This is a genomic window from Flexivirga lutea, assembly GCF_054778955.1.
In genome coordinates this window covers 113,341-337,501 of record NZ_BAAGZB010000003.1, presented here as the reverse complement: position 1 = coordinate 337,501, position 224,161 = coordinate 113,341, and the positions used below count along the sequence as shown (strand labels likewise).

The 224,161-nt window shown below is 69.4% G+C and carries 220 protein-coding genes and 6 tRNA genes (2 of these 226 running past the window's edge); 88 read left to right on the top strand and 138 right to left on the bottom strand.

Going from position 1 to position 224,161, the window contains the following annotated elements:
• From ACYVBN_RS14335 to ACYVBN_RS14285, 11 genes are all read right to left on the bottom strand, one after another.
• On the bottom strand, positions 1 to 1,004 hold the 5' portion of the coding sequence (locus tag ACYVBN_RS14335; protein ID WP_460601108.1) for a PLP-dependent aminotransferase family protein. 190 nt of this gene lie to the left of the window's left edge; only the first 1,004 of its 1,194 coding nucleotides appear in the window; it begins with the start codon at positions 1,002 to 1,004; the stop codon falls past the left edge of the window.
• A gap of 68 nt (positions 1,005 to 1,072) precedes the next feature.
• On the bottom strand, positions 1,073 to 2,206 hold the full coding sequence (locus tag ACYVBN_RS14330; protein WP_460601107.1) for a bifunctional RNase H/acid phosphatase: 1,134 nt from the start codon (positions 2,204 to 2,206) through the stop codon (positions 1,073 to 1,075).
• 4 nt (positions 2,207 to 2,210) lie between these two features.
• Complete coding sequence (locus ACYVBN_RS14325) at positions 2,211 to 2,951, bottom strand: zinc ribbon domain-containing protein (protein WP_440283190.1); 741 nt, start codon at positions 2,949 to 2,951, stop codon at positions 2,211 to 2,213.
• Entirely contained in the window at positions 2,948 to 3,817 is an 870-nt protein-coding gene (locus ACYVBN_RS14320; RefSeq protein WP_460601106.1) for a Nif3-like dinuclear metal center hexameric protein, read from the bottom strand. Before ACYVBN_RS14320 ends, ACYVBN_RS14325 begins: the two co-directional genes overlap by 4 nt.
• A 98-nt stretch (positions 3,818 to 3,915) precedes the next feature.
• Positions 3,916 to 3,988: transfer RNA gene (locus ACYVBN_RS14315), tRNA-Val, on the bottom strand.
• Positions 3,989 to 4,047: 59 nt separating this feature from the next.
• The gene (locus tag ACYVBN_RS14310) at positions 4,048 to 4,518 is read right to left on the bottom strand and encodes a peroxiredoxin (protein WP_460601105.1); all 471 of its coding nucleotides are present in this window, start codon (positions 4,516 to 4,518) and stop codon (positions 4,048 to 4,050) included.
• The gene (locus ACYVBN_RS14305; protein ID WP_460601104.1) at positions 4,515 to 4,937 is read right to left on the bottom strand and encodes a DUF3052 domain-containing protein; all 423 of its coding nucleotides are present in this window, start codon (positions 4,935 to 4,937) and stop codon (positions 4,515 to 4,517) included. The genes ACYVBN_RS14310 and ACYVBN_RS14305 overlap by 4 nt, the downstream gene beginning before the upstream one ends.
• A gap of 113 nt (positions 4,938 to 5,050) precedes the next feature.
• On the bottom strand, positions 5,051 to 5,938 hold the full coding sequence (gene pucL, locus ACYVBN_RS14300; RefSeq protein ID WP_440283194.1) for a factor-independent urate hydroxylase: 888 nt from the start codon (positions 5,936 to 5,938) through the stop codon (positions 5,051 to 5,053).
• 6 nt (positions 5,939 to 5,944) lie between these two features.
• Positions 5,945 to 6,286: a hydroxyisourate hydrolase gene (gene uraH / locus ACYVBN_RS14295; RefSeq protein ID WP_460601103.1), complete on the bottom strand. Its 342-nt coding sequence runs from the start codon at positions 6,284 to 6,286 to the stop codon at positions 5,945 to 5,947.
• A 4-nt stretch (positions 6,287 to 6,290) separates the two neighbouring features.
• On the bottom strand, positions 6,291 to 6,836 hold the full coding sequence (gene uraD / locus ACYVBN_RS14290; protein WP_460601102.1) for a 2-oxo-4-hydroxy-4-carboxy-5-ureidoimidazoline decarboxylase: 546 nt from the start codon (positions 6,834 to 6,836) through the stop codon (positions 6,291 to 6,293).
• 65 nt (positions 6,837 to 6,901) lie between these two features.
• Entirely contained in the window at positions 6,902 to 7,657 is a 756-nt protein-coding gene (locus ACYVBN_RS14285; RefSeq protein WP_440283197.1) for an IclR family transcriptional regulator, read from the bottom strand.
• A gap of 89 nt (positions 7,658 to 7,746) precedes the next feature.
• Between ACYVBN_RS14285 and ACYVBN_RS14280 the strand changes: the two genes are divergently transcribed.
• From ACYVBN_RS14280 to fabF, 8 genes are all read left to right on the top strand, one after another.
• Positions 7,747 to 8,991: a DUF6986 family protein gene (locus ACYVBN_RS14280; RefSeq protein ID WP_460601101.1), complete on the top strand. Its 1,245-nt coding sequence runs from the start codon at positions 7,747 to 7,749 to the stop codon at positions 8,989 to 8,991.
• Positions 8,992 to 9,009: 18 nt separating this feature from the next.
• Entirely contained in the window at positions 9,010 to 9,831 is an 822-nt protein-coding gene (locus ACYVBN_RS14275) for a bifunctional allantoicase/(S)-ureidoglycine aminohydrolase (protein ID WP_460601100.1), read from the top strand.
• Positions 9,832 to 10,019: 188 nt separating this feature from the next.
• The gene (gene aceE, locus ACYVBN_RS14270; RefSeq protein WP_460601099.1) at positions 10,020 to 12,779 is read left to right on the top strand and encodes a pyruvate dehydrogenase (acetyl-transferring), homodimeric type; all 2,760 of its coding nucleotides are present in this window, start codon (positions 10,020 to 10,022) and stop codon (positions 12,777 to 12,779) included.
• A 131-nt stretch (positions 12,780 to 12,910) separates the two neighbouring features.
• Positions 12,911 to 14,038 (top strand): PucR family transcriptional regulator, encoded by a 1,128-nt coding sequence (locus ACYVBN_RS14265; protein ID WP_460601098.1) that lies wholly within the window; start codon positions 12,911 to 12,913, stop codon positions 14,036 to 14,038.
• A 101-nt stretch (positions 14,039 to 14,139) separates the two neighbouring features.
• Positions 14,140 to 15,066, top strand: a complete 927-nt coding sequence (locus ACYVBN_RS14260; protein WP_460601097.1) for an ACP S-malonyltransferase — start codon at positions 14,140 to 14,142, stop codon at positions 15,064 to 15,066.
• Between the two features lie 54 nt (positions 15,067 to 15,120).
• Positions 15,121 to 16,200 carry a beta-ketoacyl-ACP synthase III gene (locus ACYVBN_RS14255; RefSeq protein WP_440283203.1) on the top strand — a complete coding sequence of 360 codons (1,080 nt, stop codon included), beginning with the start codon at positions 15,121 to 15,123 and terminating at the stop codon, positions 16,198 to 16,200.
• Positions 16,201 to 16,306: 106 nt separating this feature from the next.
• Positions 16,307 to 16,555, top strand: a complete 249-nt coding sequence (locus tag ACYVBN_RS14250) for an acyl carrier protein (protein WP_440283204.1) — start codon at positions 16,307 to 16,309, stop codon at positions 16,553 to 16,555.
• A 103-nt stretch (positions 16,556 to 16,658) separates the two neighbouring features.
• A complete protein-coding gene (gene fabF / locus ACYVBN_RS14245; protein ID WP_460601096.1) occupies positions 16,659 to 17,903 on the top strand; it encodes a beta-ketoacyl-[acyl-carrier-protein] synthase family protein in 1,245 nt (414 codons plus the stop codon).
• 105 nt (positions 17,904 to 18,008) lie between these two features.
• Here the strand turns inward: fabF and ACYVBN_RS14240 are convergent, their stop codons facing one another.
• Positions 18,009 to 18,524 carry a DUF3145 domain-containing protein gene (locus ACYVBN_RS14240; RefSeq protein WP_460601095.1) on the bottom strand — a complete coding sequence of 172 codons (516 nt, stop codon included), beginning with the start codon at positions 18,522 to 18,524 and terminating at the stop codon, positions 18,009 to 18,011.
• A gap of 315 nt (positions 18,525 to 18,839) precedes the next feature.
• Between ACYVBN_RS14240 and ACYVBN_RS14235 the strand changes: the two genes are divergently transcribed.
• The 5 genes from ACYVBN_RS14235 to ACYVBN_RS14215 all read left to right on the top strand — a co-directional run bounded on the left by ACYVBN_RS14235 (position 18,840) and on the right by ACYVBN_RS14215 (position 24,355).
• Positions 18,840 to 20,015, top strand: a complete 1,176-nt coding sequence (locus ACYVBN_RS14235) for a sugar ABC transporter substrate-binding protein (RefSeq protein ID WP_460601094.1) — start codon at positions 18,840 to 18,842, stop codon at positions 20,013 to 20,015.
• An 81-nt stretch (positions 20,016 to 20,096) separates the two neighbouring features.
• Positions 20,097 to 20,879 (top strand): ATP-binding cassette domain-containing protein, encoded by a 783-nt coding sequence (locus ACYVBN_RS14230; protein ID WP_440282338.1) that lies wholly within the window; start codon positions 20,097 to 20,099, stop codon positions 20,877 to 20,879.
• Entirely contained in the window at positions 20,876 to 22,237 is a 1,362-nt protein-coding gene (locus tag ACYVBN_RS14225; protein WP_460601093.1) for a sugar ABC transporter permease, read from the top strand. Before ACYVBN_RS14230 ends, ACYVBN_RS14225 begins: the two co-directional genes overlap by 4 nt.
• Positions 22,237 to 23,460 (top strand): ROK family transcriptional regulator, encoded by a 1,224-nt coding sequence (locus ACYVBN_RS14220; protein ID WP_440282340.1) that lies wholly within the window; start codon positions 22,237 to 22,239, stop codon positions 23,458 to 23,460. Before ACYVBN_RS14225 ends, ACYVBN_RS14220 begins: the two co-directional genes overlap by 1 nt.
• A gap of 52 nt (positions 23,461 to 23,512) precedes the next feature.
• The gene (locus ACYVBN_RS14215) at positions 23,513 to 24,355 is read left to right on the top strand and encodes a hypothetical protein (protein ID WP_460601092.1); all 843 of its coding nucleotides are present in this window, start codon (positions 23,513 to 23,515) and stop codon (positions 24,353 to 24,355) included.
• Positions 24,356 to 24,359: 4 nt separating this feature from the next.
• Here ACYVBN_RS14215 and ACYVBN_RS14210 read toward each other — a convergent pair whose 3' ends face one another.
• Positions 24,360 to 24,887: a YflT domain-containing protein gene (locus tag ACYVBN_RS14210; RefSeq protein WP_440282342.1), complete on the bottom strand. Its 528-nt coding sequence runs from the start codon at positions 24,885 to 24,887 to the stop codon at positions 24,360 to 24,362.
• A 137-nt stretch (positions 24,888 to 25,024) separates the two neighbouring features.
• Positions 25,025 to 25,098 (bottom strand) — tRNA-Ile (locus ACYVBN_RS14205).
• A gap of 165 nt (positions 25,099 to 25,263) precedes the next feature.
• Here ACYVBN_RS14205 and ACYVBN_RS14200 point away from each other — a divergent pair.
• The 7 genes from ACYVBN_RS14200 to ACYVBN_RS14170 all read left to right on the top strand — a co-directional run bounded on the left by ACYVBN_RS14200 (position 25,264) and on the right by ACYVBN_RS14170 (position 30,819).
• Complete coding sequence (locus ACYVBN_RS14200; RefSeq protein WP_440282343.1) at positions 25,264 to 26,046, top strand: amino acid ABC transporter ATP-binding protein; 783 nt, start codon at positions 25,264 to 25,266, stop codon at positions 26,044 to 26,046.
• 137 nt (positions 26,047 to 26,183) lie between these two features.
• Positions 26,184 to 27,032 (top strand): glutamate ABC transporter substrate-binding protein, encoded by an 849-nt coding sequence (locus ACYVBN_RS14195; RefSeq protein WP_460601091.1) that lies wholly within the window; start codon positions 26,184 to 26,186, stop codon positions 27,030 to 27,032.
• A gap of 101 nt (positions 27,033 to 27,133) precedes the next feature.
• Positions 27,134 to 27,814 carry an amino acid ABC transporter permease gene (locus tag ACYVBN_RS14190; protein WP_460601090.1) on the top strand — a complete coding sequence of 227 codons (681 nt, stop codon included), beginning with the start codon at positions 27,134 to 27,136 and terminating at the stop codon, positions 27,812 to 27,814.
• On the top strand, positions 27,811 to 28,734 hold the full coding sequence (locus ACYVBN_RS14185; protein WP_460601089.1) for an amino acid ABC transporter permease: 924 nt from the start codon (positions 27,811 to 27,813) through the stop codon (positions 28,732 to 28,734). The genes ACYVBN_RS14190 and ACYVBN_RS14185 overlap by 4 nt, the downstream gene beginning before the upstream one ends.
• Before the next feature lie 10 nt (positions 28,735 to 28,744).
• Positions 28,745 to 30,184, top strand: coding sequence for an amidohydrolase family protein (locus tag ACYVBN_RS14180; RefSeq protein ID WP_460601088.1), 1,440 nt, complete (start codon positions 28,745 to 28,747; stop codon positions 30,182 to 30,184).
• Positions 30,185 to 30,289: 105 nt separating this feature from the next.
• A complete protein-coding gene (locus ACYVBN_RS14175; RefSeq protein ID WP_440282571.1) occupies positions 30,290 to 30,661 on the top strand; it encodes a hypothetical protein in 372 nt (123 codons plus the stop codon).
• Positions 30,661 to 30,819 (top strand): hypothetical protein, encoded by a 159-nt coding sequence (locus tag ACYVBN_RS14170; protein WP_440282570.1) that lies wholly within the window; start codon positions 30,661 to 30,663, stop codon positions 30,817 to 30,819. The genes ACYVBN_RS14175 and ACYVBN_RS14170 overlap by 1 nt, the downstream gene beginning before the upstream one ends.
• Positions 30,820 to 30,864: 45 nt before the next feature.
• On the opposite strand, the gene ACYVBN_RS14165 is transcribed toward ACYVBN_RS14170, so the two are convergent.
• From ACYVBN_RS14165 to ACYVBN_RS14120, 10 genes are all read right to left on the bottom strand, one after another.
• Positions 30,865 to 30,937, bottom strand: a tRNA-Asn gene (locus tag ACYVBN_RS14165).
• A gap of 61 nt (positions 30,938 to 30,998) precedes the next feature.
• On the bottom strand, positions 30,999 to 31,517 hold the full coding sequence (locus ACYVBN_RS14160; protein WP_460601087.1) for a hypothetical protein: 519 nt from the start codon (positions 31,515 to 31,517) through the stop codon (positions 30,999 to 31,001).
• Between the two features lie 93 nt (positions 31,518 to 31,610).
• Complete coding sequence (gene dnaG, locus ACYVBN_RS14155) at positions 31,611 to 33,494, bottom strand: DNA primase (protein ID WP_460601086.1); 1,884 nt, start codon at positions 33,492 to 33,494, stop codon at positions 31,611 to 31,613.
• A gap of 54 nt (positions 33,495 to 33,548) precedes the next feature.
• Positions 33,549 to 34,259 (bottom strand): DinB family protein, encoded by a 711-nt coding sequence (locus ACYVBN_RS14150; RefSeq protein ID WP_440282567.1) that lies wholly within the window; start codon positions 34,257 to 34,259, stop codon positions 33,549 to 33,551.
• Between the two features lie 50 nt (positions 34,260 to 34,309).
• Positions 34,310 to 35,335: an NAD(P)H-dependent flavin oxidoreductase gene (locus ACYVBN_RS14145; protein ID WP_460601085.1), complete on the bottom strand. Its 1,026-nt coding sequence runs from the start codon at positions 35,333 to 35,335 to the stop codon at positions 34,310 to 34,312.
• Positions 35,336 to 35,364: 29 nt separating this feature from the next.
• Positions 35,365 to 36,624: a deoxyguanosinetriphosphate triphosphohydrolase gene (locus tag ACYVBN_RS14140; protein ID WP_460601084.1), complete on the bottom strand. Its 1,260-nt coding sequence runs from the start codon at positions 36,622 to 36,624 to the stop codon at positions 35,365 to 35,367.
• The gene (locus tag ACYVBN_RS14135) at positions 36,608 to 37,087 is read right to left on the bottom strand and encodes a hypothetical protein (RefSeq protein ID WP_460601083.1); all 480 of its coding nucleotides are present in this window, start codon (positions 37,085 to 37,087) and stop codon (positions 36,608 to 36,610) included. Before ACYVBN_RS14135 ends, ACYVBN_RS14140 begins: the two co-directional genes overlap by 17 nt.
• Positions 37,084 to 37,503 carry a DUF3806 domain-containing protein gene (locus ACYVBN_RS14130; protein ID WP_460601082.1) on the bottom strand — a complete coding sequence of 140 codons (420 nt, stop codon included), beginning with the start codon at positions 37,501 to 37,503 and terminating at the stop codon, positions 37,084 to 37,086. Before ACYVBN_RS14130 ends, ACYVBN_RS14135 begins: the two co-directional genes overlap by 4 nt.
• On the bottom strand, positions 37,500 to 37,769 hold the full coding sequence (locus ACYVBN_RS14125) for a DUF2277 domain-containing protein (RefSeq protein WP_460601081.1): 270 nt from the start codon (positions 37,767 to 37,769) through the stop codon (positions 37,500 to 37,502). The genes ACYVBN_RS14130 and ACYVBN_RS14125 overlap by 4 nt, the downstream gene beginning before the upstream one ends.
• A 97-nt stretch (positions 37,770 to 37,866) precedes the next feature.
• Positions 37,867 to 38,631: a DoxX family membrane protein gene (locus tag ACYVBN_RS14120; RefSeq protein ID WP_460601080.1), complete on the bottom strand. Its 765-nt coding sequence runs from the start codon at positions 38,629 to 38,631 to the stop codon at positions 37,867 to 37,869.
• 142 nt (positions 38,632 to 38,773) lie between these two features.
• On the opposite strand from ACYVBN_RS14120, the gene ACYVBN_RS14115 reads away from it, so the two are divergent.
• Both ACYVBN_RS14115 and ACYVBN_RS14110 read left to right on the top strand, forming a co-directional pair.
• Entirely contained in the window at positions 38,774 to 39,604 is an 831-nt protein-coding gene (locus ACYVBN_RS14115; protein ID WP_460601079.1) for a sulfurtransferase, read from the top strand.
• Positions 39,605 to 39,684: 80 nt separating this feature from the next.
• The gene (locus tag ACYVBN_RS14110; RefSeq protein WP_460601078.1) at positions 39,685 to 40,794 is read left to right on the top strand and encodes a threonine aldolase family protein; all 1,110 of its coding nucleotides are present in this window, start codon (positions 39,685 to 39,687) and stop codon (positions 40,792 to 40,794) included.
• A gap of 6 nt (positions 40,795 to 40,800) precedes the next feature.
• Here ACYVBN_RS14110 and dusB read toward each other — a convergent pair whose 3' ends face one another.
• Complete coding sequence (gene dusB, locus ACYVBN_RS14105; protein WP_460601077.1) at positions 40,801 to 42,006, bottom strand: tRNA dihydrouridine synthase; 1,206 nt, start codon at positions 42,004 to 42,006, stop codon at positions 40,801 to 40,803.
• Positions 42,007 to 42,095: 89 nt separating this feature from the next.
• On the opposite strand from dusB, the gene ACYVBN_RS14100 reads away from it, so the two are divergent.
• The 4 genes from ACYVBN_RS14100 to ACYVBN_RS14085 all read left to right on the top strand — a co-directional run bounded on the left by ACYVBN_RS14100 (position 42,096) and on the right by ACYVBN_RS14085 (position 46,098).
• On the top strand, positions 42,096 to 42,800 hold the full coding sequence (locus ACYVBN_RS14100) for a GntR family transcriptional regulator (RefSeq protein ID WP_460601076.1): 705 nt from the start codon (positions 42,096 to 42,098) through the stop codon (positions 42,798 to 42,800).
• Between the two features lie 72 nt (positions 42,801 to 42,872).
• Entirely contained in the window at positions 42,873 to 44,450 is a 1,578-nt protein-coding gene (locus ACYVBN_RS14095; protein ID WP_460601075.1) for an NCS1 family nucleobase:cation symporter-1, read from the top strand.
• Positions 44,447 to 45,376: a universal stress protein gene (locus ACYVBN_RS14090; RefSeq protein WP_460601074.1), complete on the top strand. Its 930-nt coding sequence runs from the start codon at positions 44,447 to 44,449 to the stop codon at positions 45,374 to 45,376. The genes ACYVBN_RS14095 and ACYVBN_RS14090 overlap by 4 nt, the downstream gene beginning before the upstream one ends.
• Entirely contained in the window at positions 45,373 to 46,098 is a 726-nt protein-coding gene (locus tag ACYVBN_RS14085; protein WP_460601073.1) for an aspartate/glutamate racemase family protein, read from the top strand. The genes ACYVBN_RS14090 and ACYVBN_RS14085 overlap by 4 nt, the downstream gene beginning before the upstream one ends.
• Before the next feature lie 229 nt (positions 46,099 to 46,327).
• On the opposite strand, the gene ACYVBN_RS14080 is transcribed toward ACYVBN_RS14085, so the two are convergent.
• Genes ACYVBN_RS14080 through ACYVBN_RS14060 form a run of 5 tightly spaced genes read right to left on the bottom strand, consistent with a single transcriptional unit; the run spans position 46,328 to position 50,567 of the window.
• Complete coding sequence (locus ACYVBN_RS14080) at positions 46,328 to 46,831, bottom strand: DinB family protein (RefSeq protein WP_460601072.1); 504 nt, start codon at positions 46,829 to 46,831, stop codon at positions 46,328 to 46,330.
• Positions 46,832 to 46,854: 23 nt separating this feature from the next.
• Positions 46,855 to 47,463 (bottom strand): response regulator, encoded by a 609-nt coding sequence (locus ACYVBN_RS14075; RefSeq protein ID WP_460601071.1) that lies wholly within the window; start codon positions 47,461 to 47,463, stop codon positions 46,855 to 46,857.
• A 55-nt stretch (positions 47,464 to 47,518) separates the two neighbouring features.
• A complete protein-coding gene (locus ACYVBN_RS14070; RefSeq protein WP_460601070.1) occupies positions 47,519 to 48,784 on the bottom strand; it encodes a sensor histidine kinase in 1,266 nt (421 codons plus the stop codon).
• A gap of 25 nt (positions 48,785 to 48,809) precedes the next feature.
• Positions 48,810 to 49,622 carry an ABC transporter permease gene (locus tag ACYVBN_RS14065; protein WP_460601069.1) on the bottom strand — a complete coding sequence of 271 codons (813 nt, stop codon included), beginning with the start codon at positions 49,620 to 49,622 and terminating at the stop codon, positions 48,810 to 48,812.
• A 3-nt stretch (positions 49,623 to 49,625) separates the two neighbouring features.
• Positions 49,626 to 50,567 carry an ABC transporter ATP-binding protein gene (locus ACYVBN_RS14060; protein ID WP_460601068.1) on the bottom strand — a complete coding sequence of 314 codons (942 nt, stop codon included), beginning with the start codon at positions 50,565 to 50,567 and terminating at the stop codon, positions 49,626 to 49,628.
• A gap of 144 nt (positions 50,568 to 50,711) precedes the next feature.
• On the opposite strand from ACYVBN_RS14060, the gene ACYVBN_RS14055 reads away from it, so the two are divergent.
• On the top strand, positions 50,712 to 51,023 hold the full coding sequence (locus tag ACYVBN_RS14055; RefSeq protein WP_460601067.1) for a DUF6703 family protein: 312 nt from the start codon (positions 50,712 to 50,714) through the stop codon (positions 51,021 to 51,023).
• Positions 51,020 to 51,433 carry a Fur family transcriptional regulator gene (locus ACYVBN_RS14050; RefSeq protein ID WP_460601066.1) on the top strand — a complete coding sequence of 138 codons (414 nt, stop codon included), beginning with the start codon at positions 51,020 to 51,022 and terminating at the stop codon, positions 51,431 to 51,433. Before ACYVBN_RS14055 ends, ACYVBN_RS14050 begins: the two co-directional genes overlap by 4 nt.
• A gap of 40 nt (positions 51,434 to 51,473) precedes the next feature.
• Here ACYVBN_RS14050 and ACYVBN_RS14045 read toward each other — a convergent pair whose 3' ends face one another.
• The 3 genes from ACYVBN_RS14045 to recO all read right to left on the bottom strand — a co-directional run bounded on the left by ACYVBN_RS14045 (position 51,474) and on the right by recO (position 54,089).
• Positions 51,474 to 52,349: a PDDEXK family nuclease gene (locus ACYVBN_RS14045; protein ID WP_460601065.1), complete on the bottom strand. Its 876-nt coding sequence runs from the start codon at positions 52,347 to 52,349 to the stop codon at positions 51,474 to 51,476.
• A 220-nt stretch (positions 52,350 to 52,569) separates the two neighbouring features.
• Positions 52,570 to 53,343, bottom strand: coding sequence for an undecaprenyl diphosphate synthase family protein (locus tag ACYVBN_RS14040; RefSeq protein WP_460601064.1), 774 nt, complete (start codon positions 53,341 to 53,343; stop codon positions 52,570 to 52,572).
• Positions 53,340 to 54,089, bottom strand: a complete 750-nt coding sequence (recO, locus tag ACYVBN_RS14035) for a DNA repair protein RecO (protein ID WP_460601063.1) — start codon at positions 54,087 to 54,089, stop codon at positions 53,340 to 53,342. Before recO ends, ACYVBN_RS14040 begins: the two co-directional genes overlap by 4 nt.
• A 156-nt stretch (positions 54,090 to 54,245) precedes the next feature.
• Between recO and ACYVBN_RS14030 the strand changes: the two genes are divergently transcribed.
• Together ACYVBN_RS14030 and ACYVBN_RS14025 are read left to right on the top strand one after the other, a co-directional pair.
• The gene (locus ACYVBN_RS14030) at positions 54,246 to 55,796 is read left to right on the top strand and encodes a phytoene desaturase family protein (protein WP_460601062.1); all 1,551 of its coding nucleotides are present in this window, start codon (positions 54,246 to 54,248) and stop codon (positions 55,794 to 55,796) included.
• 99 nt (positions 55,797 to 55,895) lie between these two features.
• The gene (locus ACYVBN_RS14025; RefSeq protein ID WP_460601061.1) at positions 55,896 to 56,534 is read left to right on the top strand and encodes an alpha-ketoglutarate-dependent dioxygenase AlkB family protein; all 639 of its coding nucleotides are present in this window, start codon (positions 55,896 to 55,898) and stop codon (positions 56,532 to 56,534) included.
• 19 nt (positions 56,535 to 56,553) lie between these two features.
• Here the strand turns inward: ACYVBN_RS14025 and ACYVBN_RS14020 are convergent, their stop codons facing one another.
• The gene (locus ACYVBN_RS14020) at positions 56,554 to 57,111 is read right to left on the bottom strand and encodes a GNAT family N-acetyltransferase (protein WP_460601060.1); all 558 of its coding nucleotides are present in this window, start codon (positions 57,109 to 57,111) and stop codon (positions 56,554 to 56,556) included.
• A 37-nt stretch (positions 57,112 to 57,148) separates the two neighbouring features.
• Here ACYVBN_RS14020 and ACYVBN_RS14015 point away from each other — a divergent pair, with 37 nt between their 5' ends.
• Complete coding sequence (locus ACYVBN_RS14015; protein WP_460601059.1) at positions 57,149 to 57,988, top strand: serine hydrolase; 840 nt, start codon at positions 57,149 to 57,151, stop codon at positions 57,986 to 57,988.
• Between the two features lie 77 nt (positions 57,989 to 58,065).
• Positions 58,066 to 58,857, top strand: coding sequence for a maleylpyruvate isomerase N-terminal domain-containing protein (locus ACYVBN_RS14010; protein WP_440282542.1), 792 nt, complete (start codon positions 58,066 to 58,068; stop codon positions 58,855 to 58,857).
• 13 nt (positions 58,858 to 58,870) lie between these two features.
• On the opposite strand, the gene ACYVBN_RS14005 is transcribed toward ACYVBN_RS14010, so the two are convergent.
• Together ACYVBN_RS14005 and leuA are read right to left on the bottom strand one after the other, a co-directional pair.
• Positions 58,871 to 59,887 carry an AAA family ATPase gene (locus ACYVBN_RS14005; RefSeq protein WP_460601058.1) on the bottom strand — a complete coding sequence of 339 codons (1,017 nt, stop codon included), beginning with the start codon at positions 59,885 to 59,887 and terminating at the stop codon, positions 58,871 to 58,873.
• A gap of 10 nt (positions 59,888 to 59,897) precedes the next feature.
• A complete protein-coding gene (leuA, locus tag ACYVBN_RS14000; RefSeq protein WP_440282540.1) occupies positions 59,898 to 61,670 on the bottom strand; it encodes a 2-isopropylmalate synthase in 1,773 nt (590 codons plus the stop codon).
• Between the two features lie 261 nt (positions 61,671 to 61,931).
• On the opposite strand from leuA, the gene ACYVBN_RS13995 reads away from it, so the two are divergent.
• From ACYVBN_RS13995 to ACYVBN_RS13975, 5 genes are all read left to right on the top strand, one after another.
• On the top strand, positions 61,932 to 63,188 hold the full coding sequence (locus ACYVBN_RS13995; RefSeq protein WP_460601057.1) for a sensor histidine kinase: 1,257 nt from the start codon (positions 61,932 to 61,934) through the stop codon (positions 63,186 to 63,188).
• A gap of 23 nt (positions 63,189 to 63,211) precedes the next feature.
• Positions 63,212 to 63,841, top strand: a complete 630-nt coding sequence (locus tag ACYVBN_RS13990) for a response regulator (RefSeq protein WP_460601174.1) — start codon at positions 63,212 to 63,214, stop codon at positions 63,839 to 63,841.
• Positions 63,842 to 63,955: 114 nt separating this feature from the next.
• A complete protein-coding gene (locus tag ACYVBN_RS13985; RefSeq protein ID WP_460601056.1) occupies positions 63,956 to 64,750 on the top strand; it encodes an ABC transporter ATP-binding protein in 795 nt (264 codons plus the stop codon).
• Positions 64,747 to 66,144, top strand: a complete 1,398-nt coding sequence (locus ACYVBN_RS13980; RefSeq protein WP_460601055.1) for an ABC transporter permease — start codon at positions 64,747 to 64,749, stop codon at positions 66,142 to 66,144. The genes ACYVBN_RS13985 and ACYVBN_RS13980 overlap by 4 nt, the downstream gene beginning before the upstream one ends.
• Before the next feature lie 53 nt (positions 66,145 to 66,197).
• Entirely contained in the window at positions 66,198 to 67,349 is a 1,152-nt protein-coding gene (locus ACYVBN_RS13975; protein ID WP_460601054.1) for a M4 family metallopeptidase, read from the top strand.
• Here ACYVBN_RS13975 and ACYVBN_RS13970 read toward each other — a convergent pair whose 3' ends face one another.
• The 8 genes from ACYVBN_RS13970 to ACYVBN_RS13935 all read right to left on the bottom strand — a co-directional run bounded on the left by ACYVBN_RS13970 (position 67,350) and on the right by ACYVBN_RS13935 (position 77,180).
• Complete coding sequence (locus ACYVBN_RS13970) at positions 67,350 to 68,096, bottom strand: class I SAM-dependent methyltransferase (RefSeq protein WP_440282535.1); 747 nt, start codon at positions 68,094 to 68,096, stop codon at positions 67,350 to 67,352.
• 66 nt (positions 68,097 to 68,162) lie between these two features.
• Positions 68,163 to 69,836, bottom strand: a complete 1,674-nt coding sequence (locus ACYVBN_RS13965) for a hypothetical protein (RefSeq protein ID WP_460601053.1) — start codon at positions 69,834 to 69,836, stop codon at positions 68,163 to 68,165.
• A 7-nt stretch (positions 69,837 to 69,843) separates the two neighbouring features.
• Positions 69,844 to 70,755 (bottom strand): GTPase Era, encoded by a 912-nt coding sequence (gene era / locus ACYVBN_RS13960; protein ID WP_460601052.1) that lies wholly within the window; start codon positions 70,753 to 70,755, stop codon positions 69,844 to 69,846.
• Between the two features lie 49 nt (positions 70,756 to 70,804).
• Positions 70,805 to 72,136, bottom strand: coding sequence for a hemolysin family protein (locus ACYVBN_RS13955; protein WP_460601051.1), 1,332 nt, complete (start codon positions 72,134 to 72,136; stop codon positions 70,805 to 70,807).
• A gap of 5 nt (positions 72,137 to 72,141) precedes the next feature.
• On the bottom strand, positions 72,142 to 72,639 hold the full coding sequence (ybeY, locus tag ACYVBN_RS13950; RefSeq protein ID WP_460601050.1) for an rRNA maturation RNAse YbeY: 498 nt from the start codon (positions 72,637 to 72,639) through the stop codon (positions 72,142 to 72,144).
• Complete coding sequence (locus ACYVBN_RS13945; RefSeq protein ID WP_440282530.1) at positions 72,640 to 73,734, bottom strand: PhoH family protein; 1,095 nt, start codon at positions 73,732 to 73,734, stop codon at positions 72,640 to 72,642.
• A gap of 320 nt (positions 73,735 to 74,054) precedes the next feature.
• Entirely contained in the window at positions 74,055 to 75,437 is a 1,383-nt protein-coding gene (locus ACYVBN_RS13940) for an HNH endonuclease signature motif containing protein (protein ID WP_460601049.1), read from the bottom strand.
• Between the two features lie 360 nt (positions 75,438 to 75,797).
• A complete protein-coding gene (locus ACYVBN_RS13935) occupies positions 75,798 to 77,180 on the bottom strand; it encodes an MFS transporter (protein ID WP_460601048.1) in 1,383 nt (460 codons plus the stop codon).
• Between the two features lie 95 nt (positions 77,181 to 77,275).
• Here ACYVBN_RS13935 and ACYVBN_RS13930 point away from each other — a divergent pair, with 95 nt between their 5' ends.
• Positions 77,276 to 78,040: a helix-turn-helix domain-containing protein gene (locus ACYVBN_RS13930; protein ID WP_460601047.1), complete on the top strand. Its 765-nt coding sequence runs from the start codon at positions 77,276 to 77,278 to the stop codon at positions 78,038 to 78,040.
• Here ACYVBN_RS13930 and ACYVBN_RS13925 read toward each other — a convergent pair whose 3' ends face one another.
• From ACYVBN_RS13925 to hrcA, 3 genes are read right to left on the bottom strand one after another with little or no spacing between them, the layout of a single operon-like run.
• Positions 78,041 to 78,778, bottom strand: coding sequence for a 16S rRNA (uracil(1498)-N(3))-methyltransferase (locus tag ACYVBN_RS13925; protein ID WP_440282525.1), 738 nt, complete (start codon positions 78,776 to 78,778; stop codon positions 78,041 to 78,043).
• Positions 78,779 to 78,784: 6 nt separating this feature from the next.
• On the bottom strand, positions 78,785 to 79,912 hold the full coding sequence (gene dnaJ / locus ACYVBN_RS13920; protein ID WP_440282524.1) for a molecular chaperone DnaJ: 1,128 nt from the start codon (positions 79,910 to 79,912) through the stop codon (positions 78,785 to 78,787).
• A 33-nt stretch (positions 79,913 to 79,945) separates the two neighbouring features.
• Positions 79,946 to 80,971: an HrcA family transcriptional regulator gene (gene hrcA, locus ACYVBN_RS13915; protein WP_460601046.1), complete on the bottom strand. Its 1,026-nt coding sequence runs from the start codon at positions 80,969 to 80,971 to the stop codon at positions 79,946 to 79,948.
• A gap of 112 nt (positions 80,972 to 81,083) precedes the next feature.
• On the opposite strand from hrcA, the gene ACYVBN_RS13910 reads away from it, so the two are divergent.
• The 5 genes from ACYVBN_RS13910 (at position 81,084) to nadC (ending at position 86,314) form a co-directional block, all read left to right on the top strand.
• Positions 81,084 to 81,962, top strand: a complete 879-nt coding sequence (locus ACYVBN_RS13910; protein WP_440282522.1) for a DUF3097 domain-containing protein — start codon at positions 81,084 to 81,086, stop codon at positions 81,960 to 81,962.
• Positions 81,963 to 81,972: 10 nt separating this feature from the next.
• Positions 81,973 to 82,866: an NUDIX hydrolase gene (locus ACYVBN_RS13905; protein WP_460601045.1), complete on the top strand. Its 894-nt coding sequence runs from the start codon at positions 81,973 to 81,975 to the stop codon at positions 82,864 to 82,866.
• 123 nt (positions 82,867 to 82,989) lie between these two features.
• Positions 82,990 to 83,991, top strand: coding sequence for a quinolinate synthase (nadA, locus tag ACYVBN_RS13900; protein WP_460601044.1), 1,002 nt, complete (start codon positions 82,990 to 82,992; stop codon positions 83,989 to 83,991).
• Positions 83,988 to 85,439, top strand: a complete 1,452-nt coding sequence (locus ACYVBN_RS13895; protein ID WP_460601043.1) for an L-aspartate oxidase — start codon at positions 83,988 to 83,990, stop codon at positions 85,437 to 85,439. The genes nadA and ACYVBN_RS13895 overlap by 4 nt, the downstream gene beginning before the upstream one ends.
• A complete protein-coding gene (nadC, locus tag ACYVBN_RS13890; protein ID WP_460601042.1) occupies positions 85,436 to 86,314 on the top strand; it encodes a nicotinate-nucleotide diphosphorylase in 879 nt (292 codons plus the stop codon). Before ACYVBN_RS13895 ends, nadC begins: the two co-directional genes overlap by 4 nt.
• 67 nt (positions 86,315 to 86,381) lie before the next feature.
• Here nadC and hemW read toward each other — a convergent pair whose 3' ends face one another.
• Complete coding sequence (gene hemW, locus ACYVBN_RS13885) at positions 86,382 to 87,614, bottom strand: coproporphyrinogen-III oxidase family protein (RefSeq protein ID WP_460601041.1); 1,233 nt, start codon at positions 87,612 to 87,614, stop codon at positions 86,382 to 86,384.
• Between the two features lie 115 nt (positions 87,615 to 87,729).
• On the opposite strand from hemW, the gene ACYVBN_RS13880 reads away from it, so the two are divergent.
• Positions 87,730 to 88,713 carry an N-acetylglucosamine kinase gene (locus ACYVBN_RS13880; RefSeq protein ID WP_460601040.1) on the top strand — a complete coding sequence of 328 codons (984 nt, stop codon included), beginning with the start codon at positions 87,730 to 87,732 and terminating at the stop codon, positions 88,711 to 88,713.
• A 9-nt stretch (positions 88,714 to 88,722) separates the two neighbouring features.
• Here ACYVBN_RS13880 and ACYVBN_RS13875 read toward each other — a convergent pair whose 3' ends face one another.
• Positions 88,723 to 89,793, bottom strand: a complete 1,071-nt coding sequence (locus ACYVBN_RS13875; RefSeq protein ID WP_460601039.1) for a YeiH family protein — start codon at positions 89,791 to 89,793, stop codon at positions 88,723 to 88,725.
• A 71-nt stretch (positions 89,794 to 89,864) separates the two neighbouring features.
• On the opposite strand from ACYVBN_RS13875, the gene ACYVBN_RS13870 reads away from it, so the two are divergent.
• Positions 89,865 to 90,746 carry a LysR family transcriptional regulator gene (locus ACYVBN_RS13870; RefSeq protein ID WP_460601038.1) on the top strand — a complete coding sequence of 294 codons (882 nt, stop codon included), beginning with the start codon at positions 89,865 to 89,867 and terminating at the stop codon, positions 90,744 to 90,746.
• 3 nt (positions 90,747 to 90,749) lie between these two features.
• On the opposite strand, the gene ACYVBN_RS13865 is transcribed toward ACYVBN_RS13870, so the two are convergent.
• The 4 genes from ACYVBN_RS13865 to ACYVBN_RS13850 form a co-directional block, all read right to left on the bottom strand.
• Positions 90,750 to 91,217, bottom strand: a complete 468-nt coding sequence (locus tag ACYVBN_RS13865; protein ID WP_440282513.1) for a hotdog fold domain-containing protein — start codon at positions 91,215 to 91,217, stop codon at positions 90,750 to 90,752.
• Between the two features lie 9 nt (positions 91,218 to 91,226).
• Positions 91,227 to 92,012 carry a tRNA (guanine(46)-N(7))-methyltransferase TrmB gene (trmB, locus tag ACYVBN_RS13860; RefSeq protein WP_460601037.1) on the bottom strand — a complete coding sequence of 262 codons (786 nt, stop codon included), beginning with the start codon at positions 92,010 to 92,012 and terminating at the stop codon, positions 91,227 to 91,229.
• Positions 92,013 to 93,860 carry an elongation factor 4 gene (gene lepA, locus ACYVBN_RS13855; protein WP_460601036.1) on the bottom strand — a complete coding sequence of 616 codons (1,848 nt, stop codon included), beginning with the start codon at positions 93,858 to 93,860 and terminating at the stop codon, positions 92,013 to 92,015.
• Positions 93,861 to 93,949: 89 nt separating this feature from the next.
• On the bottom strand, positions 93,950 to 95,191 hold the full coding sequence (locus ACYVBN_RS13850) for an MFS transporter (RefSeq protein ID WP_460601035.1): 1,242 nt from the start codon (positions 95,189 to 95,191) through the stop codon (positions 93,950 to 93,952).
• A 230-nt stretch (positions 95,192 to 95,421) separates the two neighbouring features.
• Between ACYVBN_RS13850 and aceB the strand changes: the two genes are divergently transcribed.
• The 6 genes from aceB (at position 95,422) to ACYVBN_RS13820 (ending at position 103,709) form a co-directional block, all read left to right on the top strand.
• Positions 95,422 to 97,023 (top strand): malate synthase, encoded by a 1,602-nt coding sequence (gene aceB / locus ACYVBN_RS13845; RefSeq protein WP_460601034.1) that lies wholly within the window; start codon positions 95,422 to 95,424, stop codon positions 97,021 to 97,023.
• Positions 97,024 to 97,028: 5 nt separating this feature from the next.
• Positions 97,029 to 98,501 carry an FAD-binding oxidoreductase gene (locus tag ACYVBN_RS13840; protein WP_460601033.1) on the top strand — a complete coding sequence of 491 codons (1,473 nt, stop codon included), beginning with the start codon at positions 97,029 to 97,031 and terminating at the stop codon, positions 98,499 to 98,501.
• 1 nt (position 98,502) lies between these two features.
• Positions 98,503 to 99,669, top strand: a complete 1,167-nt coding sequence (locus tag ACYVBN_RS13835; RefSeq protein WP_460601032.1) for an FAD-binding oxidoreductase — start codon at positions 98,503 to 98,505, stop codon at positions 99,667 to 99,669.
• Entirely contained in the window at positions 99,669 to 100,976 is a 1,308-nt protein-coding gene (locus ACYVBN_RS13830; RefSeq protein ID WP_460601031.1) for a (Fe-S)-binding protein, read from the top strand. Before ACYVBN_RS13835 ends, ACYVBN_RS13830 begins: the two co-directional genes overlap by 1 nt.
• Positions 100,977 to 101,077: 101 nt before the next feature.
• Positions 101,078 to 102,415, top strand: coding sequence for an acyl-CoA dehydrogenase family protein (locus ACYVBN_RS13825; protein ID WP_460601030.1), 1,338 nt, complete (start codon positions 101,078 to 101,080; stop codon positions 102,413 to 102,415).
• Between the two features lie 49 nt (positions 102,416 to 102,464).
• Positions 102,465 to 103,709, top strand: a complete 1,245-nt coding sequence (locus ACYVBN_RS13820) for an acyl-CoA dehydrogenase family protein (RefSeq protein ID WP_460601029.1) — start codon at positions 102,465 to 102,467, stop codon at positions 103,707 to 103,709.
• Positions 103,710 to 103,724: 15 nt separating this feature from the next.
• Here the strand turns inward: ACYVBN_RS13820 and ACYVBN_RS13815 are convergent, their stop codons facing one another.
• Complete coding sequence (locus ACYVBN_RS13815; RefSeq protein ID WP_440282405.1) at positions 103,725 to 103,871, bottom strand: hypothetical protein; 147 nt, start codon at positions 103,869 to 103,871, stop codon at positions 103,725 to 103,727.
• A gap of 140 nt (positions 103,872 to 104,011) precedes the next feature.
• Positions 104,012 to 104,368, bottom strand: a complete 357-nt coding sequence (locus ACYVBN_RS13810; RefSeq protein WP_460601028.1) for a GntR family transcriptional regulator — start codon at positions 104,366 to 104,368, stop codon at positions 104,012 to 104,014.
• A 164-nt stretch (positions 104,369 to 104,532) separates the two neighbouring features.
• Here ACYVBN_RS13810 and ACYVBN_RS13805 point away from each other — a divergent pair, with 164 nt between their 5' ends.
• The 4 genes from ACYVBN_RS13805 to ACYVBN_RS13790 are packed head-to-tail and all read left to right on the top strand — an operon-like array spanning position 104,533 to position 109,180.
• A complete protein-coding gene (locus ACYVBN_RS13805) occupies positions 104,533 to 105,846 on the top strand; it encodes a sugar ABC transporter substrate-binding protein (protein WP_460601027.1) in 1,314 nt (437 codons plus the stop codon).
• 57 nt (positions 105,847 to 105,903) lie between these two features.
• The gene (locus ACYVBN_RS13800) at positions 105,904 to 106,815 is read left to right on the top strand and encodes a carbohydrate ABC transporter permease (RefSeq protein ID WP_460601026.1); all 912 of its coding nucleotides are present in this window, start codon (positions 105,904 to 105,906) and stop codon (positions 106,813 to 106,815) included.
• On the top strand, positions 106,815 to 107,639 hold the full coding sequence (locus tag ACYVBN_RS13795; protein WP_460601025.1) for a carbohydrate ABC transporter permease: 825 nt from the start codon (positions 106,815 to 106,817) through the stop codon (positions 107,637 to 107,639). Before ACYVBN_RS13800 ends, ACYVBN_RS13795 begins: the two co-directional genes overlap by 1 nt.
• On the top strand, positions 107,636 to 109,180 hold the full coding sequence (locus ACYVBN_RS13790) for a glycoside hydrolase family 3 protein (protein ID WP_460601024.1): 1,545 nt from the start codon (positions 107,636 to 107,638) through the stop codon (positions 109,178 to 109,180). The genes ACYVBN_RS13795 and ACYVBN_RS13790 overlap by 4 nt, the downstream gene beginning before the upstream one ends.
• 16 nt (positions 109,181 to 109,196) lie before the next feature.
• Here the strand turns inward: ACYVBN_RS13790 and ACYVBN_RS13785 are convergent, their stop codons facing one another.
• Complete coding sequence (locus tag ACYVBN_RS13785) at positions 109,197 to 110,588, bottom strand: NAD(P)-dependent malic enzyme (RefSeq protein ID WP_460601023.1); 1,392 nt, start codon at positions 110,586 to 110,588, stop codon at positions 109,197 to 109,199.
• A gap of 193 nt (positions 110,589 to 110,781) precedes the next feature.
• Between ACYVBN_RS13785 and ACYVBN_RS13780 the strand changes: the two genes are divergently transcribed.
• The 5 genes from ACYVBN_RS13780 (at position 110,782) to allB (ending at position 116,991) form a co-directional block, all read left to right on the top strand.
• Positions 110,782 to 111,585, top strand: a complete 804-nt coding sequence (locus ACYVBN_RS13780) for a hydroxypyruvate isomerase family protein (RefSeq protein WP_460601022.1) — start codon at positions 110,782 to 110,784, stop codon at positions 111,583 to 111,585.
• 28 nt (positions 111,586 to 111,613) lie between these two features.
• On the top strand, positions 111,614 to 112,534 hold the full coding sequence (locus ACYVBN_RS13775) for an NAD(P)-dependent oxidoreductase (protein WP_460601021.1): 921 nt from the start codon (positions 111,614 to 111,616) through the stop codon (positions 112,532 to 112,534).
• The gene (gene gcl, locus ACYVBN_RS13770; RefSeq protein WP_460601020.1) at positions 112,531 to 114,309 is read left to right on the top strand and encodes a glyoxylate carboligase; all 1,779 of its coding nucleotides are present in this window, start codon (positions 112,531 to 112,533) and stop codon (positions 114,307 to 114,309) included. Before ACYVBN_RS13775 ends, gcl begins: the two co-directional genes overlap by 4 nt.
• Before the next feature lie 34 nt (positions 114,310 to 114,343).
• The gene (locus ACYVBN_RS13765; protein ID WP_460601019.1) at positions 114,344 to 115,531 is read left to right on the top strand and encodes a glycerate kinase; all 1,188 of its coding nucleotides are present in this window, start codon (positions 114,344 to 114,346) and stop codon (positions 115,529 to 115,531) included.
• Between the two features lie 119 nt (positions 115,532 to 115,650).
• A complete protein-coding gene (gene allB, locus ACYVBN_RS13760; protein WP_460601173.1) occupies positions 115,651 to 116,991 on the top strand; it encodes an allantoinase AllB in 1,341 nt (446 codons plus the stop codon).
• Positions 116,992 to 117,017: 26 nt separating this feature from the next.
• Here the strand turns inward: allB and ACYVBN_RS13755 are convergent, their stop codons facing one another.
• Entirely contained in the window at positions 117,018 to 118,052 is a 1,035-nt protein-coding gene (locus ACYVBN_RS13755; RefSeq protein WP_460601018.1) for a hydroxyacid dehydrogenase, read from the bottom strand.
• Positions 118,053 to 118,143: 91 nt separating this feature from the next.
• On the opposite strand from ACYVBN_RS13755, the gene ACYVBN_RS13750 reads away from it, so the two are divergent.
• Positions 118,144 to 118,998 carry a fumarylacetoacetate hydrolase family protein gene (locus ACYVBN_RS13750; RefSeq protein ID WP_460601017.1) on the top strand — a complete coding sequence of 285 codons (855 nt, stop codon included), beginning with the start codon at positions 118,144 to 118,146 and terminating at the stop codon, positions 118,996 to 118,998.
• A 61-nt stretch (positions 118,999 to 119,059) separates the two neighbouring features.
• Here the strand turns inward: ACYVBN_RS13750 and ACYVBN_RS13745 are convergent.
• From ACYVBN_RS13745 to ACYVBN_RS13675, 15 genes are all read right to left on the bottom strand, one after another.
• Positions 119,060 to 119,132: transfer RNA gene (locus ACYVBN_RS13745), tRNA-Ala, on the bottom strand.
• Positions 119,133 to 119,220: 88 nt separating this feature from the next.
• Positions 119,221 to 119,739 carry a hotdog family protein gene (locus tag ACYVBN_RS13740; RefSeq protein WP_460601016.1) on the bottom strand — a complete coding sequence of 173 codons (519 nt, stop codon included), beginning with the start codon at positions 119,737 to 119,739 and terminating at the stop codon, positions 119,221 to 119,223.
• A complete protein-coding gene (locus ACYVBN_RS13735; RefSeq protein ID WP_460601015.1) occupies positions 119,736 to 120,389 on the bottom strand; it encodes a histidine phosphatase family protein in 654 nt (217 codons plus the stop codon). The genes ACYVBN_RS13740 and ACYVBN_RS13735 overlap by 4 nt, the downstream gene beginning before the upstream one ends.
• Entirely contained in the window at positions 120,386 to 120,745 is a 360-nt protein-coding gene (gene rsfS, locus ACYVBN_RS13730) for an RsfS/YbeB/iojap family protein (RefSeq protein WP_460601014.1), read from the bottom strand. The genes ACYVBN_RS13735 and rsfS overlap by 4 nt, the downstream gene beginning before the upstream one ends.
• A gap of 2 nt (positions 120,746 to 120,747) precedes the next feature.
• Positions 120,748 to 121,350: a nicotinate-nucleotide adenylyltransferase gene (nadD, locus tag ACYVBN_RS13725; protein WP_440282427.1), complete on the bottom strand. Its 603-nt coding sequence runs from the start codon at positions 121,348 to 121,350 to the stop codon at positions 120,748 to 120,750.
• A gap of 2 nt (positions 121,351 to 121,352) precedes the next feature.
• Positions 121,353 to 121,547: a hypothetical protein gene (locus ACYVBN_RS13720; protein WP_440282421.1), complete on the bottom strand. Its 195-nt coding sequence runs from the start codon at positions 121,545 to 121,547 to the stop codon at positions 121,353 to 121,355.
• 63 nt (positions 121,548 to 121,610) lie between these two features.
• Entirely contained in the window at positions 121,611 to 122,903 is a 1,293-nt protein-coding gene (locus ACYVBN_RS13715; RefSeq protein WP_460601013.1) for a gamma-glutamyl-phosphate reductase, read from the bottom strand.
• 158 nt (positions 122,904 to 123,061) lie between these two features.
• Complete coding sequence (locus tag ACYVBN_RS13710) at positions 123,062 to 123,856, bottom strand: sugar nucleotide-binding protein (RefSeq protein ID WP_460601012.1); 795 nt, start codon at positions 123,854 to 123,856, stop codon at positions 123,062 to 123,064.
• A complete protein-coding gene (locus ACYVBN_RS13705; protein ID WP_460601011.1) occupies positions 123,853 to 124,644 on the bottom strand; it encodes a DedA family protein in 792 nt (263 codons plus the stop codon). Before ACYVBN_RS13705 ends, ACYVBN_RS13710 begins: the two co-directional genes overlap by 4 nt.
• A 14-nt stretch (positions 124,645 to 124,658) precedes the next feature.
• Positions 124,659 to 125,807: a glutamate 5-kinase gene (gene proB, locus ACYVBN_RS13700; protein WP_460601010.1), complete on the bottom strand. Its 1,149-nt coding sequence runs from the start codon at positions 125,805 to 125,807 to the stop codon at positions 124,659 to 124,661.
• Positions 125,800 to 127,338, bottom strand: a complete 1,539-nt coding sequence (obgE, locus tag ACYVBN_RS13695; RefSeq protein WP_460601009.1) for a GTPase Obg — start codon at positions 127,336 to 127,338, stop codon at positions 125,800 to 125,802. Before obgE ends, proB begins: the two co-directional genes overlap by 8 nt.
• Before the next feature lie 110 nt (positions 127,339 to 127,448).
• Positions 127,449 to 127,715, bottom strand: a complete 267-nt coding sequence (gene rpmA, locus ACYVBN_RS13690; RefSeq protein ID WP_440282497.1) for a 50S ribosomal protein L27 — start codon at positions 127,713 to 127,715, stop codon at positions 127,449 to 127,451.
• Between the two features lie 99 nt (positions 127,716 to 127,814).
• Positions 127,815 to 128,123: a 50S ribosomal protein L21 gene (gene rplU, locus ACYVBN_RS13685; protein ID WP_440282499.1), complete on the bottom strand. Its 309-nt coding sequence runs from the start codon at positions 128,121 to 128,123 to the stop codon at positions 127,815 to 127,817.
• A gap of 209 nt (positions 128,124 to 128,332) precedes the next feature.
• Positions 128,333 to 131,179, bottom strand: a complete 2,847-nt coding sequence (locus ACYVBN_RS13680; RefSeq protein ID WP_460601008.1) for an Rne/Rng family ribonuclease — start codon at positions 131,177 to 131,179, stop codon at positions 128,333 to 128,335.
• 329 nt (positions 131,180 to 131,508) lie between these two features.
• Positions 131,509 to 132,216, bottom strand: coding sequence for a TIGR03936 family radical SAM-associated protein (locus ACYVBN_RS13675; RefSeq protein WP_440282495.1), 708 nt, complete (start codon positions 132,214 to 132,216; stop codon positions 131,509 to 131,511).
• Between the two features lie 72 nt (positions 132,217 to 132,288).
• On the opposite strand from ACYVBN_RS13675, the gene ACYVBN_RS13670 reads away from it, so the two are divergent.
• The 3 genes from ACYVBN_RS13670 to phoA all read left to right on the top strand — a co-directional run bounded on the left by ACYVBN_RS13670 (position 132,289) and on the right by phoA (position 135,316).
• Positions 132,289 to 133,431: a glycosyltransferase family 39 protein gene (locus tag ACYVBN_RS13670; RefSeq protein ID WP_460601007.1), complete on the top strand. Its 1,143-nt coding sequence runs from the start codon at positions 132,289 to 132,291 to the stop codon at positions 133,429 to 133,431.
• 78 nt (positions 133,432 to 133,509) lie between these two features.
• A complete protein-coding gene (locus ACYVBN_RS13665; protein ID WP_440282493.1) occupies positions 133,510 to 133,800 on the top strand; it encodes a DUF1905 domain-containing protein in 291 nt (96 codons plus the stop codon).
• 130 nt (positions 133,801 to 133,930) lie between these two features.
• A complete protein-coding gene (gene phoA / locus ACYVBN_RS13660) occupies positions 133,931 to 135,316 on the top strand; it encodes an alkaline phosphatase (protein WP_460601006.1) in 1,386 nt (461 codons plus the stop codon).
• Between the two features lie 64 nt (positions 135,317 to 135,380).
• Here the strand turns inward: phoA and ACYVBN_RS13655 are convergent, their stop codons facing one another.
• From ACYVBN_RS13655 to ACYVBN_RS13620, 8 genes are all read right to left on the bottom strand, one after another.
• Entirely contained in the window at positions 135,381 to 137,336 is a 1,956-nt protein-coding gene (locus ACYVBN_RS13655; RefSeq protein ID WP_460601005.1) for a radical SAM family protein, read from the bottom strand.
• A gap of 222 nt (positions 137,337 to 137,558) precedes the next feature.
• Positions 137,559 to 139,391, bottom strand: coding sequence for an AMP-dependent synthetase/ligase (locus tag ACYVBN_RS13650; RefSeq protein ID WP_460601004.1), 1,833 nt, complete (start codon positions 139,389 to 139,391; stop codon positions 137,559 to 137,561).
• A gap of 96 nt (positions 139,392 to 139,487) precedes the next feature.
• Positions 139,488 to 140,471 carry a bifunctional riboflavin kinase/FMN adenylyltransferase gene (locus tag ACYVBN_RS13645; RefSeq protein ID WP_460601003.1) on the bottom strand — a complete coding sequence of 328 codons (984 nt, stop codon included), beginning with the start codon at positions 140,469 to 140,471 and terminating at the stop codon, positions 139,488 to 139,490.
• Between the two features lie 10 nt (positions 140,472 to 140,481).
• Positions 140,482 to 141,606 (bottom strand): Nickel transporter NicT, encoded by a 1,125-nt coding sequence (nicT, locus tag ACYVBN_RS13640; RefSeq protein WP_460601002.1) that lies wholly within the window; start codon positions 141,604 to 141,606, stop codon positions 140,482 to 140,484.
• A gap of 118 nt (positions 141,607 to 141,724) precedes the next feature.
• Positions 141,725 to 142,627 carry a tRNA pseudouridine synthase B gene (gene truB, locus ACYVBN_RS13635; protein ID WP_460601001.1) on the bottom strand — a complete coding sequence of 301 codons (903 nt, stop codon included), beginning with the start codon at positions 142,625 to 142,627 and terminating at the stop codon, positions 141,725 to 141,727.
• Positions 142,624 to 143,064: a ribosome-binding factor A gene (rbfA, locus tag ACYVBN_RS13630; RefSeq protein WP_460601000.1), complete on the bottom strand. Its 441-nt coding sequence runs from the start codon at positions 143,062 to 143,064 to the stop codon at positions 142,624 to 142,626. Before rbfA ends, truB begins: the two co-directional genes overlap by 4 nt.
• Positions 143,065 to 143,115: 51 nt before the next feature.
• Positions 143,116 to 144,144: a TRM11 family SAM-dependent methyltransferase gene (locus ACYVBN_RS13625; protein WP_460600999.1), complete on the bottom strand. Its 1,029-nt coding sequence runs from the start codon at positions 144,142 to 144,144 to the stop codon at positions 143,116 to 143,118.
• Positions 144,145 to 144,147: 3 nt separating this feature from the next.
• Entirely contained in the window at positions 144,148 to 144,993 is an 846-nt protein-coding gene (locus tag ACYVBN_RS13620; protein ID WP_460600998.1) for a helix-turn-helix domain-containing protein, read from the bottom strand.
• 55 nt (positions 144,994 to 145,048) lie between these two features.
• Between ACYVBN_RS13620 and ACYVBN_RS13615 the strand changes: the two genes are divergently transcribed.
• Positions 145,049 to 145,444 carry a VOC family protein gene (locus ACYVBN_RS13615; RefSeq protein ID WP_460600997.1) on the top strand — a complete coding sequence of 132 codons (396 nt, stop codon included), beginning with the start codon at positions 145,049 to 145,051 and terminating at the stop codon, positions 145,442 to 145,444.
• Between the two features lie 45 nt (positions 145,445 to 145,489).
• Here the strand turns inward: ACYVBN_RS13615 and ACYVBN_RS13610 are convergent, their stop codons facing one another.
• Positions 145,490 to 146,212 carry a hypothetical protein gene (locus ACYVBN_RS13610; RefSeq protein WP_460600996.1) on the bottom strand — a complete coding sequence of 241 codons (723 nt, stop codon included), beginning with the start codon at positions 146,210 to 146,212 and terminating at the stop codon, positions 145,490 to 145,492.
• 358 nt (positions 146,213 to 146,570) lie between these two features.
• Positions 146,571 to 147,131, bottom strand: coding sequence for a helix-turn-helix domain-containing protein (locus ACYVBN_RS13605; protein ID WP_460600995.1), 561 nt, complete (start codon positions 147,129 to 147,131; stop codon positions 146,571 to 146,573).
• A gap of 78 nt (positions 147,132 to 147,209) precedes the next feature.
• Between ACYVBN_RS13605 and ACYVBN_RS13600 the strand changes: the two genes are divergently transcribed.
• Both ACYVBN_RS13600 and ACYVBN_RS13595 read left to right on the top strand, forming a co-directional pair.
• Positions 147,210 to 148,424 (top strand): benzoate/H(+) symporter BenE family transporter, encoded by a 1,215-nt coding sequence (locus ACYVBN_RS13600; protein ID WP_460600994.1) that lies wholly within the window; start codon positions 147,210 to 147,212, stop codon positions 148,422 to 148,424.
• Positions 148,425 to 148,434: 10 nt separating this feature from the next.
• Positions 148,435 to 149,421 (top strand): MDR/zinc-dependent alcohol dehydrogenase-like family protein, encoded by a 987-nt coding sequence (locus ACYVBN_RS13595; protein WP_460600993.1) that lies wholly within the window; start codon positions 148,435 to 148,437, stop codon positions 149,419 to 149,421.
• A 19-nt stretch (positions 149,422 to 149,440) separates the two neighbouring features.
• Here the strand turns inward: ACYVBN_RS13595 and ACYVBN_RS13590 are convergent, their stop codons facing one another.
• From ACYVBN_RS13590 to ACYVBN_RS13530, 13 genes are all read right to left on the bottom strand, one after another.
• Entirely contained in the window at positions 149,441 to 150,331 is an 891-nt protein-coding gene (locus ACYVBN_RS13590) for a Gfo/Idh/MocA family protein (protein ID WP_460600992.1), read from the bottom strand.
• 135 nt (positions 150,332 to 150,466) lie between these two features.
• The gene (gene infB, locus ACYVBN_RS13585) at positions 150,467 to 153,307 is read right to left on the bottom strand and encodes a translation initiation factor IF-2 (protein WP_460600991.1); all 2,841 of its coding nucleotides are present in this window, start codon (positions 153,305 to 153,307) and stop codon (positions 150,467 to 150,469) included.
• 194 nt (positions 153,308 to 153,501) lie between these two features.
• Positions 153,502 to 153,864, bottom strand: a complete 363-nt coding sequence (locus tag ACYVBN_RS13580; protein WP_460600990.1) for a YlxR family protein — start codon at positions 153,862 to 153,864, stop codon at positions 153,502 to 153,504.
• On the bottom strand, positions 153,845 to 154,855 hold the full coding sequence (gene nusA / locus ACYVBN_RS13575) for a transcription termination factor NusA (protein WP_440282475.1): 1,011 nt from the start codon (positions 154,853 to 154,855) through the stop codon (positions 153,845 to 153,847). The genes ACYVBN_RS13580 and nusA overlap by 20 nt, the downstream gene beginning before the upstream one ends.
• Entirely contained in the window at positions 154,855 to 155,397 is a 543-nt protein-coding gene (gene rimP / locus ACYVBN_RS13570) for a ribosome maturation factor RimP (protein ID WP_460600989.1), read from the bottom strand. The genes nusA and rimP overlap by 1 nt, the downstream gene beginning before the upstream one ends.
• A gap of 154 nt (positions 155,398 to 155,551) precedes the next feature.
• On the bottom strand, positions 155,552 to 156,430 hold the full coding sequence (locus tag ACYVBN_RS13565) for an ABC transporter permease (RefSeq protein WP_460600988.1): 879 nt from the start codon (positions 156,428 to 156,430) through the stop codon (positions 155,552 to 155,554).
• Positions 156,417 to 157,208: an ABC transporter ATP-binding protein gene (locus ACYVBN_RS13560; protein WP_460600987.1), complete on the bottom strand. Its 792-nt coding sequence runs from the start codon at positions 157,206 to 157,208 to the stop codon at positions 156,417 to 156,419. The genes ACYVBN_RS13565 and ACYVBN_RS13560 overlap by 14 nt, the downstream gene beginning before the upstream one ends.
• A complete protein-coding gene (locus ACYVBN_RS13555; protein WP_460600986.1) occupies positions 157,205 to 158,305 on the bottom strand; it encodes an ABC transporter substrate-binding protein in 1,101 nt (366 codons plus the stop codon). The genes ACYVBN_RS13560 and ACYVBN_RS13555 overlap by 4 nt, the downstream gene beginning before the upstream one ends.
• Positions 158,306 to 158,333: 28 nt before the next feature.
• Complete coding sequence (locus ACYVBN_RS13550; protein WP_460600985.1) at positions 158,334 to 159,632, bottom strand: sulfate adenylyltransferase subunit 1; 1,299 nt, start codon at positions 159,630 to 159,632, stop codon at positions 158,334 to 158,336.
• A gap of 2 nt (positions 159,633 to 159,634) precedes the next feature.
• Positions 159,635 to 160,549: a sulfate adenylyltransferase subunit CysD gene (cysD, locus tag ACYVBN_RS13545; RefSeq protein ID WP_460600984.1), complete on the bottom strand. Its 915-nt coding sequence runs from the start codon at positions 160,547 to 160,549 to the stop codon at positions 159,635 to 159,637.
• A 58-nt stretch (positions 160,550 to 160,607) separates the two neighbouring features.
• Positions 160,608 to 161,165, bottom strand: coding sequence for an adenylyl-sulfate kinase (cysC, locus tag ACYVBN_RS13540; protein ID WP_460600983.1), 558 nt, complete (start codon positions 161,163 to 161,165; stop codon positions 160,608 to 160,610).
• Positions 161,162 to 161,854, bottom strand: a complete 693-nt coding sequence (locus ACYVBN_RS13535; RefSeq protein WP_460600982.1) for an adenylyl/phosphoadenylyl-sulfate reductase — start codon at positions 161,852 to 161,854, stop codon at positions 161,162 to 161,164. Before ACYVBN_RS13535 ends, cysC begins: the two co-directional genes overlap by 4 nt.
• Entirely contained in the window at positions 161,851 to 163,494 is a 1,644-nt protein-coding gene (locus tag ACYVBN_RS13530; RefSeq protein WP_460600981.1) for a nitrite/sulfite reductase, read from the bottom strand. Before ACYVBN_RS13530 ends, ACYVBN_RS13535 begins: the two co-directional genes overlap by 4 nt.
• A gap of 116 nt (positions 163,495 to 163,610) precedes the next feature.
• On the opposite strand from ACYVBN_RS13530, the gene ACYVBN_RS13525 reads away from it, so the two are divergent.
• Positions 163,611 to 164,531 carry a ferritin family protein gene (locus tag ACYVBN_RS13525; RefSeq protein WP_460600980.1) on the top strand — a complete coding sequence of 307 codons (921 nt, stop codon included), beginning with the start codon at positions 163,611 to 163,613 and terminating at the stop codon, positions 164,529 to 164,531.
• Between the two features lie 3 nt (positions 164,532 to 164,534).
• Positions 164,535 to 165,542 carry an aminoglycoside phosphotransferase family protein gene (locus tag ACYVBN_RS13520; RefSeq protein WP_460600979.1) on the top strand — a complete coding sequence of 336 codons (1,008 nt, stop codon included), beginning with the start codon at positions 164,535 to 164,537 and terminating at the stop codon, positions 165,540 to 165,542.
• 50 nt (positions 165,543 to 165,592) lie between these two features.
• Here ACYVBN_RS13520 and ACYVBN_RS13515 read toward each other — a convergent pair whose 3' ends face one another.
• The 4 genes from ACYVBN_RS13515 to ACYVBN_RS13500 all read right to left on the bottom strand — a co-directional run bounded on the left by ACYVBN_RS13515 (position 165,593) and on the right by ACYVBN_RS13500 (position 169,524).
• Complete coding sequence (locus tag ACYVBN_RS13515; protein ID WP_460600978.1) at positions 165,593 to 166,372, bottom strand: DsbA family protein; 780 nt, start codon at positions 166,370 to 166,372, stop codon at positions 165,593 to 165,595.
• Positions 166,373 to 166,483: 111 nt separating this feature from the next.
• Entirely contained in the window at positions 166,484 to 166,996 is a 513-nt protein-coding gene (locus ACYVBN_RS13510; protein WP_440281773.1) for a MauE/DoxX family redox-associated membrane protein, read from the bottom strand.
• A gap of 9 nt (positions 166,997 to 167,005) precedes the next feature.
• Positions 167,006 to 167,752, bottom strand: a complete 747-nt coding sequence (locus tag ACYVBN_RS13505; protein WP_460600977.1) for an HAD family hydrolase — start codon at positions 167,750 to 167,752, stop codon at positions 167,006 to 167,008.
• The gene (locus ACYVBN_RS13500; protein ID WP_460600976.1) at positions 167,749 to 169,524 is read right to left on the bottom strand and encodes a proline--tRNA ligase; all 1,776 of its coding nucleotides are present in this window, start codon (positions 169,522 to 169,524) and stop codon (positions 167,749 to 167,751) included. The genes ACYVBN_RS13505 and ACYVBN_RS13500 overlap by 4 nt, the downstream gene beginning before the upstream one ends.
• 234 nt (positions 169,525 to 169,758) lie before the next feature.
• Here ACYVBN_RS13500 and ACYVBN_RS13495 point away from each other — a divergent pair, with 234 nt between their 5' ends.
• From ACYVBN_RS13495 to ACYVBN_RS13485, 3 genes are read left to right on the top strand one after another with little or no spacing between them, the layout of a single operon-like run.
• Complete coding sequence (locus ACYVBN_RS13495; protein ID WP_460600975.1) at positions 169,759 to 170,811, top strand: imelysin family protein; 1,053 nt, start codon at positions 169,759 to 169,761, stop codon at positions 170,809 to 170,811.
• A complete protein-coding gene (locus ACYVBN_RS13490; protein WP_460600974.1) occupies positions 170,808 to 172,025 on the top strand; it encodes a Dyp-type peroxidase in 1,218 nt (405 codons plus the stop codon). The genes ACYVBN_RS13495 and ACYVBN_RS13490 overlap by 4 nt, the downstream gene beginning before the upstream one ends.
• Positions 172,026 to 172,061: 36 nt before the next feature.
• On the top strand, positions 172,062 to 173,744 hold the full coding sequence (locus tag ACYVBN_RS13485) for a phospholipase C (protein WP_460600973.1): 1,683 nt from the start codon (positions 172,062 to 172,064) through the stop codon (positions 173,742 to 173,744).
• Positions 173,745 to 173,852: 108 nt separating this feature from the next.
• On the opposite strand, the gene ACYVBN_RS13480 is transcribed toward ACYVBN_RS13485, so the two are convergent.
• Positions 173,853 to 175,511, bottom strand: coding sequence for an acyl-CoA dehydrogenase family protein (locus ACYVBN_RS13480; RefSeq protein ID WP_460600972.1), 1,659 nt, complete (start codon positions 175,509 to 175,511; stop codon positions 173,853 to 173,855).
• 48 nt (positions 175,512 to 175,559) lie between these two features.
• Here ACYVBN_RS13480 and ACYVBN_RS13475 point away from each other — a divergent pair, with 48 nt between their 5' ends.
• On the top strand, positions 175,560 to 176,948 hold the full coding sequence (locus ACYVBN_RS13475) for a CoA-transferase family III protein (RefSeq protein ID WP_460600971.1): 1,389 nt from the start codon (positions 175,560 to 175,562) through the stop codon (positions 176,946 to 176,948).
• A 14-nt stretch (positions 176,949 to 176,962) separates the two neighbouring features.
• Here ACYVBN_RS13475 and ACYVBN_RS13470 read toward each other — a convergent pair whose 3' ends face one another.
• A complete protein-coding gene (locus tag ACYVBN_RS13470; RefSeq protein WP_440281783.1) occupies positions 176,963 to 177,352 on the bottom strand; it encodes a DoxX family protein in 390 nt (129 codons plus the stop codon).
• A gap of 12 nt (positions 177,353 to 177,364) precedes the next feature.
• On the bottom strand, positions 177,365 to 178,207 hold the full coding sequence (locus ACYVBN_RS13465) for a GNAT family N-acetyltransferase (RefSeq protein WP_460600970.1): 843 nt from the start codon (positions 178,205 to 178,207) through the stop codon (positions 177,365 to 177,367).
• Between the two features lie 82 nt (positions 178,208 to 178,289).
• Between ACYVBN_RS13465 and ACYVBN_RS13460 the strand changes: the two genes are divergently transcribed.
• Positions 178,290 to 178,907, top strand: coding sequence for a DUF402 domain-containing protein (locus ACYVBN_RS13460; RefSeq protein WP_460600969.1), 618 nt, complete (start codon positions 178,290 to 178,292; stop codon positions 178,905 to 178,907).
• Here the strand turns inward: ACYVBN_RS13460 and ACYVBN_RS13455 are convergent.
• The 3 genes from ACYVBN_RS13455 to ispG form a co-directional block, all read right to left on the bottom strand.
• Positions 178,887 to 180,665, bottom strand: coding sequence for an alpha/beta-hydrolase family protein (locus tag ACYVBN_RS13455; protein ID WP_460600968.1), 1,779 nt, complete (start codon positions 180,663 to 180,665; stop codon positions 178,887 to 178,889). The two genes, ACYVBN_RS13460 and ACYVBN_RS13455, sit on opposite strands and share 21 nt — an antisense overlap.
• 202 nt (positions 180,666 to 180,867) lie before the next feature.
• The gene (locus ACYVBN_RS13450; protein ID WP_460600967.1) at positions 180,868 to 181,569 is read right to left on the bottom strand and encodes a hypothetical protein; all 702 of its coding nucleotides are present in this window, start codon (positions 181,567 to 181,569) and stop codon (positions 180,868 to 180,870) included.
• A 50-nt stretch (positions 181,570 to 181,619) separates the two neighbouring features.
• Positions 181,620 to 182,762: a flavodoxin-dependent (E)-4-hydroxy-3-methylbut-2-enyl-diphosphate synthase gene (gene ispG / locus ACYVBN_RS13445; protein ID WP_440281815.1), complete on the bottom strand. Its 1,143-nt coding sequence runs from the start codon at positions 182,760 to 182,762 to the stop codon at positions 181,620 to 181,622.
• Positions 182,763 to 183,029: 267 nt separating this feature from the next.
• On the opposite strand from ispG, the gene ACYVBN_RS13440 reads away from it, so the two are divergent.
• The gene (locus ACYVBN_RS13440; RefSeq protein WP_460600966.1) at positions 183,030 to 184,511 is read left to right on the top strand and encodes a nucleobase:cation symporter-2 family protein; all 1,482 of its coding nucleotides are present in this window, start codon (positions 183,030 to 183,032) and stop codon (positions 184,509 to 184,511) included.
• Positions 184,512 to 184,824: 313 nt separating this feature from the next.
• On the opposite strand, the gene ACYVBN_RS13435 is transcribed toward ACYVBN_RS13440, so the two are convergent.
• The 8 genes from ACYVBN_RS13435 to ACYVBN_RS13400 all read right to left on the bottom strand — a co-directional run bounded on the left by ACYVBN_RS13435 (position 184,825) and on the right by ACYVBN_RS13400 (position 192,130).
• Positions 184,825 to 185,559, bottom strand: coding sequence for a class I SAM-dependent DNA methyltransferase (locus ACYVBN_RS13435; RefSeq protein WP_460600965.1), 735 nt, complete (start codon positions 185,557 to 185,559; stop codon positions 184,825 to 184,827).
• A 73-nt stretch (positions 185,560 to 185,632) separates the two neighbouring features.
• Positions 185,633 to 186,220, bottom strand: a complete 588-nt coding sequence (locus ACYVBN_RS13430) for a DinB family protein (protein ID WP_460600964.1) — start codon at positions 186,218 to 186,220, stop codon at positions 185,633 to 185,635.
• Between the two features lie 87 nt (positions 186,221 to 186,307).
• Positions 186,308 to 187,639, bottom strand: a complete 1,332-nt coding sequence (locus tag ACYVBN_RS13425) for a M50 family metallopeptidase (protein WP_460600963.1) — start codon at positions 187,637 to 187,639, stop codon at positions 186,308 to 186,310.
• Positions 187,640 to 187,674: 35 nt separating this feature from the next.
• A complete protein-coding gene (gene dxr, locus ACYVBN_RS13420; protein WP_460600962.1) occupies positions 187,675 to 188,898 on the bottom strand; it encodes a 1-deoxy-D-xylulose-5-phosphate reductoisomerase in 1,224 nt (407 codons plus the stop codon).
• Positions 188,877 to 189,632, bottom strand: a complete 756-nt coding sequence (locus tag ACYVBN_RS13415; protein WP_460600961.1) for a hypothetical protein — start codon at positions 189,630 to 189,632, stop codon at positions 188,877 to 188,879. The genes dxr and ACYVBN_RS13415 overlap by 22 nt, the downstream gene beginning before the upstream one ends.
• On the bottom strand, positions 189,629 to 190,294 hold the full coding sequence (locus ACYVBN_RS13410) for a hypothetical protein (RefSeq protein WP_460600960.1): 666 nt from the start codon (positions 190,292 to 190,294) through the stop codon (positions 189,629 to 189,631). Before ACYVBN_RS13410 ends, ACYVBN_RS13415 begins: the two co-directional genes overlap by 4 nt.
• On the bottom strand, positions 190,291 to 190,578 hold the full coding sequence (locus ACYVBN_RS13405) for a hypothetical protein (protein WP_460600959.1): 288 nt from the start codon (positions 190,576 to 190,578) through the stop codon (positions 190,291 to 190,293). The genes ACYVBN_RS13410 and ACYVBN_RS13405 overlap by 4 nt, the downstream gene beginning before the upstream one ends.
• A 94-nt stretch (positions 190,579 to 190,672) precedes the next feature.
• Entirely contained in the window at positions 190,673 to 192,130 is a 1,458-nt protein-coding gene (locus ACYVBN_RS13400; RefSeq protein WP_460600958.1) for an NAD-dependent succinate-semialdehyde dehydrogenase, read from the bottom strand.
• 55 nt (positions 192,131 to 192,185) lie between these two features.
• On the opposite strand from ACYVBN_RS13400, the gene ACYVBN_RS13395 reads away from it, so the two are divergent.
• The gene (locus ACYVBN_RS13395; protein ID WP_460600957.1) at positions 192,186 to 192,872 is read left to right on the top strand and encodes a copper homeostasis protein CutC; all 687 of its coding nucleotides are present in this window, start codon (positions 192,186 to 192,188) and stop codon (positions 192,870 to 192,872) included.
• Here ACYVBN_RS13395 and ACYVBN_RS13390 read toward each other — a convergent pair whose 3' ends face one another.
• The 6 genes from ACYVBN_RS13390 to ACYVBN_RS13365 are packed head-to-tail and all read right to left on the bottom strand — an operon-like array spanning position 192,873 to position 198,721.
• Positions 192,873 to 194,351, bottom strand: a complete 1,479-nt coding sequence (locus ACYVBN_RS13390) for a M81 family metallopeptidase (protein WP_460600956.1) — start codon at positions 194,349 to 194,351, stop codon at positions 192,873 to 192,875. It abuts the gene before it with no gap.
• On the bottom strand, positions 194,348 to 196,261 hold the full coding sequence (locus tag ACYVBN_RS13385) for a M3 family metallopeptidase (protein ID WP_460600955.1): 1,914 nt from the start codon (positions 196,259 to 196,261) through the stop codon (positions 194,348 to 194,350). The genes ACYVBN_RS13390 and ACYVBN_RS13385 overlap by 4 nt, the downstream gene beginning before the upstream one ends.
• Positions 196,262 to 196,285: 24 nt before the next feature.
• Positions 196,286 to 197,155 (bottom strand): Fpg/Nei family DNA glycosylase, encoded by an 870-nt coding sequence (mutM, locus tag ACYVBN_RS13380; RefSeq protein WP_460600954.1) that lies wholly within the window; start codon positions 197,153 to 197,155, stop codon positions 196,286 to 196,288.
• Entirely contained in the window at positions 197,148 to 197,927 is a 780-nt protein-coding gene (rnc, locus tag ACYVBN_RS13375; protein ID WP_460600953.1) for a ribonuclease III family protein, read from the bottom strand. The genes mutM and rnc overlap by 8 nt, the downstream gene beginning before the upstream one ends.
• A 16-nt stretch (positions 197,928 to 197,943) precedes the next feature.
• Positions 197,944 to 198,138 carry a 50S ribosomal protein L32 gene (gene rpmF / locus ACYVBN_RS13370; protein ID WP_440281808.1) on the bottom strand — a complete coding sequence of 65 codons (195 nt, stop codon included), beginning with the start codon at positions 198,136 to 198,138 and terminating at the stop codon, positions 197,944 to 197,946.
• 1 nt (position 198,139) lies between these two features.
• Positions 198,140 to 198,721: a YceD family protein gene (locus ACYVBN_RS13365; protein WP_440281809.1), complete on the bottom strand. Its 582-nt coding sequence runs from the start codon at positions 198,719 to 198,721 to the stop codon at positions 198,140 to 198,142.
• Positions 198,722 to 198,874: 153 nt separating this feature from the next.
• Here ACYVBN_RS13365 and ACYVBN_RS13360 point away from each other — a divergent pair, with 153 nt between their 5' ends.
• The gene (locus ACYVBN_RS13360) at positions 198,875 to 199,966 is read left to right on the top strand and encodes an ABC-2 transporter permease (RefSeq protein WP_460600952.1); all 1,092 of its coding nucleotides are present in this window, start codon (positions 198,875 to 198,877) and stop codon (positions 199,964 to 199,966) included.
• Here the strand turns inward: ACYVBN_RS13360 and coaD are convergent.
• From coaD to ACYVBN_RS13340, 4 genes are read right to left on the bottom strand one after another with little or no spacing between them, the layout of a single operon-like run.
• Positions 199,911 to 200,399, bottom strand: coding sequence for a pantetheine-phosphate adenylyltransferase (coaD, locus tag ACYVBN_RS13355; RefSeq protein ID WP_440281811.1), 489 nt, complete (start codon positions 200,397 to 200,399; stop codon positions 199,911 to 199,913). The genes ACYVBN_RS13360 and coaD overlap by 56 nt on opposite strands.
• Positions 200,400 to 200,423: 24 nt before the next feature.
• Positions 200,424 to 200,999, bottom strand: a complete 576-nt coding sequence (gene rsmD, locus ACYVBN_RS13350) for an RsmD family RNA methyltransferase (RefSeq protein WP_460600951.1) — start codon at positions 200,997 to 200,999, stop codon at positions 200,424 to 200,426.
• Positions 200,996 to 203,200, bottom strand: a complete 2,205-nt coding sequence (locus ACYVBN_RS13345; RefSeq protein ID WP_460600950.1) for an ATP-dependent DNA helicase RecG — start codon at positions 203,198 to 203,200, stop codon at positions 200,996 to 200,998. Before ACYVBN_RS13345 ends, rsmD begins: the two co-directional genes overlap by 4 nt.
• Complete coding sequence (locus ACYVBN_RS13340; RefSeq protein WP_460600949.1) at positions 203,201 to 204,760, bottom strand: DAK2 domain-containing protein; 1,560 nt, start codon at positions 204,758 to 204,760, stop codon at positions 203,201 to 203,203.
• Between the two features lie 194 nt (positions 204,761 to 204,954).
• Here ACYVBN_RS13340 and rpmB point away from each other — a divergent pair, with 194 nt between their 5' ends.
• Positions 204,955 to 205,149 carry a 50S ribosomal protein L28 gene (rpmB, locus tag ACYVBN_RS13335; RefSeq protein WP_166118878.1) on the top strand — a complete coding sequence of 65 codons (195 nt, stop codon included), beginning with the start codon at positions 204,955 to 204,957 and terminating at the stop codon, positions 205,147 to 205,149.
• A gap of 195 nt (positions 205,150 to 205,344) precedes the next feature.
• Here the strand turns inward: rpmB and ACYVBN_RS13330 are convergent, their stop codons facing one another.
• Together ACYVBN_RS13330 and ACYVBN_RS13325 are read right to left on the bottom strand one after the other, a co-directional pair.
• Entirely contained in the window at positions 205,345 to 205,662 is a 318-nt protein-coding gene (locus tag ACYVBN_RS13330; RefSeq protein ID WP_460600948.1) for a hypothetical protein, read from the bottom strand.
• Positions 205,663 to 205,689: 27 nt separating this feature from the next.
• Positions 205,690 to 207,360: a sodium:solute symporter family protein gene (locus ACYVBN_RS13325; RefSeq protein WP_460601172.1), complete on the bottom strand. Its 1,671-nt coding sequence runs from the start codon at positions 207,358 to 207,360 to the stop codon at positions 205,690 to 205,692.
• 220 nt (positions 207,361 to 207,580) lie between these two features.
• Here ACYVBN_RS13325 and ACYVBN_RS13320 point away from each other — a divergent pair, with 220 nt between their 5' ends.
• Together ACYVBN_RS13320 and ACYVBN_RS13315 are read left to right on the top strand one after the other, a co-directional pair.
• A complete protein-coding gene (locus tag ACYVBN_RS13320) occupies positions 207,581 to 207,781 on the top strand; it encodes a hypothetical protein (RefSeq protein ID WP_460600947.1) in 201 nt (66 codons plus the stop codon).
• A complete protein-coding gene (locus ACYVBN_RS13315) occupies positions 207,757 to 208,143 on the top strand; it encodes a hypothetical protein (RefSeq protein WP_460600946.1) in 387 nt (128 codons plus the stop codon). Before ACYVBN_RS13320 ends, ACYVBN_RS13315 begins: the two co-directional genes overlap by 25 nt.
• On the opposite strand, the gene thiL is transcribed toward ACYVBN_RS13315, so the two are convergent.
• Positions 208,116 to 209,090, bottom strand: coding sequence for a thiamine-phosphate kinase (thiL, locus tag ACYVBN_RS13310; protein ID WP_460600945.1), 975 nt, complete (start codon positions 209,088 to 209,090; stop codon positions 208,116 to 208,118). The genes ACYVBN_RS13315 and thiL overlap by 28 nt on opposite strands.
• A gap of 134 nt (positions 209,091 to 209,224) precedes the next feature.
• On the opposite strand from thiL, the gene ACYVBN_RS13305 reads away from it, so the two are divergent.
• Complete coding sequence (locus ACYVBN_RS13305) at positions 209,225 to 209,458, top strand: Lrp/AsnC family transcriptional regulator (RefSeq protein WP_440280690.1); 234 nt, start codon at positions 209,225 to 209,227, stop codon at positions 209,456 to 209,458.
• Entirely contained in the window at positions 209,455 to 209,907 is a 453-nt protein-coding gene (locus ACYVBN_RS13300) for a DUF3515 family protein (protein ID WP_460600944.1), read from the top strand. The genes ACYVBN_RS13305 and ACYVBN_RS13300 overlap by 4 nt, the downstream gene beginning before the upstream one ends.
• 14 nt (positions 209,908 to 209,921) lie before the next feature.
• Here the strand turns inward: ACYVBN_RS13300 and ACYVBN_RS13295 are convergent, their stop codons facing one another.
• Complete coding sequence (locus tag ACYVBN_RS13295; protein WP_460600943.1) at positions 209,922 to 211,064, bottom strand: D-alanine--D-alanine ligase family protein; 1,143 nt, start codon at positions 211,062 to 211,064, stop codon at positions 209,922 to 209,924.
• 70 nt (positions 211,065 to 211,134) lie between these two features.
• On the opposite strand from ACYVBN_RS13295, the gene ACYVBN_RS13290 reads away from it, so the two are divergent.
• Positions 211,135 to 212,199 (top strand): trans-sulfuration enzyme family protein, encoded by a 1,065-nt coding sequence (locus tag ACYVBN_RS13290; RefSeq protein WP_460600942.1) that lies wholly within the window; start codon positions 211,135 to 211,137, stop codon positions 212,197 to 212,199.
• Here ACYVBN_RS13290 and ACYVBN_RS13285 read toward each other — a convergent pair.
• Both ACYVBN_RS13285 and ACYVBN_RS13280 read right to left on the bottom strand, forming a co-directional pair.
• Positions 212,196 to 213,197, bottom strand: a complete 1,002-nt coding sequence (locus tag ACYVBN_RS13285; RefSeq protein WP_440280686.1) for an NAD(P)H-dependent glycerol-3-phosphate dehydrogenase — start codon at positions 213,195 to 213,197, stop codon at positions 212,196 to 212,198. The genes ACYVBN_RS13290 and ACYVBN_RS13285 overlap by 4 nt on opposite strands.
• Complete coding sequence (locus ACYVBN_RS13280; RefSeq protein ID WP_460600941.1) at positions 213,194 to 213,943, bottom strand: lysophospholipid acyltransferase family protein; 750 nt, start codon at positions 213,941 to 213,943, stop codon at positions 213,194 to 213,196. Before ACYVBN_RS13280 ends, ACYVBN_RS13285 begins: the two co-directional genes overlap by 4 nt.
• A gap of 144 nt (positions 213,944 to 214,087) precedes the next feature.
• On the opposite strand from ACYVBN_RS13280, the gene cofC reads away from it, so the two are divergent.
• Both cofC and ACYVBN_RS13270 read left to right on the top strand, forming a co-directional pair.
• Complete coding sequence (gene cofC, locus ACYVBN_RS13275; RefSeq protein ID WP_440280684.1) at positions 214,088 to 214,711, top strand: 2-phospho-L-lactate guanylyltransferase; 624 nt, start codon at positions 214,088 to 214,090, stop codon at positions 214,709 to 214,711.
• A gap of 10 nt (positions 214,712 to 214,721) precedes the next feature.
• On the top strand, positions 214,722 to 214,934 hold the full coding sequence (locus ACYVBN_RS13270) for a hypothetical protein (protein WP_440280683.1): 213 nt from the start codon (positions 214,722 to 214,724) through the stop codon (positions 214,932 to 214,934).
• An 86-nt stretch (positions 214,935 to 215,020) separates the two neighbouring features.
• Here the strand turns inward: ACYVBN_RS13270 and ACYVBN_RS13265 are convergent, their stop codons facing one another.
• The 3 genes from ACYVBN_RS13265 to leuC form a co-directional block, all read right to left on the bottom strand.
• Complete coding sequence (locus tag ACYVBN_RS13265; protein ID WP_460600940.1) at positions 215,021 to 215,665, bottom strand: HU family DNA-binding protein; 645 nt, start codon at positions 215,663 to 215,665, stop codon at positions 215,021 to 215,023.
• Positions 215,666 to 215,980: 315 nt separating this feature from the next.
• The gene (gene leuD / locus ACYVBN_RS13260; RefSeq protein ID WP_440280681.1) at positions 215,981 to 216,574 is read right to left on the bottom strand and encodes a 3-isopropylmalate dehydratase small subunit; all 594 of its coding nucleotides are present in this window, start codon (positions 216,572 to 216,574) and stop codon (positions 215,981 to 215,983) included.
• A 19-nt stretch (positions 216,575 to 216,593) separates the two neighbouring features.
• Positions 216,594 to 217,997, bottom strand: a complete 1,404-nt coding sequence (leuC, locus tag ACYVBN_RS13255) for a 3-isopropylmalate dehydratase large subunit (RefSeq protein WP_460600939.1) — start codon at positions 217,995 to 217,997, stop codon at positions 216,594 to 216,596.
• A gap of 132 nt (positions 217,998 to 218,129) precedes the next feature.
• Here leuC and ACYVBN_RS13250 point away from each other — a divergent pair, with 132 nt between their 5' ends.
• Positions 218,130 to 218,876, top strand: coding sequence for an IclR family transcriptional regulator (locus ACYVBN_RS13250; protein WP_440280679.1), 747 nt, complete (start codon positions 218,130 to 218,132; stop codon positions 218,874 to 218,876).
• A gap of 129 nt (positions 218,877 to 219,005) precedes the next feature.
• On the opposite strand, the gene ACYVBN_RS13245 is transcribed toward ACYVBN_RS13250, so the two are convergent.
• The 6 genes from ACYVBN_RS13245 to clpS form a co-directional block, all read right to left on the bottom strand.
• Positions 219,006 to 219,078, bottom strand: a tRNA-Glu gene (locus ACYVBN_RS13245).
• Between the two features lie 61 nt (positions 219,079 to 219,139).
• Positions 219,140 to 219,214, bottom strand: a tRNA-Gln gene (locus ACYVBN_RS13240).
• Positions 219,215 to 219,274: 60 nt separating this feature from the next.
• Positions 219,275 to 220,036, bottom strand: coding sequence for an HAD family hydrolase (locus ACYVBN_RS13235; protein WP_460600938.1), 762 nt, complete (start codon positions 220,034 to 220,036; stop codon positions 219,275 to 219,277).
• Between the two features lie 35 nt (positions 220,037 to 220,071).
• A complete protein-coding gene (gene gltX / locus ACYVBN_RS13230; RefSeq protein ID WP_460600937.1) occupies positions 220,072 to 221,598 on the bottom strand; it encodes a glutamate--tRNA ligase in 1,527 nt (508 codons plus the stop codon).
• 67 nt (positions 221,599 to 221,665) lie between these two features.
• Positions 221,666 to 222,244 (bottom strand): DUF2017 domain-containing protein, encoded by a 579-nt coding sequence (locus ACYVBN_RS13225; RefSeq protein WP_440280676.1) that lies wholly within the window; start codon positions 222,242 to 222,244, stop codon positions 221,666 to 221,668.
• Positions 222,244 to 222,546, bottom strand: coding sequence for an ATP-dependent Clp protease adapter ClpS (gene clpS, locus ACYVBN_RS13220; protein WP_440280675.1), 303 nt, complete (start codon positions 222,544 to 222,546; stop codon positions 222,244 to 222,246). Before clpS ends, ACYVBN_RS13225 begins: the two co-directional genes overlap by 1 nt.
• Positions 222,547 to 222,604: 58 nt before the next feature.
• Here clpS and ACYVBN_RS13215 point away from each other — a divergent pair, with 58 nt between their 5' ends.
• Positions 222,605 to 223,909: a nicotinate phosphoribosyltransferase gene (locus ACYVBN_RS13215; RefSeq protein ID WP_440280674.1), complete on the top strand. Its 1,305-nt coding sequence runs from the start codon at positions 222,605 to 222,607 to the stop codon at positions 223,907 to 223,909.
• Between the two features lie 17 nt (positions 223,910 to 223,926).
• Positions 223,927 to 224,161 carry the 5' portion of a GNAT family N-acetyltransferase gene (locus ACYVBN_RS13210; RefSeq protein ID WP_440280673.1) on the top strand. The gene runs 287 nt beyond the window's last position, so only the first 235 of its 522 coding nucleotides appear in the window; it begins with the start codon at positions 223,927 to 223,929; the stop codon falls past the right edge of the window.

The following is a 224,161-nucleotide window of genomic DNA, read 5'->3' as shown; positions in this document are numbered from 1 at the left end:
TCAATGATGCCAAGCGAATTCATCAATGCGAATGCCTCCGCCTTGCCCCCGTCGAGCTCGAACGTCACGACCGTGCCGCCACCGCTCATCTGCCGTTGCGCGAGTGCGAACTGCGCATGTGAGTCCAGGAACGGATACCAGACGTGCCGGATCGCCGGATGCTGCTGTAGAGCGCCCGCGACCTGCAACGCCGTCCGCGCCTGCGCCTCGACGCGCAGCCGCATCGTCTCCAGACCCTTGAGCAGCACCCAGGCGTTGAACGCCGACATCGACGGGCCCGTGTGTCGCAGCAGGTTCTCGACCGGGCCGTGGATGTAGTCCTCGCTGCCCAGGATCGCGCCGCCGAGCACCCGACCCTGGCCGTCGATGTGCTTGGTGGCCGAATAGACCACGACATCCGCGCCGTGCTCCAGCGGGCGGGAGAAGACCGGAGTGCCGAAGACGTTGTCGACCACGACCTGCGCCCCGGCGGCGTGCGCGTGCTCGGTCACGAACTCGATGTCGACGAGCTCCTGCATCGGGTTGCTCGGAGTCTCGAAGAAGACCGCGGTGGTCGGTGCGGCGAGCGCCGCCCGCCACTGCTCGTTGTCCGGACCGTCGACGAAGACCGTCTGCACGCCCCAGCGCGGCAGGATCTCGTTCAGGATCACGAAGCACGAGCCGAACAACCCACGGGCCGCCACGACCCGGTCACCGGCACCGAGCAGAGCCGCCAGGGCGGTGAAGACCGCACCCATGCCCGACCCGGTGGCGTAGCAGGCCTGCGCGCCCTCCAGCTGCCGCAGCCGCTCCTCGAACACGGCGACCGTCGGATTTCCGTACCGGCTGTAGACGAACCGGTCGGCCGCGCCGGTGAAGGCCGCTTCGGCGTCCTCCGCCGTCCGGTAGACGAACCCGGACGTCAGATAGAGCGCCTCGGACGTCTCCTCGAAACCGCTGCGGGACAGTCCGCCCCGCACGGCAACGGTGTCCGGGGACCAGTCATGGGATGGCGACGACGTCATGAAAAGCACCTTCCCACACGACGTCGCGCGCCATACGTCGCGTCCGCACTACGACCGCGGGATCCGGACTACCTCAGGTGGTGGGTGTCGTTGGTGTAGGCGACGCTCGCACTGCCGTCGGCATACACGTCGATCTCGGTCAACGACGCGGGGTCGGCGGCCAACAGCCAGGCGTGCCCGAAGCTGAGTCCCAGCAAGGAGCGCAGCACCACCAGGATCGGCATCCGGTGTGTCGCCACGACGACGGTGCCACCGTGCTCCAGCGCACGCTCACGCGCGGCGTTGATGCGCTCGGTCAGCTCCAGATGGGTCTCCCCGCCGTCGACGCGGAAATCCTCCTCGACGCGCATCCTGGCCGGGTCGCCGGGATAGCGTTCGCCGATCTCCGCATAGCTCAGACCGTCCCAGGCGCCGAATGCCTGCTCGTCCCAGTCCTCGTCGACCACCGGCGTGACGCCCAGGGCACGCGCCGCGGCCGCCCCGGTCTGGCGCGCTCGCGCCAGTGAGGAGGTCAGCACGGTCACCGGGCCGCTGACCAGCTCGGCCAGCGCCGCACCGGCCTTCTCGACCTGCTCCAGACCGGTCGCATTGAGCGACGGGTCCGCTCCCCCGCGCCCGTCGAGCCGGCCACCGACGGTGAAGTCGGTGACGCCATGCCGCAGCAGGATCAGCCGGGTGGCAACCGTCCGGGAGGGCAGCGACGGCCGGGACTCCTCGGTCGAGGTGTCCGCCGGCTCAACCGGGCCGTCCGGCTCCTCGCGCCACAGATCGCGTTCGACGGTCCGGCCGTCCATCCCGTCGTTGGACAGCTTGTCGGCCGCCTTGTTCTGCGCACGCGGGATCCAGGTCCACTCCACCGACCCCCCGGCGGCCCGGATCCGGCGCAACACCTCCTGCGCCTCGGCGGCCAACCGCCGCATGTCCTCGTGCTTGATCTTCCACCGGCCGGCCATCTGCTCGATGACCAGCCGGGAGTCCATCCGGACGACGATGTCGGCGCCCTCGTCGATCGCCTCGGCGGCCCGCAGGCCGGCGATCAGGCCCTGGTACTCGGCGACGTTGTTGCTCGCCTTGCCCAGCGGCGCAGCGCGTTCGGCGAGCAGTGACCGGTCTCGCGCATCGCGCACCAGAGCGCCGTAGCCGGCGACACCGGGGTTGCCGCGAGAGCCACCGTCGGCTTCGACGATGAGAGAACGCCCCATCTGTCTACAGGCCCGACTCGGCCGTGCGGATCAGGATCCGGCGGCACTCCTCGCACCGCACCACCTCGTCCTCGGCGGCCGCGCGGATGCGCGCCAGATCCGCCTGGCCGAGCTCCAGGCCGCAACCGCTGCAGCGCTTCTGCTGCAACGCCGCGGCTGCGACACCACCCATCTGGTCACGCAGCTTGTCGTAGAGCGCGAGCAGGTCGGCACCCACACCCGGCGCCACGTTGGCACGGTCGCGCTCGACCGTCTCGCGCTCGGCGACGATCTCGGCGAGGGCCTTGTCCTTGGCGGACTGCAACTCCTCGACACGCTGCTGTGCCTCCTGCTGGGCCGCCTCCTTGGCCGTCAGGTCGGACTGCAGGCTCTCGGCGCGCTCCATCACCTCCAACTCCACGTCCTCCAGCTCGGACTGCCGGCGCGCGAGCGTCTCCAACTCGTGCTGCAGGTTCTGCAGTTCCTTGGCCGTGCCCGTGCCGCTCTCCAGGCGCCGGCGATCCCGCTCCGCCCGGTCGCGGACCAGTTGCACGTCGGCGTCGGCCTTGCTGACGGCGCGGGCGTTGTCCTGCAACGCCGTGCGCGCGAGCACGACCTCCTCGGCGAGGGTGCCGGCCCGGGCGGTGGCCTCGTCCAGCTGCGTCTGCACCGGCAACGTGCGTTCGCGGTGGCCCAACTGGTCGAGGCGGGTGTCGAGCTTCTGCAGGTCCAGCAGTCGCCACTGGCGGGTGAGATCAGCCTTCACAGGGCGTCATGCTCCTTCGGTCGGTCGGTCGGTTCCCCGTGCCCGGTCGGCACGACGAAGTCCCAGGGATCGGTGCGCAGGCGCGACACCGTGGTCTGCACGTCATACTCCTGCGCGACCAGCGCGGTGCGCAGCCGGTCGGCCGCCCCGGTCAGCCACAGGGATTCGGTGGCCCAGTGCCCGGCATCGATCAGGTATGGCGCACCGCCGCGCGCCTCTTCGCGTGCCTCCAGCGCCGGATGGTGCCGCAGGTCCGCGGTGACGTAGACGTCGGCACCGCTGCGCCGGACGGCGTCGAAACGGTCGTCGCCGGCGCCGCCCTGCACGGCGACTCGCCGCACGCTCGCCTCCGGATCCCCGCTGACCCGCAACCCCGCGGGTGCGGCCGGCAGTGCGTCGGCCAGCGCACGGCAGAAGGCACCCAACGTGGTGGGCGACGGCAGGTCCCCGACCCGGCCGATCGGTTGCCCGTCCTCCTCGTCCAACGGGTCGGTGGCCGACAAGCCGCACGCGGTGGCGAGCGCGTCATTGACGCCCGGGTCGGCCACGTCGGCGTTGGTGTGCGCGCAGTAGAGGGCGACGTCGGCGACCACCAGGGTCGTGATGGCGGCCCCCTTGGCGGTGGTCGTCGCCACGGAGTGCACGCCGCGCAGCAGCAGCGGGTGGTGGGTGACCAGCAGGTCGGCTCCCAGCTTGCGCGCCTCGGTGATCACCGACAGTGTCGGGTCCACGGCGAAGTGGATCCGGCTGACGGTCTGCTGCAGGTCGCCGGTGACCAGCCCGACGCGGTCCCATCCGGCGGCGGTCTGCGGCGGGTAGAACCCGTCGAGCGCCCGGACCGCGTCCGCGAGGGTGGGACTTGTCACGTGACGCCTCTCTGGTCGATGCAGCTGTGCACTTGGTCCGTGGTGCCAGGTTGTGTCAGACCGCCGACCGAGGGCCGGCGAAAAAACACCATGACGAGTGGGCCCGGCCGGGCTCGAACCGACGACAGCCGCGGTGTAAACGCGGTGCTCTACCAACTGAGCTACAGGCCCTCGCGCGTTGCGTGCGTCCGCGGCAGGCCGCGGCGACGGCCATTCTGCCAGCCGGACCCTCAGAGCGCGGCCAGCGCCTCCCGGTAACCGGCGAAGTCGCGGGCCTCGCCCGGGCCGTTGAGCTGCGTCCAGCGCACGACTCCCGTGGTGTCGACCAGGAAGGTGCCACGGATCGCCATACCGGCGTCGGCGTTGAAGACGTCGTATGCCGTCGCCACCGCTCCGTGCGGCCAGAAGTCGGACAGCAGGTCGAAGTCGTAGCGCTCGGCGTCGGCCCAGGCGCGCAGCGTGAACATCGGGTCGCACGAGATCGCGGCGACGTCGGCGGCACCTGCCGCGGTGAATCCGTCGAAGTCGTCGCGGATCCCGCAGAGTTCACCGGTGCACACCCTGGACCAGGCGAACGGGTAGAAGACCAGGAGCACGGGCCGTTCGGCGACCCGTTCCCGCAGCGACCACGACTCCCCGTGCTGGTTCTGCATGGTGAAGTCGGGGGCCGTGGCGCCGACGGCGGGAGGGCTGGAGGTCATCGCTGCTTGGCCACTCCGCCCTGCACCAGTTTGGTCGCGATCCACTCGCTGCCGGCGCGAGTCGAGGTGCCGGCGTTGAGGCCGGCGGTCTGCGCGGCCTCGGCGATGTCGCTGGCGTCGACGTGGTCGGGGTGGCCCGCCCCGGGCACGAGCAGGACGACGAAACCCTTGTCGGCCAGGTTGGTCAGCGCATCGACGCAGTCGTCGATCAGATCGCCGTCACCGTCGCGCCACCACAGGAGTACGGCGTCCACGACACCGTCGTAGTCCTCGTCCTCCAGGCCGGAACCGATGAGCTCCTCGATCTGTGCGCGCACGGCGTCGTCGACGTCGTCGTCCCAACCGAGTTCTTGTACCACCTGGTCTTTTTCGAAGCCGAGTTTCTCGGCCAGTGCGGATTTCTGGGCCCCAATTGCCATGGCCGTAGTTCACTAGGAACTGCGCCGGTTTGCAACCGGGCGCCCCTGATCGAGAGTGGATCGTGCTGTTCCACCGCTCGGTCGGACGCCCGGTCGCTCCGTGCAGAACCCGCCTACCAGGCCTGGCCGGGGTCGTATGCCGAGGACCTGTCGACGTCCTCGCTGCGCTTGATCGTGGCTTCGATCAGGCCGTAGGGCCGGTCGGCCGCGTAGTGCACCTCGCAGTTGTTCTCGACGCCGAACGGGCTCAGGTCGACCACGAAGTGGTGCTTGTTCGGGCAGCTGAAGCGCACCTCCTCCACGCTCGGCACGGCGTCCAGCACGGCGGTGCCCATCTCCCACAGCGTGTGTTGCAAGGCATAGCTGTATGCCGCCGCGAAGCTGCCGGTGATCGCGTCCAGCACCGAATCGAACGCCTTGCCCCAATCGACGTCGGTCCCGTCGTGCACCCACTGGGCCGTGACCGCGGTCGCCATGATCCGGTCGTCGGTGGGCTGCAGTGTCGTGTACTTGTCCTGGTAGAAGCCGTGGAACTCCGAGTCGGTGGTCTTCAGGACCGTCAGCTCCTTCAGACCGCTGACGACGCTCGTCCCCTCGGCGGTGCGGGTGACCGTGACGGTGCGCACATAGTCGCCGTTCTTGACGAAGGCGTGCGGGTTGTCGTGGGATCGCTGCCACGGCACCGCCTCGACGTTGATCCGGACGCCCGCGACCTGTGGCACCTCGATGAAGTGGTCGGCGAGCGCGACGGCGAACGACTCGGGCTCGCGGACCGCGTCGCCGGCTTCCTTGGCGAACGAGTTGACGGTGTTCTTGCACGCGTCGGTGGTGAGCACCTTGGCCTGGTCGCCACGGATGTGCGCGTCCTCGAAGTCGCCCGTCAGGGAGACCGAGACGTTGTAGTCGACCAGGTCATGCGGTGCCTGCGGGTCGTCGCGGAAGACGCGGACGACGTGCACCTCGGCCTTGCCGTACTGGTTGTGCCCGAGCACATAGGACATTGCGGATCAGCTCCCTCTGTAGGTGGAGTACGCGAACGGACTCAGTAGCAGCGGCACGTGGTAGTGCCGCTCTTCGTCGACGACGAAGGTGATCGCCACCTCGGGATAGAAGGCCCGGACCCCGGCAGCCTCGAAGAAACTGCCGGTGGCGAAGACGATGCGGTAGGTGCCGTGCGGCATACCGTCGGGCATCAGCCCGGCGATCCGGCCGTCATCGTCGGTGGTGCCGGATCCGACGGGCGTCCCATCGGATCCGGCACCGGTCTGTGCGAACACCGCGACCCGGATGCCGGCGGCCGGCGTTCCGTGAACGGCGTCGAGAACATGGGTGGACAGGCTGCAGCTCATCGAACTACCTTCCATCGTCCGGGGCCTGGGGGTCGAAGGTCCCCTCCAGGCGTAGCCGGGTGATCTGCCGCAACTGCTCGCGCACCTCGGCGCGCTCGGCGTCGTCGTCGTTGCCGAGCCGGCGCTGCAGTTCCGCCAGGATCTCGCGCGGGCTGCGGCCGGCGGCGCGGATCAGGAAGACCCGGTCGAAACGCTGCTCGTAGTCCCTGTTCCCCTGCAGGATCTGCGCAGCCACCTCCTCGTCCGCGGACTGCATGGCGGACTGCTCCGAGCGGGACAGTTGCGCGGCCGCGTCCTCGCCGCGCATACGCTCGCCGATGCGCGGGTGCCCGGCCAACGCCGCGGCGAGGTCGGTCTCGGTGAGGTCGTCGAAGATCCGGTCGGACGTGGTCAGCAGCGCGGCGGTGTCGTCATACGGGCGGCGCTCGACGAGCGCGCGGGCCCACGCCGGGCTCGCGCACAGGGGCAGCAGCATGCGGACGGCGTCCGCGGCCGGAGCCTCGGCGAACTCCGTCAGCGCATTTCGCTGAATGGAACTTTGATTCCGCATAAAGGAATGGTGGGCAATGAAGTGTCCGCTGTCAAGGGCTGACGGCCGGTTCTGCGCGGATCGGGTCAGCCGGCCAGCTGACGGGCCAGTTCGCTGGACACGTCCTGCAGCACCGGTATGGCGCGCTGCTGCAACTCCTCGGTCATCCGGGCCGCCGGACCGGAGATCGACAGCGCCAGCCGGGTGACCGCGCCGATCACCGGGATGGCCAGGCAGACGACACCGTCCTCCATCTCACCGTTCTCGTGCGCCACGCCCTCCTTCCGGACCAGCGCCAGTTGATCGATGAACTCGTCGGGATCGGTGATGGTGGCGGCGGTCACCGCCGGCATGCCGACCCGGTCGAGGATCCCGCGCACCTCGTCGTCGTCCAGCTGCGCCAGCAGGGCCTTGCCGGCGGCGCGACAGTGCGGGTGCACGTGCTGGCCGAGCTGGGTGAACATCCGCATCGCCCGCGGCGAGGGCGCCTGCCCGACATACACCAGCATGTCGCCGTCCAGGGCCGCGAGATTGACGCTCTCCCCCAGCCGGTGCACGACATCGGCGAGGGTGGAACTGCTGCGCGAGCCGAAGGCCTCCAGGGCGGAGTTGCCCAGCGGGATCAGCCGGGAGCCGAGCGCGTAGCGCCGGTCCGGCAGCTGCCGCAGATAATTGCGGTCGACCAGCGTGCGCACGATGCGGTGGATCGTCGGCATCGGCAGTCCGGAGGCAGCGCTCATCTCCACCAGCGCCATCTCGCCGCCGGCCCGATCGATGAGTTCGAGTATGTCGAGCGCACGCCCGACGGACTGCACACCACCGGGCTTGGCCTGCTGGGTCATGACGGACTCCTCCACTTGCTGACATTCGACAACATGGAATTTACACTCCATGATACGAAATACGGGAACTCGGACCGAGAGGAGCCACCGTGCCCGACTTCCGCACCGTACTCACCGATCGACTCGACGTCGCGCTGGCCGATGCCGACACCGCGCTGGGCACCGACTACCCGGGCGCGCCCACCGGCCGCTTCCCGGTGCACACGGTCTATCTGCCCGCCGACCGCTGCACCGCCGCCGACGTGCGGCAGTTCGCCGCGACGGCACTCGACCTGCTGACGACCTTCGCCCCGGACCCGGACGAATTGGCCCGTGCCACAGGCGAACCCGTCGCCGATGTCGCGGCCGTGCACGAGCGGCTGCTGGCCAAGCTCGAACGCGACCCGATCGAGGATCTGCGCGCCGACTTCGAGGACGGATACGGCATCCGCCCCGACGACATCGAGGACGAGCACCTGGCCGGCGTGCTGCACGCTTTCACCGACCTGGCCGCGCAGGACCGACTGCCGGCCTGGCACGGCGTGCGGTTCAAGTCCTTCGAGGCGCCGACCCGCGCGCGCGGCATCCGCACCCTGGTCGACTACCTGGGCGGTATGGCGCAGGCCGGCCTGCTGGACGGCAACGTGCTGACGCTGCCCAAGGTGACCAGCGTCGCCCAGGTGGCAGCGATGGACACCGCGTGTGCCGCGCTGGAGCAGGAGCTCGGACTGCCCTCGGGCAGCGTCACTTTCGAGGTCCAGGTGGAGACGCCGCAGGCGATCCTGGCAGCGGACGGCACGGCCGCGGTCGCACGCATGGTGCATGCGGCGCCCGGCCGGGTCAGCTCCCTGGTCTACGGCACGTTCGACTACAGCGCGGGCCTCGGCATCGCCGCGGCGTACCAGGCACTGGACCACCCGGCCGCCGACCACGCCAAGGCGGTCATGCAGGTCGCCGCCGCGCAGACCGGCACCCGGATCTGCGACGGCTCGACCAACGTCGTCGCCTTCGGGGACCGCGAGTCGGCACACGGCACGTGGCGGCTGCACACCGGCCTGGTTACCCGGTCGCTGGTGCGCGGCATCTACCAGGGCTGGGACATGCATCCGGGCCACCTGATCTCCCGTTACCTGGCCAACTACCTCTTCTTCCGGCGCGCGCTGCCCAGCGCCGCGGCACGGCTGGCGGCATACGTGCAGCAGACCGCAGGCGGCGATGTGATGGACGAACCCGCCACCGCCAAGATGCTGGCCGACGCCCTGCTACGCGGCGTCCACTGCGGCGCCGTGGGAGCCGACGAAGTCGAATCCGCTTGTGGGCTCACCGTTCCCGAGCTCACCGAACTCACCCGCTGAATGTCAGGAGTCCCACCGATGACCACCCGCTACTACACCCCGCGCGGCGGGCTGCCGGCGCAGACCGAGCTGACCACCGACCGCTCGGTCTTCACCGAGGCGTATGCCGTGCTGCCGCGCCGCACGATGAGCGACATCACCACGAGCCGCCTGCCGTTCTGGGACGAGACCCGCCTGTGGGTGCTGGCCCGGCCGTTGACGGGCTTCAGCGAGACCTTCTCGCAGTACATCGTGGAGGTCGGCCCGGGCGGCGGCAGCGACCGGCCGGAGACCGATCCCGCCGCCGAGAGCGTGCTGTTCGTGGTCGACGGAGAGTTGCGACTCCACCTCGCCGGAGCCGACCACGCCCTGCGCGCAGGCAGTTACGTCTTCCTCTCCCCCGCCGAGCAGTGGACCCTGCACAACGACTCGTCGGCGACCGCCACCTTCCACTGGATCCGCAAGCGGTATGCCGCCGTCGACGGCATCGACGCACCGGAGTCGTTCGTGACACACGAGGACGATGTCGAGATCGGCATGATGCCCGACACCGACGACACCTGGGGCACGCAACGGTTCGCCGACCCCGATGATGTCGGACACGACATGCACGTCAACATCGTCACCTTCGAGCCGGGCGGCGCGATCCCGTTCCCCGAGACGCACGTCATGGAGCACGGTCTCTACGTGCTGGAGGGGAAGGCGGTCTACCTGCTCAACAAGGACTGGGTGGAGGTGCAGGAGGGCGACTTCATGTGGCTACGCGCCTTCTGCCCCCAGGCCTGTTACGCCGGCGGGCCCGGGCGGTTCCGCTACCTGCTCTACAAAGACGTTCATCGGCATGCCCCGTTGAGTCTGTGACGTCGACTCGTCGCGACGCTTCGTCGCCTTCCCTGAGACGGACGTCACACCCCCGAAAGCTACTGACCAGTAGCCGAGACCCGCGTCAGGAGTCCGCCCGCCGCAGGTAGAAAATGGATTCATCCGGACACCCCCGAGAACGACATCGCAGTCGCGAAAACCGCGACGGCTCATGAGAGGAGCCACTCATGGCGCGCGAGGACGCAGGACCGATCCTCAACGGCATACCCAGCCAGCTGCCTGACATCGACCCCGAGGAGACCCAGGAGTGGATGGACTCCCTCGACGGGCTCATCGACGAGGTCGGCCAGAGCCGTGCTCGCTACATCATGCTCAAGCTGCTCGAGCGCTCCCGCGAGCGCCGTATCGGTGTGCCGTCGCTGACGGCGACCGACTACATCAACACCATCAGCCCGGAGGCCGAGCCGTGGTTCCCCGGTGACGAGGAGGTCGAGCGCCGCTACCGCGCCTGGATGCGGTGGAACGCCGCGATGATGGTGCACCGGGCGCAGCGACCCGGCGTCGGTGTCGGCGGACACATCTCCACCTACGCGTCCGCCGCGACGCTCTACGAGGTCGGTTTCAACCACTTCTTCCGCGGCAAGTCGCACCCCGGCGGCGGTGACCAGGTCTTCTTCCAGGGCCACGCCTCGCCGGGCATGTACGCCCGCGCCTTCCTCGAGGGCCGGTTGTCCGAGGACCAGCTCGACGGTTTCCGCCAAGAGCACTCGCACATCGTGCAGGGTCAGCGGCTCGGGCTGCCGTCCTACCCGCACCCGCGGAACATGCCCGACTTCTGGGAGTTCCCGACGGTGTCGATGGGCATCGGCCCGATGAACGCGATCTACCAGGCGCAGTTCAACAAATACCTGCACGGCCGCGGGCTGAAGGACACCAGCCAGCAGCACGTATGGGCCTTCCTGGGCGACGGTGAGATGGATGAGCCGGAGTCGCGCGGCCTTTTGCAGTTGGCGGCCAACGAGGAGCTGGACAACCTCACCTTCGTGGTCAACTGCAACCTGCAGCGGCTCGACGGGCCGGTGCGCGGCAACGGCAAGATCATCCAGGAGCTGGAGAGCTTCTTCCGCGGTGCCGGCTGGAACGTCATCAAGTGCATCTGGGGCCGCGGCTGGGACCCGCTGCTGGCGGCCGACCGGGACGGCGCCCTGGTCAACATCATGAACTCCACTCGTGACGGCGACTATCAGACGTTCCGCGCGAACGACGGCGCCTACGTCCGCGAGCACTTCTTCGGCCGCGACCCGCGCACCCGCGAGATGGTCAAGAACTGGTCCGACGACGACATCTGGTGGAAGCTCAAGCGCGGCGGTCACGACTACCGCAAGGTCTATGCGGCTTACCAGGCGGCCACCGAGCACACCGGTCAGCCCACCGTGATCCTGGTCAAGACCATCAAGGGCTACAGCCTCGGCACCCACTTCGCCGGCCGCAACGCGACCCACCAGATGAAGAAGCTGACGCTGCAGGATTTGAAGGACTTCCGCGACTCGCTGCGGATCCCGATCAGTGACGCGGTGCTGGAGGACAACCCCTACCTGCCGCCGTACTACCACCCCGGCGAGGACGACCCGGCGATCGAGTACATGCGCGAGCGCCGCAGCAAGCTGGGCGGCGGCCTGCCGGACCGCCGGCACACCGCCAGCGCGCTCAAACTGCCGGACGACAAGGCCTACGCAGCAGCCAAGAAGGGTTCCGGTAAGCAGGAGATCGCCACCACCATGGCGTTCGTGCGCATCCTGAAGGACATGATGCGCGACAAGGAGTTCGGCAAGCACGTGGTGCCGGTCATCCCCGACGAGGCGCGCACGTTCGGCATGGACTCCTTCTTCCCGACGGCCAAGATCTACAACCCGCACGGCCAGCAGTACACCTCGGTCGACGCGGAGCTGATGCTCGCCTACAAGGAAGCGACCAACGGGCAGATCCTGCACCTGGGCATCAACGAGAGCGGCTCGGTCGCGGCCTTCACCGCGGCCGGCACGTCCTACGCGACGCACGGGCTGCCGATGGTGCCGATCTACATCTTCTACTCGATGTTCGGCTTCCAGCGCACCGGCGACTTCATCTGGGCGGCTGCCGACCAGATGAGCCGCGGCTTCCTGGTCGGTGCCACGGCCGGCCGGACCACCCTGACCGGTGAGGGCCTGCAACACGCGGACGGACATTCGCTGCTGCTCGCCGCGACGAATCCGGCTGTCGTTGCTTACGACCCGGCCTACGGCTACGAGATCGCACACATCGTCCAGGACGGTCTGCGCCGGATGTTCGGCGACAACGCCGAGAACGTCATCTACTACCTGACCGTCTACAACGAGCCGATGCAGCAGCCGGCCGAACCGGACAACGTCGATGTCGAGGGCATCCTGCGCGGCATGCACCTGGTGTCCGAGGGCGACACCGCGGACGCCTCGGACGCACCCCGTGCACAGCTGCTCGCCTCCGGCGTGGGCGTGCCGTGGGCGCTCGAGGCGCAGGCCCTGCTCAAGGACGACTGGGGCGTGGTGGCCGACGTGTGGTCGGTGACCTCGTGGAACGAGCTGCGCCGCGACGGCGAGGCGTCGGACGAGTTGCGCTTCCTGCACCCGGAGGCCGAGCAGCAGGTGCCGTTCGTCACCCAGCAACTGCAGGGCCGTCCCGGTCCCGTGGTGGCCGTGTCCGACTGGATGCGCTCGGTGCAGGAGCAGATCCGCCCCTGGGTCCCGGGCGACTACGTCACCCTCGGCGCCGACGGGTTCGGCTTCAGCGACACCCGCGCTGCGGCGCGGCGCGTCTTCCACATCGACGGTCCGTCGATGGTGGTGCGCACGCTGCAGCAGCTGGCGGCCCGGGGCGAGATCGACCCGCAGGCTGCCGTCGATGCGGCCGCCAAGTACGACCTGCTCAACCCGCAGGCCGGCACCAGCGGCAACGCCGGCGGGGACGCCTGACAGCAGCGGCACCACCTCACGACGGAACGGCCGGGCCCTCGGGTCCGGCCGTTCGGTCGTTCGGTCGTTCGCATGGAACGACGTGCTTCTCCGCCGTCGGCACTGTGGCGCCATACAAATAGGCTGGCCGTATGTCGACCACCACCGGCCAGCAGCTGGAACGCAGCGCCGACCTGCTCTCGACCGCCGCGATCACCCGGCTGGAGACCAGCTACGAGTGGTACGGCCGGCTGTCGGCGGACGAGCGGTCCTGGGTCGGCCTGGTCGCCCAGGCCGGGATCGGCGCGTTCATCGCCTGGTACCGCGACCCGCGAACCAGCCCGCCGATGCCGATCGACGTGTTCGCCACCGCGCCCCGGGAGCTGACCCGCACGATCGCCCTGCAGCAGACGCTGCAGATGGTGCGCACCGCCATCGACGTCGTCGAGGAGCACGTGCCGCAGCTGGCCGCCGCCGGCGACGAACACCACCTGCGCGAGGCGGTGCTGACCTATTCGCGAGAGATCGCCTTCGCCGCCGCGCACGTCTACGCGCAGGCGGCCGAGTCGCGCGGTGCCTGGGACGCCCGTCTGGAGGCGCTGGTCGTGGACGCGGTGCTGCGTGCCGAGGCCGACGAAGCGCTCAGCTCCCGGGGCGCCGCGCTGGGCTGGGACGAGGTGCGCGGCGTGGTCGTGATCGCCGGCGCCGCCCCGCCCGGCCCGGGCACCGAGGCGCTGGATGCGTTGCGCCGCAAGGCAACTCACGCTGGCCTGGTCGCCCTCGGCTCCGTCCAGCGCAGTCTGCTGATCGCCGTCCTCGGCGGTGTGGACGACGGTCCGGCAGTCGCCGCGGACTTCGAGCACCTGTGGGGCGAGGGTCCGGTCGTGGTCGGTCCACGGGTCCCCCACCTGTATGCCGCCGGCCGCAGCGCCCGGGCAGCGTTGTCCGGCTACACCTCGGCACCGGCCTGGCCGCAGGCACCGCGGCCGTGCCCGGCGAGCGAGTTACTGCCCGAGCGGGCGCTGACCGGCGACACCCGCGCGCGGCGCGCACTGGTCGATAAGGTCACCCGGCCGCTGCGGGACCGTCCGGCGCTGCGGGACACCGTCCCGGCATACCTCGACGAGGGCGGCCTGGAGGCCGCGGCGCGGGTGCTGTTCGTCCACCCCAACACCGTCCGTTACCGCCTCGGACGCATCGCCGAGTTGACCGGCTTCGACCTGACCGACAGCCGCGACGCGTTCACCGTGCGGCTGGCTCTCGCGCTCTCCCGCGTCTGACCCCACCGAGGCCGGCTTTGGAGGTTTCCTCCAAAACACGAGCAGCAGCTTCGTCGGATTCGGTGACGCCATTCCATCCTCCGATCCGTCACAGTGGACCTGTGCTAGCGATCGTCTGCCCTGGACAGGGCTCCCAGGCCCCCGGATTCCTACAGCCGTGGATGGAGGTGCCCGGGTTCGCCGACCACCTGCGCAGCCTGTCGGAGGCGGCCGACTCCGACCTGGTCGCACACGGCACCACCTCCGACGCCGAGACCATCAAGGACACCGCCGTCGCACAGCCGCTGATCGTCGGTGCCGGCCTGGCGACGCTGCGCGTGCTGACCGACGGCGCGCCGATCGGCGACAGCGCGGGTGTGCTGGCCGGTCACTCCGTCGGTGAGATCACTGCCGCTGCCGCGGCGGGCGTCCTGTCCGAGACCGACGCGCTGGCCTTCGTCCGCGAGCGCGGACGGGGTATGGCGCGCGCCGCAGCCGCCAAGCGCACCGGCATGTCCGCGGTGCTGGGCGGATCCGAGGACGACGTCCTGGCCGTCCTCGCCGAGCACGAGCTGACCCCGGCCAACCGCAACGGTGCCGGGCAGATCGTCGCTGCCGGCACCCTGGAGCAACTGGCCACTCTGCAGGACAACCCGCCGGCGAAGGCCCGCGTCATACCGCTGCAGGTCGCCGGCGCCTTCCACACCATGCACATGGCCGGAGCGGTCGACGGCCTGCGCACCGAGGCCGAGAAGCTCAGCCCGCAGGACCCGCAGGTGACCCTGCTGTCCAACCGGGACGGTGCCGCGGTGGACAGCGGCAACGAGTTCGTCGACCGGCTGGTGACGCAGGTCGCCGGACCGGTGCGCTGGGACACCACCATGCAGACCATGCTGGACCTCGGTGTCACCGGCCTGATCGAGCTCTCCCCGGCCGGCACGCTGGTCGGCCTGGCCAAGCGCGGCATGCGCGGTGTCGCGGCGGTCGCCCTCAAGACGCCCGACGACCTCGACACGGCGCGCGAGCTGATCCGAGAGCACGCGGGCTGATCCACCCGCTACGAGAGCACCGACATCACCGGCACGTCCCAAGGGAGCTGATTTATGACCGTCCAGCCGAAGAACACCGGCACCATCGCCGCCATCGGCGGTGACCGGCACTCACGCATCCTCGGCGTCGGTGGTTACCGCCCCGAGCGCGTGGTGACCAACGAAGAGGTCTGCACCTGGATCGACTCCTCCGACCAGTGGATCCGCGAGCGGTCCGGCATCGTGACCCGCCGCTTCGCCCGCGAGGACGAGTCCGTGGTGGACATGTCCGAGGAGGCCGCTCGTCCGGCGCTGGAGATGGCCGGTATCACGCCCGACCAGATCGGCGCCATCGTGATGGCCACGATCAGCCACCCCTTCCAGACCCCGGCGGCGGCGCCGCTGCTGGCGACCCGGCTGGGTGCGGGCAACGTGCCGGCGTTCGACATCTCCGCGGCGTGCGCCGGCTACTGCTACGCCATCTCGGTGGCCAGCGACATGGTGCGTGCCGGCAGCGCCGACTACGTGCTGGTGGTCGGCGTCGAGAAGTTGTCGCAGTGGACCTACCGGCACGACCGCGGCACCTCGTTCATCCTGGCCGACGGTGCCGGAGCCGCCGTCGTCGGCCCGTCGGACGTGCCGCGGATCGGCCCGACCGTGTGGGGTTCGGAGGGCGACAAGTGGTCGACGATCCAGCAGCGCGTCGGCTGGGACGAGATCCGGCGCATCTGGGAGCACGTCGAGGCGACCGGCGAGGAGCCGGACTACAGCAAGTTCGAGGTCGAGAACATCGCCGAGGCCTCCACCATGGCGATGGCCGGCCAGTCGGTCTTCCGGTGGGCCGTGTGGGGTATGGCGCCGGTCGCCCAGCAGGCGCTGGACAAGGCCGGCATCACCGCCGCCGACCTCGACGCGTTCATCCCGCACCAAGCCAACATGCGGATCATCGACGCGATGATCAAGCAGTTGAAATTGCCCGAGGACATCCCGGTCGCCCGCGACATCGCCGAGACCGGCAACACCTCCGCGGCGTCCATCCCGCTGGCCACCGAGCGCATGCTGCGCGAGGGAGAGGCGCCGCACGGCGGACTCGCGCTGCAGATCGGCTTCGGCGCCGGCCTGGTGTATGCCGCCCAGGTTGTCGAACTTCCCTGAGCCGCCCCGCTAAGGTCGAAGCCAGAGAATTCCCGCGATCCGGCGGGCAATCCGGGTCAGCCCGAAGGTGAAAACCACCATCAGCAACGCAAGAAGGAGACCAGACATGGCGCAGAGCGAGCAGGAGATCCTGCAGGGCCTTGCCGACATCGTGAACGAGGAGACCGGTGTCGACGCTGCCGACGTGCAGCTGGACAAGTCGTTCACCGAGGACCTCGACATCGACTCGCTGTCCATGATGACGATCGTCGTCAACGCCGAGGAAAAGTTCGGCGTGCGCATCCCCGACGACGACGTCAAGAACCTCTCGACCGTCGGCGACGCCGTCTCCTACATCCAGAAGGCGCAGGCCTGAGGCCTGCTGCGCATGACGGCAGCGGCCTCACCCACCAGGTGGGGCCGCTGTCGCCATACCTTCTCCACTCGTCACCCCGCCTCGTCAAGGAGCCAGAAGTTTCATGACCGCAGACAAGCGCGTCGTCATCACCGGTCTCGGCGCCACCACGCCGGTCGGCGGCACGGCACCCGAGACCTGGGACGCCCTGCTGGCCGGTGAGTCCGGCGCCCGTCCGCTGCCCCAGGAGTGGCTGGACCGCTACGAACTGCCCGTCACCTTCGCCGCCAACCTGAAGCAGGACCCGAGCGAGGTGCTCTCGAAGGTCGAGATCCGCCGGGCCGATCCGTTCGCCCAGTACGCCATGATCGCGGCGCGCGAGGCATGGGCGGACGCGGGCTCCCCCGAGGTCGAACCCGAGCGGCTGCTGGCCGCCATCGGCACCGGCATCGGCGGCGTCCACACCCTGCTCGCGCAGTACGACGTCCTGAAGGAGAAAGGCCCGCGGCGGGTCTACCCGCTGACCGTGCCGATGCTGATGCCCAACGCGGCGTCGGGCAACGTGTCCCTGGAGTTCAAGGCCCGGGCCGGCGCACACACCGCGGTGTCGGCGTGCGCCTCCGGCGCCGAGTCGATGGGTATGGCCGCCAACATGATCCGCGAGGGCCGCGCCGACGTCGCCATCGCCGGCGGCACCGAAGCGGCCATCCACCCGCTGCCGATCGCCGGGTTCGCCGCCTCCCAGGCGCTGTCCCGGCGCAACGACGACCCGCAGGCCGCGTCCCGCCCGTGGGCCGTGGACCGGGATGGTTTCCTGCTCGGCGAGGGCGCCGGCGTGGTGATCCTGGAGTCCTACGAGCACGCGAAGGCGCGCGGCGCGACGATCTACGCCGAGTTCGCCGGGCTGGGGATGTCGGCCGACGCCTACCACATCACCGCCGGCGACCCCGAGGGCGCGAGCCAGGCGCGTGCCATGAACGAAGCGATCGAGGCGGCCGGGCTCAGCACCTCCGACATCGCCCACGTCAACGCGCATGCGACGTCGACGCCGGTCGGTGACGCCGCGGAGATCATCTCGCTGAAGCGCGCGCTCGGCGCCGCCATGGACGACGTGTGCCTGACCGGCACCAAGTCGATGACCGGCCACCTGCTCGGCGCAGCCGGTGCGATCGAAGCGGTCATTCTGGCCCAGACACTGCACTACCGGAAAGTGCCGCGGACGATCAACACCACCGAGGTCGACCCGCAGATCGACGCCGACCTGGTGATCGACGCCAACCGCGACCTGCCCGAGGGTGACCTGGCCGGTATGAGCAACGCTTTCGGTTTCGGCGGTCACAACATCGCGATCGTGATGAAGACCCTCTGACCGAGAGGATCACCCATTGACCGAGGGGAGTACGGATGGCGCTGCCATCCGTACTCCCCTCGGTCTTTCGCTACTCCTCTCGGTCAGCGGCAGCGGCGTATGTCGTCAGGAGACGCGGTGCAGCCAGCGCACCGGGGCGCCCTCGCCGGCATACCGGAACGGCTCCAGCTCCTGATCCCAGGCGGTCCCGAGCAGTTCGGCCATCTCGTGCCGGAACAGCTCCGGGTCGCCCTTGCTCGCGACGAGCGAGGCACGCAGCCGGTCCTCACCGACGACCGCGTCCCCCGACGCAGCGGTCATGGTGTGGTGGATGCCCAGCGACGGCGTGTGCGACCAGCGCGAGCCGTCGCAGCCGGGGCTGGGTTCCTCGGTGACCTCGTAGCGCACGTCGACCCAGCCGCGCAGCGCGCTGGCCAGCTTGGCACCGGTGCCGGGCTCGCCCATCCAGGAGAGTTCGGTGCGGACGGTGCCCGGCTCGACCGGTTGCTTGATCCACTCGATGGGCGCGGCGGCGCCGAGCACACTCTCCAGCGCCCAGCCGATGTGTGGGCACAGCGCAGCAGGGGTGGAATGAACGAACACCACCCCACGGGTCACGGCACGCGCGTTCGCGGCAGACATCCGGGCCTCCTGACAAATTGCGAGGGACGTCTTCCCCAACGACCTCGCGTGAGCGGTCCGGCATACGTGCCGTGCAGTGCCATCTGTGGTTGTGCAGTCATTGTGCCTCATCCGTCTCACCAGCACCAGTAGCCGCTCCGCGAGGGGTCGGCGGATCACGGACCGGTCACGATCGCCGGGCGGCGCGGCGATTTCCGGAAAATGTGGTCCGCATCACCACTGATCGGATATGTTGCCGCACACAACATATTCAACTCTCCAGCGGCTCGGGTCTGGTCAATCGGCTCGTGCGTGGTGATCGAAAGGTGGAAACCCATGCGCAAAGGTGCGCTCAGCACGGTGTGTGCAATGGCGGGCATCATCGCTCTGGCCGGCTGCGGGAGCAGCAGCAGCGGCGGGTCCGGCTCGTCCAGCGGTGCCGGCGGCGCCTCCTCCCCCGCGGCGGCGGCCAGCAGTGGCAGCAGCGGTGGCAGCAGCTCGGCGGCCGCATCGGGCAGCAAGGTCGACGGCAAGGGCGCCAAGGTCGGCATCATCCTGCCGGACCGTCAGTCCTCGAACCGGTGGATCTCCTCCGACCCGGAGGCGCTGAAGGCGCGCTGCGCGGCCGACAACCTCAAGTGCGACATCCAGAACGCCAACAACTCGGCCCAGCAGATGACGACCATCGCCACCAAGATGATGAATGACGGCGTCAAGGTGCTGGCACTGGTCAACCTCGACTCGGCCTCGGCCGCGCAGATCGAGAAGACCGCCAAGTCCAAGGGCATCTACACCATCGACTACGACCGCCTGACGCTCGGCGGGTCGGCCAGCCTCTACGTGTCCTTCGACAACGTCAAGGTCGGCGAACTGCAGGGCCAGACGCTGGCCCAGTGCTCCCAGGTCAAGGGCAAGTCGGCGGTCAAGTACGTCGACCTCAACGGTGCGCCGACGGACAACAACGCCACGCTGTTCAAGCAGGGTTACGACAGCGTGCTGTCCAAGCAGAAGGGCTGGACGAAGGTCGGCGACCAGTCGGTGCCCGACTGGGACAACCAGAAGGCCGGCATCATCTTCACCTCGATGCTGCAGAAGACCCCCGACCTCAACGCGGTCATGGTCGCCAACGACGGTATGGCGGGATCGGTCGTCACCCAGCTGACCAAGCAGGGTCTGGCCGGTAAGGTCGCGGTCTCCGGTCAGGATGCGACGGTCGAAGGTCTGCAGCGGATCATGGACGGCACCCAGTGCTTCACGATCTACAAGCCGTCCAAGGAAGAGGCCTACCCGGTCGTCGACGCCGCGGCCGAGCTGGCCAACGGGCAGGCGCCGAAGACCACCCAGACCATCAAGGACACCAAGTCCGGTCGTCAGGTCCCGGCCATCCTGGCCAAGCCGATCGCGATCACCAAGGCCAACGTCGCACAGCCGATCAACGACGGCTACACGCCGAAGTCCACGACCTGCACCGGCGCCTACGCCGCCAAGTGCACGGCCGCCGGCGTCAAGTAAGCGCACTGCTCAACACCACGGGACGAGGGGTCGGGCGGACCGGCCGGTCCGGCCGACCCCTCTCCTCGCTTAGGGAGATTCATGTCTGATCAGCCGATCCTGCAGCTGCGCGGGGTCAACAAGAGCTTCGGCGCCGTGCACGTGCTGCACGACGTCGACTTCGCGGCATACGCCGGCAAGGTGACCGCGCTGGTGGGTGACAACGGCGCGGGCAAGTCCACCCTCGTCAAGTGCATCGGTGGCACCTACACGATCGATTCGGGCACCTACGAGTTCGACGGCAAGGCCGAGCACGTGACGGCGCCGCGCGACGCCTCCGCGCTGGGCGTGGAGATCGTCTACCAGGACCTCGCGCTGTGCGAGAACCTCGACGTCGTCCAGAACATGTTCCTCGGTCGTGAGCGCATGCGCGGCATCGTGCTGGACGAGGAATCGATGGAGATCGCCGCCGCCGACACCCTCACGTCGCTGTCGGTGCGCACGCTGAAGTCGGTCCGGCAGCGCGTTTCCAGCCTGTCAGGTGGCCAGCGGCAGACGGTCGCGATCGCCAAGGCGGCCCTGTGGAAGTCCAAGGTGGTCATCCTCGACGAGCCGACCGCCGCACTCGGCGTCGCCCAGACCGCACAGGTCCTGGACCTGGTCCGACGGCTGGCCGACCAGGGCACCGCCGTCATCCTCATCTCGCACAACATGCTCGACGTGCTGCAGGTCGCCGACACGATCTCGGTGCTCTACCTCGGCCAGCTGGCCGCGACCGTCAACCGTGCCGACGTCAACCAAACCCAGGTCGTCGAGTTGATCACCACCGGCCGCAGCGGCGACCTCGGCATCCAGCCCACCACGACCTCGGGAGCTGTGGCATGAGCGAGCAGACGACAACCGCAACGGCGGAGACCGAAACCGCCTCCGACGACACGGCAGCGGCCTCGACGACCGTGCACACGGGCAGCTCGATCGGCGGCTACCTGCGCAGCTACTGGCAACGCATCCGCGGCGGCGACATGGGTTCGCTGCCGGCCGTTGCGGCGCTGGTCGTGCTCTTCCTGGTCTTCTCGGTGGTCGAGGACGGCTTCCTGTCCAAGAGCAACTTCGCCAGCCTGATCACCCAGGCCGCACCCGGCATCCTGCTGGCAATGGGCCTGGTCTTCGTGCTGTTGCTGGCCGAGATCGACCTGTCGGCCGGCACCACCTCGGGTGTCAGCGGTGCGGTGGTCGCCGTGCTGCTGATGAAGAACTGGCCGTGGCCCTTGGCGGTCCTGGTCGCGCTGATCGTCGGTGCGGTGATCGGATTGCTCATCGGCTGGATGCGCACCTTCCTGCGGGTGCCGTCCTTCGTGTCGACCCTCGCGCTCTTCCTCGGCCTGCAGGGCGTCGTGCAGATCGTGGTCAACAGCGCCAACACGCAGGGCAACCTGTCACTGCAGAGCAATACCCTGGTCGCCCTGGAGAACGGCAACATGCCGCAGTGGGCGGGCTGGGTGATGGCGATCCTGTTCGTCGTCGGGTATGCCGTGCAGAAGCTGCTGGCGGTCAACGCCCGTCGGCGCAAGCACCTGCCGACCGAGCCGCTGCTGGTCACCGCGGCCAAGGTGGGCGGAATCGCGGTGCTGTCGGTCGTGTTCATCGTCGTGCTCAACCTGAACCGCTCCCCCAACGCCGCGGGCGGCACCAAGATCGTGGAGAAGAACGGCCAACTGGTCACCGAGAAGGTCGGCGGGGAATACCTCGGCGGCGTGCCGTGGGTCGTCCCGGTCATCCTGGTGCTGGTGGTCGTGCTCGCGTTCGTGCTCGGCCGCACCCGCTACGGACGGCACATCTACGCCGTCGGCGGCAGCGACGAGGCGGCTCGACGCGCCGGCATCCGGGTCGACTCGGTGCGCATCTCGGTCTTCGTCATCTGCTCGGTGCTGGCCGGCGTCTCGGGCATCGTGCTCGCCTCCCAGACCGCGGTCAACGCCTCACAGGGTGGCGGCAACACGCTGCTGCTGGCCGTCGGTGCGGCCGTCGTGGGTGGCACCAGCCTCTTCGGTGGCAAGGGCCGGATCACCGACGCCGTGGTCGGTGGTGCCGTCGTGGCGGTGATCATCAACGGTATGGCGGACCTGCTGCGCGGCGCGAACAACTCCGCCTGGCAGTGGATCGTCACCGGGTTGGTGCTGCTGCTCGCCGCCACGGTCGACGCGGTCTCCCGTCGTCGGGCCGGCGCTGCCGGCCTCGGCTGATGCCCCCGGGCGCTCGGTCCGCCGCGCGCCCCGAGCAGATCCGCCGGCACAACCTGTCGGTCGTGTTGCGCCACGTCCATCTGCACGGAGCCGTGTCCCGACCGGATCTGGCTCGGAGCACCGGCCTCAACCGCAGCACGATCGGTGCGCTGGTCCGTGACCTCGTCGACCTCGGCATGGTCACCCAGCGGACTCCGACGCGCAGCCGGGACGGCGCGGGGCGGCCGCCATACCTGGTGGTCCCCCGGCCGCGCTCGGTGCACGTCATCGCGGTCGACATCGACGTCGCCCGGGTGCTCGTCGCCGCGATCGGCCTGTCCGGTGCGGTGCTCGGCCAGGTGGAGTGGCGCCTCGCCGGTCGCGACCGGTCGGCGATCAACGTCGCCGATCGCGTGGCCGCGGCCGCCCGGGACCTGAGCGCCGCCGCCGGCGGCATACGCGTCGGCATCGGGGTGAGCCTGCCGGCGATGATCGACAACCCGCGAGGCATCGCCGTCTACGCGCCGAACCTGCAGTGGAGCAACGAACCCGTCGGCGACCTGCTGCGCCAACGCCTGGACGATCACGTCGTCATCAGCAACGACGCGGACCTCGCCGCGCTGGCCGAGCACCGGCGGGGCGTCGCGGCCGGCTACACCGACCTGGTCTACGTGCTGGGCCGGGTCGGTGTCGGTGGCGGCGTCATCATCGGCGGGGATCTGCTGCGCGGCAGCCGCGGGTATGCCGGCGAGATCGGTCACATGTCGGTGCAGGCCAACGGCCCGGTCTGCCACTGCGGCAACCGCGGCTGCCTGGAGGAGTATGTCGGCGAGGCGGCCATCCTGCGCGCCGCCGGGGCGGCCGGCATCTCCTCCCCCGAACTGGATCCGCTCTTCGACCGGGCCGGGGACGGCGACGAGGTGGCGGCCGAGGTGGTCGCCTCGATCGGGCAGTGGCTGGGTCGGGGACTGTCCAACATCTCGCACGTGCTCAACCCGGAGGCGATCGTCGCGGGCGGCCACCTGGCCGACGTCCTGCGGCTGGCCGAACCCTCAGTGCGGATCGGGCTGCAACGCGGCATGGTGACCATCGGGCGTGCTCCGATCACGTTGCTGCAGGGGCAGATCCGGCAGGCGCCGCTCGTCGGCGCCGCAGAACTGGCCTATGAACGGTTGCTCACCGCGCCCGATCTGATGACCGACGCCGTCCACGGCACACCTGCCGATCCCGCGCTCGGCGGTTAGCCTGGAGACACGACTGCGGACCAGAGGGGGCACGCGAGACGACATGGGCGGCATGGGCAACATGGACTGGATCCTGCACCTGTGTGCGGTCGGCACCTTCCTCGCGCTGCTGACCGCAGCGTTCCGGCGCGGCAACGACGCCCGGCTGCGCACGACGGTGTGCTCGGCGATCATGGCGGCGCTGGCCTTCACACCGGCCCACTGGGTGGTCCACGTCGGTATGGCGATCCTGTTGCTGTCCAGCGTGGAGTTCCTCTACCGCCCGTCCCACAAGGTATGGCGGGAGACCCTCACCTCCTTCGCGTGCCTGGCCGCGGTGACCGTCGCCGGCGCGGTCAACGACCAGTTCCCCTGGGTCGTCTTGCCGTTCGGCGTCCTGGTGGCGCTGTGGGCGCTGACCGGCGGGCCGGCCCGCAACCGGCGCAGGCACGATCGTGAACTGCGGCGCAGGGAGCGCCACGACGCGGCCACGGAAGCGTCGTCGCGGCGCAGCACGCAACGGGACCTCAACCGGCTGTTCAACGATCCCCGGCTTCCGCCACCGGTCCGGCACAATCTGCACCAGCTGCTGCGCCGGGCCGACGGGCTGCACCAGGAGCTGCGGTCCCGCGGAGCCGGCGACCGGCTGATCTTCGAGGTCGAGCAGATCCATGAGGACTTTGCGCCCACCGCGGTGCGTGGCTACCTGGCGCTTCCGGTGGAGACCGCCGACACGCAGCCGCTGCAGGAGGGCAAGACCGGTGCGACCCTGCTGGACGAACAGATCACGATGATGCACCGGGCCCTGGACGACATCGCGGCCGAGGCGCGCACCCAAGGGGCCGAGGGCATCCTGGCCAGCTATCGCTTCCTGCAGGACAAGTTCGGTCGCCCCGACGACGAACTCACCCTCTGACCGGTCAGGTCAGGGACTGTCCGGCGCCGCCGGGCATGTTGTCCAGCAGCTCGTGCGCCTTCATCGCGAACTTGTGCTCGACCAGCACCTCGTACTTCGTCGCCACCACCTGGGTGACCGACTGGAAGTCGCGCTTGCCGCCGGTGAGGCTGTAGCCGATGGCGGCCCACACGGCGCCGAAGATCGCACCGAAGATCACTGTCGAGATGACGACGCCCAGGACGTTCACCCCGGACTCGAACATCGACAGGATCAGCCCGATGAAGGCACCGAACCAGGCCCCGGACAGCGCACCACCTGCGAGCACCCGGCCCCAGGTGAGCCGGCCGACGACCCGCTCGATCTGTTTGAGCTCGGTGCCGACGATCATGCAGTTCTCGACCGGGAACTGGTTGTCGGACAGATAGTCGACCGCACGTTGAGCATCGGCATACTCGGTGAAGACGCCAAGGGACATGGGGTATTCGAGGGTCAGGCCACCGCGGAAGGAGGCACCCTGGCGACCGAAGCCGCCGCTCATCGGACTCGACATACTCCCAGCCTAACGACGTGCCGCGGTCAGCGGCGACCAGCGGTCACCAACTCGTGCCCCACGGATGGCCTGCACCGACCGCCCGTCCGCCAGCCAGCGGAGAGCCGACGCAGGACGCTGACCTGCACGTTCTTCGGTGGGGCGACTGGGGCTTGAACCCAGGACCGACGGATTATGAGTCCGCTGCTCTAACCGGCTGAGCTATCGCCCCGTGCTGCAGGGCACATTCTGACATCACCGCCGAGCGATCCGCACGGTGAGGTCACCCCACGCCGACGACACCCGGCGGGTCGCTTCGCAACGGCATGGCAACGAAATCGCGACGTACCCCAAAATGCTCAAAATTCGCTGACACCGCCTTGTAGGGTTCGTACTCATGACGGATCAGGCGCCCCCGGCGGGTGAGACCAACGTCGCCTCGGGCCAACCACTCGTGCGGATGACGGGGGTCAACAAGCATTTCGGCGATCTGCACGTGCTGCGAGACATCGATCTCGAGGTCGCCAAGGGCGAGGTCGTCGTGGTGCTCGGACCCTCGGGGTCGGGGAAGTCGACACTGTGCCGCACCATCAACCGCTTGGAGACCTTCGAGTCGGGCACCATCACCATCGACGGCGAGCCGCTGCCCGAGGAGGGCACCGAGCTGGCCAAGCTGCGCGCCGACGTGGGCATGGTCTTCCAGTCGTTCAACCTCTTCGCGCACAAGACGATCCTGCAGAACGTCACGCTGGGTCCCATCAAGGTGCGCAAGATGAGCAAGGCCGACGCGGAGACACGCGCGATGGAGTTGCTGGAGCGGGTCGGCGTCGAGGCGCAGGCGGAGAAGTATCCCGCCCAGCTGTCCGGTGGGCAGCAGCAGCGCGTCGCCATCGCCCGGTCCCTGGCGATGCGGCCGAAGGTGATGCTCTTCGACGAGCCCACCTCGGCGCTGGATCCGGAGATGATCAACGAGGTGCTCGACGTCATGTCCGGCTTGGCCAAGGACGGTATGACGATGATCGTCGTGACCCACGAGATGGGCTTCGCCCGCCGCGCCGCCGATCGGGTCGTCTTCATGGCCGACGGGCAGATCCTGGAACAGCAGACTCCGGAGGAGTTCTTCGCCAACCCGACGTCCGCACGGGCCAAGGACTTCCTGTCCAAGATCCTCACTCACTGAGCACCCTCGACCGAACAACCATCCCGACAGAACACCATGACCACCCCGTCCGCGGCGATCTTCGATCGCCGCAACCGTCACCTCGATCGCCGCGCCAACGCTTGCGATTCGTCATACCCAACCGGAGGAGAAATCTCATGAAGTTCCGCGCGATCTACGCCGCGACGGCAGCTGCCGCGCTCGGCCTGGGCCTCACCGCTTGCGGTGGCAGCTCCGGCGGCTCGAGCGCAGCCAAGGACGCCGTCTGCAAGCTGCCCGACTCCGGCCCGTCGGTCAAGATCGGCATCAAGTACGACCAGCCTGGCCTCGGCCTCAAGGACGGCGACAAGTACACCGGTTTCGACGTCGACATCGCCCGTTGCGTCGCCGCCGAAATGGGTTACAGCAAGATCGATTTCGTGCAGTCGCCGTCGCCGCAGCGCGAGAAGATGCTGCAGGCGGGCACGGTCAAGATGATCGTGGCGACCTACTCGATCACCGACAAGCGGCTGAAGGAGGTCAGCTTCGCCGGCCCGTACTTCGTCGCCGGACAATCGCTGCTGGTCGGCAAGGACTCCAAGATCAGCGGGGTCAACGACCTGGCCGGCAAGAAGGTCTGCTCCGTCACCGGCTCCACCTCGGTCGACAACCTGAAGGAGAAGGCGCCGAAGCTGGTGCCGCAGAAGTACGACACCTACTCGGCATGCGCCGAGGCGCTCGCGTCCGGCTCGATCGACGCGATGACCACCGACGACGCGATCCTGGCCGGCTACGCCAACCAGCCGCAGTACAAGGACAAGGTGAAGCTGGCCGGCGGCACCTTCAGCGAGGAGAACTACGGCATCGGTCTGAAGAAGGGCTCGGCCGACTGCGACAAGGTCGCCGCCGCCATCAAGAAGACCCTCGACAACGGCAACTGGAAGAAGGCCGTGGAGAACAACCTCGGCTCCGACTACAAGTACAACACCGAGCTCAACCCGCCGAAGTCCCCCAGCTGCAAGGCCTGAGCCTGCGGCCCGGCAGTCCGGATCCGACGGTGACCATCCGTCACGTGGCCACCGTCGGATCCGGCGACCATCCACCCCACCACAGTTAGGAAGGGCACCGCGTGTCTTCGCTCTTCTCCGACTATCAGATCTGGACCGCGCTGTGGGCCACCATCAAGCTCACCATCATCAGCGCGGTCGGCAGTCTGATCGTCGGCACGATCGTCGCCACCCTGCGGCTGTCCCCGGTCGGCATCCTGCGGTTCGTCGGCACGTCATACGTCAACATCTTCCGCAACACGCCGCTGACCCTGATCATCCTGTCGTGCAGCTTCGTGCTCTACATCCAGCTGGGCATCTCGCTGTCGGACTCGGGCAACCCGAAGTTCGCCGACGTCAACGGTTTCCGCCTGGCCGCAGTCGGTATGACGGTCTACCACGCGACCTATGTCTGCGAGGCGCTGCGGTCCGGGTTCAACACCATCCCGATCGGCCAGGCCGAAGCCGCCCGCTCCGTCGGCCTGACCTTCGGGCAGACGATGCGCGAGATCATCCTGCCGCAGGCCTTCCGCGGCGCGGTCGTGCCGTTGGGCAACACGCTGATCGCGCTCACCAAGAACACCACGGTGGCCGTGACCATCAGCGTCTACGAACTCTCCGGTGTGCTCAAGACGGTCACCGAGCGTGACCCCGGCCTGCTCAACCTGGCCTTCATGGTGGTCGGCGCCTTCTTCATCCTGCTGACGTTGCCGATGGGTGTCGGTCTCGGGTGGCTCGGCAAGCGGGTGGCGGTGAAACGATGAGTGCATCAGTCCTTTTCGACGCTCCGGGGCCGAAGGCACGGCGGCGTTACGCGATCTTCGGCGTGATCGGCGGACTCGTCTTCGCCGCGATCATGGCCCTGGTGATCTGGAAGCTGGCGGACAAGGACCAGTTCGCCAGTTACAAGTGGAAGCCGTTCATCGAGTGGTCCACCTGGAAGAGCTACATCCTGCCCGGCCTGCGCGGCACACTCATCGCTGCGGCACTCGCGATCGTGATCAGCCTGATCCTGGGTGCCGCACTGGCGATGCTGCGCCTCGTCGAAGTGCCGACCCGCAAGGGGCCGGCCGCGCTCGGCATACGCGCGCTGCGGTGGGTGGTCACCGCCTGGGTGGAGCTCACCCGTGCCATCCCGGTGCTGCTGATGATGCTGTTCATCTTCGGCTGGCTCAGCGCCCACGGCCAAGGCAGCGGCAGCGGACCACTCATCGCCACGGTGGCCGGTCTGGCGTTCTACAACTCATCGGTGATCTGCGAGGTCATCCGGTCCGGTGTCGACCAGTTGCCCAAGGGCCAGCGCGAGGCGGGCAGTTCGATCGGTCTCAGCGCCGGCCAGACGGTGCGCATCATCCTGTTGCCGCAGGCGATCACCGCCATGTTGCCGTCCCTGATCAGCCAGGTGATCGTGGTCCTGAAGGACACCGCGCTCGGCTACAACGTCCTCTACAACGAACTGCTCTATCGCAGCAAGCCGGCGACCTCGCTCAACGGCAACATCTTCGCCATGCTGGTGGTGCTGGCGGCGATCTACATCGTCATCAACTACGCGATCAGCAAGCTGGCCACCTGGGTGGAGCGCCGGCTGCAGGCCCGCGGTCGCAACACCGGTCCCGCCGCACCGGCGGGCGATCCGGCCGGACCGACGAACGCTCCAGGAGTGCCGGCCGGCGACACCGCCTGAGGAGGCCTCCATGACTCGAACGCTGCTCACCGCCCCGTACATCGTCGCGTACCAGGAGGGCGGTCACCGACTGCTGCGGGACGGTTGTGTGGTGGTCGAGGACGACCGCGTCGTGCACGTCGGCACGTCATACGACGGCTTGGTGGACGTCGAGCGCCGACTGCCCGACCGCATCATCACGCCGGGCTTCATCGACACCCATGCACACTTGCACTCCTCCCCCATCGACAAGTCGGTCCAGGAGGACCACGGGCCGCGACAGTTCTGGCTGACCGGCCTCATCGAGATCCTGCCGGCGGAGGACGCCGGGCTCACGTCCGCCGGCATGCGCAGCTGCGTCGACTACTCGCTCATCGAGCTGGCCCGGTCGGGCACGACGACGGTCATGCACCTGGGCGACGAGGCGGAGTATGTCGCCGACGAGCTCGACCGGGTCGGTCTGCGTGGGTATGTCGCTCCCTCCTACCGGTCCGGCCGGTGGTTCACGCCGGACGGCAAGCGGGTCGACTACGAGTGGGACGTCGCTGCCGGCCAGGAGGGTCTCGCCCGGGCCGTCGACTTCGTCCGGACGCAGGGATCCCGGGAAGCAGGACGCGTCCAGGGATTCCTCGGTCCCGCGCAGGTCGACACCTGCGCGGCGGAGTTGCTGCGCGACTCCAAGCAGGCGGCCCGCGAGCTCGGGGTGCCGGTCTCGCTGCACGCCGCCCAGGGCGTGTGGGAATTCAACGAGATGACCCGGCGGCACGGCCGGACGCCGATCGAATGGCTCGCCGATCTGGACTTCCTCGGACCCGACACCCTGCTCGGGCACGCCATCTTCATCACCGGGAACAGCTGGGTCAACTTCGCCGGTGACGACCTCGGCCTGCTGGCGCAGTCCGGCACGTCGGTGTCCTACAACGCCTGGTGTTTCGCGCGTCGCGGCATCCTGATGGAGTCCTTCCCGGCATACATCGAGGCGGGCGTGAACATGTGCATCGGCACTGACACCGCGCCCCAGTCGATGCTCGAATCGCTGCGGTGGACGGCGATCTCGGGGAAGATCACCTCGCGCCGCGCGGACACCTCGACCGCCAGGCGCGTGTTCGATGCCGCAACCCTGAACGCGGCGCGGCTGCTCGGCCGCGACGACCTGGGCCGGATCTCCCCCGGCGCCAAGGCCGACCTGTTGTTCTGGCGAACCGACTCCTTCGGTATGGCGCCGCTGCGTGACCCGATCCGCAACATCGTCTATTACGCGCAGCCGTCGGACCTGGCCGACGTGTGGGTCGACGGCAACCCGGTCGTCGAGGACGGCACCGTGCTGGGCACCGACCTTGAGGCGGCCGCGCGCGGTGTCCAGGCCGCCGGGGAGCGTGTCTGGGCGCACTGGCACGAGGGCGACTGGGCCGGCCGGACCCTGGAAGAGCTGGCCCCCACGACGTTACCCGATTTCGTGGAATCTCCCTGACGCCCGCCTCCGGACGAGCTTCTGGGGCGGAATTCCGACTGCGCTGACGCCCTTCCTCGGTGCCGGTGCGTAGGCTCCGAAGATGACCACCACGGGCCGTATCCGATGAGCTGGGATGACCTCGGGCACTGGGTGATGTCACCCGGTTTCGGCGGGGTTGCCGCCGTACTGGCTGCCTCGTTGGCGTTCTGGGGTGCTCAGTCCGGCCGGCGCAGCGCGGACCAGCGTGCCCGCGAAGAACGCTGGTGGGAACAAGCCCGCTGGGCCGCCGACCTGTTGCTCCAGGGAGACGATCGGCAGGCGCTGGGCATCGCAGCGTTGGACCAACTGGTGCACGAGGCTCCCGACGTGGAAGCGGCCCTGTTCGCCCGGGTGGCGCTGCAGCCGATCGTCTTCGCCGGGGAAGAAGTCGAGTTGGTGGACGGTTCACAGTTCGACGAGGCACAATCGTCATACGAGGAGACGGAGGAACAGTGATGGCCGACAACACAGCAGGCAACGCGAAGTCGGGCCGATACGTCTCCAAGAAGGAAGCCAATCGAGCCGCCGCCGCGAGGGTCTACATCGCCGCGAGCAAGAAGGCCGGCAGACCCGTCCCGCCCTCCGTGCAGCGTCTCGCCGCGCAGGGCAGCTGACTCGCACAACGGAAAACGGCCCGGATTCCCGGTCCGTTCTGCTTGCTCCCCCACTTGGACTCGAACCAAGAACCCTCCGGTTAACAGCCGAATGCTCTGCCAATTGAGCTACAGGGGATCGCGCGTCGTGCGCGAAGAAACCATAGCAAATTCGCACCCGCAACACCGAATCGGCCGGGCTACTGCAGGCCGACCGCATCCTCGACGAACGCCCTGGTCCGGGCCACCGCGTCCTGCACCTGCGGATCGTCGGCGCGGGCACCGCGGCCGAGCACCGTCTGGGTCAGCAGCGTGCCGGCCTGCAGGTCACGCCGGACGACGACACGCCCCTTGGCGCGGCCCTGCAACGGCAGTTCTTCGGCCAGCACGATGCTGGCCCGCACGCGCTCGTGGAAGGTCTCCGGCAACCGGGTGTCCTGCTCGCCGAACGTCCACTGACCGGGTCGGCCGCCGCCGATCCAGGTCACGGTGAGCGTCCATGTCTGCGGCTCCCACTGCCCTGCGTCCACCTCGTGCCAGGGACGCGCGGTGACCTCACCGCTCGTTGCCACCTCCGTCAGGTGCCAGGTGGTCGCGACGACGTGCGCACCGGTGAGCTTGTCCACCGCTGAGGCGAGCACGCGCTCACCCTTGACGAGCTCGAGTTGCTGGTGCACCTCGGGCGGAAGTTGCGGTCGGGAGCGCTTCAGGAAGGACATGCTGTCCATTCTCCACGTGGCGCCCACGGACGGGCTCACTCGGTTTCGACACGCGGCTCGTTCCTCACCGCTACTCAACCGGCGTGCGGGTGCTCACTCCAGGTTGGCCAAGAGGTCCGCCAGTGTCCGCTGCAGCGTGGTCAACTCGGCCGAGATGCCGCGCGCCTGCTCCGGATCGTCGCTGCGTCGCAACGTGCTCATCACCTGCGCGATCCTGCGCCGCAGCGCCACCTCCCGCACGCGCACGACCAACGACCGCACGTAGTGCCAGTCGGGGCGGCCCTGCGAGTCCAGCTTGGTCGGCAACGGCTCGACCGCCAGCTGGGCGACCAGCGGCCGCACCACCTCGGGCACCGTCTCGTTGATGGCCGACACCCAGGCGCTCTGGCTGCGGGTCGGGTCGATGCCGACGGTGCGCACGGCTTCGAACACGGCGCGGTGCGCCGGCGCGGTCAGATCGGCGGGATCGACCGGGTCCAGCTGCTGGGTCGGCACCGCGGACGGGAACTGCACCACGCACTGCAGCAGCATGTGCTCGGCGCGCACGATCGGGTCACGCAGGTTGGGCGGCTCGTATGCCGGCGCGGGTGCCGACGTCTCGGCGGCCGCCTCGGGCTGCCGATCCCGAGACTTCTGGGCTGCCTCTGCAATGCCGCCGCGCGGGGCGCGCCGGACCGCTTGGGTGAAGTCGTCCACGTGGACACCGATCTGCCGGGACACCTCCCGGACGAGTTCGTCGCGGCTGAGCGGGTCGCGGATGTCCGCGACGATCGGCGCCAGCGCACGCGTGGCCGCCACCCGGCCACCGACGGAGTCCAGGTCGAAACGGGCCAGCGTGGTCCGCACCACGAACTCGAACATCGGCGTCGCCCCGTCGACCAGGTCGCGCACCGCGTCGGGCCCCTCGGACATCCGCAGCTCGCACGGGTCCTGGCCGTCCGCGGCCACCGCGACATACGACTGCGAGGCCCACCGCTGGTCCTCGTCATACGCCTTGAGCGCGGCCTTCTGGCCGGCTGCGTCACCGTCGAAGGTGAAGATCACCTTGGCCGGGTCTCCCCCGCGTTCGTCGCGCAGCAATCGCCGCAGCAGTTTGATGTGCTCCACGCCGAACGCCGTCCCGCACGTCGCCACCGCCTGGGTCACGCCGGACAGGTGGGCGGCCATCACGTCGGTGTAGCCCTCGACGATGACAGCCTTGCGGTCGTCGGCGATGGACTTCTTGGCCAGGTCGAGGCCGTAGAGCACTCGCTGCTTCTTGTAGATCGCTGTCTCGCCGGTGTTGAGGTATTTGGCCGGTCGTGGGTCGCCGTCGAAGATCCGGCGGGCACCGAACCCCACTGTGTCACCGGTGATGTCGTGGATCGGCCACAGCAGCCGCCCCTGAAAGACGTCGTATCCGCCCCGGTTGATCAGCCCCGCGGCGAGCATCTCGTCGCGGTTGAATCCCTTGTCCCGCAACACTTTCGACAGGGCGTGCCCATCCGTCGGGGCGTAACCCAGGCCGAACTGCTCGGCGATCGTGCCGTCGAAGTCGCGGCCCCGGAGATAATCCCGCGCGGTGCGCGCCTCGGGCATCCCGGGCAGCAACGACGCGTAGAACTCCGCGGCCACCCGGTGTGCCTCGAGCAGCCGGGTGCGTCGGCCGATGCTCTCCTCGCGGGGCCGGACACCGTCCTCGTAGTGCAACTCGACGCCGGCCTTGCCCGCCAGCCGTTCGACGGCCTCGGCGAAGCTGAGATGGTCCACCTCCTGCACGAAGGAGATGACGTCGCCGCCCTTCTGGCAGCCGAAGCAGTGATAGAACCCCTGTGTCGGGTTGACCGAGAAGCTCGGCGTCTTCTCGTCGTGGAAGGGGCACAGGCCCACCAGGTTGCTGCCCGACCGGCGCAGCGTGACGTGCTCGCTGACCACGTCCTCGATCGAACTGCGCTCCTTGACGAGTTCGACGTCTTCGGACTTGATGCGACCCGCCATAACATCAGGCAGTCTAGGTCCCCGCGCTCATCGGGGAGGCAGCTGTCCACAAGGTCATGCCCGGTCGAGCGTCGCGAGGTCACGGACAGCGAAGCCCTGGTGCTCGAACTCTTCGTTCAGCACCGTGCGCAGACACTGCGCCACACTCCGTCCTCGGGCGTATGGCGGCCACACCCCGTCGTCGGGCACGGGCGCCGGCTGCGCCAGCTCCTCCGTCGTGCGGTCGGCCAGCCAGTCACTCAGTGCCGTCGCCTGCTGCTGCCGCACGGCCAGCACCTCCTCGAGCGTCGGGTCAGCGGCCGGGTCCAGGCCCGGCGCGGCGTCCGCCGGCACGTCGGCGATCGACAGCCCCAGCGGCGAGAACGGCTCCGTGCTCCCCAGACAGCAGCGGCTGAACCACGAGTCGTGGACGAAGACCAGGTGCCGCAGGGTCTGCAGCGTGGACCACTCTCCGCGCACCGACCTCCGCTCGATCCCCGGACATCGCCGCACGCGGTCGATGGTCGCCGCCCAGTCGTCCCGCAGCTGCCGCCAGGCGGCACGCAGGTCGGAGATCTCGTCGGAACGGATCAGCACGCGCACCGGGTGCCGCCGGTCCAGCTCTGCCTCGACGTAGGGCATCACCGCGACGCCGTTAACCGTCAGGTCGCTGATCAGCCCGTCCAGTTCAACTCCTCGGATGACGCACCCGACGAACCGGGCACCGTCGAGCACGCACTCGCGGAACTCTGCCCCGGTGAAATCACGATCGACCAAACGCTCCATCCGCGGAGCCTATGACCGTGCTGCGACACCTGCCGGTCAGCCGATCCACGTCATACGAGATCGGCGCCGAGCGCCGCGACCACATCGGCCGCCGGACCTGGCCGTGCCTGGCGCCAGCCGGTGCCCGCCCACAGGCTCACCAGCTCCCGGTCCCCGGCGGCGGCGCCCGCGGCGCGCAGCGGTTTGGTCAGCTGGTTGACGATCGGATAGACCGGCACCGCGACCGGGTCGAAACGCGCCACGAACTCATTGCGTATGGCGCGCGCCGGGCGACCGCTGAAGGCACGCGTGACGGTCAGCTCGGTGAGTCCCGGGTCGGTGAACCCGGCGCGGTAGGCGGCGTTCATGCCCGATTCGTCGGTGAGTAGGAACGCCGAACCGCATTGCACCGCAACGGCTCCCGCGTCGAGTGCATCCCGCACGTCGTGCGCCGACATGACACCGCCGGCGACCACGATCGGCAAGTGCACCTCGGCTCGCACCAGCGGCAACAGCTCACGCCAACCGCAGGCATTGGGCTCCGCCGCGACGCGGTGCGTGCCGCGGTGGCCGCCGGCGTCGGTTCCTTGCAGACACAGCAGATCCGCACCGGCATCGGCGGCGGCGCGCGCCTCGGCCGCATCGGTGACGGTGGCCAGCACCTGGGATCCGGCCGCGTGCAGGCGCTGCACCGCGTCCTCCGGCGGCGGACCGAAGATGAAGGACACCACCGCGACTCGCGCGTCCACCAGCACCTCGAGCTTCTCGGCGAAGTGGTCGGTCCCGTCCCAGCGCGGCTCGGGCAGCTCTACTCCGGCGGCGGATGCGATGGGTGCCAGGGCGTCGGCGTACGCGCGCAGCCGGTCGGTGTCGCGCTGCTCGTCGACGGGCGTCGGCAGGAAGAGGTTGACGCCGAACGGGCGGTCGGTGAGCCGACGCACGCGGGTGATGCCGTCGGCCAGCGCCGCGCCGGTCAGGTAGCCGCCGGGGAACAGCCCGAGACCGCCGGCGTCACTGATCGCGGCCGCGAGCTCCGGTGTGCCGGTGCCGGCCATCGGCGCGCCGATGATCGGCAGTGCGGAAAGGGACCAGTTCATCGGTGCGGCAGCTCCATTCACTGGGGGGATCATGACCACGCCTCGGCGAGGCCGCGGGCTCGGTGATCGGTCAGCGACGCGATCTGGTCGACGACGACCCGCAGTGCCGCCGCGTCGTCGGTGGCAGCTGCATGGTCCTCGGCGAAGAGCGGGTCGAGTCGATCGGGGTGCTCCTGGAAGACGGTGAAGAGCGTCTCGACGATGCGGCGCTGCTCGGCCTGCAGCGTGCGCCGGGCGTCGGTCATCATCACCCACCGCGCGGCGACGGCCTTGAGCATCACGCACTCGGCGAGCACGTCGGCAGGGATCACCACGTCTGCGGCGTATCGGGTCAGCGGGCCGTCGCCGTACTTGTCGCGGGTGGCCTGCTCGGCGGCGCCGACGAAGCGCCCGATCAGCCGGCTGGTCATGTCCTTGAGCTCGGCGACACCCTGCCTCCCCGGCCGCTGTTGCTGCGGTATGGCGCCGGAGGAGAGCAACCGCTCGAAAGAGCCTGCCAGCTGGGCCTTGTCGAGCTGCGGGGCGTAGATGCGCCGCGCCACGTCGGCGAGGATGTCTATCTCGTCGCGGGAGCGCAGCGCCCGCACCTCGATCAGCCCGGAGGTGATGCCGTCCTCCACGTCGTGCACCGAGTAGGCGACATCGTCGGCCCAGTCCATGACCTGCGCCTCGACGCAGCGTTGCTGCCGGCGCCCGCTGGGCACAGTCGCTCGCGCCCAGCCGAAGATCTGCTCGTCCGCCGCGTAGCAGCCGAACTTGCTGGGATGGGAACGGCTTTCACCACGGAACCACGGGTATTTGCTGGCAGCGTCCAGCGAAGCGCGCGTCAGGTTGAGGCCCACGGACTCGCCGTCGGACCTGGACCGCTTGGCCTCCAGCCGGGTCAGGATGCGGAACGTCTGCGCGTTGCCCTCGAATCCGCCGATGTGGCCGCAGAGTTCGTTCAGAGCCGACTCACCGTTGTGCCCGAACGGCGGGTGGCCCAGGTCGTGCGCGAGGCACGCGGTGTCGACGACATCGGCGTTGCAGCCGATGGCTTCGCCGAACTCGCGACCGATCTGTGCGACCTCCAGCGAATGCGTCAGCCGGTTGCGGATGAAGTCGTGGTGCGGCTGCAGCACTTGCGTCTTGGACGCCAGCCGACGCCACGCGGCCGAGTGCAGCACCCGTGCCCGGTCACGCGCGAAGTCGTCGCGGTCGGCGCGCTTCTGTGCCGGGTCCTCGCGCACGAAGCGCTGCCGGTCGTATGCCGAGTAGCTCATCGTCGGCCGATCATGCCGCGCTGCCACGGGGCAGCATGCTGCGCAGCCCCGCCCCGAGGGATCGCACCGGCCGCTCGCGGTAACCACCCATCACCAGACCGGCGTTGCGCTCGAAGACATTGCGCGATGCGAAGTCGCCGGTGCGCAGCCACGACCAGCCGAGCGCCACGGCATACAGCGGCAGGAAAGGCAGACCGCCGCAGACGACGTATTGCCAGCTGTGTTGCTCCTCGTGCGTGATCAGGTCGGCATCATTGAGGTGCAACTGATCCCAATCGTCTTTGCTGACAACGACATTCCCGATGGTGAAGGCACCCGCCACCGGGAACCCGAGGCGGTAACCCCCTGCCAGGTAGAGACCGCGGGGTCCGGTCGCAATGTGCGCCCGGCCGATCCGCGCGACGAGCAGGCCGACAGCCGTCGATCCGTTGACCCAGTTGGCGCACCACTTGACGCGTTGCGCCACCGTCATGGTCCCCGAGGCCGTCACTCTGCGGCGCCCTCGATGTTCTTCAGCAGTTCGCGGGCGAAGACCGGCAACCAGCCGCGCTGGCGCTGTGACCACGCCTGCGCGACCGGGTCGATCGGGTAGAGCACGCCGAGGTCGTCCGCGGAGGACAGCGCCAGGTCGGTGCCTTGCGCGTCCTCGACCACTCGCCATTGAAGCGCCGAATGGCGTTGCAAATATTCGCCCATCGCCATGGCGATCATCGTCAGCGTCGGCGTGGGGTCGCCCCGGTCGGCCGCGGGTGTGAGCAGCACATCGTGCACGTAGTCGTCGTAGGCCCTGCCGATCGACTCCAGGTCGTCGACATCCACCCCGGCCGCCTGCGCGTCACCGAGCCAACCGGCCAGCGCCCGCTGGGCCGACCGGTCCAGCGGCTGGACGGTGATCTCGGCGGTCATGACGCGTAACGGGCGGCGGTGCGGGCGCGAGCCTTGGCGGCCTCCTCCTCGCGGTTCTTCGGCGGCGCCGTCGTCACGAGGGAGTCGATGAGCTCGCGGCTGGCTGCGGTGATCGCGGCCACCGCCGTGTCGTAGGCGGCCTGGTTGGTCTTCGACGGCTTGGCGCTGCCGGCGATCTTGCGGACGAACTGCAGTGCGGCGGCGGCGACCTCGTCGTCGGTGGCCGGTGGTTCGAAGTTGTTCAGCGGGCGGATGTTGCGGCACATGCCTTCATTGAACCCGATGTGGGCGCGGGGGACGAGTAACGCGCGCCGGGGCCGCCGCAACTCGCGGCGACCCCGGGGTCGTGAGCGGCCGGATCGCTCAGGCGAGCTGAGCGCGCGCCTGCGCCGCGGCCTTGGCGGCCTGCTTGGCGGCCTGGCGGCCGGCCTTGCCGCCGCGGTCGCGGACCGCCTCGGCCACCACGGGAGCGTTCTCGCGGGCGGCTTCGGCGACGGCCTCGCCGCGTTCCTTCATCGCTTCGGCCACGACCGGCGCCTGCTCCTTGGCGACACTCGCCCAGTGTGCACCGTGCTCCTTGGCCGCTTCGGCGACATGGCCGACGGTCTCCTTCAGCGACTGCACGGTGTCCGAGCTGTCGCTGCCGCTCGGCAGCGCCGACGAGACGGCTTCGCCCGCCCGGTGGGCGGCGGCCTTGCTGCGCCATACGGCACTGGGCTTGCCCTCGGTGTCGACGGCCGCGATGAGCAGCCCGCCGAACAGGCTGACGTTCTTGAAGAAGTGGATCTGCTGCTGGGCGCGCTTGGCCGGGTCGTCCTCCTGCCAGAAGGCGTGCCCGGCCAGTGTGGTCGGCACCAGCGAGGCGGCGAGGACCGCGGAGGCCACGCGGGGGAACCTGCCGGTGGCGAGCATCAGGCCGCCGACGACGTGCACGGCTCCGTTGACGCGCACCGCGGTGGCCGGGTCCGAGGGCACCAGCGAGGACAGCTGCGGGGGCAGCAGCGACCGGAGCTTGTCGACCACCGGTGCAGCCGCGGGAGCGGGCCGGTCCGGGTTGCGCAGCGAATTGAACCCGGCGGTCAGGAAGATCGACGACAACATCGGGCGGGCAAGGCGACGAACAAGCACGGGTTGGCCTCCATTGATCGGTCTCGCGGCTCGGGCGCCCGTGTGCAGGCACCTGGGGACCCCACGAGCCTACCCACGCCCGGTTCGTCCATGCGTCCAGCGCCCCGTTGCGACGTCTGCCCGCGGCCAGCAGACTGCAGGTATGACGCGCCCCACGCATCCGCTGATCGTCCCGACGGCACTGGCCACCGTGCTGGACACGGTCACCGTGCTCGACACCCGGTGGCAGATGGGCCAGCAGTCGCGCCGGCCGGCATACGACGCCGGCCACCTGCCCGGTGCCGCGTGGGTCGAGTTCGAGGGGGTGATGGCGGACGCGCCCGGCGACGGTGGACGCCATCCGATGCCGCAACGTGAGGTCTTCGCCTCGGCGATGCGCGCCGCGGGAGTCGACAACGACCGGCCGGTCGTGGTCTACGACGACGGGAATTCCCTTGCTGCGAGCCGGTGTTGGTGGCTGCTGAAGTATTTCGGCAAGGAGGACGTCCAGGTCCTCGACGGCGGGTATGCCGCGTGGCAGGCGGCCGGGCTGCCGGTGTCGGCGCAGGAGCCGGACGTCGCCGCCGGGGACTTCTGCCCGACCGACCCGGGTGCGGCGCTGCTGGACGCCGACGGCGCCGCCGACTTCGCCAGCGCCAAACTGTTGCTCGACGCCCGGCCCGCCGACCGGTTCGCCGGACAGAACGAGACGATCGATCCCGTCGCCGGGCACATTCCCGGCGCGATCTCCGTGCCTGCTCTGGCCAACGTCGACGCGGACGGTGCCTTCTTGTCCGCCGACGACCTGGCGATGCGCTTCACCGCGCTGGGCATCCGTCCCGACAGCGAGGTCGGCGTCTACTGCGGTTCAGGGGTGCAGGCGACCCACTTGGCGCTGGCGCTCGAGGCATCCGGCATCCACCCCCAGACCAGCGTCTACATCGGCTCCTGGTCGCACTGGATCACCGACGACGAGCGACCGGTGGAGGTGTAGCCGGCGACGGCCGGACGGTCACGCCCCCTGGATTCGGGCGCGGTGCGGGTTCGCAGCGCGCGTACCGGCAGGATGAACACATGCCAGCTCGTGACGTCGCCCCGACAACACCGTCGCTCGAAGACCGGGTCGCCGCGGCCATGCCGCATGCTCGGCGCCTGCTCGGACACGACGTCCACCCGCCCGCCGATGCGCTGACCCGCGTGGCGGAACATCTCCCGCCGGGCACCGAATGGGACCGGTACGGCGCCGGCGGCCCGGTCGCCGACCTCGAGTCACGAGTCGGCGAACTGCTCGGCAAGCCCGCGGTGGCGTTCTTCCCGAGCGGGGTCATGGCCCAGCAGGCGGCCCTGCGCTGCTGGACCGACCGGTCGCGCTGCCGACGGGTGGCGTTGCCCGACCTGTCGCACCTGCTGCGGCACGAGCTGGACGGTCCTGCGCTGCTGCACGACCTGCGCTACGAACGGCTCGGCACCGGTCGGCAACTGCCGACCGTCGCCCACCTGGACGCCATACCCGGCCCACTCGGCGCAGTGTTGCTGGAGCTTCCACTGCGGGAGGCGGGCTTCATCCTGCCGACGTTCGCCGAGCTGGCCGAGTTCAGCGCCCGCTGCCGGGACCGCGGCGCACCGCTCCACCTGGACGGTGCACGGCTGTGGGAGTCGACGCCGCACCTGGGCGAGCCGCTGGCGGAGGTCGCCGCACTGGCCGACAGCGTCTACGTCTCGTTCTACAAAGGACTCGGTGCGTTCGCGGGGGCGGCTCTCGCCGGACCGGAGGACCTCGTGGCCGAGGCACGTCAGTGGCGTCGCCGGCTGGGCGGGACCCTCTATGGCATGACGGCCGATGCGGCATCTGCGCTCGCCGGGCTCGACGAGCACCTGGACCGGATGACCGAATACCGGGACCGCGCGGTCGAGATCGCCGCGCTCCTGGACGCACGAGGCGTGCGCGTCGTTCCGGACCCGCCGCACACGCGTGAGTTCGTCGTGTACGCGCCAGCGGACCCCGACGCACTGCGCGAGAAGGTGGTCCAGTTACTGGAACGCGACCGCGTGATGGCTGTCCGCGGCTGGTCGGCGGCCGACGTCCCGGGGTGGTCGTGGGCCGAGGTGTCGGTCGGCTCGGCCACGATGCGATCGACCGCGCGCGAGGTCGCCGACGTCATCGCCTCCGTCGCCCTGGAGTGACGGTGGTCAGCCGCCGCTGCTCCACGCCTCGGCGGCCGCGACGTCCCGCCGGGTGTGCTCGTCGACCGTCCGGGAGTCGAGCCAGCCCTCCGGCAGCACGACCTTGCGCTCGGAGCCGGCGCGGCCGCGCTGACCCTCGGCGGCCTCTCCCGGCCACGGCTGGTCGAGGTCGAGGCTGCCGATCAGCTCGTCGAGCGACGCAAGCGATTTCACCAGGCCGAGGTTCGCCCGCAGCTGCGAGCCGACGCGGAATCCCTTGAAGTACCAGGCGATGTGCTTGCGTATGTCGCGGCAGGCCTTGTCCTCGGACTCGAAGAACTCGGCCAGGTAGACGGCGTGCAGCCGCAGCGTCTCGGCGACTTCGCGCATCGTCGGCTGCACCCGGGTCGAACCGCCGGCGAAGGCGGCCGCGAGGTCGGTGAACAGCCACGGCCGGCCCAGGCAGCCGCGCCCGACGACGACTCCGTCGCAGCCGGTCTCGCGCACCATGCGCAGCGCGTCCTCCGCGGACCAGATGTCGCCGTTGCCCAGCACCGGGATGCTGGTGACCGTCTTCTTCAGCTGCGCGATCGCCTCCCACCGGGCGGTGCCGGAGTAGGCCTGCGCCGCGGTGCGGGCGTGCAGGGCCACGGCGGCCGCGCCCTCGCCCTCGGCGATGCGTCCGGCCTCCAGGAAGGTCAGGTGGTCCTCGTCGATCCCGCGGCGCATCTTGACGGTCACCGGGATGTCGTACGGCGCCGCCGCCTTCACGGCCGCGGAGACGACGCCCCGGAAGAGGTCGGTCTTCCACGGCAAGGCCGATCCCCCGCCCCTGCGGGTGACCTTCGGCACCGGGCAGCCGAAGTTGAGATCGATGTGATCACAACGGTTTTCGCTGGCCAGGAGGTGCGCCGCCCGCCCGGTGGTCTCCGGGTCGACGCTGTAGAGCTGGATCGACCGGGGCGACTCGTCCGGGTCGTGCTCGATCAGCCGCAGCGTCATCGCGTTGCGCTCGACGAGCGCTCGCGAGGTGATCATCTCGCTGACGTAGAGACTGGTCGCCGCGGAGGCGCCACCCGCCGCCGCGCCGGCGTCGCCATACCGGCGGCACAGGCGGCGGAACGCCCGGTTGGTGATGCCCGCCATCGGCGCCAGCACGACCGGCGAGGCGATCGTGTGCCTGCCGATCCGGAGCGGCGGCAGGACGGGTGTCGGAGTCAGGGTGTCGGTCATCGCGTCATACATCGTCCCAGGAGGGCGGCGCCCGGCCCAAATCGCGCTTCCGACGTCCACGCGGGCAACGAGGCGGGATACTGGTCGGAATGACTACTGAGGTGAGTGACTGGGTCACGCAACTTCGCCGCCCGGACGGGTACGCCACCGGCCCCTATGTGCTGAGCGAACTCCGGCGGGTCATCGTCGCGGGCCAGATACCTCCGGGGGCGAACCTGCCGGTGGACCAGATCGGTGCGGTGTTCCAGGTCAGCCCGATCCCGGTCCGGGAAGCTCTCAAGACGCTCATCGGTGAAGGACTGGTGCGCCACCGGCCACGCGGCGGCTACACCGTGACCGTGCTCAGCGGGCCCGAGTTGCACGAGCTCTACCTGGTGCGCGGCGCCCTGGAAGCGGCGGCCATCGAGGCGGCCACCGCCGCCGCCACCGAGGAGCACGACCAGCGGGCCGCCACGACCCATCGCGAGCTGATGGCTGCGATCGAGGCGGACGACGTGCCGCGCTATCAGAACCTCAGCCGATCGTTCCACGAGATCCTGCTCGCGCCGTGCGGTATGCCGCGACTGCTGCACATGCTGAAGCTGGTGGCCGACCTCACCGAGCCCTCGCAGGCCATGAGTCTGCTCGATGCGGCACAACGATCACAGCTGCAGACCGACCACACCCGGATGCTCGAGGCGTTCCTGCACCGTGACGGCGCACAGCTGAGCTCGGCCGCTCGCGCCCACCACAGCCGGCTGACGGCATACATCGACGAGTCACGCAATGCCTCCGGAGATATATCTGCGCCCTGACGGATATATCTTCCGGGCTCCCCACCGGGCGGGCATGCGCTCCTAGATTGCTGGCAACGCTTAGGAGGCGCGATGTCGAACACCGAACGCATAGATCAGCCCGTGGAATTCGGTCAGCACGACACGGCCGGCACGGACGTCATCGCGACCGACTGCGATCACCGGCTGTACAACTACGACATCGCACCGTCCAAGAAGGTGGGCCGGACCTGGAGTTCCTACAACATCTTCGCGCTGTGGGCCAACGACGTGCACAGCCTGGGCAACTACACGTTCGCGATCGGCCTGTTCGCCCTCGGTCTGGGCGCGTGGCAGATCCTGCTCGCGATGGGCTTCGGCTCGGTCTTCCTGCTGGTGCTGCTGACCATCTCCGGATTCGTCGGCTACAAGGTCGGCGTTCCGTTCCCGGTGATGAGCCGGATCAGTTTCGGTGTCCGCGGTGCCCACATCCCCGCGCTGTTCCGCGGCGGCGTGGCCATCGCGTGGTTCGGCATCCAGACCTACCTGGCGTCCTTGGTGTGCAACATCCTGGTGCTCGCGCTCTTCCCGAGCGCGCAGTCGTTGACCGAACACCAGCTGCTCGGCCTCAACTACCTCGGCTGGATCTGTTTCGCGGTGCTGTGGGTGCTGCAAGTGATCATCGCCTGCTACGGCATCGAGATGGTGCGCAAGTTCGAGGCGTACTCCGGGCCGATCATCCTGCTCACCTTCCTCGGCATGGCCGTCGCAGTGATCGTCCAGGCCAAGGGTCACATCACCTGGGAACCCGAGCCGCTGCTGCACGGCAAGCCGTGGGCCCTGCACGGCTGGGACATGTGGCACGAGATCCTCGCCGGCGCCTCCGGATGGGTCGCGATCTACGGGACCTTCGTGCTGAACTTCTGCGACTTCACCCGTGGAGCGAAGTCGAAGCGATCCATTGTGCTGGGCAACATCGCCGGCATCCCCGCCAACATGCTCTTCTTCGGTGGCATCGTCGTCCTGCTGGCCGGGGGCCGCTTCACCATCGACGGCTCGGTCATCGCCGGTCCCGAGGACGTCGTCCACACGTTCAGCACGCCGTTCCTCGTCCTTGCCTGCCTGGCCCTGGTCATCCTCACGGTCGGCGTGAACCTGATGGCCAACTTCGTCGCGCCCGCCTACGCCCTGACGAACATCGCCCCCAAGAAGCTGGACTTCCGCAAGTCAGCGATCATCTCCGGCGTCATCGGGTTCGTGATCCTGCCCTGGAACCTCTACAACTCCCCCACCGTGATCACGTACTTCCTGGGTGGTCTGGGCGCGGTGCTCGGGCCGCTGTTCGGCATCGTGATGGCCGACTACTGGGTCCTGCGCAAGCAGCGGGTGAACGTCCCGGACCTCTACACGTTCGCACCGAGCGGCGACTACCACTACAGCAACGGGGTCAACCAGCGCGCGGTGATCGCCCTGGTGCCCTCGGCGCTGATCTCCATCGCCTTCGCCTTCTCCGGTCAGATCCACGCGCTGAACGCGCTGGGCCATGGGGGCCGTTCTCCTGGTTCATCGCCGCCGGCATCGCGTTCGTGCTCTACCTCGTCGTGGCCGACCGGTCCCGCACGTTCCGTGAGGTCGACGGCGAGGCGATCGCCGTACAGGCCCATCACTGACCCGAACGGAGAACCGTCATGACAACGATCGTCGCCTACCAGCCCGGTGTCGTCGGACGCGAGGCGCTGCAGCTCGGTGCCTTCATCGCTCGGTCCACCCGGTCGAAGCTGCTGGTCACGATGGTGCTGGCGACCCCCTCGGCGCCTTCGGTGGCGCGCGTCGACTTCCAGTACACCAGCCTGTTGCGTCAGCAGCTCTTCACCGAGCTGGCGGAGGCCAAGGGTGACACCCCGGACGACGTCGACGCGGAGTTCCGCATCCAGGACGCCCGGTCGGTCCCCAGCGGCCTGGTCGAGGTGGCCGAGGCGGAGGACGCCGGCCTCATCGTCGTCGGCAACTCCTCCCGGGGCGCGTTCGGACGGGTCAGCCTCGGCAGCGTCACCAACCACCTGGTGCATTCGAGTCCGGTCCCGATCGCGCTGGCACCGCGCGGGTTCCACAGCCACGATCGCGCCCGGATCCGGCGGCTCGACGTCGCCTACGGCGGTCTCGCCGGCACGTCGGGCCTGGTCCTGGCCGCGGCCGGCATGGCCGCGGAGATGGGCGCCGCGCTTCGTCTGACGTCGTTCTCGTTGCGGGCACGCAGCCTCACGACGGATCTCATCGCGCAGGACGAGTTGCGGTCGGCGGTCACCACCGACGTGCAGGACAGCGCCGACCGTGCACTGACCGAGGTGCAGGCTCTGCCGCACCCTCCCGAGATCGACGCAACCGCAATCGGTTTCGGGGAGGACTGGGCCGACGCGATCGCGGATGTGGGCTGGGATACCGGCGACACCTTGGTCGTCGGCTCGAGCGACATGGGCCCGGGGCGCCGGGTGTTCCTCGGATCGACCGGGATGCGGATCGTGCACGAGTCGCCGGTGCCGGTCATCATCCTGCCCGGTGACGCGGTCCCGACGCTCGTCGAACGAGCCGAGAGCGACCGGCCGGGAGGGGACCGATGAAGATCCTCGTCGTCAACGTCAACACGACCGAGACCATGACCAAGTCGATCGGTGAGGCCGCCCGGGCCGCGGCCGCACCCGGCACCGAGATCATCCCGCTGACGCCCTACTTCGGCGCCGAGTCCTGCGAGGGAAACGTCGAGAGCTACCTGGCGGCCGTCGCGGTCATGGAGCGGGTCATGGCGTATGACGGCGCGTTCGACGCCGTCATACAGGCCGGTTACGGCGAGCACGGCCGCGAAGGGCTCCAGGAGCTGCTGGACGTGCCGGTCGTGGACATCACCGAGGCCGCCGCGTCCACCGCGCAGTTCCTCGGCCACCGGTACAGCGTCGTCACGACCCTGGACCGGACCGTCCCGCTCATCGAGGACCGGCTGCTGCTGGCCGGCCTGGACCGCCGGCTGGCGTCGGTCCGTTCGTCCGGGATGGCCGTGCTGGAGCTGGAGGCCGAGCCCGAGCGCGCCGTCGAGGCGATCGTCCGCGAGTGCGAACTCGCGGTGGCGGAGGACAAGGCGGAGGTGATCTGCCTCGGCTGTGGTGGCATGGCCGATCTGGAGGACCGGATCGAGGAACGCACCGGCGTCCCGGTGGTCGACGGTGTGGCGGCGGCGGTGACCGTCGCCGAGGGCCTGCACCGTCTCGGGCTGCGGACCTCGAAAGTGCGCACCTACGCGCCGCCACGCCCCAAGCGCATCACCGGGTGGCCGATACCCCGCTCGTGACGCACCCCAACCAGCAACCGTTGCCGGTTATGTACGGGACTTCGACCGATCCGTGCACCCAACCAGCGACCGTTGCCAGTTATGCACGAGATTCAGCCGATGCGCGTCCACAACCCGCGACGGTTGAGGGCTATGCACGAGTTTCGGCCGATCCGCGCACCCAACCCGCAACCGTTGAGGCTTATGCACGTGAGCCGATCGAATCTGACTCCGGGGCGCCGGCTTCGACTCAGAAGTAGCTTTTCGTCCCATCCAACATCTCGCGGATGATGTCGAGTTGGCCAACATGCCGGGCCGTCTCCTCGAGCATGTGCAGCACCATCCAGCGCACCGAGGCTTCGCCTACCGGATGCAGCGCCGTCGAACCGGTCGCGTCGAAGCCGGCAGCTGCGATCGCGACGTCGGATCGGGCGCAAGCTGCTTCGTATTCGTCCAGCAACTGCGTCAGCGGCACGTCGCCGACCTCGAACTCGGAGTCGTCCACATCGTCAAAGCCGCTCCCCGCACCCGGCTTGCCTTGCAGCACCTCGCTGAACCACAACTCCTCAGCCCAACGCAGGTGTGAGACGACCCCAGCAATGCTCATCAGCGGCGACGTCGGTATGACGGCCCGGTGCGCATCCGCGTCCGACACGCCCTCGCACTTCAGCCGGACGATCCCGCGCTGCAGGCGATACCAGCCCATCACCGCATCGAACTCGTCGGGCCGAAAGTCGGGGCGCTCGGTCGCCATACTCATGGCCAGCACGCTACTGCCTACAACCACCCGTTGGTCTCGGCGATCTGCGCCGCTTCCGCGCGGGTGCGAGCACCGGTCTTGCCGATCACCGCCGACAGGTGGTTGCGGACGGTGCCCTCCGAGAGGAAGAGCACGCCGGCGATGTCGGCGACCGTGCCACCACCGCGGGCCGCGCGCAGTACGTCGGTCTCGCGTGCGGTCAGCGGCGACTCCCCCGCGATCAGGCTGTCGGTCGCGAGCGCCGGGTCGACCACGCGCAGGCCTTCGTGGACGCGGCGCACGGCGTCGGCGAGCTCGCGGGCCGGTGTGTCCTTGACGACGAAACCGGCTGCGCCTGCTTGCAGTCCGCGCCGCAGGTAGCCCGGCCTGCCGAAGGTCGTCACGATGAGCACCCGGGCTTCCGGCACTGCGGCGCGCAGCTCGGCGGTCGCGGTGATGCCGTCCGTGCCGGGCATCTCGACATCCATCAGGACGACGTCGGGACGCGTCTCACGCGCCGCGGCGACGACGTCGCTGCCGTCACCGACCTCGCTCACGACCGTGAGGTCGTGCTCCAGCTCCAGCAGTGCGGCGAGTGCCCCTCGCACCAGCGCCTGGTCGTCCGCGAGCATCACCTTGATCGTCATACGTGGTCTCCGCGAGGTGTCGGAAGAGTGGGTCGGGGCGCACGTCGTGGGGTGCTCACGCCATCGCCTCGCCCGACGATCGCCCGACTGTATGGCGCCACGACGCGTCGTCGCCCGCGGCCCCCGTGTCGAGCGGGGCGGCCGAGGCGGCAGCGACAGTGACCGAGAAGCCGTGGGGTTCGACGGCAGTGGTGATGAGCACAGCGCCCGCGGCAAGGGCTCGCTCCCGCAGGCCCGTCAACCCGTTGCCGTCGCCGCGGCGATCACCGCTGCCGGCTCCGACACCGTCGTCGCACACGGTGATGGACGACGGCGTGACGGTGATGGTGCAGCGCGAGGCCTTGCTGTGCCGGAGCACATTGGTGACGCACTCGCGCACGGTCCAGGCGAACGGCTCGACCAGATCCGCCGGCACCTGGTCGAGTGCGGTGGGGGTGCTGGCAGTGATGCCGGCGGCGGCGAGTGCCTCCTTGGCGCGCGCGAGTTCACCGGACAACGAGATCTCCCGGTAGCCCTCGACGGCGCGGCGCACATCGGCCAGCGCAGTGCGCGACAGGCGCTCCAGATCGGCGACCTCGGCACGTGCCCGCTCGTCGGCGCCGGCGTCCATCAGCCGGCCGGCCAGCTCCGCCTTCACGGTGATGACCGTCAGCGAATGGCCCAGGATGTCGTGCAGGTCGCGCGCCATCCGGTTGCGTTCCTGTTGCACCATCAGCTCGGCGTTGACCTGCCGGGACTCACGCAACTGGTGCTGGCGTCGCCCGGCCACCATGCCGACCGTGATGGCCACCGCGCCGAAGCCCAGACCGACGAAACTGCTGGGATCCGAATGCCACCCGGGCAGGTTCCACAACAGGATGTAGGCCACCGCCGCCGAGATGACGGTGATCCAGCCCCAGAGCAACGGCAGGGTCCACAGTCCGGAGAGCGCGAAGAAGATGATCGCGGCGATGCCGTCCTGGCCGACGGCGACCACGCAGACGATGGCGAGCATCCCGAGCGCGAGGTAGCGGATCACGTCCCGCGGGCGGGCCTGGTAGCCCCACGGATAGGACAGCCGGAAGAACGCCGCCCGGCAGGCGTAGAAGTGCCACAAGTAGACCGCGCAGAAGACCGGCACCGCCACGACGCCGACCATGCCGCCGACCGTGTCGAGGTGCCGCAGCGCGTCGATCAGCGGCTGCAACATCCAGAACAGCCACACGCCCGCCCAGAAGAGCATGATGAGCCGATTGCTGACCGGCTCGTCCCGCTGCGCCTGCTCGCAGGCGGCAACCGACGCGGGAGAGGCCTGCCGCGTCGGTTGCTTGTTGTCGTCCATCGCCGTCAGTCTGCCATTCCCGGGGTCACACGCGGCTGGTGTCGCGACGGAAGCGCCATACGGCACCGGCGAAGAAGAGTCCGATCCACAGCACCGCGCTGACAAGCCACATCGGGTCGAACGATCCGCCGAGCAGTGGATAACGGGCCATCTGAGACAGGCCCCAGAGTGGGGTGAAGGAGGCGATGGTCTGCATCGTGTGGTTCATGACCTCCAGCGGGATGAACAATCCACCAGCGAGCGCCAGCAAGGAGATGCCGGGGCCGAGGATCTGCATCGCGTTCTCCGAGGGCACCAGGTAGCCGACGAAGAGTCCGAGAGAGGCCAGCAGGCTGCCGCACAGCCACGACAGCACCACAGAGGCTCCCCAAGCGCCGGCAGAAATCGTTGCGCCGGTGGCCGTCCCGATGGCGAACACAATGATGACCGGTAGTGCAGCAGCCACCATGGCGCACACCACCTTCACCGAGATGTATGCAGTGCCGGTCAGTGGCGTAAGACGCAACTGCCGGCTCCAGCCCTGCGCGCGCTCGACGGCGACACTCGCACCGATCGCAGCTGCGGCGGCGAAGGCGCCGTACAGCGCGAAGGTGATCATTTCGTAGGCCTTGACGTCGACTGACGAGCCCGCGAACGTGCCGGTCTGCGTCGCACCGAATGCTGCGTAGAACACGACCGGCAGCAGCACGGTGAAGATCATCGTCCGCTTGTTGCGCAGCACCCGTACGAGTTCGATCCGCAGCAGGCGTCCGTTGAACCCACCTCGAGTGGGCACCCGCCGCTCCAGATTGATGCGGTCGGCCGCCGGGACTGCGCTAATGGCTGTGTAGTCGGTCATCGGTCAGGCTCCTTGCTGGTCGTCGCCGGTGAGAGCGATGAAAGCGTCTTCCAAGCCGCGAGCGGTGATCTCCACGTCGCGGGCGTTGGTGTGGGCGAACAGGTAGCGGGCGACGGCGTCGCTGTCCTTGGAGTGCAGCGAGACCGAATCACCCTGCACTTCCACGGAATCCACACCTGGTATGGCGGCCAGCTGCTGATCGCTGAGGCCGCTCATCGTGGCCCGGACGATGCGGCCGGTCGCCATCGCCTTGATCTGGGCGCCGGTGCCGTCGGCCACGATCTGTCCCTTGCGGACCAGGACGATCCGGTCGGCATACTGATCGGCCTCCTCCAGATAGTGGGTGGCGAAGAGCACGGTCCGGCCGCGTTGTGCGTCCTGCCGGATCGCGGACCAGAAGTCGCGGCGCCCGGTGACGTCCATGCCGGTGGTCGGTTCGTCCAGCACCACCAGGGCCGGGTCGGACACCAGCGCCATCGCGAAGCGGAGGCGCTGCTGCTGACCGCCGGAGCACTTGTGCACCCGCCGGTCGCCGATGTCGGCGATGCCGGCTCGTGCGAGGCACTCCTCGACCGACCGGGTCTGGACGAAGAGGCTGGCGGTCAGGTCGACGGTCTCGCGGACCGTGAGGTCATTGAGCAGGCCACCGGTCTGCATGACCGCCGCGACCAAGCCGCGGCCGATGGCGTCCCGCGGATCCATGCCGAAGACTCGCGCGCTTCCGGCGTCCGGCGTGGACAGGCCCAGCATCATGTCGATGGTGGTGGTCTTGCCGGCGCCGTTCGGGCCGAGGAAGGCGACGATCTCGCCCTGCTCGACGGTGAGATCCAGACCGCGCACGGCGTGCACCGCGCCGAAACTCTTCTCCAGGCCGACGAGTTCGATCGCCGGCGCCCCCTGCGGCTCCGGGACGGTCATGGCTCCCGGCTGCTGTGTCGTCATCATGTCCTGCACTCTGCCGTGCCCGGCCCGTGCGCTCCCCTGCCGCGCATCACGACGTTCCCATGACATCGGTCATGGGCGGCTCGCACCGGGAGTCGTCCGGCCGGCTGTCATCAGCCACTGGGCGCGGCGGATATCCTGGAGGGGATGTCTGCTTCCTCCCGTCCGACCGTCAGTGCGTCGCCGTTCCGTGTCCGTGTCGAGCACGCCAGTGACCCGTTGCTGCAGCGGATCGCGCGCGCTCCGCGTGCCCTGCCGGCGCTCGTCGTCCTGCTGTTGCTGGTGATCGGTGCGGTCTTCCGCGGCCTGGTCGGCACCGTCTGCTTCGGGCTGTGCGCCGTGCTCGTCGCCTGGCTGCTCTACCTGGCGTGGCCGCGGATCCAGCCGATCGAGCGGATGATGCGGTGCTCGGTGCTGCTGCTCGCGGTGGCACTCGCCATTGTCAGCGCCGGGTTGTGACCGCAGTGGGTGACAAGCAGCCGGCACGGCGCACCACGCGCCAGCAGACCGCCGTCGCCGACCAGCTGCGCAGCCAGGAGGACTTCGTCTCCGCGCAGGAGTTGCACTCCGCGCTGCGGGACAGCGGCGAATCCGTCGGGCTGGCAACGGTGTACCGCGTGCTGCAGACGATGGCCGCCGATGGCGAACTGGATGTGCTCCGGGCACCGGACGGCGAGTCGATCTACCGCCGCTGCAGCACCGGGCACCATCACCACCTCGTATGCCGTCGCTGCGGCCGGGCCGTCGAGGTCGAGGGTCCGCAGGTGGAGCGCTGGGCCGCCGCCGTCAGTGCCGAACACGGTTTCACCGAGGTCGAGCACACCGTGGAGATCTTCGGTATCTGCGCGGAGTGCTCCGCGCAGGGCTGATCACGATCCCGGTTGGCCCATGCCAGGCGTGAGCTATACCTCACCTCTGGCATGGGCCAACTCGGCGGCGTGCGCTGAGCGCGTCATACCTCCGGCGCACTTGGTGCATGAAACGGTCCGACTCGATCCGAAAACCGATGAGCGGGATGCGCAGCACCTGCTCTCCCGCTGCTACTCGATCGTTGTGCCGAAGCGCATCGTCGACCGGGTTCAGCGCGAGCACGTGATGCCCACCGTCGATCTCCACCACCAGACCCACGACATCCCGTGAGACATCCAGGTAGACGCGGCCACCCGGTCCGAACCGCACCGCCTGATGGGTGGGCGGCGGTAGGCCGTAGCGACGCGCCATACGGGAGAAATCGAGTTCTCCGAGTGAATGTGCGCCATCGGTCACATCGGTGATCACCGCATCGAGGAATTGTCGTCGGCTCGTGCGGCGGACGCCGCGCCAGGCCATCTGCAACCGCGGTGGGTTCGTCAATCGCTGCTGGATCGGCAGGCAGATCAGCAGTGCCGCCTGCCGGTCGCTGACCGCCCACTGCGCCGCGTGGATCATCGCGGGTTCGACGGCCACCCGCGGGATGCCGGCAGCGACGATCGGTGATGGATCGTCGACGCGGTGCAGCCGAACGTCCGAGACCGCGTGGTGCCGGTTGCGGGACGGCATCGTCACATCGATGGTGACGGCCGTGAAACCGGTGAGTCCGGCCGCACGCAGTGCACTCGCGCCATCCAGTCGTGCTCCGGCGCCGCTCTCCCAGACCGCGCGCCAGTGTTTCCCGGCCTCCGTCAGCACCGCTGTGTCGATCACGACCGTATGGCGCCCGGCGCGGAACCAGCGCCCGGCGGTGATCTCGTCGCGAACGGCGAACCGCCCGATACCGTGCTCGCCCAGCTCCCGACGATGCACCACACCGCCATGGTCGGCCGCAAGCTTCCTGGCAAAGTCCCCCGCGCCGCGCCGCGCGGGCTCACAGGCGTTCGACTGCGAGCTGCGTCCGCACCGGTCATCTGCCGATCCCGGCGGAATCATGGCATTTCCCGCCGAACGACTGTGGACAACCCGGACTCGCCCAATTCGCCTGTGCCACAGGTGAGCTATTGCTCACTCCTGGCATGGGACAACTGGCGGGTCAGGCCTTGGCGGCGTCGATCGCCCCGCCGAAGCGCCGGTCCCGCTCGGCGTAGATCTGGATGGCGCGCCACAGGTCGCGCCGGTCGAAGTCGGGCCACAGCGTGTCCAGGAAGACCATCTCGGCATACGCCGACTCCCAGAGCATGAAGTTGCTGGTGCGCTGCTCCCCGGACGAGCGCACGAAGAGGTCGACGTCGGGCATGTCCGGCCAGGCGAGGTGGCGCGCGATTGTCTTCTCGTTGATCGAGGACGGCTTGAGCTTGCCCGCCTGCACCTGTTCGGCGATCCGGCGGGTGGCATCGGCGATCTCGGCGCGGCCGCCGTAGTTGACGCACATCTGCAGCGTCATCACCGTGTTGCCGGCGGTGATCTCCTCGGCGCGCTGGAGCTCCTTGAGCACCGAACGCCACAGCCGCGGCCGCTGACCCGACCAGCGACAGCGCACGCCCCACGAATGCAGCAGATCGACGCGACGCCGGATCACGTCGCGGTTGAAGCCCATCAGGAAGCGCACCTCGTCGGGCGAGCGGCGCCAGTTCTCGGTCGAGAACATGTATGCCGACAGGTTCTTCACGCCCGCCTCGATGCAGCCGGCGATGACGTCGATCAGCTGCGCCTCGCCCGCCTCGTGGCCCTTGGTGCGCGGCAGGCCGCGCTGGTTGGCCCAGCGGCCGTTACCGTCCATGACCATCGCGATGTGCTGCGGCACCAAGGCGGCGGGTATGACGGGAGGCGTCGCGCCGCTCGGGTGCGGCGGCGGAGCAACGGTCATCGGGTCGATTCCAGCTGCGAGGTGCGGTCCACGAGACGCAACGATCTCACGCCGCGTTCGAGGTGCCATTGCACGTAGGCGGCCACCAGTCCGCTGGCTTCCTTCCGGGAGCCGGGGCTGCTGGCGTCGGCGACCTGCCATCCGCCGGTGAGCAGTGCGGCCAGCAGCGCGAACGTCTCCGGGTGCGGGGCGGAGCTGCCCGGGGTGCGACACGAGTAACAGACCGCGCCGCCGGAGGCGAGGTTGAAGGCCCGGTGCGGTCCGGCCGCTCCGCACCCTGCGCAATCGACGAAGCTGGGCGCCCAGCCGGCGATCGCGACCGCGCGCAGCAGATAGGAATCGAGCACCAGCCCCGGGTCGTGCTCGCGATGTGCCAGCGACGCCAGCGCGCCCGCGAGCAGGTTGAACTGCTGCGGAACGGCCTCGCGTTCCTCGATCAGCCGCTCGGCCGTCTCGAGCATGGCGGTCGCCGCGGTGAAGGCGCCGTAGTCATGGACCAGCCGCTCGCCATACGGCGCAATGATCTCGGCCTGGGTGACCGTGTCGAGCGAACGACCTTCATAGCACTGCAGATCGACGATCATGCCCGGCTCGAGCCGAGCCCCGAACTTCGACTTGGTGCGGCGCACGCCCTTGGCGACCGCCCGGATCTCGCCGCGGCCGCGCGTGAGCATGGTGACGATGCGGTCGGTCTCCCCCAGCTTGTGGGTGCGCAGCACGATGCCGACGTCGCGATAAGTGGCCATGACGTGCCCATTGTCCCTGACGGCGGGCGGGTCGTCGCACTGCCACGCGGCGACCGCACGAGAAAGTGACGACAGTAGCGACCTCCTCGGGCTTACCGACGATCCCGCACGAGAAAGTGACGACAGTAGCGACCTCCTCGGCCGTACGCTGCCCTCATGCCTCGTTCACGGTATGACGCCCTCGTCGTCGGCGGCGGCCACAACGGTCTGACCGCCGCGGCCTATCTCGCACGAGCCGGTCGTTCCGTCCTGCTGCTGGAACGCCAGGACCATCTCGGCGGCGCGTCGGTGTCGGCCGATGCGTTCCCGGGCATGGGCGCCCACTTGTCGCGCTACTCCTATCTGGTCAGCCTGCTGCCCCGGCAGATCATCGACGACCTGGGCTTGCGGATCTCGTTGAAGCGCAGGCGCTTTGCGTCATACACGCCGGTGCCGGGCGGCGACACGGGCTTGTTGGTCGACCACGGCGACCCAGCGGTGACGGCGGCCTCGTTTGCGGCGGTCGGCGCGGGTGGCGACGTCACGGGCTGGGCCGACTTCTACGCCCGAGCAGGCCGTATGGCGCAGGCCATCTGGCCCGCGATGACCGAGCCGCTGCGGCGGCGCTCCGAGATCGCCGCCGCCATCGGCGATCCCGCGATCGTGCGTGACTTCCTCGACCGGCCCCTCGGCGAAGTCATCGAGAGCGCGGTGCAGGACGACCTTGTCCGGGGTGTCATCCTCACCGACGGCCTCATCTCGACCTTCGCCGGGGCGCACGACACCGACCTGCAGCAGAACATCTGCTTCCTCTACCACGTCATCGGCGGGGGCACCGGCGACTGGGACGTGCCCGTGGGCGGCATGGGTGCCGTCTCCGGCGCGCTCGAACAGGCGGCGCGGGAGGCCGGCGCCGAGTTGCGCACCGGCTGCGAGGTCACCGAGGTGCAGGACGGTACGGTCCGCTGGCGGGACCGGGACGACGAGGCCGTCGCCGACGCCGATCTCGTGCTCTGGGCCGCGGCGCCGGCGGTCCTCGACACACTGCAGGGCCGCACGCCGTCGCCGGCCGAAGGCGCGCAGGTCAAGGTCAATCTCCTGCTGAGTCGCCTGCCGAAATTGCGGGAGGCCGGTGTCGATCCGGCGGCGGCATTCGGCGGGACCTTTCACATCAACGAGACCTACACAGGCCTCGAAACCGCTTACCAGCAGGCACTTTCCGGGCAAGTCCCGTCCCCGATGCCTGCTGAGATCTACTGTCACTCGCTCACCGATCCGACGATCCTGTCACCGCAGTTGCAGGAGTCCGGGGCACACACGCTGACCGTCTTCTCCCTGCAGACACCCGACCGGTTGCTGTCCGGCGGGGACGCCGAACGGGCACGGCTGGAGCGCGCGGTGCTCGACTCGTTGTCCAGCGTGCTCGCCGAACCGATCGACGACGTCGTGCTGACCGACCTCGATGGACGCCCGTGCGTCGAGACCAAGACCACCCGTGACCTGCAGGACACATTGCGGATGACCGGCGGCAACATCTTCCATGGACCACTCTCCTGGCCGTGGGCGACCGACGACGAGCCGCTGGACACTCCGGCACAGCGCTGGGGCGTGACGACGCCGTCGGAGCGGATCTTGTTGGCCGGCGCCGGTTCCCGCCGCGGTGGCGGAGTCAGTGGCCTCGGCGGCTACCACTCGGCGAGGGCCGCCTCGGAGTTGCTCGACCGGTAGACATCAATTCGAACATGTGTCTACTCTGATGTCGTGAACATGGCTGGTCGGGGTCCCCGCGAAGTATCGGAGGAGCGGAGCGGGGGAGAACTTTGTGGGGTGACTCTGCAGGGTTCGTTGCTCGACCAGGTGGACGAGGTCGGCCTGCGCCCGCTGGCCGGGGCGATCCGGCGCGTGCCGCTGAGTAGGGGCGCCTGGATCGACCTGCGACCGGGCTGGCTGACCGGCGCCGACGAGCTCTTCGGCCGCCTGTCGCTCGGCGGCAGCGCCGGTGTCGACTGGCGGGCCGAGCGGCGGCAGATGTACGACCGCGAGGTCGACACCCCTCGCCTGCTGCGCTTCTACCACGCGCACGAACAACTGCCGGATCCCGTGCTGGCACAAGCTCGTGCGGCGTTGACCGAGCACTACCGGGCCGAGCTCGGCGAGCCGTTCACCACCGCCGGCATGTGCCTCTACCGCGACGGCCACGACTCGGTCGCCTGGCACGGCGACCGCATCGGCCGCTCCAGCACCCAGGACACCATGGTCGCGATCGTCTCGGTGGGACAGCCGCGGGTCTTCGCGATGCGCCCGGTCGGCGGTGGTGGTGCCGCAATCCGCCATACGCTCGGGCACGGCGACCTCATCGTGATGGGCGGCTCGGCACAGCGGACGTGGGAGCACGCGATCCCCAAGAGCACCAAGGCGACCGGGCCACGGATCAGCATCCAGTTCCGCCCGTATGACGTCCGCTGAACCGGCCGGGCTCGGAGACTCAGAGATCCGCGCGGGTCTTGCCGAAGACGACCAGATCGACCCGTCCGGAGTGCACATAACCCGCCGAGCGGAGCACGCCCTCACGGCGGTAGCCGGCTGCCAGGGCCGACTTCTGGGATCCGAGGTTTCCGGTGGCGGCCCGGATCTCGACGCGCTCCATGCCTTGCTCGCGCAGCGCCCAGTCGCCCAGCAGCCGGGCGGCCCGACCGGCCACGCCGCGGCCTCGCTGGTCGGGTGAGACCCAGTAGCCGATCTCGGTGGTGCGGCGGCGCCAGTCGGTCTTCTTCAGGTCGACCATGCCGGCGAAGCGGCCGTCCACCTCGATGGCACGCACGATGCCCGCACCACTGCGCCACGCCGCACCGGCCAGCTCCGTGACGAAGCCCAGGGCGTGCGTCTCGTCATACGGGTTCGGCAGCGGCAGCCACTGCTGCGTCAGCGGATCGCGGCAGGCGCGGACGATCGCCGGCACGTCGTCGGGCGACGGCGCCCGGAGTGACATGTCACCCTCGCGCAGCGGGACGTCGGAGAAAGTCTGGGCGGGCACGGCGGGCACCGCGCGAGTCTGGCACACGACCCTCTACAGTCCCTCCATGAACACCCCGACGATGAGCCGGCGACTGATCCTCGGCGGCGGCCTCGGCGTCGCCGGCGGCATAGTGCTCGGCGTGCCGGCCGCGGATGCGGCGACACTGACGGCAGTGCAGCTGACCGCGAAGCTCAAGGCATACCAAGCCGGCCGGGGCGGCACCTTCGCTGTGGCCGTGCACGACCGGCGCAACCGCAAAACCTTCACTTACCAGGGCAGTTGGCGCAACGAGACGTTGAGCATCGTCAAGGTGCTGATCATGGCGACGGTGCTGCGCCGCTGCCAGGAGCGCAAGGTCAATCTGACCAGGACCCAGGTCGCTCAGGCCGCCGCCATGATCACGCGCAGCGACAACACCGCGACCAACGCACTGCTGACCTGGGCTGGGGTGGCCAACGTGCGCCGGGTCGCCGGCCTCTACGGGTTGCGCAGCACCGTCATACAGGGCGGGACGACCGCCGGCGCGAGCAACTGGTGGGGCTACTCCACCGCCACGGCGCAGGACCAGCTCGTGTTGATGACCGGTGTCGTCTGGGGCACCTCGGTCCTCACCGTCGCCAACCGTGAATACCTCAAACGCCTGATGGCACAGGTCGTGTCGACGCAACGCTGGGGCGTGTGCGCTCCCCCGCTGCCGACGACCAACAGCTGGCAGACCAAGAACGGCTGGGGTCCGCGCACCGGCGGCTACCGGCTCAACTCCGTGGGTCACATCGCGGGCAACGACCGCGACTACGCCGCGGTGATCCTCAGCCGGGCACCGCGCGGGTTCTCCTACGGGCGCGACACCGTCAACGGCGTGTCGAAGATCCTGTATGCCGCGCTGGCGCGTCCGCTGGCCTGAGCGATCGTTGCCGCCGCAGCCGTACGCGGAGAAATCCGGTGGTCCGATGTCGGCGGCCGGCCCTACTGTCGTGCGGTATGACGACACCGGACTTTCTCACCAGCATCGCCGACGAGTCGAGCCGGTTCCGCGCGGCACTGGCCGATGCGCCGGACCGCACGGTCCCCACGTGCCCCGACTGGTCCACCGATGACCTGCTGTGGCACCTGACCGAGGTGCAGTGGTTCTGGGGCACGATCGTGGCCCAGAACGTCGCGGACCCGGAACAACTCGAGCATCCCCACCGCCCGGCGGGTCGGGAGGCGCTACTGGCCGCGTTCGACGAGGCGAGCGGCGCGCTGCAGCAGACGTTGCGCGCAACACCGCCGCAGGACACCCGCTGGATGTGGGCCCCCGACCACGCGCTGCACACCGCGGGTTACATCCGCAGGCGGCAGGCCCATGAGGCGCTGATCCACCGGGTCGACGCGCAACTGACCGCCGCCGGCGATGTCACGCCGATCGACGGGGCCCTCGCAGCCGACGGCATCGACGAGATCGTCGAGGTGATGTACGGCCGGGAGCACCCGCTGGTGACTTTCCGGCCCACCGAGGGCCGCGTGCTCGAGCTGGCCGCCACCGACGTGGACCGGCGCTGGGTGCTGCAGCTGGGCCGCGAGACCGGCACGATGCCCGACACCGGGGAGCAGATCGACGACGCGAACTTCCGGCCGGCACCGGACGCGACCGCGGTGGCGACGATCTCGGGCGCCACCGCCGACCTCGACCTGTGGCTCTGGAACCGCCCGACCATGGGCGAACTCATCGGCACCGGCGACCGGCAGACCCTCGACGCGATCGCCGAGGTGCTCGCCGAAGGCATGCAATGAGCCCACGACAGGGCTAGCTGTCCTGCAACAGCCCTTCCAGCCGGGCCACCGCCGCAGCCGTGTCTGCGTCGACGCGCACCCGGTGGATGCCTCGACGCCTCGACACGAGCTGGTCCAGCCCGGCCCGGTAGTGCGCCCATTCCTCGGCAGCGGCGTCGACCTGCCACGGCTGCGCACCCGTCCGCGACTCGCCCTCGACGATCACCAGCACGAAGTCGAAGTCGGCTGCCACTTTCTCGAAGCGCCGCAATTGCGCCGGGTCGGCGACCAGCTGCGGCACGACGACGTCGTGGCCGCTGCGCAGATGTGCGGCGATCACCTCCAACGCCAGCGAGCGACCCAACTCCGCGGTCTCCTCCCACCGGCCGCCCAGCATCGTGCGCAGCACGTCGATGTCGAGGTTGAGGGTGCCGGGGCGGGTGGCGACATATGCGCGGGCCAGCGTGGACTTGCCCACCCCCGGCAGCCCGTTGAGCAGGATCAGCCGGGGCCGTGCCCCGCCGCCGAGGTTGGCCAGCAAGGCATCACCCGCGTCCGACAACTGGGTCCGCCGCTCCTCGATCTCCGGCACGGCGACCAGGTCGCAGCCGGACAGGAAGTCCAGCGCTCTCAGCTGGGACCTGATCTGGTGGAACCCGTTGAAGTAGGCGCCGGTCCGATGCGGCGCGGACTCGACGATCTCGGTGAACTCCTCGATCGGCCGGGGACCGTCCAGCGCACGGCTGAGGTCCTCACGCAGCCGCCCGTCGCCGAGCCAGGCGGTGAAGATCTCCATGTCGCGGAAGGCTTCGTGCGCCCCGTCGCCGCCGACCGGCAGCAGATCGTCGGCAGCGCCCGCAGCGAAGCCATCGAGCACCCGCTCATCGTCGGTCGTCTCGTCGGTCGTCTCGTCGGTCGTCTCGTCGGTCGTCGCGTCGTCGTGCAAACGGTAGGTCTCACCGGTCCGCGGATCCAAGTAGCCGGACGGATCGTGGCGGTCGTCGAGCAATCCGCCCAGCTCCACGAGGTCGATCTGGGTGAGCCGCAGCATGCGGCACACGTTACGGGGTGACGGCCTCCGCTGTCTGCGCGTCGCGCTCGGCCCGGTTGACCGCGGACAGGATGGCGGTGAGCGACGCCTTCACGATCGAGCTGTGCACGCCGACTCCCCAGATGACCCGGTCGCCGATCGCGCACTCCAGGTATGCCGCGGCGCTCGCGTCGCCACCGGTCGACAGGGTGTGCTCGGCGTAGTCCAGGACCCGCACGTCGACGTCGATGGTGGCGAGCGCGGCGATGAACGCGTCGATCGGGCCGTTGCCCTCGCCCTCGACGGTGATCTGCTCCGCCTGACCGCTCTGCTGGTCGGTCATGGTGGCGACAATGTGGTCGCGACCGTCCTCACCGCTCTGCAGCGTGTGCGTGATCGGCCGGAACCGGCCCCACGCCGACTCGCCCTCGCCGGTGCTCGGCAGGTATTCGTCCTGGAAGGTACGCCACAGCGCCTCGGCCGTGACCTCGCCGCCGAGGGTGTCGGTGTGTCGCTGGACGACCCCGCTGAACTCGATCTGCAGCCGGCGCGGCAGATCCAGCTGGTGCTCGGTCTTGAGCAGGTAGGCGACGCCACCCTTGCCGGACTGGCTGTTGACCCGGACGACCGCTTCGTAGGACCGCCCGACGTCGTGCGGGTCGATCGGCAGGTAGGGCACCCCCCAGACGAGGTCGTCGATGTCCTTGCCGGTCTCCTGCTGCTGGCGTGCCATGTCGGCGAAGCCCTTGTTGATGGCGTCCTGATGCGAGCCGGAGAACGCGGTGAACACCAGGTCACCGCCGTACGGGTGCCGCTCGTGCACCGGCAGCTGGTTGCAGTGCTCGACGGTGCGCCGGATCCGGTCGATGTCGGAGAAGTCGATCTGCGGGTCGATGCCTTGGCTGAAGAGGTTCAGGCCGAGCGTCACCAGGTCGACGTTGCCGGTGCGCTCGCCGTTGCCGAAGAGGCAGCCCTCGATCCGGTCCGCACCGGCTTGATAGCCGAGTTCCGCTGCGGCCACGCCGGTTCCGCGATCGTTGTGCGGATGCAGGCTGAGCATCACCGACTCGCGGCGGGCCAGGTGCGCCGACATCCACTCGATCGAGTCGGCATACACGTTCGGCGTCGCCATCTCGACCGTCGCCGGCAGGTTGACGATCATCTTGTGGTCCGGGGTCGGGTCGATGATCTCGATGACCTCGTTGCAGATCCGGGCGGCGAACTCCAGCTCGGTGCCGGTGTAGGACTCGGGCGAGTATTCGTAGTAGACGTCCGTGTCGGGGATCGTCTCCTCCAGCTTCTTGACCAGCCGAGCCGCCTGGGTGGCGATGTCGACGATGCCGTCCTGGTCCAGCCCGAACACCACGCGCCGCTGCAGCACGCTGGTGGAGTTGTAGAAGTGCACGATGGCCTGCTTGGCGCCGCGGATCGCGTCGAAGGTGCGCTCGATCAACTGGTCACGACACTGGGTGAGCACCTGGATGGTGACGTCGTCGGGGATGTGGCCGCCTTCGATCAGCTCCCGCACGAAGTCGTAATCGGTCTGGCTGGCACTGGGGAAGCCGACCTCGATCTCCTTGTACCCCATGGCGACCAACAGGTCGAACATGCGCTTCTTGCGCTCGGAGTTCATCGGGTCGATCAGTGCCTGGTTGCCGTCCCGCAGATCGACGGCACACCACCGCGGCGCCTTGCTGATGATCTTGCCCGGCCACTGCCGGTCCGGCAGGTCGACCTTGATCTGTTCGTGGAAGGGAACGTACTTGCCGATCGGCATCGCGGTCGGGTGCTGGGGGTGCTTCATGTCTCGCCTTTGCGGATGGGTGCTGGGCTTCGGCCCGGGCAGCAGGAACTCCGCGGCGAGGACGGCCGAATTTCAGGCCTCGCCGCGGCAACCAAGAAGAAGCACGTATGCCGCATGCACGCCCCGGATTTTACGGCACGTCCGGCAGGCGTGTCCACGAGACGGACGTCACGTCCGAGTCGTGGACGGTGCGACATGCGACATGCGACATACATCGTCCGACCGATGTGGGGTCCACCCTGCGTCGGTCACACTGGTGGCATGCCACAGATCTGGGAGCAGGGGCGGCCCACCCGTCGTCAGCTGGTCTTCGACCTGGGCTGCGGCGTCGCCTTCGCGGTGCTGATCGGGTTGCTCTACTCGACCACCGGTGAGGCGATGGCGGTCGCAGTCGTGCTGACGCTGGCCGCAGCGCTGGCGGTCCGGCGGCTGAGCCTGCTCGCCATGGTCGTCCTCGGACTTGCTGCTGCCGCAGTGCAATTCGCACACCCCGACTGGTACGCCAAGCTGGCAGTCGCCGATCTGGCGTATGCCGCCTTGTTCTTCACGCTGGGCGCGCACCCGCGCCTCGGCGTGCGCCGCTTCGGTCTGGCGATGGCCTCGGTCGGCTGCGCGATCCTGCTGGTCTGGACCGCCACGCTCGCCGAGCACAGCCCCACGCTCAGGGACCGCATCTTCGTGTCCGTCGCGCTGACCGCGATGGCGGCGCTGGTGTGCTTCGGAGGCTGGATCGGCGGCTACCTGCGGTTGCAGCGCCGCCGTTCGATCCAGGCGGAGGTGGACGCCCAGCTCGACCTGATCGAGCGTCGCCGACTCGCCGAGAGCTACGAGCACGAGCTGCAGCGCAGCCGGGTCGCCGCCGACATGCACGACATCGTCGCCCATTCCTGGGCGGTCGTGGCCGCCCAGGCCGACGGCGCCCGTTACGCCCTGCACGCCGACCCGGACGCCACCGAGCAGGCCCTGGCGGTCATCGCCGAGACCGCCCGCTCGACCATCGCCGATCTGCGCACCATCCTGGCCGAACTGCGGGACGACGACGTCGAACGCTCCACCCCCGGCTACGAGCAGCACGACCGGCTGCTGCACCGGATGCGGTTGACCGGCATGCGGATCGAGGATCACCGCACCGGCGAGCCGCCCGGCTCCTCGCTCATCGCACTGACGGCCTACCGGTTGCTCAGCGAGGCACTCACCAACGCGCTCAAGCACGGCGATCTGCGGGTGCCGGTGCGAGTCGAGCAGGACTGGTCCGACGGTTACCGGTTGCGCGTCGTCAACGCGGTCGGCTCCCCCGGCGAAGGCACTGGACACGGCATCGTCGGCATGATGGAGCGCGCCGCCATCTCCGGGGGCCACCTGTCCTCGCGCCAGGTGGGCGACCAGTGGCGGGTGGAGGCCGTCATACCCGATCCGCAACGCAGTGACTCCGGCCGGGACGGGCTACCGACCACGCACCCGACCATCCACCCCACCACCCACCCGACATCAGCCATGAAGGAGTCGGCCGGCACGTGACGAACTCACCGATCCGAGTCGCCATGGTCGACGATCAGGCACTGTTCCGCAGCGGTCTCACCCTCGTCATCGACAGCCAGCCCGACCTGCAGGTCGTCGGCGACGGAGCCGACGGCTCGGACGCCATCGACCTGGTGCGGCGCACCACTCCCGACGTGGTGCTGATGGACGTCCGGATGCCCGACGTCGACGGTGTCACGGCGACCCGCCGGGTGCGGGAGACGTTCGGCGACGAAGCACCGAAAGTGTTGGTGCTGACCACTTTCGACCTGGATGCCGCCGTCGCGGACGCCATCGATGCCGGAGCCAGCGGCTTCCTGCTCAAGGATGCCGAGCCGGAGTTTCTCCTCGGCGCGATCCGCGCGGTCGCGGCCGGCAGTCAGGTCGTCGCGGCCAGTGCCACCAAGTCGTTGTTCGAGCGCTTCCGCAGCAGCCAGGCACGCACACCGGGGCAGGAGTACGACCAGCTCACCGCCCGCGAGCGCGAGATCATGCTCCGGGCGGCAGGAGGTATGTCGAACGCCGAGATCGCCTCTGCCGAATATCTTTCCGAGGCCACGGTCAAGACACACATGTCCCGCATCCTGGCCAAGTTGCAGTTGCGCGACCGCGTGCAGCTGGTCGTCTACTGCTACGAGCACGGCCTACTGTGAATCGCCGGTCGAGGAAGTACCGGCGCTGGCCGAGGCCGCATACACCCTGGGGCGTACCCCGATTCGGTCCTGCGCCCGATGTGCCGGACCGCTCCCACCGGTGACGCTGGAGGCATGAGCACCCGACGCACCACACCGGACGGCACGCCCGTCGTCTCCTTCCAGCAGGTCAGCAAGAGCTACGGCATCGGCAGCAGCGCCGTACACGCGCTCGCCGCAGTCGACGCGGACATCCAGCGTGGTGAATTCACCGCGATCATGGGGCCGTCCGGCTCCGGCAAGTCGACCTTCATGAACGTCGCCGCCGGCCTCGACGACGCAACCGCGGGCGCAGTGTTCCTCGCCGGGCAGCCGCTGCACGCAATGGACGACACCGCCCGCACCCTGTTGCGCCGACGCGAGGTCGGCTTCGTCTTCCAGTCCTTCAATCTGGTGCCGACCCTCACCGTCGCCGAGAACATCGTGCTGCCCTTCCAACTGGCCGGGAGGCGGGTCACGCCGGAGGAGAAGCAGTGGATCGACCACCTGCTGCACGTCCTCGGCCTGACCGAGCGCACCACCCACAAACCGGCTGAACTGTCCGGCGGTCAACAACAGCGAGTCGCGATCGCCCGTGCCCTCGCCTCCCGGCCGGCGATCATCTTCGCGGACGAGCCGACCGGCAACCTGGACACCCGGTCCTCCCGTGAGGTGTTGCAGTTGATGCGCTCCGCTGCCACGGAATACGGCCAAACGATCGCCATGGTGAGCCACGACCCGATCGCTGCGTCGTATGCCGACCGGGTGCTGGTGCTGGCCGACGGCCGGATCGTCGCCGCCCGAGGCCGGCTGCACCCGGAGCAGATCTCCCAGCTGCTGCTCGCCTCGGAAGCCGCTGGGCACGGCGCGTCCGGCGGGGTGCGGGCATGAAGCGCGACCTGGTCCTCGGCTCCTCCCGCGAGCTGGGCACCATCGGCCTGGTGGCCGGACTGTCCGGTGCGTATGCCGGTGCGCTGCTGACCTGCAGCGGGCTCGTCGCCGCGATCAGCCAGGAGAACGGCGGTGCGGTCGCCGCGTTCCTGTCCGTGGTGTCCACCGTCTTCATCGGAATGGCCTTGTATGTCGCAGCCGTGGTCATCTCGGCCGGTGTCGCGACCGTCATCGCCGGGCGGCTGCAGGACATCGCCACCCTCCGTCTGCTCGGCGCCAGGAGCGCGGACCTCCGGCGTTCCATCGCCCGGAGCGCCGCTCGAATCTCTTGGTGGGGCAGCGTGATCGGAGTGATCGGCGCGACGCTCGCGACCGACGTCGTGCGCCTGATCCTGGTCGGCGGCGACCATCTGCCGAGCGACGCGGACTACCCGTGGTTCTCCCCTGGTGCCGTGCCGGCGGTGCTGGGGATCACCGCGACCGGGGCGATGGCCGGCTGGGTTGGTTCGCGCCGGGTGCTGGAGGTCTCCCCGGCGCAGGCGCTCGCGGGCACGGCAGGCGCACGGACGGTCACCCGTCGCGCAGGCGCATTGCGCGTCGGCTGCGCATCGGTCCTGCTGGCGGTCGGGATCGCCCTCTTCGGGCTGGCGATGGTGCTCGGCGAACGCGGGGCGACCTCGGGCCTCTTCGTGGCGTTCGTGGCTGCCTGTCTCACCTCGACCGGGCTGTTGGTGGGTGCGCGTTTCGTGCTGCCGGCGCTGGTCGCCGGGGTCGGTCGGCTGCTCGGTGTCGATGCCGCCGCCGTCATTGCACGGCGCAACGCCGTCGCGGACCCGGCGCGGACGACGCGTTCGACCCTCGGCCTCTTCATCGGGGTCGCCTTGGTGACCACGATCGCGTCCGGCACGTCGGCCCTGCAGACCTCGGTCGACTCGTGGCACGGCATGACCGCTCACCAGCGGGAGACCGCGCACACCATGCTGTCGGTCGCGTCGACGGTGACCATCATGGTCGGCGTGGTCTCCTCGCTCATCGCGGCGATCGGTTTCGTGAGCACCATGTCGCTCACCGTGATCCAGCGACGGCGGGAGCTGGGGCTGCTGCGCGCACTCGGCTTCACGGGTGGACAGGTGCGCTCGATGATCACCAAGGAGTCGGTCGCGATGTCGGGCGCCGCCACCGCGGCCGGCATCGGTGTCGGCCTGTGCTACGGGTCGGCCAGTGCGCAAGCGCTCGTCGGGATGGAGACACCCGGCTTCGTGTGGGGTATGCCGTGGCTGGTCCTCGTCGCCATCGTCCTGGCTGCCCTGGCGGTCATCCTGCTGGCGTCCCGGCCGCCCGCCCGGCGCGCGATCGCCACGTCGCCGGTCACCGCGCTGCGGGTGGACACCTGATCCACCTGCCGCGTCCCGCCCGATTGTCAGCGCACGGGTCCACCATGAGAGGTATGAGTTCGTGTCAGATCGTCCCGCCGCACCTGCTCCGCCGGCTCGCCGAGGCGGGTGATCCGGACGTCGCCCGTGCCGCGCGACATACGCTCGAGGCGAGCCTGCTGCAGGTCGGCCGGCGTGCCGTGCGCAGCGCCCAGGCGACCTCGGAGGGCGGCAAGGGCGCAGCCGGGTTGATCCCGCCGCAGCTGCGGGAGCGTGCCGAGCGTTCCGGCGACTACGAGCTGCCCGCTGAGGCGGTGCGTCCGCGGACCGGTGCACCGGCCGGGTTGCAGCCGCAGCGGACGATCTACGATGCCGGGCACACCACGGATCTGCCCGGCACCGAGCGTCGTGGCGAAGGCGATCCGGCCACCTCCGACGAGTCGGTCAACGAGGCGTACGACGGTCTGGGCGACACCTTCGCGCTCTACGCCGACATCTATGACCGCAATTCCCTGGACGGCAAGGGCCTGCCGCTGCTCGCCTCGGTCCACTACGACCGCAACTACGACAACGCCTACTGGGACGGCGAGCAGATGGTGTTCGGAGACGGTGACGGCGTCTACTTCCGGTCGTTCACCGACTCCGTCGACGTGATCGGCCACGAGCTGACGCACGGCGTGACGCAATACACCGCGGGACTGACCTACGTCGGTCAGTCCGGCGCCCTCAACGAGTCGATCTCCGACTGCTTCGGTTCGATGGTCAAGCAGCGTGTCGGCGGTGAGACCGCGGCGGACGCCGACTGGCTGATCGGCGCCGGTCTGTTCACCGCGAAGGTGCAGGGTGTGGCGCTGCGGTCGATGAAGGCCCCCGGCACCGCCTACGACGATCCCCATCTCGGCAAGGACCCACAGCCGGCGACGATGGACGGCTATCAGGATCTGCCGCACGACCAGGCGCACGACAACGGCGGTGTGCACATCAACTCCGGCATCCCCAACCACGCGTTCTACCTGGCCGCGGTCGCCATCGGCGGCACCAGCTGGGATGGCGCCGGCCGCGTCTGGTACGACGTGCTGACCACCGGCAATCTGCCCAAGGATGTCGACTTCGCCGGCTTCGCCGAGGCGACGATCAAGTCGGCGGGCGCACTCTTCGGCGCCGGTGGCAGACAGGAGCAGGCGATCCAGCAGGCCTGGATCGACGTCAAGGTGTTGGGCAGCTGATCAGCGCTTGATGTCCGGGAGCCGACGTATGGCGAAGTAGCGCTCGTCGATCTCCTCGATGCCGAAATGCCCGATCGGCACCTCACCCAGGACGAGTTCCTCGTCCAGACCGAAGGCGTGGATCGTCGACACCACCTCACGCACCTGCTCACCGTCGCGCAGCACCCGGAACGTGTTGGTGATCTCGACGCGTCCGTCGCGCACCGGCTGCGACTCGAACCAGCGCTGATATTCCATCCGTCCCATCGCACCGGACTGCACCAGGGTGCGTGCGACCGGCTCCTCGGGGACGCCACCGTAGGACCGGCTCAGCAGGATCGGTGCGCCGGGAGCCATCACCTGCGCCATACGTCGCCAGAACGCCTCGCGTGCCCGACCACCGAGGAAGTAGATGACGTTGAACAGCAGCGCGCCGCCGCACTGGCCGGGCAGCCAGGCATCCAGGATGGATTCCGGCAGGACGGTCGTGCGGGCCCGGATGTCGTCGCGCTCGGCGATCCGCAGCATCTGCAGCGAGCGGGTCAGCGGCTCGGGCTCGACCGAGACGATCTCGGCGTCCGGGAAGCGTTCGGCGAGGGTGACCGTGGTCAGCCCGCTGCCGGAGCCGATGTCGATCAGCGGTAGCTGCGGCAGGAATCCGGCTGCGTCCCAAGGGATCCCGTGCACGTAGTCACGCTCCGGATCCACCGGCAGGCGCAACACCTCCCCGAACTCCGCCCAGACCAGACTTTCTCGATCGCGCGCCATGGGCACCCATCCTGCTGCATCCGGATCGCACCCCATGGGTCGGGCCGGCCGCGTGGCGCCGCGACCTCAGTCGCGAGGCGGCAGGACGTAGATCCCGAAGTGGTTCTCACCCTGCCGGACGACGCCCACCGCCTCGGCCGTCGGCGGCACCGGTGCCGCTGACGGCTGCTCGTTCAGCCACACCACCGCGACGGGCAGTGCAGTCGTCGGCGCGCGGTCGGTGCGGCGGAACGCCGTGTCGTCGTGCGCCTGGATCGCGGGCGGCAGAAACACCTCGAACCCGTCGTTGCGCAGCGCGAGGCCGAGGGATGGCGCGACCTCGAAAACCGGCCCGAGACCCGTCCCGTGCACCGCCACCGCGCGACGTGCACCGTCGACGGTGGGCCAGCGGGACATCATCGCCACAATCCCGGACTCGGCGGCGCGGACGTCCTGGCCCACGGCGATCTCGCCGGCCGACGTGGTGGTCGCGTCCGACACCACGAGCCCACCGGTCACGGCCAGGGCGCATCCCGTCACGGCTGCCAGCGCACCGCGCGCTGAACCGAGACGGACGGGAAGCCACCGGAGCAGTTCGACCAGCGAGGCGATGACGACGACCATCGCGAACGCAGCCACCGGGGCACCGGCCGCCACCATCCATGCCTCGGCGAAATAGGCGGTGTGCGGCACCATCAGGATCTGGATCACGAACAGCGCGAGGCCGGCGAGGGCGACGCGTGCGGCCCGGCCCAGGACGGGCGGGAGACGCACCGCCCGGGCGACCGACGCGATCAGCGCCAGGGCCGTCGCGCCGAGGAGCGTCAGCGCCTTCGCCGACGGGACAGCGACCCCGGGAAGCAGACCCCGGGCGATGAACTCGAAGCGATCGACCGTAGGTGCCGGCACCGCGGCCGGTGCCGAGGAGCGCAGCTGCTGCAGCAGGCTGGTGACGTTGTTCGGGTCGTAGATGATCAACTCCAGCGTCACCGGCAGCCACAGCAGCGCTGCCAGCACCGCGCAGCACTGCATCGGCCGGGTCAGTCGCCGCCGTTCCGCACCGACCGGAAGCCAACCGCGCCGGGGCCACCAGGCGTCCCGCTCGCGGTGCCAGGCATGGGCACCCACCACGAGCACGATCGCGGTCAGACCGGTGACCAGGTAGGCATAGGACAGATGCGACTGCACCGCGATGGTGCCGGCGAGGACGAAGAGCGGCCAGTGGCAACGCTGCCCACCGACGAATTCCACGGTCACGAAGAGCATCAGCAGGATCAGCAGCAAGGGCGGAAAGGGGTTGAACGGCCGGAAGAAGAGGCCGGCGCCGATCGAGCAGGCCGTCACCAGGACTGCGAAGGCGCCTGCGACGGCGCCGGGCACTCCAGCCACCCGCGACCCGACGCGCACGGTGGCGACCGCCGCCAGACCGTTGACGAGTGCGACTCCGACGAGGATGCCCCATGCGCTGAACCGGAACGGCACCGCGCCGACGGATGCCGCGTAGTAGAGAGCGGGACCGGGATGATGCGGATAGCTGCCACTGAACCCCGGCGTGCTGGCCCAAGGCCCCATGACACGGGGGTGACCGGTCCACGTGTCACGCATCGCCATCGCGGTGAAGGCGTCGTCGTTCGTCGGCCACCACCCGCGGGCGTGGACAATCAGCACGGTCGCCGCCACGGGGACGAGCACAGCGGCATACACGAACGCCAGCGCGATCCGTTCGAAGTCCGCCCGTGACCGGCGGTTCGGCCGTCCCATGGACGGCTCAGAAGCCGAGCTTGGACAGTTGATTGGGGTCGCGCTGCCAGTCCTTGGCGATCTTGACGTGCAGGTCGAGGAACACCTTCTGCCCGAGCAGTTCCTCGATCGCCTGGCGCGCCCGGGTGCCGACATCGCGCAACCGGGAGCCGCCGCGACCGATGATGATCGCCTTCTGGCTGGAGCGCTCGACGAAGATGTTGACCCGGACGTCCATGAGCGGCCGGTCTGCGGGGCGGTCCTCGCGTGGCAGCATTTCCTCCACGACCACGGCGATGCTGTGCGGCAGCTCGTCCCGCACACCCTCCAGTGCCGCTTCGCGCACCAGCTCGGCGACCATGACATCGTCGGGTTCGTCGGTGAGCACGCCGTCCGGGTAGAGCTTCGGGGACTCCGGCAGGTATTTCATCAGCACGGCGAGAACGGTGTCGACCTGCTCGCCGGCGGTTGCGGAACAGGGCACGATCTCCTGCCAGTCGCCCAGCTGCTCGATCGCGACAAGGTGCTCGGCGAGCCGGTTGCGATCGACGGTGTCGGACTTGGTTGCCAGCGCCACGACGGGGCGGCGACGGCCGCGCCGCAACTCCGCCAGCTCGGCAGCGATGAACTGGTCGCCGGGGCCGATGCGCTGGTCGCACGGCAGGCAGAAGCCGATGACGTCGACGTCCATCAACGTCTCACGCACCACGTCGTTGAGCCGCTGCCCGAGCAGCGTGCGCGGCTTGTGCAGTCCCGGCGTGTCGACCAGGATCAGCTGTCCCTCGTCCGTGGTGGCGATGCCGCGGATGGTGTGCCGCGTCGTCTGCGGCTTGCTGGAGGTGATCGCGACCTTCTGCCCCACCAGAGCGTTGGTCAGTGTCGACTTGCCGGCGTTCGGCCGGCCGACCAAGCAGGCGAATCCCGCACGGTAGTCACTCATTGCAGTACTTCCTTCGCCGACGTGCGCCCATGGGGCTGGAGAACCACCGTCAATCCTGCTGTATGCCGGCGGTCGCGTGCACATCCGCCCCCGCGTCACCGCCGGCTGCGGCAGGGGCGGCCGCCTCCGGCGACTCCTCCCGCTCCACCACGACCGTCGCGATCTGGTGTCGCCGCCCGGCCAGACGTTCGGCCGTCAGGTGCAGCCCGGCGACCGTGGCGCCGGCGCCGGGGATCGGCACGCGGCCGACCAGCTTGGCCAGCAGGCCGCCGACGGTCTCGACGTCGTCCTCCTCGATGGTGACGTCGAAGTACTCGGCGAGGTCGTCCACCGACATCCGGGCCGGAACACGCACCGTGCCGTCCGGCAACTGCTCGGGTCCCGGCGTCACCCGGTCGAATTCGTCGTCGATCTCGCCGACGACTTCCTCGATGATGTCCTCCAGGGTCACCAGGCCGGCGGTGCCGCCGTATTCGTCGATCACGATCGCGAAGTGGCGGCGTACCAGCTGCATCTCGCGCAGCAGATCGTCGGCCGGCTTGCTGTCCGGCACGAACGTCACGTCCCGCATCACCGAGGTCACCGGCTCGTCGAGCAGTTCGTCACGGCGGAAGACCCGTGCCGCGACGTCCTTGAAGTAGAGGACTCCGTCGATGGCGTCCGGGCTGCCGTCGGCCACCGGCACACGGGAGAAGCCGGATCGCATGAACAGGCGCATCGCCTGGCCGAGGGTCTTGCCGGCATCGATGGTGATCATGTCGGGACGCGGCACCATCAGCTCGCGGACGACAGTTTCGTCGAGCTCGAAGACCGACTGGATCATCTTGCGCTCGTCGTCCTCGATGAGCTCCGAATCCGTTGCCAGGTCGACGTATTCGCGCAGCTCTTCCTCGGTGTCGAACGGCCCGTCACGATAGCCGCGTCCGGGGGTCACGGCGTTGCCGACGGCGACGAGGGCGCGGGCGATCGGTCCGAGGATGCGGTGCAGCCACAGCACCACCGGAGCGGCGCCCAGCGCCACGGGTATGGCGTGCTGGCGCCCGAGCGTGCGTGGTGATACCCCGACCAGGACGAAGGACACCACGGCCATCACCGCGATCGCGACCAGCAGCGCCACCCAGAAGTCGTCGACGGCCTCGCGGACCGCCAGGGTCACCAGCACCGCTGCGGTCGCTTCGGCGGCGACCCGCAGGAAGGTGAGCACCATCGCGACGGCCGAGGTGTCCTGGGCCAGCCGCGCGAGCGCGTCGGAGCCGCGCCGCTGTTGCTCGACCAGGTCCTCCGCGGTGTGGCGGCCGATCCGGCTGAGGGCGGAGTCGACCGAGGCGAAGGCGAAGCCGAGGACGACCGACACCAGCGCTGCGATGAGCAGGGCAACCATGGGTCTCACTCGCCGGTCGGCGGGATGATGCGCACGTCCTCACCCTGGCGGTCGCGGCCGGCGAGGAAGGTGAGCAACAGGGTGCGCTGCAGCGAGAACATCTCGCGACGCTCGTCCGGCTCTGCGTGGTCGAAGCCGAGCAGGTGCAACAGACCGTGGACGGTCAACAGCAGGAGCTCCTCGGCGGTCGTGTGTCCCGCCTCGGCCGCCTGCTTGGCCGCGACCGTCGGGCAGAGCACGATGTCGCCGAGCACGCCCTCGACGGGCTCGTCACCGGCCTTGCCGGGCCGCAGCTCGTCCATCGGGAAGCTCATCACGTCGGTCGGCCCCGGCAGGTCCATCCACTGCTTGTGCAGCAACTCCATGGCCGGCTCGTCGATGATGCCGATGTAGAGCTCGACGTCGGGGTGCACGTTGAGCTCGTGCAGCACGTGGACCGCGCACTCGCGCAGTTCCGGCAGGTCGACCTCGAAATCCGTCTCGTTGAGCAGGTCGATGCTCATCTATTTGCCCCGCCGTTCGGCACGGACGACCTTCGCCGGACGAGCCGATGCGCCGCGGGCATCGAACTCCTCGTAGGCCTCGACGATCGCACTGACCAGCCGGTGACGCACCACGTCCTGGGCGGTCAGCCGGGAGAAGTGGATGCCCTCCACGTCCCCGAGGATGTCCTGCACGACGCGCAGACCCGACATGGTGCCGCCGGGCAGGTCCACCTGGGTGACGTCTCCGGTGACCACCATCTTGGAGCCGAAGCCGAGCCGGGTGAGGAACATCTTCATCTGTTCCGCCGAGGTGTTCTGGGCCTCGTCGAGGATGATGAACGCGTCGTTGAGGGTCCGTCCGCGCATGTACGCCAGCGGCGCCACCTCGATGGTGCCGGCGGCCATCAGCCGTGGGATGGAGTCGGGGTCGATCATGTCGTGCAGGGCGTCATACAACGGCCGCAGGTAGGGGTCGATCTTGTCGTTGAGCGTGCCGGGCAGGAAGCCCAGCCGCTCCCCGGCCTCGACCGCCGGCCGGGTGAGGATGATCCGGTTGATCTGCTTGGCCTGCAGCGCGGCGACCGCCTTGGCCATCGCCAGGTAGGTCTTGCCGGTGCCGGCCGGGCCGATGCCGAAGACCACGGTGTGCTCGTCGATGGCGTCGACGTATTCCTTCTGCCCCAACGTCTTCGGCCGGATGGTGCGACCGCGGTTGCTGACGATGTTCATCGTCAACACATCCGCCGGACGCTCGCGGGTCCGTGCCCGCAGCATGCCGATCGAGCGCTCGACGGCGTCACGGTTGAGCTGTTGGCCCGCGTCCAGCACCGTCAGCAGCTCGTCGAGCAGTTCCTCGACCAGTGCCATGTCGGCGGGCGGGCCGGCCAGGTGGAAGACGTTGCCCCGCACGTGGATGGTCAGCTTCGGGAAGGCCCGCTCCATGGTGCGTAGCAACTCGTCGCGCGGCCCGAGGAGCGTCACCATCGACACGTCCGGCGGAACCTCGATGGTGTGCTGGGCGTGCACGTCGCCCGGTGCGCCGGGGTCGGTGCCGGTGTTGTCGGCCGACCGCTTCAGCGACCCGGGCTGAGGATCATGATCATCACTTGTCATCGTGCGTCCCATTCTACGGGCGATGACCGACGCCTTCGAATCGTTTGCTGCCCGATCGCCCCGTAGGACCCATCGGTCCGCCGAGAAGACCTCGCTCTCGTATCTCCGCGACAGAGCCCCGTCACCGCTCGAGCTTGCTCATGCCGATCGGCAGTGCGCTCCACCACGTCGCCAATCCACTGATCGTTGCAGACGGCGGAACTCCCCTGCCGCATGAGTCGTGCCGGGAGCTCGTTGCGGTCGCCGATCGACCACCGGGAAGGCAGATCGACGACGCGGACCGCTCCGAATGTCACCACAGCCCTCTTGCGCCTCAAGGCTCAGGCTGCCGCGGTGTGGTGGCCGGGCATCAGGCCGGGTGTGAGGTCCCAGTGCACGCCGTCGGGTCGGATCTCGGCCAGGTAGCCCTGCCGGTGCACGGTGCGGTGATGCCTGCCGCACAACAATGCCGAGTCGGTCAGGCAGGTGTGGCCGCCGGCCCACCAAGGGGTGACGTGGTGGACTTCGCAGAACCCGGGTGGCCGGTCGCAGCCGGGGAAGGTACACCCGTGATCGCGCAGGATCACCGCGGCCCGGATGGCCTTGGTGGCCAGGCGTTGTCGCCGTGCGACGTCCAGGGGTCGGCTGGGACCGCCGAGGACGGCGGGGATGAGGTCGGCGGTGCAGGCGAACCGCCGCGCCGCGCCCGCATCGATCACGTCGCCGGTGCTGGTGTGCGCGGGGCCGCTGCCGTGGGTGAGGGTGTCCAACCCGATGGTCAGCAACACTGTCGCGGCACTGGCTTGCACACCGTCCCCCGCCGCGGCACGGGCGCCGGCACCGACCAGGTCCATCAGCGCGTCCGCCCGACGCTTGCCCGCCGAGCGTTCATCACGCACCGGCTCACCCGAACCTGCGGACGGATCGAAGGCTTCGGATGTGTCGGCGCCGCCGAGGCCGAAGACGGCACCCGACCCGTGACCCGTGCTGGCATCGGGTTTCGCCGGATCGGGCGCGGACTTGGCGTTGATCGCTTCCTTCAGAATGGCCGCGTTCGCCGGCGACAACTCGGCCACCAGCCGGGTCATCCCGGTCGGTGTCGTCGACCACGACAGCGTCTCGGTGTCGTCGAGCTTCTCGTCGTCGTCGGAGAGCTTGTCCGGGGCGTAACAGGCCAGGATCTCCCGTGTCAGCCGGGTCAGACCGGCACACCCCAGCGAAGAGTCCACCTGCAGGAACCAGCCCAACACCTCGTCACGGTCGGCGATCGGGATCACCGGCCCCACCTTGTCCGCCTGCGTCAGGGCGGTCCGTGCCGATTCGACCGAGCACGACCCGTCTCGAAGAGCCTGGCCGATGACAGTGTTCTTCCGCGCCCGGCACGCGTCCGCGACAGCGGCCATCGTCCGCACCGTCTTCGGCTCGACCGGGACATCGCCGACATGAGCGCCCAACCATTGGGCCGTGGTGGCCGCGTCCGACCGGTCGACCGCGCCTCGTTCGGCCGCGTCTGCGGCCACCAGGGTGACCAGCTGCGCGGACCGGCCCTGCAGCCGCAACAGCGTCGCCACCAGTTCGTCCTCCTGGTCGCCGCCCACCTGGTGCACCGCACCCGGCACCTCGTCCAACACGACCGCTGCCGCCTGCAACACCGCCAGCACTTCCGGGCCACGCCCAGGCTGCGCGACCAAGGCAGCATCCACCACTGAATCATGGATGCTCATGGCGTGAATCCCCCTGGCCTGTCTGTGTTTTCGTCTACCCACAGGATACCGGAGTGCACTGACAACGGCTAGTATTTCATCGAACACATTTCTGATTAACTGGTTGACTGTCTGCCGGGCGTCCGCAGTCGCCAGGCTCCGATGGGGGCGTGGTCTCGATACGCCTCCCTCGCTCCGCTCCTCCGGCACTCGACCGACGCACGTTTCCGCACGTGCCCTTCGAGACGCTCGCTCGTCCCTCACGAACTCCTCAGGGCGCGAGCTCGGCCACACAGCTTCTGGCGGATTCGGGCGCTGATCTCGATACGCTCCTCCGCTTCGCTCCCCCGCTACTCGATCGACGCTGTGCCGCTTCTCCCGCTACTCGATCGGCTTCGTTCGTCGGCCTGCCGCCAGCCACATCGCGAGCAGCCAGACGCCGGCACCGACGACGAAGCACCACGCCATACGACAGGTGGCGCCGGGTGCAGTGACGGAGCCGGCGATCGCACCGAACAACCCCACCCCGAACGACGTTCCGGTTTGCCGGGCGGCGTTGTTCAGGCCGCCCACCACCCCCGCTGCGCTCGGCGCTGCTGCCACCGACGTCGCGACCAGCGGCATCACCAGCATGCCGAGCGCCACGCCCGCGAGCAGCATCCCGGGGACCAGGGGCAGCAGCGCGTGCGGTGCGCGCCATACCGCGAGCGCCAGCGACAGTTCGCCGAGCACGCCGACGACGAACCCGGCGCGGATCAGCCGAACGGGACGGATCCGCACCATCCGCCGGCGCGCCAGCAACGGCACGAGTGTCAGCGGCGCGAACATCGGCAGTGTCGCCAGGCCGGCGGAGAAGGCGTCCCTGCCTTGCACCGTCTGGAGCAGGAAGGCCAGCACCAGCAGGGAACCGTTCCCGACGAGGTTCATCCCGAGCGATCCGGCAGACGCCCGCAGCAACTCGCGGTTGCGCCACAGCTCACGCGGCACCATCGGCGCCGCGGCGCGTCGCTGCCCGACCACGAACGCCGTTCCGCTTGCGCCGGCCGCCGCCACGAGGAGCAATCCGACCGGACTGGTCCCTGCGCGGCCGAGTTCGATGAGTCCGGCGATCGCGCATCCCAGGCTCGCGGTCGAGGTCACCGCGCCGAACCGGTCGAGCGGCCGCTGCTGGGTCCGGCCGCGCGGCAACGTGACCGCACCCACCGTTGCCGCGACCACGACGGGCGCATTGATCAGGAAGATCAGGCGCCAACTGCCGACGCCGATGAGCGCGCCACCGACCAGCGGCCCGAGCGCGACCGCCGAGCCCGAGACACCGGACCACACGGCGATCGCCCGAGCCCGTTCGTCCGGGTGCTCCCAGATCGCGGTGATGAGCGACAGACTGGCCGGCAACATCGCCGCTGCACCAACGCCCTGCACCACCCGGCCGGTCACCAGCACCGGGAGCGTCGATGCCGCCGCACATCCGATCGAGCCCATGCCGAAAGCCACCAGCCCCACGACGAACGCACGACGCGCGCCCCACCGATCGGCGCCGGTTCCCGCAGTCAGCAACAACGCCGCGAGCGGCACCGTGTAGCCGTCGACCACCGCCTGCGCGCCGGCCGTGCCGCCGCCCATGCCCCGCTCGATGCTGGGCAGCGCGACGTTGACGATCGACACGTCGAGCAATACCAGGAACATCGACGAGCACAGGATGAGCAGGCTGCGGCCACGCCCGCCCTGCGCCGTGCCGGCCGGTGCGGATTCCGTCGTCGTCATACGCACCAGCCTGCGCCGTGAACCTTCGGCGCTCACCGAACCGTGCAGCGGACGCTTCGGTGGCCGGCGAAACGTCCGGCGGCGAGAATGGCGACATGACCGGGAAGCAGCAGCGGGACGTCGCGGACGTGGCCGCGGCCTTCGCCGACCGTGCTCGGGCACGGATGATCGGCGCACTGATCGACGGGCGGCGCCTGCCCGCGTCGCGCCTGGCGACGGAGGCCGGGGTCAGCGCCGCGACCACCAGCGGTCACCTGCGGCGGATGCTCGATGCCGGGATCGTCCAGGTGGAGGTGAGTGGTCGGCACCGCTTCTACTATCTGGCCGACGCGCAAGTGGCCGCCGCTTATGAGGCGTTGATCGCGATGACCCCGCTGCCCCCGATCACCTCGCTGCGGACGGGCACCCGGATGGCACGGCTGCGCACGGCGCGCACCTGTTACGACCACTTCGCCGGCCGGCTCGGTGTCGCGATCACCGCCGCCCTGATCGACACGGGTGTGCTGCACGCCCTCGACGCACACGCCGACACCCGCCGCCGGGTCGGCGACCGCCTGTCGGCACCGGTCCCGGCCGATCGCTTCGAGCTCGGGCCCGGAGCGCAGGACCACCTGGCGTCCTGGGGCGTGGATCTCGCGGCGGTCGAGGCCCTCAACCGGCCGACGCTGCGCTTCTGCCTGGACTGGACGGAGCAGCGCGAGCACCTGGCCGGCGCGCTCGGTGCGGCCATCCTGTCCGCCGCGCGGGACCGTGCCTGGGTCTGCGACGGTCCGCGCCCGCGCGAACTCGCGCTGACCTCGGCCGGCGCGGCCGGCTTCGCGCGGCTGGCGCCGGCGATCTCGCAGGAGTTGGCCGGCTGATCACCAGCGGCTGCGGGCCAACAGGACCGCGAGCGCTGTCGGGCCGGCGTTGGACGCACGCAGCACCGTCGGCCCGAGGCGTATGGCGCGAGCGCCGACCGCCTCGAACGCCGTCAGTTCGTCGGGGCTGATCCCGCCCTCAGGCCCGACCACGACGACGACTTCTCCTGCAGGCACGTCGAATTCGCCGATCGCGACGTCCGCCTCCTCGTGGAGTATGACGACGGCGTCGGCATCCTGCAGGCGTGCCGGTGCGCTCCGGCTGGTCACCAGCGGCTCGACGTCCGGCACGGTCGGGCGGCGTGACTGTTTGCTGGCCGAGACGACCAGTGATTCCCATTTCGCGTGCGCCTTGTCCGCTTTGGCGCCGCGCCACTGGACGATGCTGCGATCGGCCTGCCACGGGATGACCGCGTCCACGCCGAGCTCGGTCGAAGCCTCGACGGCTTGCTCGTCACGGCCACCCTTGGCCAGCGCCTGCATGAGCACGAAACGGGTTGCCGGACGGTGGGATTCGCGAAGAGTCGCGATCTGCACGGTCAAGCCGTTCCGGGCTGCGGCGACGATCGGGCCCTCGGCGACCCGGCCCGATCCGTCCGCCACCTGCACGGTCTCGCCGACCGCCAGGCGGCTGACCACCACGGCGTGCCGTGCCTCGTCACCGCTGACCGTGACGGTGCCGCCGACGGCGGCTGCGTGCAGCGCACCGACGGTCGCGAAGAAGAGGCGTGCGGTCACCGGCGGCTACTTGGCCTGGAAGGCGTCCCGCAGTTTGCCGAACAGCCCCTTCTCGACCCGGCCGAAGCGCGCCTCCGGGCGCTCCTCGCCACGCTCCTTGGCCAGCAGCCGCAACAGCTCCTCCTGCTGCGGGTCGAGTTTGGTGGGCACCCGCACATTGGCGTGGACCAGCAGGTCCCCGCGGACCTGCGAGCGCAGGTGCGTCACCCCGAGACCGCGCAGCGTGATGACGTCACCCGGCTGGGTGCCCTGCGGGATCTCGACATCACGCTCGCCGTCGAAGGTGTCCAGCGGCAGCGCGGTGCCGAGCGCTGCAGCGGTCATCGGCAGTTCGACCGAACAGTGCAGGTCGTCGCCGCGTCGCTGGAAGGTCGGGTGCTTGCGCACCCGCACCTCGACGTAGAGGTCACCCGCTGGGCCGCCGGCGGAGCCGACCTCGCCCTCACCGGTCAACTGGATGCGGGTGCCGGTGTCGACGCCGGCCGGCACCTTGACGGTGATGGTCCGCCGGTCACGCACCCGGCCCTCGCCGGAGCAATTGAAGCAGGGGTCGTCGATGATCTCGCCGTAACCGCGGCACGCCTGGCAGGGCCGGGTGGTCATCACCTGGCCGAGGAAGGACCGCTGCACCTCCTGCACCTGGCCGCTGCCATGGCAGATGTCGCAGGTGTGCTTGCCGGTGCCCGGCCGCGCCCCGTCACCGTGGCACACCGAGCAGGTGACCGCCGTGTCGAAGGTCAACTCCTCCGCACCACCGAAAACCGCTGTGCCCAGGTCGATCTCGACCGCGATGAGAGCATCCTGGCCGCGCTGCGTGCGCGAACGCGGGCCGCCTTGGGCGGCGCCGGAACCGCCGAAGAACGCGTCCATGATGTCGGAGAACGAGAAGCCCTGGCCGTAGCCCGCGCCGCCACCGGCCGTCGCGTAGGGATCGTTGCCCATGTCGTAGGCACGCCGCTTCTCGGCGTCGCCGAGGACGTCATACGCCTGCGCGACCTTCTTGAACTGATCGGAAGCCTCCTCGGACGGGTTGACGTCCGGGTGCAGCTTGCGGGCCAGTTTGCGGTAGGCCCGCTTGATCTCTTCCGGACTCGCGTTCTGCGCGACGCCCAGGTCGCCGTAGTAGTCGTTCACGAAGCTCCTTCGAGCTGTTGGTGCGGTTCGAGGTCAGTTTTCCAGGATGTCGGCGACGTAGCGTGCGACCGCACGCACCGCCGCCATGGTCGAGGGATAGTCCATGCGGGTCGGACCGAGGACGCCCAGGCTCGCCAGGCTTCCCGCGTCGTATGCCGTGGTCACGATCGACGTGCCGGTGAGGCCGCTGATGGCGTTCTCGGTGCCGATGCGGACCGCCACGCCCTCGGTCGGCTCGACGCCCTCCTGCGTCAACAACCGCAGCAGTACGACGTGTTCCTCCAGGGCGTCCAGCAGCGGCCCGAGGGAGAGCGCGAAGTCGCTGGAGCGCACCAGGTTGGCGGTGCCACCCAGCACGACGCGGTCCTCGCGCTCCTCCGCCAGAGCGGCGGCCACCGCTTCGACCACGGTCACGCGGGCATCCGACGAGTCCTCGGCCAGACCTGCGGCCCAGTCCCGCAACGCGCCGGCCGCCACCGCGCGACGCAGGCCGGCGCTTCTGTCGTTGAGGCCGGCCCGCAACTGATGGATCAGCTCGTCGGATTCCGCCTCGGTCATCGTCCGGCCCAGGTCGATGACGCGCTGCTCGACCTGACCGGTCGACAGGATCACGATGAGGCTGAGGCGGTCCGCCGAGCGCGGCACCAGCTCCACGTGCCGGACCTTGGCGGCATTCAACGAGGGGTACTGCACCACTGCCGCCTGCCCGGTCAGTGACGACAGCAGCCGCACGGTGCGCGAGATCACGTCGTCCAGATCCACCGACCGCACCAGGAACGCCTCGATGGCATTGCGTTCGGCCCGGGAGAGCGGCTTGATCTGGCTGAGCTTGTCGACATACAGCCGGTAACCGGCGTCGGTGGGGATGCGGCCGGCGGAGGTGTGCGGCGCGGCGATCAGCCCGTCCTCCTCCAGCGCGGCCATGTCGTTGCGCACGGTGGCCGCACTGACCCCCAGCTGGTGACGCTCCAGCAGCGCTTTGGAACCGACCGGTTCGGAGGTCGACACGTAGTCCTGCACGATCGCTCGCAGCACCTGCAGCCTGCGCTCGTCGCTCATGACCGGTCACCTCCTCACTCGCCCGGGCCCTACGTCTGGCACTCAGGTATGTCGAGTGCCAAGTCTACTTGCCTCCCGCAAGCGAGCCGAATCCCCGACTACGCTTCCCGGCGTGACGGACAGATATGGCACCGACGTGCTCGCGGGTGACTGGCGCAAGCCGCCACGGGGACGTTCGACGCAGATTCCCGCCGAACCCGGACTGGTCGTGGAGGAGGTCCAAACCGGCTGGTGCGGTGCCGTCGTGTCGGTCGAGAAGTCCGGCGGCATGCGGGTCGTGCACCTGGAGGACCGGCACGGCCGCAGCCGCGCCTTCCCGATGGGTCCGGGTTTCCTCATCGACGGCAAACCGGTCGAGCTGGTGGCCGCCGCCTCGCGCTCGGACGCGGCCGCGCTGCAGGCAGCCCGGGACGCCGCAGCGCGCACCGCCAGCGGTTCGCGTGCGGTCACCGATGCGACGGCGCGGGTCGCGCGCGGGTCGCGCATCTTCGTCGAGGGCAAGCACGACGCCGAGCTCGTGGAGAAGGTCTGGGGCGCGGACCTTCGCATCGAAGGCGTCGTGGTCGAGATGCTCAACGGCGTCGACGACCTGCGCGCGGTCATCCGCGAGTTCGGCCCGACCCCCGAGCGCCGGATGGGCGTCCTGGTGGATCATCTGGTCCCGGGTACCAAGGAGGCCCGGATCGTGGCCGACGCCCTCGCCATACCCGAGGCACGCCAGGATGTCCTGGTGCTCGGCCACCCGTATGTCGACGTGTGGCAGTCCGTGCGTCCGGAGCGGCTCGGCTGGAAGCAGTGGCCCGTCATACCGCGCGGGACCTCCTGGAAGCACGGCGTCCTGGCCGAACTCGGCTGGCCGCACGCGAGCCAGGCCGATGTCGCGAACGGCTGGAAGCGCATCCTCGGCACGGTCCGCAGCTACACCGATCTGCAGCCCGAGCTGCTCGGTCGGGTCGAGGAACTCATCGACTTCGTCACGGCCGTTGCATGAGAGCCGGCGGATGAAGCTCGAGGCGGAGCTCGTCGCCGTCGTACTGGCCGTCGACGCCGGCCGGCCCTGGGTCCTCGCGACCGGTGAACCACCCGCGTTGCCGGCCGGACCGTTGACCGCGGGACAGGACTCGTTGCAGGCCGGAGTTCGCGAGTTCGCCCGCGGCCGCAGCGGATTCGATCTGGGGTATGTCGAGCAGCTCTACACGTTCGCCGACCTCGGCCGGTCCAGCGACGACCGGCGCACGGTCTCGATCTCCTATCTGGGACTCACCCGTGCGTCGATCGCGGGCAGCGTGCGCCCGACCGATTGGTCACCGCTGTACGACCTGCTGCCGTGGGAGGATCGGCGGCATCTGGGCGACGACCGCACCGACCGCCTCGGCGAGGAGCTGGAGCGGGCGCTGCGCCGCTGGTGCGGTGAGTCCACCGAACGCCTCGACCGTTGCCGCTTCCTGTTCGGCTACGACGACACACCCTGGCGTCCGGACCTGGCGCTGCAGCGCTACGAACTCCTCTGGGAAGCCGGCCTGGTCGCCGAATCCCCTGCCGCCGGACGCATCTCCGCACTCACCGCAGGTCCGATGCTGCACGACCACCGCCGCATCCTGGCGACCGGCCTCTCCCGGATCCGGGCCAAGCTGCAATACCGGCCGGTGGTCTTCGAGCTGATGCCGGCGACGTTCACCCTGCTCGCCCTGCAGGAGACCGTGGAGGCCGTCGCCGGCCAGCACGTGCACAAGCAGAACTTCCGCCGCGCCGTTGAGGTCCAGCATGAGCTCGTCGAACCCACCGGTGACGTCTCGCACGAGACCGGCGGACGCCCCGCCAAGCTCTACCGTTTCCGCGGCTCGGTCCGCGAGGAACGTGCTCAGGTCGGCACCAAGCTGCCGCTGCCTCGGTAGGCCGCCAACCGGACGGCCGCCGGTTCGGAACTCCGGGCTCCGTCCCTTCTGACGATGCGCACCGGTGTTATGCTCAGTCTCAGCATTTACTCATTGTGAGCATTACCAAGCTGAGGAGCAATGGTGAGCATCAGCGAGTTGTCCTACGACCACGCGGCGGCATACGAGAACGTGCGGCAGGTGATCCCCGAGGTCGAGTGGGCCATGTATGCCGACGACATCGAGGCGATCCACCGGCTCAAGCGCGAGCAGGATGCGGTGATCCTGGCGCACAACTACATGACACCGGAGGTCTTCCACGGCGTCGCCGACATCAAGGGTGACTCCCTCGCGCTGGCCCGGGAGGCGCAGCACGTCGACGCCGGCACCATCGTCCTCGCCGGTGTGCACTTCATGGCCGAGACCGCCAAGCTGCTCAACCCCGGCAAACGGGTGCTGCTGCCCGACCTGCGCTCGGGTTGCTCGCTCGCCGAAAGCATCACGCCACAAGACATTGCGGCGTTGCGCGAGCAGCACCCGGGCGCACCCGTCGTCACCTACGTCAACACCTCGGCGGCGGTCAAGGCCGCCAGCGACATCTGCTGCACCTCCGGCAACGCCGTGCAGATCATCACCTCGCTCGGCGTCGACACGGTGATCATGATCCCCGACCAGTACCTCGCCCGGAACATCTCCGCCCTCACCGGTGTCGAGGTCGTGACGCATCCCGGCGCCTGCGAGGTGCACGAACGCTTCACCCCGCTGGACATCGTGCAGATCCGCCAGGGACATCCCGGCGTGACGGTGCTCGCACACCCCGAGTGTCCGCCCGACGTCGTCGCCGAGGCCGACTTCGCCGGGTCGACCGCCGACATGCAGCGGTATGTCGAGGACGAGCAGCCGGCCAGCGTCGCACTGATCACCGAGTGCTCGATGAGCGACAACATCGCCGCACAGCACCCTGACCTGGAGTTCGTGCGGCCGTGCAACCTGTGCCCGCACATGAAGCGAAACACGTTGGGCGCCATACGTGCTGCGCTGGAATCCGGCGGCCCGGAGATCGACGTCGACGCGGCCGTCGCCGCCCCCGCCCGCCGCGCCATCGAACGCATGCTGCAAGCGACCCCCGGAGGGGCTGCGCGATGACGCTGCGCACGCCGATCGTCGTCGTCGGATCCGGACTGGCCGGCCTGACCTGCGCCTGGGCAGCGACCGAGCCGGTCGTGCTGATCACCGCCGCCTCGCTGACGTCCGGCGCAGCCAGCATGTGGGCGCAGGGCGGGGTCGCCGCCGCACTCGCCGCAGACGACTCCACCCGGGACCACGCCGACGACACCTGGCGGGCCGGTGCGTTCGCCGGCGACCGCGCGGTCATCGATCGCATCACCGCCGCCGCCCCCGGCGTCGTCCGGCTGCTCGCCGACCTGGAGGTCCCCTTCGACCGCGCGCCCGACGGCAGCCTCGACCTCGCGCTGGAAGGCGGCCACAGCCGCCCGCGGGTCGCACACGCCGGTGATCACAGTGGCGCCGCCATCACCGCCTGTATGGCGTCCGCGGTGCTCCACTCCCCCACGATCGAGATCCGTGAGAACCACTCGGCCATCGAGGTGCTCGTCCGCCCGAACGGCTCCGTACGGGGTGTCGTGGTCCGTCGCGCCGACGGCACCGAGGAGCTGATCGAGACCGAACGCGTTGTCCTCGCGACCGGCGGGCTCGGTGGGCTCTGGCCGCACACCACCAACCCAACCACGGCGCTCGGCCAGGGCGTTGCGCTGGCCGCCCGGATCGGCGCACGCACCGACGACCTGCATCTGGTGCAGTTCCACCCCACCGGACTGGACGTTCCGCGCGACCCGATGCCGCTGCTCACCGAGGCGTTGCGCGGCGCGGGAGCGACCCTGTTGGCCGACGGGATCCGCTTCGTCGACGAGCTCATGCCTCGTGACGTGGTGGCCGCGGCGGTGTGGGAGCAGTTGTCGGCGGGTCGCACCGTCCGGCTGGACGTGCGCGGGATCCCAGAGGTCGCAAGGCGTTTCCCCGCCGTCGCGGAACTCACCGCGGCGTCTGGCCTGGACCTCGCCGCCGACCTGCTGCCCGTCCGGCCCGCGCTGCACTACTCGATGGGCGGGGTCACCGTCGACGACCACAGCCGCACGTCGGTGCCTGGTCTGTGGGCGATCGGCGAGGTGTCTCGCACGGGGCTGCACGGTGCCAACCGGCTGGCCTCCAACTCCCTGTTGGAGGCGGTGGTCAGCGGCCGCGCGGCCGCCGAGGACGCGTGTGCCGGGCCGGGCACCCGGGACTGCCGGATCGAGCCCGCCGACCCTGCGACGGTGCTGCCTCGCACCAACCGTGCCACTCTTGCGATGCAGGACGTTCGTCGCGTGCTGGGCGACGCGTGCGGGGTGCTGCGCGACGGTGCCGGTCTGCACCGCGCCGTGCGTCTGCTGGCGCCGCACACCGGCGATGACGTGTCGTATGTCGCCTGGCTCGTCGCGCGCTCGGCTCTGGCCCACCCGCACAGCGTCGGCGCGCACCGGCGCACCGATGACGCCGCTCCCGCGGCCGCCGAATCCTTAGGAGTGACACCATGATCAGCCCCGAACTCGAACGGGTCGTACGTACGGCGCTCGCCGAGGACCTCGGCCTGGGCGGCGACCTGACCACCCGGCTGACCGTGCCGGGCGACGCGGCAGGGACGGCATACATCGTCAGCCGGGAGGAGGGCGTCCTGTCCGGCCCTGCCGCCGCGACTGCGACCTTCGCCGCCGTCGATCCGTCGCTGCGGGTCGACTGGGCCAAGCAGCCAGGTGACAAGCTCGCGCCCGCAGATCTCGTCGCCACCCTCACCGGCTCGGCCCGGTCGGTGCTGACCGCCGAACGCACCGCCCTCAACCTGCTGGGTCACCTCACCGGGATCGCCTCCCGCACCAGCGTTTTCGTCGATCTGGTGGAGGGCACCAAGGCCCGCATCGTGGACACGCGCAAGACCACGCCCGGTCTGCGCGAGCTGGAGAAGCAGGCGGTCCTCGACGGTGGCGGCACCAACCATCGGTTCGGGCTGTATGACGCCGTGCTGGTCAAGGACAACCACATCGGCCTCGGCGGCGGACTGCTCCCCGTCCTGGAGCGCTTGGCCGCGGCCGGCAGTCATTTGGTCCGCGTGGAGATCGAGGTCGACACCATCGAGCAACTCGACACGGTCCTCGCCTTCGACGCCGAGCGCATCGCCGACGGCCGGCCGCCGGTCGTGCACGCGGTGCTGCTGGACAACATGGAGGCGTGGCAGGTCGCCACGGGGGTCGCCCACATCCGCCGTCACCCGGCGCCGCTCGTGGCCGAGGTGTCCGGTGGGGTCGACGAGGAGACCGTGCAGGAACTGGCCCGCGCCGGCGCGGACGCGATCTCGGTCGGCGCCCTGACGCACAGCGTGCGCTGCCACGACTTCGGCCTCGACCTGCACATCTGACCCAGGCGCTCCGCTGCCCACCTCAGCCGACGCACCCGCATCGCGCATGACGTCTCGGCGGGAAGGGCTACCAGCCGAGGAGGCGGCGCACCACGGTGTCGGCGAGCAGCCGGCCCCGCAGGGTCAGCCGGGCGGCCGGGCGCTGCCGGCGGACCGCTGCCGCGCCGTCGAGCAGGCCGTCGGCGATCAGCCCGGCGACGGCGGAGCGACCGGCCTCGTCGAGCACGTCCAGGCTCAGGCCGTCCGACAGCCGCACGCCGAGCAGCACCCGCTCGTCATACCGCTGCGCGTCGGTGAGGATCTCCCGACCCGCACCCGGCGACGCGCCGGCCAGCACACGCTCGGCGTACGGCGAGGGGTGCTTGACGTTCCACCAGCGCACCCCGCCGACATGGCTGTGCGCACCCGGACCGACGCCCCACCAGTCGTCGCCGCGCCAGTAGGACTCGTTGTGCCGGCACCGCGCGTCCGGCCGCCGTGCCCAGTTGCTGATCTCGTACCAGTCGAATCCTGCTGCCGTCAGGACTGATTCGGCGATCTCATACTTCTCCGCCTCGTCGTCGTCCTCCGGCAGGGCGACGACACCACGGCGCACCTGCGCGGCCAGCTTGGTGCCTTCCTCCACGACGAGGGCATAGGCACTGATGTGGTCCGGCTCCAGCTCGGCCGCAGCCTCCAGACTGCGTCGCCAATCGGCCGGACTCTCCCCCGGCGTGCCGTAGATCAGGTCGAGGCTGACCTGCAGCCCTGCATCGCGGACCGCGCGCACGGCAGCACCGACATTGGCCGGATCGTGGGTGCGTTCCAGGGTCGCGAGCACGTGCGGAACAGCCGACTGCATGCCCAGGCTCACCCGGGTGAACCCGCCCGCGGCGAGCGTCTCGGCCACGCGTCCGTCGACCGTGTCCGGGTTGGCCTCGGTGGTGACCTCCACGTCCGGCTGCAGCCCGAAGAGGCCACCGGCCTGCGCCACCATTCGCGCCAGGTCGTCGGCACGAAGCATCGTGGGAGTGCCCCCACCGACGAAGATGGTGCTGATCGCGGGAGCTTCCTCGCCCAGCGTCCGGCGCGCGAGCTGCAGCTCGGCGACGGCGGCGTCGGCATAGGTGGACACACCCGCGCCGTACCCGCCGAGTTCACCGATCGTGTAAGTGTTGAAATCGCAGTAACCGCACCGCACCGCACAGAACGGCACGTGCAGATAAAGGCCGAGCCGGCGACCGGCCAGCCCGTTCAGCGCCGTCGCCGGCAGCGAACCGTCGGACGGGACGGGTTCTCCGACGGGGAGGGTGGAAGGCACCCGGCAATGGTAGGTCGCGCCGCTCCGCGAGGTTCGGCCGCGACCCGCTCGCCAGTGCGCACCCGGACAGCGGCTCCCTGTGATGGCGTGCCGAGCACCCGGTTGAATGGACCCCATGAGTCTCTTCCTCACCGTCGACGCCGGCGGCACCTCGACGCGGGCCCTGGTCCACGATGCCGACGGGACGTGCATGGGGTATGCCGTCGCCGGCGGCGGCAACCCGACCGCATCAGGCGTGGAAAGCGTTGCCAATGCGATGCGTTCGGCGGCTGACAACGCCCTGCGCCAGGCCCAGGCGGAACCTGCCGACATCGGCCACGCCCTTGCGGCGATGGCGGGTTCTGCGGTCGGACTGACCGGCGTGGAGCGCGGGCTGCAGCAACTGGGCGTCTCGGCCGAGCTGCGCATCGGCAGCGACCTGGAGGCCATCCTCTTCGCGGGCACGGCCGCGCTCGATGGTGCCGCGCTGGTGTCCGGCACCGGAGCTGCGGCGATCGTGGTGCGCGGCGGTGTCACGACAGCGCGCAGTGACGGCCGCGGCTGGCTGATGGGCGACGTCGGCTCCGGCTACTGGATCGCACGCCGGGCGGTGCGCGCCGTCACCGCCGATCTCGACAGCCGCGGCCCCCGCACCAGCCTGACCGAGGCCCTGCTGCCGGCAGCTGGTGTGGTCGGTGATCGGTCCGCCGGCAAGGACGTGCTGCTCGACCAGCTCGTCACCGCCGTCTACGCGATCCCCACACCCGGCATCGCACGGTTCGCGCCCCTGGTCTTCGAGCAGGCCCCCGTCGACGAGATCGCCCGGTCCATCATCGAGGATGCGGGCACCGGTCTGGCCGACACCGTCACCGCGCTGGACTCCCCCGATCGCGACGCACCGTTGGTCGTGGGCGGAAGTGTGCTCTTCCATCAGGCGGGGCTGCGCTCCCGGGTTACCGAACTCCTGCGCGAGCGTGGCTGGACGGGACCGGTCGATGCCGTCTCCGACGGCACGCTCGGCGCGATCTGCATGAACCTGCGCTCGGCGAGCGTCACGGTCGACGCCGACCGACACGCACACGCCCGGACGTCGCTCCGCGCCATACGGTCTCGGATCTGACCCGCGACGTCAGAGGGTCCCCGTGGCCGCCTGCAGTCCGAGGCTGGCCAGCGCCACGCAGATCCACAGCAGTGCGCCGAGCAGCAGGGGCCGGTGCCCGGCGGCCCGCAATTGTGCGGGTCGCATTCCCAGGCCGATGGCCGCGAGGGCGACGGTGATGAGGAAGGTGCCGAGGAACGTCAGCGCATCGTGCCAGCCGGCGGGGATGGCGCCGATGGAGTTCAGTGCTGCCGCGACCAGGAATCCGACCAGGAACGCCGGCACCACCTTGCGCCACGGGATGCTGACCTGTTCGCCCTGATGGGCGGCGTCCCGTCGTGCGGTGAGGAACGCCAGCACCATCACGATCGGGATGATCAGCAGCGAGCGGGTCAGCTTCACCACGATCGCGTAGGGTCCGGCGCCGTCGCCGAAGCTGTATGCCGCGGCGACCACCGACGAGGTGTCGTTGACCGCCGTGCCGCTCCACAGCCCGAACGAATGACCGGACATCCCGATCAGGTGCCCGATCGGGGGGAACAGCAACACGGCGAGAATGTTGAAGGTGAAGATCGTGCCGATGGCGTAGGCGACATTCGACTGCTTGGGTCGTATGACGGCCGTCGTCGCGGCGATGGCCGAGGCACCGCAGATGCCGGTGCCGACACCGATGAGAGTGGACAGCTCGCCGTTGATCCCCAGCAGCCGGCCGAGGACGTAGGCACCGCCGAGGGCCACCGCGAAGGTGCCCAGCATGACCGGCAACGAGCCACCGCCCACCTCGATCACCTTCGCCAGCGACAGCCCGGTGCCCAGCACCACGATCGACAGCTGCAGCACCGATTTGCTGGCGAAGCCCACCCCGGGCGCGAGCCGCTCATCGCGCATCAGCGGCACGGCTGAGCCTGCCAGGATGCCCAACAGTATGCCGAACACCGGGCCGCCGATCACGGGTGCAAAGTGGCCGAAAAGCGTTGCAACAGAGGCGATCACCACAGCTACCAGCAGCCCGGGAAGATAGGACAGCGCGGAGCGCTCGTGCGGATCGCCACCGGCCGAAGGGCTTGCTGCTGCACAGTTCGAATATGTCGTCGTTGCCACACCACAAGGTTCGGCCCACGCGCGCTCCGCCGGTAGCCGTCATCTCCCCATAGTGGGTATATCCTCCGCATATGACATGCTGGCCGGACCTGAGTGCCCTAGAGCTGCTCGTCGCCGTCGCCGATCACGGCAGCCTGTCCGCCGGCGCCCGGGCGACGGGTGTCGCGCAACCCAACGCGAGCCGGTCCATCGCTCGCCTGGAGCGCCATCTGGGGATCACGCTGCTGCACCGCTCGACCGCGGGATCGACGCTCACCGACTCCGGGTTGCTCGTGGTGGGGTGGTCGCGCAGCGTGATGCAGGCGGCGCGTGAATTGGCCGAGGGCGCAACCTCCCTCGCGACGGACAGCAGCGAGTCGCTCGTCGTCGCAGCCAGCCAGACCATCGCCGAGCACCTCCTGCCGTCGTGGCTGGCCACGCTGAGGGAGACGCAACCGCAAGTACGCATCGAGATCCACGTGCACAACACGCACGACGTCCTGTCGGATCTGCTCGAAGCACGCTGCGACCTCGGCTTCATCGAGGGGCCTCAACCACCGCGGGGCGTCAATCACCTCGTCGTCGCACACGACGAACTCGTCCTGGTCGTCACGCCCCGGCACCCGTGGGCGGGCCGCCGGGAACCGGTGACCGCCGACGAACTCTGGATCACTCCACTGGTCGTGCGCGAGCCCGGCTCCGGCACGCGGGTCGCACTCGACGAAGCACTCGGGGCGCCGGCGCAACCGGCGGTGGAGCTCGCGAGCAACGCCGCCGTGCGGGTCAGCGTCCAGTCCGGCACGGCGCCGGCCGTGCTGAGCAGACTGGCAGTCTCCGACGCACTCGCCACCGGTGCGCTGCTCGAGGTCCCGACGACCCTGCGGCTGCATCGTCAGTTGCGCGCCGTCTGGACCGGCCCGCGCAGACTGCGTGGACCCGCCGCGGAACTCGTCGCGATCGCCGGTCGCGCGTGAGCGTCAGCTCTTCGCCTCCGTCACCCACAGTGGTATGACGCCGTTGACCACCTCGGTGCCGTCGGCCAGCCTGCCGGTGACCCGCACCGGCACCTCGTGCGGGGTGGGCCGGTCCCAGTCCGCCGGATCGGTCTCGGCGATGCAGTCGACTGCGGACGGCACCTTTGCGATGTATTCGAGCTGAATGCCCTTGGGAATCCAGCGAGTTGCCGGCTTGACCGTCGCTTCGGCGAGCAGCCCCATGGCGGCTTCCATGCCGTTGGCGACCGCGATCGCGTGGATGGTGCCGATATGGTTCTGCACTCCGCGCCACTTGCGGATCCGCACCACGGCGCGGTGGGGCGCCATCTCGCGTACCTGCGGCTGCACGGTGGCGAAGTATGGCGCCCGCGCCATGAAGCCCAGGGCGAACACCTGTCGTCCGAACGGTTTGCCGGCCAAGCGCTGGTAGAGCTGGAACGTCGACGTCATACGTCGATGTTACTCGTTGGTAGCCTTCCGGGTGGCCAGCACGTCGCGCACGATCCGGTCGACCCGCAGGCCCTTGCGTTCGAATCTCGTCTCGACGCGGCCGTCGAAGCGGGGTGCGAATCCCCCATGGTCCCCGCGCGGGTCGACGTCGGTGTCGCCGGGGTCGGCGAGCCGCCCGGCATACGGGTTGACGAGTCGAGCACAGCCCTCCACCACGTCCCGCATCTGCCAGGCGTAGTCCGCCCAGTCCGTCGCAAGGCGCCAGTGACCTTGCGGCTCCAGCAGATCCGCGACTCGATCGGCGAATTCCGGCTGCACGAGCCGACGCTTGTGGTGCTTGGACTTCGGCCACGGGTCCGGAAAGAACGTCCATACCTCGCGCACGCTGCCCGGTCCCAGCATGCTGGGCAGCGCCTGTGCCGCGTCGGCACAGATCAATCGGACGTTGTCGACGCCCTCGTGCACGCACTTCGCGATGGTCTGCGCGACACCGGGCACCCACACCTCGACCGCGAGGAAGTCGACGTCGGGGTGCTCGGCCGCCGCGTGCACGATGCAGTCCCCGCCGCCGGAACCGATCTCCACCACCAGCGGCGCGGACCTGCCGAACGCGGCGGCGACGTCGAGGCGGTGGTCCGGCTCGACCAGCGTGCCTTCACCCACCATCGGCACGTCCAGCAGGTATGCCGGCCCGTGCTCGGCGAGCGCACGGTGGTGGCGTTCGGCCATCCGGCCGCTGCGCCGCGTGAAGGAGCGCGTCCGGGCCAGGTGGACCGGCGAATCAGATTGCGACACTTACTTCTTCGCCTTCTCCACGGCGCCGGAGTCCTGTGACAGCGCTGCGATGAACGCCTCCTGAGGGACTTCCACGGAGCCGACCATCTTCATCCGCTTCTTGCCCTCCTTCTGTTTCTCCAGCAGCTTGCGCTTGCGGCTGATGTCGCCGCCGTAGCACTTGGCCAGCACGTCCTTGCGGATCGCGCGGATGTTCTCACGGGCGATCACCCGTGTGCCGATCGCGGCCTGGATCGGCACCTCGAACTGCTGGCGCGGGATGAGCTCCTTCAGCTTGGTCGCCATCGAGACGCCGTAACCGTACGCCTTGTCGCGGTGCACGATGTTGGAGAACGCGTCGACCTTGTCCCCCTGCAACAGCACGTCCACCTTGACCAGGTCGGCGACCTGCTCGCCATCGGGTTCGTAGTCGAGAGAGGCATATCCGCGCGTCTTGGACTTCAGGGCATCGAAGAAGTCGAAGACGATCTCGGCCAGCGGCAACGTGTAGCGCATCTCGACACGCTCCGGCGAGAGGTAGTCCATCCCGCGCAGCGTCCCGCGCCGCGACTGGCACAGCTCCATCACCGCACCGATGAACTCACTCGGCGCGAGGATCGTCGCACGCACCACGGGTTCGGTGATCGAGGCGACCTTGCCGTCCGGGAACTCGCTCGGGTTGGTGACGGTGACCGTGCGACCGTCGTCGAGCGTCACGTCGTAGACCACGCTCGGCAGTGTCGAGATGAGGTCGAGATCGAACTCCCGCTCCAGCCGCTCGCGGACGATCTCCAGGTGCAGCATGCCCAGGAAGCCGACCCGGAAGCCGAAGCCGAGGGCCGCCGACGTCTCCGGCTCGTAGACCAGCGCGGCGTCGTTGAGCTTCAGCTTGTCCAACGCATCGCGCAGGATCGGGTAGTCCGAGCCGTCGATGGGATAGAGACCGGAGAAGACCATCGGCTTGGGGTCGCGGTAGCCGCCCAGCGGCGTCGTGGCACCGCCCCGGGCGGAGGTGACCGTGTCACCGACCCGCGACTGGCGCACGTCCTTCACCCCGGTGATCAGGTAGCCCACCTCACCCACCCCGAGACCGTCGGCCGGCGTGGGCTCGGGTGAGATCACTCCGATCTCGAGCAGTTCGTGGTTGGCGCGGGTCGACATCATCTCGATGCGCTCCCGGGGATGCAGTGAGCCGTCGACGACTCGCACGTAGGTCACCACGCCGCGGTAGGTGTCGTAGACCGAGTCGAAGATCATTGCGCGGGCGGGCGCGTCGGCGTCGCCCTCGGGGGCGGGGAACTGCCGGACGATCTCGTCGAGCAGTGCTTCGACACCGACCCCGGTCTTGCCCGAGACCTGCAGCACGTCCGACGGCTCGCAGCCGATCAGTCCGGCGAGTTCCTCGGCATACCGCTCCGGCTGGGCCGCCGGCAGGTCGATCTTGTTGAGCACGGGAATGATCGTCAGGTCATTTTCCATGGCGAGGTAGAGGTTCGCCAGCGTCTGCGCCTCGATACCCTGCGCCGCATCGACCAGCAGGATGGCACCCTCGCACGCCGCCAGCGAGCGCGACACCTCGTAGGTGAAGTCGACGTGACCGGGCGTGTCGATCATGTTCAGGCAGTATGTCGAGCCGTCCAACTCCCACGACATCCGGACCGCCTGGCTCTTGATGGTGATGCCGCGCTCACGCTCGATGTCCATCCGGTCGAGGTACTGCGCACGCATCGCCCGCTCGTCGACGACGCCGGTGATCTGCAACATGCGGTCGGCCAGCGTCGACTTGCCGTGGTCGATGTGGGCGATGATGCAGAAATTCCGGATCAGGTCCGGGGGCGTTGCGGCGGGCGGCAGCGCCTGACGAGCCATGGGGGACAACGTGGCTTACCTCGAGAAGCGGCGGGATCGGGGGACTTGGCCCAGTGTCCCATGCGGTCGGGCCGGATCCGAACCGACGTTCAGGCCGTCGTGGCCCGGGTCCGGCCGCTCGCTTCGCGCCGCGCCAGCACCGCGCTGATCGCGGCGATCGCGATGCCGGCGACCGCCAGCAGCGCGCCGACCCGACTGGGCCACTCATAACCCAGACCGTGGGCGAGCACGACACTGCCCAGCCACGCCCCCAACGCGTTGGCGATGTTGAGTGTCGAGTGGTTCAGCGCCGCCGCCAGCGACTGGCCCTCCTGTGCCACATCCATCAGCCGGGTCTGCAGCAACGGCACCAGCACCGAAGGGAGCATGCCGAGCAGGAAGACACCCACGACTGCGGTCGGGCGGGCGTGGGCCATCGGTCCGAAGAGCGCCAACAACACCGCGATCGCCGCCAGCATCGCGATCATCCCGCGCAACATCCCGTATGCCGCGACCCGACCGGACAGCATCGTCCCGATCGTCATACCGACGCCGTACACGACCAGGATGAGCGGCACCGCGGCGTCCTGGAAGCCGGACAGGTGGGTCATCGTCGGCGTGATGTAGGAGAAGGTCGCGAACATCCCGCCGAACCCGACGGTCCCCACGCCGAGCGTCAACCACACCTGCGGGCGGGCCAGCGCGCTGAGCTCGGAGCGGGCCGAGGCCGCCCCGTCCGCCGGCTGCATGGGCACCCATGCCAGCACGGCGACCACGGTCACCAGGGCCACGAATCCCACGAAGACATAGGGCCATTGCCATCCCAGATGCTGCCCGAGCAGGGTGGCGAGCGGCACGCCCACGACGTTAGCGACCGTCAGGCCGGCGAGCATCATCGCGACCGCGGCGGTACGCCGGTGGATCGGCACCAGCGAGGCGGCGACCACCGACCCGATGCCGAAGAACGCACCGTGGGGCAGGCCGCTGACGAATCGCGCGACGAGCAGGGTGCCGTAACTGGGCGCCAGCGCCGAGCCGAGGTTGCCGATCGCGAACGCCACCATCAGGGCGACCAGCACGACCTTGCGGCGCAAACCTGCGGCGAGCATCGCGACCAGCGGAGCGCCGACCACGACACCGAGCGCGTATGCCGACACGACATGGCCCGCGGTCGGAATGCTGATGTGGACGCCGTCGGCGATCTGCGGCAGCAATCCCATCGTGACGAATTCGGTGGTCCCGATGGCGAAGCCGCCCAGCGCGAGCGCGAACAGCGCGATGCGGATCCGGGCTTCCGGCGGGGCGTCGGCAGCGCCGGAGGATGGGGGCGATGCGGTAGCGGGTGACGTCACCGGACCAGCGTTCCGCGTCACGACGGTTACTCGCGAGTAGATCGACCGTACGTGACCGGATTCACCACCGCCCGGCGCACGGGAGGGCCATTGACCCACCGGCGCGCGAGCATTCGCGGCAGTCCACGGGGTCAGCACACCCACCCGCGAAGCGCACGCTAGGCTCTGCATAGCGAGCCAGAAAATTCCGACATGCGAAAGTTTCACATCACATTGTGGAGGTTGCACCAATGTCCGACACGACCGCGCCGAACCTGCCCGACGGCGTGAAAGTCACTGGCCCGATCAGATCGAGGTATGACGAGATCCTCAGCCCCACCGCGTTGGAGCTGATCGCCGAGCTGCACCGCGCGCTGAACTCCCGCCGCCTGGAGGCCCTCGAGGCACGGCAACAGCGGGTCGCCGACGTCGCCTCCGGCAAGGACCTGGACTTCCTGGAGGAGACCCGCGCGGTGCGTGAGGACCCCGACTGGAAGGTCGCGCCGCTGGCGCCCGGGCTCGAGGACCGCCGGGTGGAGATGACCGGCCCCACCGACCGCAAGATGACGATCAACGCGCTCAACTCCGGGGCGAAGGCCTGGCTGGCCGACCAGGAGGACGCCAACACCCCACTGTGGGAGAACGTCGTCGAGGGGCCGCTCAACCTCAAGGACGCGCTCGACGGGACCATCGACTTCACCAGCCCCGAGGGCAAGGAGTACAAGCTCGTCCCGCCGGAGCAGCAGCCCACGATCATCGTGCGGCCGCGCGGCTGGCACATGCCGGAGAAGCACATCCTGGTCGACGGTGAGGAGACCTCCGGGTCGCTGGTCGACTTCGCGCTCTACTTCGCCGCGTGCGCCCAGAAGCAGCTGGACCGCGGCAAGGGCCCCTACTTCTACCTGCCCAAGATGGAGAGCCACCGGGAAGCCCGGCTGTGGAACGACGCCTTCGTCATCGCGCAGGACCGCCTCGGCATACCGCAGGGGACCATCCGGGCGACCTGCCTGATCGAGACGCTGCCGGCCGCGTTCGAGATGGAGGAGATCCTCTACGAGTTGCGGGACCACTCCTCCGGCCTCAACGCCGGCCGCTGGGACTACCTCTTCTCGGTCATCAAGACCTACCGCACCCGCGGCGCCGACTACATCGTCCCGGACCGCAACTCGGTCGGTATGACGGTCCCCTTCATGCGGGCCTACACCCAGCTGCTGGTCAACACCTGCCACCGTCGCGGCGCTTCGGCGATCGGCGGTATGGCGGCGTTCATCCCCAGCAAGGACGAGTCGGTCAACAAGGCGGCCTACGAGAAGGTCACCGCCGACAAGTCGCGCGAGGCCGGCGACGGCTTCGACGGCTCGTGGGTCGCGCACCCCGGGATGGTCGAGACCTGCAAGTCGGTCTTCACCGAGGTGCTGGGCGACCGGCCCAACCAGATCGACAAGGTGCCGGCCGCGGACGTGCGCGCCACCCAGCTGCTGGACGTCAAGTCCACCCCCGGCGAGGTCACCGCCGCGGGGCTGCGCAGCAACATCGACGTCGCGCTGCAGTACCTCAAGTCGTGGCTGGCCGGCCGCGGCGCCGTCGGCATCTACAACCTGATGGAGGACGCCGCCACCGCCGAGATCAGCCGCTCGCAGATCTGGCAGCAGATCCAGAACGACGTGCGGCTCGCCGACACCGGCGAACAGGTCACCAAGGAGATGGTGCTGCGGCTGGTCGACGAGGTCATCGCCGACCTGCCCGGCGACGCGGCCGACTACGAGGACGCCAAGGCGACGTTCCTGGAGGTCGCCGTGGCGGACGACTACGCCGACTTCCTCACCCTGCCCGCCTACGCCCGGATGCCCTGATCCCGATGTCCGCAACCCGAGCGCCGATCGCAGCCGTCACCGCACAGCTGCGGTCGGCGCTTGCGTCCGGCAGCATCATCGACGACCCGACCCGACTGGCCACCTACGACTGCGACGGCCTGCTGCACTATCGGGTGACCCCTGCGCTGGTGGTGCTCGCCCGCACCGCCGATGACGTGCAACAGGCGGTGCGCGCCTGTGCCGCACACGGCGTGCCGTTCGTGGCGCGCGGCTCGGGCACCGGGCTGTCCGGTGGGGCGCTCCCCCACGCCGACGGCGTGCTGATCGTGATGAGCGGATTCCGTGAGATCCGAAGCGTTTCGGCGCGTGACCAGCGCGCCGTGGTCGACCCCGGGGTCATCAACCTGGACATCTCGGCGCGTACCCGGCCCGAGGGCTATTACTTCGCACCCGACCCGTCCAGCCAGCAGGTCTGCAGCATCGGCGGCAACGTCGCCGAGAACTCCGGCGGCGCCCACTGCCTGAAGTACGGCTTCACCGCCACGCACGTGGTGGCCGCGGACGTCGTGCTGCCCGACGGCGAACGCACCACCCTCGGGAGCACGGCACCGGATGCGCCCGGGTATGACGTCCTCGGCGCCTTCGTCGGCTCGGAGGGCACGCTCGGTGTCGCGACGTCGGTGACCGTCCGGCTGACCCGCGCCCCGTCGGCCGTGGAGACCTTCCTCGCCGGATTCGCGGACACCGACTCCGCCGGCGCCGCGGTGTCGGCGATCATCGGCGCCGGCATCGTCCCGGCCGCGATCGAGATGATGGACGCGCTGGCGATCGAGGCGGCCGAGGCCGCGGTGGCCTGCAACTACCCGGCGGGCGCCGGAGCCGTGTTGGTCGTGGAGCTGGACGGGCCGGACCACGAGGTGGCCGCCGAGCTCGCCGCCGCCGAGGCGCACTGCCGCGACGCCGGAGCCTTCGAGATCCGGGTCGCCGCGGACGACGTGGAGCGCCAAGCGATCTGGCGGGGGCGCAAGTCCGCCTTCGCCGCGGTCGGCCGGATCAGTCCCGACTACATCGTCCAGGACGGCGTCATACCGCGCACTGCACTGCCGGAGGTGCTGCGCGCGATGACGGCCCTCGCCGCCGAACGCGGTGTCCGGGTCGCCAACGTCTTCCATGCCGGCGACGGCAACCTGCACCCGCTGGTCCTGTTCGACGAGCGCGTGCCCGGTCAGGGCGATGCGGCCGAGGACGCCTCGGGCGCCATACTCGACCTGTGCCTGGAGCACGGCGGCTCGATCACCGGCGAGCACGGCGTCGGCGCCGACAAGGCCAAGCACATGCCGAAGATGTTCTCCGCGCAGGACCTGGACACCATGCAGCTCGTGCGGTGCGCGTTCGACCCGACCGGGATCTCCAACCCGGGCAAGGTCTTCCCGACGCCCCGGTTGTGCGGTGAGGTGCCGGGCAAGCGCAGCGCGGCGCACCCGGTGCACGCAGCCGGTCTCGGGGAGGTCTTCTGAGATGACCGACGTCCGAACCGAGCCGGCCAACCGGCCGACCGACCGGCCGACGAACACCGCGCAGGTTGCCGAGTCGCTCGCACAGGCGCACCGCGCGGGCAAGATCGTGGCGGTGCGCGGACATGGCACGAAGCACGCCTTCGGAGGCGTCGGCGCCGAAGCCGACGTCGTGCTCGACCTGAGCGGGATGCCGCAGCTGCTGGAGCACCAGCCCGGTGACCTCATCGTGCGGGCCCAGGCCGGAATGGCGTTGCACGACCTGCAGACCCAGCTCGCTCCCGCCGGACAACGGCTGTCCATCGACGAACCGGTCGCCGGCAGCACGCTGGGCGGAGTCGTCGCCACCAACACCAGCGGACCACGACGGTTGCACACCGGCACCGCTCGCGACCTGCTGATCGGCGTGACCCTCGTGCTGGCCGACGGCACCATCGCCCGGTCCGGCGGGAAGGTCGTCAAGAACGTCGCCGGATACGACCTGGGCAAGTTGCTGGTCGGGTCCTTCGGGACCCTCGCCGTGATCACCGAGGTGACCTTCCGGCTGCATCCGGTCCCCGCCGCCGGAGCGTGGGTACACACGCGCATCGAGGCCGGCGCCATGGAGTCCGTGCTGGCACCGTTGTGCCACACGCAGCTGGCGCCGGCAGCACTCGAACTGGACTGGCGACCGGGCGAATCACCCACGGTCGCGGTCCTGCTCGAGGGCACCGCCGAAGGCGTGCCAGGACGGGTCGAGCAGGCGCGCGCCACCCTCGGCGCCGACACCCATGTCGATGCGGAGCTGGACTGGCCGTGGCACTACCCCGGTGCACACGACGGCTCGCAGACGATTTTCAAGATCACCTCCCGGCTGGGTGCGGTCGCCGAGACCGCTGCGGCAGCAACGGATCTCGGACTGCATGTGCGTGGCTCGGCCGGCACCGGCGTGCTGTATGCCGCCGCACCGGCGGAGACCTCCGCCGCGGCCGTCGCCGGCATGCTGCGGACCCTGCGCCCGCTCGTATCACGTGCCGGCGGAGCCGTGGTGGTGCTGGCCGGCCCGCGCGAGGTGCGCAGCAACGTCGATGTGTGGGGTCCGGTCAACGGACTCCCGGTCATGCGCCGGCTCAAGGCACAATTCGATCCCGAGCGCCTGCTGGCCCCGGGCAGCTTCGTGGGAGGGATCTGATGTCCAGCGCTTTCGACGCCCACAACCCGCCGTCGCAGGAGCTCATCGCCGACTGCGTGCACTGCGGCTTCTGCCTGCCGACCTGTCCGACCTACCGGTTGTGGGGCGAGGAGATGGACTCGCCACGCGGCCGGATCCACCTGATGCAGGCCGGACTCGAGGGCAGCGTGCTCACCGAGCAGATGGTGGAGCACTTCGACGCCTGCCTGGGTTGTATGTCGTGCGTGACCGCCTGCCCCAGCGGTGTGCAGTACGACCGGTTGCTGGAGCAGACACGCGCGCAGGTCGAGCGTCACCACGAACGCACGCCGGCCGAGAAGGCGCTGCGCAGAACGATATTCAGCCTCTTCCCCTATCCGGACCGGTTGCGCAAACTGCGCGGTCCGCTGCGGGTCGCCCAGCGTCTCGGGCTCGACCGGGCGCTGCGCCGCACCCGGGTGCTCGACCGCTTCCTTCCCGGCCTGGCGGCCATGGAGCGACTCACCCCGAAGCTCGGTCCGCCGGAGAAGCTGCCGAGCGAGGTCCCGGCGGCGGGCGCCGAACGCGCGGTCGTGGGATTGCTGACCGGGTGCGTGCAGGACGTCTTCTTCTCCGATGTCAACGCCGCCACGGCGCGGGTGCTCGCCGCCGAGGGTTGCCGCGTCGTCATACCGCCCGGGCAGGGCTGCTGCGGTGCCCTGAGCAGTCATTCCGGCCGCGAACCCGAAGCGCAGGACTTCGCGCGGCAGACGATGGCCACCTTCGCCGCCGCGCCGCAGCTCGACACCGTGGTGGTCAACGCCGCCGGCTGCGGCAGCGCGATGAAGGACTACGGCGCCCTGTTCGCCGCGGAGGACGACGCCGCCACGGCCGGATCCGCCACTGTCTTCGCGGCCGGCGTGCGTGACCTCAGCGAAGTGCTGACCGAGCTGGGGACCGTCGCGACCCGGCACCCGCTCCCGCTGCGTGTCGCCTACCACGACGCCTGCCACCTGGGCCATGCCCAAGGAGTGCGCTCGCAGCCGCGGGAGCTGCTGCGGGAGATCCCCGGGCTGGAGATCGTCGAGATCCCGGACGCGGCGATCTGCTGCGGCTCGGCGGGGGTCTACAACATCCTGCATCCACAGACCGCCGGCGAGCTGGGCGAGGCCAAGGCGCGCAACATCCTCGCGATGAAGCCGGATCTGATCGTCACGGCCAATCCCGGCTGTCTCATGCAGATCGCGAACGCGCTGGAGAAGCTGGGCTCCCCGATTCCGATGGCGCACACCGCAACGGTGCTCGACGCCTCCATCCGCGGTGTCCCCGTCGAGGCACTGCTGCGCTGATTCACCTGCGCTCCCCGACTAGGCGCACCTCCGCACGACACCGCGTTCCGCGACCTCGTGCCGCACACCCGTGAACGGTTTTATCCGGTACCGTAAGTTACATGAACAGTAGTCACCCGCACTCCAAGCCGCCCCTGGCCGACCGCGGCCAGAACTTCGGCATGCGTCTGATCACCCGCGCGGGCGGACTCGAGGCGATGAAGAATCCCGCGCTGCGTGCGAAGGTCGAGAAGGTCCTCTACCGGGGCGCCCGGCAGGGCTTCCGCGCGCAGGTGGCCGCCGGCCGGGCCTTCACCGCCAGGACCGGTTCGGGCGCACCGACCCGCAGCAAGCCGGCGACACCGCGTGTGCAGTTCGACCTGACGCCCGGCGACGACCAGGAGATGCTCCGCGAGGCGGCCCGCGAACTCGCGGACGAGGTGCTGCGGCCGGCGGCGTCCCAGGCCGACACGGACCGCACCGTGCCGGACGCGGTGCGCGAGCAGGCCGCGCAAATGGGTATGACGCTGCTGGCCGTCCCGGCCGAGCTCGGCGGGGTCGCCGAGGAGGCCTCCGCGGTCACCAGTGCCCTCGTGCTGGAGGAGCTCGGGCACGGCGATATGGGCCTCGCCGTCTCGATCATGTCGGCCGCTGCGGTGGCGAATTGCCTTGTGAACTACGGCGACTCGGATCAGCAGGCCACCTATCTCGAGGCGTTCACCGACGAGAAGGCGCCTGCCACCGGCGCGCTGGCCCTGATGGAGCCGCAACCGCTCTTCGACCCGGCCGCGCCGCGGACGACCGGCCGCCGCGAGGGCAGCTCGCTCGTCCTGGACGGCACGAAGGTCCTGGTACCCGGCGCCGCCTCGGCCGATCTGTTCATCGTCTCGGCGTCCGTCGACGGCGAGCCGCGCCTGGTCATCGTGCCGCCGGCCACCGACGGCGTGACCGTCTCCGACGACCCGGCGATGGGCATCCGCGCCTCGCACACCGGCACTCTGCACCTGGAGGGCGCCCAGGTCCCGCTCACCAACCTGCTCGGCACCACCGCCGATCACGCCGACGCCGTCGGCCGGGCCCGCCTCGCGTGGGCCGCGGCGGCCGTCGGCACCGCGCAGGCTGTGCTGGACCAGGTGAAGACCTACACCAAGGAGCGCAAGGCCTTCGGCGAACCGATCGCGCACCGTCAGGCGGTCGCCTTCACGGTCGCGAACATCGCCATCGAGTTGGACGGACTGCGCTTGGTCGTATGGCGCGCGGCGTCGCGCCTCGACCGCGGCCTGGACGCCTCGGAGCAGATCGCCCACGCCCGGGCGCTGACCGAGAAACACTGTGCCCAGATCGGATCCGACGGCGTGCAGTTGCTCGGCGGCCACGGCTTCGTCAAGGAGTTCGACAACGAGCGCTGGTTCCGCGACCTGCGGGGCGCCGGACTCATGGAAGGTGTGCTGCAGGTCTAGCGCCGCCGCCATACGCTCCGAAACCCCTTCGCCGCAAAGGATTCCGCCCATGATCAATCTCGAGATCCCGAAGAAGTTCGTTCCGCTCGTCAAGCAGGCGTCCGGTCTCGCCGACGAGGTCTTCCGTCCCATCAGCCGCAAGTACGACCGCGCCGAGCACGAGTACCCGCGCGAGCTCGACCTGATGTCCGCCGTCATCGACGGCCTGTCCGACTCCGGGGCCTCCCAGGGCGCCGGCGCACGCACCACCAGCGGCGGCTCCGCCGAGCCGGCCGGCGTGGGGGCCGGCTCGCGGGCCGGCAGGAGCACGCAGACGGTCAACGGCTCCAACCTGTCGTCCGTGCTGTCGATCATGCAGACCTGTCGCGGCGACGTGGGCCTGACGCTGTCGTTGCCCCGCCAGGGCCTGGGCAACGCCGCGATCGCGGCCGTCGCGAACGACGAGCAGAAGCAGCGCTACGGCAGCAAGTGGGCCGCCATGGCGATCACCGAGCCCGACACCGGCTCGGACTCCGGAGCCATCCGCACCACCGCCACCAAGGACGGCGACGAATACGTCCTGAACGGCGAGAAGATCTTCGTCACCAGTGGCGAGCGCGCCGAGCTGGTCGTCGTCTGGGCGACGCTGGACCGATCGCTCGGCAAGCGCGCGATCAAGTCCTTCGTCGTGCGCCGGGACAACCCCGGCCTGAAGCTGGTCCGCCTGGAGCACAAGCTGGGCATCCGCGCGTCGGACACGGCCGCCTTCTCGCTGGACGACTGCCGGGTGCCGGCGCAGGACCTTCTCGGCGACCCGGAGATCCGCACCGAAGGCGGCTTCGGCGGCGCGATGCAGACCTTCGACAACACCCGGCCGCTGGTCGCCGCCATGGCGGTCGGCCTGACCCGCGCCAGTCTCGACCTGGCCACCGAGCTGCTCGGGAAGGCCGGCGTGACGCCAGATCCCGCGGCCCCGCTCCACACCCAGCCGTATGCCGCCGCGCGCCTGCTGCAGATGGAGGCCGACTACGAGTCGGCATACCTGCTCACGCTGCGCGCCGCCTGGATGGCCGACAACGGCAAGCCCAACTCCATGCAGGCGTCGATGGCCAAGGCGAAGGCGGGCCGCACGTGCGTGGAGGTCGCGCTCAGCTGCGTGCAGCTCTGTGGCGCAACGGGATACGCCGAGACCGAGCTGCTGGAGAAGTGGGCGCGGGACAGCAAGATCCTGGACATCTTCGAGGGCACCCAACAGATCCAGCTGCTCGTCGTCGCCCGGCGGCTGCTCGAGCTCAGTTCCGGCGAGCTGAAGTAGGCCCGCCGGCGGGGGTCAGCGCGCGCTGTTCGCGCGCTGCATGGCCATCACCAGATCGTCGCGTGCGCTCTGGGTGGATGCGTTGTGGATCGCCGCCATCAGCGCCCGCCGGCTACGGGCGTTCTCACGGCGATCACGGATGGCACGGGCCAGGGCGGTCATGCTGGTCTCTCCTTTGAGACTTGTTCTTCGAGAACGAATTCTTCGTTATCGAAATTTTATCTCGCCGAAGACCGGCCCTCCACTCGGCGTGTGGTGATTTCGAGCACACCCGGATCGGCGCGATCCCAGGTGTGTTCAGCTCACGTCCGGTCCAGGTGCGCGCGCACGATGCGCAGCAGTTCGTCGGTGTCCAGACCCAGCCGGCGCACCCGGATGGCGAACTCGGCGGCTGCCGAGGCCGCCAGCGCCCGGGTGCCGCCGGCGCCGGCGGCGACCCGGGTGCCCGAGCGTCCCATCGCCTCGACCAGACCGGCGCCCTCCAGCTCGGTGTAGGCCTTGGCGACCGTGCCGGGTGCGACTCCCAACTCGGCCGCGAGGCTCCGCACCGACGGCAACCGCTCACCCACGGTCAGCTCGCCGGTCTCGATGCGCGCCGCGACATCCGCGCAGATCTGCTGGAACGGCGGCACCGGTCCGTCGTGATCGATCGTCATCATGAGCCCATCGAACCGCCTCCGGCCGTCCCACGGTGCGACACGCGGTCCCGGGACGACGCCGCGGGACCGACGGAAACAATTTTCCTCTACTCTGCACGTACGTATCGAAGTTTCCGTAGGGTCGCACTGTTTGCGGTCCGCCCCGTCCGTCACCAAGGAGAACCATGCGCACCAGCACAGCTGCGGCCCTCGCGTCCGTCACCGCCCTCACCCTCGCCCTCGCCGGCTGCGGCGACAGTGGCGGCTCCAGCGCTTCGGGCGGCGGCAGCGGTGACACCACCCAGGGCGGCAGCGCGAAGTCCCTGACCTTCTGGGTCATGAAGGGCACCAACCCGGACTCCTCGAAGTTCTACGCCGCCGTCAAGAAGGAGTTCACGAAGGAGACCGGAGCCACGCTCAACATCCAGGAGGTCGAGTGGGCCGATGCCCATGACCGGCTGGTGCGGTCCTTCGCCGGCGGTGGCGGCCCCGACGTGTCCGAGATCGGCACGACCTGGACGCCGGAGTTCGCGGCTGCGGGCGGTCTGGCCGACATCACCCAGCAGGTCGACGCCTCCGGCATGGGCAAGGACGAGCTCAAGGCGTTGAAGGACTCGGCGACGTACGACGGCAAGCAGTACGGCGTCGGCTGGTACGCCGGCGTGCGTGGCATCGTCTACCGCAAGGACGTCTTCGCCAAGGACGGCATCAAGGTGCCGACCAACTGGGCGGAACTGGAGCACGCCGTCACGACGCTGAAGGCCAAGGAGCCGAAGATGGCGGCGATGCCGATCGCCGGCGGTTCGCAGTACGCCGCAGCGCCGTTCATCTGGGGCGCGGGAGGCGACTTCGCCACCAAGTCCGGCAACACGTGGAAGGGTGCGCTGGATTCGACGGCCTCGCAGGAGGGCCTGAAGTTCTACACCGGGCTGGCACTCAAGGACGGATCGTCGACCACCGCGGCCTCGACATGGAAGGAGACCGACCTGCTGGATGCCTTCGCAAAGAACAAGGCGGCGATGGTCATCCAGGGCAACTGGACGCCCAAGACCGCCCTCGAGCAGAACCCGGACCTCAAGGGCAAGATCGGCGCGTTCGCGATCCCGGGCAAGGACGGGGGTGTCGCACCGGCGTTCCTCGGTGGCTCCAACCTGTCGGTGATGGCCACCAGCAAGAAGAAGGACCTGGCCTGGAAGTTCATCCAACTGATGACCACCGGCACGCTGGCCAAGACCTGGGCCGACCAGACCGGCTACTTCCCGACCACGAAGACCGCTCTGCAGCCGTATGTCGACAGCCCCGACACGCTCGTCGCACCGTTCGCGACCGCGATGCTCAAGGGTGGCCGCAACGTGCCGAGTGCACCGCAGTGGGGCACCGTGGAGGGCAACAAGACGATCACCGCGATGCTGCAGTCGATCCTGACCGGCACCTCGGTCGAGTCCGCCACCACGAAGGCGTCGGCGGCGATCACCTCCACGCTCAACGCCCAGAGCTGACCCGCGACCGATCAGTCGCCGACCGCCCACCGTCCGTCCTCTGAAGAAACCCGATACGTGCCCTCTTCCAAGTCACGACCCTGGCTGCTGCTGGCCGGCCCGCTGATCGTCATCGCCGGACTGCTCCTCTACCCGATCGTCCGGGTCACGGTGCTGTCCTTCCAGCGTTACAACCTGCGCGAGGTGATCAGCGGGCACCCGGTCAATATCGGCTTCGGCAACTACGAACAGATCTTCTCCGGGGCGCCGGGGCTGCCCGCGTCCTACCTGTGGACCACGATCCTGCCCAACACCGTCGTGTTCGCTGCACTCGCGGTCCTGTCCACCATCGTGCTCGGCACCCTGGTGGCGTTGCTGCTGGTCAATGTCGGCCCGAAGGTGCGAGCGCTGGTCATCGGCTCGATCCTCATCGCGTGGGCCATTCCCGCCGTCTCGGACACCTATGTGTGGACGTGGATCTTCGCGCCGGACGACGGGGTGGTGAAGCACGGGCTGGAATGGCTCGGGCTGATCGGCCCCGAGGGGCACAACTGGTTCACCGACCGCTGGTCGTTCTACGGGATCGTGCTGCTCAATGTCGTGCACCACAGCTTCCCCTTCGTGGCGGTCACCCTCTTCGCCGGCATGCTCACCGTGCCGACCGAACTGCACGAAGCAGCGAAGATCGATGGTGCGTCGTCGTGGCGGCGGTTCTGGTCGATCACGGTGCCGTTGCTGCGGCCGGTGTTCGCGGTGGTGACCATCCTGTCGACGATCTGGGACTTCAAGGTCTTCACTCAGATCTATCTGCTGCCCGGCGGTGACGGCAGCAACCCCGACGTGTTCAATCTCGGCGTCTGGTCCTACGTGTCGTCGATCAACCAGACCAAGTACGGCCTCGGTGCGGCGATCGCCGTGCTGCTCACGATCGTGCTGCTGGTGATCACGCTGATCTACCTGCGTGTGCTGTTCAAGGAGGAGGACGCCTGATGCGGACCAACTCACCCCTGCGCCCGATCGGCAAGACGATCGCCGTCGTCGCGCTGCTGCTGTTCACACTGTTCCCCGTCTACTTCATGCTCAGCACGGCGTTCAACGCCCGCAACGGTTCCGGCACGGACAACTTGGTGCCCGAACACGTCACCTTCGACAACTTCATCCGGGTGTTCACGCAGAACCACTTCGGCCGTTACCTGCTCAACTCCGCCATCGTCACCGTCGCGGTCGTGGTGATCTCCGGGGCGCTGGCGCTGCTGGGCGCCGTGGCGATGGCGCGGTTCCGCTTCCGGTTCCGGTCCACCATGCTGGTGCTCATCCTGGTGGTGCAGATGCTGCCGGCCGAGGCTCTCGTCATACCGCTGTTCCTGCAGATGAAGGACTGGCGGATGCTCAACTCGCTGCTCGGGCTGATCCTCGTCTACATCGCGTTCTCACTGCCGTTCGCCATCTGGAACCTGCGCGGCTTCGTGGCGGCAGTCCCCCGCGAACTGGAGGAGGCGGCCTACCTCGACGGCTGCGGCTGGTGGCGGATGTTCCGGTCCATCCTGCTGCCGCTGGTGGTGCCGGGCCTGGTGGCCACCTCGGCGTTCTCCTTCGTGATGGCCTGGGAGGAGTTCATGTTCGCCAACACCTTCCTCGCCAAGGACAGCGTGCTGACGGTCGGGGTCGGCCTCCAGCACTTCTCGACCGCGCACACGAATGACTGGGGCGGCCTCATGGCGGCCTCCACCGTGGTTACGCTGCCCGTCGTGATCGTCTTCGTGCTCGCCCAGCGGCGCCTGGGCGCCGGTCTCGTGTCCGGCGCCGTCAAATGAACCGCCCCCGCACGGGAACCGACCCCTCGGTCGACCGACTGCTCCACGGCGTCCTGCAGCCGGGATTCGCCGGGGCGCAACGGCCGCCGCGCTGGCTGGCCGACGCCGTGCAGCGCGGGCTCGGCGGCGTCGTCTACTTCAGCCACAACATCGGTGATGTCGCAACGACCGCGCAGCTGTCTCGGCAGCTGCACGAGCTGGGCGAGGTGCTCGTCGCCACTGACGAGGAGGGCGGCATCGTCAGCCGGCTCGGCGCGCGTGGTGGCTCGCCCCACGTCGGCGCTGCCATGCTCGGCCGGGTCGACGACGCCGACGCCACGCGCGCCGTGGGCGCCGCGATCGGTGCCGACCTGCGCGCGTCAGGCATCGACATCGACCTGGCACCGGTCGTGGACGTCAACAGCAACCCGGACAACCCGGTCATCGGCGTACGGTCCTTCGGGTCCACCGCGCCGCTGGTCTCCCGGCACGCGGTGGCGTATGCCGAAGGCCTGCAATCCGTCGGTGTCGCCGCCACGGCCAAGCATTTCCCCGGACACGGTGACACAGCGGTGGACTCGCACGTCGGCCTGCCACGCGTCGACGCACCGCTGGAACTCCTGCGCGAGCGAGAGCTGGCACCGTTCGCCGCCGCCGTGCGCGCGGGTGTCCGGTGCGTGATGACCGCCCACGTCATCGTGCCCGCGCTCGACCCGTCCCGGCCGGCCACGATCAGTCCGGCCGTCCTGTCGATGCTGCGCGACGAACTCGGTTTCGGCGGCGTCGTCATGACCGATGCCCTGGACATGGGAGCCATCAGCAACACCATCGGCCTCGGCGAGGGGTGCGTGCAGGCGGTCCTCGCGGGCGCAGACCTGTTGGGCCTGGGCAATCCGGTGCTCGGAGCCGACCGCCCGGACAAGGACGAGCGGATCTTCACCGAGGCGCATTCCGCCCTCTCGGCTGCCGTGGCGGAGGGCCGTCTGTCCGTCGCGCGGCTCGAGGAAGCTGCGCATCGCGTCCGTGCGCTGCGCGACTGGCAGCGCACGCGACCCGGGACCGGCCCCACGGCTTCGCAGCCCGACGGCGCGGCCGACCAGTCCGTGGCCCGGCGGGCCCTGGCCACCCGCGGCACGATCTGCCTGCCGGCGACTCCGCTGCAGGTGGTCGACGTCCGACGCCGGCGCAACGTCGCCGCAGGCGCACTGCCTGCGCTCACCGTCGGCGCGGTGCTCGACTCCGCGCCCGGTTCTTGCCTGACGTCCGCCTTCGTGCTGCCCGACGCGGTCGAGGGGCACGCCGACGCCGCCGACGGCCCGGCCGCGTTGACCGTGCGCCCGGATCTTCCGACCGCCGACGTCGTGGTGACCGGTTCGCCCGGCCAGGACCGCGCCGAGGACGAGCAGTTGCAGCGCTGTCTGCAGCGCAACCCGGACGCACTGGTCGTCGTCGTCGGCTACGCCGACGGCACCGAGGAGTTGTCCGGCGCCCGCCGCGTGCTGTGGACCTTCGGCGACAGCCTGCCAACCGCTGCCGCGGTCGCCGAGTTGCTGCGCCGCTGAACGACTTTCGCCGCGCTCACGCGCGGTGCGACTCGACCGTCCGGCGGACCGCGTCAGCCACCGCGGGTGCGACGGCGGCGTCGAAGACGCTCGGGACGATGTAACTGGCGTTGAGCTCGTCCGGCCCGACCGAGTCGGCGATCGCGCGCGCGGCGGCGACCAACAACTCGGTGCTGATCTTGTGTGCCGAGGCGTCCAGCAGTCCGCGGAAGAGGCCCGGGAACGCCAGCACATTGTTGATCTGATTGGGGAAATCGCTGCGTCCGGTCGCGACGACGGCGGCGTGCTTGGCGGCTTCCGCGGCCGGGATCTCCGGGTCCGGGTTGGCCAGCGCGAAGACGATCGAGTCCTCGGCCATCGCGGCGATTTCCTTCTCCCCCAGGATGTTCGGTCCGGAGACCCCGATGAACACGTCGGCGCCGACCAGCGCCTCGGCCAGCGTGCCGGTCACATCGCGAGGATTGGTGTGCTCGGCGATCCACTGCCGGTGCTCGTCCTGGTAGCTCTCGCCGCGGTGGATCGCCCCCACGCGGCTGCAGCCGACGATGTCGGAGGCACCCTGTGCACCCAGCAGCTTGATGATCGCGTGGCCGGCAGCGCCGACACCCGACACGACGATCCGCACGTCCTCGATCTTCTTGTTCACCACGCGCAGGGCATTGATCAGCGCGGCCAGCACCACGATCGCGGTGCCGTGCTGGTCGTCGTGGAAGACCGGGATGTCCAACTCCTCCCGCAGCCGCCGCTCGATCTCGAAACAGCGGGGCGCGGAGATGTCCTCCAGGTTGACGCCGCCGTAGACCGGAGCGAGCGCCTTGACGATGGAGACGATCTCATCGGAATCGGTCGTGGCCAGGCAGACCGGCCAGGCGTCGACGTTCGCGAACTGCTTGAAGAGCGCGGCCTTGCCCTCCATCACCGGCAACGCGGCCTCGGGGCCGATGTCGCCGAGTCCCAGGACCGCGGTGCCGTCGGTCACCACCGCGACGGTGTTGCGCTTGACGGTCAGCCGGCGGGCGTCCTCCGGGTTGTTCGCGATCGCCATACAGACACGTGCCACACCCGGGGTATAGGCGCGCGACAGGTCGTCACGGGTGCGCAGCTCGACCTTCGGCTCCACCGACAGCTTGCCGCCGATATGCATCAGGAACGTCCGGTCACTGACCTTGCGGACGTCGTATCCGCCTGCGTCGACGAGCGATTCGCGAATGCGCTCCGCGTGATGTTCATCCGCCGTGTCGCAGGTGACGTCCACCACCAGGCCGTCGGGCGTCGACTCCGTCACGTCCAGCGCGGTCACCGAGGCGCCCGCGGCGGCGACCGCCGATGCCAGGTCGCTCGCGGTGCGTCGTCCCGGGGTGAGACCGACGCGCAGGGTCACCGAGTATCCGGGGCTGGTGTGAGTCATGAACCTCTCCGTTCTGTCGCGATGACGGCGGCGCCGCCGGAATTTCGTCGCAGTATGCCGCATGCCTCCACATCGGACGTGGACGCGACGGCAATGCGGACAGCACCCTTGACGGGATGTGACCCATCTTGGCACACTTTCATTATTCGATATTTTCATTCCATATTACGGAATTTGAAGGAAGGCCACCGGCATGACTCGGCACACCGTGAACGCCTCGATCCTGCTGACCGACCACCCCTTGCTCGAGCGGCCGGCCGCGGCCCGGGAGGCCGGCTTCGACGCCGTCGAGTTCTGGTGGCCCTGGCCGGAGACCGCCACCCCGTCGGCGGCGCAGGTCGAGGAGTTCGTGCAGGCCGTCGAGGACGCCGGCGTGCAACTCACCGGGCTCAACTTCTTCGCCGGTGACATGCCGGCCGGCGAGCGCGGAGTGGTCAACGACCCGGAGCGCCGGGACGAGTTCCGCGCGAATGTCGCCATTGTGGTCGAGATCGGTAAGCGGCTGGGCTGCAAGCACTTCAACGCGCTCTACGGCCTGCACGCCGACGGCCGTGACGCCCACACCGAGGCCGCCACCGCCCGCGACAACCTGACGTATGCCGCGAACGCGGTCGCGGAGATCGGCGGCACGGTCCTGCTCGAACCGGTCTCCGGTGCGCCGGGATACCCGTTGAAGACGGCTGCCGACGCGCTCGCCGTCATCGACTCGCTGGAGGTCGGCAACGTCCGCCTGCTCGCCGACTTCTACCACCTGGTGGTCAACGGCGACGACGTCGCGAAGGTCATCGCCAACCACGCCGAGGACTTCGGCCACATCCAGATCGCCGACTCCCCCGGCCGCGGAGCACCGGGCACCGGAGAGCTGCCACTGCAGGAGTGGATCGCAGCCGCACAGCAGGGGGGTTACGACGGGCCTATCGGCCTGGAATACCTCGCCGGCGACAGCGACCCCTTCGCCTGGCACAACTCAGCCCGAACCGACGCCGAAACCGCTTGATCGCCATACTTTTTCGAAGGAGCCATTCATGAGCAACACCACATCGGTCGCCGTCATCGGCCTGGGCATCATGGGCGCGCCCATGGCAGCCAACCTGGTCAAGGCCGGCTACCAGGTGACCGGCTACAACCGCAGCCAGGAGCCCATCGACACGCTCGTCGCGGCCGGCGGCAAGGGCGCGTCCTCGGTCGCCGAGGCGGTCCGTGAGGCCGACGTCATCCTCACCATGGTGCCCGACTCCCCCGACGTCGCCGCCGTCGCGCGCGGCACCGAGGACGAGCCCGGCCTGATCGCCTCCGCCAAGCAGGGCGCCATCTGGGTCGACTGCTCGACGATCCGGCCGGACATCGCCCGCAAGGTCGCCGACGAAGCGAGGGCCGCCGGCCTGAAGCCGCTGGACGGGCCGGTGTCCGGTGGTGAGGCCGGTGCCGTCGAGGGCACGCTGTCGATCATGGTCGGCGGCGACGCTGCCGACCTCGAGGCAGTGCGCCAGGTCCTGGAGACCGTCGGCAGCACCGTGGTCCATGTCGGTCCGAGCGGCTCGGGACAGACGGTCAAGGCCGCCAACCAGCTGATCGTGGCGGGCACCATCGAGCTGGTCGCCGAGGCGCTGGTCTTCCTGGAGGCGTACGACGTCGACACGACGGCGGCCGTCGAGGTGCTCGCCGGTGGACTCGCCGGCAACCGGATCCTGGACCGCAAGGCCGCCTCGATGATCAAGCGCGAGTTCCAGCCCGGCTTCCGCATCGACCTGCACCACAAGGACATGGGCATCGTCCTGGACTCCGCGCGCGCCGCCGGGGTCGCCATACCCCTCGGCGCGCAGACCGCCCAGCTCGTGCAGGACCTGCGCAACCTGGGCCACGGCGGCCTCGACCACTCCGCGCTGCTGCTCCTGGTCGAGCAGTTGTCGGGCCGCAGCAACACGAACGAAGGTGACGCGAAATGACGCGCATGCAGGCAGTTGACGCAGCCGTCCTGATCATGGAAAAGGAAGGTGCGACACAGACTTTCGGTCTTCCCGGTGCGGCGATCAACCCGCTCTACGCCGCGATGCGCCGGCACGGCGGCATGCAGCACGTGCTGGCCCGCCACGTCGAGGCGGCCTCGCACATGGCCGAGGGATACACCCGTGCAGCACCCGGCAACATCGGTGTCTGCCTGGGCACCTCCGGTCCGGCGGGCACGGACATGATCACCGGCCTCTACTCGGCGGGCGCGGACTCGACGCCGATCCTGGCGATCACCGGTCAGGCGCCGCTCGCCAAGCTCGACAAGGAGGACTTCCAGGCCGTCGACATCGCCTCGATCGCCACACCCGTCACCAAGTGGGCGGTCACCGTCAAGGAGGCCGCCCAGGTGCCCGGCACGTTCGCCAAGGCGTTCTGGCTGATGCGCGAGGGACGACCGGGCCCGGTGCTGATCGACCTGCCGCTGGACGTGCAGCGGGCCGAGATCGACTTCGACATCGCCACCTACGAGCCTCTCCCGGTCACCCGGCCGGCCGCGACACCGGCGCAGGTGGCGAAGGTCTTCGATCTGCTGCTGGCGGCGGAGCGCCCGGTGCTGGTGGCCGGTGGTGGCATCATCAACGCCGATGCGTCCGACCGACTGGTCGAGGTGGCCGAGTTGCTCGGCATACCGGTCATCCCCACCCTGATGGGTTGGGGCGCGATCCCCGACGACCATCCGCTGCATGCGGGCATGGTCGGGCTGCAGACGGCGCACCGCTACGGCAACGAGACACTGCTGGCATCCGACTTCGTGCTCGGCATCGGCAATCGGTGGGCCAACCGGCACACCGGCGCACTGGACGTCTACCGCAACGGCCGCACGTTCGTGCACGTCGACATCGAGCCGACCCAGATCGGTCGCGTCTTCGCCCCCGACTACGGGGTGGTGTCGGACGCGGGCGCCTTCCTCGACGCGTTCCTGGTCGAGGCCCGACGCCGACAGGCGGACGGACCGTTGCCGGACAACGCCGTGTGGGCCAAGGACTGCCAGCAACGTAAGGCGACGCTGCAGCGCAAGACTCACTTCGACAACATCCCGATCAAGCCCCAGCGGGTCTATGAGGCGATGAACGCCGCGTTCGGCCGCGAGACGACCTACGTCTCGACGATCGGGCTGTCGCAGATCGCGGGCGCACAGCTGCTGCACGTCTTCGGTCCGCGTCGCTGGATCAACTGCGGCCAGGCCGGTCCACTGGGCTGGACGCTGCCGGCCGCGCTCGGTGTGGCCACTGCGCATCCGGACAGTCCCGTGGTCGCCCTCTCCGGCGACTACGACTTCCAGTTCCTCATCGAGGAACTCGCGGCCGGTGCACAGCACAACATCGGCTACGTCCACGTGCTGGTCAACAACTCCTACCTGGGGTTGATCCGCCAGTCGCAACGCGCCTTCGACATGGACTACTACGTCTCGCTCGCCTTCGAGAACATCAACTCCCCGGAGGTCGAGGGGTATGGCGTCGACCACCTCAAGGTCGTCGAAGGCCTGGGGTGCAAAGCGATTCGCGTGCACCACCCGGAGGACCTGGAGGCGGCGTTCCGGAAGGCGAGCGCGATGGCGGCCGAGTTGAAGGTGCCCGTCGTCGTCGAGGTCATCATGGAGCGGGTCACTAACATCTCCATGGGTGCTGCGGGCATCGACGCGGTCACCGAATTCGAGGAGGTCGCGACGTCGGCGGCGGACGCACCCACCGCAATCCTGCCGATCGGGTGACCGGCCAGGCAGTTGGAGCTGATCGGAGCCTGCAGTGCGAGTGATCATCGCCCCGGACAAGTTCAAGGGGTCGCTACCCGCCGACGCCGTCGCCGAAGCACTGGCCGCCGGCCTGGCGCGGGTCGTCGATGCCGAGGCAGAGGTGGATGTCGACCTGGTGCCGATGGCGGACGGCGGCGACGGCACCGTCGAGGCCGCGCTGCGCGCGGGACACACGGCGTCGCGGCACACGGTGACCGGACCGCTGGGTGAACCGGTCGAAGCGGTCATCGCGCTGCGGGACGGCACCGCGGTCGTCGAACTGGCGGCCGCCTCCGGACTGGCGCTGCTGCCGCCGGACGGGTTGGCGCCGATGTCGGCCAGCAGTCGCGGCACGGGCGCACTCATCCGCGCCGCGCTCGACGCGGGTTGCCGCCGGATCGTGCTCGGTGTCGGCGGCAGTGCCTGCACCGACGGTGGCGCCGGCATGCTGGCCGCGCTCGGCGTCCAGTTGCTCGACGCGCACGGCCGGTCGCTGCCCGACGGCGGCGGTGCGCTGGCCGGTCTGGACCGCATCGACCTCTCCGGGCTGGACGACCGGCTCGGCCGGACCGAGATCGTGGTCGCAGTCGACGTCGACAACCCGCTGCTGGGCGACACCGGCGCCGCCGCGGTCTTCGGACCGCAGAAGGGCGCTGCTCCGCAGCAGGTCGTCGCGCTCGACGCGGCGCTCGGCCGCTTCGTCGACGTGCTGACAGCCACCGACGGCGACCGGATCCGCGCGGCCGCACTGACACCCGGCGCCGGAGCGGCCGGCGGGGTCGGATTCGCCGCGCTGGCGGTGCTGCACGCGGCCGCGCGGCCGGGTCTGGAGCTCGTCGCGGAACTCGTCGGCCTGGCCGACCGGGTGCGCGACGCCGATCTGGTGATCACCGGCGAGGGCAGCCTCGACCTCCAGAGCCTGGCGGGCAAGACGCCGGTCGGCGTGGCGCGCATCGCCCGTGCCGCGGGCGTGCCGGTCGTGGTCGCCGCCTGCGGGGTGAATCAACTGACCGACGAGCAGGCGCACCGCGGCGGCTTCGACGCCGTATGGGCGCTGACGGACCTGGAGCCCGACCCCGCTCGCAGCATCGCCGGTGCTGCGAGACTGCTGACCGAGGTCGGCCAGCAGATCGGCCGGTGGGCGACTCCGGCTGCGTCGCGCGCCGTCCTCAGCCCTGACCTACCGAAGGAGAGCCGATGACCGACACCACCTCGCTCGCACCGGTCAACCAGCCGGACACCGTGCGCCAGCAGATCGCCGATCACCTTGCGGCGCACGGCGATCCGCGGACCGACGCGCCCGACACCGCGACGACGACCATGCCGGGCGCGCTCGAGCTGGTCATCCGCGGTGCCCGGGTGCTCACCCCCGACGGTGAGGCGCCGCGCGAGGTCGGCATCGCCGGCGGCCGCATCACCGCGGTGGAGCCGCTGGGGACCGGTTTGCAGGCGCCCCGGGTGATCACCCTCGACAGTGACGAGGTGCTCATGCCCGGTGTGGTGGACGCACACGTGCACGTCAACGAGCCGGGCCGCACCGACTGGGAGGGCTTCACCACGGCTACCCGGGCCGCCGCCGCCGGCGGCGTCACCACCGTCATCGACATGCCGCTCAACTCGATCCCGTCGACCGTGACGCCGGAGGCACTGGAGTTCAAGCAGCTGGTCGCCACCGGTCAGACCTTCGTCGACGTCGGCTTCTGGGGTGGCGCCGTGCCGGGCAACCGGGACTACCTGCGCGCACTGCACGACGCGGGCGTCTTCGGTTTCAAGTGCTTCCTGCTCGACTCGGGCGTGGACGAATACCCGCCGCTGACACCGGATGCGCTGGAGGACTACCTGACGACGGTGGCGGAGTTCGACGGTCTGATGATCGTCCACGCCGAGGATGCCGAATCCATTGCCCACGCCCCGGAACCGCACGGCGGGCGCTTCGCCGACTTCCTCGCGTCCCGGCCGCGCGAGGCGGAGAACCTCGCGATCGCCGAGGTCGTCGAGCGCACCCGGCGCACCGGTGCTCGGGCGCACATCCTGCACCTGTCCTCCTCCGACGCACTGCCGATCCTGCGCGCCGCCAAGGACGACGGGATCGACATCACCGCGGAGACCTGCCCGCACTACCTGACGCTGCTCGCCGAGGACGTGCCGAACGGTGGTACGGCATACAAATGCTGTCCGCCGATCCGGGAGTCGGCCAACCGGGATCTGCTGTGGCAGGCGCTGGCCGACGGGACGATCGACTACATCGCCTCCGACCACTCCCCGTCGACGGTCGAGCTGAAGGATCTCGAGCGGGGCGACTTCGGCGTCGCGTGGGGCGGGATCGCCTCGGTGCAGGTGGCGCTGCCGGCCGTGTGGACCGAGGCACGCCGGCGCGGCATCGACCTGGCCACGGTCTCCACCTGGATGTCGTCGCGTCCTGCGGAGCGGATCGGCCTGCAGCGCAAGGGAAAGCTCGCCGTCGGGTATGACGCCGACCTGGCGGTCTTCGCGCCGGAGGAGGAGTTCGTCGTGGACGCGGCACAGTTGCACCACAAAAATCCCGTGTCGGCATACGACGGCCGGCGTCTGGCCGGTGTCGTCCGGCGCACCCTGGTGCGTGGCGAGGACGTCGACGGGCAGCGACCGGGCGGCCGGCTGCTCGTGCGCGGCAAGGATTGAGGGCGGGCAGCGCGGTGGCCACCGGGTCAGGCGATGTGGGCCAGGTCGCTCGCCCGCACCGGGAAGCGCAGCGGCCGGCCCGCGGCGAGCCGCTCCACCTCCTCGACCGCGGTCCGACCCAGCCGCAGCACCTCGTTGCCCATCGAGCCCGCGATGTGCGGGGTGACCACGACGTTCGGCATCCGGAACAGCGGGCTCTCGGCCGGCAGCGGCTCCGGGTCGGTCACGTCCAGGTAGGCGTCCAGCCGTCCGGACCCGGCATGACGCTCCAGGGCAGCGGTGTCGACGAGGCTGCCGCGTGCGGTGTTGATCAGCACCGAGCCGTCCCGCATGAGCTCCAGCGCCCGCTCGTCGATCAGGTGACGGGTCTGCGGGGTCTCCGGCGCGTGCAGCGTCACGATGTGGCTGCGCCGCAGCAGGTCCGGCAACTCGACCAGTTCGGCGCCGACCTGCCGGGCCGCGTCCTCGTCCAGGAACGGATCGCTGACCAGCACCGTGACGTCGAGAGCCCGCAGCAGGTCGATCACCCGTCGACCGATCCGCGATGCGCCGACCACGCCGACGGTGCAGCCGTAGCTGCCGTGCTCCAGCCCCACCTCGTCGCCGCTGCGTTTCCGGCCGCTCGCCCGGTATGCCGCCTGGTGTCGGGCGAACCGCTTACTGGCCAGAATCACTGTGGCCAGCGTGAATTCGGCAACCGGGACAGCGTTGGCCTCCGCGGCCGTCGAGACCTGGACACCGGCGTCCCAGACGGCGTGATCCAGGAATCCCTTGACCGAGCCGGCGGAGTGCACGACCGCGCGCAACCGCGGCAGCCGCCGGAGCACGTCCCGGTCGACCACCGGTGCGCCCCAGCCGGTGATCAACACCTCGACCTCCGGCAGCCACGGCTGCGTGGCGGAGTCGAAGTCATGGAGCACGCGCGGTGCGCCGGTCTCGTCGCGCACCACGGTCGCCGCCTCGGCCAGCCGCTCCAGTGCCGCCGCGTCGAACGCGGCCAGGAGCGACTCCTCCGCCATCGCGAAACACACCACCGGCCGACCGGCACTCCCAGTTGGCATCAAGCACACTCCCTCACGTCGACCACACTCACTCGTCCTTGTCGTTCCTCACTCTCCCTCATCGATCCGACGGATCAGGAAGTTGGTTCCCATGCGGTTGCTTCGTGTCGGCCCGCCGGGCGCTGAACGGCCCTGCGCCCTACTGGCCGACGGCACGGCGTGCGATCTGTCGTCCGTCGTGCCGGACCTGGACCACCACACCCTCGGTGCCGCTTCGCTCGAGCGTCTGTCGACCGCGGTGGCGGGTGGCACGCTGCCGACGGTCGACCTGACCGGCCAGCGCATCGGCCCACCGGTCGCCCGCCCCGGAAAGGTGGTCTGCATCGGTCTCAACTACCGCGACCACGCGCATGAGACGGGCGCGGGCATCCCGGCCGAACCGATCGTCTTCCTGAAGGATCCGTGGACCGTCGTCGGACCGAACGACGCCGTGCCGATCCCGCGGGGCAGCAGCAGCACCGACTTCGAGGCGGAGCTCGCCGTCGTCATCGGCAGCACGGCCCGCTATCTGCGCACCCCGGCGGACGCCGCCGAACACATCGCCGGCTATGCACTGTCCCACGACGTCTCCGAGCGCGAGTTCCAGTTGGAGCGCGGCGGCGGTCAGTGGGACAAGGGCAAGAGCTGCGAGGGGTTCAATCCGCTCGGTCCGTGGTTGGTGACGCCCGACGAGTTCGATCCGTCGTCTGCCCGGATCCGACTGTGGGTCAACGGTGTCGGGCGCCAGGACGGCAACACCGATCAGATGATCTTCGACGTGCCGACCCTCGTGCACCACCTCAGCCAGTTCATGGTGCTGCACCCCGGCGACGTGATCAGCACGGGCACGCCTGCCGGCGTCGCCCTGGGTGCGCCGGAGCCCAAGCCCTACCTGCGTGCCGGTGACGTCGTGGAAGCCGAGATCGAGGGACTCGGACGGATGCGGCAGGTCTTCCACCAGGCCTGATCCGCCTCGTCATACCAACAGCAAGAGCCCGGCCGATGGCCGGGCTCTTGCTGTTGGTGGGTGGAGCATAGGGGATTCGAACCCCTGACCTCTTCCATGCCATGGAAGCGCGCTACCAACTGCGCCAATGCCCCGTAGTGGGTTGTCCTCCGGGAGAACCGGCGACCGACATACTGTAGCCAGCCGGAGGCGGCTGCACCAAATCGGGCCGGTGCCGCATGCTCAGCCGCGGTGATCCTGCCGTTTGCGGACGTAAACCTGCCGCCGCACGTGCGCCACGACGGTGCCGTCGTCGAGCGTCAGATCGGTCTCGAACCAGCGCAGCACCTTCTGCCCGGACTCGGCCGCGGCCCGCACCTCCTCGGCCACCTCACGGGGCACTTCGAAGCGCCCGTGCACGGTCGAGGTGCCGGGGCTGAGGTAGTCGATCTCCGCCTTCGTGTCCCAGACGTAGTAGCCCTTGCCGAGCTGGTTCCACAGCAGCAGCGCGAAGAACGCGTCCGACATCGACCCGATCGAGCCGCCGAACGCGGTCCCCTGCTGGTTGCGGTTGAACCGGTTGAGGCGCAACTCAGTGCGGCAGACCGTCCAGTCGTCGGAGAATTCGCGCACCCGGATGCCGGCGCCGAGCAGCGGCGGGTAGAGGGACATCCCACGCGCCAGCCAGCGCGGTGGGATCGTCCGGCGCCCGCCGAATCTGGACGACCTCGTGGTGGCGCCGGTGGTCTTCGTGCCGCTCATCGCGACCTCGCTCCTTGCGTCGTGAGTGGTGCTCGTCGCAGGTTCCAGCCGGCGATCTGCCAGCGATCCCCGTGCTCGGCCAGTTGCGCCCAGTGGCAGTTGCCCATGCCCTGGAACGACTGCAACGCGATCTGCTGCGGTATGCCGCACAGCGACGCGCACAACACGCGTGCGGCGAAGCCGTGGGTGGCCACGACGACGGTCTCCCCCGGTGTCATCGTGGCGATGACGTCGCGGGCTGCCGCGGTGGTGCGCTGGGCGACGTCGGCCATCGTCTCGCCGGTGCCGCCACGTGGCACGTCCTCGCCGGCGCTGATGCGGTCCAGCAGGTCGGCGTCGCGGTCGCGGATCTCGGCGGTGGTCAGCTCGGCCCAGCCGCCCACGTCGACCTCCCGGAAGCGCCGGTCGAAGGACAACGGTATGCCGCTCACCGACGCCAGCGCCCGAGCCGTGTCGGCGGCCCGGCTCAGGTCGGATGCGATGATGCGGGAAACACCTTGCTGCGCAAGCGATTCCGCGGCATACGCGGCCTGCCGCCGACCACGCTCGGAGAGCGGGGCGTCGAACTGGCCCTGCCACCTGCCGGCGGCGTTGTAGGTGGTCTCACCGTGGCGCCATACGAGCAAGCGACGCGGCGCCGGTGCGCTCACTGCTGGGTGAGGTCGATCGTCGGGCAGTCGCGCCAGAGGCGTTCGAGAGCGTAGAACTCCCGCTCCTCGTCGTGCTGCACGTGCACGATGATGTCGTCGAAGTCCATCAGGACCCACCGGTCCTCGCGGCCGCCCTCCCGCCGGATCGGCTTGCTGCCCAACTCGTGCAGCCGCTCCTCGATGGCGTCGACGATCGCGGAGACCTGGCGTTCGGTCTCACCGGAGACGACGAGGAAGACGTCGGTCAGCCCCAGTTGGTCGCTGACGTCGATCGCGACGACCGAGGTCGCCAGCTTGTCCTCCGCCGCGGCGGCTGCGGCCCTGGCCAGGTCGATGGCCCGTGCGGTCGCGGTCACCCTCACGCCTCCTTCATTGCGCCGGCTTCCGGCTTGTAGAGCTGATATTTGCCGATGTACTGCACGACGCCGTCCGGAACGAGATACCAGACCGGCTCGTCGTCGACGACGCGTTGCCGGCAGTCGGTCGAACTGATCGCCATGGCAGGCACTTCCATCAACCGCACATGGTCGCGCGGCAGCCCCTTGTCAGACAACACGTGGCCTGGGCGCGTCACCCCGATGAACTGCGCGAGTGGCCACATCTGGTCCACGCCCCGCCAGGACAGGATCTGCGCCAGCGCGTCGGCGCCGGTGATGAAGAACAGCTCCGCGTCCGGGCGCTGTCGGCGCAGGTCCGTCAGCGTGTCGATGGTGTAGGTGGGACCGGGCCGGTCGATGTCGACCCGGCTGACGGTGAAGCGCGGGTTCGACGCGGTCGCGATCACCGTCATGAGGTAGCGGTGCTCGGCGGAGGTGACACCGCGGCCTTCCTTCTGCCACGGCTGCCCGGTCGGCACGAACACCACCTCGTCGAGGTCGAGACGGGCCTGCACCTCACTGGCTGCAACCAGGTGGCCGTGGTGGATGGGGTCGAACGTGCCGCCCATCACCCCCAGCCGGATGGTCAGTGCTCCTTCTCCCCTTCGGCACCGTCGCGCTGGTCGGCGGCGGTGTTGCGGAAGGTCCACAGGATGCCCAGCAGCAGCAGGAACACGGCGAACGCGATCAAGCCGTAGAGGATGTGCGGCATCGGCAGGTGGTGCTCCTCCAGCTTGGGCACGGAGGAATCTGTTGCGAGCTGGACCAGGGACGACCTCATGCGCTCAGCTTATCGGGTATGACGCGGGCCTCTCGCACCGCCGGGCGACCGGAGGACGTCGCGCTAGCGGACCTGCCCGTCGCCCTCGACGACCCATTTGGTGCTGGTCAGCTCCTGCAGACCCATCGGGCCGCGAGCGTGCAGCTTCTGGGTGGAGATGCCGATCTCGGCCCCGAAGCCGAACTCACCGCCGTCGGTGAACCGCGACGACGCGTTGACCGCGACCACCGCCGCGTCGACGCGCGCGACGAACTGGCGCGCCGCGGCGCGGTCCGCGGTGACGATCACCTCCGTGTGACCGGACCCGTAGCGGCCGATGTGGGCGATCGCCGCGTCCAGGTCGTCGACGACCGCGACGCTCAACTGCAGGTCGAGGTATTCGGTCCCGAAGTCCTCTTCCGTCGCCGGTGTGTATGGCGTGCCGTGCCGACCTGCGATCTCCCCGGCGCGCTGGTCGGTGTGCAGCACGACGCCGGCGGAGGTCAGGGCGTCATACAACGCGGGCAGCACGGCGTCGGCGATGTCGCGGTGCACCAGCAGCGACTCGGCGGCGTTGCACACGCTGGGGCGGTGGGTCTTGGAGTTGACCGCGATCGCCACTGCCTGATCGAGGTCCGCGGCGGCGTCGACATACACGTGGCAGTTGCCGACCCCGGTCTCGATGACGGGCACCGTCGCACCCTGCACGACGGCCCGGATGAGTCGGTCACTGCCTCGCGGAATGACCAGATCGACCAGTCCGCGGGCGGTGATCAGCGCGTCGACGTCCTCGTGACCGCCGTCCAGCAGCTGCACGGCGTCGGCAGGAATCCCCTGCTGCGCCAGCGCTTCTCGCAGGACACCGACGATGACCCGGTTGGTGTCAGCCGCTGCCGAGCCACCGCGCAGGATCATCGCGTTGCCACTCTTGAGGCCGAGGCCCGCGGCGTCGACGGTGACGTTGGGCCGTGCCTCGTAGATCATGCCGACCACACCCATCGGCACGCGGATCTGTCGCAACTGCAGACCATTGGCCAGGGTGGAACCGCGCACGATGTCGCCCACCGGGTCCGGTAGCCCGGCGAGCTGTCGCAGCGCCTCGGCGATCGCGGCCACCCGTTCGGGGGCGAGACGCAGGCGGTCCTGCAGGCCCTCGGCCATGCCGGACTCCCGGCCGCGCACGAGGTCCGCCTCGTTGGCGGCGACGATGCGGTCGGTCGCCGCGAGCAGCGCGTCGGCGAGGGCGTGCAGCGCGGCGTCCTTGTCGGCGCGGGTCAGCACCGCGAGCTGTTTCGACGCCACTTTGGCGGCCACCCCCGCGGCGTGGACGCGGCTCGTCGCGGCTGTGGGGGCGGGCTGGTCGAGCGTGCTGGTCATGCCTCCAGGATATGGAGCGCCTGCCGGCGATGCGTCATCGCGTGCTGCGCCTTGAACGGGCTCGCACCTCACCACCGGTGATTTAGGGACGACGGTCGCGCCAAAATCACGCAAACACGCCAGAACCGGTGATTTAAGGACGACAGTCGCGCCCAAAATTAGACGTCGGCCAAGAACTCCGATGCGCCGCGCAGGCGGGTGCGCAGAAGTTCCTGGGTATGCCGCGAGTCCAGCCGCACGTCCAGTTGCTGGTCGGGACCGAGCTCGGCGCGCGACCCGATCCGGATGCGGTCGAACTCGAGCCCATCGCGCTGAGCGATCAACCGACCCATGTCGACGCGGCTGACGGCGTCGGCGCCGCCGCAGTGGAACGTGCCCGCTCGTCGCTCCTCGGCCAGCTCAAGCAGCGCGGCGGCCAGATCGTCGCGGTGCACCGGGCAACGGATTTCGTCGGCGAACAGCGCACCGTCGGCACCCCCGGCGAGGGCGTGGACGAGCCGCTCCATCGAAGAGTCCGGGCCGAGGATGCGGGAGCTACGGGCGATGGTCGCGGTGGGCAGCACCGCACGGATCGCGGTCTCGGCGGCGGCCTTGGCGGCGCCATACGGCGTGATGGGGTCGGGCGACGCGTGCTCGTCGTAGGACGGCGCCCGGCCGGAGAAGATTGCGTCAGACGAGACGAAGACCAGGCCCGCGCCGGCCGCAGCGGCCGCGAGTGCCACGTGGACGGCACCGTCAGCCGTCACCCGCCAGTCCCCCATGGCGAATGCCGTGTGTATGACGACGTCCGGTGCGACCTCACGCACGACCGCGTGACACTGCTCGGAGTCTGTGATGTCGAGGCGAAGAACGGAGGTGCGCGAGACCGCGACCACGTCGTGACCGGCGGCCGATGCCTGCGCCACCAACTCGGCACCGAGATAACCGGTGCCGCCCGTGACCAGCAGCCTCACCGCTGCTGGGAAATCGCGAAACGGCGCTGCTGCCGGTACACCCCGACGAAGACGATGATGATGCCACCGATGGTCAGGTAGAGGCTGTACTTGGCCAACTGGTTGACCAGATCCTTGGCCGGCTCCCCCATCCGGTAGCCGGCATACATCCACAGGCCGCGGTAGACCAGCCCGGCGAGGAAGTCGATGAGCAGGAAGCGCCGCAACGACATGCGGGCGTCGCCGACGAACGCGTAGACGATGGAGCTGGGCAGCAACGGGATGAACCACACCAAGAAGACCGCCGGCCCGCCGAACCGCCGGGCGATGCTCTCGGCCCAGTACGCCGTCCGGGCCGCCCACTTCGAACGCGCGGCGATCATGTCGATGACTCCGCGCCCCCAGAGGCGGCCGGCCCACCACCACAACCAGTCGAACTTGATCGAGGTCAGCGACGCGGCGATGATCGCCAGCCACCAGAACGGCTGGTGCTGTCCGACCCTGGCCAGCGCACCGATATCGACCATGGCGATGTTGGAGCCGCTGAAGCAGGCCAAAATGTAGTCACGTGCCGGTGCCGAGAAGTTGCCGAGGATCCACGGCCGCACCGGGATCGTCAACAGGCCGTAGGCGCCGGTGGCGATGATCAGTCCGATGCACCACATGTCGGCCCTGCCCGGCTTACCCTTCCAGGGCATCCGGGGGTCGTCCCACCATTCCTTGGTGGGTGGCTCCTGCTCCTGCGCCGCGGCTGCCAACTGCTCGGCCTGCGCCTCCGACGCAGGGATCGGCCGACTGTAGTCGCTCACGTCACCATCCTCGCTCATCGTCGTGCCCTACCGGCCAGCACCGCCAGGTGGTCGCGGTGCACGACCTCACGCTCGTATGCCGCCCCCAGCGTGCGCGCCAGCTCGTGGGTGTTGCGCCCCAGCAGCCGGGGCAGCTCCTTGGCGTCGTAGTTGACCAGGCCGCGCGCGACCACCAGGCCGGACTCGTCCACGAGGTCAACGGCGTCGCCGGCCGAGAAGTGCCCGGAGACCTGGCGAATCCCCGCAGGCAGCAACGATTTCCCGCGTTGGGTGACGGCGAGCACGGCGCCGTCGTCGATGATCAGCTTGCCCTGCGGGGAGGTCGCGTAGCGCAACCACAATTGCCGCGCACTGGGCCGGTGCCCCTGCGGCGCGAAGATCGTGCCGACGTCCTCGCCGGCCAGCGCGGCCCCGGCCAGCGGCGCCGACGTCAGAACGGTCGGCACGCCCGCGGCGGTGGCGATCTGGGCCGCCTCGATCTTGGTCACCATGCCGCCGGTGCCGACCGCCGAACCGGTCCCTCCCACGTCCACACCGTCCAGCGACGCCTGCTCGAGCACCTCGCCGATGCGCCGGGCCCCGGGCTGCGTGGGCGGCGCGTCATACAGGGCGTCGACGTCGGACAGCAGGACCAGCGCCGAGGCATCGATGAGGTGTGCGACCAGGGCGGCGAGCCGGTCGTTGTCGCCGAAGCGGATCTCGTGGGTGGCGACGGTGTCGTTCTCGTTGACCACCGGCACCACGCCGAGCGCAAGCAGCCGCTCGATGGTGCGCCGGGCGTTGACGTAGTGCCCGCGACGGGTGACGTCGTCGGCGGTGAGCAGCACCTGTCCGGCGGTCAGGCCGTGCCGCTCGAACGCCACGCTGTATGCCGCCAGCAGCGCGCCCTGTCCCACGCTGGCCGCCGCCTGCTGGGTGGCCAGGTCACGCGGACGGCGGCGCAGCCCGAGCGGGACCATGCCGGCCGCGATCGCACCGGAGGAGACCAGCACGATGTTCGCTCCGGACAGCCGACGAGCAGCCAGCGCATCGGCGAGCGCGGTGACCCGCTCCGGGTCGAGGCCGCCCTGGACGCTGGTGAGCGAACTGGAGCCGACCTTGACCACGACGGTGGCGGCCGATGCGACCGCCGCACGCAGCTGATCGGTGTCCCGATCACTCATCGCTGTCGACGACGGCGGGGTCCCGGTCGGTCCACAGCCCGGCCTTGCGCTCGGCGTCCAGCTCCTCGCGTGCCTCGCGCTGTGCGTCCTTGCGGCGATGGAACTCCTCGCGCTTCTGGGCGCGGGTGGCGCGGCCGCCATCGACGTCCAGGCGCAGGTCGGTGCCGCGGGGTCCGAGGAGTTCTGCACCGGTCGCCATCGTCGGCTCCCAGTCGAAGACCACGGCGTTGTCCGCCGGGCCGATCAGGACGGTCGAACCGGTCACCGCGCCGGCCTTGAAGAGTTCCTCCTCGACGCCGAGGCGCGCCAGCCGGTCGGCGAGGTAGCCGACTGCTTCATCGTTGGCGAAGTCGGTCTGCCGCACCCACCGGGTGGGTCGCTCACCGATGATCCGGAAGACCTCGTCGGTGCCGTGCATCTCCTTGCGGATCGTGAAACCGGAGTCGTCGACGGCCTGGGGGCGCACCACGATCCGCTGCGGGGTGATGCTGGACTCGATCTCGGCACGGGCGCGGTCGACGTGCGCGGCCAGCGAGAAGCTGAGCTCCTTGAGGCCGGTGTGCGCGACAGCGGAGACGATGTGCACCTCCAGGCCGCGGGCTTCCAGGTCGGGGCGGACGAGTTCGGCGAGTTCGCGGGCATCCGGCACATCTGCCTTGTTGAGCACGACGATGCGGGTGCGTTCCGACAGCGGCTTGCCGCCGAGGGAGTCGTCGGCGACATACTCGGCGAGCTCCTGCTCGATGACGTCCAGATCGGACAGCGGGTCGCGGCCCGGCTCGAGGGTCGCGCAGTCGACCACGTGCACCAGCACCGAGCAGCGCTCGACGTGCCGCAGGAACTCCAGCCCGAGACCCTTGCCCTGACTCGCGCCCGGGATCAGCCCCGGCACGTCGGCGATGGTGTAACGCTGCGAACCCGCAGTGACGACACCGAGGTTGGGCACCAGGGTGGTGAAGGGATAGTCGGCGATCTTCGGCTTGGCCGCCGACATCACCGACACCAGGCTGGACTTGCCGGCCGACGGGTAACCGATCAACGCCACGTCCGCCAGGGTCTTCAACTCCAGCGTGATGTCCGACTCGTCGCCGGGCTCGCCGAGCAGCGCGAAGCCGGGCGCCTTGCGCCGCGGGGACGCCAGCGCCTTGTTGCCCAGACCGCCGCGGCCGCCGTTCGCGGCCACGAACCGCGCACCGGCACCGATCAGGTCGGCCAGCACCTCGCCGCGGGAGTCCTTGACGACGGTGCCCTCCGGCACCGGCAGGACCAGGTCCTCGCCGTCGGCGCCGTTGCGTTCGTCACCGGCGCCGGGGCGGCCGTTCGGGGCGACGCGCTGCGGGCTGCGGTGGTATTCCAGCAGGGTGGTCGACTGCGAGTCGACCTCGAGGATCACGCTGCCGCCCTTGCCGCCGTTGCCCCCGTCGGGTCCGCCGAGCGGCTTGAACTTCTCCCGGTGCACCGACGCGACGCCGTGCCCGCCGTGCCCGGCGCGCACGTGCAGGACCACTCGGTCCACGAAGTTGGTGGCCACGCATCTCTCCTTGCGGGTTGTGTATGACGGCGGAAGGGGTGGGTCCGGAGAATCTCGGACCCACCCCTTCCGCTCGAGGTGCTGCTGGCTGGTGCTCGGAGGCTACCTGCTCAGGCCTCGGTGCTGTCGGCAAGCACGATGTTGACGGTCTTGCGGCCGCGCTTGGCGCCGAACTCGACCGCGCCGGCGCGCAGCGCGAAGAGCGTGTCGTCCTTGCCACGGCCCACGCCCTCGCCGGGGTGGAAGTGCGTGCCGCGCTGGCGGACGATGATCTCGCCGGCGTTGACGACCTGGCCGCCGAAGCGCTTGACGCCGAGTCGCTGGGAGTTGGAGTCCCGACCGTTGCGGGTCGAGGACGCACCCTTCTTGTGTGCCATTTGCTAAGCCCTTACTTGAGAAATGAGTTCAGGAACGAAGATCGGGGTCCCCGCGAAGTATTCGCAGGAGCGAAGCGGGGGAGAAACTTCGTGGGGTGATCAAGCCTCGATGGCGGTGACCTTGACCTGGGTCAGCGGCTGACGGTGGCCCTGGCGCTTGCGGTAGCCGGTCTTGTTCTTGTACTTCACGATGGTGATCTTCGGGCCCTTGGCGGCCTTCATCACCTCGGCCTTGACGGTGACCTTGGCCAGCTTGGCGGCGTCGGTCGTCACGGTGCTGCCGTCCACCAGCAGCAGCGGCTTGAGCTCGATGCTCTCGCCGGCCTTGGTGGTGACCTTGTCAATGGTCAGGACGTCGCCCACGGAGACCTTCTCCTGGCGACCGCCTGCGCGAACAATCGCGTACACGTCGGAACTCTCTTTCGTCATGGATGCGCACTTGTCAGGGACCGGCAGGCAGCTACCCCGGGAGAACCGGGACGCCCGCGCGGTGGGCACACCGAGGCACGAGTTTACGGGCCGGGCCGGTGATGCTCCAAATCGTCGGATCGGGCAGCGGCCGGGTGACCCGGCTCACGCCCCGGACCGGGATGACTGCAGGTAAGCGTCAACCGGTCTCATTCGGCGTCGGCGGCCGGCGGGCCCGCGGGAGCGACCACCCGGGCTCGCTTCCTGCGTTGCGGCTTGACCGGTTCGGGCGGGGTCGCCACTGGCGCGGACACGGTGTCGGACGCTGCGGTGGCGGCCGGTGCTGCGTCGGCCGCTGCCACTGTCGCGGTGGGTGACACCGCCGGCGCCTCGACGTGCTGTGCGGCACCCGCCGCGGAGGTCGCCCGGCGGCGGGCCCGCCCGGTGATCCGGCGGACCGGTGCCGCGGCGTCGGTGGCCTCGCCGTGTTCGGGGGCGGACGGTGCCGGCGCCTGCGGTGTCTCGGCCGTCGGCGTGGCCGACCGCTGTGAGCCGGCGCGACCGGTCACCGCGGGAGCGGTGCCCGTCGTCGGCTGCTCCGCGGACTGCTCGGCCACATCGTGCTCGGCCGCCTTGCGGGCGCGTTTCTTGCCGCCGCGCGCCTTCTTGGCCGGCTTGCCTGCCTCATCGGCCGGCCCGGTGTGCTCGCCCGTGTCGACGATCGCGCCTGCCTCGCCGGCCGGTGCCGCAGTGTCCTGCGTGTCCTGGGCGGCCTGCAGGTCGTGGGTGTCGTGGGTGTCATGGGTGTCATGGCCGGCCGGTGCGCCGTGGTCCTCCGACTTCGCGCCCGACTGCGCAGCGGCATGGGCTGCAGCGGCGATCTGTGCGGCGGTCGGTCCGGACGGCTTCGCCGGCTCCTCGGCCTGCTTCTTGGCCTTCCCCTTGCGGGACTTGCCGTTGCCGCCGCCGGAACTGCCGGACGGCTTGTCGACCGGGTCGGCGTGCACGATGATGCCCCGCCCGCCGCAGTGCTCGCACGGCTCGGAGAAGACCTCGACGAGGCCGGACCCGACGCGTTTACGGGTCATCTGCACCAGCCCGAGCGAAGTGACCTCGGCGACCTGGTGCTTGGTGCGGTCGCGCCCCAGGCACTCCAGCAGCCGTCGCACCACCAGGTCGCGGTTGGACTCCAGCACCATGTCGATGAAGTCGACGACGATGATGCCGCCGATGTCGCGCAGCCGCAGCTGGCGGACGATCTCCTCGGCCGCCTCCAGGTTGTTCTTGGTGACGGTCTCCTCGAGGTTGCCGCCGGAGCCGACGAACTTGCCGGTGTTGACGTCGATGACCGTCATCGCCTCGGTGCGGTCGATGATCAGCGAACCGCCACTGGGCAGCCAGACCTTGCGGTCCATCGCCTTGGCGAGCTGCTCGTCGATGCGGTGCACCGCGAACGCGTCGTGCTCGCCGGTCCACTTCTGCAGCCGCTCCGCCAGGTCGGGCGCAACCGAACCGACGTAGTCGTGCACCTGGGACCAGGCCTTGTCACCGGCGACGACCAGCTTGCTGAAGTCCTCGTTGAAGACGTCGCGGATGACGCGCACGGTCAGGTCGGGTTCACCGTGCAGCAGGCTGGGGGCACTGGCGGACTTCGCGTCGGACTGGATCTTCTCCCACTGTGCCTGCAGCCGCTCGACATCGGCCCGCAGCTCGGTGTCGCTGGCGCCCTCGGCCGCCGTACGCACGATCACGCCGGCGTCGTGCGGCACGACCTCCTTGAGGATCTTCTTCAACCGCGCGCGTTCGGTGTCGGGCAGCTTGCGGGAGATGCCGGTCATCGAGTTGCCCGGCACGTAGACCAGGAATCGACCCGGCAACGACACCTGGCTGGTGAGCCGGGCGCCCTTGTGGCCGATCGGGTCCTTGGTCACCTGGACCAGCACCGTGTCCCCGGACTTCAGGGCGTTCTCGATGCGCTTGGCCTGGCCGTTCTCGAGGCCGGCCGCATCCCAGTTGACCTCGCCGGCGTACAGCACGGCGTTGCGGCCGCGGCCGATGTCGACGAAGGCGGCTTCCATGCTGGGCAGCACGTTCTGGACCTTGCCGAGGTAGACATTGCCCGCCATCGAGGCCTGCTGCACCTCGCGGGAGACGTAGTGCTCGACCAGGACGCCGTCCTCGAGCACGCCGATCTGCGTGCGGCCGGCCTTCTCCCGCACCACCATCTGGCGGTCGACGCTCTCGCGGCGGGCGAGGAACTCCGCCTCGGTGATGACGGTACGGCGCCGGCCGGCCTCGCGCCCCTCGCGCCGGCGCTGCTTCTTGGCCTCCAGGCGGGTGGATCCCTTGATCGCGGTGACCTCGTCGCGGTCCTTGCGCGGCTCGCGCACCTTCGTCACGGTGCCGGGTGGGTCGTCGCCCTCGGTCGCCCCGCCACTGCGACGCCGGCGGCGGGTGCGGCGCCGGCCGTTGCCCTCGGACGCCTCACCCTCGTCGGCCTTGTCGCCGGATCCGGCCTCCTCGCCGGAGCCGTCGCCGCCCTTCGTGTCGTCGCCGGAGCTCTGCGCGTCCGCGTCGTTGGTGCCATTCTTGTTGCCGTTGCCGTTGCCGTTGTCGTTGTTGTTGTCGGCGCCCTTCCGGGAACCCCGGCTCGAGCCCTTGCCCTTGTCGGAATCGGTCTCGGAGTTCTTCTCGGAGTTCTTCTCGGACCCGTTGTCCGCGTCGTCCTTGCTGCGCCGGCCCCGGCCGCCGCGGCGACGGGAGCGGTTGGCGCCCTGCCCGTCGCCATCGCCGTCGCCGTTGTCGTTGTTGCGGTCGTTGTTGCGGTCGTTGTTGCGGTCGTTGCCGCCGTTGCCGTCCGCATCGTCGTCGCCACCACGCGAGTCGTCGCGCCGGCTGTCCGGCTCCCGTCGGGGCGGTGCGACGGTCTGCGGGTCGGGCGCTTGGAAGAGCAGGCCGAAGTTCATCGCTGCCGTGGACCGCGTCGGCTCCGGCGGGGCGCTCTCGGTGGTGTCTGCTGTCGGTGCCAGGAACGGGTTGGTCTCTTGCGGGGCCATGGCCCTCATCTCTCGTCAGCATGCGAGTGACCCACAACGAGGCAGCGCCTGCACACCCGCATGTCGCGGTTGGGCCGTCACGCACGGGCGAATCAGCCCACGGTGACGCGAAAGTCGTCTGTTACGTCGCGCCCAGGGTTCGCGTCATCTCGCGGCACCCTGAGGTCGGACGCCGTCGGTCCTGCACTCGGCTGATCGCGAGATCTCGCGGGCTCGAGTTGGCTGCCAACGGGGCGTCGAACAGGTTGTGGCACTGCCGACGACCGCTGCCATTGTCGCACACATCCGGGCGCCGGATCGTCGGGACGCACGTTCGCAGTGCGTCCGAATCACCGCAGCGGGTCGGCGATGGCGCCGTCCTCGCGCAGCGGGCCCTGGCTGAGCCGGGTGACCTGCGGCGGGCGTGTCGGGTGAAGTCCGCCATACGTGCTGAGCGCGGTGAGGACGTCGTCCGGCCGCACCAGTGGGGTGAGATGCCGCAGCACGATGGTCAGCACCGCTCCGTCGGCCGTGAGGCTCGCGACGGCGGCCCGTACGTCGAACTCACGCTCACCGCGCTTGGTCATCCGCGAGACTGTCGCGTCGTCGCGGGCGAGCAGCTCTGTTGCCGCCGCGGCGACCGCCGCCGCGTCGTCGGCGGCGAAGTCCAGCCGCCAGCAGCTCGCTGTCAACCGATCGGCCAGTGCACCGGGCAGCGCCTCGGCGACATCGAGGACGACCAGGTCGCCGGGCAACGCCTCGTCGAGGTCGGCGCGCAACCGGTCCGGCGCACATTCCCGGGTCAGCTGCAGTTCGAAGTACTCCGCCTCACTCGCCGTGCCGGTCGGTGCGGCGTTGGCGTAACTGATCTTGGGGTGCGGGTGGAATCCTGCCGAGAATGCCACCGGGATCCCTGCCCGGCGCACCGCACGCTCCAGGGCGCGCTGGAAGTCCCGGGTCGAGGAGAAGCGCAACCGGCCGCGCTTGGCATAGCGCACGCGCAATCGCTGGACGGCGGGCTCGGGTGCGGGTCCTTCGGGGACACGTTGTCTGGCCACCGGGACACGGTAATAGGTACCCCCGGCGCGGCCGACGGCGTCCGGCGACGGTGCGCTGCCTACTCTTGCCGGATGGCAGCCAGGGGGTCACGAGTCCGCAGCAGATCCCGCGGCGGTTCGTGGCGGGAGACGGCATACGCCCTGCTCGCCTTCGTGGCCGTCCGGCTAGTCGGCACCGGCGTGCTGGCGCTGGTCCTGCGACTGCGCGACGCCGGCTCGTTGCACCACATGCTGACGCGGTACGACGGCCAGTGGTACGCCCGGATCGCCGAGCACGGCTACGGCACCACGATCCCGGCGCACGACGGGATGCATTCGGACTACGCGTTCTTCCCGCTGCTGCCGCTGCTCGAGCGCGGCGTCCACACACTGGTGCACCTGCCGGTGGTCGATCTGGGGATGGCGATCAACTGGGTCGCGTCGCTCGTCGCCGCGGCCGGCATCCACGCGGTGACCGCGCGGGTGACCGATGGGCGGGTCGCGCTGATCACCGTGGTCCTGTGGGCGATGTACCCCTACGCCATCGTGCTGTCGATGTCCTACACCGAGGGCCTGCTGTGCGCCCTGGCCGCATGGGCGCTCTTCGCCGTCGCACACCGGCGGTGGCTGGTCGCCGGGGCACTGGCCGGTCTCGCCGGGTTGACCCGTCCCACCGGCGCAGCGGTCGTCGCAGCCGTCTGCGTCGCCGCGCTGCTGGCCGGACAACGCGGGAAGGAACCGTGGGCACGGGTGCTGCCCGCGCTCGTGGTCGCACCGCTCGGCCTGCTGGGTTACCTGGCGTATGTCGCCGTCCGGCAGGACGAGTTGCTGGGCTACTTCCACGTCACCGAGGGCTGGAACCGCAGCTGGGACAGCGGCCGCTACTTCGCGCACTGGCTGTCGGGGATGGTGCACGCGGGAGGGCTCGAGACGCTCAAGGGCGTGGGGCTGATCGCGGCCCTGCTGGCCATGGTGTGGCTGATCTGGAAGGGTGCCCGGGACGGCCTGCCGGTCGGGTTCACCGTTTTCAGCGTGGTGCTGCTGGTGATGACGATCGGTACGTCGGGCTACTTCGGGTCCCGGCCCCGCTACCTGCTGCCCGCCTTCACGCTGCTGGTCCCCCTCGCTGCCGGGCTGACCCGGTTCCGGCCGGCGGTGCGCATCCCGCTGGCCGTCGTCCTGTCGGTCGGCCTGGCCGTCGTCGGCGGCTACGCGCTGACCACCGGAGCCCCCTGACCGGAGGCGTCGCCCGCGGGATCGCCGTGCACCTGCACGACGCGCGGTGGAGCGTCCGTTCCGCCTAGGCTGGTCGGCGTGCAGCTGGAGTTCGACGCCGAGATCATCGAGTGGCGAGGCCCTGCGCCATACCTCTTCGCGCCGTTGCCGCCGGCACACGCAGACGAACTGGCACAGATCGCCCGCGACGTCACCTACGGCTGGGGCTGCATCCCGGCCCGGGGCCGGATCGGCGGCACCGATTTCACCACCTCGATCTTTCCGCGCCACGGCGGCTACCTCGTCCCGGTCAAGGTCGCGGTCCAGCGGGCGGAGCGCGTCGGGCTGGGCGACGTCATACACCTGCGGCTCACCGTGGGCGACGACTGAGCACATCCGAGGTTCACCTGCTGTTGATCGCCGGCTTCCTTGCCGGTCAGCTGGATCCGTTTGCATCACTCCCGGCCGGCGTCCCCGTCAGGTTCACCCGAACCCCGCCGACCGACGGAGGGATCACTTCATGACTTCATTCCGCTCGACTGCCTGCCGGATCTCCCACCGGGGCAAGGCGTTCGGCGCCCTCGCCGCCGTGGTCGCGCTCACCGGCACGGCCACGGCCGCCGCAGCGCCGGCCGCGCACCCAGGGCATCGCGGCCACCAGCCGGCCAACGTCATCCTGTTGATCGGCGACGGCATGGGCGACTCGGAGATCACCGCTGCGCGCAACTACCAGGTCGGCGCGGACGGCCGACTGAACCTGGACCGGCTGGACAGCACCGGCGCCTACACGACCTACTCGGTGCGCAAGGGCACGAACACCCCTGACTACGTGACGGACTCGGCTGCCTCCGGCACCGGCTGGGCGACCGGCACCAAGACCTACAACGGCGCCATCAGCGTCGACACCCACGGTCGCCGGAAGGCGACGGTGCTGGAGCTGGCCCAGCGCGCCGGCTACCGCACCGGTGACGTGACGACCGCGGAGGTCCAGGACGCCACCCCCGCAGTCCTCGGCGCGCACGTGTCCGACCGCGACTGCAAGGGCCCGCAGGAGACCAGCAGGCTGTGCCCGAGCGATGCCCGCGAGAACGGCGGCGCCGGCTCGATCGCCGAGCAACTGGTGCAGACGCGCCCGGACGTGCTGCTCGGCGGCGGCCGCAAATACTTCGAGCAGCAGGTCACCGCCGGGCGGTATGCCGGACAGACGGTCCTGGACCAGGCGCGCTCGCGTGGCTACTTCGTGGCGACCACGGCGGCGCAACTGCGCACCGCACCACGGGACAAGCCGGTGCTGGGCAGCTTCGCTCCGGGCAACCTCGATCTGGAGTGGGTCGGTCCGACGCCGACGCACCAGAACACTCCGGCCGCCCGGTGCAGCGTGAACACCCACCGTGACGCATCCCAGCCACACCTGTCCACAATCGCCGATGTGGCCATCGACCGGCTGGACCGGCTCAGCCGCTCGGGCAAGGGTGCGAAACACGGCAAGGGCTTCTTCCTGCAGATCGAGGGTGCCTCGATCGACAAGCAGGACCATGCGGCCAACCCGTGTGGCCAGATCGGCGAGAACGTGGAGTTCGACCGCGCCGTCGGTGTCGCACTCGCCTACCAGAAGAAGCACCGGAACACGCTGGTGATCGTCACCGGCGACCACGGTCACACCAGCCAGATCGTCCCGGCCGGCAGCACCACCGCCGGCGTCACCGCGACCCTGACGACCGCCGACAACGCGCCGATGACGATCAGCTACGCCACCGCGTCGGAACCCGGCGGTAGCCAGGAGCACACCGGCACGCAGATCCGGGTCGCCGCATCCGGGCCGGAGGCCTACCGCGTCGAGGGTGTCACCAACCAGACCGACCTGTTCACCACGATGACGAAGGCACTGTCGATCAGCCGCGACTGACGCACCTTCGACCCACCTCCCACGCCCCACCGATTCACCGAGATCCGGCGAGAAGGGGAAGGGGTCAGACGACGGTCAGTGGCAACAGCTTCTTGCCGGTCGGGCCGATCTGGATCTCGGTGTTCATCTGCGGACACACGCCGCAGTCGTAGCACGGAGTCCAGCGGCAGTCCTCGACCTCGTTCTCGTCGATCGCGTCCTGCCAGTCGTCCCACAACCAGTCCTTGTCCAGGCCGGAGTCCAGGTGGTCCCAGGGCAGCACTTCGTTCTCATCGCGCTCGCGGGTGGTGTACCACGCCACGGAGACCGGTGATCCGTCGAAAGTTGTTGCTGCGCAGTCCATCCAGCGGTCGTAGCTGAAGTGCTCGCTCCAGCCGTCGAAGCGGCCGCCGTCGCGCCATACGGCCTCGATGACCGCACCCACGCGGCGGTCGCCGCGACTCAGCAGTCCTTCGACGATGCCCGGCTTGCCGTCGTGATAGCGCATGCCGATCGACGAACCCAGCCGCCGGTCGGACTTGATCGCGTCCTTCAGCTTGGCGAGCCGGGCGTCGGTCTCCTGCGCACCCAACTGCGCGGCCCACTGGAACGGTGTGTGCGGCTTGGGCACGAAACCGCCGATCGAGACCGTGCAGCGGATGTCCTTGCGGCCACTGACCTTCCGGCCCGTCTCGATGACACGCTTGGCCATGTCGGCGATCTGCAGCACGTCCTCGTCGGTCTCGGTCGGCAGCCCGCACATGAAGTAGAGCTTCACCTGCCGCCAGCCGGCGGAGAACGCCGCGGCGACGGTGTTGATCAGGTCGTCCTCGGAGACCATCTTGTTGATGACCTTGCGGATCCGCTCCGAACCGCCCTCCGGTGCGAAGGTCAGGCCCGAGCGCCGCCCACCGCGGGTCAACTCGTTGGCCAGGTCGATGTTGAAGGCGTCCACTCGCGTCGACGGCAGCGACAGGCCGGTCTGGCTGCCCTCGTATCGATCGGCCAACCCCTTGGTGATGTCGCCGATCTCGGAGTGATCCGCGGAGGACAGCGACAGCAGCCCGACTTCTTCGAAACCGGTTGCGGCCAAACCCTGCTGGACCATCTCACCGATGCCCGTGATCGATCGCTCGCGCACCGGCCGGGTGATCATGCCGGCCTGGCAGAAGCGGCACCCGCGGGTGCAGCCGCGGAAGATCTCCACCGACATCCGTTCGTGGACGGTCTCCGCCAGAGGCACCAGCGGCTGCTTCGGGTAGGGCCACGCGTCCAGGTCCATCACGGTGTGTTTGGACACCCGCCACGGGACACCGTGCGCGTCCGGCGCGGGCGCGACCCGCTTGATCCGTCCGTCCGGCAGGTAGTCGACGTCGTAGAACGCAGGCACGTAGACACCGCCGGTGCGGGCGAGCCGCAGCAGCAGTTCACGCCGGCCGCCGGGACGTCCTTCGCACTTCCACGCCTTGATGACGTCGGTGATCTGCAGCAGCGCCTCTTCACCGTCGCCGAGCACCGCGGCGTCGATGAAGTCGGCGACCGGCTCGGGGTTGAACGCCGCATGGCCGCCGACCAACACGATCGGGTCGCGCTCCCGCCGGTCCGCGGCGTGCAGCGGCAGGCCGGCCAGGTCGATCGCATTGAGCATGTTGGTGTAGCCGAGTTCGGTGGACATCGAGAAGCCGAACACGTCGAAGTCCCGGACCGGACGATGCCCGTCGACGGTGAACTGCGGCACCCCGGCCTCGCGCATCGCCGCTTCCATGTCGGACCACACCGCATAGGACCGCTCGGCGAGGGTGTCCGGGCGCTCGTTGAGGACCTCGTAAAGGATCATCACGCCCTGGTTGGGCAGCCCCACCTCGTAGGCGTCCGGGTACATCAACGTCCAACGGACGGTCTGCTCCTCGCCACCGGGCCCAAACCCACCACAGTGCCAGTCCTTGACGGTCGAGTTGAGCTCACCGCCGACATACTGGATCGGTTTGCTGACCTTCTCCAGCAACGGTTCGAGATTCGGGAAGAGTGACTCACCTGCCATGCGCACCAGGGTATGGCGCGAGTGGCCCCGGCACGAAACGGCGCGGCCTGCGGATCGAGCGGACACCATCCGCATCGAGCGGACACGGAAATCCGGCCGCGGAGGGCCGATTTTCGTGTCCGCTCGATCGTTTCCCGTCCGCTCGGGCGAATGGGCTGCAAGGAGTCGGCGCAGGCTCGGTTTCGGTACGCGGCTCGTTCCTCACCGCTGCTCAACCGGCATTCAGTCGTAGAGACCGTCCAGGTCGTCCTTGAACTTGCGGGTGACCACGGTGCGCTTGAGCTTCAGGCTCGGGGTGATCTCGCCCTCCTCGACCGTCAGGTCCCGGGGCAGGATGATGAACTTCTTGATCTGCTCCCAGCGGTTCAGCCCCAGGTTGAGCTCGTCGACATACTCCTGCACCATCTCCCGTGCCGCGTCGGACGAGACGATGGTGCGGTAGTCGGCTCCGTCCATGCCGTGTGCGGCGGCCCAGTCGACGATGCTCTCCTCGTCGAGCGTGATGAGCGCAGAGACGAACTTGCGGCCGTCACCCTCGACCACGAACTGCGAGGCGTAGGGACAGATGCCCTTGAAAGTGGCCTCGATGAGGCTGGGCGCGACGTATTTGCCGTTGGAGGTCTTGAACAGGTCCTTCTTGCGGTCGGTGATGCGCAGGTGGCCGGTCGGCAGCACCTCACCGATGTCGCCGGTGTGGAACCACCCGTCGACCAGCGTCTCGGCGGTGACGTCCTCCAGCCCGCGGTAACCCTGCATCACGCCCGGCCCCTTGACCAGCACCTCACCGTCGTCGGCGATCTTGACCTCGGTGCCGGGGACCGGCCAGCCGACGGTGCCGACCACGTTGGCGTCCGGCCGGTTCACGCAGGAAGCCGCCGAGGTCTCAGTGAGACCGTAGCCCTCGAGGATCGGCATACCCATGGCGTCGAACCAGCGGGCGACGTCCTGATTGAGTGCGGCGGAGCCGGAGATGAAGAACCGCACGCGACCGCCGAAGCGTTGGCGGATCTTGCCGAGCACGATCTTGTCGCCGACGACGTGCTGGGCGGCCAGCACCGGCCCCACCGTGTCTCCGGCCGCTCGTGCCGCGGCGACCTTGCGTGCGTTGCCGCTGGCCCAGTCGAACAGCTTGGCCTTGGCGCCACCCTCCCCCGCCATCATGGTGGTGATGCGGCCGTAGACCTTCTCGAAGATGCGCGGCGCGGCACCCATCCAGGTCGGCTGCACGGTCGGGAGGTTCTCCACGATCTTGTCGACCCGGCCGTCGATGGCGGTCGGGAAGCCGATCTGCAGTGGCAGGGTCAGCAGCACCTTGCCGAAGACGTGGGCCAGCGGCAGCCACAGGTATTGCACGTCGTCCTCGCCGAGGATCCGGACCGAGTCGACGGCGGCGGCCTCGTAGGTCCACGCGTCATGTGGCAGCCGCACGCCCTTGGGGCGGCCGGTCGTGCCCGAGGTGTAGATGAGGGTGGCCAGCGACCCGGGGGTCAGCTGCTCGATGCGGTCGTCGAGCACCCCCGGGTGCTCGGTGAGGTGGGCCGTGCCGAGCTGCTCCAGCTCGTCGAGGCCGATCACCCAGTCGCCGTCGCCGGCGCCGTCGATCTGCACGACCTTGGTCACCGACGGTATGACGTCACGACCGCCACGCAATTTGGCGACCTGCTGGTCGTTCTCCGCGAACACGACGGTGCTGCCGGAGTCGGAGACGATGAACAGCACCTCGTCGGCGGTGGTCGACGGGTAGATCGTCGTGGTCGCCGCTGCGGCCAGCATGATGCCGAGGTCCGCGAGCGCCCACTCCAGCCGGGTCGCGGACGCGACGGCGACCCGGTCCTCCGGCTCGACGCCGAGCGCGACCAGCCCGGCGGCGATGCGACGCGCCCGCTCGTCGACCTGACTCCAGGTCATCGACCGCCATTGCTCCCCCACCGGGTAGCGGAAGGCCTCACGGCTCGGGGTCTTGGCGACCCGGTCCGCGAAAAGGTGCGCCACGGAGCGGGCACGGCCTTCGACGACCGCGAGGTCGGGCTGCTCTTCGCTGAGCGACTTCGTCATGCGGGGTCCCCGCGAAGTATTCGGAGGAGCGAAGCGGGGGAGAAACTTCGTGGGGTGCTCATGGCATCGGAGCCTACCCGCCAGTTAACCAACCGGTCAGGCAGTGTCGGTTGTGCCCGACCGGGCCGGATGCGCGCGACAGATCTCCCTGGCCTGGTCGACGTCACGGTGCATCTGCGCCACCAGCGCCTCGACCGATCCGAACTTGGTGTTGCCCCGCAACCGGCGCACGAACTCCACACGGACCGTCTCGTCATACAGGTCGAGATCGTCGCGATCGAGGACGTAGGCCTCGACGGTGCGCTCGGGCACGTCGTCGAACGTCGGGTTGGTGCCGACCGAGATGGCAGCCGGCATCCGGTGCTCCGGGTCGTCGACGGGGACCGACTCACGCACCAGCCAACCGACATACACCCCGTCGGCGGGGACGAGACCTTCCGGCTTGCCGCCGAGGTTGGCGGTCGGGAAACCGAGCTCCCGCCCGCGCTGCAGACCGCGTACGACGACGCCGCGGACGTCGTGCAGGTGGCCCAGCAGCCGCCCCGCCACATCCACCTCTCCGGCGCCGAGCGCCCTGCGGATGTCGGTCGAGGAGATGCGATGCCCCTCCCCGACGTCGGCCAGCACCTCCACCGTGAATCCGTATTTGTGGCCGAGCCGGCGCAGCGTCTGCACGTCACCGGCGTTCTTGGCACCGAACCGGGTGTCGCCGCCGACCACGGCCTCGACGATGTGCAGGCCGTCGACGAAGACGTCGTGCACGAACTCCTCGGGCGTCATCGCCGCGAGTTCACGGGTGAAGTCGAGCACCAGCACGGCGTCCAGGCCGGCCGCGGCGAGCCGCTGGAGCCGGGTGGCCGAGGACGCGATCAGCTCCGGCGCACGCTCGGGGTGGAGCACCTGCAGCGGGTGCGGGTCGAAGGTGACCGCACAGGAGCGGACGCCGCGGGCCCTGGCTCGTTGGACCACCCGGCCGAGCAACGCGGCATGACCGCGGTGGACGCCGTCGAAATTGCCGATGGTGACCACGCATTCACCGAAGTCGGCGGGGATCTCGGTCAGCTGGGATACGCGTAGCACGGCGGCAACTTTAGCCCGCGGACCATTCCTTCTCCGACAGGCGCAGGACCCGCCAGGCGGCGATCGCCAGCAGCCAGGTCGCCACGAAGACGCCCACGATCACGAATCCGACGCCGTCCAGGTCGACCGAGCCGATGGCGGCGATCGGACCGTCGGTCCACTGGAACCGGTCGGACAGCACGGAGCTCAGCTCGATGGTGCCGATCACCAGGGCCACGAACACCGACAGCCAGGTGACGGTCGCGTTGTAGTAGAGCCGCCGCAACGGCTTGGCGAACGCCCACCGGTAGGCCTTGGCCATGAAGACGCCGTCGGCGGCGTCCAGCAGGCTCATGCCGGCGGCGAAGAGCACCGGCAGGGTGAGGATGGCGTACCACGGCAACTTGACCGCGGCCCCGCCGGCGAGCACCAGCAGGCTCACCTCGGTGGCGGTGTCGAAGCCGAGTCCGAACAGGAAGCCGATGGGGTACATGTTCCACGGCTTGGTGACCGATTTGGTCAGCCCGCCCAGGAGGCGGTTGACGAATCCGCGGGAGTTGAGGTGGTGCTCCAGCTCCGCCTCGTCGAAGTCGCCCTGGCGGGCGCGCCGCCAGACCCGGATGATGCCGATGAAGGCGATCAGGTTGAGGATGCCGATGATCCACAGGAAGGTGCCCGAGACGGTCACCCCGACGACGCCGGTGATCGTGTGCAGGGTCGAGTTGTCGTTCTCGACCGATCCGGCGAGTGCCTTCAGGCCGAGCGCGAGCAGGAAGCAGAGCCCGAAGACGACACTGGAGTGGCCGAGCGAGAACCAGAAGCCCACCGACATGGGCCGCTTGCCGTCCGACAGCAGCTTGCGGGTGGTGTTGTCGATCGCCGCGATGTGATCGGCGTCGAAGGCGTGCCGCATCCCGAGCGTGTATGCCGTCACGCCCAGACCGATCCCGAACGCCTGGGCGTGGCCGGCCTCGGCAGGCAGCGAGAAGTGCTGCGGAGCCACCACGAACAACAGCGTGCCCCAGCCGAGGACGTGCAGCGCGACGACGGCTGCCGTCATACCCAGCACCGAACGGCGTTCCGCCGGGCTGAAATCGGCGACGAAGGCGCGCGCCCTGCCGAGCGCGGTGGGTGCGGAGGTAGTGGTGGTGGCCATGATGTCCCGAGCATAGCCACTGACGCGACGCCGTCGCATCTGGTGGATACCGCCGACGGGTGCGGCCGGCCGGTCGGGGTCCCGCGAAATATTCGGCGAGGAAACGTCCGGGGGCGGCTCAGGCCGGGAAGACGACCCGGGACACCGGCACCGGGCGGCTCTCGTCCAGCATCGCGACCAGTTCCCCCGCCTCGGTGATCGCCGCGGACAGGTCCACCGGTTCCGGCCGGCGGGCCAGCCGCTTGCCGTGCCGCAGATCGGTGGCCTCCTGGTCACTGATCCGGCGCACCGGGAACTGGGCCGCGGCGGCGGCGCCCATCCCGATGATGGGCAGCGGCTGGTCGCGGTCGACCCGCGCGGCGAGTTCGTCCAGCGGGGTGGCGTCCTCGAGCCCGAAGCGGCCCACCCGGGTGCGCCGCAGGGCGGTCAGGTGTCCGCCGACGCCCAGCGCCGCGCCGAGGTCACGGGCCAGGGCGCGGACGTAGGTGCCGGACGAGACCTCCACCTCGACATCGACGTCGTACCACGTCCCCGCGTCGCCGGCGACCGGCCGTTCGGCGAGTATGTCGAACCGGTTCACCCGCACCGGTCGTGGCCGCAGCCTGACCTCGTCACCGCCGCGCACCTTGGCGTAGGAACGCACGCCGTCCACCTTGATCGCACTGACCGCGCTGGGCACCTGCTGGATCTCGCCGCGCAGCTCGCCGACCGCCGCGGCGACCGCGTCGTGGGTGAGGCCTCCGGCGTCATACGAGCGGGTGACCTCGCCCTCGGCGTCGTCGGTGATCGTCGACTGCCCGAGCCGGATCGTCGCGGTGTAGGTCTTGTCGCAGCCGACCAGGAAGGTCAGCAGTTTGGTCGCCTTGTTGATGCCGAGAACCAGCACACCGGTCGCCATCGGGTCCAGCGTGCCGGCGTGGCCGACCCGACGGGTGCGGGCCAGGCGCCGGGTGCGGGCGACGACGTCGTGGCTGGTCCAGCCGGCCGGTTTGTCGACCAGCAACAGGCCGTCCGGCGTCATACGTCCTCTGCTGCGTCGTCGCCGGACTTCTTGTACGGGTCGGCGTCACCCGCGTAGGACGCGGCGGACTTGGCGCGCGCCAGCTCCTCGTCGCGTTCGCGCGCGGCCTTGAGGGCCTCCTCGATGTGCGCGGCACCCTCGGGGATCGCGTCGGGGATGAACTCCAGTGACGGTGTCAGCCGTATGCCGAGCCCCTTGCCGACGTGCGAGCGGATGCGGCCGCGCCAGTCCTCAAGGGCTTCAGCGGTGTTCGCGCGTTCCTCGTCGGATCCGAAGACGGTGTAGAAGATCGATGCGTGTTGCAGGTCACCGGTCACCCGGACGTCGGTGATCGTCACGAAACCGAGGCGTTCGTCCTTGACGCGGCGCTCGACATAGTCGGCGACGAGGGTCTTGGTGCGCTCGGCGATCTTGCGGGCGCGTGCCGGATCAGCCATCTGCGGCCTCCAGGTGTATCGACGTGGTGCGGGCAACGCACCACCCTACGGTCACCCGGAGCTGCGGGCGACGATGAGGTCTCGGTCGATGGAGGCGTCGACGCGGTGCCGGAACTCGTCGGGTGGGCCGTCGACAGGTGTCAGCCCGTGCGCGGTCAGCAGCGCCGCGAGTTCGTCGCGGGGGGCGACGTGCCGGTTGTAGGACAAGCCGATCGCGCCGCCCGTCCGCAGCACACGGAGCCACTGCGGCAGGGCACGCTCGAGCAGGTCCAGCGGGCTGCGGGCGAGACGGTCGCCGTGGGAGCCGTGTTGCACGCCGTAGGGGGTGTCGGTGACGATCACGTCCACGCTGCGCGCGCGCAGCAGTCCGTCGACGTCGGTGGTGTCGGTGGACAGGTAGGTGACCCGTTGGACGTCCCCTGCCTTGTGCGCGTCCTTGGAGGCCGCGACCTCGATCTGCAGTTGCTTCCCGCGGGTGCGGCCGCTGGTCCGCAGCACCGACTCGTCGGCCGAGTGCTTCAGCCGGTGCTGTCGCATCCAGGTCTTGATGAAGGCCGAATAGGCTTGGAAGTCCTTGGTGTCCAGATCGATCCCGGTCGCATCGAGACCGAGGGACAACGCCATGTTGAGCGTGGTGCCACGGCCGCACATCGGATCGAGGACCTGCAGGGTGCCGTCCAGCAGCCGCTGCGGGTCACGAGTGGCCGCGGCCGTGACGTTGAGCAGCAGGCGGGTCCACTGCTCGTTGGTCTTGCCCTGGTATTTCTGGATGGTGACCAGGTCACCGGGGTATGGCGAGCGCCGCTCCAGCGGCACGGGGGCGAGCAGGTCGCCCTCGCGGCGGAAGAGCGCGTGGGCCGCGGAGAGCTCGGACAGCACTCGCAGCGCGTCTCGGTCCAGCGCAGCCCCGGTCCGCACTGCCAGGTAGTCGACGCCGGCCACCCTCGTGGACGAGACGGCGGGCTCCGGGAGGCCGAAACCCGCCGCCATCGCGCGCAACTCGGCCTCGCCGAGGCGCGGAGCGTCCGCGGCATACACGCGGTTGGCGGAGGGTGCGAGCAGAATGAGGTGTTCGGGCACGCGTCAACCGTAATCGGCGCCCGCGCGCACCCGGTCCCGGTAGGCACCGGGAGACTCACCGACCAGCGCGGTGAAGTCGCGGCCGAAGTGCGCCTGGTCGAACCAGCCGAGGTCGACGGCGAGCTGGGCCAGTGTGCCGTGGTCGCCGTCGTGCAGGCGGGCGATGGCAGTGTGCACCCGCGCTCGCGCGACCAGCCACTGCGGCCCGACGCCGATGTAGTGCCGGCACAACCGTTGCAGGGACCGCAGGCTCATGCCGCAGCGGTCGGCCAGCTCGGCCGCGGACATCGCCGGCGTGGACTCCTCGAGGCAGGCGACGACGGCGCCCACCTGGTCGAGTGCGGCCGTGTCCCCCGCGTCCAGGGAGAGGAAGAACTCGTCGAGACGGTCGACGGCGTCCGGCTGCTCCGCACGCAGTCCAGCCAACCGATCGGCACCGGCCACCAGATCGCGTGCCGGCAGGACGATGTCGCGCACCCGGTCCGCGGGCACCCCGGTCAGCGCGGTCATCGCGCCCGGCCGGAACTTCACGCCGACCACGCTGCCGGCGCCGACGAGCATCACGTCGAAGCGACTCGTGCTGACGACCCCGGTCACGAATACACCCGGCCCGGCGGCGCCGGCTCGACGGCACCCGCCGGACTCGACCGTGAGATGGGCCTGCGCCACCGGCACGAGTGACGAGCGGTATGCCGCCCCGTCGGGCAGCTGCCACTGCACCGTCCAGTAGTGCTCGATCCAGGGCTGAAGCGCCGGGTGGCACGCCGGCCGGCTCAGCATCGCATGCTCGGCGAAGCGCTGCGGCTCCAGAATCACGCCGTCGCGTGTCGCGAATGTCCTAGTCGACATGCCGAGCAGCCTACGAGAATGGGATGACAGCGATCTTCGATCCGAGGAGCCGGACATGGCAGACAGCACCCCGACCAGCCCGAGGGGCACGGTCAGCATCGGCATGGTCAGCATCGACTGCGACGACGCGGCGGCGATGGCGAAGTTCTACGGCGGCGCGCTCGGTTGGCAGGTTGCCTACGAGGGCGACGGCTACGCCATGCTGCAGCAGGGTGACCAACGACTCGGCTTCGGGCAGACACCGGACTATCAGCGTCCCTCCTGGCCGGACGACGGCCGCAAGCAGTTCCATCTCGACCTGGCGGCCGAGGACGTGGATGCGGCGTGCGCCCGGTTGGTCGAGCTGGGCGCCACCCGACCGCAGGAGCAACCGGGCGGAGACCGCTGGACGGTGCTGCTGGACCCGGCGGGCCACCCGTTCTGCGTGACGAAACTGGCCAACTGGGGCTGAGACGGGTTCAGCCGGCCGGTCCCTCGGCCGCCTGCCGGTGACGCGTCAGTTGGTGAAGTAGGACAGCTCCTGGGCCCGCTGATCGGACCGATTCAGCTGGGCGTCCGGCGGCGTGAAGTTCGTCTGGCCCGGGCTGGGCGACGCGGGCGCGCCCGATGGTGCATCGGCATACTCGATGTCCAAGCGCAGGACGTCGCCGGCGTTCAGGCGGCTGCCGAGCAGGAACGGGACCTGGAGCAGCTCTCCCTGCCACACCGAGGAGCTCTCCTTGGTGAGTGACGACGCGACGCCGTTGACCGTCACGTCGGTGACCGAGATATCGGTGCTCATGCGCGCGTCGGTGGCCAGCCGGATGCGCGAGCCGGCCGGTGTCGGCGTCGGACCCACGGACTTCACCGCCACGGTCGTGGGACGACGCAGGGTCGTCCCGTCCGCCCACGACACCGTTTCCGCGGCGATGCGGGTGACCACGGCTCCCCAGATGTCTGCCGGTCCCTGGTCGGTGTAGCCGGCATAGTGCACTGCGTTGTCGGCCACATCGGTGTCGCCGGGAGGCGGGGTGACCTCCCACCGTGTCGGAGACGGTACGGAGCTGATGCCATCGTGGGGATAGGCGGCCCGGAAATCGCTTGTCACCGAGACGAAGAAGCCGGTGTAGCTGTCGGTGTGCGGCGGGATGACCTCCGGGATGGTGAAGGTCACCGTCGTCGCATGACCGTCCTGAACACGTGCGGTGATCGGCAGGTCCGCGCGCGGTGCCGAAACCACCCTTGACCGCCGTGACCTCCCAGACCCGGTCGTCGCAGGTGACCGACATGGGGAAGCCGCCAGGCGCCGGTTCGTTGCCATGGTTGGCCACGACATACCCCACCGGCTCGCCGGCGACGTAGATGCGGGTGAAGTCCGCGTCATACAGCACCGAGCCGCTGCCCATCTGCGGCGGGTCGAGCGCGACATCGAAGCCGGATCCGCTCGCCGCGTGTGCCGGTGCTGCGGCCGCTGTGAGGATGACCGGTGCCGCCCAGGCGGAGGCCATCACACTGCGGCGCGCTGCTCGCCGACCATGATCCTTAGTCCTCCCAAAGGTTTTCAGCCGGATCGCGTCCCATGGCGATCCCTGTCCCGGCTATCGACGGTTCTGGGCCGCCGACGGTTCCGACGCCCCCGGGGTGGTGATCACCAGCACTGCTTCTGCGGGTCCGCCGACCGCGGCATACGAGTGCTTGCGGTCACTGGTCCACGTCGCCGACTCCCCCGTGGCCACGACGCGTGAGGACGTGCTGCGGACCCTGACTCGGCCGGAGGTCACGACCAGATGCTCGGTGACATCGGCGCCGTGCGCAGCGGAGGTATGACGCGCACCGGCGGGGAATTCGAGGCGGAACACTTCGACGGTGCCACCGTCGGCGCGCCGGCGCAGATCGAGCAGCACGGTGCGCATGCCGCCCGCCGCCGCGGCACGTGCGCCGCCGGCCGCGCCGACGAGCGCCGACAGCGGCAACTGCAGCGGCTCGCAGATCGCGTAGAGCGTCTCGATCGTCGGGTTGCGTTCGCCCGCCTCCAACTGCGAGAGCGTCGCCTTGCCGATGCCGGCCGCCCGAGCGAGCGCCGACATGCTGATGCCACGGCTCTCACGTGCCCCGCGGATCCGCGCACCGACCGCGGCCGAGGTCTCCCGCGCGCTCATCTGCTGGACGCCTGCGACGCGGACGAGCCTCGGACGTTAGCGTTCCATGAACAGAACGTTTCGTGAACGGAACACCACATGCTCGACACTGTACCCGCGCGGCGCACGAGGGACGCGACTCCGGTCATCGCCGGAATTGTCTGTGCACTCGTGGGATTCACCAGTTCGTTCGCCGTCGTGCTGACCGGTCTACGGGCAGTCGGCGCTGACCCGGCACAAGCGGCCTCCGGCTTGCTCGCGGTGACCGTGCTGCAGGGCTGCGGTGCCATCGTCCTGGCCACGCGCCACCGGATCCCAGTCACCCTCGCCTGGTCGACGCCTGGCGCGGCGCTGCTGGCCGGTTCCGGGGCGGTCGCCGGAGGCTGGCCCGCCGCGACCGGTGCCTTCGTGCTGACCGGTGTGCTCATCGTGATCACCGGCCTCTGGTCCGGCCTGGCCGACCTCATCGCCCGGATCCCGGCCACCATCGCCCAGGCCATGCTCGCCGGGGTGCTGCTGCCGCTCTGTCTGGAGCCGGTGCGCGCTGTCGCCATACATCCGTGGGACGTGCTGCCGGTGGTCCTCTGCTGGCTGCTGCTCGTGCGGATGGCACCCCGCTGGGCGGTCCCGGGCGCGTTCATGACAGCGAGCGCCGTCATCGGCATCGAGCTGGCCCGCACCGGAACGTCGTTCAGATCGCACCCGCTGCTGCCGACCCTGGCGCCGGTCATGCCGCTGCTCTCGGTGCAGGCGGTGCTCGGGATCGCCCTTCCGCTCTTCGTGGTCACCATGGCCTCGCAGAACATTCCGGGCGTCGCGGTCATGCGCGGCTTCGGGTATGCCGTGCCGTGGCGCTCCAGCATGCTGGTGACCGGAGCCGGGACGATCGCCGGAGGTCCTGCCGGTGGGCACGCGATCAACCTGGCGGCGATCAGCGCGGCACTGGCCGCCGGACCGGACGCCGGCCCCGACACCTCGCGCCGGTGGATCGCCGCCGCGACCAGCGGCGTCACCTATCTGTTGCTCGGCTTGTCCTCGGCAGCGCTGACGACGCTGGTGACGCTGGCGCCGTCCGGTGTCGTCGAGACGGTCGCCGGGCTGGCGCTGCTCGGCGCGCTCGGCGGCGCCCTGCAGGGTGCCATGCACGGCGGCACACAGTCCGGCGACGCGCGATCGGTGGAGACGACCGCCGCGCTCCTCACCCTCGTCGTCGCCGCGTCCGGCACCACGATCGGCGGTGTCGAAGCGGCGTTCTGGGCGCTGTTGGTCGGTCTGACCGCCCGGTGGTGGCTGTTGCGCGGCCACCGCTCGTAGGGTGGTGGACATGCTCGCCGCCTACGCCGCCCGACTCGACCGTGACGATCCGCTCAGCGCGCTGGAGGTCGGCCAACGACCCGATCCGCAGGTGCCCGACGGCTGGTCCCGGGTGCACCTGCGTGCCGCAGCGCTCAACCGGCACGACCTCTGGTCGTTGCAGGGGGTCGGCCTCGGCGAGGACAAGCTGCCGATGATCCTCGGCTGCGATGGTGCCGGCGTCACCGACGAGGGCCGCGAAGTCATTCTGCACAGTGTCGTCCCGAGCCCGGGGTGGTCCGGCGACGAGACACTCGATCCGCGGCGCACCTTGTTGTCGGAGTTGTATGACGGCACACTCGCCGAGCAGGTCGTCGTGCCGACCGCCAACCTGGTGCCGAAACCGGAGTCGATGTCCTGGGAACTCGCCGGCTGCCTCTCGACGGCGTGGCTGACGGCATACCGGATGCTCTTCAGCAACGCCGGCGTCTCCCCCGGCGACACCGTGCTGGTCCAAGGCGCCGGCGGCGGCGTCTCGACCGCGCTGGTGCAACTGGGCTCGGCAGCAGGCCTACGCATGTGGGTGACCTCACGGGACGAGCAGCGCGGCGCGCGGGCCGTCGAACTCGGCGCCGACCGCGCGTTCGCCAGCGGCGAACGCCTGCCCGATCGGGTCACCGCCGTCATGGAGTCGGTCGGTGCGGCGACCTGGAGTCATTCGGTCAACTCACTCAAGCCCGGCGGCACCATCGTCATCTGCGGCGCGACGTCCGGCGATGCACCGGCGAAGGCGGAGCTGACCAAGATCTTCTTCAAGCAACTGCGCGTGATCGGCTCGACGATGGGTTCAATCTCGGAGTTCCGTCGCCTGGTCGACTTCGTTGCCCGCGAGGGCATCACGCCGGTCGTGGATCAGGCACTGCCGCTGTCCGAGGCCCGGGATGCCTTCGCACGCCTGGCTGCCGGCGACAACTTCGGCAAGGTCGTTCTGACGATGGGTGACGCGACGGGCGGCTGAACCTCGGATCAATCCGGAGTCACGGTACAGCACACTGGCCACGAGCCAGTTGCGCCGCAGCGTCGACCAACAGCTCCACGACCGCAACGCCGAACTCGAGACCGAGCTGGTGCTCGACGCCGTCGGACGCAGCGGCGGCCAGCTCGTCGGCGGCCGTCGCGAGAGCGGCGTCGGCGGTGGTCGCCGCCGGCGGCGCCGGGCTCACGCCCGACTCGCCCCAGACCCGCATGCCCCAGGTGTATGCCGCAGGAGGTCCCCACAGCGCGAGCGTCGCGGTGCTGACGGCACCCGAGTCGTGGACCAGCGTCAGATGCACGGCGTCGCCCACGCCCGCCACTGCGACCACCGAGCGCACCGGACCGAGGGCCGCGGTCAGCGTCGCCAGCAGGTGCGGCCCGATGTCCCAGAGAGCGCCTTCGCGCTGTCGCCAGGGCGAGTCCTTGTAGGGACTGTCGGGTCGCTGGTTGGCGACCACCCATTCGGTCCAGGATCCCCGCCAACCGCCGATCGACGCGAGTTCGGCCAGCCAGGAACGGGTTTCGGGCGTGTAGCGCGCAGTGAAGAACACCACGGCACGTGAACCCGAGGCCCGCGTCGCGTCCCGCAGCTCCCGCGCGACGGCCGCGTCGAGCGCGACCGGCTTGTCGAGCAGCAGGTGCTTGCCCGCCCGCGCCGCATCCAGCGCGAGCGGCGCCTGCACGTCGGGCGGGACGGCATACGTCACGGCATCGACGGCGTCCAGCAGCTCGGCATACGAGCCCAACGCGCGTACGCCGAGAGCCTGCGCCACCTGCGCGGTCTTGGCAGGATCGCGACCCCACACGCCCACCAGCTCCTGGCCGGATGCCTGTATGCCGGGGCCGTGCGTCTGCCGTGCCCAGTAGCCGGTGCCGACCAGTCCGAATCGCATACGCCCACCCTGGCATGTCCTGACCGCGGTCGCAGCTCGACCGAGAGGAGCACCAACGGACCGAGGGGAGTACGGAATCGTGCAAATTCCGTACTCCCCTCGGTCACGAGGTAGTCCTCTCGGTCAGCGACCGGCTCAGTCGCGGGGCTTCTCGCGCATCTCGTAGGTGGCGATCAGGTCACCGACCTGCAGGTCGTTGTACGAGCCGAGGTTGATACCGCACTCGAAGCCCTCGCGGACCTCGGTGACGTCATCCTTGAAGCGTCGCAACCCGGCGACCTCGACGTTCTCGGACACGACCTTGCCGTCGCGGGTGATCCGCGCCTTCGAGCCACGCTTGATCTCGCCGGACCGGACGATCGAACCGGCGATGTTGCCGAACTTGCTGGACCGGAAGATCTCGCGGATCTCCGCGGTACCGAGCTCGACCTCCTCGAACTCCGGCTTCAGCATGCCCTTCAGCGCCTGCTCGATCTCCTCGATGGCCTGGTAGATCACCGAGTAGTAGCGGATCTCCACGCCTTCCTTGTCGGCGTATTCGGCGTTCTGACCCTCGGCTCGCACGTTGAAGCCGATGATCACCGCGTCCGAGGCGACCGCAAGGTTGATGTTGTTCATCGTGATGGCACCGACGCCGCGGTCGATGATCCGCAGGTCCACGTCGTCGCCGACGTCGATCTGCAGCAACGCATCCTCGAGCGCCTCGACCGAACCGGACACGTCGCCCTTGAGGATGAGGTTGAGCGTCTCGATCTTGCCGGCCTCGAGCTGCTGGTTGAGGTCCTCCAGGCTGATCCGCTTGCGGACCTTGGCCAGTGCGGCCTGCCGGTCGGCAGCCTCACGCTTCTCGGCGATCTGCCGAGCGGTGCGGTCGTCGGGAGCCACCACGAAGGTGTCACCGGCGCGGGGGACCGACGCCAGACCGGTCACCTGGACCGGACGGGACGGGGTGGCCTCGTCGACGTTGTTGCCGTGCTCGTCGAGCATCGCCCGGACACGTCCGTGCGCGGTGCCGGCAACGATGCCGTCTCCGACCCGCAGCGTGCCCTGCTGCACCAGCACCGTGGCGACCGCACCGCGACCGCGGTCCAGGTTGGCCTCGATCGCGACACCCTGGGCGTCCCGGTCGGGGTTGGCGCGCAGGTCCAGTGCGGCGTCCGCCGTCAGCAGCACCGCTTCCAGCAGTCCGTCGATGTTGGTGCCCTGCTTGGCCGAGACCTCGACGAACATGGTGTCGCCGCCGTACTCCTCGGCGATCAGGTTGTATTCGGTCAGCTGCTGGCGGACCTTGTCGGGGTTGGCGCCCTCGACGTCGACCTTGTTGACGGCCACGACGATCGGCAGATCGGCGGCCTGCGCGTGGTTGAGCGCCTCCACCGTCTGCGGCATGACGCCGTCGTCGGCCGCGACGACCAGGATCGCGATGTCGGTCACCTTGGCACCACGGGCACGCATGGCGGTAAACGCCTCGTGACCCGGGGTGTCGATGAAGGTGATCGCGCGGTCCTTGTCCTCGTGCTCGACATGCACCTGGTAGGCACCGATGTGCTGGGTGATGCCGCCGGCCTCACTGGACTGCACGTCCGCGTGCCGGATGGCGTCCAGCAGTCGGGTCTTACCGTGGTCGACGTGACCCATGACGGTCACCACCGGCGGACGCGGCTTGAGGTCGTCGTCGTCCTCCTCGGCCTCGAGGTCGATGTTGAAGGAGTTGAACAGCTCCTTCTCCTCTTCCTCCGGCGAGACGATCTGGATGTCGTAGCCGAGCTCCGAGCCGAGCAGCGCGAAGGTGTCCTCGTCCAGCGACTGGGTCGCCGTGGCCATCTCACCGAGGTGGAAGAGCACGGTCACCAGCGACGCGGGATTGGCGTCGATCCGGTCGGCGAAGTCGGTCAGCGACGCGCCGCGGCGCATCCGCACCACGGTCGAACCGTCGCCGCGCGGCACCTGCACACCACCGATGGTGGGTGCCTGCATCTGCTCGAACTCTTGACGCTTGGCGCGCTTGGACTTGCGGCCGCGGACCTTTCCGCCGCCTCGTCCGAAGGCACCCTGGGTGCCACCGCGGCCACCGGGACCCCGGCCACCGGGTCGGAACCCGCCGCCACGGCCGGCGCCGGGGCCACCGCCGGGACCGCCACGGCCTCGGGCCGGCCGCTCGCCGGGGCGAACCGCCGCACGGTCGGGCATCATCCCCGGGTTCGGACGCGGAGCGCCGGGTCGCGGCGCCGCCGGACGAGGCCCGCCGGCACCGGTGCCACCGGGACGCGGAGCGCCCGGGCGCGGACCGGCCGCACCACCGGCACCGCCACGGCCGGAGGCCGGACGCGGCATACCCTGGCTGGGCGCGAAGGGGTTGTTGCCGGGACGCGCCGGTCCGCCCGAGCGCATGCCCTGGCTGGACGAGAACGGGTTGTTACCCGGACGCGGCGCTCCCGGACGCGGTGCGCCACCGCGCCCGCCACCCGAACGCTGTGCGCCCTGCTGACGGTCCGTACGCGGACCCGGAGCAGCCGGGCGCGGTCCCGCGTTGCGGGCCGCCGGGGCGGACGGAGCCGGGGCGGACGGAGCCGGCGCGCCAGGTTTGGCGGCCGGTGCAGGCGCCGGTGCGGCCTGCTTCGCCGCGGGTGCCTCGGCGGCCGGTTTCGGCGCTGCCTGAGGACCCGGCTTGGGGCCGGGCTGGGGTGCAGCCTTGGGCGCCGGCGCAGCCGGAGCGCTCGTCGTGGTCGTCGAGGTCGATTTCTCGGCGGTGGGCGGCGTCGGGGCAGCCTTCTTCGCCGGAGCTTTCTTCGCAGTCGCTCCATCGCCGGACTGAGCGCCGGCGGGAGGGTTCTCCTTGATCTTGCGAACCACCGGAGCCTCGATGGTGGAGCTCGCCGTCTTGACGAACTCGCCCTGCTCCTTCAGGTAGGCAAGCAGATCCTTGCTTGGCATTCCGAGCTCTTTCGCGAGCTCATGAACCCGAACCTTAGCCACACTTCTCCTTGTCGGATTGCGGCGGTCCGGGTCGGCCGGCCAGGTCAGCCGGGCAGCACGAACCGCCAGTTTGGGTGCTTCATCGCTGAGTACTCATCGGGTGCTCATCAGCGTCAAAACCCGCCTTCGGTCGATGTTGCTGCGTGAACGTCTCCGCTCACGGTCCACTCGTCATACCGGTTGTATGACGGGCGTCACTGCCCGGCGATCCACTCCCGGACCCGCGTCAGGTCCACCGCAGTGGTGATCCGTAACGCACGAGGAAGGGCTCGCCGCTGGTCCGCCTTGTCGAGGCAGTCCAGCCGAGGATGCAACCAGGCCCCTCGACCCGGCAGCCGGCCGCGCGTGTCGGGCACGACCAGCGCAACCGTGGGTTGCTCCGCGTCATTCCCGACGAGTGCGACCACCCGTAGCAATGCTGATCGTTCGTCGCGAGTCCGGCACCCCACACAGGTCCGCAACCCGGCGTGCCGGGTCGCGGGAACAGGTGGGTTGCGGCGGCCTCGCGTGCGACCGCTCACCACCAGCCTACCGCAGTCAGTCGGATGCCCCGGCATCGCCGGGCCCGTCGGTGTCCGGCCGGATGTCGATCCGCCAGCCGGTCAGCTTGGCCGCCAACCGGGCGTTCTGGCCCTCCTTGCCGATCGCCAGGCTGAGCTGGAAGTCGGGGACCACGACACGGGCCGAGCGGGCACGGTCATCGATGATCTCGACCGACTCCACCCGTGAGGGCGACAGGGCCGCGGCGATGAATTCCGCCGGGTCGTCGGAGAAGTCGACGATGTCGATCTTCTCCCCCCGCAGTTCGGTCATCACCGCGCGCACGCGAGAACCCATCGGGCCGATGCAGGCACCCTTGGCGTTGACGCCCGGCTGCTTGCCGCGGACCGCGATCTTGCTGCGATGTCCGGCCTCCCGCGCCAGCGCGGAGATCTCCACGGTCCCGTCGGCGATCTCGGGGACCTCGAGGGCGAACAGCTTGCGGACCAGGTTGGGGTGCTTGCGGGAGAGCAGGATCTGCGGACCCTTGGGACCGCGCTTGACGCTCACGACATACGCGCGCAGCCGCTCGCCGTGGACGTAGCGCTCGCCGGGCACCTGCTCGGCGGACGGGAGCAGACCCTCGACGGTGCCGAAGTCGACGTGCACCGCGTGCGGGTCGCTGGACTGCTGGATGACGCCGGCGACGACGTCGCCCTCACGGCCGCGGAAGTCGCCCAGGATCGCCTCGTCCTCGACGTCGCGCATGCGCTGCACGATCACCTGGCGGGCGGTCGCCGCCGCGACGCGGCCGAAGTCGCTCGGTGTGTCGTCGAACTCGGGCCCGGGTTCGCCGCGGTTGCCTTCATCGTCCACCGGGGCGTCCTCGCGCGCCCACACGACCACGTGCCCGCTCTTGCGGTCGAGTTCGACCCGGGCGGTGCGATAAGTGCCGTCCTCGCGGTGGTATGCCGTCAGCAGTGCCTGCTCGATGGCGGGCACGATCACGTCCATCGGGATGTCCCGCTCGCGCTCGAGCGCGCGCAACGCGGCCATGTCGATGTCCATCAGTGGTCGTCTCCTTCTGGGTCGCTGCTGCGGTTGAACTCGACCTGCACTGCAGCGCGCAGGCCGTCGTCATACGAGAAAGACTGCTCGGTGGCGGGAGCCTTGCGGTCGCCACCGACCGCGAGAGTGAAGCCCTCGTCGTCGGCCCGCGTGATGCGGCCGGTGACCGGTGACTGTTCGGGAACCGTCACCTCGACGAGGCGGCCGACGTTGCGCCGGAAGTGTCGCGGCTGAGTCAGTGGACGGTCGGTGCCGGGTGAACTCACCTCGAGAACGTAGGGCTGCTCCCCCATCGCGTCGGTCTCGTCCAGCCGGTCACTGACCACCCGGGTCGCCTCGGCCACATGATCCAGGTCCAGCGAGGGCACGACGGCTGTCGGGTCGGTCGGCGCGGGAAGGTCACGATCGACCAGGACGCGCACCAATCGGCGCTTGCCCGCGGGCATCACGGTGATGTCCTCGACCACGAGTCCCAGCGGCGCGAGGACCTGGGCGAGATCTGCGCAGATGCGTTCCGTCCGGGCGGATGGTTTCTCGCTCATTCCTGACGCGCTCCTGCTGTTCTCGAGTGGAGTGCTCACCCTACCGTGCAGCGCAGGTGGTCCTGGGCGGGCGCGACACGCAGTCCGCTCTGCCCCGCCGAGAATGCCGATCGCGCGGCCTGAGCCGCGCTCGGCACCCTGGGGATCGACCAGGTCAGCTGCCGGCCGGCGCGAGGCCGCGGTCGCGCAGCACCTTGCGCTCGATGGGTGCGAAGACGCCGAGCTCGACAACGACACCGACCACCAGGATCAGGATCATCACGCAGACGACGGTCGGCATGTCGCTGAGGTTGCGGCCGTTCTGCATCACCTGGCCGAGCCCGGTGCCGAGCTCCGGGCTGTTGACGATCAGCTCCGCCGCCATCAACGACCGCCAGGAGAACGCCCATCCCTGCTTCAGCCCGGTCAGGTAGGCCGGCAGCGCGGCCGGCACGAGCACGTGCCGCACGAGTGCGAGGCCGCGGGCGCCCAGCACGGTGCCGGCGCGCCGCAGGATCGGCGGTGTCTGGTCGAGGCCGCCGATGAGTCCGTTCGCGATCGAGGGCACCGCCCCCAGCAGGATGACGAAGTACATCGCGGACGGGCTGAGTCCCACCAGCAGGACCGCGAACGGCACCCACGCCACCGACGGCATCGCCTGCAGTGCAGCCAGGATGGGCCGGAGGCCCTTGCGCAGGAAGGAGATCTGACTGATCAGCAGGCCGAGCGCGGTGCCGATCAGCAAGGCCAGCACGAAGCCGGCGACGCCGCGGCGCAGACTGGTCCAGGTCGCCGACCAGGCGGTGCCGTCGGCGATCATGCGCCACAGCTGGTGCCCCACCGTGGACGGCGCAGGTATGACGTACTCCGGTTTGACCGCAGACGCCCACACCGCCTGCCAGATGCCGACGAACGCGATGACGACCACGATCGGCGCGACCACGGCCACCGGATCGACGCGCCACCGGGGCGGCCGACCCTCCTCCAAGGCGTCCAGACCATCGCTGATCCGCGCGAAGTCCTCGGTCGCGCGACCTTCTTCACGCACCGGCATGGCGACCGATCTCGGTGCGCAGGGAGGCGGTGATCTCGGCCGCGAGCTCCATCACCGGGGCGTCCTCGAGGGATCGGCCGGCCGGCAGATCGACGTCCCAGGTGCGCAGCACCCGACCGGGCCGCGACGACAAGAGGACGACGCGCTGGCCGAGGCGGACAGCCTCGCGCACGTTGTGTGTCACGAAGACCACGCTCAGGTCGGTCTCCTGCCACAGCTGCGTCAGTTCCTCGTGCAGCACGTCGCGGGTGATCGCGTCGAGCGCGGCGAACGGCTCGTCCATCAGCAGCAGGCGTGAACCCTGAGCGAGACTGCGGGCCAACGCGATCCGCTGCCGCTGCCCACCGGACAGCTCATGGACCCGCCGGTCACCCGCGGCACCCAGGCGCACGAGGTCGAGCAGCTCCTGAGCGCGGCCGCTGCGTCCGGATTTCGGCGTCCTGCCGAGCTTGAGCGCCAACTCGATGTTGCCGCGCGCCGTCAGCCAGGGGAAGAGTGCGGACTCCTGGAACATCAGGGCCGGGCGTTCCGAGGCGCGGACGGTTCCGGACGTGGGCCGGTCGAGACCGGCGATCAGCTGCAGCAGGGTGGATTTGCCGCAGCCGGACGCACCGACGATCGTCACGAATTCGCCGGGGGCGACGCTCAAGTCCACGCCGTCGAGGGCGGTCACGACTCGGTCGCGCTGACGGAACTCCTTGCGCACCGCGCGCACCTCGACGCGTGATCGCGGTGCGTCCTGGCGCTCGGGCCGTTCCAGAGTGAGGATCTCGGTCATCGCGTCTCCTGACCCAGTCCGGCGTCCGGAACCGTGTGCAGATGTTGCGATTTGAGCACACTGTTGAGGATCGACAGGTCGTAGATGCCGTGCAGGTCGGTCTGCTTCAGCAACCCGATCGACTCCGCGTGCTGCGCGGTTGCCGCGAGCGACGCGGCATACGGGTTCCAGCCGGGTGTGAGGTTGCGCAGCGCCTCGGCCGTGACACCGGCCGGCAATGCCTTGCCGTTGAGCTTCGTCAGCGCTGCGTCGATCTGTTGCGCCGAGCCGGCCGGGTCGGTCGTGATCCGCTGCGCTGTCTTGATCTGTGCGGTGATCAGGGCGCGGACGGTCTGCGGGTGCTGGGTCAGGAACGTGGTCGACACGAGCAGGTTCGTGGTGATGAACCGGCCCTTCGGCCACTGGCTCTTCTCGTCGACCAGCACCTTGCCGCCGCCCTGCTCGACCAGTCGGGTGGCCCACGGCTCGGGCAGCCATGCCCCGTCGATGCGCCCCTGCCGGAACAGTTGCAGACTCTGCGAGTTGTCCTGCGCGACGACGTCGACGTTCTTCGCGCCGCTGCCGTTGACGGTGAACCCGTTCTTCTTCAGGAAGTACTTCAGCGCGACGTCCTGCGTGTTCGCCAATTGTGGTGACGCGAGCGTCTTCCCGGCGAGCTGGGACACGGACGTGATCCCCGGCTTCACCACCAGTGCGGCGCCCCCGGAGGCACCACCCGCGACGATCCGTACGTCCTTGCCACCGGTCCTGGCGAAGGCGTTGATGGCCGGGTTCGGTCCCAGATAGACCGCATCGACCGAGCCCCCCAACAATGCCTCGGTGGCGGCCGGCCCGGCGTTGAACGTCTGGGTCGTGAGCTTGGTGCTGCCGAGCTCCTGGGCGAACTCGCCATCGGCGACACCGAGCACCGGCACCGCGTGGGTGACGTTCGGGAAATAGCCCAGGCGCAGCTGGGTCGCCGGCGTGCCGGCACCATTCGTCGCGGGGGCGGTCCTGTCGGCGGCGTCCGCTCTTCGGGAGCAGCCGCTGAGCGACGCGATCGCGAGCGCAGCGATGACGGGCACGGTGAGCACACTCACCTTGCGGGTGGGTCTCATGACAGAAGTCCTTGCGTTGGCGGGGAGGTCAGTTGGCGAGAGCGCCGAGCTCGGAGCCGGTCAGACCCGCGGCGAGGGTCGCGCCGGTGTCCGGATCGATCACCACGAAGGCACCGGTGGCGCGCTGCTGCGCGTAATCGTCCACGGCGACCGGCTCCGCGAGTTGCAGCCGGATGCGGCCGATATCGTTCAACTCCAACGGATCCGAGTTGTCCTGCCACTGCAGGTCGTCCACGTGCCACGCCGCGTGCGGCGCCGCGAGCAACGCCCGCGTCGTCTTCGTGCCGGCCTTGACCAGCACCCGCTGCCGAGGCGCGGATGCGCGCTCGTCGAGCCAGGTCACCACCGCGTCGAGCTGCTGGGTCGTGTGGATGGGTCGGTCGGTCGTCAGCACCTCGCCGCGACCGACGTCCAACTCGTCGGCGAGCCGGATCGTGACGGACGCCCCTGTCGAGGCGGCGTCGACCTCGCCGGTGACGCCGTCGATCCCCACGACGGTCGAACTGCGACCGCTCGGGTATGCCGTGACGGTGTCGCCGACCCGGACGGTGCCGGACGCGACCCGACCCGCCAGGCCCCGGTAGTCCGGGTGCTCCGGCGTCCGTGGCCGGATGATCAGCTGCACCGGCAGCCGGAACGGTTCGTCGTCCGCGGCTGCGCGCGGCGGCAGGGTCTCCAGCACGTCGAGGAGCGGTAGGCCGGCATACCAATCGGGTCCGGGTACGGCGACGTTCTCGCCGGTGAGGGCACTGATCGGGATGATGTGAGTGGCCTCGATCCCGACGCGCTGCGCCAGCGCTCGCACGTCGTCGGCGACGTCGGCGAATCGGTCCTCGGACCAGTCCACCGCGTCCATCTTGTTGATCGCGAAGACGACCTGCGGGACACGCAGCAGGGACAGCACCGCGGCGTGCCGGCGGGTCTGTGCGGAGACACCGTTGCGCACGTCGATGAGCACGACGGCGGCCTCCGCAGTGGAGGCGCCGGTGACCGTATTGCGGGTGTACTGCACGTGACCTGGAGTGTCCGCGAGCACGAAATTCCTTCGGGGCGTTGCGAAGTAGCGATATGCGACATCGATCGTGATGCCCTGCTCACGCTCCGCGCGCAGGCCGTCGGTCAGCAGGGCGAAGTCGAACTCGGTCGCGCCGCGTCCCTGGCTCGCGTGCAGCGTCGCCTCGAACTGGTCCGCCAGGATCGACTTCGTGTCGTGCAACAGCCTGCCGACGAGCGTGCTCTTGCCGTCGTCAACCGAGCCGGTGATGACCAGGCGCAGCTGGTCACGATCGGTGATCGTCCTGTCCGTGGTGGTCTCGGTGGTCGTCATCTCTAGAAGTAGCCTTCCCGCTTACGGTCTTCCATGGCGGCCTCGGACAGTCGGTCGTCGGCCCGGGTGGCGCCGCGTTCGGTGAGGGTGCTGACCGAGATTTCCTCGATCACGTCCATCACCGTCGTCGCGGTGCTGAGCACGGCGCCGGTACACGACCCATCGCCCACCGTGCGGTAGCGAACGCTCAATGTTTCCAGTGCTTCTCCCTCGCGAGGGCCGCCCCAGGGACCGGGAGTGAGCCACATCCCGTCACGGTGGAAGACCGGTCGCTCGTGGGCGTAGTAGATGCTCGGCAGGGCGACGTCCTCCGCCTCGATGTAGCGCCAGACGTCCAGCTCGGTCCAGTTCGAGATCGGGAACACCCGGGTGTGCTCCCCCGGCGCATGCTTGCCGTTGTAGATACGCCACAGCTCCGGACGCTGCTTACGCGGGTCCCAGCCACCAAACGCGTCGCGCACCGAGAAGATGCGCTCCTTCGCGCGAGCCCGGTCCTCGTCCCGGCGCGCACCACCGAGCAACGCATCGAACTTCCGTGTCGCGATCGTGTCCAGCAGCGGCACGGTCTGCAGTGGGTTGCGCGTGCCGTCCGGGCGCTCGGTCAACCGTCCGTCCGCGAGCCACTCCTCAACGGCCGCGACGACGAGCCGGTGACCACCGTCAGCCACCAGTTGATCGCGGAACTCGAGGACCTCGGGCAGGTTGTGCCCCGTGTCGACGTGCAGCAGCGTGATCGGCAGCGGGGCGGGTGCGATCGCCTTACGGGCGAGGTGCAACAGGACCGCCGAGTCCTTGCCACCGCTGAACAACAGTGCCGGCCGGTCGAATTCGGCGATCACCTCGCGGATGATCTCGATCGACTCCGCCTCCAATTCACGCAGCGACACGTCGGTCGCGGACAGCGCGGTGGTCGTCATGCCGGACGCCTCGTTCCTCGGACTCCGGCATCTGACCCGATGCTCATTGGTTGCTCGCTCATGCTGACTCCTTCATAGGACTGAGCAGGGTGCCGACGACGGTCACGGCGTCGGCGAGGTCCACCTGCTCGGTGTCGATGGTCAGATCGGGTCGCAGTGGCGGCTCGTAGGGGTCGTCGATGCCGGTCATGCCGGTCAACTCCCCCGCGGCTGCCTTGGCGTAGAGCCCCTTCACGTCCCGCCGCCGGCATTCCTGCAGAGGTGTCGCGACGTACACCTCGTGGTAAGGCGTGCCATGGGTCGCATGGTGTGCACGCACGGCGTCGCGGGCGTCGGCATACGGAGCGATGACCGGCACCAGGGCGACGACGCCGTGCCGGGCGAGGAGTTCTGCGACGAAGCCCACCCGAGTGACGTGGGCGTTGCGGTCGTCCCGCGAAAATCCCAGTCCGGCGGACAGGTTCGTACGCAGTTCGTCGCCATCGAGGATCTGCACGCGATGTCCGCGTGCGGTGAGCTCGGCCGCGACCGCCTCGGCGATCGTGCTCTTGCCGGCACCGGAGAGCCCGGTCAGCCAGATGGTGGCACCGTGGCTGTTGACGTTTCGTGCACTCATAAGTGTATTCCGCACTCCGTCTTGTCGATCCCGGCCCACCGGCCGGAACGCGCGTCGGCTCCTGCTGCCACCCGCCGGGTGCACGGAGCGCACCCGATGGACGGATATCCCTGTGCGAGAAGCGGATTGCTGATCAGCTGGTGCTTCTCGATGTATGCCGCGACGTCATCGTCGGTCCAGGTCGCGAGCGGTGCCAGCTTGATCTTGTCGCGGCGTTCGTCGAACGACACCACCGGCGTGTCACGCCGTGACTCGGACTCGATGCGGCGCATTCCTGTTGCCCAGGCGTCGTATTCGTCGAGCACCTCGTCCAGCGGCTGGGTCTTGCGCAGCGCGCAGCACAGGTCCGGATCACGCTCGTGCAGCGCGACACCGTGCTCCTCGTCCTGCTCGGGCACCGTCTGGCGGGGCGTGATCGTCCGCAAGTGCACGCGGTATGACGCCGCCACCCTGTCGCGCGTCTGCAGCGTCTCCGGGAAGTGGTAGCCGGTGTCGAGGAACAGCACCTCGACCCCGGGCAGGACCGTGCTGGCCAGATGCACCAGCACCGTGTCCTGCATCGATCCGGCGACCGCGAGACGCAGTCCCGAGTCGACCGCCCAGTGCATGATCTCCTCCGCGGTCGCATCGGCAAGGGACGCAGCGCCGTCCGTTGCCAGCTCCCGCAGTCGGTCCTCGGCGAGTGTCATCGCAGGGACTCCTCGTCGGCACGGACCGCCCAGTCCGAGAAGCTCTCGCCGTCCGCGCGTTGCGCGACGTAGTTGCGCGCGACCCGTTCGATGTAGTCACCGAGTTCGGCAGATGTCACCTTGTGGCCGCGCAGCTTCCGGCCGAAGTCCGCCCGCTGGCCGAGACGCCCGCCCAGATGCACCTGGAAGCCCTCCACCCGGTTGCCGTCCTGGTCGGTCACGATCTGACCCTTCAGGCCGATGTCGGCGACCTGCACCCGAGCGCAGGAGTTCGCACAACCGTTGAGGTGCACCGAGATTGGCCGCCCCGGATCGATGTCCGCGAGCCGCTGTTCCAGCTCGGGCAGCAGCCGGTGCGCGCGCTCCTTGGTCTCGACGATTGCGAGCTTGCAGTATTCGACGCCGGTGCACGCCATGATCGTCCGGCGCCAGGGCGTCGGTTTCGCGCTGAGTCCCAACGGTTCCAGAGTGCTGATCAGCCCCTCGACCGCGTCGTCACGCACGTCCGCCACGATCAGTTTCTGGTAGGGCGTCAGGCGCACCCGCCGCGATCCCGCCGCCTCGGCCGCATCGGCAACCGCCGCGAGCGTACTGCCACTGACCCGGCCGGCGACGGCCGTGAAGCCGACGTACTTCCCGCCGCCTCGCTGCTCGCTGACGCCGACGTGGTCCATGGTGCGCGAGGGCACCGGTGCGGGCGGGCCGTCCGGCAGTGGTGTCTTGAGGTATTCGGTCTCCAGCACCTCGCGGTATTTCGCCGTCCCCCAGTCTGCGACGAGGAACTTCATCCGGGCCCGGTTGCGTGAACGCCGATAGCCGTAGTCACGGAACAACCGGACGACGGAGACCCACACGTCGGGCAACTGTTCGAGTGTCACGAACACGCCCAGCCGCTCGGCGAGGAACGGATTGGTCGACAGGCCACCGCCCACCTGCAGGTCGAAGCCGGGACCGAGCTGTGGGTGCTGCACGCCGACGAACGCCACGTCGTTGATCTCGGGCGCCGAGTCGGGCAGCCAGGCGATGGACGTCTTGAACTTGCGGGGCAGATTGGACAGGTCGGGGTCACCGACATACCGGCGGTTGATCTCGGCGATGGCCGGTGAGACGTCGACGACTTCGTCGACGCTGAGCCCGGCGACCGGAGAACCCATCACCACGCGGGTGCAGTCACCGCACGCCTCGGTCGTCTCGAGGCCGACGGCCTCGAGACGTCGCCAGATCTCCGGCACGTTCTCGATCTCGATCCAGTGGAACTGCACATTCCCGCGATCGGTGATGTCCGCGGTGTTCCGTGCGAACTCCTGGGAGATGCCGGCGATCACCCGCACCTGCTCGGTGGACAGCTTCCCGCCGTCGATGCGCACGCGCATCATGAAGTACGGCGCCTCCAGCTCCTCCGGCGACAGGGTCGCCGTCTGGCCACCCGGGATCCCGTCGCGGCGTTGGGTGTAGAGACCCCACCAGCGCATTCGCCCGCGTAGGTCATCGGCCGGGATCGACGCGAAACCCTCACGGGCGTAGGTCTCCTCGATCCGCGCCCGCACGTTGAGACCGTCGTCGTCGCGCTTGTATGCCTCGTTATGGTTCAGCGGCTCGTGCTCACCGAGCGCCCACTGTCCGTTGGTCTTGGTCACCACGTCCCATAACGTTCCATTTGACGATGCAAAACGTCAAATGATGTTCAGAGAGTGACACGACCCGACGGGACCGGTCGCTGCGCCGACAGCCGGCTCGCGCGTGCGAGGATGCGACCATGCCCAGCGCCTCCCAGCACGCCACCGTGCGCCGGCGCGCCGTGCTGGGCGCGGCCCTCGCCGGCTGCGTCGCCACGCTGACCGGCTGCGGCATACGGCTCGAACGTGACGCGCCTCACATCCCCGGCATCAAGACGCAGGGCCCACCGCCGGACCAAACCGTGCTGCGCCGACTGCTCGACTCGCTCGATGCATCGATCAACGCCGCCGCGACCGACACGGCCGCCTGGGCGGCGAAGCTGGCGGCCCTCCATCGCGCCCAGCGGACCAGGGTCACCGCCGTGATGGCCACCCAGGGCATGACGCCTTCGGCAAGCACAGCTGCGCCCAGCGGTCCGGCGGTCGATCCCGGCGCACTGTTCAGGTTCGAGCAGGCTGGTGCCCGCGCGGTCGGCACCCTCGCAGACCTGTCCCACCGGAACCTGCCGATGGCGGCGGCGGTCGCGGTGACCCAGAACGCCGGTGCCTCCCTGCTGGGCCACGGGGTCGAGGTCAGTGGCGCCACGGTGCCGAAAGCCGCTGTGGCGCAAGCGATCCTGCCCGCACTGCGCGCGGCGACCTACGCGCTGGAGGTGATCGTCGCCAAGACACCGCTCGACCAGCGCACCCGCGCGGAGGACACCGTGACGATGCTGCACGCGACGCGCGCGCGCTGGGAAGCGGCCCTGGGCAGCGACCTGCCGCTGCCTCCCGACGGCTACGCGCTGCCCGTCCAGCCGACATCGGACGCCCGGCGTCGGCAGCTCGCCCAACGAGTCCTGCACGACCTGGTCACAGCCTGCGCCGACCAGGTCGTCGCCACCAGCGCCGACCACACCTCCTTCATCGGACTCACCAACCTGTGGGCGGACGCCACGGAACAGTGGTGGCGGTGGGGCGCCGCGCCGACGCCCTTCCCCGGACTCAAGTCGGTCGAGTAGCGGATGGCGGAGCGCAGCGGGGGAAATCCGTGTATCGGGACCACTTCAGGCGGGTCTCGATACACCTCCTCCGCTTCGCTCCCCCGGCACTCGACCAACCTCGACGACTTCGGACCGAGCATCCCGGCCGCGTTCCGGCAGATCGTCCGAGGCCGCCCCGCCGAGCCCGCGGTCAGCGGCGAGGACTGGCTGGCCCGGCTGCCCGGGCAGGTGGCCGAGCTGGCCGGCGCCTGGGGTCTGGTGGCCGACGGCCCGGTCTGGCACGGCGTGTGCGCCGTGGTCATACCGTGCCACCGGGACGGGCAGCCGGTCGTGCTCAAGGTCAGCTGGCCGCACGAGGAGGCCAGGCTGGAGCACCTGGCGCTGCAGGCATGGGGTGGTGACGGTGCGGTGCGGCTGCTGGCGGCCGATCCCCCGCGTTGGGCGATGCTGCTCGAACCGCTGGTGCACGACCGGAACCTCGACTCGACCGGGCTGCTCGAGGCGTGCGAGACGATCGGTGGTCTGATGCGCCGCCTGGACCGGTCCGCGACGCCGCAGTTCACCCGGCTGAGCGATGAGATCGAGCGATGGATCCCGTTGTGCCGCAATGGTTCGCCGCTCGTCCCGCGCCGTCTCACGGAACAGGCCGCCGCGACTCTGGGCGACCTGCGCGACGGCTGCGACGGTCGGCTGATCCACCAGGACCTGCACTTCCAGAACGTCCTGGCGGCCGAGCGCGAGCCATGGCTGGCGATCGACCCCAAGCCGTTGTCCGGCGAGTGGGCCTTCGCCGTCGCGCCCGTGCTGTGGAACCGCTGGGACGAGGCGGCCGCCGCGACGAATCTGCGCACCCACCTACGTCTGCGCGTCGGCCTGGTTTGCGACGCCGCGGGCCTCGACGAGGATCGGGCGATGGCATGGAGCTTCGTGCGCCTGGTCACCAACGCGATATGGGAGGCGCAGGAGCCGCAGCCCGGGCAGGCGGAGCTCTCCCAATGGATCGCTGCCGCGAAAGCGATGACCGCCTGAACACGAACGGCGGCCACACCGTGAAGGTGTGGCCGCCGCCTCGAGTGGTCCTACTTCGTCAGCTTGGCCAGCACCTTGTCGAAGGTGTCCTTGGTGCTCAGCAACTGGGAGTACTCGGTCGCGTTCTTGCTCGACGACAACTCCTTGCCGTTGATGAACAACGTCGGGGTGCCGGTGACGCCGTTCTTCGTGGCGTTGTCGGCGGTCGCCTTGACGTACTTGTTGTAGGTGCCCTTGTCGACGCACGAGTTGAACTTGGTCAGCGCGGCTCCGGTGATGCCGGCCTGCTTGCCGTACTTCTTCAGGTCCGCCTTGGTGAAGGTGTCGCCCTGCGCCTCCTGCTGCTCGGGACGCTGCCCGGCGAAGGTCGCCTTGTGGTACTCGGCGGCCTTGCCAGCGTCGGCGGCGCAGTAGAGGCCGTTGGCTGCGATCGTGGACGCCGGCTGGTTGCTCATGTTGTCCTCGAGGAACGTCATGAGGTGCCACACCAGCTTGATCTTGCCCGTCTTGGCCTGCTGCAGGATCTGCTCACCGTTGGCCTTCTCCAACTCGTTGCAGATCGGGCACTGAAAGTCCTCGTAGATGTCCACCGTGGGCGCGCCGGACTGCAGCTTCACGTCCGGATAGGCACGCAGACCCTCGGCGTTGGAGGTGCCGCCCTTGGGCACCGGGCCCGAGTAGGAGCCGCTCTTGTTCGCCTGGGTCACGAACACCGCCACGACGACGACCACCACCAGGATGGTGGCGATGACGCCACCGATGAGTCCCTTGGACGGTCCGTCCTTGGGCTTGGTGGCAGCAAGTCTCTGCGAGGCATCAGGGCGTGGCATGGAGTCACCTTAACTGTCGTTGTGTGTGAATCTGCGATCACTTCGCCGTCATGGCAACGATCAGGAACGCACTGTGGTTCGGTCGCGGCGGATGTGGCGGCGAAGCTGCGCTCAACCCCACAGTGCGCGGTCGGCGCTGAGTCGGGTCCGCGGCCAGATCACCAGCCAGGCAGCGCACAGCAGCAGGCCGACGTCGCGCAGGATGTCCCACTTGTATGCCGCCGTGGTCGGCAACTTCCCGTTGCTGCCGAAACAACCGCACTGGATCACGATCCCGCGCGCCCACACCGAGCTGATGCCGATGATGAAGGCGATCATCAGCAACCCGCCGAGCACCGCCGTCATCCGGGTCATCAGACCGGCGATCAGCAACAGGCCCAGGATGATCTCGACGAACGGCATCACCGTGCCCCAGATGTTGGACAGGTCATAGGACAGGATGCGGAACGCCTGCGTGTCCAACCGGGTCGTCTGCAGATCACGCGCCTTGAGCACGCCGGCGACCAGATAGGTGACGCCGAGGATCAGCCGAGCCGCCACGCCGATCCAATCCATCGCGGGGTGCTGGTGCCACTTCGTCGTCGCGCTCACCTGCGACGACACCGACTCGGTCTGCTCTGCCACGCCGACAGACTAAACGACTTCGCTGTCCGAGCCGTGCCGACGGGCGGGCCCGCGGTCCGCCAGCCAGCCGCCGACGACGGCCAGCACGTCGAGCAGCTCGTGCGCGACCGCGTCGGGCCGCGCCTCGGTCACCACGATCTGCTCCTGCGGCAGCACCGAGTGCGGAATCCAGATGGCGCGCATGCCGACCTGCTGCGGTCCGTGGACGTCCTCGAAGAGGCGGTCACCGACATACACGCACTTCGCGGGGTCGGCTCGCACCGCGTCGGCGGCCGCGCGGAAGGCCTCGTGGTGCGGCTTGACCCACGGGATCTCGCTGGAGTAGACGTCCCCGTCGATCAGCTCGAGCACGCCATCACGCTCGAACAGCGCGCGGTGGTAGTCGCGGTCCCAGATCGTGTTGGACAGCACACCCACGCGAATCCCCTTGGCGCGCAACCCTTGCCACACCTGCCGGACCTGCGGGTCGATCTGCGTGTGCGGCTCCCAGAAGGCGCGGTATGCCGCCAGCGCCGCCGGGTGCGAGCCGCCGCGCAGGTCCGCCCCGGCTTCGACGAGGATCTCCTCGATCCGGGCGCTGCTGTGCTCGGTGCGAGCGCGAGCCCACGCCACGGCGGTCGCCTCCAGCAGCCGCTGCGCGAGCGCCGGGTCGCCGTAGGCGGCGGCGTAGGACATCGCCTCGGCCTCGAAATCGATGTCGTGCCAGGGCGTCAGCGTGCCGCCCCAGTCGAAGATGACGGCTTCGACGTTGCTCACAACGTCGGAGTCTCCTCGGCGATCTCGCGAGTCACCTCGGTGACCACGTCGTCGACCGCGACCTCGCGGCGATCACCGGAGCGCCGGTCCTTCAGCTCGACCACACCGTCGGCCAGGCCCTTGCCGATCACGAGAATCGTCGGGACACCGATCAATTCGGAGTCCTTGAACTTCACGCCCGGGGACACTTTGCGCCGGTCGTCGAAGAGCACGTCGATCCCTGCCGCCTCCAGCTCGCGGACGATCTCCTCGGCCTTGACGAAGACCGCCTCGTCCTTGCCGGTCGCCACGACGTGCACGTCGGCGGGCGCGACGTTGCGCGGCCAGATGAGACCGATCTCGTCCAGGTTGTCCTCGGCGATCGCCCCGACTGCACGCGTCACGCCCACGCCGTACGAACCCATGGTGACGGTGACCAGCTTGCCGTTCTCGTCCAGCACCTTCAGGCCGAGCGCCTCGGCATACTTCGTGCCGAGCTGGAAGATGTGGCCCATCTCGATGCCGCGGGCCAGCTTCAGCGTGCCGTGCCCGGTCGGCGAGGCGTCGCCCTCACGGATCTCGGCCGCCTGGATGGTGCCGTCGGCGGTGAAGTCACGCCCGTGCACCAGATCGATGACGTGGTGGCCCGGCTGGTCCGCGCCGGTGACCCACGCCGATCCCACGGCGACGGACGGGTCGAGCAGGTAGCGGATCCCGCTGGCGTTCTCCTCGCCGAGGACACCGGGGCCGATGTAGCCCTTCGCCAGCACGGGGTATGCCGCGAAGTCCTTCTCCTCGAACGCGGCGACCTCGGCGGGCGCGACCTTGACCTCCAGGCGCTTGGCGTCCACCTCGCGGTCGCCGGGCAGCCCGATGGCCAGCGGCTCGCGCGTGCCGTCGGGGTGCTCGAGCATCACGATGACGTTCTTGAGCGTGTCAGCTGCGGTCCACGCCCGGCCGTCGGCGCGCGGGTGATCCTCGTTGAGGGCGTTGACCAGGGTCTCGATGGTGGGCGTGTCCGGAGTCGGCTCGACGTGGGCAGGTCCGGCGGTCACCTCCACCTCGGGCGCCTGCGGCACCTCGACGGCCTCGACGTTGGCGGCATACCCGCTGTCGTCGCGGACGAAGGTGTCCTCGCCGTGCGGGCTCACTGCGAGGAACTCCTCGGATGCGGAGCCGCCCATGGCACCGGAGTCGGCCTTGACGATGACGTACTCGAAGCCGAGCCGCTCGAAGATGCGGATGTAGGCCTCGCGGTGGGCGTCATACGCCTTCTGCAGGCCGGCATGGTCGACGTCGAAGGAGTAGGAGTCCTTCATGATGAACTCGCGGCCGCGCAGGATGCCGGCCCGCGGACGCGCCTCGTCGCGATATTTGTTCTGGATCTGGAAGAGCGCCAGCGGCAGGTCCTTGTATGACGAGTACAGGTCCTTGACGGTGAGGCAGAACATCTCCTCGTGCGTCGGGCCGAGCAGCATGTCGGCGTCCTTGCGGTCCTTGAGCCGGAAGAGGTTGTCGCCGTACTCGGTCCAGCGATTGGTGGCTTCGTAGGGCTCCCGCGGCAGCAGCGCCGGGAACTTCACCTCCTGGCTGCCGATCCGTTCCATCTCCTCGCGGATGATGCCCTCGACCTTGCCGAGGACACGCATGCCGAGCGGCAGCCAGGTGTAGATGCCGGGCGCGACCCGACGGATGTAGCCCGCGCGGACCAGCAGCTTGTGGCCCGGCAGCTCCGCGTCGGCCGGGTCCTCGCGCAGGGTTCGCAGGAACAGGGTCGACATACGCAGTGCCACGGGGGCTCCTTCGGATACGTGCGGTGGGTTGCGCGCAAGGATACCGACCCGGTCGCGGACAGCGGCGCTCACATTGGCCGGTCCGGAAGCTCACTTGGTCACCGCGCGAGCACTACGGTGACGAGAGTGCCGCCAAGAATGTGGCCACTCGCCGCGCTGAGCGTCGCCGTGATCTCGCTGTCGGGTTGTCAGACCGAAGACGTGTCGGGATCGACGGCCTCGGCTGCCCCTGCGATGCCGATGGTCCAGGCCTCCCGCAGCCACTGCGGAGCGGGCTGGACGCACGCGGCAGCCGGCCTCGTGCAGGTGCAGGTGCGCAACACCGACGTGAATGCCGAAGAGGTCTACCTGGCCGACGCCGACGGCAAGCTGTACGGCGAGATCGATCCCCTCGCACCCGGCGCCACCGCAGTCCTGCGCACCAGGCTCTCGGCAGGCAGCTACCACCTGATCTGTTCGGTCAACGACGGCACGCCGGTGCACGGCCCGAAGGTCTCGGTCGGCGGCGCGGCAGCAGGCGTCCGTGGCGTGCGGCCGGTGACCTCCGCCGATCTGGCACCGAGGGTGATCGCCTACCGGCGCTGGGTGGAGGGCCGGCTGGCTGTCCTGCGCGGACAGGCGAAAACACTGTCCGCAGCGCTGAGTTCGGGTGACCGCGGCTCCGCGCAGGCGGCTTGGCGCACGGCGAATCGGACATGGAACACCATGGGTGGTGCGTATGGCGCGTTCGGCGACCTCGGCGACGCGATCGCCGGCGACCCGCTCGGACTGCCCAGGGGCGTGCACGACCCGCGATGGACCGGGCTGCTGCGCATCGAGTACGGCCTCTGGCACGGCCAGACGCCGGCGTCACTGGGCCGGTCGTCGCTCGCGCTCGAGAGAGACCTCGCGTCGTTGGCCAGGCACCTGAAACGCACCCAGTTCCAGCCGCTGGACATCGTCCGACGGACCCACGAGATCACCGAGGACACCCTGCAGCAGACGCTCACCGGTCACGCCGACTACGGCGCACACGTGCAACTGGCCGATGCTCTCGCGCAACTGGACGGCACCACCGAACTGCTGACGGTGCTGCACCCTCTGCTGGCGCCGCGATTCCCGGCGCTGGCGACGGCCCAACGCCAGATCGCCAAGACTCGCAAGGACATTCGGGAACAGCACCGATGGGCCACCGACGCCCCGGGCGCCGCGCCCGACGCCGGCCACGAACTCGTGGACAGCGACTTCGCGCAGCTCGCCGAGTTGCTCGCACCCGTGCCCACCATCCTCGAGCCGAGAGTCACATGAACGACATCACTCGCAGGTCGATGCTCCGCGCCGGAGTCCTCACCGGCGGCGCCGGGGCCGTCGCGGTCGCCGCCACCGCCGGACGCGCCCTCGCCGACACGCCGGCCCCCGCCGCGGGACGCCGGCTCGCGCCGTTCCACGGCATACACCAAAGCGGTGTGCTCGGTGAGGCGCTGCCGGCGGCGACCATCGTGGCGTTCGACCTGACGACCGGCACCCGGTCCGGGCTCGCCGCACTGCTGCGGACACTCACGGACACACTCCGGTCCGTGACGGCCGGCGGTGTCGCCGCGTCGCCGGGCATCACCACGACCGCCGGCACCGGGCTGCTCGGTCCGGATGTGCCCACCCAGGCACTCGAATCCGTCGTTGCCCTCGGCGCGGAAGTCTTCACCGAACGATTCGGGCTCGCCGGCGCGAAGCCGCGACGGCTGCGTGCCATGGACACCTTCCCCGACGATCAGCTCGATCCGGCCTGGTGCGGCGGCGACCTGTTGGTGACGTTGCAGAGCCAGCACCGGGACGTCGTGACCAACGCGCTGCGGGAGGTGTGCCGAGCGACCCGCGGTTCGATGCAGATCCGTTGGAAGCAGGACGGATTCACCCCACCGCCGCGGCCGACCGGTCAGCCGCGCAACCTGCTCGGCTTCAAGGACGGCATCGCCGGCCCCGATCCGAGCGACGACCGGCAGATGGGCTCACTGGTCTGGGCCGGCTCCGGCGAGCCGGCCTGGGCCGCCGGCGGCAGCTACTACGTCATGCGCCGGATCCGGATGTTGGTCGAGTTCTGGGACCGCGTGTCCACCTCCGAGCAGGAGCGGATGTTCGGACGGCGCAAGGACAGTGGCGCGCCGTTGACCGGCGGACGCGAAGACTCCCTGCCGGACTACCGGAACGACCCGAACGGCAGCGCCATACCGCTGGACAGCCACATCCGGATGGCCAATCCGCGCACCCCGGCGACCGCTGCGTCGCAGTTCCTGCGCCGGTCCTATTCGTATGACGCCGGCGTCGATTCGGTCGGCAACCTGGACATGGGCCTGATGTTCGGGGCGTTCAACGCAGACCTCGACCGGCAGTTCGTGACCGTCCAACGCCGCCTCGCCGGCGAGCCGCTGGTCGACTACATCACCCCGGTCGGCGGCGGGTACTTCTTCGCGCTGCCCGGAGTGCGCGACGCCACAGACTTCTACGGCAGTGCCCTACTGGCGTAGTCGTGTCCCCACCACGCATCACGGAAGGAACAGATCGTGCACAAGAAGCCTGCACTGCTCGTCGCTGCGTCGACGAGTGCGGTGATCGTCGCCGCAGGTGCCACCGTCGCGCTGCAGTCCAGCGCGCACGCCGCGACGCCGCCTCCAGCACATTCCCGTCATCAGACGCCCCGCACCACCACGCCGATCAAGCATCTCGTCGTCCTGTTCGACGAGAACGTGTCGTTCGACCACTACTTCGGCACCTATCCGCACGCCGCCAACACCGACGGCACGAAGTTCACCGCGGCCCGCCATACGCCACGCGCCGACACCGAGCAGAACGCCGGCCTGATCCGCTCCAATCCCAATCTCTACAAACCGTTCCGTCTCACTCCGGACCAGGCGGTCACCTGCGACCAGAACCACGCCTATCAGCCGGAGCAGAAGGCGGCCGACGGCGGCAAGAACGACAAGGTCATCGAGAACACCAGTGTCGACACCTGCACCGGCGAGTTCGGCGCACCCGGACTGGCGATGGGCTACTTCGACGGCAACACCGTCACCGGGATGTGGAACTACGCGCAGCACTACGCGATGAGCGACAACATGTACGGCTCGAACTACGGGCCGTCATCCCCCGGGGCGATCAACCTGGCGTCCGGAAACACCTGGGGGATCCACGCGGTCGATCCCAGGACCGGCGAACCGACGTCGGACGGGTACGTCGTCTCCACGCCCGACGCGCACGGCGTGGGCACCATGACCAACGACCCGGACCCCGCCTTCGACGACTGTTCGGATCACAACCACACCTCGACCAACAACCTCGGTGTCATGCAGGGCAAGAACATCGGCGACGAGTTGAGCTCCGCCGGCATCTCGTGGGGTTGGTTCCAGGGCGGGTTCACGCCGAACACGGCGTACGCCGGAGACGGCAGCTACGCGCAGTGCACCACCGCGCACGCCAACGTCGGCGGCGGCACGTCGGTGGACTACAGCCCGCACCACAACCCCTTCGCCTATTACAAGTCCACGTCCAACCCGCACCACCTGCCGCCGAAGTCACTCGCCGAGGTCGGCCACGACGGTCAGGCCAACCACCAGTACGACCTGACGTGGTTCAACGACGCGCTCAAGAGCGGTGACATGCCGGCGGTGTCGTTCCTGAAGGCGCCGTCCTACCAGGACGGCCACGCCGGCTACTCGGACCCGATCGACGAGCAGCACTTCCTGGTGAACGAGATCAACGCCATCCAGCAGTCGCCGGAGTGGAAGAGCACCGCGATCGTTGTCACGTATGACGATTCGGACGGCTGGTACGACCACCAGTTCGCCACGATCCGCACCGGTGCGCGCGACACCACCCTCAACGAGCCGATGTGCACCCGGGTCAAGGAACCGGTCACCGCGAGTGGCCCGCAGGACGACCGGTGCGGTCCGGGGCCGCGGCTGCCGTTCCTCGTGATCTCGCCCTACTCGAAGGTCAACTCGATCAGCCACCAGCCGCTGGAGCAGGCCTCGGTCATCAAGTTCGTCGAACAGAACTGGAAGTTGCCGCAGTTGGGCAACGGATCGTTCGACGCACGCGCGCACTCGTTCGCCTCGCTGCTCAGCTTCGGCCGGCCGAAGGCGTCCACCGTCCTGCTGAACGAGGACGGCTCGGTCAAGAGCGTGACTCCCCCGGTGAAACACCCCGGGCATGGAAAGGGCCACGGAAAAGGGCACGGGCACGCCTGACGCTCGCGACGAGGAAGTCACGACAGTAGCGACCTCCTCGCCGGAAAGCCGCTCGCAGGGCGAGTAACTGACGACTGTCGTCAGTTACTCGCCCTGCGTGCGTCTCTCTCACCCAGCGACCGGTTGCGCACGCCGCACGATCGATGCGGTGTCGAGTCCGGGGGGCAAGGTGCCGAAAACTCCGGCGTGCCGGCCCAGCACCCGCGAAGCCAGGAATGCCTCCGCGACTTCGGTCGGCGACTGCCGGACCAGCAGACTGGCTTGCACAAGCACCGCCATGCGTGCCGCGAGCCAGCGGGCGACATACTCGGCGCTGGACGTATCTCCCAGGCCAGCAATGGTTTTCAGCACTTCAGTGACACCGTCGTGCAGCTCCGCGACTCCGGCCTGCTCGACCTCGTCGCGCCAGGCATCGATCCCCTCCGGCTGACGCTGCAGCACCCGCAGCACGTCCAGTGCGTTGACGTTGCCACTGCCCTCCCAGATGGAGTTGAGCGGCGACTCGCGGAAAAGCATCGGCAGGCCGGAGTCCTCGACGTAACCGTTGCCGCCGAGCACCTCCAGCGCTTCCGCCACGTGGAACGGCGTGCGCTTGCACACCCAGAACTTCGCCAACGGCAAGCCGATGCGGCGCAGGGCGCGTTGTGCCGGGTCGTCCGGCGACTCGACGGCCCGCGCGAGGCGCAGGCCGAGCGCCGTGGCCGCCTCGGACTCGAGGGCGAGATCGGCCAGCACGTTGCGCATCGCCGGCTTGTCCACCAGCAGGCCGCCGAACGCACTGCGATGTCGGGCATGCCAGATCGCCTCGGCGAGGCTGCGGCGCATGAGCGCCGATGATCCCAGCACGCAATCCAGCCGGGTCGCGGCGACCATCTCGATGATGGTGCGCACGCCGGCGCCCTCGTCACCGAGCCGGCGGGCGTGGACGCCGGCGAACTCCAACTCGCTGGACGCGTTCGACCGATTGCCCAGCTTGTCCTTCAAGCGCACGATGTGCAGCGGGTTGCGGCTGCCGTCCGGCAGCACGCGTGGCACCACGAAACAGGTCAGGCCGCCCGGTGCCTGAGCGAGCACCAGGAAGAGGTCGTTCATCGGGGCGGAGGTGAACCACTTGTGACCGGTCAGCCGGTAGCTGCCGTCAGCCGTCGGAGCGGCCACGGTCGTGTTGGTGCGCACATCGGAGCCGCCCTGCTTCTCCGTCATACCCATGCCCGCGAGCAGACCACGCTTGCCGGTGGGTTCACGCAGGCCGAAATCGTAGGTGGTGGAAGACAATCCGGGCGTGAGCTCGTCGGCAAGTGCGGCATCGGCACGGAGCGCGGGCACGGCGGCGTAGGTCATCGTCATCGGGCATCCGTGCCCTGGCTCGATCGCGCTCCACGCGATGTATGCCGCCGCCCGCCGCAGGTGCTGCATTGGTTCGGCCGAGGTCCACGGGGCGCCGGTGAGCCCGAAGCCGACACCCTTGTCGAGCATCCAGTGCCAGCTCGGGTGGAAATCGACCTCGTCGACACGCGCACCGAAAGGGTCGACCGGACGAAACACCGGATCGTGGGCATTGGCGAGCATCCCGTGTTCGCGGGCCTCCGCCGAGCCGGCCAGTTGCCCGACCGGCGCGAGCGAGGCAAGCACCCGATCGGCAGCTGCGCCGGCCAGGGCACGCACCGCATCGGTCAGCGCTGCATCGCCGGTGACGGTGTTGTGGCCGACCAGCAACGGAGGCTGATTGCCGGGCTGCCGGGCGAACGGATCGGTGGAGTCGGCCATGCGGGACAGACTACGCAGCCGCTCGACCATGGACGCTACGGTCGTCGGATGGAATCGACCTCTTGGCCGGCGCTGCCGCTGCCGTGGGCGTCCGACGAGCTCGCCCGTGGTCCGCGACGATGGTGGACCGGTCCGCTCGACGTCGAAGGACTCGCCGTCGGCAGTGTCGTCGCGGCCGCATCAGCGGCGAACGCCCTTGCGTCATCACGTGGTTCGTCCTGGCGCTCGTTCGTTGCGAGCGGCCTGGTCGGTGCCTCGTTCGGCTCGCTCGACCGGCTCAGGGTGAACGGGGAAGCACCGCACGGATGGGGTGAACTGTCCGGTTTCTTCCGGACGGCCGACGGCTGGATCCGGCTGCATGGCAACTATCCCCACCACGCCGACGTGATCCGTGCCGTCCTCGGCGCGCCGGACCGGCGTGCGGTCGCGAGCGCCATACAGGAGCGGACGGCGGTGTCGCTCGAGGAGGAGCTGCGCGCCGCCGGCGGCATCGCCGGCGCGGTACGCAGCGCGGACGTATGGCGCGCGCACCCCCACCATCGCGCGGCCATCGCCGACCGTCCGCTGGTGACCGTCGATCCGTCGACCGGTGCGACCAGTCCTCTCCTGCCGTCGGATTCGCTGCCCTTGCACGGCGTCCGCGTGCTGGATCTGACCCGGGTCATCGCCGGCCCGACGGCAGCACGCTTCCTCGGTGCGCTGGGCGCCGATGTGCTGCGGATCGACCGGCCCGACCGCCCCGAACTGCTCGAACAGCACCTGGACACCGGTTTCGCGAAACGGACGGCGGCACTCGACTTCGCCGACACGCACGGTCTGGCGACGGTGCGCGAGCTCGCCGGCACCGCCGACATCGTGCTCAGCGGCTACCGACCGGGGTCCCTGCACCGCTTCGGACTGGACCGGTCGTCGCTCCTCGCCGATCATCCCCGCATGGTGGTCGTCGAACTGTCCGCGTGGGGCGACATGGGCGCCTGGGGACAGGAGCGTGGCTTCGACAGCATCGTGCAGGCCGTCAGTGGCATCGCCACCGGCTACGCGGACGGCGAGGGCCGGCCCGGGGCGCTCCCGGTCCAGGCGTTGGACCACGCCACCGGGTACCTGATCGCGGCGACGGCCATGCGGCTGCTGGCCCGCCGCCCGTACGAGGGCGGCGCCGGCGCACGGCTGGCCCTTGCCCGCACCGCGCACTGGCTGTTGCAGCGGGATGCGGCCCCCGTCGAGCCGCAGGACGCCTTCGACGGCCCCGACTGCCCGCTGTGGTCGGCCAGCGCCGCCTCGCCGTACGGCAGCATCGACTACGTGCGCCCGCCGCTGTTCGCCGGCCACGTGCCGCTGGACTTCCCGTCGCCGCCGCGCCGCTATGCGGCCGACCCGCCGGAATGGTGGCTCGACGACGAACCGAACGAATCAGCGGATGACCGGCTGAGCCACTGAGTGGCGCGTGCAGGTCAGCGGCCGGCGCCCCACGCGGCCCGGATGAGCGGCCACTGCAATGGCAGGCGCGCCACCGTGCCGGCCAGGAACATCGCCCGGGACGGCGAGGCACCCCGGGTGGCAACCACCTTCGCTGCGTTGGCCGTCATCTGCACGTTGGCCGGGAACACGCCCAGCAGCAGCGCAGCCGAGGCGCGGCCGGCGGTGCGGCGCGTCGTCGGCACGAGCAGCCCTGCGGCGCACGCCAATTCGGCGATGCCGGAGGCACGGATGACGTCAACCGGCCGGGGCACCTTCGACGGCATGATCGGGGCGAACGTCTGCGGACGCACCAGATGCAGCACGCCGGAAGTGGCGAACGCGCCCACGAGGATCTTGGCGGTCGGGGTCAGGGAGGCAACCATGCTCGGAGTGTTTCAGAGGATGACAGTCGCGAAGGTGCCCACCTGCCGGAAGCCGGCGGCATGGTAGGTGCGCAGCGCCGGCTCGTTGTAGCCGTTGACGTAGAGCGTCACCGTCGGCGCGATGGTCTCGATGACCTGCTGCACCACCGCCCGCATCGCGGGCGTCGCCAGGCCCTGTCCGCGCCGCTCGGGCGCCACCCAGACCCCTTGCAACTGCGCCACTCCGGCCGCCAGCGAGCCGACGTCGGCCTTGAAGACGACCCGGTGGCCCTCGGTCACGACGAAGGTGTGCCCGGCGCTGATGAGCGAGGTGACCATGCGGCGGTATTCACGATCGGAGCCGGTGTAGGGCGGGTAGCCGATCTCCTCGGTGAACATCGCGGCCGAGGCGGGCAGCACCTCGTCGACCTCGTCGAGCCGAGCTCGGCGCACCCGGGCGTCCACCGGGCCGGTGGCGTGCGCCGGGAGCGACGACACCGCCAGCATCGGCTGGTCCGGCCGGACCGATCGTGCGTCGCCCCAGTGCCTTTCCAGCCGTTGCCACAGCCCGAGGACCTGTTCGGCGTCGCCGAAGATGGAGGAGCAGCGGCGTCGCTTGCGCCGCAACCGGACTGCGAAGGCGTCCAGAGCCGCATCGTCGGCGGCGATCGGCACCACGTTGGCGGACGTCCAGCACATCGACCGCAGCCGTCGACCGTCGTCCGTGCCGAGCAGGGCGCCGACGTAGGACGGGCCGCCCTCGATGAGGCGCGCCGCGACGAAGACGTTGGCCAGTGGGTCCGCCGCACACAGGTCCAACGCCGCCGAGAAGTCGCCGGGGCCGAGAGCCCGTGCTCCGCCGAGCGTCCGTAACACACCTCCAGCCTTGCACCGTCCGCTCCCGCACACACCGAAATCCGCTGATCGATTCGGGGTGTCTCTCGTTACAGTGCCGCTGATGACTTCTCCCACGGCCTCCGACCCTTCCGGAACACGCGTCCACGCCGACTACCGCAAGTGGGACGGATCGCCGCACTGGCAGAGCCACGGCACCCTGCTGGGTGTCGATGTGCACGGTTGCTGGGTGGGCTTCCCGCGGGGGACGCACTTCGAGCGGCCCGGCGCGGCCTTCGACCTCGAGCGTGACTCGGTCTCGCTGTTCCCGGCGGCGACGGGCTTCACGCCGGCGTTCAACGAGCCGACCGGGTCGCCCGAGCTGGTCCAGGTGTATGTCGACATCACCACTGCGCCGGTCTGGTCGCGCACCGACGACGGGGGTTGGCGGGTGACGATGATCGACCTCGATCTGGACGTGGTGCAGCGCGCGAACGGCTTCCTGTATGTCGACGACGAGGACGAATTCCTCGACCATCAGCGCAGATTCGGTTACCCGGAGGAGGTCGTCCGGCGAGCTGAGGACGACACCAGGAGGGTGTTCGGCGCGATCCGGGACGGGCGGGGCCCGTTCGACGACACCGGATGGCGCTGGATGCGCCGGCTGCACCCGGGCACGACCGACGGCACGTCATACGGTCAGGATGCGGACGGCACCGAGTCAGTCGTCGGCATCGAGTGACTCGACCGACCTGACGATCTCGGTCTTCTCGGACGCGTCGACCGGCACGCCGACGACGCCTGCCCAGCCGTCGACCTGCTCGGCCCGGTAGCGGTGTCCGTGACCGCCCACCGAGGAGTTGGCCGAGATCAGGTCCACGGTCGTGAGCCAGAAGGTCACCAGCGGATACCAGGTGAGGTCCTTGTCCACGTCGTGGCCCGCGCGCTCACGGGTCCATGCCGGCTGACGGTAGATCAGTGAGGGATCCCACCAGACGATTGGATCGGACGGATGCTGCAAGAACAACACCCGGGGCGGGCGCCAGTCGCCGAGCGGGCGGCCGTAGGCGTCCCGGTCGATCTGTGTGGTGTTGCCCGCGAAGCGGATGTGCCGCCCGTTGTCGATCACCGGAGCGACCTGCGGGCTGCCACGCTGGCGATCCCTGGTGATGGACCGCCAGAGCGGCGTGGAGTTGGGCGTGCCGCTCCACAGCGCACCGTCGACCATCGACAGCAACTGGTCGGCGCGACCGAACGCGGCCTCGGTGCTCAACGCACCGAGCGACTCGCCCGAGAGCAACAACTCCGGCCGCCGGTCCGGTGAGCGCGCCTGGATCATCGCGTGGACGGTTCGCACCAGCTCCTCGCCGACCTGCGCCGGCAGCGAGCGGTTGGTGAGGAACTGCACCACGCTGGGCAGGAACGAGTACTGCACCGCGACAGTGGCGACGTCGCCACCGGTGAGCACCTCCAGGGTGCGCACGTTGTATTCGTCCACCCAGCCACTGCCCGTGGTGCCGACCACGTTGATGAATCTGCGGTCCAGGGCGCCGGTACGGCGCAACTCCTGGACGATGACGTGCACCAGTGCGTGCGGGTCGACATCGCCGGTCTCCGGCGCGGCGTAGAGCCGGATGGGCTGCTGGGCGGGCTGCCCGCTGATCGCCGAGATGGTCTGCGCGGACGGCGTGTGCGCGGTGTAGATCTGGCCCTCCCGCCCCAGCTTCGACCACGGCTGGGTCGCGCCGGGGCCACCGGAGACCAGCGGTGAGGTCGGAGCCGCCAGCCCGTCCGGCGGCGCGTTGTTGACCTTCGCCGCGGACGCCGACAACGCCTCCAGCCCCTTCACCGCGATGACGCTGCGGGTCAGCCAGGTCGCCGACCCGGCCACCAGGCACACGGCCAGCAGGCCTGCGACCGGTTTCGGGAGCGCGAAGCCGAGCACGAACCGGGACGCGCGAAAGGCGCTGCGCACCGTCCACACGATCGCCAGCAGCACGGCCGTGAGGGCGATCGCGGCGAGCAGCGACAGTCCGTCGCTGAGCAGCGAGGGGGCCGGCAGATCGACCAACCGGGCGCTGTGTCGGCGACCGCGATAACCGGCGAACCAGACCGTGATCGTGATGGCCACCGCGAGCGTCCACAACACGATGTGCACGCGGGTGCGACGCGCTTCGGCGAAGACCACGCGCACACCCAGCCAGCCGAAGACGACGGACGCGACCGAGCCCAGCAGGGTGCCAGCGGCGTACCCGGTGATGGCGGACAGGGCCGAGGCGGCGGCCTGCACGGCCCACGGCCGCGGCAACAGGCTCGGGGCGAAACTCGCCAGCAGCGCCAGCCAGCCGAGCACCAACCCGGTGACTGACCGGCGTGCCAGGAAGCGGGCGAAAACGTTGGGTTCGCTGGCGTTCTCGGACTTGGTGGGGTCGTCATCCCGGGTGGTCACCGGGCCGGGTGACGTGTCTGCGACCTCAGGAGCGGAAGCGCGGCTGGTCACCCCCGAAGGTTATCCAGCGGCGGTGACCGCACGCTCATCGCGCCCGGTCAGTGGTCGGCAATAATGCCCACGGGTGCGGAGCTCTGCCGTATGCCGTGCTTTTCGAGCGACCGTTGCCGGCAATGTACGGGACGGATGCCGTATGCCGTGCTCTTCGAGCGACCGTTGCCGGAAATGTACGGCGGGCGCCGGACCGACGGACCTAGTTGCGCTTGAGGATGCCGACCAGGCCGACGATCGACAGGGCAATCGACATCACGAGGCAGAGCCACAGCCCCCACCCGACGCTCGCGGCCGGCGTCTCGGTGCCGAGGTCGCCGATGTCGTAACCGGTGATGGCGACGTTCAGCGCGCCGGCGACGAGCGTGACGATTGCGGCCGTCAACGGGACCCTGCCGAGACCGCGCAACAGCCCGAAGACGACCGCCACGACCGCCAGCACCGCCACCAGGACGCCGTCCTTGACCTCGCTGGCCGAGTCCTGGACCGAGCCGGAGATCTGTCCGAAACCGTTCATCGACAGGTGGACGAAGCCGAAGTCGACGGTCACCCACGCACCGAAGCAGCCGACGATCGCCAGGACGCCGACCGCCACTGCGGCCCACCCGATGCCGCGGGCAGGCACGCTCAGCGGTGCCTTGGGCGCAGGGCCGGCGTAGGCCGGCATGCCGTAGTACGGCGCCGTCCCGTAGGGCTGCCCGTAACCCGGCGGGGGTTGCTGGCCGTATCCGTAACCCCGTTGCGGTGTCGGTGCGTACGGCTGCCGACCATGGGGCGGCGGCCCCGGCGGGTTCGGCCATTGTTGCGGCTGCCCGTACGGGTTGTTGTGAGGGTTGTTGTAGGGACTGCCATACGGATTGTCATGGCCGGGCCGGTCCGGCTGCTGGTTCGGCTGCTGTGTCATCGTGGGTCTCCCTTCCCTGCGCGCAGGGTACACAGCGGGCGCTCGGCCGGTCAGCCGACCGTGACGCTCGGGCTGCCCGCGGCGTCCTCGTCCACCGGCTCGCCCATCTCGTCGGCGATGCGCATGGCTTCCTCGATGAGGGTCTCGACGATCTGCGACTCGGGAACGGTCTTGATCACCTCGCCCTTGACGAAGATCTGTCCCTTGCCGTTGCCGGACGCAACGCCCAGATCGGCCTCCCGCGCCTCGCCGGGGCCGTTGACGACGCAACCCATCACCGCGACGCGAAGCGGGACCGTCATACCTTCGAGGCCGGCGGTGACCTCGTCGGCGAGCTTGTAGACATCGACCTGTGCCCGCCCGCAGGAAGGGCATGAGACGATCTCCAGCTTGCGCGGCTTGAGGTTGAGGGACTGCAGGATCTGGTTGCCCACCTTGATCTCCTCCACCGGGGGCGCGGAGAGCGAGACGCGGATGGTGTCGCCGATGCCCTGCGACAACAACGCCCCGAAGGCGGTCGCGGACTTGATGGTGCCCTGGAACGCCGGGCCGGCCTCGGTGACGCCCAGGTGCAGCGGCCAGTCGCCGCGCTCGGCGAGCAACTGGTAGGCGCGCACCATGACCACCGGGTCGTTGTGCTTCACCGAGATCTTGAAGTCGTGGAAATCGTGCTCCTCGAAGAGGCTGGCCTCCCAGACGGCCGACTCGACGAGCGCCTCCGCGGTTGGCTTGCCGTACTTCTCCAGCAGTCGCCTGTCGAGCGAGCCGGCGTTGACACCGATCCGCAGCGAGACGCCGGCGTCCTTGGCGGCGCGCGCGATCTGCTTGACCTGGTCGTCGAACTTGCGGATGTTGCCGGGGTTGACCCGCACGCCCGCACAGCCGGCGTCGATGGCGGCGAAGACATACTTCGGCTGGAAGTGGATGTCGGCGATGACCGGGATCTGCGACTTCTTCGCGATCGCCGGCAACGCATCGGCGTCGTCCTGGCTCGGGCACGCCACCCGCACGATGTCGCAGCCCGCCGCCGTCAGCTCGGCGATCTGCTGCAGTGTGGCGTTGATGTCGGTGGTCGGTGTCGTGCACATCGACTGCACGGAGATCGGAGCGTCTCCTCCGACCTCGACCTTCCCGACCTTGATCTTGCGAGACTTGCGGCGGGGAGCGAGCACCGGCGCCGGAGCGCTCGGCATACCGAGAGAAACAGTCACGTCTCCAGTATGACTCTCGGTCCGAAGTGATCGGCACGTGCCCGACCGGCCGCCCGCGCCGTCCCGCTGACCGAGCACTCTTCAACAAACTGTTGACGCGGAATGTGGTCCATGTCACGCTTTCGTATATCGAAAATGCAGTTCCACATTATGAAACGGAGAGAATCGTGCACGCTGAGCTCCCCCGACCTTCCTGCTCGCGCCCCGACCCTGGCGGTCCCGCGCCCAGACACCTCTGAGGATGGCGCCGTGAAACTCCTACGACGCGAGGGCACCTCGAAGTATCAGGGTCGTCCCGAGGACACGATGTACCGTCCCGGCCGACTGTTGATCTACGGAACCCAACACATCCTGACGATGTATGGCGGAGTGATCGCCCCACCCATCATCATCGGCGGAGCCGCGCATCTGAAGCCCAGCGACATCGCGCTGCTCGTCACCGCCGGTCTGTTCATCAGCGGTCTGGCCACCCTGCTGCAGACGCTGGGCGTCGGACCGGTGGGCAGCCGCCTGCCGATCGTCCAAGGCGTGTCCTTCGCCAGCGTCTCGACCATGGTGTCGATCGCCAGCAAGGACGGGCTGCGGCCGGTCCTCGGCTCGATCATCGTCGCCGGCATCATCGGCGTGCTCGCCTCGACCTACTTCGCGCGCATCGTGCGGTTCTTCCCCGCGGTCGTGACCGGCTCGATCATCACCGTCATCGGCGCTTCGCTGCTGCCGGTCTCGTTCAGTTGGTGCATGGGCGGCAACCAGTCGGCCAAAGACTTCGGCGACCCCTCCAACATCGGCCTGGCGGCGATCACCCTGCTGATCATCGTGTTGATCAGCCGGCTCTTCCAGGGTGCGATCTCGCGACTGTCGATCCTGATCGGCATGGTGATCGGCACGCTGATCGCCGTCGTGACGGGTCACGCGGACTTCTCCGCGGTCAAGGACGCCAAGGTCGTCGCCCTGCCGCAGTTCCTGCACTTCGGCTCCCCGGAGTTCCAGTTCGGCGCGATCGTGTCGATGACCATCGTCATCTTCGTGATCATGACCGAGACCACCGCCGACATCCTGGCGATCGGCGAGATCGTGGAGACCGAGGTGGACGACAAGCGCGTCGCGGCGGGCCTGCGCGCCGACATGGCTGCCACCACCGTTGCGCCGCTGGTCGGCAGCTTCCCGGCCAGCGCCTTCGCGCAGAACGTCGGTCTGGTGGCACTCACCGGGATCAAGAGCCGGTTCGCCGTCGCGGCCGGTGGTGGGGTGCTGGTGGTGCTCGGCCTGCTGCCGGTCGTCGGCGCAGTGATCGCGGGCATCCCCTATCCGGTGCTGGGCGGCGCGGGGATCATCCTGTTCGGTTCGGTCACGGCGAGCGGCATCCGCACCCTCGCCCGGGTCGACTACTCGGGCGGACTGAACCTCGTCATCGTCTCGGTCGCCTTCGCGTTCGGCATGATCCCGGTCGGCATGCCCACCTTCTGGGACAAGTTCCCGGACTGGTTCAGCGTGATCATGGACTCGGGCATCAGCTCGGCCGCAATCAGCGCGGTGCTGCTCAACATCTTCTTCAACGAGTGGAAGTGGGGCAACAAGCCGGGTGCGTCCGTGTTCGCCGAGCGGGAGAACCGCGTCGACGAACTGGGCGAACGCCTCGAGGACGACATCGCCGCGTCGGAGCGTCGGCCGCGTCGTGGTCAGTCCAAGGACACTGTGACCGCCAGCGTGGACGGGGTCACCGCCGAGTAACGTCCGCCACCCGAAACACCGTCATGCCGGTCTGCACTGGAGCAGGCCGGCATGACGGCTTCGGTATGGCGACAGGTGCTTCGGCCAGGTCGTGCGGCTGGCATCCCCAATCACCTGAATATCGGGATGCTCCTTGACGTAGTTGCAGCGCTCGCAGAGCCCTTCACCATTGCGCTCGGACGTCTCACCACCGTCGGCGTTGGGAATAGCTACCAACAGCAACACTCTTCGGTGATAAATGTTATTCGCAAGTACCCCCTCCCCAGCGACGATGCCGTTCGAGAGGGGTGCGGATAACGAATCTCGGCGGACCTCAGCCCGGCAGCCGCCATACCGACACGTGCGACTCGCTGTCTGCGGTGAACTCGCTGCCGTGCCAGTCGGCGAACCGCTGCTCGAGCGTCATACCGGCGAGCTGGGCCATCAGGTCACACTCCGCCGGCCAGACGTAGCGGAAGTTGCCGACACCGTGACGGAATGAACCGTCGTCCTGGCGGGTGTAATGGTGGGACTGGCTCTGCTGGGTCACCAGGTCATACGTGTCGAAGCCGACGTGGCGCTCCCCCACGTGGAACGGCACCACGGTCTGACCCGGTGGCAGGCGCCGCAGATTCGGGACGCTGATCTCGACGACGAAACGGCCGCCCGGCACCAGGTGTCGAGCGGCATTTCGGAACACCTCCACCTGCTCGTCCTGGGTTCGCACATTGCCCAGGCTGTTCCAGAGGAGGAAGACCAGGGTGAAGTCGCCGTCCACGGAGGCCGTCGCCATGTCGCCGACCGTGACCGGGACGTCGGCACACTTGGCGGCCAACTGGTCGGCCATCGGCTGCGACAACTCGATCCCGGACACGCTGATTCCCTTGTCGTGCAACGGGATGGCCACTCTCCCGGTGCCGATGGCGAACTCGAGCGCCGGTCCCTTTCCCGCCAGTCGCGCCAGGAAGTCGACCGCCGGATCCAACACCTCCGACGTGAACATGAACGACGACTCCTCGTCATACCGCTCGGCGGTCTCGGCGTCCCACAGGTCACTGCTGCTCGTCATGGCCACGACCCTGCCGCGACCCGCGGGACAATGCCACCGAATAAGTGCCAGCGAAGATGTCCGATGAATATCGTTACGCGCCGATAGTGCCCGGCTCGGCGACGAAGGGCTGGAAGAACTGCGACGGCGCAGCACCCTCCAGGGTGAGGACGAGCGCCGGCACCGACGCACCATCGATCTGCTCACGGATGATGTCGGCGTGCCCGGCATGGCGGGCGAGTTCCTCGATCACGTGCACCAACAGATAGCGCACCTTCGCCGGACGTTCGTCGAAGATCCCGTCCCACGGCGCCGGCGGCTCCGTGATGCCGGCGTCCGGGTCCGCCTCCGTCAGCTTCGCGGCGAACGCCGTTCGGGCGGAGTCGAATTCGGCCAGCACATCGGTCACTGCCTCGTCCTCACCCACCACCAGACTGCTCAGGTAGGCCGAGAAGCCGGCCTCGTCGAGAGCCCTGGTGACACCGTCCAGCCGCTCGACGTTGCCACGCAACACGTATGCCGCATGCTTGACCAGCGCGGCCACGGACAGCGAACTGCGGCAGGGTGTCGCCTTCGCCTCGGCCTCAGTCAGTCCGTGCAGCGATGCCCGCAGATGGTCCAGTTGCTGCTGGATGTAACCGGTCAGACCGGTGATCTCGTCGTGCTCGGCAGGTGCGTACATGGTGGCTCCTCGTCGTCAGCGGTGGTGCGAACGAGACGAGCCTGCCGCTCCTTGCGGACAGTATCGGTCCGCTGGCGCGAGCGGCGGTCAGCCGAGCTTGACCGGGTTCACGATGTCCGCGTAGGCCAACAGCGCGAACATCACCAACAGCACCACCGACACGCCGTACGCCAGCGGCAGCGCCTTGGCCACGTCGACATACACCGGACCCTCAATGCCTCGCGCTCGCGCGATGCGCCGCTTGATCGCCTCCCACAACGCCCCGGCGATGTGGCCGCCGTCCAGGGGCAGCAGAGGCACCAGGTTGAAGACGAACAGTGCCATGTTGAGCGATGCCAGGATCATCAGCAGGATCACGATCTTGTCCTGCGTGCTGGCGTACTTGGACTCGGTCACGTCGCCGGCCGCGCGGCCGACGCCCACGACCGACTGTGGGCTGTACTGGTCACGGGTGCCGCCGCTGAAGGCCGCGTTCCAGACGCCGATCATCTTCTGCGGGATCTTCAGGAAGACCGAGGACGTCTTCCCCAAGGCGTCGCCGAACGTCTGCATGGCCTCCGGCAGCGACTGGCGCTCGTCGCGGTAGGTGCCCCCGATCGACGCACCGATCACCCCCACGTCGGCGTACTCGACCTCGCCCTTCCAGTTGACGACCTTCGCACCGTTGCTGTCCTGCTTCGGCATCCGCTGCAGCTTGGGGGTCACTTGCAACCGGACGTCGGTGCCGTGGCGTTCCACCACCAACGGGATCTGCTCCCCGGGGTGGGAGCGCACTATCTGCGTGAACTCGGTGGTGGAGGTGATCTTGGTGCCGTCGATCGACACGATCCGGTCGCCCGGCTCGATCCCGGCCGCAGCAGCCGCGCTGCGGTCGGCGCCCGAGCACGCCGTGACCGTGGCACCGCCGGCGGTCGGCGAACACGGTTGCACCGAGGCGATGTTGGCGGTCTGCTGCACCGGAAGCCCGATGCCGCTGGCGATGATCACCAGCAGCACCAAGGCGATGACCAGGTTCATGAACGGGCCGCCGAACATGATGACGACCTTCTTCCAGGTCGGCAGCTTGTAGAAGACCCGGTCCGCGTCGTGCGGCGCGATGTGTTCGTAGGCGTCTTCCCGCATCTGGTCGGCCAGCTGACTGAAGCGGCCGGTCGACGAGGCGCGGATGTAGCCGGCCTCTTCGCCGGCGCGCGGCGGGAACATGCCGATCATGCGGATGTAGCCGCCCAACGGGATCGCCTTGAGCCCGTATTCGGTCTCTCCCCGGCGCCGCGACCAGATCGTCGGGCCGAAGCCGACCATGTACTGGGTCACCTTGACGCCGAACAGCTTCGCCGGCGTGAGGTGACCCAACTCGTGCAGAGCGATGGAGACGCCGATGCCGAGCAGCAGAATGATCACGCCGAGCAGGAACAACACGCCTACCAGCGTCTCATGGCCACCTGCGACGGCGCTCAGCGCCGATCGAGGATCTCCTGTGCGTGTGCTCGGGCCCACGTCTCCGCGGCCAGCACCTGCTCGACGGTGAGCTCGGCGTCCGAGGCGGCGTGGTCGTCCACCACGGACCGCACGGTGCCGACGATGTCGGTGAAGGTGATGCGGCCGTCGTGGAAGGCGGCCACGCACTCCTCGTTCGCGGCGTTGTAGACGGCGGGGTAGGTCGAGCCCGCCATGCCGACTTCACGAGCGAGTCGCACAGCAGGGAACGCGTCGTCGTTCAGCGGCTCGAACCGCCAGTCGGCAGCCTTCGACCAATCGATGGGCGCCTCCGCCTCGGGCACTCGATCGGGCCAGCCGAGTCCGAGAGCGATCGGCACCAGCATGGTCGGCAGTCCGAGCTGGGCCACGACCGCACCGTCGACGAACTCGACCATCGAATGGATGCATTGCTGCGGGTGGACCACGACGTCGATGCGATCGAACGGTATGTCGAAGAGCAGATGCGCCTCGATCACCTCCAGGCCCTTGTTGACCAACGTGGCCGAGTTGGTGGTGATGACCTTGCCCATCGCGAAGTTCGGGTGGGCGAGCGCCTGTTGCGGCGACACCCTCTTCAGCTCCTCGCACGGCAATCCCCGGAACGGGCCCCCGCTGGCGGTGATCACCAGGCGGCGTACTTCCCGTTCGCTGCCGGCCCGCAGACTCTGGGCGATCGCCGAGTGCTCACTGTCGACCGGCACGATCTGTCCTGGTCGAGCGGCGCGTGTGACGATCGGCCCACCGACGATCAGGGACTCCTTGTTCGCCAGTGCCAGCGTCGATCCGGCGTCCAGGGCCGCGAGCGTCGGGCGGAGCCCGATCGAGCCGGTGATGCCGTTGAGGACCACGTCGGCCCCACACCGCGCGACCTGCTCCGAGGCATCCGGACCGACCACGATGTCCGGGCGGTATGACGACCGACCTGCCGCGCGCGCTTCCTCCTGCAGCACCCGCGCGAACGCGTGCTGGTCACCGGTGGCCAACCCGACCAGGGCGGCCCGGCACTGCACGGCCTGCTGCGCCAGCAGACGCGGCTGCCCTCCGCCGGCACTCAACGCGGTCACCCGGAAACGGTCGGGATTGCGCGACACGATGTCGATCGCCTGCGTGCCGATCGAGCCGGTGGAACCCAGGATCGCGACGGAACGCTGGGCCGGGGCAGCGGCAGTTGTCTGAGTCACGCTCTCATTAAATGCCATTCGTCCGACGCTGGAATCTGCCCCTCGCCGAGGAACTCGCGCATGATGCGAGCACCTACCGAACTGACCCGTGCCGGTTGCAGCTGCAGCTGCCGTGCCGGGTCCTCGTCGGGCATCGCCGTCCGCCGGTGGGACCAACTCCCCCCAGTGCCGAGCAGAAACCCGAGCAGCACCTGTTCGCCGGGCCGGTCGACCGTTGCGCGCCATACGGTGGCATCCAGCTGAGCAATGCCTTCGCCCCACAGCTCGGGCGCCAGGCCGCCGGCCTGAAGGGCTGTCGACGAGATGGTCACCGGGGCGCCCTCACCGTCGCGCGCGCCGTCGATCGTGCAGAACGCGTGGACCTCGCCCGGGAGGGCGTCCGGACTGATCAGCCGGAATTCGTGGGCCCCACCGTCGGACACGTCCTCCAGCACGACGACCTCGGTGCCCAGATGGTGATAGCGCAGCACGCCGAGATCAGCCGTCGCCTTGCTGATCAACAGCGTCGCCGTGGAGCACTCACGCACCTGGAGCATCGTCACCACGTCCTCGGGCAGCTCCATGCCCGATCCGCCGTCGACCGCGACGGCGCCGTGCGAGCACAGGGAGCGATAGGCGACCTGGAGCGCCAGCTGGCGCTCGCGCTCGTCCAGTCCGCCCAGGTAGGGCATGTCGACGACCGGGTGCTCGGCTCCGAACAGGGCGAGCTCTTCGTCGGTGAAGCGCACCAGCGGTTGTGTGGCGCGTCTCATGCGCGCCCGCCGATCGGGTGCACGCGCGTCGGCGAGGGCTGGATGCCGGCAGGCGTGCGCCACGGCGGCGTCCACGGGAGCCGGGCGGCACCGCCGTTCCGGTCCGCCGGTGCCGGCAACAGCTTGATCGACCCGTGTGGCGGGGTCCACTCGCGGGGCGGCCGCACCGGCCCGGTCCACCGCGGCGGCTGGATCGGCCCTCGCCGGTTCCGCCGTCCCACCGGTGGCCGCACGGGTCCGGTCCATCGTGGCGGGCCGGACGGCCCGCCCAGCAACAGTCGGGTCGCCTCGGACTGCAGCGCCATGAGTTGCCGTTGGAACCTGGTCCGGGAAAGGGCCATCGCTTCCTCCACCATGCGTCGCTCGGTGGCGGCGTCCGGCGGCAATGAACGGGCGCGCAGCCGGGCATCGCCGAGTTCGTGCGCGAAGCCGGATGTCAGCACGCCGATCCGCTCGATCACCGCTGCGGCATCCGTCACCAGGGCGCAATGTCGGCCGGCTGCGGTGGCGAACGCCGCGGCTCCGGCGCCCGACCATCGGCTCGCCGTGACTTCCGTCGCCCTCCGCAGGGCGCCGCGCAGCCTGTCGAGCTCCGTCACCAGCGCGAGGCTGCGCCGACCGGCGCGCGCCAGCAGCTCCGGGTCACCGTCGAGCGGTCTCATCGCGGCCCTGCGAGGGCTACCCGGACCAACCAGTCGGTGCGCGTGTAGCCGTCCGCAGCTGCGTCCAGCTCGGTCGCCGTCGTCTCCACCGCCGCGCAGACCGCGCCGACGAGGAACGGCACAGCGGTCAGGAAGTCCTCGGTGCCATCGCCGTCACCCGCGAGGCCGGCGCGCAGGTCGTCGACGATCGCGCGAGCCAGCGCCGGCATCCCATGGTCCGCCGCGGATCTCAGCGTCGACGACGCCGCCGTCACGGTGCGCGGGTCCACTGTGAGCAGTCCCATCCCGGCTCCCTTCCTCGTCTCGCACCGAGGGTAGGACCGGGTGCCGATCAGCCGCAGAAGTTGTCCACAGGCCGCACCGTGACGGCTGCTCGACTCAGAGAGCCAGTCCGACGTACTTGGTCTCGAGGTACTCCTCGATGCCCTCGAAGCCGCCCTCACGTCCGAAACCGCTGGCCTTCACGCCGCCGAAGGGTGCTGCCGGGTTGGACACCACGCCCTGGTTGACGCCGACCATGCCGTAGACCAGCGCCTCGCTGACGCGCAGCACGCGGGCGTAGTCGCGGGTGAAGAAGTAGCCGACCAGTCCGTATTCGGTGTCGTTGGCTCGACGGATGACGTCGTCCTCGTCAGTGAAGGTCTGGATGGCGGCAACCGGCCCGAAGATCTCTTCGCGAGCCATCGCAGCGTCACCGGGCAGGCCGGTGATCACCGTCGGGTTGAAGAAGTAGCCCGCCCCGTCACCCTTGCCGCCGCCGGTCACGACGCGCGCTCCGCGCTCCGTCGCGTCCGCGACCAAGTTCGTGACCTTGTCGACAGCCTTGGCGTTGATCAGCGGCCCGACGTCGACACCGTCGGTCATACCGTCACCGACGGTCAGCGACGACATCCGGGCCGCGAACTTCTCACTGAACTCGGCGGCGACGTCGGCGTGCACGAAGAAGCGGTTGGCCGCTGTGCACGCCTCGCCGATGTTGCGCATCTTGGCGAGCATCGCGCCGTTCACCGCCGCATCGATGTCGGCGTCGTCGAAGACGATGAACGGCGCGTTGCCGCCCAACTCCATCGACACCCGCAGCACCTGCTGCGCGGACTGTTCGATCAGGGTCCGGCCCACCTGGGTGGACCCGGTGAAGGTCAGCTTCCGCGACCGCGGGTCGCGGATGAGCGGTTCCATGACCCCACCGCTGTTGCTGGTGGTCACGACGTTGAGGACCCCAGCGGGTAGGCCGACCTCCTCCAGCACCTGCGCGAGGTAGAGCATCGACAACGGCGTCTCGGCCGCCGGCTTGACGACCATCGTGCATCCAGCCGCGATGGCCGGGCCGATCTTGCGCGTGCCCATGGCCAGCGGGAAGTTCCATGGCGTGATCATCAGCGTCGGTCCGACGGGCTGCTTCATCGTCATCAGCCGCGTCGCGCCGTTCGGCGCCACGGAGTAGCGCCCCGAGACGCGGACCGCCTCCTCGGCGAACCACCGGAAGAACTCCGAGCCGTAGGCCACCTCGCCGCGGGCTTCGGCCAGTGGCTTGCCCATCTCCAGGGTCATCAGTTCGGCGAATGCGTCCGTGCGCTCGACGATCAACTCGTATGCCGCACGAAGGATCTCGCTGCGATCACGCGGCGCGGAACGCGCCCACTGCGCCTGAGCCTCGGACGCGGCCGTCAAGGCGGCGGCGCCGTCGGCGACCGAGGCGTCGGCCACCCGTGCCAACGCGCCACCGGTCGCCGGATTGTCGACCTCGAGTGTCGCGCCGCCTTCGGCGTCCCTCCAGGTGCCACCGATGAACAACTGCTTCTTGACCTGCTCAACCACGGAAGACGTCTGTGTCATGGGCCAAGCCTGCCACCTGCCTACTCGCCGTGGCATGGGGCCCAGAATGAGAGCCATGAGCGGGATGCTGGAAGTGATCGTGACCGATGTGGCGGATGCCCGTGCGGCGGCCGACGGCGGGGCAGATCGCCTCGAGCTGGTCGCCGATCCGCGGCGCGGCGGAATGACTCCGTCGCCGGGCACCGTCAGCGCTGTCCTCGCGGCCACCGACCTGCCGGTCCGCGTGATGGTTCGGCGCACCGAGTCGCACGCGCTCAGCGAACATATGGCAGCGTCGCTGTGCCGGGACGTCGAATCCCTGCCGATGGCAACGGAGTTCGTGTGCGGAGGCATCGACCTGCCCGGAGTGCCCTCCCTGGCCCTGGAGCCGGTCATTGCGGCGTTCGGCGAGCGACGGTGGACCTTCCATCGCGCGCTGGACGATGCACCGGACCTGCTGGCCGCGTCCACTGCGGCGGTGTTGCTGCCCGGCTGCGACCAGGTCCTGACCGCTGGCGACCCGGCCGGCGTCGATGCCGGCATGCCGCGGCTTCGGGCGGTTCTGCGCGACTCGGACCTCGCCGCCTTCCTGCTGATCGGTGGCGGCGTGACCCTTGGCAACCTCCCCGCGCTCCTCACGGCCGGCGCGCGCGGCGTTCACCTGGGTCGCAGCGTGCGCGAGGACGGCACGTGGGACCGACCGGTGTCCTCGCAGTCGGTCCGTACTGCCGCCGACATGGTGCACGGGAAGGGCCGCAGCTGATCAGTGCGAGGCGTGCGGGCGGAAGAGTTCGACGTCGGGCTCCCAGCCGTCGGGCACCACGTCGAAGGGATGCAGGGGACGGCTGATGCGGGAGTAGCTCAGCCGGTCGATCCGTTGATCCACCGGGCCGTCGGTCAACGCCATGACCCAGCCCGCTGCAACCTCGTGCAGACGCGGCTCGAGATAGCCGATCTTGTTCACCACTAGCCGAGTTCGTGCGAGGTCGATGCCGGCACGTCGATAGTCGTCCGGTGTGTGGAAGGGCGTTCGCCGGGTGGTCAGCACCACCTGCAGTCGGCCGGACCGGACCACCGCGACGTCGCCGGCAACGTCGCTCACCACCCGGTCGACGACCCCGCGCAGCGGCACCTGACCCGGCCAGCCGAAACAGCCACCGACCGTGCGGTCGAAGCTGCTGCCGACGCCGCCGGCGCGCGCCGCCCGCACGCCCGCTGGGTCGACCAATGCGCTCCAGACCGCCTCGCCGGGGCCGTCCGTCACGCGAGTATCGGCGATCAGGGCGGCGAGCGTCGTGGCCACGTCACCCGATCCGCCCGCCGTCGGATTGTCCCCGGTGTCGCTGATGAAGCACGGACCGGCGAGTCCGCCGGCCGCGGCATCGGCCGCGCGGTCCAGTGCCCACCTCAGGCCGCCGGCCGGCCCGCAGAACCGGAAGTCGTCCCGCTGGGCGACGAACCGGCCTGCCAACGACCCACACGCACGCTGTATGGCGCCAGGATCGTCACCGATCACCACGGCCGCGGCGGCGGTGCGGGGCTCGTCCGCCCAGGCATACCCCACCCACAGGGCGGCCTCCCACACACCGCCTGGGACGTCGGGCAGTGAGCGGTACAGGGATGCCGCCGGTTCGACCCGGGTGGAGGTCTTCTCACCCGGCAACGCCACCGGGATCCGGCACCACGCGCGCATCGGACGGACGGCACCGGTGAGCGCACGCACCAGCAGCCGGGCGGCCCGGTCACGTGTGTCGCACTCGTCGATGTGCGGAGCGGTCCGGTAGCACGTGGGCAGGTCGACCTGGGCGACGAAGTCCCGCGACACGTTGCCGTGCAGGTCCATGGCCGCGCTCATCACCACCGGTGCGCCACCGGCCGCCTGGCGCACGCGCCGAGCCAGATCGGCCTCGGCATCATCGAGTCCGTCGACCAGCATGGCGCCGTGGATGTCGAGCAGCACGCCGTCCCAGGGCGCTCCTTGCCGCACGCTGTGCAGCACACGGTCGACCAGGGCGTCATACGCCGGTCGTGTCACGGCGCCGCCCGGAAGTGACCGGGCGACCGGCCCCGGCACGAACTCGACCTCGTCGAGTGCGCCGCGCGCGATCGCCGGGAACCGCTCGAGCACCCGCTCGCCCTCGCGAACACCGAAGTCCCGCAACGTGGTCCGGTGCGGCGCGAACGACGACGATTCCGTGCCGATGCCCGCGATGATCACTCGCGGGCGTGAGCGACGGCTCACTCAGCCAGCCACGCCGCGTAGGCGTCGAAGGTGTAGGGGCGGCCGAGGAAGTCGGCCACCAGGTCCGCCGCGTCCTTGCTGCCACCCGGGACCAGCACCTTGTCCCGGTAGCGTCCGGCGACCTCGGCGTTGTACAGATCGGTCGGGTCGAACGCGCTGAACATGTCCTTGGCGATGACCAGCGACCACATGTAGGTGTAGTAACCGGAGCTGTAGCCGTCCAAATGGCCGAACGCGCAATGGAAATGGGTGTCCGGCACATAGGGGAAGACAGAGTATTCCGCCTGCAGTTCCTGCACCACGGCGGTCAGCTCGTCATACCGCCGGAGGTGGAGGTTGAGCGACAGCGCCGCGTAGAACATCTGGGTCCGCGCCTGGAAGCCCTTGCCGAAGTCGTCGGCGCGGCGCATCTTGCTCACGAGTTCGGCCGGGATCGTCTCGCCCGCCTCGTTGGTCGCGAAGGTGGCGAGAATGTCGGCGTCCCAAGCCCATTCCTCGAGCATCTGGCTCGGCGCCTCGACGAAGTCCCACTCGGTCGCGACGCCGGCGAAGGTGATCCACTCCTGGTCACCGCCCAGCACGTGATGGATCAGGTGTCCGAACTCGTGGAAGAGCGTCACGACCTCGTCGTGCTCCATCAGGCCACGGCCGAAGTTGCACATCAGCACGCCCTCGGGCAGCTGCCGGTCGCGCAGGCCTCCGCGCAGGTCGAACTGCGCGGCGTGCTTGTACTTGCCGTCGCGGGGGTGCAGGTCCAGATAGATCCGGCCGATGCGGGTCCCGTCGCGCAGCACGTCGTACGGCGCCACGTCCTCGTGCCAGGTGACCGCGTCGACCGGCTCGAAGGCGATGCCGAAGAGCCGCCCGGTCACGTCGAGCAGCCCCTGCCGGACCTTGCCGAACGAGAAATAGGTACGCACCTGCTGCGCGTCGACGGCGTACTGCTCCTTGCGGACGAGCTCGGAGTAGAAGGTCAGGTCCGGCGAGGAGATGTCGGTGGCCTCCGGTGCGTCCTGCTGTAGCCGTGCCAGGAGGACGGCCTTGTCGCGCGCCGCACTGTCGGCGGCAGCGGCGGTGATCCTGTCGATGAATTCACCGATGGCAGAGGCGTTTCCGATCATCTTGACCTCGGCGTCGAAATCGGCCCAGGTGTCGTATCCGAGCAGCCGCGCATGCTCGGCGCGCAGTTCGAGGAGTCGCTGCAACACCTCGTCGTTGGCCGGCCAGGCGACGTTGAGACGCTCCAGAGTCATCGCCATGCGGGTTGCGGCATCGCTGCAGAACGTGATCAGCGGTATGGCGTCGGGGTAGTCGGTGGTCACGGTCACCAATCCGTCGTCGCCGACCGGATGGGCAGCCAGCCAGTCCTGCGGCATACCGGAGAGTGCCTCCGGCGGCACCGCGATCGATCGCACCCCTTCGCGGATGTTCTTGCTGTGCAGCTGGCTGGCCCTCAACTCCAGCTCGGCCAGCTCGCTGAGCCGGGCCCGGGTCTGTTCGTCGCGGTCAACGCCGCTGCGGCGGAAATCGCGCAGCGCACGGTCCAGGAACCGTCGCGCCGGGCCGTCCAGACCGGAGGGGTCGAGGGCCGAGAGGATGGCGAACACGTCCCGGTCCATGCCGAGCTCGGTGGAGAAGGCGTCGAGGCGCTGCATCGCCGTCTCGGCCGCACTACGCACCGCCGAGCTGGGGTCGGCCTCGGCATACACCCCGGCGATGCCCGCAGCGTCGGCGAGCGCCACACGGATGTCGTTCCACGCGCGCAGCACCTCCGAGGCGTCCCTGGGCGGGCTGCTCTTGAACGACGTCACCAGTGCGCGCGCCCGCTCCAGACCGCCTTCGCAGGTCCGCTCGACCCACTCGAGGGCCTCGTCGGCGGTGGGCAGGGTCCGCGGCTCCAATGCAGTCATGGAGGCAACCTAACCGCAGCAGCCTCAGGCGACGACGCGTGGGCGCCGCTGGCACCGGGGACAGCTGAACGAGGAGCGATTCATGAACGACTCGCGCACCATCGGTGTGCCGCACCGGCGACACGGTTTGCCGTGGCGTCCATAGGCATTCAGCGATCGTTCGAAGTAGCCACTGGCCCCGTTGACGTCCACGTAGAGACTGTCGAAGCTGGTCCCACCACGGCCCAGTGCCTCGGTCATCACTGCGGCCGCGTGGCCCAGCACGCCGCGGACCGCCGAGGCCGTCAGCCGGTCGGTGGCCCGCTCACCGTGCAGGCGCGCGCGCCACAACGCCTCGTCGGCGTAGATGTTGCCGATGCCGGACACCAGCGACTGGTCCAGCAGGGCGCGTTTGAGCTGCGTGTGCCGGCGGCGCATCGCCCGGCTGACGGCTTGCTGGTCGAACGCGCTCTCCAGCGGGTCGGGTGCGATGTGCGTGATGATGTCGGGCACGGTGCCCGGACCGAACGGGTCCGGCACGAGGGAGACCAACTGCAGGCCGCCGAAGGTGCGCTGGTCGACGAACCGCAGTTGCCGTCCGTCGGACAGGTCCAGCAGCGCATGCGCGTGCTTCTCCCGGGGCGCGTCCGGGGCCTCGACGAGGAGTTGCCCACTCATCCCCAGATGTATGACGAGGGCCTCCCCCGCACCGTCCAACTCCAGCCACAGGTATTTCCCGCGGCGCAAGGCGGCGGTGACGGAGCGCCCGCGCAACCGGTCGGCCAGGTCGAGGGGGCCGGGGACATGCCGCCGGGCGACCCGGTGACCGGACAGCTGTATGTCGATGAGCGACCGGCCGACCACGTGGGTGGCGATGCCGCGCCGGACGACCTCGACCTCGGGAAGCTCAGGCACTGCCGACGCTCGGCGCGCGACGGGCGGCTTCCTCGGCTGCGTCGGCACGCCGCTTGAGGGTCTTCCAGGCGGTCTCGGCTGCCTGTTGCTCAGCGGACTTCTTGTTGCGTCCGACACCGTGGCCGAGTGCCTCCTCGCAGATCAGCACGGTTGCCGTGAACGTCTTGTCGTGATCCGGCCCGTCCTCCTCGACGCGGTAGACGGGCACGCCCAGGCCGAGCATCGAGGAGATCTCCTGCAGCGAGGTCTTCCAGTCGAGCCCGGCACCCAGGGTCGCGGACTGTTCGATCAACGTGTCCATCAGGCTGTGGATCAGCGAGGTCGCTCCGGGGATCCCGCTGGAGAGGTAGACGGTGCCGATCACGGCTTCCATCGTGTCGGCGAGGATCGAGTCCTTGTCCCGGCCGCCGGTGGTCGCCTCACCTCGTCCCAGCTTCAGATAGGACCCGAGGTCCAGTTGCCGGGCGACCTTGGCCAGGGCGCGCGAGTTGACCACGGCGGCACGGAACTTCGCCAGTTGGCCCTCCGGCAGATCGGGGTGCTCGTGGTAGAGGTGATCGGTCACGATCACCCCGAGCACCGCGTCCCCGAGGAACTCCTGTCGCTCGTTGTGCGGTATGCCGCCGTTCTCGTAGGCGAACGATCGATGGGTGAGGGCGCGCGAAAGCAGCGACTCGTCGACGATCGCGCCGGATCGCTCTGCGAGGATCCGGGCGAGGTCGGCGACGGGCCGCTGCGCGAGTTCGGGACGCTGCCGCTTGCTCGGGCTCACGTCGTCGAAGAGGCCGTCAGGCCTGGTGCTCGGTGCGCTCCGCGGCGCTGTAGTGGCGGTCCTTGTAGGTCCCGCACGCCGGGCAGGCCTGGTGCGACTGCTTCGGCGCGTTGCACCGCGGGCAGGTGGACAGCGCAACCGGGGTCGCCTTCCACTGCGCGCGGCGGGACCGGGTGTTGGAGCGCGACATCTTCCGCTTCGGGACAGCCACGTCAATTCCTCTTCTCGTCGTTGTCGGTGTCGTCATCGCCGCCGGCGAGGTGTGCCAGCGCCGACCACCGTGGGTCGATCACTTCGTGGTGGTGCGTCGGGTCGTCCGCGAGCCGTGCTCCGCACTCGGAGCACAGACCCGGGCAGTCGTCCCGGCACACCGGCTGGAACGGCAGTGCAGGCACCACCGCATCCCGCAGCACGGGCTCCAGATCGGCGAGGTCGCCGTCCAGCTCGTGCACGTCCTCTTCGTCGCCGTCCTCCACCTCATGGTGGCGGGCGGCTCGATCGGCGTAGGCGAACAGCTCCTGAAACGGAACCTCGATCGGCAGATCGACGGGTTCCAGGCACCGCACGCAAGCACCGGTCGCCGTGGCGTGCACCGTGCCGGTGACCAGAACGCCCTCCATCACCGATTCCAGGCGCAACCGCAAGGTCATCGGCTGACCTTCCGGCACGCCGATCACCTCGGTGCCGAAGTGTTCGGGTGCTGCCACCTGGACCTCACCCTCGAGCATCCGGCCGGGTCGCCGCGGCAGCTCTTTGGTGTCCAGAGCCAGCGGGCGTCGCGTATCGGTGTGCATCTTCCGGGGTATTCGGCAGGAGACATGGCACGATCTCGCCATGGACGACAAGACCGAAGGTCAAGGTTACCGGGTCGGGTGCCCGTCTCCCAAACCGGCGAGCGGCATACGATAACTACATTTGTAGTGAACCGATCGACAAAGGATTCTCCGATGCACCATGGCAAGCACGAGGCAGACCACGCAGCCGCCGCGACGGGCCGCCCGGAAAGCACCTTCGCCGCGGAACTGCGGCAGACCGCGTCTCCCCGCACCCTGCTGCTGATCGCCGGAGTGCTCTTCCTGCAGATCGCCTTCATCTTCAGTTACGTGGGCGCATTCCACTCCCCCAGCCCACACGAGATCACCGTCTCGGTCGCGGCCGGCCCTCGAACCGGGCAGGTCGTCGCCCAGCTCAACGGACTGCACGGACGTCCGCTGCGGGCGTCCGCAGCTCCCACCGCCGACGCCGCCAAGCAGCGCGTGGTCACCGGCGACAGCAGCGCCGCGCTGGTCATGTCCGCGGACAGCACCCAGGACACCCTGTATGTCGCCGGCGGCGGCGGTTCCTCGACCGTGACCGCCGTGGAGGCGACGATCGCGCAGGTGGAGTCGGCCCAACACCGCAGCGCGCACAGCGTCGACCTGGTGCCGTTGCAGGCGCACGACGCGCGCGGCCTCACCGGGTTCTACGTCGTCATCGGTTGGATCGTCGGCGGCTACCTGGTCGCGGCGGCGATCGGCATCCTCGGCAGCCCCCGTCCGCGCGGGCTCGGTGCGGCGGCCGGCCGCCTGACGAGCCTGCTGCCGTATGCCCTGCTCAGCGGACTGCTCGGCACCCTCGTGGTCGACCAGCTGCTCGGCGCGCTGACCGGCCATTTCTGGGCGCTCTGGGGTGTCGGCACACTCCTGGTGCTCGCGAGCGCCGCCGTGACGGTCGCGATGGAGGCGCTGTTCGGGATCGTCGGCATCGGCGTCACGATCCTCGTCTTCGTGGTTCTGGGCAACCCCTCCGCGGGGGGCGCTTATCAGGCCGACGTGCTGCCCGGCTTCTGGCGGGTCATCGGGCCACTGATCCCGAACGGCGCGGGCACCAGCGCGGTGCGCAACATCGTCTACTTCGGCGGCCGTCACCTGACCGGTTCACTGCTGTGCCTGGTCGTCTACATCGCGGTCGGCATCCTGGGCACCCTCGGCGCGACCTGGTGGTTCAACCGAGCCGAGCCAGCAGCGGCGCCAGCACCGGCGGAGGAACCATCGAGCTGACGTCGGCCCCGCGCTGGGCGATGAGCCGGATCAGCGAGCTGGAGTAGTGCGTGTATGCCGGGTCTCCCGGCAGCAACAGCGTCTCGAGCCCCGACATCTCGCGATTCATCAGCGCCATCGGGAGTTCGTACTCATAGTCGGTCAGTCCCCGGATGCCCTTGACCAACACACCGGCGCCGAGTTCGCGACATACGTCGACGATGAGCCGGTCGCCGAACGCGGCAGCGCGGACGTTCGGCAGGTCGGCGGTTGCTGCGCCGATGAGGTCGACGCGCTCCTGCGGGTCGAACGTCCCCTGCTTCGCGGTGTTGTGCAGGACGGCCACGACGACGTCGTCATACAACGCACTCGCGCGGGTGATCACGTCCAGATGCCCGTTCGTGATCGGGTCGTAGGAGCCGGGGCAGACGCACCGCCGTGGATTGCCGGTCATGTCAGGCACCTTAACCAGCGAGGCCTACGCGGAATCTCCGTGCGGCACGAACTCGGCGAACCAGCAGGTGGTCTCGCCGTATCTGCGCGGCCCGATGAGTTCGACACCCGCCGGCCACAGCGGTTCGGCCGACCGGCTCGAGCGCTCCACCACCAGGACCGCGTCGAGCGCCAGCGAGTCGTGGTCGACCAACTGGCGGAGCACGTCCGCGAGCGCCGGATCGCTCACGGCGTACGGCGGGTCGACGAACAGCAGGTCGGCAGCCGGTGTCAACGGCGCCCGCACCAGTGTCTCGACCGTGCCGGTCCGCACCTGAACGCCCGCGAGTCCGAGGTGGCGCACGTTCTGGTCGATCGTCGCCGCGGCACGGCGGTCCGATTCCACGAGCAACGCGGACGACGCACCACGCGACACCGCCTCCAGCGCCAGCGCGCCGGAGCCGGCATACAGATCGACCACGTGGCTGCCGGTGATCGCGTCGAGGTGCTCCAGCCGGCCGAAGACGGCTTCACGCACCCGGTCCGAGGTGGGCCGGGTGCCCGCGCCCGGCGGAGTCAGCAGCCGGCGGCCACCCGCCGCCCCGGCGATGATGCGGGTCATCCGCGCTCCAGGAACGCCGCCTGCTCCTCGCTGAGCCGGTCGGCGACCAGCTCGGCGAGCCGCGGATGCCCGAGCAGCTCCGGGTCGGATGCGACGATCGCGGAGGCGTCCTCGCGCGCGAAGTCGATCAGCTCGACATCCGAGGGGTGACTCAGCCGCAACAGTCGTAGACCGGAGCGGGTGCCGCTCTGCGCAGCACCGAGCACGTCGCCCTCCCGCCGCAGCGACAGGTCCAGGTCGGCCAACCGGAAGCCGTCCGCGGTGGCGGCCACGGCTTCCAGCCGTTCGACGGTCTGCGGGTTCTCGGTCTCGGTGACCAGCAGGCACAACCCGGCGGCGGCACCGCGGCCCACCCGGCCGCGCAGCTGATGCAGCTGCGAGATGCCGAAACGGTCGGCGTCCATCACCACCATGACGGTCGCGTTGGGTACGTCGACGCCGACCTCGATGACCGTGGTGGAGACCAGCACGTCGATGTCGCCGGCACCGAAGGCCTGCATCACCGCGTCCTTGTCCTCCGCGGACATCCGTCCGTGCAGCATCTCGATCCGCAAGCCGTGCAGCGCCGGCTCGCCGCGCAGGCGTTCGAGCTGCTGGTGCACACCGGTCAGCTCGCGCGGGGTCTCCGGCTCCTCGCCCTCGGCATATGCCTCGAAGTCCGGCGGCGGTTCGCCCTCGAAAGCCACCTCGACGGCGCCGTCCATCGGATCCCCGATACGCGGGCAGACCACGTAGGCCTGATGTCCGGCACGGACCTCCTCGGCCACCCGCTGCCAGGTCCGCGTCATCCACGACTCCCGACTGCCCGGAACGACATGGCTGGTGATCGGCTGCCGGCCGCGCGGCAACTCACGCAGCACCGAGGTGTCCATGTCGCCGAACACGGTCATCGCCACCGTGCGCGGGATCGGTGTAGCGGTCATCACCAGCACATGCGGAGGGCGGACTGCCTTGGCGCGTAACGCATCTCGTTGCTCGACGCCGAAGCGGTGCTGCTCGTCGACGACGACCAAACCGAGGTCGGCGAACATCACGTGCTCCTGGATGAGGGCGTGGGTGCCCACCACGATGCCCACCGGGCCGGTCGCGATGTCGAGCAGCACCTTCTCCCGCTGCGACCGGGTCATCGATCCGGTGAGCAGGGCGACCCGCGTCGCGTTGTCGGCACCGCCGAGCATGCCGGCCTGACCCAGCTCCCCGAGCATCGCGGTGATCGAGCGCTCATGCTGTTGCGCCAGCACCTCGGTGGGCGCCAGCAGGGCTGCCTGAGCACCTGCATCGATCGCGGCCAGCATCGCCCGCAACGCCACGATGGTCTTGCCCGAACCGACCTCACCCTGCAACAACCGGTGCATCGGGTGGCCCTGGGCCATGTCGTGTGCGATCTGCGCGCCCACCTCGCGCTGTCCGGCCGTCAGCTCGAACGGCAACCGCGCGTCGAACGCCTCCAGCAGGCCACCGGAGACCGCACCGCGTGGCGTGGCCTCCAGTCGCCGAGCCTCCGCCCGACGCTGCGCCAGCACGGTCTGCACGACGAGCGCCTCGTCATACCGCATCCGCCGCTTGCCGCGGCCCCAGTCCGCGTCCTGCTGCGGAAAATGCACCTGCTCGTATGCCGTGCGCAGGGCGAGCAACCCGCGCTCGCGGCGGACGTCCGCGGGCACCGGGTCGGCCAGCTCCACCTGCTCCAGCACCAGTCGCATCGCCTGGGTCAGCTGCATGTCGGTGACGCCCTTCACCGCCGGATAGAGCGGGATGAGGCCGCCGCGGTAGACCGGGTCCTCGGCGCCGCCGGAGAAGAGCGTGTAGTCGGGGTGCGCCAGCTGCAGGTCGCTGCCGTAGGTCTGCAACTTGCCCCGGAACACCCCGTGCGCACCGCCCACCAGGCGCTCCTCGTGGCCCCACGCGCTGAAGAACACCAGTGACGCGCGCTGCCCATCGGCGTCCTCCAGGACGGCGGTCAGCATCGTGCCCTTGCGCCCACGCATCGGCCGGGTGCGCGCCGACACGATCGTCGCCACCAACACGGCGTCCTGACCCAACTGGAAGTCTGCGAGCCGGCCGCTCTTGCTGGCATCGAGGTAGCGCCGGGGCAGGAAGTCGAGCAGATCTCCGACGGTCCGCACACCACGGGCCTTCTCGAGCTTGGTCGCCGCCGCGCCGATGACCGGTTTCAGCGAGCTGTTGCGAGTGATCGGCACCTACTCCACCCCGATGGTCAGCAATGGCTCACCGACACCGCCGGCGACGTGCGTCACCCGCAACCCGGGATGCTCGACCCCGATGCCGCGCAGCAGCCGGTCGACTCGGTCGGCGGCCAGGGCGTCTCCGGTCACCAGCGTCACCAGCTCGGCGTCGCCGACGTCGCCGATCAACCCGTCGATCTGCTGCATGAGCGCATCATCCCCCGGGTCACCGACAACGCGGGCGCTGCGGACATCGGCAGCCGCCTCCCGTGCGGCGGCGCACCACGCATCGAAGCCGGCGCCGGGGTCCAGCACCGCGCCGGCGGCGAGGGCCTGCGCGGCGTCACGGCCGACGGCGACGACGTTGCCCGCGTGCGGGCCGGGGGTGCCGGCGGAGTGCAGTGCGGCCACGGCGTCGTACGCCTCGGGGCTGGCGCACAGCAGCAGCGTGCCGCGGCGCCCGAACCGGGCGCGCAGCGCCGCTCCATCGCGCCAGTCGGTCACCGCGGTGAGACCCGCGCGGGTGAACTCGTGAGCGGCACCTTGCCCTGCGGCCAGCGCGAGTATGACGAAATCGGCTCTGCTCGAAGGACGTTGGTCCTCGAACCGGGTGATGCGGAACCGGTGCGCCCGTCCGGCGGCCACACCGGCGTTGACCGCTCCGGCGACGTCATCGACGTGCACGTGCACAGAATGCCGGTCGGGACCACCGGCGACCACGAGTGAGTCACCGAGGTGGTGCAGCGTGTCCTTCAGCCCCTCCACGGCGGCGTCGGTCGCCTGGTCCAGCAGGAACATCACCTCGTACGCAGGTCCGTCGACCGGCGCGTGGGTGCCGCAGTCGGCGGGAAGCCCGGCCGGCGCAGCGGTCTGCCGGCTGATCCGCAGCCACTCCGGATCGGCATCGCCGGTGACCGCCAGCCCACCCTCGCCGTGGACCACGCGCTGCAGAGCCTCCAGCACCAGCAGGTAGCCGGCGCCCCCGGCGTCGACGACACCGGCCTGCGCCAACACCGGGTTGTCCCACCGGGTGCGCAACAGGGCCGCCGCCGCGCCACCCACCGCGGCGTCGATGACATCGGTCAGGCCGGCATCGGCACCATGGTCGTCGAGACCCACCGCCGTCGCGGCATCCGCTGCCGCCGCCGCGACGGTCAGGATCGTGCCCGGCACCGGGGCGGACACACCGTCCTGCGCCAGTTGCGCCGCCCTTGCGAGCACCGCGGCAAGGTGCCGCGGTCCGAGCCCGGCGCCGCCGTCCGCCCCTTGATCCGAGGCGGCGACCTCGCTGACCCCGCGCGACAGCTGGCTCAGGATGACGCCGGAGTTCCCGCGTGCCGCGACGAGTGTCGCCTGCGCCATCGCGGCCGTGGCCCCGGCGATCGTGTCCGGTGCCCGCCGATCGAGCTCGTCGACGGCATCGCTCATCGTCATCAACAGGTTGCTGCCCGTGTCACCGTCCGGCACCGGGAAGACGTTCAGGTCGTTCAGTGCCTGCGCGTATGCCGCCAGGTCGGCCCGCGCGGTGATGACCCACCGACGCAGCGCTGCCAGATCGAGACGGTCGAGCGGCATGGGACGCTGGGAACCTTTCCGGTGGTCGGCACGGGCACCCCGAGCCTAGCCTGGCTGCGGGCAGCGGCCGCAGGCCCGTTTTGGAGACCGACGGCCGCCTCGGCTACGCTTGGGCGGTTCCCGTATGCGACATGCCATCCGGTATGCCCACGGGCCGACACGTTCTTCAACCATTTGATCCAAGGAGATTCACCGTGGCTGCCACCTGCGACGTCTGCGGCAAGGGACCCGGCTTCGGTCACAACATCTCGCACTCGCACCGCCGCACCAAGCGTCGTTGGAACCCCAACATCCAGCGCGTCAAGGCGCTCGTGGGCGAGGCCGGTGTGACCCCGAAGCGTCTGAACGTCTGCACTTCCTGCCTGAAGGCCGGCAAGGTCAAACGCTGAGGCCCCGTACCTCGCCCTCAGCGCGATAAGAGCGGGCCGTCCCGATCCGGGGCGGCCCGTTTCGGTATTCCCGTGACCGAGCGGAGCAGCGAACGACCGAGAGGAGTACGGATTCCGGTGGAATCCGTACTCCTCTCGGTCTGCCGGTACTCCTCTCGGTCAGTGAGAGGCCGGAACCTGCCGACGCAGGTCGGGTCAGTCGTCCTTCGGCAGGCCGGGATTCGACAGGTCGGCGGCGGCCTTGTCCCGCTCGAGCTCGACCTCGTCGACCACGATGGGCCGCAGGTAGGCCCACAGGGCCATCAGGATGGCGAAGATCAGAATGCCGATGCCGCACCACAGATTGAGGTTGACGTCGTCGGCCTTTCGTTTGTCGGCCTCGGTGAAATTCACCAGCCCCATGATGATCAGCACCACGCCATAGATGCCCATCAACATGGCGATGATGTTGCGGACGTCGAACGCCCCGGCGGTGTGCCGCCGCGGATTGCTTGTCTCAGTTGTCGAAGACATTGCCGAACTCCCTTCCGTGAGCGGCGGTCAGTGGAAGACCACGTTGAGGATGATGACCAGCACCAGTGAGACACCGGCCAGCTTGACCGGGGACAGCCACCAGTGGGCGACTTCGCCCTCCGCGTGGTCCTCCTTCGGTGTCAGCGACTTCACCAGTCCACGCAACTCGGACTCCGGCTTGGGTTCGGTGAAGCCCGTGACGATGACACTGATCACGATGTCGGCCACGAAGGCCGCGCCGGCGGCCACGAAGCTGGCGCCCTGACCGGACAGCGGCAGGGCTCCCACGGACAGACCGCCCAGTGCGTCCTCGGAGAGCACGCCGACCAGGACCGCCGCCAGCGTTCCGCCGACCAGCCCGGTCCAACCGGCGGCCGGCGTCATCTTCTTCCAGAACATGCCGAGGATGAATGTCGCGAACAACGGCGCGTTGAAGAAGCCGAACAACGTCTGCAGGTAGTTCATGATGTTGCTGTATTGGCTGGCGAACGCCGACGTGCCGACGGCCAGGATCGTGGCCACGACGGTCGCGATGCGGCCGAACTCCAGGTAGTACTTGTCGTCGCGATCCTTCACCACGTACGTCTGCCAGATGTCATAGGACATCACCGTGTTGAAGGCCGAGATGTTCGCCGCCATACCGGCCATGAACGCCGCGAGCAGACCGGCGATCGCGACGCCGAGCAGGCCGTTGGGCAGCAGGTCGCGCATCAGGAACAACAGTGCGTTGTTGTAGTCGTGCGAGCCCGACCCGGAGAATGCGCCGAGACCGGCGGCCGCCATACCCGGGATGATGATGATGAACGGGATGAACATCTTCGGGAAGGTGCCGATGATCGGCGCACGGCGAGCGGAGTTCATGTCCTTGCTGACCATGGCGCGCTGGACCTCGACGAAGTTGGTGGTCCAGTAGCCGAAGGACAGCACGAAGCCGAGGCCGAGCACGATGCCGACCACGGACAGCACGCCGCTGCTGAAGCCGGTGAGTCCTTCGCCCGGCCACGATTTCATCGGATCCGCGGTGAAGGCGTGCGAGGCATGCAACTTGTCGGAGAGACCGTTCCAGCCACCGACCTTCTTCATGGCGATCAGGGTGAGCGGCAACAGCGCGGCCACGATGACGAAGAACTGCAGGACCTCGTTGTAGATCGCCGCCGAGAGGCCGCCCAGCGTGATGTAGGACAGCACGATGATGGCTGCGACGATCGTGGAGATCCAGATGCTCCAACCGAAGAGCGTGTTGACGATGGTTGCCAGCAAGTAGAGGTTGATGCCGGCGATGAGCACTTGTGCGACCGCGAAGCTGATCGCATTGACCAGATGCGCGGTGGACCCGAAGCGTCGGAACATGAATTCCGGGACGCTGCGCACGCCGGAGCCGTAGTAGAAGGGCATCATCACCACGGCGAGGAAGAGCATCGCCGGAATGGCGCCGATCCAGTAGTAATGGAAGGTCGCCATCCCGATGGACGCACCGTTGGCCGACATACCCATGATCTCGGTGGCACCGAGGTTGGCGGAGATGAATGCCAGGCCGGTGATCCACGCTGGCAATGACCGGCCGGACAGGAAGAAGTCGACACTGCTGGACACTTGACGACGCGCCACCAGACCGATTCCGATGACGAAGACGAAGTAGAGCGCGATGAGGATGTAGTCGACCGGTCCGGCATCGAGTCTCAACGCGGACGAATCCATGTGCATGGGTCACCTGCGGCTTTCTGTGTGTCCACCGAAACTCGATGGGACGCAGCGTTGTTGCGCGACTGCGCCGAGACTACTCCGCACCTGACAGAATCCAACGTTCGGTGTTGAGCGTTTCAGTCGGTCTTTGCCGAACCGAAATGATCACCCGCTCCGAGCCGCACCCCGACTTGGCGACTGCGGAGATCTGCATATCTGGTATCCATACACGGCAGTGAACCTGCGCGCCTCCGGCGCCTGCTCGTATGGCGAGGGCTGGGGAGCCTGGGATGCCTACCACCCGACGCAGGGGTGGGAAGGCATCGCATTCTTCGACGGGGCCTCCACCGAGATCTTCGACTTCCACGACTGGGACGATCTCGGCACCTACACCTGGCGTCCCGGCGGCGCATGGGATCGGACTACACGCGGCTGACTCAGAACACCCCGACGACGACCTTCCGCCTCGGCTCCCGGGTGAGCATGTCCACCAGCCGGTACCGCGGCCGAGTGACGTTGCGGGTCAACGCGACCCGCTGGTCGCCGACCGCCGGCCGGATCGTGAAGTACAGCGGGATCAACGGCTCGATCCAGTACCGCACGAGCAGCAAGGCAGCATGGAAGACGCTCAAGAGCTTCCGCACGTCGAAGTCCGGTGGCTACTCCCTGACCTACACCAGCAGCAAGAGCCGCTACTACCGCACAGTCCTGCGCGGCACCGGCTCGGTCTGGCGGCGACCAGCGGGACCTACGCACGCTGACCCGGTGAGTCACCGGCCACGGGCCGACCCGAAGTGATCCCAGCCCGTGCGCCGGTGCTCGCGCCCGCCGACGGTGATGCCGGACCCGTCCGTCACCGCACCGATCGTGCGCCAACCGTCCGGGACCGCGGCGGCCGGGAACGTCGCCAGCAGCGTGTGCTCCTCTCCCCCGGTCAGCACGCACTCGGCAGCGGCATCGGCGCCGACGGCCGCGGCCAGCGCCCGTATGTCGCCCGCGACCGCCTCGGGGTCGATGTCGATCCGCACACCGCTGGCCCGGGCGATCCGGCCACCGTCGCGCAGCAGCCCGTCGGAGATGTCCAGCATCGCCGTCGCGCCGGCCCTCGCGGCGAGCGCGCCCTGCCCGTAAGCCGTGCTCGGACGCCGTTGTGCCCGCACCAGATCCGCATCCCGGTCCGGCGTGCCGGCCTGTAACAGCAGCAGCCCCGCCGCCGCCCGCCCGAGCGTGCCGTGTATGGCGAGGACGTCCCCCGGCCGGGCGCCCGAGCGCAGGACCGGGCCGGCACCCTCCAGCTCGCCGACGGCGGTGATGCTGACCATCCGCACGCCGTCCGGAGCGGACGACAGGTCACCCCCGATGACCACCGTGCCGGCCTCCTGGGCGGCGTCCGCGACCGCGCCGGTGAAATCGGCGACCCATTGCAGCGGGGTGTTCTCGTCGGCCACCAGGGTGACCAGGAGCCCGGTGCATCGTCCGCCCATGGCGGCGATGTCTGCGACGTTCTGCACCACCAGCTTGTGTCCGACGTCGCCCCCGCCGGACCACTCGTCCAGCCAGTCCCGTCCCAGCACCATCGTGTCCGTGGTGGCGAGAGCGGCGCCGGACCGCACCCGCAGCAGGGCGGTGTCGTCACCCGGTCCGACGAGCACGTCGTCGCCGGTCGCGAAGCGCGGCAGCACCGTGTCCAGCAGCTCCTGTTCGTCCACGTCGGCCAGGGTGCGTGGTGCCGGGAAGTGCGTCATACCTGCTGGTTCCACCCTTCGTGACCGGACGAAATATCGTTCCACCGCCAAGGCACGGTAGCGTTCCGGTGAGCGCGGCGACCGGCCCGCACCCCGCTCGCGGGGGCTTCGCATCATCCTCGGGAGACTACGCAATGGTTCAGGCCTACATCCTCATCCAGGCGGATCTCGGCAAGGCGACCGCTGTCGCCGCCGCGGTGCGTGACATCCCCGGCGTGCTCTCCTCGGAGGACGTCACCGGGCCCTACGACGTCATCGCCCGCGCCGAGGCCGAGACGCTCGACGAGCTGGGCTCGTTGGTGGTCGCAAAGATCCAGGAGGCGCCCGGCATCATGCGGACGCTGACCTGCACCGTGGTCCACCCTTGAGGCGAGCTCTTCCCGCGGCGACGTGCGCTCTGGCGCTCGCCGCCGCCCTCACTGCCTGCGGCGGTGACGACACCGTCAAGGCGTCCCCCGCAGGCAATGCCGCCGATCCCTTGTGCGCGAAGGCTTCCCGGCATTGGCCGAGCACGGTTTCCGGGCAACGGACACGTCCGGTCAGCACCGACTCCCCGACGGTGCGCGCCTGGGGTGACCCGGCGATCATCGCCCGCTGCGGCGTGACCTCGCCCGGTCCCACCGCGACCGGGTGCGTGTCGGTCGACGGCATCGACTGGGTCGGCAGCAAACTGTCCGACGGTGGGCGTTACATCACCTACGGGCGGACGCCGGCCATCGAGGTGCTGGTGCCGACGAAGTACAACTCGCTGCCGCCGCTGGGCGCCTTCACCAAGGCCGTTCAGCAGATCCCGCAGGGCCCGCACAAGTGCAGTTGACCTGCTGAGCGCACCTACCGCAGGCCGACGCGGCGTTCCAGCGCCAGCTCGATCAACTCGGTGATCAGCGCCGGGTAGTCCAGGCCCGACTCGGCCCACACCCGCGGGAACATCGACGACGGCGTGAATCCCGGCATCGTGTTGATCTCGTTGAGCATCAGCCGGCCACCCGGCTCGTAGAACCAGTCGACACGCGCCAGTCCCTCGCAGCCGGCCGCGTCGAAGGCCTGCACCGACAACCGCCGGATCTCGTCGGCCACCTCACCGGGCAGGTCTGCGGGACAGCTGAGCTGGGCGTCGCTGTCGAGGTATTTCGCTTCGAAGTCGTAGAAGGTGTGCCGATCCCCCGTCACGGTGATCTCGCCGATCTGACTGGCCCGGGCCGGGTCGGCACCGTGTCCTTCCAGGACACCGCACTCGACCTCGCGGCCCGCGATCGCGGCCTCCACGAGCACCTTCGGGTCCGACTCGCGAGCGCTCTCGATCGCCTGCTCCAGCTCCTCGGGGCGGTCGACCTTGACGACGCCGACGCTGGAGCCGGCACGCGCCGGCTTGACGAAGACGGGCATCCCGAGGCTGCGGACGCCCTCCAGGCAGACCGCCTTGTCCCGGCGCCATTCCTTGTCGGTGATCACCACGTGCGGTCCGACCGGCAGGCCGGCTGCGGAGAAGACCACCTTCATCAGGGCCTTGTCCATCATCACCGCCGACGCGGCGACGCCCGATCCGACATACCGGGTGTCGGCGAGTTCCAGCAGACCTTGCAGCGTGCCGTCCTCCCCGAACGGGCCGTGCAGCAACGGGAGTACGACGTCCACGGTGGTGAGGGTGCGCGGTGGCTCGTTCGGTGCAAAGACCATCACCTCCCGGGCGCCGGGGTCGGTCGACAGCAGCGCGGTCGTCTCGCCGCGCACGGTCGGCGTGTGGTCGGCCGTCAGTTGCAACGGCTCCGGGTCGTCGGCGACCAGCACCCAGCGGCCGTCCTGCGCGATGCCGATCGGCACCACGTCGAAACGGTCGCGGTCGATCGCGCGCAGCACGCTCGCCGCAGTGGAGCACGACACCGCGTGCTCGCTGGAACGACCGCCGAAAACGATGGCGACAACGGGCTTTCGGGTGGATTCGTCGGCTGCGGGGGCCGGGCTGTGCTCAGTCATCGTTTGGAGCCTAACGTGCAGCACGTGGACAGCACGGTTGCACGCGGCCGTGGCGTGCCAAGGTGAGCTCATGCCCCATGACGCCAGTTACGCACCCGCTACTCGTCTGGTCGGACTCGGCCGGCCGGTTCGTGAGGCCGGCGCGCCGGCCGGCCCTGGCATCGAGCTGAGTTCGACGTATGTCGCCGGCGACGGCCCGACCTACGGTCGCTACACCAACCGCACCTGGGAGTCGCTGGAGCAGGTCCTCGGCGACCTCGAGGGCGGTCGCGCCCTCGCGTTCGGCAGCGGTATGGCGGCCGTCGCCGCATGCCTGGAACTGCCCCCGCAGGGCGGCACGGTGGTGCTGCCCCGCCACGTCTACAACGGCACCACCTCCCTCGTCGACGAACTGGCAGCGGCCGGTCGGCTGGTGGCTCGCCGGGTGGACCCGACCGACACCGAGGCGGTGATCGCCGCGCTGGACGGCGCCGATGTGGTCTGGCTGGAGTCGCCGACCAACCCGATGCTGGAGGTTTCCGACCTGCCGACATTGGTGGCTGCCGCCCGGGCACGCGGGGTGCTGTCGGTGGTGGACAACACCTTCAACACTCCCCTGCTGGCGCGTCCGTTGCAGGACGGGGCGGATGTGGTGCTGCACTCGGTGACGAAGTTCTTGGCGGGCCACTCCGACGTCGTGCTCGGTGCTCTGGTCACGGGCGACGAGCCGCTGCACACGCGCCTGCACACCCACCGCACGCTGCACGGCGCCATACCGGGCCCGCACGAGGCGTGGCTGGCCCTGCGTGGCATGCGGACACTGCACCTGCGCCTGGAGCGCGCCTGCGCCAACGCCGCTGAGCTGGCGGACCGGCTCTCCGGTCACCCGGGCGTCGCACGGGTGCGCTATCCGGGTTTCGGGGCGATCGTCTGCATCGAGCTCACCGGTGGCCGCGCGGCAGCGGAGCACGTGGAGGAGTCGGTGCGGCTCTGGCTGCCGGCCACCAGCCTCGGCGGTGTGGAGTCGATGCTGGAGCGTCGCCGGCGGCATCCGGCGGAGCCGGTCAGCGTCCCGGAGGAGCTCGTCCGACTGTCGGTCGGCATCGAGGACGTGGAGGACCTGTGGCGCGACCTCGACGGTGCGCTGCGCGCCTAGCTTCCCTCGTGCTTGCGTGCGCGAGACATCAACGCGCCGACCACGTCCTGCGGGTCGCGTCCCTCGTGCACGACCGCCGCGACGTTCTCGACGATCGGTACGTCCACGTCGACGCTCTGCGCCAGCTGCAGGATCGACTCACAGGACTTGACGCCCTCGGCGGTCTGCCTGGTGCTGTCGATGACTTCCTGCAACGACATCCCCTGACCGAGCCGGTAGCCGACGGTGCGGTTGCGTGACAACGGGGAAGCACAGGTGGCCACCAGGTCACCGACCCCGGCGAGCCCGAGGAAGGTCTGAGGGTCGGCACCCAATGCCGTTCCCAATCGTGCGGTTTCGGCGAGCCCGCGGGTCAGCAGACTGGCCATGGTGTTGTCGCCCATCCCCATGCCGGCGGCCATGCCGACCGCGAGCGCGATGACGTTCTTGGTGGCGCCGGCGATCTCGGTGCCGACGACGTCGGTGCCCAGGTAGGGCCGGAAGTATGCCGTCGCACTCGCCTCGGCGACCTTGGCGCGCATGCGGGGGCTGACTGCGGCGACGACGGCGGCCGCCGGCTGCCGCGCCGCGATCTCGGGCGCCAGGTTGGGACCGGACACGACGACGATCCGGTCCGGGTCGACACCGCCCGCTTCGGCGATCACCTGGCTCATCCGCTCACCGGTGCCCAGCTCGATCCCCTTCATCAGGGACACGACCGGTGCGTCCGCGGGCAGCAGCTGCCGCCAGTCGGCGAGATTGGCGCGCAGGCTCTGCGACGGCACGGCCACGACCACGATCTCCGCGTCCTCCAGGGCCTCCGCACACGAGTTGGTGGCCGTGATGGTCTCCGGCAGCACCCGATCGGCCAGGTAGCCGGAGTTGACGTGTGTGGAGTTGATCTCGTCGACGACCTCCTGGCGACGGGCCCACAGCCGGACGGTGCAGCCGGCGTCGGCCATGATCGCCGCGTATGCCGTGCCCCAGTTGCCGCCCCCGAGCACCGCGACGCGGGTCATCGGTCGTCCTTCTTCCGGGAGCCGGATCCGCCGCGTGCAGGGCGTTGGGTGCGCGGGTCGAAACGCGTCTCCGGTGCCGTTTCGTGCCGAATGCCTTCCAGCAGCCGGGTGATCTCGTCCATCAGGCGCACCGACGCGATCCGCAGCTTCGGCCCGTCGATGGGCCCGTCGCATAGATCGTCGAGGTCGATCGCCGGACCGGCAGTGACATGGATCAGCTTGCGCGGCAACAACTTCGGCAGTTTGTCCCGGTAGGGCCACATCATCTCGCGGGTGCCCCAGATGGCCATCGGGATCAGCGGCACACCGCTCTCCAGCGCGAGCCGGGCAGCGCCGGACTTGCCGACCATCGGCCAGAAGTCCGGCTCACGCGTGATCGTGCCCTCGGGGTAGACGCACACGCAGGCGCCCCTTTCGAGTGCGGCGGTGGCGGCCGAGAGTGCGGACGTGGCGTGGGAGGTGCCGCGATAGACGGGGATCTGACCGGTGCCGTGGAGGATCTGCCGCACGCCCGGCGGCTTGAACAGTGAGGACTTGGCCAGGTAGTGCGGCGCTCGGCCGGCGGACACCAGGAAGTGCGCCAGCGGGAAGTGGTCCATGTTCGAGATGTGATTGGCGGCAGCGACGAATCCGCCCTCCCGGGGGATGTGCTCCATACCGGTCCAGTCGCGCAGGGTGATTCGCTGCAACACCGGATAGAGCGTCGTGATCACCTTGGAGTACATCGGTTCGATGTTCTCGGTCATCGGGGGACGCGACACGAGTGCGGGCTCCTTCCCAATAGTGCACGCGACACTACCTTCGGTCCTTGGTATCTAATCCCACCCGGCGCTCGCGGCGGAAGCGAACCGCCGCGACACGCGTGGTGCGCGGTCTGAGAACATCATCCCGTGGAGTCCGTAGTCACCTCGACCTGGCATGTCATCGTTCCGGTGAAACACAGTGCGCAGGGCAAGTCCCGGCTACGGCCGCCGGCCGGTGTGCACCGCCGCGACCTCGCGCTGGCCATCGCGCTGGACACGCTGGACGCCGTCCTGGATGTGGTGCCCGCGACCCGGCTGCACGTGGTGACCGCTGACCCGGAGGTCCGTCTGCAGATGCGCGGCCCGGGCGCGGTGATCGTGGACGACCCGGGCCGTGGGCTGAACGCCGCGGTCGCCGCGGGGATCGCCGCGGTCACCGCACGAGCACCGCACGCCCCCACGGCGGTGCTGCTGGGTGATCTGCCCGCGCTCACCGCCGGCGAACTCGCCGACGGCCTGGCCGCCTGTGCTGCGGCCGAAGCCGCGATCGTGCCGGACCACGAGGAGACCGGCACCGTGCTGCTGACCCACCACGACGGCGCACGCCTGTCGCCCCGGTTCGGCACGGGTTCGGCGGCACGCCATGCCCGCTCCTCGACCACACTCCAGCTGGATCTGCCCAGGTTGCGCACCGACGTGGACGACGACGCATCGCTCGAGGCCGCACGGCGACTCGGTCTGGGGCCGTGGAGCCGACGGCTGCTGCCGTAGGCTGGCCGGCATGCAGGCGACGATCCACACCTTCGACGAGGACGACGGCTCCGGCACCGTGCTGACCGACAACGGGCGACTGCTCACCGTCGATCACGGGACCTTCGCCAAGTCCGGGTTGCGGCACCTGCGGACCGGACAACGCGTCAGCATCGAGGTCGGTGGCGACGGCGTCAGCCGGCTCTGGATCGAAGGCATCGGCCCGGGTCAGCGCATCCGCTGAAGGCCGCGGCACCGCTGCACGACATACCGACGGCCCCTCGTGCATCACGAGGGGCCGTCGGTCGTGTGCTGGGTCCGCGGATCGGTTCAGCGACGGGCGGAACGCTTGGCGGTGCTCTTCTTGGCGGTCGTCTTCTTCGCGGTGGTGGCCTTCTTGGCGGTGGTCTTCTTCGCCGTGGCCTTGGCCGGAGTCGCCTTCTTGGCGGTGGTCTTCTTCGCCGTGGCCTTGGCCGGAGTCGCCTTCTTGGCGGTGGTCTTCTTGGCTGCGGCGGCGGTCTTGGTGGTCGCCGCCTTCTTGGCAGTGGTCTTCGTGGCTGCCGCGGTCTTGGTCGTGGCGGCCTTCTTCGCCGTGGTGGCCTTCTTGGCGGTGGTCTTCTTGGCTGCCGCCTTCGCCGGAGCAGCGGCAGCGGCGGCGCTCGAGGCCCGGCCACCGGCGTTGCCGGTCTTGGGCAGGGAACGCGGGTTGGCGACGACGGCCTTGAACGCGGTGCCCGGCTTGAACTTCGGCACTGAGGTCTTCTTGATGCGCACCGTCGTCCCGGTGCGCGGGTTGCGGCCGGTCCGTGCGGCGCGGGAGATCTTCTCGAAGGTGCCGAAGCCGGTGATGCCGACCTTGTTGCCCTTGGCGACCTCGCGGATGATGGCATCCACCACAGCCTCCAGAGCGTCACTGGCTGCCTTTTTACTGCCGAGACGGGTTTCCAGGCTCTGGATGAGCTCTGCCTTGTTCATGGGTCGTATCCCCTTCGATGGTGCCGGCGTTGGACCGGGCGTCCAATTTCAGTTCCTCAAGCTGACGCTCGATTGAGACAGACGGTATGCCCACCACGTCAAGTCGGCAACCTGCAACGCCGCGCTATTTGCCTCAGGCACAACAGCTTTGGGCGGTCTGACGACACTGCTTCAACGGCGATCCGACGGCGGTCCGGCTGCCGTCATCAGGGCCATGACGCAGCACTACAAGTTTCGAATACCTTGCCAGGCAACGAAATTCGCGCGGGGGCCCGTAGCGGGCCACCCGCGCGAAGTGGTATGACGAAAAGCCGATCAGGCCGGCTGCACCGATGGTTTCCAGCCGGGCCGGGCCGTTTCGAAATTTGTGATCTGATCCGCGTGTCGCAGCGTCAGGCTGATGTCGTCGAGGCCTTCGAGCAGCCTCCAACGGATGTAGTCGTCGACGTCGAATCCGAAGACGTGCTCGCCGGCAGTGACCGTGCGCTGCTCGAGATCGACCGTCACCTGGGTCCCCGGCTCGTTCTCTAAGAGCTTCCAGAGCAATTCGATGTCCTCCTGACGCAACTGCGCCGCCAACAGACCTGCCTTGCCGGCGTTGCCGCGGAAGATGTCGGCGAACCGGGACGACAAGACCACCCGGAACCCGTAGTCCATCAAGGCCCAGACTGCGTGCTCACGCGAGGAGCCGGTGCCGAAGTCGGGCCCGGCGACCAACACCGATCCGTCCGCGAAGTGCGGATTGTTGAGCACGAAGGTCTCGTCACCACGCCATGCGGCGAACAGGCCGTCCTCGAATCCCGTGCGGGTCACCCGCTTCAGGTAGACGGCGGGGATGATCTGGTCGGTGTCGACGTTGCTGCGCCGCAACGGAACTCCGACGCCGGTGTGCTGGGTGAACTTGTCCATGACGCTTCTCCTCGTCGGCTCAGTGGATGCTGGTCAGATCGGCAGGGCTCGACAAGGTGCCACGCACCGCGGTCGCCGCAGCGACGAGCGGGCTGACCAGGTGGGTCCGACCGCCCTTGCCCTGACGTCCTTCGAAGTTGCGGTTGGAGGTCGATGCGCTGCGCTCGCCGGCCGCCAGCTGATCCGGGTTCATGCCCAGACACATCGAGCAGCCGGCCAGTCGCCACTCGGCTCCGGCATCGGAGAACACCTTGTCCAGCCCCTCGCCCTCCGCCTGGAGGCGCACCTTCGCCGAGCCAGGCACGACGAGCATCCGCACCCCGTCGGCGACCCGGCGTCCCTTGATGACCTCGGCAGCAGCGCGCAGGTCCTCGATGCGGCCGTTGGTGCACGAGCCGAGAAACACTGTGTCGACTGCGATCTCGCGCAGCGGCATACCAGGCGTCAGGCCCATGTACTCGATCGCTCGCTGCGCGGCCGCCTTCTCGTTCTCACCGGAGAAGCTCTCGGGGTCCGGCACCTCCGCCGACAACGGCAGCCCTTGACCGGGGTTGGTCCCCCAGGTGACGAAGGGAGTCAGGGCGCTGGCATCGATGTCGACCTCGGCGTCGAAGACCGCGTCCTCGTCGCTGCCCAGCTGCGACCAGGCCTCGACCGCGGCGTCCCAGTCGGCACCGGTCGGTGCGTGCTCGCGACCCGCCAGGTAGGCGAAGGTGGTCTCGTCGGGTGCGACCATGCCGGCACGCGCGCCGGCCTCGATGGACATGTTGCACATGGTCATGCGCGCTTCCATCGACATCTCGCGCACGGCAGATCCGCGGTACTCGAGCACGTAACCCTGTCCGCCGCCGGTGCCGATCTTGGCGATCACTGCCAGGATGATGTCCTTGGAGGTGACGCCGTCGGGCAGCGCGCCGTCGATGTTGATCGCCATGGTCTTGAACGGGTTCAGCGGCAGCGTCTGGGTCGCGAGCACATGCTCGACCTCGCTGGTGCCGATCCCGAAGGACAGCGCCCCGAAGGCACCGTGTGTGGAGGTGTGGCTGTCACCGCAGACGATGGTCATCCCCGGCTGGGTGAGGCCCAACTGCGGTCCGATGATGTGCACGATGCCCTGCTCGGCATCTCCCATCGGGAAGAGCCGGACACCGAACTCCTTGCAGTTGGTCCGCAGCGTCTCCACCTGCGTGCGGCTCACCGGGTCCGAGATCGGCCCCGGCGTCGTGGGGACGTTGTGGTCCTCGGTCGCGACGGTGAGGTCGGGCCGGCGCACCGGCCGGTCCGCCATCCGCAGGCCGTCGAAGGCCTGCGGACTGGTGACCTCGTGGATGAGGTGGAGGTCGATGTAGAGCAGATCCGGCTCGCCGTCCGCCTGGCGCACGACGTGCTGCTTCCAAACCTTCTCTGCCAACGTGCTTCCCACGTCGGTCCCTCCTTCATCGAGCCTGACCCGAGGGCGTGGACTCGCCTCGGGATGCCTGGTACGGACCGAGCCTGACCGCGAAACTCGGGCCAAGAACTTGCGTCTCGCGGAATGAGACGTCAGTATCAGTGCATGGACAACTCTAGCGGTGTCGGCGTTCTGGACAAGGCCGCCGTCGTGCTCTCCGCTCTCGAAGCCGGCCCGTCGACGCTCGCCCAACTGGTGGCACACACCGGACTCGCCCGTCCGACGGCCCATCGACTGGCCGTCGCGCTCGAGCACCACCGGCTCGTCGCACGAGACATGCAGGGGCGCTTCATCCTCGGTCCGCGACTGGCCGAGCTCGCTTCCGCAGCCGGCGAGGACCGCCTGCTGGCGGCCGCCGGCCCGGTGCTGGGCGCCCTGCGCGATCACTGCGGCGAGAGCGCCCAGCTCTATCGCCGCCAGGGCGATCAGCGCATCTGCGTGGCCGCGGCCGACCGTCCCATGGGTCTGCGCGACTCGATCCCGGTGGGCGCGACGCTGACCATGCAGGCCGGATCCGCTGCGCAGATCCTGCTCGCGTGGGAGGAGCCGGATCGGCTGCACCGTGGCCTGCACGGGGCGAAGTTCACCGCCACGATGCTGTCGGCCGTCCGCCGGCGCGGGTGGGCGCAGAGCGTCAGCGAACGCGAACAGGGCGTCGCGTCGGTGTCCGCTCCGGTCCGCGGTCCCTCCGGACGCGTCATCGCGGCGGTGTCGATCTCCGGACCGATCGAGCGCGTCTCGCGTCAGCCGGGCCGGCTGCATGCGGGCACGGTCGTCGCCGGGGCCAACAAGCTGACCGAGGTCCTCGCCAGGGCACACGCGGCCACCGCGCGCCGTGGCGAGTCCGCCTGAGCCCGCCACGCCTCAGCCGGCGCTACCCGCGGATCCCCCTCGCTCCACCAGGGCGCCGGCGACCGGGACGCGCTCGCACCACAACGAAAGCGCCCGAGTCCTGTCGGACTCGGGCGCTTTCCCTCAACGTGACCCCAGCGGGATTCGAACCCGCGTTACCGCCGTGAGAGGGCGACGTACTAGGCCGCTATACGATGGGGCCGTGACTGGAAGAACCATACCGTCACCAGTGTGATTCCACCGAATCGGCAAACTTCGCCGATTGGCTGGGGTACCAGGACTCGAACCTAGACTAACTGAACCAGAATCAGTCGTGCTGCCAATTACACCATACCCCAAGGGGGTATCACTTCGCCAGCGGCGGAACGCCGTCCGACGAGGTGAACCGAGGTGAGACCTTACCCGGTCAGGGGCGCCGCGCCCAAATCGAGCACCTCCAAGACGCCTGCGCCCGGGCGCAACTGGTCCAGCGACGTGATCAACGGCACATCACCGGCGTCGCCCGTCCCGGTCCGGCCGTCCCTGCGGAGCCAGACCGGGCGCAGCTGCGCCCCGCGCGCGCCGATGACGTCCGCGTCCCATTCGTCGCCGACGTATGCCGTCTGCGAGGGGCAGCTGCCCAGGCGTTCGCACGCGAAGCGGAACACCCGCGGGTCCGGCTTGCCGAAGCCGAGGGTGTCGCGGCTGACCACCCCGTCGAGCCGCTCTCGCAGGCCGGTCACCTCCAGTTTCGGCAACGTCGCGGCCTCCGAGGAGTTGGTCAGCGCGCTCACGGCGATGCCGGCGTCATCGCATGCCTGCAGGAACGGCAGCACGTCGTCATACCGGCGCTGCCGCGCCACGAATGCAGGCCGGAACGCAGCCTCGAACGCCTCGATGGCGTCGGCCGGCACGGGCAGCCCATGCGCTGCACCCACCTCGGCGAGCCGGTGCGCGCGCATCGTCATGAAGTCCAGCTCCCCCGCGGTGTAGCGGCGGAAGAACCCACCCGGGTCGCTGCGGAAGCGTATGGCGGCACGCTGGTGCCACTCCGGGGTCTGCTGGGGCCACACGTTGGCCATGGCCACGGCGCCCGCCCCGATCATCGCGGCGGTCGTGTCGACGAGCGTGTCGTCGATGTCGAGCAGCACCGCGGTGACCGGCAATCGGGTCACAGCCATCGGCGAACGCCCCTTCGTCCGTGCGGCATGCCCGGTCAGAGCGTCGCGCGCAACGCCTTCAGGCGGCGCAGTGTCGACTCCTTGCCCAGGATCTCCATGGACTCGAACAGCGGGGGCGAGATGCGCTGCCCGGAGACGGCGGTGCGCACCGGCCCGAACGCCAGACGCGGCTTGATGCCCAACCCGTCGACGATCGCCGTGCGCAGGGCCTCCTCCAGCCGTTGGGCGGTCCACTCGCGGCCGCTGCCGTCCGGGTTGCCGATCGCACCGCTGATCGGCTCCAACGCCGCGAGCGCCGCGTCGAGTACCTCCGGGGCGCTGTCCTTGAGCTGCTTGCGGGCGTCCTCGGCGATCTCCAACTCGTCGTCGGCGACGTAGAAGGGCGCCACCAGGGGCGCGGCCTCGGAGAGCAGGTTGATGCGGGTCTGGATGAGCGGCACGATCTCGTTCAGCCTGCCCAGCTCGGGCAGCGATGCGGGCTGCGGCAGCGCGCCGTCTCGCTGCAGGAAGGGCAGCAGCCGCTGGGCGAGATCCTGCTCGGACAGCTGGCGCAGGTAGTGCCCATTGAGCCAGTTGAGCTTGTCGAGGTTGAAGACCGCACCGGCCGGGTTGATCTTGTGCCATGCGAAGTGCTTGCTGAACTCCTCGAAGCTGAACGTCTCGCGTTCGGCACCGTCCTGCTCGATGATCGGCGGATGCCCTTGTAGCGCAAGGAAATTGACCAGCGCCTCGGGGAGGTAACCCTGCTCCTGGAACCACGTGAGCTTGGCCCACGGGCTCTTGCGTTTGGAGATCTTGGCCTTCTTCTCGTCGCGCAGCAGCGGGATGTGGGCGAACTGCGGCGTCTCCCAGCCCAGCCACTTGTAGAGCAGCAGGTGCTTGGGTGTGGAGGAGATCCACTCCTGCCCCCGCACCACGTGGGTGATCTCCATCAGGTGGTCGTCCACGACCACGGCGAGGTGGTAGGTCGGGAAACCGTCGGCCTTGAGGATGACCTGGTCGTCCGGGCGCGGCGCCTTGGTCGGACCCATGATCAGGTCGTCGAACTGCAGGGGTGCGTCGTCCGGGATGAGCATCCGCACGACGGGCGTCTCGTGGAAGCCCGGCAGCAAGGCACGCTCCTCCTTCGTCTTGCCCAGGCAGGTGCGGTCGTAGCCGGTGGGCTGCTTGGTCTTCTGCTGGACCTCGCGCATCTCCTGCAGCCGTTCGCTGGAGCACCAGCAGTAGTAGGCGTGCCCGTCGGCGATGAGTTGCTCGACATACGGCCGGTAGGTGCCCAAGCGTTCGGACTGCTTGTACGGCGCGAAGGGGCCGCCCTTGTCGGGACCCTCGTCCCAGCCGAGGCCGAGCCAGTGCAACGTGTCGTAGAGCTGCTGCTCGCTGTCCTCCTGGAAGCGCGCCCGGTCGGTGTCCTCGATGCGCAGGATGAAGCTGCCGCCCTGCTGTCGCGCGAAGGCGAGATCGAAGATCGAGACGTATGCCGTGCCGACGTGCGGATCACCGGTCGGCGACGGCGCGACGCGCAGACGGGGCTTCTTGATGGAATCGGAGGTTTCGCTCATGATGCTCCGATCGTATTGAACGTTGCCGTGCACGAGCACAGGAGGGGAACTGCGGCACGGCGGCGTCCTACAGCAACGCGCCCGCCAGTGACTCCTGCATCCAGGTGAGGAAGTCGTAGTAGAGGCCGATGACCAGGCGCGGGTCCTCGGATGCGTCGTCGGCCGAGGCGAGCTCCTGCTGCAGGCGCTCGCTGTCCTCGTCGGTGCGCAGCCGCAGCCGCTCCCCGAGCGCCAGGCGTACGTCGGCCAGGCCCACCAGCAACGCCTGCGCCTGACCGAGGTCGAGTTCCAGTTTGTCCCGGCTCGCCGGTTGGTCCAGCGCCTCGATCGCGGTGCTGAGGTTGGCCACCTTGCGCTGGCGCAGGCTGTGCTCGGTCAGCGCCCGGAACTCCGCCGCGACCTCCTTGTCGCCGCGGTGACCGTCCGGCAGCAGGCGGGCCAGCGCCGGGTCACGGTGCGCGAGTTCCTCCGGGTCCGGTGCACCACCGAGGCCGGCGAAGAGGTCCTCGACCGGGTCCCCGGACAACCCACCGCTCGGGGTGAGCAACTGCCGCGTCTGGTCGAGCAGTTCACGAACGATGGCCCGCTCGTTGGCATCCAGTCGTGCGGTGACACGAGAACCCTTGCGTTTGAAGGCGGTTGCCATCAGGAGTCCTTCTCGAAGGTCGCCCACAGGCCATAGCCCTGCATCGCCTCGGTGTCGGTCTCCATCCGTTCGCGCGGACCCGCGGAGACGACCGCCTTGCCCTCACGGTGCACCGTCATCATCAGCTTCTCGGCCTTGGCCTGCGAGTAGCCGAAGTAGGTCTGGAAGACCCAGGAGACGTAGGACATCAGGTTGACCGGGTCGTTCCAGACCAGGGTCACCCAGGGTCGGTCGGTCTGCTCGACCGCATCGGCGTCGACGTCGACGTCGGGCGAGGCATGCTCCGGGGGCGCAACAGACACGCCCTCAACGATAGGCAAGAGCCGCCACCGGGGGCGAGCCTGGCCTACAGTGACGCACGTGACCACACCTGTGGGCGCGTCCACCGCGCTGCTGACCGACCATTACGAGCTGACGATGCTGAGCGCGGCACTGCGGGACGGAACCGCCGGACGTCGCACCGTCTTCGAGGCTTTCGGTCGTCGCCTCCCCGACGGCAGACGGTATGGCGTGGTCGCCGGCACCGGCCGGTTGCTCGACGCGCTGCACGACTTCCGCTTCGGGGATGCGGAGCTGAAGTTCCTTCGCGATCGGCACGTCGTCGACGAGCCGACACTGGACTGGCTGGCGTCCTACGAGTTCCGCGGCGACGTGTGGGGCTATGCCGAGGGCGAGGTCTACTTCCCCGGTTCGCCGATGCTGATCGTCGAGGCGAGCTTCGCCGAGGCAGTTGTGTTGGAGACCCTCGTCCTGTCGATCCTCAACCACGACACCGCGATCGCGTCGGCCGCCAGCCGGATGACGGCCGCTGCGGAGGACCGCCCGTGCATCGAGATGGGCTCACGGCGGACCCACGAGGAGTCGGCGGTGGCGGCGGCCCGGGCGGCATACATCGCGGGCTTCACGACCACCTCCAACCTCGAGGCCGGCCGTCGCTACGGAGTGCCGACGACCGGCACGGCGGCGCACGCCTTCACACTGCTGCACGACGACGAGCGGGCGGCGTTCCAGTCGCAGGTCGACACGTTCGGTCCAGGCACGACGTTGCTGGTCGACACCTACGACGTGTCGCATGCGGTCGAGCTCGCAGTCCAGATCGCCGGCACCGAGCTCGGCGGTGTGCGGCTCGACTCCGGTGACCTGCTGCAGCAGGCGCGGGAGGTGCGGGAGCAACTGGACACGCTCGGTGCGACGGGGACGAAGATCGTGGTGACCTCGGACCTGGACGAGTTCGCCATCGCGGCACTGCAGGCCGGTCCGGTCGACGGTTATGGCGTCGGAACGCAGCTGGTGACCGGATCCGACGCTCCCACGGCAGGGCTGGTCTACAAGCTGGTCGCGCGGGAGAACTCCGCCGGCGAGCTCGAAGGCGTCGCCAAGAAGAGCAAGGACAAGACGTCCATCGGTGGTCGCAAGTTCGCCTTGCGCCGCCGCGACCCGCAGGGCGTCGCGGAGGCCGAGGTCATCGGCATCGGCACACCCCCCACTGACGACGGCGACGACCGTGCGTTGCTGGTCCCCCTGATCGAGCGCGGCGAGCGGGTCCACACGCGCACCCTCGATGATGCCCGCCGGCACCACAGCACTTCTCGGGGAGAGCTACCGCCGACCGCCCGGCAGATGTCACGGGGAGAGCCCGTCATACCGACCATCTACCAGCGGTGACGAGACGAGAGGAAGTCATGACCAGCATCGAGCTGTTCGACGGCGAAGCCGCTGAGCCCTTCGCCGATCGCATATTTGCTTTGTACGACACGGTTTTCGGCCGGTTCCCCGACAAGGCCGTATGGCGCGCGCAGCTGTTCGATCGTGACCGGGTGCGCGACGGCTACCGGCTGGTGCTCGCCCTGGACGGTGACGAGGTGCTGGGTTTCGCCTGGGGTTACCGCGGTGAGCGGGGACAGCATTGGCCAGACC

Excerpts from the sequence above, each read along its gene's own strand:
- ACYVBN_RS13515 (WP_460600978.1), bottom strand. The coding sequence starts at position 166,372 with ATGCCACGCCCTGATGCCTCGCAGAGACTTGCTGCCACCAAGCCCAAG.
- ACYVBN_RS13385 (WP_460600955.1), bottom strand. The coding sequence starts at position 196,261 with ATGACTGCATTGGAGCCGCGGACCCTGCCCACCGCCGACGAGGCCCTC.
- ispG (WP_440281815.1), bottom strand. The coding sequence starts at position 182,762 with ATGCCGAGCGCTCCGGCGCCGGTGCTCGCTCCCCGCCGCAAGTCTCGC.
- ACYVBN_RS14115 (WP_460601079.1), top strand. The coding sequence starts at position 38,774 with ATGACGCGCCCCACGCATCCGCTGATCGTCCCGACGGCACTGGCCACC.
- ACYVBN_RS14265 (WP_460601098.1), top strand. The coding sequence starts at position 12,911 with ATGTCGACCACCACCGGCCAGCAGCTGGAACGCAGCGCCGACCTGCTC.
- ACYVBN_RS13360 (WP_460600952.1), top strand. The coding sequence starts at position 198,875 with ATGCACCATGGCAAGCACGAGGCAGACCACGCAGCCGCCGCGACGGGC.
- ACYVBN_RS13990 (WP_460601174.1), top strand. The coding sequence starts at position 63,212 with ATGGTCGACGATCAGGCACTGTTCCGCAGCGGTCTCACCCTCGTCATC.
- ACYVBN_RS14080 (WP_460601072.1), bottom strand. The coding sequence starts at position 46,831 with ATGGCGACCGAGCGCCCCGACTTTCGGCCCGACGAGTTCGATGCGGTG.
- recO (WP_460601063.1), bottom strand. The coding sequence starts at position 54,089 with ATGGCCACTTATCGCGACGTCGGCATCGTGCTGCGCACCCACAAGCTG.
- ACYVBN_RS13615 (WP_460600997.1), top strand. The coding sequence starts at position 145,049 with ATGGCAGACAGCACCCCGACCAGCCCGAGGGGCACGGTCAGCATCGGC.
- ACYVBN_RS13740 (WP_460601016.1), bottom strand. The coding sequence starts at position 119,739 with ATGAGCGGCACGAAGACCACCGGCGCCACCACGAGGTCGTCCAGATTC.
- ACYVBN_RS13305 (WP_440280690.1), top strand. The coding sequence starts at position 209,225 with ATGGTTCAGGCCTACATCCTCATCCAGGCGGATCTCGGCAAGGCGACC.
- ACYVBN_RS14030 (WP_460601062.1), top strand. The coding sequence starts at position 54,246 with ATGCCTCGTTCACGGTATGACGCCCTCGTCGTCGGCGGCGGCCACAAC.
- ACYVBN_RS13290 (WP_460600942.1), top strand. The coding sequence starts at position 211,135 with ATGCCCCATGACGCCAGTTACGCACCCGCTACTCGTCTGGTCGGACTC.
- ACYVBN_RS13815 (WP_440282405.1), bottom strand. The coding sequence starts at position 103,871 with ATGACCGCCCTGGCCCGTGCCATCCGTGATCGCCGTGAGAACGCCCGT.
- hrcA (WP_460601046.1), bottom strand. The coding sequence starts at position 80,971 with ATGAGCGACGAGCGCAGGCTGCAGGTGCTGCGAGCGATCGTGCAGGAC.
- ACYVBN_RS14070 (WP_460601070.1), bottom strand. The coding sequence starts at position 48,784 with ATGGACGACAACAAGCAACCGACGCGGCAGGCCTCTCCCGCGTCGGTT.
- ACYVBN_RS14090 (WP_460601074.1), top strand. The coding sequence starts at position 44,447 with ATGACAACGATCGTCGCCTACCAGCCCGGTGTCGTCGGACGCGAGGCG.
- ACYVBN_RS13975 (WP_460601054.1), top strand. The coding sequence starts at position 66,198 with ATGAGTTCGTGTCAGATCGTCCCGCCGCACCTGCTCCGCCGGCTCGCC.
- phoA (WP_460601006.1), top strand. The coding sequence starts at position 133,931 with ATGACTTCATTCCGCTCGACTGCCTGCCGGATCTCCCACCGGGGCAAG.
- ACYVBN_RS13955 (WP_460601051.1), bottom strand. The coding sequence starts at position 72,136 with ATGGTTGCCCTGCTCATCGCAGCGCTGGTGTCGGTCGTCCTCGGCTTC.
- ACYVBN_RS13985 (WP_460601056.1), top strand. The coding sequence starts at position 63,956 with ATGAGCACCCGACGCACCACACCGGACGGCACGCCCGTCGTCTCCTTC.
- pucL (WP_440283194.1), bottom strand. The coding sequence starts at position 5,938 with ATGTCCTATGTGCTCGGGCACAACCAGTACGGCAAGGCCGAGGTGCAC.
- ACYVBN_RS13270 (WP_440280683.1), top strand. The coding sequence starts at position 214,722 with ATGCAGGCGACGATCCACACCTTCGACGAGGACGACGGCTCCGGCACC.
- ACYVBN_RS14130 (WP_460601082.1), bottom strand. The coding sequence starts at position 37,503 with ATGACCGCCGAGATCACCGTCCAGCCGCTGGACCGGTCGGCCCAGCGG.
- ACYVBN_RS13340 (WP_460600949.1), bottom strand. The coding sequence starts at position 204,760 with ATGCCGCTCGACCGTCTCGATCTGGCAGCGCTGCGTCGGTGGGTCATC.
- ACYVBN_RS14185 (WP_460601089.1), top strand. The coding sequence starts at position 27,811 with ATGAGTGCATCAGTCCTTTTCGACGCTCCGGGGCCGAAGGCACGGCGG.
- ACYVBN_RS13450 (WP_460600967.1), bottom strand. The coding sequence starts at position 181,569 with ATGACACAGCAGCCGAACCAGCAGCCGGACCGGCCCGGCCATGACAAT.
- ACYVBN_RS14010 (WP_440282542.1), top strand. The coding sequence starts at position 58,066 with ATGACGACACCGGACTTTCTCACCAGCATCGCCGACGAGTCGAGCCGG.
- ACYVBN_RS13940 (WP_460601049.1), bottom strand. The coding sequence starts at position 75,437 with ATGAGCATCCATGATTCAGTGGTGGATGCTGCCTTGGTCGCGCAGCCT.
- ACYVBN_RS13280 (WP_460600941.1), bottom strand. The coding sequence starts at position 213,943 with ATGACCGAGAACATCGAACCGATGTACTCCAAGGTGATCACGACGCTC.
- ACYVBN_RS13655 (WP_460601005.1), bottom strand. The coding sequence starts at position 137,336 with ATGGCAGGTGAGTCACTCTTCCCGAATCTCGAACCGTTGCTGGAGAAG.
- ACYVBN_RS13805 (WP_460601027.1), top strand. The coding sequence starts at position 104,533 with ATGCGCACCAGCACAGCTGCGGCCCTCGCGTCCGTCACCGCCCTCACC.
- uraD (WP_460601102.1), bottom strand. The coding sequence starts at position 6,836 with ATGCGGAATCAAAGTTCCATTCAGCGAAATGCGCTGACGGAGTTCGCC.
- dxr (WP_460600962.1), bottom strand. The coding sequence starts at position 188,898 with ATGGCATTTAATGAGAGCGTGACTCAGACAACTGCCGCTGCCCCGGCC.
- nusA (WP_440282475.1), bottom strand. The coding sequence starts at position 154,855 with ATGGACATCGACATGGCCGCGTTGCGCGCGCTCGAGCGCGAGCGGGAC.
- gltX (WP_460600937.1), bottom strand. The coding sequence starts at position 221,598 with ATGAGCGAAACCTCCGATTCCATCAAGAAGCCCCGTCTGCGCGTCGCG.
- ACYVBN_RS13995 (WP_460601057.1), top strand. The coding sequence starts at position 61,932 with ATGCCACAGATCTGGGAGCAGGGGCGGCCCACCCGTCGTCAGCTGGTC.
- ACYVBN_RS13480 (WP_460600972.1), bottom strand. The coding sequence starts at position 175,511 with ATGGCCGACTCCACCGATCCGTTCGCCCGGCAGCCCGGCAATCAGCCT.
- ACYVBN_RS13490 (WP_460600974.1), top strand. The coding sequence starts at position 170,808 with ATGAACGACATCACTCGCAGGTCGATGCTCCGCGCCGGAGTCCTCACC.
- ACYVBN_RS13620 (WP_460600998.1), bottom strand. The coding sequence starts at position 144,993 with ATGTCGACTAGGACATTCGCGACACGCGACGGCGTGATTCTGGAGCCG.
- fabF (WP_460601096.1), top strand. The coding sequence starts at position 16,659 with ATGACCGCAGACAAGCGCGTCGTCATCACCGGTCTCGGCGCCACCACG.
- ACYVBN_RS14230 (WP_440282338.1), top strand. The coding sequence starts at position 20,097 with ATGTCTGATCAGCCGATCCTGCAGCTGCGCGGGGTCAACAAGAGCTTC.
- dnaG (WP_460601086.1), bottom strand. The coding sequence starts at position 33,494 with ATGGCGGGTCGCATCAAGTCCGAAGACGTCGAACTCGTCAAGGAGCGC.
- ACYVBN_RS13795 (WP_460601025.1), top strand. The coding sequence starts at position 106,815 with ATGCGGACCAACTCACCCCTGCGCCCGATCGGCAAGACGATCGCCGTC.
- ACYVBN_RS14285 (WP_440283197.1), bottom strand. The coding sequence starts at position 7,657 with ATGACCCAGCAGGCCAAGCCCGGTGGTGTGCAGTCCGTCGGGCGTGCG.
- ACYVBN_RS13810 (WP_460601028.1), bottom strand. The coding sequence starts at position 104,368 with ATGATGACGATCGATCACGACGGACCGGTGCCGCCGTTCCAGCAGATC.
- leuD (WP_440280681.1), bottom strand. The coding sequence starts at position 216,574 with ATGGACAAGTTCACCCAGCACACCGGCGTCGGAGTTCCGTTGCGGCGC.
- ACYVBN_RS13970 (WP_440282535.1), bottom strand. The coding sequence starts at position 68,096 with ATGGCGCGCGATCGAGAAAGTCTGGTCTGGGCGGAGTTCGGGGAGGTG.
- ACYVBN_RS13560 (WP_460600987.1), bottom strand. The coding sequence starts at position 157,208 with ATGACCGAGATCCTCACTCTGGAACGGCCCGAGCGCCAGGACGCACCG.
- ACYVBN_RS14305 (WP_460601104.1), bottom strand. The coding sequence starts at position 4,937 with ATGGCAATTGGGGCCCAGAAATCCGCACTGGCCGAGAAACTCGGCTTC.
- ACYVBN_RS13720 (WP_440282421.1), bottom strand. The coding sequence starts at position 121,547 with ATGAGGTCGTCCCTGGTCCAGCTCGCAACAGATTCCTCCGTGCCCAAG.
- ACYVBN_RS13410 (WP_460600960.1), bottom strand. The coding sequence starts at position 190,294 with ATGAGACCGCTCGACGGTGACCCGGAGCTGCTGGCGCGCGCCGGTCGG.
- ACYVBN_RS13650 (WP_460601004.1), bottom strand. The coding sequence starts at position 139,391 with ATGACGAAGTCGCTCAGCGAAGAGCAGCCCGACCTCGCGGTCGTCGAA.
- rimP (WP_460600989.1), bottom strand. The coding sequence starts at position 155,397 with ATGAGCGAGAAACCATCCGCCCGGACGGAACGCATCTGCGCAGATCTC.
- ACYVBN_RS14170 (WP_440282570.1), top strand. The coding sequence starts at position 30,661 with ATGGCCGACAACACAGCAGGCAACGCGAAGTCGGGCCGATACGTCTCC.
- ACYVBN_RS13225 (WP_440280676.1), bottom strand. The coding sequence starts at position 222,244 with ATGGCAACCGCCTTCAAACGCAAGGGTTCTCGTGTCACCGCACGACTG.
- coaD (WP_440281811.1), bottom strand. The coding sequence starts at position 200,399 with ATGACCGGCAATCCACGGCGGTGCGTCTGCCCCGGCTCCTACGACCCG.
- ACYVBN_RS13965 (WP_460601053.1), bottom strand. The coding sequence starts at position 69,836 with ATGGGACGGCCGAACCGCCGGTCACGGGCGGACTTCGAACGGATCGCG.
- ACYVBN_RS14195 (WP_460601091.1), top strand. The coding sequence starts at position 26,184 with ATGAAGTTCCGCGCGATCTACGCCGCGACGGCAGCTGCCGCGCTCGGC.
- ACYVBN_RS13555 (WP_460600986.1), bottom strand. The coding sequence starts at position 158,305 with ATGAGACCCACCCGCAAGGTGAGTGTGCTCACCGTGCCCGTCATCGCT.
- ACYVBN_RS14005 (WP_460601058.1), bottom strand. The coding sequence starts at position 59,887 with ATGCTGCGGCTCACCCAGATCGACCTCGTGGAGCTGGGCGGATTGCTC.
- ACYVBN_RS13895 (WP_460601043.1), top strand. The coding sequence starts at position 83,988 with ATGACGCTGCGCACGCCGATCGTCGTCGTCGGATCCGGACTGGCCGGC.
- ACYVBN_RS13235 (WP_460600938.1), bottom strand. The coding sequence starts at position 220,036 with ATGGCTGTGACCCGATTGCCGGTCACCGCGGTGCTGCTCGACATCGAC.
- ACYVBN_RS13265 (WP_460600940.1), bottom strand. The coding sequence starts at position 215,665 with ATGAACAAGGCAGAGCTCATCCAGAGCCTGGAAACCCGTCTCGGCAGT.
- uraH (WP_460601103.1), bottom strand. The coding sequence starts at position 6,286 with ATGAGCTGCAGCCTGTCCACCCATGTTCTCGACGCCGTTCACGGAACG.
- rbfA (WP_460601000.1), bottom strand. The coding sequence starts at position 143,064 with ATGGCTGATCCGGCACGCGCCCGCAAGATCGCCGAGCGCACCAAGACC.
- ACYVBN_RS13945 (WP_440282530.1), bottom strand. The coding sequence starts at position 73,734 with ATGACAAGTGATGATCATGATCCTCAGCCCGGGTCGCTGAAGCGGTCG.
- ACYVBN_RS13520 (WP_460600979.1), top strand. The coding sequence starts at position 164,535 with ATGGCGGAGCGCAGCGGGGGAAATCCGTGTATCGGGACCACTTCAGGC.
- ACYVBN_RS14220 (WP_440282340.1), top strand. The coding sequence starts at position 22,237 with ATGCCCCCGGGCGCTCGGTCCGCCGCGCGCCCCGAGCAGATCCGCCGG.
- dusB (WP_460601077.1), bottom strand. The coding sequence starts at position 42,006 with ATGACCGACACCCTGACTCCGACACCCGTCCTGCCGCCGCTCCGGATC.
- ACYVBN_RS13285 (WP_440280686.1), bottom strand. The coding sequence starts at position 213,197 with ATGACCCGCGTCGCGGTGCTCGGGGGCGGCAACTGGGGCACGGCATAC.
- ACYVBN_RS13680 (WP_460601008.1), bottom strand. The coding sequence starts at position 131,179 with ATGGCCCCGCAAGAGACCAACCCGTTCCTGGCACCGACAGCAGACACC.
- ACYVBN_RS14175 (WP_440282571.1), top strand. The coding sequence starts at position 30,290 with ATGAGCTGGGATGACCTCGGGCACTGGGTGATGTCACCCGGTTTCGGC.
- ACYVBN_RS14085 (WP_460601073.1), top strand. The coding sequence starts at position 45,373 with ATGAAGATCCTCGTCGTCAACGTCAACACGACCGAGACCATGACCAAG.
- ACYVBN_RS13495 (WP_460600975.1), top strand. The coding sequence starts at position 169,759 with ATGCCGATGGTCCAGGCCTCCCGCAGCCACTGCGGAGCGGGCTGGACG.
- ACYVBN_RS14125 (WP_460601081.1), bottom strand. The coding sequence starts at position 37,769 with ATGTGCCGCAACATCCGCCCGCTGAACAACTTCGAACCACCGGCCACC.
- thiL (WP_460600945.1), bottom strand. The coding sequence starts at position 209,090 with ATGACGCACTTCCCGGCACCACGCACCCTGGCCGACGTGGACGAACAG.
- ACYVBN_RS14065 (WP_460601069.1), bottom strand. The coding sequence starts at position 49,622 with ATGACCGACTACACAGCCATTAGCGCAGTCCCGGCGGCCGACCGCATC.
- ACYVBN_RS14015 (WP_460601059.1), top strand. The coding sequence starts at position 57,149 with ATGAACACCCCGACGATGAGCCGGCGACTGATCCTCGGCGGCGGCCTC.
- ACYVBN_RS14040 (WP_460601064.1), bottom strand. The coding sequence starts at position 53,343 with ATGACCGTTGCTCCGCCGCCGCACCCGAGCGGCGCGACGCCTCCCGTC.
- ACYVBN_RS13980 (WP_460601055.1), top strand. The coding sequence starts at position 64,747 with ATGAAGCGCGACCTGGTCCTCGGCTCCTCCCGCGAGCTGGGCACCATC.
- gcl (WP_460601020.1), top strand. The coding sequence starts at position 112,531 with ATGACGCGCATGCAGGCAGTTGACGCAGCCGTCCTGATCATGGAAAAG.
- ACYVBN_RS13930 (WP_460601047.1), top strand. The coding sequence starts at position 77,276 with ATGACCGGGAAGCAGCAGCGGGACGTCGCGGACGTGGCCGCGGCCTTC.
- truB (WP_460601001.1), bottom strand. The coding sequence starts at position 142,627 with ATGACGCCGGACGGCCTGTTGCTGGTCGACAAACCGGCCGGCTGGACC.
- ACYVBN_RS14060 (WP_460601068.1), bottom strand. The coding sequence starts at position 50,567 with ATGATGACGACACAGCAGCCGGGAGCCATGACCGTCCCGGAGCCGCAG.
- ACYVBN_RS13790 (WP_460601024.1), top strand. The coding sequence starts at position 107,636 with ATGAACCGCCCCCGCACGGGAACCGACCCCTCGGTCGACCGACTGCTC.
- leuA (WP_440282540.1), bottom strand. The coding sequence starts at position 61,670 with ATGAAGCACCCCCAGCACCCGACCGCGATGCCGATCGGCAAGTACGTT.
- ACYVBN_RS14240 (WP_460601095.1), bottom strand. The coding sequence starts at position 18,524 with ATGTCTGCCGCGAACGCGCGTGCCGTGACCCGTGGGGTGGTGTTCGTT.
- rsmD (WP_460600951.1), bottom strand. The coding sequence starts at position 200,999 with ATGACCCGCATCATCGCCGGGGCGGCGGGTGGCCGCCGGCTGCTGACT.
- ACYVBN_RS14100 (WP_460601076.1), top strand. The coding sequence starts at position 42,096 with ATGACTACTGAGGTGAGTGACTGGGTCACGCAACTTCGCCGCCCGGAC.
- ACYVBN_RS13395 (WP_460600957.1), top strand. The coding sequence starts at position 192,186 with ATGAGCGGGATGCTGGAAGTGATCGTGACCGATGTGGCGGATGCCCGT.
- ACYVBN_RS13785 (WP_460601023.1), bottom strand. The coding sequence starts at position 110,588 with ATGACTCACACCAGCCCCGGATACTCGGTGACCCTGCGCGTCGGTCTC.
- nadC (WP_460601042.1), top strand. The coding sequence starts at position 85,436 with ATGATCAGCCCCGAACTCGAACGGGTCGTACGTACGGCGCTCGCCGAG.
- ACYVBN_RS14215 (WP_460601092.1), top strand. The coding sequence starts at position 23,513 with ATGGGCAACATGGACTGGATCCTGCACCTGTGTGCGGTCGGCACCTTC.
- ACYVBN_RS13780 (WP_460601022.1), top strand. The coding sequence starts at position 110,782 with ATGACTCGGCACACCGTGAACGCCTCGATCCTGCTGACCGACCACCCC.
- ACYVBN_RS13430 (WP_460600964.1), bottom strand. The coding sequence starts at position 186,220 with ATGTACGCACCTGCCGAGCACGACGAGATCACCGGTCTGACCGGTTAC.
- ACYVBN_RS13405 (WP_460600959.1), bottom strand. The coding sequence starts at position 190,578 with ATGGGACTGCTCACAGTGGACCCGCGCACCGTGACGGCGGCGTCGTCG.
- nicT (WP_460601002.1), bottom strand. The coding sequence starts at position 141,606 with ATGGCCACCACCACTACCTCCGCACCCACCGCGCTCGGCAGGGCGCGC.
- ACYVBN_RS13935 (WP_460601048.1), bottom strand. The coding sequence starts at position 77,180 with ATGACGACGACGGAATCCGCACCGGCCGGCACGGCGCAGGGCGGGCGT.
- ACYVBN_RS13835 (WP_460601032.1), top strand. The coding sequence starts at position 98,503 with ATGACCGACGTCCGAACCGAGCCGGCCAACCGGCCGACCGACCGGCCG.
- ACYVBN_RS14200 (WP_440282343.1), top strand. The coding sequence starts at position 25,264 with ATGACGGATCAGGCGCCCCCGGCGGGTGAGACCAACGTCGCCTCGGGC.
- ACYVBN_RS13550 (WP_460600985.1), bottom strand. The coding sequence starts at position 159,632 with ATGACGACCACCGAGACCACCACGGACAGGACGATCACCGATCGTGAC.
- ACYVBN_RS13315 (WP_460600946.1), top strand. The coding sequence starts at position 207,757 with ATGGGATCGGACTACACGCGGCTGACTCAGAACACCCCGACGACGACC.
- aceE (WP_460601099.1), top strand. The coding sequence starts at position 10,020 with ATGGCGCGCGAGGACGCAGGACCGATCCTCAACGGCATACCCAGCCAG.
- ACYVBN_RS13830 (WP_460601031.1), top strand. The coding sequence starts at position 99,669 with ATGTCCAGCGCTTTCGACGCCCACAACCCGCCGTCGCAGGAGCTCATC.
- ACYVBN_RS13755 (WP_460601018.1), bottom strand. The coding sequence starts at position 118,052 with ATGCCAACTGGGAGTGCCGGTCGGCCGGTGGTGTGTTTCGCGATGGCG.
- ACYVBN_RS13325 (WP_460601172.1), bottom strand. The coding sequence starts at position 207,360 with ATGGATTCGTCCGCGTTGAGACTCGATGCCGGACCGGTCGACTACATC.
- ACYVBN_RS13415 (WP_460600961.1), bottom strand. The coding sequence starts at position 189,632 with ATGAGACGCGCCACACAACCGCTGGTGCGCTTCACCGACGAAGAGCTC.
- cysD (WP_460600984.1), bottom strand. The coding sequence starts at position 160,549 with ATGACGACCACCGCGCTGTCCGCGACCGACGTGTCGCTGCGTGAATTG.
- rpmA (WP_440282497.1), bottom strand. The coding sequence starts at position 127,715 with ATGGCACACAAGAAGGGTGCGTCCTCGACCCGCAACGGTCGGGACTCC.
- ACYVBN_RS13605 (WP_460600995.1), bottom strand. The coding sequence starts at position 147,131 with ATGAGCGCGCGGGAGACCTCGGCCGCGGTCGGTGCGCGGATCCGCGGG.
- ACYVBN_RS14055 (WP_460601067.1), top strand. The coding sequence starts at position 50,712 with ATGTCTGCTTCCTCCCGTCCGACCGTCAGTGCGTCGCCGTTCCGTGTC.
- proB (WP_460601010.1), bottom strand. The coding sequence starts at position 125,807 with ATGAGTGATCGGGACACCGATCAGCTGCGTGCGGCGGTCGCATCGGCC.
- ACYVBN_RS13435 (WP_460600965.1), bottom strand. The coding sequence starts at position 185,559 with ATGACGAGCAGCAGTGACCTGTGGGACGCCGAGACCGCCGAGCGGTAT.
- ACYVBN_RS13840 (WP_460601033.1), top strand. The coding sequence starts at position 97,029 with ATGTCCGCAACCCGAGCGCCGATCGCAGCCGTCACCGCACAGCTGCGG.
- ACYVBN_RS14145 (WP_460601085.1), bottom strand. The coding sequence starts at position 35,335 with ATGAACTGGTCCCTTTCCGCACTGCCGATCATCGGCGCGCCGATGGCC.
- aceB (WP_460601034.1), top strand. The coding sequence starts at position 95,422 with ATGTCCGACACGACCGCGCCGAACCTGCCCGACGGCGTGAAAGTCACT.
- ACYVBN_RS14275 (WP_460601100.1), top strand. The coding sequence starts at position 9,010 with ATGACCACCCGCTACTACACCCCGCGCGGCGGGCTGCCGGCGCAGACC.
- ACYVBN_RS14150 (WP_440282567.1), bottom strand. The coding sequence starts at position 34,259 with ATGGAGCGTTTGGTCGATCGTGATTTCACCGGGGCAGAGTTCCGCGAG.
- ACYVBN_RS13400 (WP_460600958.1), bottom strand. The coding sequence starts at position 192,130 with ATGACACAGACGTCTTCCGTGGTTGAGCAGGTCAAGAAGCAGTTGTTC.
- ACYVBN_RS13295 (WP_460600943.1), bottom strand. The coding sequence starts at position 211,064 with ATGACTGAGCACAGCCCGGCCCCCGCAGCCGACGAATCCACCCGAAAG.
- era (WP_460601052.1), bottom strand. The coding sequence starts at position 70,755 with ATGAGTGACTACCGTGCGGGATTCGCCTGCTTGGTCGGCCGGCCGAAC.
- ACYVBN_RS14210 (WP_440282342.1), bottom strand. The coding sequence starts at position 24,887 with ATGTCGAGTCCGATGAGCGGCGGCTTCGGTCGCCAGGGTGCCTCCTTC.
- ybeY (WP_460601050.1), bottom strand. The coding sequence starts at position 72,639 with ATGAGCATCGACCTGCTCAACGAGACGGATTTCGAGGTCGACCTGCCG.
- ACYVBN_RS14075 (WP_460601071.1), bottom strand. The coding sequence starts at position 47,463 with ATGACGATCAAGGTGATGCTCGCGGACGACCAGGCGCTGGTGCGAGGG.
- ACYVBN_RS13535 (WP_460600982.1), bottom strand. The coding sequence starts at position 161,854 with ATGACACTCGCCGAGGACCGACTGCGGGAGCTGGCAACGGACGGCGCT.
- ACYVBN_RS13905 (WP_460601045.1), top strand. The coding sequence starts at position 81,973 with ATGAAGCTCGAGGCGGAGCTCGTCGCCGTCGTACTGGCCGTCGACGCC.
- ACYVBN_RS13775 (WP_460601021.1), top strand. The coding sequence starts at position 111,614 with ATGAGCAACACCACATCGGTCGCCGTCATCGGCCTGGGCATCATGGGC.
- ACYVBN_RS13750 (WP_460601017.1), top strand. The coding sequence starts at position 118,144 with ATGCGGTTGCTTCGTGTCGGCCCGCCGGGCGCTGAACGGCCCTGCGCC.
- ACYVBN_RS13600 (WP_460600994.1), top strand. The coding sequence starts at position 147,210 with ATGCTCGACACTGTACCCGCGCGGCGCACGAGGGACGCGACTCCGGTC.
- ACYVBN_RS13365 (WP_440281809.1), bottom strand. The coding sequence starts at position 198,721 with ATGCACACCGATACGCGACGCCCGCTGGCTCTGGACACCAAAGAGCTG.
- ACYVBN_RS13870 (WP_460601038.1), top strand. The coding sequence starts at position 89,865 with ATGACATGCTGGCCGGACCTGAGTGCCCTAGAGCTGCTCGTCGCCGTC.
- ACYVBN_RS13825 (WP_460601030.1), top strand. The coding sequence starts at position 101,078 with ATGAACAGTAGTCACCCGCACTCCAAGCCGCCCCTGGCCGACCGCGGC.
- ACYVBN_RS13475 (WP_460600971.1), top strand. The coding sequence starts at position 175,560 with ATGGAATCGACCTCTTGGCCGGCGCTGCCGCTGCCGTGGGCGTCCGAC.
- ACYVBN_RS13470 (WP_440281783.1), bottom strand. The coding sequence starts at position 177,352 with ATGGTTGCCTCCCTGACCCCGACCGCCAAGATCCTCGTGGGCGCGTTC.
- ACYVBN_RS13590 (WP_460600992.1), bottom strand. The coding sequence starts at position 150,331 with ATGCGATTCGGACTGGTCGGCACCGGCTACTGGGCACGGCAGACGCAC.
- ACYVBN_RS14225 (WP_460601093.1), top strand. The coding sequence starts at position 20,876 with ATGAGCGAGCAGACGACAACCGCAACGGCGGAGACCGAAACCGCCTCC.
- ACYVBN_RS13595 (WP_460600993.1), top strand. The coding sequence starts at position 148,435 with ATGCTCGCCGCCTACGCCGCCCGACTCGACCGTGACGATCCGCTCAGC.
- ACYVBN_RS13820 (WP_460601029.1), top strand. The coding sequence starts at position 102,465 with ATGATCAATCTCGAGATCCCGAAGAAGTTCGTTCCGCTCGTCAAGCAG.
- ACYVBN_RS13880 (WP_460601040.1), top strand. The coding sequence starts at position 87,730 with ATGAGTCTCTTCCTCACCGTCGACGCCGGCGGCACCTCGACGCGGGCC.
- ACYVBN_RS13525 (WP_460600980.1), top strand. The coding sequence starts at position 163,611 with ATGCCCAGCGCCTCCCAGCACGCCACCGTGCGCCGGCGCGCCGTGCTG.
- ACYVBN_RS13865 (WP_440282513.1), bottom strand. The coding sequence starts at position 91,217 with ATGACGTCGACGTTCCAGCTCTACCAGCGCTTGGCCGGCAAACCGTTC.
- ACYVBN_RS13715 (WP_460601013.1), bottom strand. The coding sequence starts at position 122,903 with ATGACCAGCACGCTCGACCAGCCCGCCCCCACAGCCGCGACGAGCCGC.
- cysC (WP_460600983.1), bottom strand. The coding sequence starts at position 161,165 with ATGAGTGCACGAAACGTCAACAGCCACGGTGCCACCATCTGGCTGACC.
- ACYVBN_RS14110 (WP_460601078.1), top strand. The coding sequence starts at position 39,685 with ATGCCAGCTCGTGACGTCGCCCCGACAACACCGTCGCTCGAAGACCGG.
- ACYVBN_RS13565 (WP_460600988.1), bottom strand. The coding sequence starts at position 156,430 with ATGCCGGTGCGTGAAGAAGGTCGCGCGACCGAGGACTTCGCGCGGATC.
- ACYVBN_RS14330 (WP_460601107.1), bottom strand. The coding sequence starts at position 2,206 with ATGGGGCGTTCTCTCATCGTCGAAGCCGACGGTGGCTCTCGCGGCAAC.
- lepA (WP_460601036.1), bottom strand. The coding sequence starts at position 93,860 with ATGGCTCGTCAGGCGCTGCCGCCCGCCGCAACGCCCCCGGACCTGATC.
- ACYVBN_RS14255 (WP_440283203.1), top strand. The coding sequence starts at position 15,121 with ATGACCGTCCAGCCGAAGAACACCGGCACCATCGCCGCCATCGGCGGT.
- ACYVBN_RS14180 (WP_460601088.1), top strand. The coding sequence starts at position 28,745 with ATGACTCGAACGCTGCTCACCGCCCCGTACATCGTCGCGTACCAGGAG.
- ACYVBN_RS14095 (WP_460601075.1), top strand. The coding sequence starts at position 42,873 with ATGTCGAACACCGAACGCATAGATCAGCCCGTGGAATTCGGTCAGCAC.
- ACYVBN_RS14250 (WP_440283204.1), top strand. The coding sequence starts at position 16,307 with ATGGCGCAGAGCGAGCAGGAGATCCTGCAGGGCCTTGCCGACATCGTG.
- ACYVBN_RS13580 (WP_460600990.1), bottom strand. The coding sequence starts at position 153,864 with ATGCCGGGGCATCCGACTGACTGCGGTAGGCTGGTGGTGAGCGGTCGC.
- ACYVBN_RS14310 (WP_460601105.1), bottom strand. The coding sequence starts at position 4,518 with ATGACCTCCAGCCCTCCCGCCGTCGGCGCCACGGCCCCCGACTTCACC.
- allB (WP_460601173.1), top strand. The coding sequence starts at position 115,651 with ATGCCGGGCGCGCTCGAGCTGGTCATCCGCGGTGCCCGGGTGCTCACC.
- ACYVBN_RS13330 (WP_460600948.1), bottom strand. The coding sequence starts at position 205,662 with ATGTCTTCGACAACTGAGACAAGCAATCCGCGGCGGCACACCGCCGGG.
- ACYVBN_RS13670 (WP_460601007.1), top strand. The coding sequence starts at position 132,289 with ATGGCAGCCAGGGGGTCACGAGTCCGCAGCAGATCCCGCGGCGGTTCG.
- ACYVBN_RS14160 (WP_460601087.1), bottom strand. The coding sequence starts at position 31,517 with ATGTCCTTCCTGAAGCGCTCCCGACCGCAACTTCCGCCCGAGGTGCAC.
- ACYVBN_RS13460 (WP_460600969.1), top strand. The coding sequence starts at position 178,290 with ATGACTTCTCCCACGGCCTCCGACCCTTCCGGAACACGCGTCCACGCC.
- ACYVBN_RS14235 (WP_460601094.1), top strand. The coding sequence starts at position 18,840 with ATGCGCAAAGGTGCGCTCAGCACGGTGTGTGCAATGGCGGGCATCATC.
- ACYVBN_RS13250 (WP_440280679.1), top strand. The coding sequence starts at position 218,130 with ATGGACAACTCTAGCGGTGTCGGCGTTCTGGACAAGGCCGCCGTCGTG.